Genomic DNA, 229,357 nt, shown 5'->3' with positions numbered 1-229,357 from the left:
TGGTGAAGCCCCGGATGACGCCGTTGTCGAGCAGTCGGTCGACCCTGCGTTTCACGGCAGGAGCCGACAGGCTCACCCGTTCGCCGATCTCGGCGTACGTGGCACGCGCATCATTGGCGAGCTCGGCCAAAATGCGCTCGTCTGTCTGGTCCAGACGGTCCATCACCACCTCCACGCAACAAATCACCGATATTCTAGCTGTAGAACAATGAATCATGGGCCAATACGCAATAGACGATGATTGATTGCAAAAATGCTGGGCCATATCGTTGATTTATGACGATCGCAGATGTCGCCGCCGTCGCGGCTCCGGTATCCGAAGTCGCCACTACCCCGCGGAAGCGCCCTGGCGCCGACAGAACCCCCGAGCGTGCGCCCTCGATACGGCGCTACGCCATGACGGCGCCGACGTTCTTCACCGTCGAGTACGCGATCAACCCGTGGATGGACACGTCGGTGGATGTGGATACCCATCTCGCGTACAGCCAGTGGGAAACCCTGCGGCAGACATACAAGGAGCTCGGCCACACCGTCGAGTTGATCGAACCCATCGTCGGGCTTCCCGACATGGTCTACGCCGCCAACGGCGGAGTGATGGTGAACGGCAAGGCGGTCACCGCTCGATTCGCCTATCCGCAACGCGCCGACGAGTCCGCCGCGTACGCCGAATGGATGACCCGCCACGGCTATCGCCCCGTCGACACCCGGCACACGAACGAAGGCCAAGGCGACCTGCTCGTCGTCGGTTCGATCATGTTGGCGGGTCACGGCTTCCGCACCCAGCGGCAAGCACACGACGAAATCGCCGCGATCGTGCAGATGCCTGTCGTCAGCCTCGAACTCGTCGATCCGCGCTTCTATCACCTCGACACCGCGCTAGCCGTGCTCGACGCCACCACGATCGCGTACTACCCACCCGCGTTCAGCGACCCGTCCAGGACGAATCTGCTCGAACTGTTCCCCGACGCCATCGAGGTGGGCAGCGCCGATGCCTACGTCCTTGGCCTCAACGCGGTGTCCGACGGTCTCAACGTGGTGTTGCCCGCCGCGGCGACCGGATTCGCCGAACAACTGCGCACCGCCGGCTTCCGGCCCATCGGAATCGATCTGTCAGAGCTGCTCAAGGGCGGCGGATCCGTCAAATGCTGCACGTTGGAGGTACATCCGTGACCGTTGTCGACACCATGAGCAGCACCGAAGCGGCGATCGCAGTGGACAGCCGCTACGTTGCGCACAACTACTCGCCGCTGCCGGTCGTCGCCACCAGTGCCGACGGCGTGTGGGTGACCGATGTCGAGGGTCGTCGCTATCTCGATTGTCTGGCGGCCTACTCCGCCGTCAACTTCGGTCACCGCAATCCGGAGATCACCGCCGTGGCCCACGCACAGCTGGACAGCCTGACACTGGTGAGCCGCGCGTTCCACTCCGACCGGCTCGGCCCCTTCTGCCAGGCGCTCGCCGAACTCTGCGGCAAGGACATGGTCCTGCCGATGAACAGCGGCGCGGAAGCGGTGGAGAGCGGTATCAAGGTCGCCCGAAAGTGGGGCACTGACGTCAAAGGCGTACCCGCGGGTCAGAGCAATATCGTAGTGGCGCACAACAACTTCCATGGCCGCACCACCACGATCATCAGCTTCTCCGACGACGAGACCGCCCGACGCGGATTCGGACCGTACACCCCCGGATTCCGCTCGGTGGCCTTCGGCGACGCCGACGCGCTGGCGGCCGCGATCGACGAGAACACCGTTGCCGTGCTGCTCGAGCCGATCCAAGGTGAGGCCGGGATCGTCGTTCCGCCCCGCGACTTCCTGCCCCGGGTCCGCGCACTGTGCACCGAACGCAACGTGCTCATGATCGCCGACGAGATTCAGTCGGGGCTGGCGCGCACCGGTCGCACCTTCGCATGCGACCACTTCGGGGTGGTGCCCGACATCTATCTGCTCGGCAAAGCCCTCGGCGGCGGTGTGGTGCCGTTGTCCGCCGTGGTCGCCGACCGCGATGTGCTCGGGGTGCTGCATCCCGGCGAGCACGGCTCCACGTTCGGCGGCAATCCACTTGCGGCGGCCATCGGGACGACGGTTGTGGCAATGCTGCAACGCGGTGAATTCCAATCGCGCTCAGCAGAACTCGGAGATCGTCTGCATGCGCGGCTGCGCGCGCTCATCGGGTCCGGGGTGGTCGCGGTTCGGGGAATGGGGCTGTGGGCCGGCGTGGACATCGATCCGGCGCTCGGCATGGGAAAGCAGATCACCCTGAAGCTCGCCGAACGTGGTGTCCTGGTTAAGGACACGCACGGTACGACATTGCGCTTTGCGCCACCGCTGGTGATCACTGCTACGGAGATCGACTGGGCGATTGACCAATTCGCCCAAGTTTTGGCCGATTCGGGTTCACACTTGTCCGATACTGCGTTATAGCTCATAGGAGGCACAATGACCGCCCCTTCGCCAAGCCTCTCCGCCCAGATGTTGCGACGCCGGCCGGTGATCGGCGCCCCGGTCGCACACGGCGCCTCCGACCATCTCAAACGAAGTATCGGCACGTTCCAGCTGACGATGTTCGGCGTCGGCGCGACCGTCGGCACCGGTATCTTCATCGTGCTGCAGCAGGCCGTGCCGAAGGCCGGTCCGGCGGTGCTCGTCTCATTTGTGATCGCAGGTATCGCCGCAGGCCTGTCGGCAATCTGTTACGCCGAAATGGCCTCCGCAGTACCAGTTTCCGGATCAACGTATTCATACGCCTACACGACCATGGGCGAAGTGGTGGCAATGGGAGTGGCCGCGTGTCTGCTGCTCGAGTACGGCGTCTCCATGTCCGCTACCGCGATTGGCTGGAGTGGCTATCTGAACAAACTCCTGGACAACCTGTTCGGGGTTCAGATACCGCATGCGCTCACCGCAGCGCCGTGGGGTGAGACCCCGGGCATCGTCAACCTGCCCGCGATGTTGCTCATCACGATGTGTGCGCTGCTGCTGATCCGTGGCGCCAGCGAGTCCGCCACGGTCAACACCATCATGGTGATCATCAAGTTGGGTGTGCTGGCGCTGTTCGTCGCGATCGCGTTCACCGCGTTCACCACCGACCATTTCGCCGGATTCTGGAATGCCGGATTCGCCGGAATCACCGCCGGAGCGGCCACCATCTTCTTTACGTTCATCGGACTCGACGCCGTCTCCACCGCGGGTGACGAGGTCAAGAATCCACAGCGGACCATGCCGCGCGCGATCATCGCCGCACTGATCGCGGTCACCACCATCTACATCCTGGTGGCGTTCGCCGGGTTGGGCACGCAGTCAGCCGAGGCGTTCGGCTCTGAAGAACAGGCCGAGGCGGGGCTATCGGTGATCCTCGAGAACGTTCTGAGCGGTTCGACATGGGCCAGCACCGTTCTCGCTGTCGGCGCGGTGATCTCGATCTTCTCGGTCACGCTCGTGGTGATGTACGGCCAGACCCGCATCCTGTTCGCGATGGGTCGCGACGGACTGCTCCCGTCGCTGTTCGCCAAGGTCAACCCGCGCAGCATGACACCCGTGAACAACACGATCATCGTGGCCGCCGTCACGGGGATTCTTGCCGGCTTCGTGCCACTCGACTACCTGTGGGACCTGGTGTCGATCGGCACTCTCGTCGCGTTCATCACGGTCGCGGTCGGCGTGATCATCCTGCGGCGCCGCGAACCGGATCTGCCTCGTGGCTTCAAGGTTCCGGGCTATCCCGTGACACCTATCCTGTCCATCGCCGCCTGCCTGTGGGTGCTGTGGGGGCTGCCCCCGAACACCTGGCTGTGGTTCGGCATCTGGGTGGCGGTGGTTCTGTCCTTCTACTTCCTGTGGAGTCGCCGCCACAGCGCGCTGAACGACGGCGGTGACGGTCTCATCCCCGCCGCCGCGGCGCAGGAGGACGAGGTGTTACTTCCGCCGAAGGATCCTCAATGAGCGTCGCAGTCGGCTACCTGGCCGGTAAGAGCGGCCGGTCGCCGCTCTACCTTGCGGCAGAAGCCGCGAGAACGCTGCAGACATCGCTGACCGTGGTGACCGTGGTGCCACGGCCGTGGATGACGCCCTCGATAGCCCGCATCGATGCCGAATACGCCCAGTACGCCGACCAGTTGGCCGCGGACTCGGCGAAAGAGGCGCAGGAGTGCCTGGCGTCGATCGGCAAAGGAATCAAGGTGGACTTCCACAAGGTCGCGCATCGGTCGGCTTCCGGTGGCCTACTCGAAGCCGTCGACGAGCTCGAATCCGAAGCGCTGGTGCTGGGTTCGGCGGCCGATGGAAAGCTCGGGCAGGTCGTCATCGGTTCGACGGCGGATCGGCTGCTGCACTCGTCATCGGTGCCGCTGTCCATCAGCCCGCGCGGCTACCGCGGCACGAAGGCCGGCGGATTGACCCGCATCACGTGCGCCTATCCGGGCACACCGGAGTGTGTCTTCGTGGTCGAACGCGTTGCGGCGCTTGCACAACGACTGGGTGTCCCGATGCGGGTCATCACCTTCGCCGTCAGGGGTCGCACCATGTATCCGCCCGAGGTCGGGTTGCACGCCGAGGACTCGTTGCTCGAGGCGTGGGCAGCTCAGGCCCGAGAGACGTTGGCCGAGTTGCACTCCAAGGGCGTGGTCGGCGACGACGTCGAGCTGCAGGTCGCCACCGGCAACGGCTGGGATCAGGCGATCGATGCCGTTGACTGGCAAGACGGCGATCTACTCGCCATCGGCACGAAACCGTCGGGCGGAATCGCGCGGGTGTTTCTCGGCTCCCGGGGGTCAAAGATCCTGCGGCACAGCCCGGTACCGGTCCTGGTATTGCCGGGCTAGTGTGCAGTCAGATCGCAAATCCGGCCCAACTGGGGCGTTTTCGCGATCTGCGTGCACACCAGACGGCTGGTAGCTAGTACTTCATCGTGCCGCGGTCGACGTTGATCTGGCTGCCCGAGATCGTCATCGACCCGTCGCCGGCCAACCACGCCACCACGTCGGAAACCTCTTCAGCGGTCATGAAGTCCTGCAGACTCGATGCGCCTTCCTGACTCACAGCGCGGTACGGGAAGGGCTTGAAGCTGTGGATGAAGCTCGGGAACTTTCCGAAGAGCTCCATCATCGCTTCCTTCTCCACCATCGGCGTGTCGATGGAGTACGGATGGATCGAGTTGACCCGAATCCCGTACTCGCCCACCTCCAATGCCAGTGAGTTGGTCAAGGACGTCAGACCGTGCTTGGACGCCGCGTAGTGGCCGTTGCCCGGGGTGGCCTTCAGTCCCGCCGACGAGCTCACGATGATGATCGAGCCGCCGTTGCCCGCCTCGATCATTGCCGGAACGGCGGCACGGATCGTCTTCCACGTGCCGCTCAGGTTCACGTCGATGACGGCGTTCCACTGCTCCTCGGACATCTCGAAGAGACGCCCCCAGCTCAGCACGCCCGCGTTGGCCACCAGGATGTCCAGCCGACCGAACTGCTCGATCCCGTCGGCGACCACCTGCTGCAGTGCAGCCAGATCTCGGATGTCGACCTCACGGGACAGCACCTTGCGGCCGGTGGCCTCCACCGCCCGTACGGTCTCGGCGAGTTCCTCCGAGCTACCCAGCGGGTAGGTGATGGTGTCGGAGATCGGTCCGCAGACGTCGATGGCGATGATGTCGGCGCCCTCGCCGGCCAACCGGATCGCGTGCGCCCGACCCTGGCCGCGCGCGGCCCCCGTTACGAATGCCACTCGCCCTTCCAGGGGCCCGTCAGTCGCCGTCACCGCTGCTCCTTTCGTGAAGCTGCGGACCAGGCTAACAGCCGAACTGGAACGTGTTCTAGTAACCGGTCAGTCGAGGCCGTCGCGGATGATCGGACAGGTCATACAGTGCCCGCCGCCGCGTCCGCGGCCCAGCTCGGCGCCGACGATGGTGATCACCTCGATACCCGCCCTGCGCAGCAGGGTGTTGGTGTGGGTATTGCGGTCGTAGGCGAACACCACCCCGGGCTCGACGGCGACCAGGTTGTTGCCGCTGTCCCACTGCTGGCGTTCCGAGTCGTACTTCGTGCCACCGGTTTCCACGACCCGCAGGGCGCCGAGTCCGAGCGCGTCGGCGACCACTTCGACGAATGGCTTGTGCGCCTCCTCCACCTCGACGCCCGGGTCGGCGTCGCTGGGATGCAGGATGAATGTCTGTATCGAGTCGACGATGTCGGGATACAAGGTCACGACATCGCGGTCGGCGAACGTGAACACCGTGTCCAGGTGCATGGCCGCCCGTAGCTTCGGCATTCCGGCGACGATCACCTTGGTGGCCGCCTTCTCGGCGAACAGCTTGGCAGCCACCTGCGTGATCGCCTGACGTGAGGTGCGCTCGCTCATCCCGATGATGACGACACCGTTGCCGGGCACCAGGACGTCGCCACCCTCGATCGTCGACATCCCCCACGACTCCTCCGGATCGCCCCACCACACCGTGGAGCCGACGAAGTCGGGATGGAACTCGTAAATGGCCTTCATCAACAATGTTTCGTCATGTCGCGCGGGCCAGAACAACGGATTGAGCGTCAGGCCTTGATAGATCCAACAGGTCGTGTCGCGCGTGTAGAGCGTGTTCGGCAGTGGCGGCATCAGGTACTCGGTCACGCCGGCCGCCTCACGGGCCAGGGAGCGGTACCCGGATTGGATCTCAGACGGCAGGTCGCGGGTCGACATGCCGCCGATCAGCAACTCCGTCAGTCGCTGCGGTTTCAACGAATCCAGGAAGCCACGCGTGTCGTCGACGAGTCCCAGGCCAACTTCGTTCGGCACGATCTTGCGGTCCAGCAGCCAGTCTTTGGCCTCGGGGATTTCCATCGTCTCGGCGAGGAGGTCGTGCAGTTCGACCACCTCGACATCGCGGTCGCGCATTTTGTCGATGAAGTCGAAGTGGTCGCGACGAGCGTTCTGCACCCACAGCACGTCGTCGAACAGCAGGTCGTCGCAGTTGGTCGGCGTGAGGCGCTCGTGGGCCAGACCAGGCGAGCACACCAGCACCTTGCGCAGCTTGCCGACCTCGGAGTGAACGCCGTAGTTCGCAGAAGGATTCGTCACTTCAGTTCCTCTCAAACGCCTGCCCGCTAGATTTCGATCGCTCCAGTTGCCAAGGACACCACAGCTGCGACGGCGCCGAGGAGAATCACCCCGAACAGCACCGCCTCGGCAGGCTGGAAGACGCGAAGACCTCGCTCGCGTCGCGCTTTGAAGTACAGCGCCGCCGCTGGTGCGTACAGGATGCAAGACAGCAGGAGCTTGTCCACGCCCGCCGCGTAGATCAGGAACAGGGTGTAGACCGTCGCCAGGCCGGCGACCACCATGTCCGGAACCAACGATTTGCCGTCCCCGTACGTCTCGCGGGTCGCCGTGAGTTTCAGTGCGTAGGCCGCCGCGAGGAGATAGGGAATCAGAGATAGCGCGGCAGTCAGATCCAGCATGAAATCGAGTGCGTCGGCGGCGAACAGCAGCGCCACCAGAAGCAGCGAGATCAACCCGGCGGCCATGATCAGCGCGGTGACGGGTGCACCGTGACTGTTGGTGCGCGCCAGGAATTTCGGCATGTCCTCGGACTTGGCCGGAATGTAGAGGACTTCCGCGGCCATCAACGTCCACGCCAGATACGCACCCAGCACCGAGATGATCACGCCGACACGGATGAAGATCGATCCCCAGTGTCCGACAACCGATTCCAGCACCGCCGCCATGGAAGGCTGAGTGACGCCGGCGAGCTCTTCCTGGGGCATCACGCCGTACGAGACCAGCGTGACCAAGGCGAAAACGCTCAGCACACCGAGGAACCCGACGACCGTGGCGCGACCCACGTCCTCACGTTTGCGCGCCATCCGCGAATAGACGCTTGCGCCCTCGATACCCAGGAACACGAACACGGTGATCAGCATGGTGCCGGTGGCTTGGTCCCAGATCGTCGAGAACGAATATCCCTCCTCGCCGCCCCAGAAGTTGTCGGCGAACACATCAGCCTGAAATGCGATACCGACGATCACGATGAACATCAGGATCGGCACCACTTTGGCGATGGTCACGATGTAGTTGATGACGGCCGCATCCTTGACTCCGCGCATCACCAGGGCCGCGAACAACCACACGCAGATCGCGGACACCACCACCGCGAGCACCGTGTCCCCCGCGCCGAACGCGGGTACCAGCGCGCTCAACGTCGCCGTGATCAGCACCCAGTACGACGTGTTGCCCGCGCAGGCCGATGCCCAGTAGCCAATTGCCGAGTTGAACCCGACGTAGTCGCCGAAACCTGCCTTGGCATAGGCGAAGATGCCTGCGTCGAGGTCCGGCTTGCGCATCGCGAGGCGTTGAAAAACGAACGCCAGCATCAGCATTCCGAAGCCGGCGATCGTCCACGCGATGAGGGCCCCGAGCACTCCGGTCTCGGTGCCGAACCGACGTGGCAGCAGGAAGACCCCAGCCCCGATCATCGAGCCGACCACCATCGCGGTCAGCGTCGGGAGGCTGACCTTCGGATCTCTCTGCGTTGTGGCCGTCTCGATATCGGTCATCGCGATCCGCTCCTGACGGTTGACTACAAGTCGGCCAAGATCTGCTGACGCTTGGCGGCGTATTCGTCGTCTGAGATCGCACCGGTCGCGCGCAGGGTTTCCAACTCTTGCAGCCGCTGCGCGGTCGAGGGTTCGGGTGGCGCGGAGGCGAACTGGGCCGCTGCAGGGGGCGCGGCCGCCTGCGCAGGAGCTGCGGGGGCTTGTGTTGCGGCAGCCCGCCGCACCACCGCCTGCACCTGTTGGCGGGCAGCCGGATTCGCGCGCAGATCGATCATGTTGTTCAGGCCGATGTTGTTGGCCTTGAGAATCTGCAGGATCTCCATCAGCGGCCCGACCTGTCCGGACAGATCGTAGGTCCTGTTGTCCTCGGCGATGGTGAAAGTCGCAGGCATCATGCCGCTGACCAAACTGCTTCTCTCCCAATCGATTTGGTACTCGTTCGTGACGGGGTCCACGAGTGCGACGAGTTTGCGGCTGGTGATCATCGGCAGTCGCGAAATCGACGCGATCACCCGATCCTGGCTGGCGAACGGCGCGATACCGGGTCCAGAGATCTGCAGGTCGATCTTCACCAGGGGCTGCTCGTTGATCCGCGTCCCGGTCTCGTGAATCCCGACGACCTGCGCCAGCGCCAGCACACCGGCCTGTTCCAGCGCCTGCGTCTTGGCGGCCTTGTTAGCGCCCATGCTGGTGATACCCAGGGCGATCAGGACGTCGAGCACGGTGATCGCCAGGCCCGCCCAGAACATCCACTTCATGATCGGCTGTGCCCCGGAAGCGAAATATATCGCCAGGAAGATCGGGCCGACGATGCCGCACAGCAACACGAAGGCCTGAATCTTGACGTACCGCCAGAAAGTGGACATAAGGCCAAGCTCCTATGGAAAGTGGTCGTCGCGTCGCGTGTCAGATTAGCTCGAATTCTGCGGATGCGAGTCGTATCGTCGGGCGGTGGTCTCGGGGTCGGAGTCGGCGGAACCGGTGAAAGCCCGGTGGGTCCTGGCGGCCGTCTCGATGGCACTGTTCTGCGTGCAAATCGACTACTTCGCGGCCAATCTCGCGCTGCCGCGGATGGCGTCCGACCTCAACAGCACACCGTCGGACCTGCAATGGGTGATCAGCGTCTACATGCTCACGTTGGGCGCCTTCATGGTTCCGGCGGGACGGATCGGCGATATCTTCGGGCGCCGCAAGGCCTTGATGGCCGGCATCGCCTTGTTCGGTCTGGCGTCGGCCCTGTGCGCGGTCGCCCCGTCCGTGCCGCTGATCGTGGCCTTCCGCGCACTACAGGGACTCGGTGCCGCACTGATCTTCCCGGTTTCGGTGAGCGTGCTTACCAACGCCTTTCCCGCGGTCAAGGCCAGCCATGCCATCGGGTTGGCTTACGGCATAGCGGGTTTGGGCAACGCCGCGGGCCCGCTGATCGGCGGCCTGCTGACCGACACCGTTGGCTGGCGGTGGATCTTCTGGCTCAACGTTCCGCTGACGGTGGTCTCACTCGCGCTCGGCGCGTGGAGCATCGGTGAGTCCTCTGATGAAAACGCCCCGCGTCGTCTCGACATCACCGGGCTGGCGCTGATCACCGTCGGAATCGGCTTGTTCACGTTGACATTTGACCGAGCACCACACTGGGGGTGGGTCTCGGTGCCCACCGTCGTCGCATTCGCGGGGTCGCTGGCCGCGCTCTCGCTTTTCGTCGTCGTCGAGAACCGGGCGCCATGGCCGTTGGTCAATCTGTCGCTGGTGCGCGACGCCCGCTTCGCGGTGCTCGTGATCGCCGGCGCCACCGCGAACATCGCCTACGCGGTGGCGATCTTCCTGTCGACGCTGAACCTGCAGCAGGTACGGGCTCTGGACCCCCTGATGGCGGGTCTCGTCTTCCTCGGCCCTTCGGCCGGCGCCGCGCTGGGCGGCGTCCTGTCGGGACGCCTCGCCGCCGACCGGTCGCCATTGCTCGTGATGGGGCTGACAAGTGGAGCGGCCGCAATCTCGCTGGCTGCCCTGGCGGCGTCGGGCGAATGGATTGTCTATCTGCCCGCGTTGTCGGCGTGCGGGTTCACATTGGGGTTGTTGTACGCGTTCACCACCGTCGCCACCCAGGCCGTCGTACGTCCCGAACGGGCCGGCGAGGCGGCGGGCGTCACGCTGACGGCGTTGGTGACACTCGCCGGAGTCGGTGTCGCCGTGTCGGGAACGGCGCTGGAGATGCTCGAGCGCGGCGGTCAGTCGACGGCGAGCGCGATCGACACCATCCTCGGGGTGCTGGCGGCGCTGCTGTTGATCGCCAGTGCGCTGGCCCTGTGGATCGCCCGCACGCCTATGGCGTCGGTGCGCTCGCGCTGAGCGGGACGATCGGCTGGGCCTCGGGCGTCTGCGGCGCGGGGGCCTGAGCGTCGGGACCGCCGAGCAGGAAGTACAGCGGCGCCGTCCAGTCCAGGCCCGCCGTCGTGGCGTAACTGGTGTGAATCGCCACACCGCGTGCGTATGACACCGAGGTCTCTTCGTCGTCGGGGTTGTAATCGCAGACGGCATCGCCGAGATCACAAACACTGATCGTGCGCGCGCCGATGGCCGGCGACATCGGGCCGGGTGCATGCGCCAGGATCGGCCAATCCTGTGCGGCCCCCTTACCGCGCTCGGGAATGCCGCTGGCCGTCCCCAGGTTCAGGGTCGGATCCTCGGGCAGGCGGTCACCGTCGGCGACCAGCAGCACCGCGGCGAGATTCGGGCTGGCTTCGAGCGCCTGCAGATTGCGGTGCACGACCATCGCACCCTGCGAATAACCGGCGAGCACCACCTTGGTTGCCGGACAGCGCTGGACAAACCCCTCGTATTGCTTTCCCAGCGCCGCTGCTCCGGCATCCACACTTCCGATGAAACCCAGCCACTCACCGGCACCGCCGTCTTCACCCGGTGCCTCGACGGCGGGGTACTCGACTGCTTCGGCGGTCATGGTGCGACCGTCCTGCTGCACCTGGGCCGACAACTCCTGCAGGGACTGGTAGACCACGCGGCCCATCCCGTCGTTCTGCGCCACCTCGGCGGGCGTGCGCTCGCCTGAGCCTGCGGCGCCGATCCAGTGCACATCGGGGCAGGCGGTCTGCGCTGAGGCGGTACCTAGGGAGAGCCCTGACAGACCGACGAGTGCGGCACCGGCGAAGGCGGCACACGCGAGTGTGGCGACGCGACGGAACATGAAATCCATACCCTTCTTGAGCCCCGACCAGGGCATACGCGAAGTACATCGCCTCGTCCGCCGCGGGTGTTACAGGGTTTCCATCCGAGAGGTACAACCGCATCGCCCGAGGTAATGTCCGCGACGTGGCCACGATGAAGATCGCCCGCATCCCCGCGGCGAATGCGAAGTTCGAAATCACCGACGTCGAGATCCCAGAACCAGGTCCGCGGCAAGTCCGAGTGAAGGTCCACGCCTGCGGCGTCTGCCACTCCGACGTGCTGACCGTGATCGGCATGATGGGCAATTCGTTCCCGCGCGCGCCGGGGCACGAGGTCGCAGGCGTCGTCGATGCGGTCGGGGACGACGTCACGTCCTGGGCGGTCGGAGACCGCGTCGGCGTCGGCTGGTTCGGCGGGTGCGATTTCACCTGCGAGGCCTGTCGGCGCGGCGACTTCATCTCATGCGAGAACGCGGAGATCCCCGGCATCTCCTACGACGGCGGTTACGCCGAGTACATGGTGGCGCCCGCCGAAGCCCTGGCTCGCGTCCCCGACGACCTCGCCGACGTGGATGCCGCGCCGCTGCTGTGCGCGGGTATCACCACGTTCAACGCGCTGCGCGAATCGGTGGCGCGACCGGGCGACCTAGTCGCGGTGCTCGGCGTCGGCGGTCTCGGGCACCTCGGTATCCAGTTCGCGGCGAAGATGGGCTTCGAGGTGGCTGCCATTGCGCGCGGTACCGACAAGGAGCCGCTGGCCAAAGAGCTTGGCGCACATCATTACATCGACTCCAAAGCCGTCGATGTCGCCGAGGAACTGAACAAACTCGGTGGCGCGCAGGTCATCCTCGCCACGGTCACCGTGGCCGACGCGATGGCGGCGACGATCGGCGGCCTCAAGGCCCGCGGTCAGCTGGTCGTCGTCGGCGCACCGTCCGAACCGATGGAGACGCCCTTGGCGCCGTTGATCTTCAAATCCGCGGCAGTGCAGGGCCATGCCTCCGGGACATCGCAGGATTCAGAAGACACGCTGCGCTTTTCGGCGATCACCGGCGTGCGACCGATGATCGAGACCATGCCGCTGTCCGATGCTCAGGCTGCCTTCGACAAGATGATGAGCGGCGATGCCCGGTTCCGCATGGTGCTCACCATGACCTGACGCGGCCGAACAGACGCGAAAACCCCCCAAATCCTTGGGATTTAGGGGGTTTTGCGTCTTCTCGCGAAGGACTACTTGTGGATCTTGGTGACCCGGCCGGCGCCGACGGTGCGGCCACCCTCACGGATCGCGAATCGCAGGCCCTCGTCCATGGCGACGGGCTGGATCAGCTTGACGGAGATGTCGGTGTTGTCACCGGGCATCACCATCTCGGTGCCCTCGGGGAGGGTCACCACGCCGGTCACGTCCGTGGTCCGGAAGTAGAACTGCGGCCGGTAGTTGTTGAAGAACGGCGTGTGACGGCCGCCCTCGTCCTTCGACAGGATGTAGACGCTGCCGTCGAACTCGGTGTGCGGGGTGGTCGTGCCGGGCTTGACCACAACCTGGCCACGCTCGACGTCCTCGCGCTTGATGCCACGGACCAGCAGACCGACGTTGTCGCCCGCCATACCCTGATCCAGCAGCTTGCGGAACATCTCGACACCGGTGACGGTGGTCTTGGTGACGTTCGGGCGGATGCCGACGATCTCGACTTCCTCGTTCACGTTGATCACGCCACGCTCGACGCGACCGGTGACGACGGTGCCACGACCGGTGATCGTGAAGACGTCCTCAACGGGCATCAGGAACGGCTTGTCGGTCTCGCGGACCGGGTCCGGGATCGACTCGTCAACGGCGTCCATCAGGTCCTCAACGGACTTGACCCACTCGGGGTCGCCCTCGAGTGCCTTGAGCGCCGACACCTTGATGACCGGGGCATCCTCGTCGAACTCCTGGGCGGCCAGCAGTTCGCGGACCTCCATCTCGACGAGCTCGATGAGCTCCTCGTCGTCGACCATGTCGGCCTTGTTCAGCGCGACCAGGATGTAGGGCACGCCGACCTGACGGGCGAGCAGCACGTGCTCACGCGTCTGCGGCATCGGGCCGTCGGTCGCTGCGACCACCAGAATCGCGCCGTCCATCTGGGCGGCACCGGTGATCATGTTCTTGATGTAGTCCGCGTGGCCGGGTGCGTCGACGTGCGCGTAGTGACGCTTCTCGGTCTGGTACTCCACGTGGGAGATGTTGATCGTGATGCCGCGCTGACGCTCTTCAGGCGCATTGTCGATCTGGTCGAATGCGCGCGACTCGTTCAACTCGGGATACTTGTCGTGCAGAACCTTGGTGATTGCTGCGGTAAGCGTGGTTTTGCCGTGGTCAACGTGACCGATGGTCCCGATGTTGACGTGCGGCTTCGTCCGCTCGAACTTCGCCTTCGCCACTTCTGTGTCCTCCTGGACTTGTTGGTGCTTGTTTAAAGCAGTGTTGATCTTTGCAGTTGTGTGGTCCCGCGAAACCAACGGGTCGAGTTACTGACCCGTCGCCTTCGCGATGATCTCCTTCGACACGTTCGCCGGAACTTCAGCGTACGAGTCGAAAACCATGGAGTAGTTCGCCCGGCCCTGAGTCTTCGACCGGAGGTCTCCGACGTAACCGAACATCTCCGACAGCGGCACGTGCGCCTTGACGACGCGTGCACCTGCCCGCTCCTCCATGGCCTGAATCTGGCCACGGCGGGAGTTCAGGTCGCCGATCACTTCACCCATGTAGTCCTCGGGTGTGGTGACCTCGACGGCCATGATCGGCTCCAGGATCACCGGTTGTGCTTGGCCTGCAGCCTTTTTCAGCACCTGTGATCCTGCGACCTTGAACGCCATCTCCGAGGAGTCGACCTCGTGGTAGGCGCCGTCGAGCAGGGTGACCTTCACGTTCACCAGCGGGTAGCCGGCCAGCACGCCGTACTGCATGGCGTCCTGCGCTCCGGCATCCACCGACGGAATGTACTCGCGGGGGATGCGGCCACCGGTGACCTTGTTCTCGAACTCGTAGGTCGCCCCGTCCTCGCCGCTGAACGGCTCCAGGTCGATGAGCACCTTCGCGAACTGGCCCGAGCCACCCGTCTGCTTCTTGTGGGTGAACTCGACCTTCTCGACCTTGCGGCGGATGGTCTCCTTGTACGCCACCTGCGGCTTGCCGACGTTGGCCTCGACCTTGAACTCGCGCTTCATCCGGTCCACCAGGATGTCCAGGTGCAGCTCGCCCATACCGCCAATGACGGTCTGGCCGGTCTCCTGGTCCAGGTGCACCTTGAAGGTCGGATCCTCTTCGGCCAGCTTCTGGATCGCCGTGCCGAGCTTCTCCTGGTCGCTCTTGGTCTTGGGCTCGATGGCCACCTCGATCACCGGATCGGGGAACGTCATCGACTCCAGCACGACCTGCTGGTTGGGATCCGACAGCGTGTCACCGGTGGTGGTGTCCTTGAGCCCGATGACGGCGTAGATGTGCCCCGCGGAGGCCCGTTCGACCGGGTTCTCCTTGTTGGAGTGCATCTGGAACAGCTTGCCCAGCCGCTCCTTCTTGCCCTTGGTGGCGTTGATGACCTGGCTGCCGGACTCGACAGTGCCCGAGTACACGCGGACGTAGGTCAGCTTGCCGAAGAACGGGTGCGTGGCGACCTTGAACGCCAGCGCCGAGAACGGCTCGTCGGTCGACGGCTTGCGGCTGATCAGCTCGTCTTCCTTGCCGGGCACGTGGCCTTCGGCAGGCGGCACGTCCAACGGCGACGGCAGGTAGTCGATCACCGCGTCGAGCATGGGCTGCACACCCTTGTTCTTGAACGCGCTGCCGCACAGCACCAGATAGGCATCGGAGTTGATGGTGAGCTTGCGCAGCGCACCCTTGATCTCCTCGATCGACAGCTCCTCGCCGCCGAAGTACTTCTCGAGCAGGGCCTCGTCGGTCTCGGCGACCGCTTCGAGCAGCTTGGTGCGATACTCGTCGGCCTTCTCAGCCAAATCAGCTGGGATGTCGACGGTTTCGTAGGTCTCACCGAGCTTGGTCTCGCCGCGCCACACCTTGGCCTTCATCTCGACCAGGTCGACGATGCCCTCGAAGTCACCTTCGGAACCGACCGGCAGCTGGATCGGGATGACGTTGGCGCCCAGGCGCTCTTCCATCGTGCGCACCGAGAAGTAGAAGTCCGCGCCGACCTTGTCCATCTTGTTGACGAAACAGATGCGGGGAACGTCGTACTTGTCGGCCTGGCGCCAAACCTGCTCGGACTGCGGCTCGACACCTTCCTTGCCGTCGAACACGGCAACGGCACCATCGAGAACGCGCAGGCTGCGCTCCACCTCGACGGTGAAGTCGACGTGCCCGGGGGTGTCGATGATGTTGATCTGGTTGTCGTTCCAGAAGCAGGTGGTGGCGGCGGAGGTGATGGTGATACCCCGCTCTTGCTCCTGCTCCATCCAGTCCATGGTGGCGGCGCCGTCGTGCACCTCACCGATCTTGTAGCTGATACCGGTGTAGTAGAGGATGCGCTCGGTCGTCGTCGTCTTACCGGCATCGATGTGGGCCATGATGCCGATGTTGCGGACCTTGGTCAGGTCGGTCAGCACGTCCTTCTGTGCCACAGAAGTCTTCTCTCTCGCTTGTTAGTTGCTGTTTTCACGCCTGCCGCAGCGCTGCCGCGGGCGTCCCGGGATTTGTACTCGGGGTCACCAGCGGTAGTGCGCGAAGGCGCGGTTGGCCTCAGCCATCTTGTGGGTGTCCTCACGTCGCTTGACGGCGGCACCCAGACCATTGCTGGCATCGAGGATCTCGTTCGCCAGGCGCTCGATCATGGTCTTTTCGCGGCGGGCCTTGGAGAAGCTGACCAGCCAGCGCAGAGCCAGCGTGACCGAACGATCCGGTCGGACCTCGACGGGAACCTGGTAGGTGGCGCCACCGACGCGTCGGCTGCGGACCTCGAGGGCCGGCTTGACGTTGTCGAGAGCGCGCTTCAGGGTGACCACCGGATCGGTGCCCGTCTTGTCGCGGGCCTGCTCGAGCGCACCATAAACAATGCGTTCGGCCAGCGATTTCTTCCCGTCCAGCAGAACCTTGTTGACCAACTGGGTGACCAGCTGCGACCCGTAGACCGGATCGTTGACCAACGGACGCTTGGGTGCAGGCCCCTTGCGCGGCATTAGCTCTTCTCCTTCTTGGCGCCGTAGCGGCTGCGCGCTTGCTTGCGGTTCTTCACGCCCTGGGTGTCGAGCGAGCCGCGGATGATCTTGTAGCGCACACCCGGCAGGTCCTTCACACGACCGCCACGCACGAGCACCATCGAGTGCTCCTGCAGGTTGTGGCCTTCACCGGGGATGTAGGCGGTGACCTCAACCGCGCTCGTCAGCTTGACGCGCGCCACCTTCCGAAGCGCCGAGTTCGGCTTCTTCGGGGTGGTGGTGTACACGCGGGTGCACACGCCGCGGCGCTGCGGGCTGCCCTTGAGGGCCGCGGTCTTGACCTTGGCGATCTTGTCGCGGCGACCCTTGCGGACCAGCTGCTGAATGGTTGGCATCTACCGGCTTTCTGTGTTGCTTGTGTATCTCTGGGTCGAGCTCTAAGTCTTGCAAAGTCCCTGTACTGCAGTTATGTCCCGTTCACGTACCCCGCGATCGGGTGTGTCGCATGCGCCCGCCGCGAGGATTTCCTCTAGGCTTCGTGGACACGCGAATTGGCCCGGCGTGCAGGCATGCTTGCTGACTTTTCCCGAAGGCCCGGTCCGCAATGCGCCTTATCTGCCAGGCACGATCGTCCACAATACCAGGGCGGCGCGTACCGTCCAAACCTGCTCCGAGCCGCCTAACCGCAGGTCAGCGCTAGCGGTCACGCATATGCGGTCAGCGCCGCTCCATTCCGGACGCCAGGCGCACGACCATGTCGCTGTACACCGCGTCCGCGTCGATGCCGTTCATCGCGCCCGTCATCTCCAGGAGCACGAAACCGTGCATTGCCGACCAGAATTCCAGCGCGGCGTAGAACGCGTTCTCACCGTCGAGTCCGTAGGAGCCCAGAACCGAGATCACCGGCGCGGCGGCGGCGCGGGTCGCCTCGGTGAACTCCGGGTCGTCACCGCCGAGCGGCATCCGCGTGAACGCCGAATACCGCCCCGGATGATGGTGGGCATAGCTGCGGTAAGCCGACGCCATCGCCGTCACCGCGTCGTCTCGGGTGCGCCCCTGGCCGACGGTGTTGAGCATCCCGATGATGTCCCCCACCACCCGCATTCGCACTGTTCGGCGCAGGTCTTCGAGGCTGTGCACGTGGTTGTAGAGCGACGGCCCCTTGGTGCCGAGCTGGGTCGCCAACGCGTTGATCGTGAGTGCGTCCCAGCCCTCGCGGTCCAGGAACGTCAGGGCGGCGTTGACGATGGAGTCGCGACTCAACCTCGCCGGGCGCCGGCCGGAGGTACTCGTCGGCTGGGCTGCCATGTGCGTCGCCTCCTCCGGTGTGAATTTTCGCGCTTCGGACCGGGCAAAACTAACACCTCTAGTTTGTCCTGGTCAGTTCCCTGTCCGTGGGAGCCCGTTGACGTCAGTTGACCCGATCCTGACTCAGCTGAGCGAGCTGTTCGGTGACGGCACACAGATCGGGCAGCATCGCTGGGTTCAACGTCTGGATCGACCAAGTGATGACATCGCCACCTTTGGCCACGTAGATGCTGCAGGCGTTGCCGTCGTAGGCCTTGAAGCCCTTGTTGCCGTCCAGCGACAGTTCGGTCAGCGTGCGTCCGGCCGTTTGTTCCAGCGACCGCTCGGTGTCCATATCGCTGCCGCGGTACCACCACGTCGAGATCCCCATGCCCGCGCCGACGGTGCCGAAGACCGAATTCTCCTGCCAGAAGCAGCCGGCGTCACTGACGACGGACTTGGTGAACTTGCCCTGCCCGACGGCGGCTGTGATGTCGGCGTCGGTGACGCCGTTGCAGTCGCCGCTGCGAAAGCCCGCGCCGGGGGCGCCCGCGGCCGGGGCCGACGGCGCCGCACTCCGCTCCGACGAGTCCGACGGGCCGCAGCCGGACAATGCCATCGCCACCGCGATCGCCGCCACCGCCCACCGAACCGCTTGCCTCGCAGTCATCACATATCCGATCGCAGGGTCGCCGAGAGCAACTTCTCGGCATCCGGGCACGGATCGGACCCACGGGTGTCGCCGCGGAACTGCACCCACCAGCTCAACACCCCGGTGCCTGCCGCGGCCGTGGCCGAGCACGCCGCACCGGTGGTGTTGCGCGTTGCCAGGAAGGCCTCGTGCCGTTCGATGTCTGCATCGGTGATCGTCGCGCCCCGTTCCGTGGCCAGCTCCCGCTCACGCTCGAGGCTGCCGGATTCGAACCAGGAAAACGTCACGTCGATCGTCATGTCGCCGCGCGCCAGCACGTACTGACACACCGCACCGCTGTAGGGACGAACCACATGATCCGCGGCCAGCGCTTCTTGAACGGTGCCGTCGAGCAACAGTCCGCAGCGGTCGTCGGCATAGCCATAGCTACGGGTGGGATCGGGTACGGCGGGATACGCCCGTAGCGCGGTACCGCCGACGGTCGAAGAACATCCCACAACGATCGCCGCCACTGTGACCGCCGTGACAGCAACCTGATTGACACGCCAACGCATCGCACATGACACGCTACCCAGCGACGTCGCGGTTGGCGACTTGGACGAACCTTGCCTGGACCTGGACTCCAGCCCGTAGTCTCTCCACATGATCTGGAGTCTTGTGGTCCGGGCCGTGCCGGCATGTCTCATTGCCCTGCCCGTAGCGATGACTGTCGGAGTTCCCGGCGCGAACGCTCAACCGCCCGGCGTCTGCAATCCATACCTGCGTCAGTGCGCAGGCAACGTCGTCGTAGGTGACGACGTCCAGGGCGACACCCACATCATTGGTAGCGGCAACAAACAGACGATCGACTGCAACAACCGCACCCTGCTGGTGAACGGCGGCGGCAACGAGATCACCGCGCTGGGCACCTGCTGGGCGGTGACCGTGCAGGGCAACGGGAACCTCATCGTCGCTGACAACATCATCAACGACGTGACGGTCTACGGCTGGGATCAGACCGTTCTGTACAAGAACGGCGCACCGAAAATCTGGGATCGCGGCCGCGAATTGGGCATGACGAACAACGTGAACAGGTTGGTCGGATGAGGCGCGCATCGGCCCTGGCCGTCGCCGTTGTTGCGACCGCCGTGGTGCTCGCGGGCTGCGGCTCGGAGAGCTCGGACACCACGACACCGTCGGCGACCGCCGGCAGTTCCGGTGCACAGGTCGAGGTCGGCAACACCATCAACTACGGGTCGTTCGGCACCACCGCCGACATCGACTGCGCAGATGGCAAGTCGCTCAACATCGGTGGTTCGAACAACACATTGACCGTCAAGGGCACTTGCGCCAACGTGAACATCGGCGGCGCCGACAACAAGGTCACCTTCGACCGCATCGACAAAGAGATCAGCGTCGTCGGCCTGAACAACACCGTGACCTACAAGGACGGCGAGCCGAAGATCAACGACACCGGGTCGAACAACAAGATCGGCAAGGGGTAGCGCTCTCCCGCTAGGCGCTCGCGCCGTGCCTGCCCGCTCCCGCCGCGAATCGTGCGGCGCCCTCCAGTGATTCGGCGGCCACCTTCGACATGCTGCCGAACTCGAAGTCCATCGCGTCGGCTTCCGCCTCGCCCCACTGATGGAGCATCGACAGGCGATCCGCGCGCATGCACTGCTGAGGTAGTGCGGCGAGTTCGGCCGCGAGCTCCTCGGCCCGTTGGCGCGCTTCGCCTTTCGGCACGACGCGGTTCGCCAGGCCAATGGCGAAGGCCTCGTCGGCGGCGACCGCGCGTCCGGTGAGTATGAGATCCATGGCCCGGCTGTGACCGACAATCCGCGGCAGTCGCACGGTGCCGCCGTCGATCAGTGGCACACCCCAGCGGCGGCAGAAGACACCCATGATGGCGTCCTGTTCGACCACTCGCATGTCGCACCACAGCGCCAGTTCCAGACCACCCGCGACGGCGTGGCCACTGACCGCGGCAATCACGGGCTTTGAAAGCACCATCCGACTCGGCCCCATCGGCCCGGGGCCGCTGCGGTGCACGGGGTTGGCGTCCGGGGTTCCGAAAGCCTTGAGATCGGCTCCGGCACAAAATGTTCCGTTGTCACCCCAGAGCACCGCGACGGCGGCTGAGTCGTCCTTGTCGAATTCGTCGAATGCGGCATACAGTCCGGCGGCCGCAGGCCCGTTGACCGCGTTGCGCGCCGCCGGCCGATTCATGATCACCGTCGTCACCGGACCGTTCTTCTCGACCCGCACGCCACCTAATCCCCCGGTCGTCCCCTGCCCTTCGGGCGTGGGCCCACCGCTCCTGCCCGCCGGACCGCTCATGTCGCCTCCATCAGTTCGTTGTCGCGCCGCGAAATCAGTTCCGCGGCGAATTCGTGGTACGCGTCACGCAAGGCCGCGCCCGGCCACCCATCGGGCAGCAGCTCGGGCGGCAGTACCGGATCGGTGAGCAAGTGCCGGACTATGGCCGCCGCGGCGACGAAACGGCCGGGAACATCAGCGGCCGCGCCCATTTCGTCAAGCAACTCGTGGCCAACCCGTGCCCACCCGGGCAGATCCCACAGCCGGGTGGCGAGTTCGACGGGGTGGTCGTCGCGGCAGCGCAGCTCCCTCCCCTTTTGTCGGACCTCGTCCGGAAGGACAGTGTCGAGGTTGTCGGGTCGCAACCACACTCCCTCGCGAAGCTCTCCGAACCTGTTGTGCTGCAGGGTGGTTCGCAGCGCAGCCCGAGTCCGGGCATCGGTGCCGACACTGGTGATCACCAGGGTCGTCCAGGTGCCGTCCCACGTTCGCAGCGCTGGGTTGATCGCGTCGTCTTGGCGACGCTGCCTGACCAGCAGCCGGTCGGACAGCCGGTAACCGTCTTCGGATCGCACCAGGTCACCGGCGCTCACCATCCTGGTCAGCGCCACCCGCACGGTGGGCTCTTTGATATCGAAATCGGCGGTGAGCCTGATGAGTTCACTCGCGGTGGCCCACGCCGGATGCGCCCCGAGGAGCACGCTCAGCACGACCGAGCGAGCCGTCATCCGCGAGGGCAGTGGCATGGTCAGACCCCGGACGCCTTCCGGCCATGGTCGCCGAACGGCTCGTCGCGCTGGCGCACCGCCTCCCGGAAACCGTGTTCGCGGGACTGAGCGACGAACGCATGCCCCTCCGGGGTGTGCCGCGCGATGCCGTCGAAGATCGTCGACACCATCGCGCTGTTCGCGGTGCCCTGGTTGAGCAACGCGGAGTTCATCGCGAGCTTCACCATGATCAGCTGGTTGATCGGGACTGCGGCGATACGTTCGACCAGCCGCTCCGTGCGTTCGTCGAGATCCTCCGGTGCGGGTGCCTCGACCGCGAGTCCCCATTCGGCGGCTTGGGCTCCGGTGATGGAATCACCGGTCAGCAGAAGGCGTTTGGCGCGCTGATCGCCGAGGCGGTGGGCCCACATGCCGGCGGCGGGGACACCCCAGACCCGGGTGGGCGGATAACCGATCTTGGCATCCGCGGCTGCGATCACCTGATCGGCGTGCAGCGCGATGTCGGTGCCGCCCGCGACGCAGTAACCGTGGATCTTGGCGACCGTCGGCTTGTCCGCGTGCAGCAGGCTGGAGAAGCCGCGAACGAAGCGGCTCATCATCTGGTAGTCGATCATCGGATCCCACGGCTGATCGGGCAGATGATTGACGGCCTGCGTCTTACCCGACAGCACGGTGTCTTTGTAGGGACTGCCGCCACCCGCCGACGAGGAACCCTCGGCGTATGCGGACAGATCGAAACCGGCGCAAAACCCTTCGCCGCGACCGGAAACCAGGATCACGTGCACGTTGGGGTCGAGGTCAGCGCGTTCGACGAGGGCGGACAGCTCCAGCGGTGTGTCCGCAACGATCGCGTTGCCCTTCTCGGGCCGGTTGAACGTGATGCGGGCAACCCGATCGGTGACCTCATAGGTCATCGTCTTCAGGTTGTCGAAATCCACCGGCCGAATCGCGTGTGTCATCCCTTCACCAAAGCACGCTCGAGGATCGGCGCGAGATCCAGTCCGGTGGGCATGGTCCCGAAGGCGCCGCCCCACTGCCCGCCGAGCCGCGTCGCCAGGAATGCCTCGGCGACGGCGGGATGACCGTGGCGCACCAGCAGCGCTCCCTGCAGCGCCAGGCTGATGTCCTCGGCGACCTTGCGGGCGCGGTACTGGATGGTCTCGAGATCCCCCAGCTGGGGCCGTAGCCGGTCGACGTGGGCATCCAGGCGTGGATCCTGGCCCGCCGTGCGGGACAGCTCGTCGAACAGCACCTCGACGCACTCCGGTCGGGTTGCCATGGCGCGCAACGTGTCCAGCGCGCTGACGTTGCCCGACCCCTCCCAGATTCCCATCAGCGGGGCTTCGCGGTACAGCCTGGGCATCCCGGACTCCTCGACGTAGCCGTTGCCGCCAAGGCATTCCATCGCTTCGGCGGCGTGCGGAGTGGCCCGCTTGCACACCCAGTACTTGCCCGCCGCCAGGCCGATGCGGCGCAGCAGCGTCTCCCGCTCGTCACCGCGCACCGCGGCATCGGTGGCACCGGCCATGCGCATCGCAAGGATGGTCGCCGCCTCGGCCTCGACCGCAAGGTCGGCCAGCACGTTGCGCATCAGCGGCTGGTCGATCAGGTACTCGCCGAACGCCTTTCGGTGCTGGGCATGGTGTATTGCGCGGGCCAGGCCACTGCGCATACTCGTCGCGCTGCCCAGTGTGCAGTCCAGCCGGGTGAGGTTCACCATCTCGATGATGGTGGGCACGCCGCGGCCTTCCTCGCCGACGAGCCATGCGGTGGCGCCGTCGTATTCGACTTCACTGGAGGCGTTTGCGTGGTTGCCGAGCTTGTCCTTGAGGCGCTGCAGCAACATCCGGTTGCGGCTGCCGTCGGGCAGAATGCGCGGCAGGAAGAAGCAGGACAGACCCTTCGGCGCTTGCGCGAGAACGAGGAAGACGTCGCACATCGGCGCCGAGGTGAACCACTTGTGGCCCGTCAGGCTGTAGCTTCCGTCGGCGTTCCGGGTTGCCTGCGTAGTGCCCGCGCGCACATCGGAACCGCCCTGCTTCTCGGTCATCGACATGCCTGCGGTGATACCGGCTTTCGTCGTCGGCACCTTCAGCTCGGGGTCGTAATGGCGGCTGGTCAGCAGCGGCTCGTAGAGCTTGGCGAGTTCGGCGTTGTTGCGCAGCGCGGGCACGACGGCGTACGTCATCGAGATCGGGCAGATGTGGCCGGGTTCGGGCGTCCACACCGACGTCTTGGCGGCGCGCACGACGTGGGCACCGGCGCGGTCGTCGGCCCAGGGCGCGGCATGCAGACCGTGGCCGATCGCCGTCGTCATCAGCTCGTGGTAGGCGGGGTCGTACTCGACCTCGTCGATCCGGTGGCCGAACCGGTCGTGCGTGCGCAGGATCGGCTGGTTGCGGTCCGCGAGCTCACCGGCGCGCTGCGCCTGCTTCGAACCCGAGAGCGCACCGAGATCGGTCACCTCGTCGAGGCCCCACTCGCCCCCCTCGCGGATCAGCGCCTCGGTGAGCACCGGGGAGGTGGCCGGGTTGTAGTCCTCCAGCGGCGGAACCTGATTGGTGACGACGTGCGTGTCTGACATGCCGCCAATATTACACTTTTTCGACAGTCGAACAAGAGTCGTAATATCTGCTGTTCAGCGATTGAGGCGCGATGCGACAACCTTGAGCGCCTGCTCGGCGGACGAGAAGAACGACCCGATGTGCCCCTGACCGGCGATCACGTCGACGCTCGCATGAAGAGCCTCTGCGTCAGCACGCACGTGCGGCACGATCCAGTCCTCGGATCCCACGTAATACGTGGCAGGGCAGCCAAACGTCACGGGGTTGATGTACCGCGTGGGACGCAGAGAGCCCTCGATCGCGGCCGCCACCGCGTACGGGTCGTTGCCTGCCTCGAACATCTTCTGGAGGCCGAGATCGGTGACACCGAGCGCGCGCCACAAGGCCGACCAATCGCCGCGCCGCAAGAAATTCGCCAGCGGGCGCAACAGCCTGTCGGCTTCCTCTTCGTGGGCATGCATCGCGTAGGCGGCGACCACAACGTGGTTCACCCGGTCGGGGTGGCGGCTGGCGAGGTTGCAGGCCAGCCATCCGCCGCGCGAATACCCCCAGGCGGTGACGCGGTCGATCCCCTCGGCATCGAGAACCGCGACAAGGTCGGCCGTCACCCCCGCGGCGTCGTAGGCGTCCGCGTCGTGCGGGGTGTCGCTGGCCCCATGCCCGAGCGGATCGACATTGATGACACGCCATTCCCGCGCGAGAGCCGCCGCGTATCCGAAGTCGCGCCAGTGCCGTGCCGCGCACAACGTCCCGGCGATCAGCAGCAGAGGGGGTCCGTCGCCGTCCACGGTGTAGTCGATCCGGAAGCCGCGCGACTCGACAGCCATGCACGGATCAGATCACGGATCGGGCACCGGGCTCGAAAGATTCTCCTCAGCCGGCCGTCGGCGCGCCCGCCGCGCCTCGTGGCGGTTGAGCAGAAGGATAATCACCACGGCCAGCACCCAGCCCAGCAGGATGTCGATCACGTAGTGCTCGGCGGTGTACACCAGCGTGAACGCCATGATCAGCGGATAGATCACCAGCACCGGCCGCCACCCGCGGTGCACCCGGTTCCACAGGAACATCGCCACCGCCGCGGTCATGCCCGCGTGCAGGGACGGAATGGCCGCGACGAGGTTGACGCTGGCCTGACCTTGGTCGAGCAGCGCCGTCGCTGAATGCAGGTTCAGGTTGCCCCAACCCCGGCCGACGATCCTTTCGATCCAGTTGTTCGCGCCATCCTGCGTGGACTGCATTGCCCCGAGCACACCACCGTCGGGCACACCGCGCGCCGATCTGAACATGCACCGCGGGTTGGCGGGGCCGCCGGTGACGTCGGCCGCGGTGCAGCGGGCGGCTGCCCACGGCGGTGCGGCCGGCAGCGTCGCGTAAATCGCCAGCCCAACGACATTGAGCCCGACGAACAGCTTGACGAATGACTTCCATTCCTCGCGATCCCGCAGCCAGAGCACCGCGGCGACCACGTAGGGAAGGATGAAGAAGGACATGTAGACGCTGCTGATTACCACTTCCCACCAGGGCGGCTCGGGGAGCTTCAGCTGCTCCTGCAGCCACACCGTCGGCATCGTCCCGGCGAACAGCCAGCGGTCGACGTCGGCGGGCCATTCCCATAGCGTCGGCCGGCCGATCATGTCGGCCGCTCCCCTGCTCAGGTCGTAGGCGATGAGCACCAAGGCGAACGGCAGCCAGTCCCGGATGATGTAGAGCATGCGGCGGCCCTGACCGATGCTGGCGGCGGCCAGGCCCGTGCACACGTAAAGCAGCACCAGTTCGCGGTTGAACGCGAAGCCGTCGGTTGCGGTGCGATAGATGACGGCCGCCGCCCAGATCGCGACGGCGACCCAGCGCGTGATCCGCAGCCATCGGGATCGATCCGGCCCCGGAGTGGGCTCGATCGTGTCCAAGGCGCGCGGCGGCGCAATTGACGACTCGTCAATGGCGGACACAAACAGCCCCTCGCATGCCGGTCGGCGATCGGTACCGCCTGTTTCGTCGAGAGCCTAGTTAACCGGCCGTCCACCCGAAATTTGAATCACGTTTTCGTTATGCCACCGTGGCGCCCGGACCACTCCCGTTGGGCCTTACGGCGCTGGTCAGCCCAGGTGTTCGCGCAGGAACGCGATGTCGTCCTTGCGCCCCGCGTCGGCAGTCTCACAGATGACCGGGGCGTCGGCGGCGCCGACCACCGCGACAAGCAACTGCGGGTCGATCTGACCGGTGCCGAAATTGGCGTGCCGGTCGGCGCCCGACCCTGCGGCGTCACGGGAGTCGTTGCAATGCACCAGGTCGATGCGGCCGGTGAGCGCCTTGATGCGGGCGACGGCGTCGATCAGCTCTTCACCCGCCGCCCAGGCGTGGCAGGTGTCCAGACAGAACCCGATGCCGGTATCGCCGATGCGGTCCCACAGCCGCCCGATGACGTCGAAGTGCCGGGCCATCGCGTGCTCACCCCCCGCGGTGTTCTCCAGGTAGACCGGCACATCGGTCTCGAGGTAGTCCAGCGCCTTGACCCAGCGTTCGAAGCCGGCCTCGTAGTCTTTGTCGTCGGCGTGGCCACCGTGCACGATCACCGCCGTCGCATTGATCTCCGATGCGGCATCGCAGGTGTCCTGCAGGATCTTGCGCGACGGGATGCGCACCCGGTTGTTGGCCGAAGCCACGTTGATCAAGTACGGCGCGTGGACGTACAGCGGCATGCTGGCCGCCTTGAGCACGTCGGCGTCCTCACGGGGTTTGGGCTTCTTCCAGCTCTGCGGATTGCCGAGGAAGAACTGCACCACGTCGGCACCGTCGGCCGCCGCGTCGGCCAGGGGGTCGTCTCCGTGAACATGCGAACCAATAAGCACGCCACGAGTTTAGGCGCGTGGGCCGACAGCGCGACTCACCCCCACGTCTGGCGGATCGCTTGCCGATCGACCGCCTGCGCCAACCGCCTGAGCCGCTCGCGCGCACCCCACCAATTGATCAACAACCAGATCGCCAAGAGCTCGCACAGCGAGGCGATCACCCAGTGATATCCATTTCTGCCGGTCACAATCGCCGCAATCCCGAGCACGATGAGGAAGGCGGCGAGTACCGCCCTGACCCAGTTCTCCCTGCGTGAACTCGTGAGCCGCCTGCGCCACAATTCAGGCTCGATGGCGGCGGGCATCTCGCTGGTCCTCAGCGTCCGGTGGTATTCGACGTACTGGTCGTACGACGCGAAATTGCGGCGCAGGTCGCGATCCTCGCCGAGCAGTGCCCACGCCAGGCCGACCAGCGCCGCGACACCGGCGGCGATCGGAAGGGGCATGATCCACGGCCCGCCGAAGACGAGGGTGCCGAGGTCAACGATCAGCATCACCAGAAACGCCCCGGCGAACCACATGAGAAAGCCCGAGGTCAGTCGGCCGGCCGGCGAGGACTCGAACACGCCCTCCGTCATCAACGTCCTGGGGGCGGCTGGGGCCGGTGGGGTGGTCGGCTCGCCGCGGCGTTCGATGGCGGCGCTCAGTTGTTTGATCCCCGCGCCCCGACGCACCACCACGACGACGCCCCATCCCAAAGTCAGGGCGAACAGCGCGACGGGAAGCCAGCGGTACGGCGACTCGCTGCCCATGCCGGTGAACAAGCCGAGCACCACGAATGGCAGGACGCACAGCGCCGCCGCGCCGTTGGCCATCTCGCTGCCGTGCAGCCAGCGCGCCCACTCGTCGACGTCGGCGCCCTTGGGGAGCTTGCCGGTCCGAAGCGCGCGGCGGTACTCCGTGATGCACTCGACGGTGCCGAACTTGCTGTGGATGCGGTGATCCGCGACCGCGGTGACGACCGATCCCAAGACGCACGCCACACCGACGGGCACGGACATCCGAACGCTGTCAGCCGGGAGGAGACGCAGGATGAGGCCGAAGTAAGCGAGCCAGCCGACGCCGATGGCCGCGGCGCGCGCAATCAGCGGCAGCCGGAACCAAGTCGTCATCCATCGAGTGTGGCCGATGAGTTCCGTCCGCGCCCCTGGTCTACCCGGCTATGCGCAATGACGTCTGGCCGCTGGTGCATGCCGAACGTGCGGCCATGATCGACGGTCTCGCTCGCCTCGACGACACCGCGTGGGAGCAGCCCTCCCTCTGCGCCGGGTGGACGGTGCACGACGTGGCGGCCCATCTGGTTGACGTCGCGCGCTCGACCCGGCTCGGCTTCGCCGTCGACATGGTTCGCGCGGGGTTCGACTTCGACCGGCAGAACACCCGCGGCATCCAGCGCGCACGCGGCGGTACACCCGCGGAGACATTGCAGCGGTTGCGCGCGGTGGCGACGCGGACGTCGATCCCGATCGCGCCGCTGGACACCCGGCTCGTCGAAGAGGTCGTGCACGGCGAGGACATCCGTCGGCCGCTGGGCATCACCCACACCTATGCGCAGGACGCGGTTGTCCGGTCGCTGCGCCAACAGGTCCGTACCTCAACGGCTTTCGGTGGCGCCAAAGAACTCGTCGCCGGTGTGCGGCTGGTCGCGACAGATGCGGATGTCATCATCGGCGACGGTCCCGAGGTGGCCGGATCCGCGCTGGCGCTCCTGCTGACGGTCTCCGGGAGACGAGTGGCTGCGCGCGAGCTCGACGGTCCGGGTATCGCGACCATCACTTCAGCGTCATAAGAACACCGCGTCGAGTGTGGGCTTGTGTCACGCGAAATGGGCGCAAACCGTGCGGGTAACCCACGTTCGCGCGGAGGAGTCGCACAAAAAAGCCCCCGCACATGGCGGGGGCTTTTCCGTAGTGACTTAGCGGTAGTCGCTGTACCCGTAGTCGTCCAACGGCACTGCGGCACCGGTCGCCTGACCGAAGTCCGGGCTGTAGTACTGATCCTCGTAGGACGGGATCGTGTACGCCGCGGCCCGAGCTTCCTCGGTCGGCTGCACCTGGATGTTGCGGTACCGGTTGATGCCGGTACCGGCCGGGATCAGCTTGCCGATGATCACGTTTTCCTTCAGACCCTGCAGCTTGTCGCTGCGGCAGTTGATCGCCGCATCGGTGAGCACGCGCGTGGTCTCCTGGAACGACGCCGCCGACAGCCACGAATCCGTGGCCAGCGATGCCTTCGTGATACCCATCAGCACCGGACGACCCGCCGCGGGCTCGCCGCCCTCGGCGACGACCCGACGGTTCTCGGTCTCGAACTCGCCACGCTCGGTCAGCGAGCCGGGCAGGAACTCCGTCGCACCCGAATCGATGATCGTGACGCGACGCAGCATCTGCCGGACGATGACCTCGATGTGCTTGTCGTGGATCGACACGCCCTGAGCGCGGTAGACCTCCTGGACCTCCTTGACGAGGTGGATCTGCACCTCGCGGGGGCCCTGGACACGAAGCACCTCGTGCGGGTCAGCGGAGCCTTCCATCAGCTGCTGGCCCACCTCGACGTGGTCGCCGTCGGACAGCAACCGCTCGGTGCCGTCGTCGTGCTTGAAGACCTTCAGGCGCTGACGACGAGACAGCTTGTCGTACACCACTTCCTCGCCACCGTCATCCGGGATGATGGTGATCTTGTAGAAGCGCTCGCCCTCTTCGAGTTGCACGCGCCCGGTGACGTCGGCAATAGGCGCCTTGTCACGCGGGATGCGGGCCTCGAACAGCTCCTGCACACGAGGCAGACCACCGACGATGTCGCTGCCGCCGGAGACGCCGCCCTGGTGGAACGTACGCATGGTCAGCTGCGTTCCGGGCTCACCGATGGACTGAGCGGCCACGATGCCGACCGCCTCGCCGATGTCGACCAGCTTGCCCGTCGCCATCGAGCGGCCGTAGCACATCGCACACACGCCGGTGCCCGTCGCACAGGTCAGCACGGAGCGGACCTTCACCTCGGTGACACCCGCGGCCAGCAGAGCCTCGATCGCCGGGTCGCCCAGGTCGTGACCGCGCTCGACGATCACGTTGCCCTTGGCGTCGACGGCGTCGGTGGCCAGCGTCCGCGCGTAGGCGGACGTCTCGATGTGCTGATCGCGGACCAGCGTCTTGTCCTGCATCTCGGCCAGCGTGATGTTGACGCCACGCTCGGTCTCGCAGTCCGTCTCGCGAACGATGACGTCCTGCGACACGTCGACCAGACGACGGGTCAGGTAACCCGAGTCGGCGGTACGAAGAGCGGTGTCCGCCAGACCCTTTCGGGCGCCGTGGGTGTTGATGAAGTACTCCAGCACCGTCAGGCCCTCACGGAACGAGGACTTGATCGGCCGCGGGATGAACTCACCCTTCGGGTTGGTCACCAGACCCTTCATGCCCGCAAGCGTGCGGGTCTGGGTCAGGTTGCCCGTGGCGCCGGACTTCACGATCGTGATGATCGGGTTGTCCTCGGGGTAGTAGGCCTCCAGAGCCTTACCGACCTCTTCGGTGGCGTCCTGCCAGATCTTCACCAACGCTTCGTTGCGCTCGTCGTGGTTGAGCGCGCCGCGCTGGTACTGCTTCTCGATCCGGTCGGCCTCGAGCTCGTGACGCTCCAGGATCTCCTGCTTCTGCGGCGGCACCAGCACGTCGGCCATTGACACGGTGACACCCGAACGGGTGGCCCAGTAGAAGCCGGCGTCCTTGAGCTTGTCCACCGTCTGCGCGACGACGATCATCGGGTAGCGCTCGGCCAGATCGTTGACGATCCGCGCCTGCACCTTCTTGTGCATCTGCTCGTTGACGAACGGATACGCAGTCGGGAGCAATTCGTTGAACAGCACCCGGCCCAGCGTGGTGTCGGCCGTCCAGGCGTCGCCCGGCTTCCAGCCGTCCTCGAAGAGTTCGGCTTCGATATCGGCCGGCGGACGCAGCTGGGTCAGCCGCACGCGGATGTTGGCCCGGACCGACAGTGAGCCGCGGTCCATCGCCATGATGGCCTCGGCCGGTGAGCTGTACACACCGAACTCGGCCTTGTCCTTGGCCGACGACTGATGCTCGCCGGTGTCGCCCTCGATCATGGTGGTCAGGAAGTACAGACCCGTCACCATGTCCAGTCGCGGCATGGCCAGGGGGCGGCCCGACGCCGGCGACAGGATGTTGTTCGACGACAGCATCAGGATGCGCGCCTCGGCTTGCGCCTCCGCGGACAGCGGAAGGTGCACGGCCATCTGGTCACCGTCGAAGTCTGCGTTGAACGCCTCACACACCAGCGGGTGCAGCTGAATTGCCTTGCCCTCCACCAGCTGCGGCTCGAAAGCCTGGATGCCGAGACGGTGCAGCGTCGGTGCGCGGTTCAGCAGCACCGGGTGCTCACCGATGACCTCTTCGAGGACATCCCACACCTGGGGACGCTGACGCTCGACCATGCGCTTGGCGCTCTTGATGTTCTGCGCGTGGTTCAGGTCGACCAGACGCTTCATCACGAACGGCTTGAACAGCTCGAGTGCCATCAGCTTCGGCAGACCACACTGGTGCAGCTTCAGCTGCGGGCCCACCACGATGACCGAACGGCCCGAGTAGTCGACGCGCTTGCCGAGCAGGTTCTGACGGAACCGGCCCTGCTTGCCCTTGAGCAGATCGGACAGCGACTTGAGCGGACGGTTGCCCGGTCCGGTGACCGGACGGCCGCGGCGGCCGTTGTCGAACAGCGCGTCCACCGACTCCTGAAGCATGCGCTTCTCGTTGTTGACGATGATCTCGGGTGCGCCGAGATCGATGAGTCGCTTCAACCGGTTGTTGCGGTTGATGACGCGGCGGTACAGGTCGTTGAGGTCCGACGTCGCGAAGCGGCCACCGTCGAGCTGCACCATGGGGCGCAGCTCCGGCGGGATCACCGGAACCGCGTCGAGCACCATGCCCAGCGGCGAGTTGCTGTTGGACTGGAACGCCGCGACGACCTTGAGACGCTTCAGCGCGCGAAGCTTCTTCTGGCCCTTGCCACTACGGATGACCTCGCGCAGCTCCTCGGCCTCGGCGTCGATGTCGAAGGTCTCGATGAGCTTCTTGATCGCCTCCGCGCCCATGGCGCCGGTGAAGTACTCGCCGTAGCGATCGATGAGCTCGCGGTAGAGCACCTCGTCGACGATGAGCTGCTTGGGAGCCAGCTTGGTGAAGGTGGTCCAGATCTCGTCGAGCCGGTCCAGCTCACGCTGGGCGCGGTCACGGAGCTGACGCATTTCGCGCTCGCCACCGTCACGCACCTTGCGCTTGACGTCGGACTTGGCGCCCTCGTCCTCGAGCTCCTTCATGTCGGCCTCGAGCTTCTGCGCCCGGGCCTCCAGGTCGGCGTCGCGCTGATCCTCGACGGCCTTCTTCTCGACGACCATCTCGGCCTCGAGCGTGGACAGCTCGTTGTGCCGCATCTCGTCGTCGACGGCCGTGATCACGTAGGCCGCGAAGTAGATGATCTTCTCGAGATCCTTGGGCGCCAGGTCGAGCAGGTACCCGAGCCGGCTCGGCACACCCTTGAAGTACCAGATGTGCGTGACGGGCGCGGCCAGCTCGATGTGGCCCATCCGCTCACGGCGCACCTTGGCGCGAGTGACCTCGACGCCGCAGCGCTCGCAGATGATGCCCTTGAAGCGGACACGCTTGTACTTGCCGCAGTAGCACTCCCAGTCGCGAGTCGGTCCGAAGATCTTCTCGCAGAACAGGCCGTCCTTCTCTGGCTTGAGCGTGCGGTAGTTGATGGTCTCCGGCTTTTTGACCTCGCCGAAGGACCAGTTACGGATGTCGTCCGCGGTGGCAAGACCGATGCGGAGTTCATCGAAGAAGTTGACGTCTAGCACGTAACTCCCTTTCCCCTTGCGGGATTTGTAGCCAATAACACTTAGGCGAGATCTTCTACGGACGCGGATTCGTTGCGCGACAGGTTGATTCCCAGGTTCGCAGCTGCGCGCTCCAGGTCCTCGTCGTCACCGTCACGCATCTCGATCGCCGCACCGTCAGAAGACAACACCTCGACGTTGAGGCACAGCGACTGCAGTTCCTTGAGAAGCACCTTGAACGACTCGGGGATGCCCGGCTCGGGGATGTTCTCGCCCTTGACGATCGCCTCGTAGACCTTGACGCGGCCGACGGTGTCGTCGGACTTGATCGTCAAGAGCTCCTGCAGCGTGTACGCCGCGCCGTAGGCCTGCATGGCCCAGCACTCCATCTCGCCGAACCGCTGACCACCGAACTGCGCCTTACCGCCCAGCGGCTGCTGGGTGATCATCGAGTACGGACCGGTGGAGCGGGCGTGGATCTTGTCGTCCACCAAGTGGTGCAGCTTCAGGATGTACATGTAGCCGACCGTCACCGGGTACGGGAACGGTTCACCACTGCGGCCGTCGAACAACTCGGCCTTGCCGTCCTGATCGACGAGTGTGACGCCGTCGCGGTTGGGCAGCGTCGAGCTCAGCAGACCCTGCAGCTCGTCCTCCCGCGCACCGTCGAAGACCGGCGTCGAGACGATGCTTCCCGGCTCGGCCTCCAGCATCTCCTCTGGCAGGTTGGCCGCCCAGTCCGGCGATCCGTCGATCTTCCAGCCGGCCTTGGCCACCCACCCGAGGTGGGTTTCCAGGATCTGGCCGATGTTCATCCGTCGCGGCACACCGTGCGTGTTCAGGATGATGTCGACGGGCGTGCCGTCGGGCAGGAAGGGCATGTCCTCGACGGGCAGGATCTTGCCGATGACGCCCTTGTTGCCGTGGCGTCCGGCCAGCTTGTCGCCGTCGGAGATCTTGCGCTTCTGCGCGACGTAGACGCGGACCAGTTCGTTGACACCGGCGGGCAGCTCGTCGTCATCCTCGCGTGAGAACACGCGGATGCCGATGACCTTGCCGGACTCGCCGTGCGGCACCTTGAGCGACGTGTCGCGGACCTCGCGAGCCTTCTCACCGAAGATCGCGCGCAGCAGTCGCTCTTCCGGGGTCAGCTCGGTCTCGCCCTTCGGGGTGACCTTGCCGACCAGGATGTCGCCGTCGCGGACCTCGGCGCCGATGCGGACGATGCCGCGCTCGTCGAGGTCTGCCAGCACCTCATCGGAGACGTTCGGGATGTCCCGGGTGATCTCCTCGGCGCCCAGCTTGGTGTCGCGGGCATCGATCTCGTGCTCCTCGATGTGGATCGAGGTGAGCACGTCCTCCTCAACCAGGCGGTTGGAGAGGATGATCGCGTCCTCGTAGTTGTGGCCTTCCCACGGCATGATCGCCACGAGCAGGTTCTTGCCGAGCGCCATCTCGCCGTTCTCGGTGCACGGACCGTCGGCGACCACCTGGCCGGCTTCCACTCGGTCGCCGGCGTCGACGATCGGGCGCTGGTTGGCGCAGGTGCCGTGGTTGGAGCGGGCGAACTTGCGCATCCGGTAGGTGTGCCGGGTGCCGTCGTCGGCCATCACGGTGATGTAGTCGGCGGAGACCTCTTCTACCACGCCTGCCTTGTCCGAGACGACGACGTCACCGGCGTCGATCGCGGCACGCAGCTCCATACCCGTGCCGACCAGCGGTGCCTCGCTGCGCACCAGCGGAACCGCCTGGCGCTGCATGTTGGCACCCATGAGGGCGCGGTTGGCGTCGTCGTGCTCGAGGAACGGGATCATGGCCGTCGCGACCGACACCATCTGGCGCGGTGAGACGTCCATGTAGTCGACCTCGGTCGCCGACACGAACTCGACCTCGCCACCCTTCCGGCGAACCAGGATGCGGTCTTCGATGAACCGTCCGTTGTCGTCGATGGGCGAGTTGGCCTGCGCCACGACGTGGCGGTCCTCCTCGTCGGCGGTCAGGTACTCGATGTCATCGGAGACGACACCATCGTTGACCTTGCGGTACGGCGTCTCGATGAAGCCGAACGGGTTCACCCGCGCATACACCGACAGCGAGCCGATCAGACCGATGTTCGGCCCTTCCGGCGTCTCGATCGGACACATGCGGCCGTAGTGGCTCGAGTGCACGTCGCGAACCTCGAGGCCGGCGCGCTCACGGGACAGACCGCCGGGGCCCAAAGCGGACAGACGCCTCTTGTGGGTAAGCCCGGAAAGCGGGTTGTTCTGGTCCATGAACTGGGAGAGCTGGCTGGTGCCGAAGAACTCCTTGATCGCCGCCACGACGGGACGGATGTTGATCAGGGTCTGCGGCGTGATCGCCTCGACGTCCTGAGTCGTCATCCGCTCGCGAACCACGCGCTCCATGCGGGACAGGCCCACGCGGATCTGGTTCTGGATCAGCTCGCCGACGGTACGCAGGCGACGGTTGCCGAAGTGGTCGATGTCGTCGACCTCGACCGGCACCTCGGAGCCGCCGGGCGCCGTCATCGTCTGATCGCCCTGATGCAGGCGGACCAGGTACTCGATGGTGGCGACGACGTCCTCTTCGGTCAGCGTCGAGCTGGTGATCGGCTGGCCGACATTGAGGCCCAGCTTCTTGTTCACCTTGTAGCGGCCGACGCGGGCCAGGTCGTAACGCTTCTCCTTGAAGAACAGGTTCTCCAGCAGGGTCTGCGCGGACTCCTTGGTCGGCGGCTCGCCCGGGCGCAGCTTGCGGTAGATGTCCAACAGGGCCTCGTCGGTGCCCGCGGTGTTGTCCTTCTCCAGCGTGCCCATCATGATCTCGGAGAAGCCGAAGCGCTCCACGATCTGCTCGTTGGTCCAGCCGAGCGCCTTGAGCAGCACGGTGACCGGCTGACGGCGCTTGCGGTCGATGCGCACACCGACGGTGTCGCGCTTGTCGACATCGAACTCGAGCCAGGCGCCACGGCCCGGGATCACCTTGACGCTGTGCAGCGTCTTCTCGGTGGACTTGTCGATGCTCTCGTCGAAGTACACACCCGGCGACCGGACGAGCTGGGACACCACGACACGCTCGGTGCCGTTGATGATGAAGGTGCCCTTTTCGGTCATCATCGGGAAGTCACCCATGAAGACCGTCTGGCTCTTGATCTCACCGGTGTTGTTGTTGATGAACTCGGCCGTGACGAACAGCGGGGCCGCGTACGTCATGTCCTTGTCTTTGCACTCGTCGACCGGCGCCTTGACTTCGTCGAAGCGCGGGTCCGAGAAGGACAGCGACATGGAGCCCGAGAAGTCCTCGATCGGCGAGAGCTCGGTGAGCACCTCTTCGAGGCCACCGACCGGATCGACGGCGTCGCCGCGGAGCTTGGCGTTTTCCTTCCAACGCTCCGAGCCGATCAGCCACTCGAAAGAATCGGTCTGTACGTCAAGTAGCCCCGGAACCTCGAGCGGTTCACGGAGCTTTGCAAAGGAAATTCTGTTTGGTGCTCCTGGTACGGAGTTGGTTTCTACTGCTGACTTGGATTGGCGGGACCCTGCCAAGATGCATCCTTCCAGCACCTCATGCGACTGTCCGGAGGGCCTCAAAGGGGCTTGAGCGCCGCTTCCTTCGTAATCGCGATATCTGCGTCGGTTCGGCTGGCTTTCTCAAGCCCAAAGCCACCGGACGCACGACACACGACTAAGTCACTGAGCGGACTCAGGCTAGGAGGCGTCAAGAGCCAGGTTTAGGAGGGCAGGATGCAGCCAGCGCAACGTCCAACAGTACCGCAGGACGGCGTATTCCTCAACATCTGCATGCAAAAGCCACTGGGCGCTGGCTGGCGTCCTGAACCCTCACACACATTCTGCCCAACAGATTGACCCCTCGGAGCGTTTCCGTCAAGAGATAACGCGGTGTTTGGTGTGGAGTTTTGCGTTGAGACGCAGTTTGCGGCGCATCGAAATCAACCTCAGGCGGCGACGGATCCCGCGCAGCCGGCGGCCGTCGAGGTCGGCTCGCGCAGGCATCCCGGCTGGAGAGTGAAGAGACCACCGCTCATCGCCATCAACGGCTCGAGGAAGTTGAGCAGGTACGGCCTACGCAGCGAATTCGGCAGGTCGACGAGGGTGGCCTGGCCCGCCGGCGTGTCGATCGTGCGGGTTTCACCGCTGTCGAGGTAGATGCCTTCGGCCCGATCGCCGTCGAACATGTCGTTGACCCACCCGACCATCAAAATCTCGGCCGCCGAGACGTTCTGCGGCGTCGAGAAGCCCGCCACGAGTTGCTGCGAGAATTGGATGAGGAAGTTGCCGCCCCGCATCGTGTCGACGTGGGAGCCGCCGGCCAACGTCACGCCGTAGAACGGGGCGTCGGGTCGCGCCGCAATCAACGCATCGGTGCCGCTGCCGAACATGTTCCACATGTACTTCGGCGCAGCCAGCTGATAGATCGGGATGCCCGAGTCGACCTTCTGGAGGTCGCTGACCATCTGGCCGTTCAACCCCACGCCGTCCAACAGCACCACGCCGGCCAATCGATCATCGATTTCGGCATCGGTCATGTAGCCGGCGATACCGGACACCGCGCCGCCGCCGAGCGAATGGCCCATCAGGACCACCTTCTTCCACTTGAGCTCCCCCTCGTAAGGGGTCGCCCCAAGACTCTCCTCGAGCGCCGTGTTGTTCGGATCGAACAGGCCGGCCATGGCCTGGTGCATGGGCGCCCCGCCGAGCCAGCACTGGTCGTACGCCAGGAAGTTCGACGTGATCGACGGTGCGACGACGATGCTGTTCGTCTGTTCTGCCAGCGTCGCGGCGGTGTAGCTGTACCACGGACCGGCGGCCAGGAACCCGTGCTGCAGGTAGATGATTCGGTCCGGATCGGGGTTCTCCGGGATGTACCAGTCGACGGGGACTTCCTCCCCTTCGCCGGGTGCGCATCCGCAGTCGATCCGCAGCCTCGAGCTGTACACCGTCACGGTGCTGTTGGGCGGAAGAACCGGCGGGCCGCCGATCAACCGTGTGACGAACCCGTACAGACCGAAGACGATCGTGCCGATCACGTCCAACACGATGTTCAGCGGTCTCGCGGCGGCGATGGAGTTGATCTCCGCGGCGGCAGGGGCCGAGAACGCCACCGGAGCGAACTCGGGGATCTCCGTCTGCTTGGTCAGTTCTTCGAACTCGGTTGTCAACGGGACAAGTGCGTGTTCCTCGCCCGACTGGGATTTGGTACCGAACAAGGCGTTTCTCTCGACATCGTCGAGTTCGGAGTTCAACGAGACGTCAAGATCGTCGACCAACGTCTGGTCCAGGCTCGCCGATTGTGATTCGTCTTGGCCGTCGTTCGAACGCCCGGCGTCGCCGAGATCGGGCTGCTCGACGGTGTCGACGATTTCGCCGGCGTCTCCGTCTGCGTCAGGGATGCTCTCGTCGATCAGCTCGTCGCCCTTGGGTTCCTCGTCTTTGAGTTCGTCGTCCTTGAGTTCGTCGTCCTTGAGTTCTTCCGTGAGGTCGTCCGTGATGTTGTCGTCGGTGTCAACGTCGCCGACGTTGGGCTGCTGGCCCGCAGGGACGTCGCCTTTCTGGTCCCCGTCGTCCTTCAGACCGCTCCCCGGGGTCACTCCCGCGCCCGGGTCGTTCTTGTTTCCGCCAGGATCCGATGATTCTGAAGTCTTCGTGCCGCCGCCGTCTGCGGAGTCGCCTTCGGTTGCCGTTGCCACACCCGCCCCAGCCAGCAACGCCGCTGAAATACCTGCGGTGACGACACCCGTGCCCAACCACACCCAGAACCGGTCGACCATGACTTCTCCTGTTCGCTGATCGCGTGAAAGATAGCGCGCATAGTCAGCTTGCACGGCAGATTCCACGATCCCGTCAATATATAGGTGTTTGCTCTGCTGCTGAAAATCGTGCTACGAGGAGGCCCGCTCGACGCGGATCGGCACGCCGGTCAGGCGTGCCATTCCGGCCAGCGCCTCGATGTCCTCGGGGTTGCTGGACATCAGTTCGTTGACGTTCGCTCCGCCGGCACGGTTGGCCAACCGCCAACCGGCGGTGCCCTTGTGTCCCCACCCGTGCGGCACCGCCACGACCCCGGCGACGATGTCCTTGGTGACGATGACGGGCAACTCGATCTCGCCGTGCTGCGACGCGATGCGCACGACGTCGCCGTCGGCGATGTCGGCCGCCGCCGCGTCGTCGACGTGAATGCGGGCATGCTGGATTCGTTCGCCGCGCATCAGCAGCGGGGCGTTGTGCAGCCACGAGTTCTCGGAGCGGGCCTCCCGCATTCCGATCAGCCGCATCGGATAAGCCTCGGGTGCTTCGCGGCGCGCTAGCTTGGCGACCTCGGCGGCGATCTCGTCGTGCCGCAGCCTCACCCGTCTGCCGCGGTACACGACGGTGTCCCCGAGCACGCCCTCACGCAGGTTCGGCGCCAGCACGAAGCCGTGGGGATGTTCTGCGGTCAGCCGGGCGAAGGACAGTCCACCGCGTCGCAGCCCGAACCGGTCACCGGCCTCCCCCAGCCGGATGACGGCGTCGACCAGCGCGCGCGGAGTCAGTCGAACCCCGAACAGCGACAACATCTTTCGAGTAGCGGCCAGCATCGCAAACCCGGCCGTTCGGCGCCCTAGCCGCGAAGAGAGATCGTCGATGATCTCCCACTCTGGGCGCGCCTGGCCCATCGGGGCGATCACGGGCTCGGTGGCCTGACGGAACGGTGTCGGCTGCAACGTCTGGAACGGCAGCGGAAAGTCGTCGCGCTCGTACATCGACGCGGCGGGCAGCACGTAGTCGCAGTGCGCGAGCGTCTCGTTGACGTACAGATCGATGCCCACCATCAGGTCCAGGGACTCCAGCGCTGCTTCCAACTCGTCGCCGTTGGGCACCGATAGCACCGGGTTGCCCGCGCTGACGAGCAACGCCTTCACCTGACCGCGTCCCGGCGTGGTGATCTCCTTGGCCATCACCCCGGCGGGCTCTGATCCGAGCACCGAGGGGAATCCGCCGATGCGCGAGCGCCTGCGGGAGTAGACCGTGCGCAACAGCGCACCGCCCGCCATGCCCAGCCACCGCTCGCCGGGCAGCCCGATGCGGCCGAACATGCTACCGCCCGCGACGTCGAGATTGCCCGCCACCAAGTTGACCGCATCGAGCAAATACGTTGTGAGCGTGCCGTTTTCGCCGATGCTTGTGCCGACCCGTCCGTACACCGCAGCGCGTTCGGTGCGGACCAGGTCGCGGGCCAGCGTCCGCACGGTATCGGGGTCGATGCCGGTGCGCACCGCGGTCGCCTCCGGGCTGAACGGCAGGGCGAGCTGCTCGAGCCAGCCGTCGCCGTCGGCTTGGCGGGCCAGCCGGGTCCGGTCTACGAGGTTCTCGCCGTACATAACCTGCAGCAGTGACAGCAGCAGGTACGCGTCGCCGTCGGGAATGATGCCCAGCCATTCGAACTGTGCCGCGGTCTCGGTCTTGCGTGGGTCGACGACGAGGACGCGGCCGCCGCGCTTGACGATGTCGTGCATGCGGTCCTTGATCCGCGGCAGGGTGAGCACACTGCCGTGGGACACAACGGGATTGGCGCCGATCACGACGAGCAGATCGGCGCGAAGGACGTCGGGCACCGGCAGCGCCAGCGGCGTGCCGTACAGCAGCTGGCTCGCCACGAACCGGTTGTTGACGTCCTGGCTGCCCGCGGTGAACACGTGCATTTTCGGACCGAATCCGAACATGAGGCTGGCCAGGCCCAACGTGTGGCTGTAGCTGAACGCGCCCGGGTTGCCGTAGTACCAGCCGACGGCGCCGGATCCGTGCCTGCGATGAATGTCGGTCAGCCGGGCGGCGATGTCGGACATCGCCTCGTCCCAGCTGACGGGTTCCCATCCGCCGCTGCCCGTGCGACGCAGCGGTTCGGTGACTCGGTCGGAATCGTTGACGATCTCGGTGAACGCGACACCCTTCTGGCACGCGAAACCCGCCGAAACCGGATGGTCCTTGTCGGGACGCAACGCGGTGAGGCGGCCATCCTCGACGGTCGCGATCATGCCGCACAGCGGCTCGCAGATCCGGCAGAACGTGACTTTTTGAACGTGAGCCTTTCGCTCGACGTCCACCGTTTGCTACCTCTCGACGGTCCTGGTCTCCACCGTCGGGCTGTCGACGGTCGGGATGACGCCCGTCGGAGCGTCGTCATCATGGCGACCCCGCGGCGAGGCTTCCTGAGTCGCGAACTCGTGCGCCTGGTACTTGTGGGTGCCTTCGAGATCGTCGCGGATGGCCTCCTGCGCCGCCGGTGGCAGCGTGTGCAGGATTTCGCGGACGCGGGCCTGGCGACGGGCCACGGCCTGACGTTCCGGCATACCCGGGGTCGCTTGGATCTGCGGCGGCACACCCTCGATCTCCTCGACGCCACCGTCGTGGTGGCCGGCGTCGAACATGGCCTGCTCCTCGGCCATCGTGGACTCGTCCTTCTCCTCCGACATACCGATCGGTCCGATACGTCGACCGTTGAGGAACTGACGGACCACCGGCTCGTCGCTGGTCAGCAAGACCTCGCGCGGACCAAACATCACCAGCTTCTTGCGGAAGAGCATGCCCATGTTGTCCGGCACGGTCCGCGCGATGTTGATGTTGTGCGTCACGATCAGGATCGTGCAGTCGATCTGCGCGTTGATGTCGATGAGCAGCTGGGACAGGTACGCGGTACGAACGGGGTCCAGACCGGAGTCCGGCTCGTCGCAGAGGATGATCTGCGGGTCGAGCACCAGCGAGCGCGCCAGGCCGGCACGCTTGCGCATACCACCGGAGATCTCACCGGGGAACTTGTTCTCGTCACCGCCCAGACCGACGAGGTCGAGCTTCTCCATGACGATGTTGCGGATTTCGCTTTCCTTCTTCTTGGTGTGCTCACGCAAGGGGAAAGCGGTGTTGTCGTACAGGCTCATCGAGCCGAAGAGGGCACCGTCCTGGAACATGACACCGAACAGGGTGCGGATCTCGTAGAGCTCCTTGGCCGTGCACTCGATGATGTTCGTGCCGTCGACGATGATCTTGCCGCGCTCGGGTCGCAGCAGCCCGATCAGCGACTTCAGGAACACCGACTTGCCGGTACCGGACGGGCCCAGCAGAACGCTGACCTCGCCTGCCGGAACCTCTAGCGTGACGTCTTCCCAGATTCGCTGGGGCCCGAAGGACTTGGTAAGCCCCTCGACCTGAATTCCAATGCCCACGCGGGGATCCTTCCGCCAATGTCGCAGGCCACAGGGCTCCCGCCTGTGGCTTGAGTCACTGTAGCGTACGCCGTTAGCGAGCACTGGCGATGTGTCACGTCCGATACCGCGGATGCTCCCGATTGGAATTAACTTGCACGTCAAACTGGGTGCGGCCGGGGGGCGCGACGGACCCCTCCGAAGGCGCGGGCAACCATCTTCGCGACGTTTGCGGAATCGGTGTCATCTTGCTTGTTTCCTGGCGCGGCGTGGCGATGGCGAATAGCTCGGCGCCGGGTCGAGGGAGTCACCCGCCTAGTCGATGATCCGCCAGTTGTCCTTGCCGATTTCGACTGCCGTCACTTCGACGGTCTTTTCGACGGAATTCTCGTCGACCGCCGTACAGGTGAAACTGTCGCCGATGGGGACGATTTTGACACCGCTACCGCATCGCACCGTGACCGGGAAGCCCATCTTCGATTCGATGTCCTCGCCAAGCAGCCGCCCTGTGCGAGCCATGTCGTAGACCACGTCCAGCGTGGTGAAGTCGACGTTTCCGTCGTCGTCGGCCACCTTGACCTCGACCCGGACCGGTTCGCCTTCCACTTCTGCGGTGCAGATGAAGGTGTCACCCTTCTCGGGGTCCGGCTGGTCTCGTGGGCATGTCACTTTCGGAGCATTCGGAGTGATCTCCGAATAGGTGCCCTTGAGCTCGTCGGAGATGGACTTCTCCAGCTTGTCGTAATCGGGACCGCCGGCGGAAAAAGAGAAATTGCACGCCGTCAGGAACAACATCGGTGCTGCGATGGCGGCAACTGCGACACGTGGCACGGCGACAATCACGAATTCACGATAGGCGTAACTGACGCGTGCGACAGGCGTACGACCGGGTTCGCGCACGTGTCCGGCAACTCCACATACGACAAACCGCCCGGGATCGTGCTGATCCCGGGCGGCTCGTACGGTTCGAACTACTTGACGGTGACCGTCGCGCCGGCAGCCTCGAGCTTGGTCTTGGCTTCCTCGGCGGCCTCCTTGGCGACCTTCTCGAGCAGCGGCTTGGGAGCGCTGTCGACGAGGTCCTTGGCCTCCTTGAGGCCCAGGCCCGAGACGATCTCGCGGACGACCTTGATGACGCCGATCTTCTTGTCGCCGGCACCCTCGAGGATGACGTCGAACTCCGACTGCTCCTCGGCGGCCTCGGCCGGTGCACCACCGGCGGCGGGGCCGGCAGCCGCGACGGCGACCGGAGCGGCGGCGGTGACCTCGAAGGTCTCCTCGAACTTCTTGACGAACTCAGAGAGCTCGAGCAGCGTCAGTTCCTTGAACGCGTCGAGCAGGTCGTCGGTGGACAGCTTGGCCATGATGGTCCCTTTCTTACTTACCTAGGTACTGGATTGGTGGTGGGTTATTCAGCGGCGTCGTCGGACGCTGCCGGGCTTTCGGATGGCGCCTCGGCGGGCGCCTCGGCGGCCTTCTTCTCTTGCAGCGCCGCGAACAACCGGGCTGCCTGCGACTGCTGTGCGGTGAACAGGCCAGCGGCCTTGGACAGATTCGCCTTCATCGCGCCGGCCAGCTTGGCCAGCAGAACCTCGCGCGATTCCAGGTCGGCGATCTTCTCGACCTCGGAAACGCTCAGGGCGCGGCCGTCCATGTAGCCGCCCTTGATCACGAGCGCCTTGTTGTCCTTGGCGAACTTCTTGATCGCCTTGGCAGCGTCGACGGCTTCACCCTTGACGAACGCGATCGCGGTGGGTCCGACGAAAAGCTCGTCGAGGCCCTCGATGCCCGCTTCCGCCGCGGCACGCTTGACCAGCGTGTTCTTGGCGACTGTGTAGGTAGCGGATTCACCGAGCGAACGGCGCAGGTCTTTGAGGTTGGCAACCGTCAGCCCGCGGTACTCGGTGACGAGCGTCGCCGTCGAGTCCTTGAACTGCTCAGCGATGTCGGCAACCGCGGTGGCCTTTTCAGCCTTGGCCATGCATGCCTCCTCGTAGATGGGGACCGCAGCAGCCGAGAAGGAATCATGTCCGGAAATGACGAACGCCCCGACGCAGACAGGTCGGGGCGCACAGAAACTGCACTAGCCTCGTCCTCCTGCGTGGGCCGCCGGGCAAAGCCGGACCTTCAACCGATTTCTCGGTGACCAACGGTCTTCGGTAGAACGCCGCCAAGAATAGCCGACAACCCGCCGATCAGCCAAAACGGCCCGCAGCCCCGCCGCGCGGCCAACCCCTTCCGGCGAGCGCCCGTGTCTGCACAGCGACACGCCGCATTCTGCGTACATTTTGCGGTCGCTCACCGGCTACGAGCGCGCAGCAGTCACCTCGGCGAGGGCCGCCAGAGTGGCCAGGTGGTCGTCGACGGTCGCCAGGCCATGGCCCATCGTGCTGACGGCCACGTGGGTCGCGCCGGCATCGGCCCATGCGGCCAGTTCGGCAGCCACCGCGTCCGGCTCGATCGAGCTCCTCACCTGACCTTGCAGCCCCAGCGCAGCGGGATCGCGTCCCGCGGCGACCGCCGCGTCGCGAACCGCTGCGCGGGCCTTGTCGAGCTGTGGCCCCGGACCCGTCATCGGGAACCAACCGTCGGCCAAGCGCCCGATCCGGTCGTAGCCCCTCGCCGACGCGGCGCCGATCCATACGGGGATCGGCCGCTGCACCGGAAGCGGTGACAAGCCGGCACCGGTGACCGTGTCGAATCTGCCCTCGAACGTGACGCTGCGTTCGGTCCACAGCCGTCGCATGAGTTCAATCTGCTCCTCCGAGCGCGCACCGCGGACGCTGAAGTCCTCACCCAGTGCGTCGTATTCGACGGCGTTCCAACCGATTCCGACACCGAGTCGAAACCTGCCCTGCGACAGCAGGTCGACTTCGGCGGCCTGCTTGGCGACCAGTGCGGTCTGGCGCTGCGGGAGAATGATGACGCCGGTGACGAATTCGAGAGTTGTCGTGGCCGCCGCGAGGTATCCGAACATCACGAACGGCTCGTGGAATGTGGTGTCGACGTCGTAGTACCCGCTCCACCCTTTGTGCACGGCCGGGTCGGCCCCTAAGACGTGGTCGTAGGCGAGCAGATGGTCGTACCCCAGCGCTTCGACTCCCTGCCCGAACGCGCGCACCGCACCGACGTCGCCGCCCAGCTCGGTTTGGGGGAACACCACTCCGATACGCATCTGCACACCTTCCCACGCAAATCTCACGAATCCGGCGCGCAAACCGACCGCGGTGGTGCGTCAGCGCGCCGAAATCACCAGCGCCGCGGCGCCGACCAGTCCGGCGTCGCCGCCGAGTTCGGCGGGCACCACGCGCAGATCGCGGATGAAGTCCAGTCCTGCGTAGGTGTCGAGCGCCGCGCGCAACGGGTCGAACAGCAGTGCGCCCGCTTTGGCGACGCCACCGCCGATGACGACGAGGTCGAGGTCGCAGACCGCGCCGACGGACGCGATCATCGCGGCAACGGCCGTCGCACCCCGGGTGAACGCTTGCAACGCCACCGCATCGCCCGCGGCCGCGGCGTCGGCCAGTTCCTTGGCGTCGGCGTCGACGGGCGCATTCCACCCCTGCTCCCTGGCCCACTGCGCCATCCGTGGGCCGCCGGCGATCGTCTCGACGCACCCGCGACCGCCGCACGCGCACGGTCGACCTTCGGGGTCGACGACGACATGGCCGACGTGTCCGGCGTTGCCGGTGCGACCGTCGTAGGGCGCGCCGTCGAGTACCAACCCGCCGCCGACACCGGTGGACACCACCATGCCGAGCAAGAACTCGGCGTCGCGGCCCGCGCCGCGCCAGCGTTCCCCCATCGCCATGCACAGTCCGTCGCCGCCCAGCCGCACGGGTGCGTCGACCATCCCGGCCACCCGGTCGACGATCGGAAAGTGTTGCCACTCGGTGATGTTGATCGGACTGACGGTGCCGGCGGGCACATCGATCGGGCCGGCGGACGCGATGCCGACGCCACCCACCGCGCCGCCGGCCGTCGACAGTGACTCGGCGACAAGCGATTCCACCACTGCCCAGATCGCCTCGGCATCGCCGTCGGGCGTCGGGCGCTTCGCCTGGTGGACCAGAGTGCCGTCGTCGTCGACCAGTCCGGCGGCGATCTTCGTTCCGCCGATGTCGATTGCGAGTATCGGTTGGGCCATCAGTGCCGGTGGGTGTTGTCGGGCTGGCGGGGATCACCAGGATGTTCGTAGCCGGGCGCCAACTCGACGAGTTCGGCGCACCGGGCATCCAGCCACAGCCGGAACGCGCGACGCCGAGCCACCGCGCGCAGGTGTTCGGCGACGTGTGCGGTGTCGGGGAAACGTGACGGGTTCCGCGCGTCATATGCCGCGACGGCCTCGTCGGTCACGTCGACGGATTCGGTGACCCTCACGAAGAGCGCTCGCGCCAGCGCGTCGCCGAGGATGGCCGCTGCCACACTGCCGATCTCGAGTCGCGCGGTCATGTCCGGCAGCAGATCGTCCTCGGTCGGCGCGCCGTCGGCGCCGAGCCCGCGAGCGTCGGCCTCAGCAGCAACCACGCGTTCGGTCACGAGAAGCTGTGTCAGCCAACGTCTTAGCTGCCGTCCCTCGCTGGTGCCGGGCCGCGGCAGCGCCGACGCCAAACGTGACGATCGCAGCCGCGCCTCGCGTGCGTCCACGTCGTGCACCGGCACGGGCACCCCACCGACGATCGCGGCGGTCATCGGACCGCCACCTTCACCGCCGGCGTGTACAGCAGCTGACCGGCGCCTGCGACACGGATCAGCGCCCACCATTCGCCGGGCTCCAGCCACGCCGGCGGCGTCACGTCGAAGCTGAGTTCGACCGTGCCCCGGGCCGCCAGTTCGACGCCGGTCGCGCCGGGCCCGATCCACTCCCACGTTCCCCATGGGCTGATCAGGTGCGCTTCGACGGCGAGGTCTGCGTATGCGTCGGTGGCGACGCCGACGGTCAGCGTGGCGCGTTCGCCGGCCTTGATGTCGACGGGCTGCGGGTCGGCCACGATCCGCAGCAGTCTGTCCTCGGTCGGTGCAGCCACGGATACGACGCACACGTCCTCGACCACCTGGCGCCACGACGGTGGCATCGCGACATGGTTGCCGGTCAGTGCGAGTTCCGCCCTGATCGGATACAGGCCCGGTGGCACGGTGGGCGGCGCGCTCACGACCACATCGGTCGCGAGGTGCTCACCCGGTGGCAGCATGAACGGCAGCTCGTGTGGATCGGTTGTCCAGCCGTCCGGGCACAATAGCCGCACGTGGCCGTGCAGCACCGTGTCGCTGCAGTCGCTGGCGATCGTAAGCCGCAGCTGCCCATCGGAATTCGGCTCGACGGCGATGTGCTGCGGATGCAGGTGTGCGACGGCGGGTAGGCCGCCGAGCGGCGCCGGCCCGCGGTTGTGCAGCCAGTACCGTGCGTACAGCGGTTGCGCGGCCTCCGCATCGGGCCCCAGGACCGTGTGGTCTGCGTCCAGAACCTTTGGCAGGTTCAGCCGGGTCAGGATGGTGGCGATCTCGAATCCATGCAGGGCGAGTTGCTCCGAAGACAGCTGCTGGACCCTGGGCTGTTCGAGTAGATCGACGCGGGCGGCCGCCGAGACGCGGCGCAGGCCCGACCGCACTTCCACCTGGGTTGCCGCACCGGAGGTTTCGATCAGGCGTACCGCGACACCGTCGGTGGGATGGACGTGCCTGCCGCTGCCCGCCGCCACCGGGTTGCCCGCCGCCTTCAATGCACCGAGCTGCACGACGCCCGCCGGCTCGATCTCCAACAGCGAGCCCCACGGCGGCAAACCGCCTGCGGCGCTGGCGTTCTCGGTTACCGCCAGGGGTGGGCGGGAGAACTCCGCACTGCGGGCCGGGATCGCGGCGTCGCGCCAGTCACCGTCGCCGGAGACCACCGCGTATTCGAACGTGTGCGTCCAGTGCTGGAGCTGGAAGTTGGAGCCGTCGGGTGCGGTGCGCCGCGGCGGGTCGATCCAGGTTCCCGACGGCCAACCGGAGCACGAGCGCATCAGCGACGTGTGTAGCGTGCCGTCCGAATCTACGGCGAATCCCGGCATTCCGCGATTGAGCACCGCGACGGTACGCGCCTCGAACGGTTGCAGGCCGGCGGGCGCGTTCTGGTCGACGGCGATCTCGAAGTCCGCGAGGTCCTCGACGAGCGACTCCACGGCGACCTCGAGTTCCGATCCGGCGACGACGAGCACCGGCAGCGCCCGCACCGGTCGGAGATCCGCGCCAGGCACCCAATGGTCGGCAAGCGGCGCGGTGGCGGGCACCCAGACCCTGGCGCGGCCGTTCGCCTGCAACTGACGCTCAAGCTCTTCGCGGTAGGCCGCGTCGGCATCAGCCAAAACCGCTGCGGTGAAGGCATTCTCGTCAGGCCCGCCGAGTGCGATGCGGGCATCCGGCAGGTTGGAGTCCACGCCGAGGTCGCCGTAGCGCGGGCGGTCGGCGCCGCTGCACGTCGCGGTGACGCCCGCGCGTGCGAGCGCGACCATCAGCGGGCGCGCCAGCGGTGCCGACGCCGATTCCGTCGGGGATACGACCTCGGCCACCGATATCGCGCGCACACCGTCACCGACCCGGATCCGCACGGCAGACGACAGGCCGAACCAGCCGTACGCCGGGTTGTCCAGAGTCCACGGATGCACAGCGGCGTCGACGGCCGATTCCTCGCCCCTGTCGTGCAGCAGGCCGAACCCGCGCCCTATCACCGCATCTCCGACCTCGCTGACCGGTAGCGCACCCGGCACCGGACACGGCCAGCGCAACCGCAGCAGGCGGTCTTCACCGGTGAACTCGTCTACCGTGGTGCTGCACTCGACCCGCGCAACATCTCGCCACAACGTCAGAGTCTGCTTGTAGCGCAGCAGCACTCCGATGCGGCCGGTGACGACCAGCCGCTCACCGAGAGGGCCGCGGTAGGCCTGAACCTCGGCTCGGCCCGCCGACGAGCAGACGACGGGCCCCTTCGGCAGCAGATGCCATGGGCCTTCGCCGGCCTCGGGATGCGCGGGGTATTCGTCGTAGACCGCCAGTTCGTTGCCGACCTTCCCGGCGGCGATCAGTTCACGGTCGGAGGCGGTCTCGATTAGCGAGATCACCCCACCGCCGCGGTCGGGGTCGACACGAAGACGATAGTGGCCGTTGCCGATCTCGTTCCCGTCCAGCGGCTTCCAGTCGTCGGAGCCCAATCCCGGTGTCAGTCGGTAGGACTGCCACCCCAGCGACGGCACGTCACGCGCGAGCCAGCGGACCACCCGTCCCCCGTGTTCGACGTGGACGGGGACCTCGGCGCCGTCGGAGTCGAGCACCTGCACACCGGGGCCGACGGGCTCGTCGAACCGGGCCGTCACGATGTCACTGCGTTTGTGCGCCAACGCGTTCCAGACGACGACGCTTCCGTCTACGGCACGCGACAGCAGCGCCAGGGCGTTGTCGCGGATCGTCGTACCGAGTTCCCACGCGTCGCGCCACCCCGTCAGCAGGTCGAGGTAGACCTGATCGGATTCCGAGCCTGTGATCGCATCGTGGTGTGCGCCGTAGACGAGCTGCACCCACGCCTTGGCCAGGGTCGCCTCGGGGTACGTCGCACCGCCGAGCAGACCGGCGAACACCGCGAACTTCTCGGCGTCGAGTACCGCGTCCTCAGTCGCCCGGTTGGCCTGTTTGGTGTCGATGTACGAGACGTGGCAGCCGGTGTAGATCGGGTTCATGTCGCGCGTCTGCGGTGAGGCGTCGACCCCGCGCTCCGTGAGCTCGTCGCGCACCGCGGCGAAGAACTCGTTGGGCAACGCGCACACGAACTTCGGCCACGTGTAGCGCGCATTCCAGTCCCGGTGGATCTCGGTGACCCACTTGTTCGGCGGCGTGTAGTCGGTGCCGACGGGCAGCAGCACGTTGCGCGTGAGCGCCACCTTCTTCAGTCCCGTGAACAATTCGTACGTTGCGGCCTCAGCCTCCTCGAGCGTCGCCGCCGAATCCATCCACCACCCCGCGGCGTAGTGCGCTGGCATGTAGTGGGTGAGCAGTCCGCGCCCCGACGGAGCGATCCACTCGAACTCGCTGTTGAACTGCATGCGTTCGGGGTCGCCGCCGCCTGCCATCGGGCCCCACTGGTGGTGCGGGCCGCGCGCCCACGAGCTGGAGGTCAGCCCGGCGTCGGCGGCCATGCCCGGGAACTGGGGGTCGTGTCCGAAGGCGTCGAGCTGCCATGCGGTGGCCGGGTCGGCGCCCAGGATGTCGCGCTGAAAACCGATGCCGTGAACGAAGTTCCGGATCGTGGTTTCGGGACTGGTCAGATTCGTGTTGGGTTCGTTGTAGGTGCCACCCATGATCTCGACCCGGCCGTCGGCGATGAACCTGCGCAGGTCGGCACGCTCCTCGGGGTGGGTGTCCCAGAACGGCTTGAGGTAGTCGACCTCGGCGAGCACGAACTTGTATTCGGGTTCGCGGCGTGCCATTTCGAGATGGGCGCGTACGAGGTCGAAGCCGTTGGTCTGCCGGCAGCGCCCGGGCGGGTCTTCGGTCCACACGCTGGTATAGGCCGCCTGGGTGTTCCACCACACCGGGTCGTAGTGGAAGTGGCTGATCATGTGCATCGTCCAGCCGGGCTCGGCGACGGTGAACGCGAACCCGGTGATGCTGTCCCCCGCGATCACCCGCGCGTCGCGCTGCTCGCCGACTTTCGGATCGGTCACCACGACGGGCACCTCGCTGATGCCGTCGCCGGGACCGGCCTGCGCGCGCCCGGTCAGACCGTCGCCTTCGATGCGCACGTTCCCGCCGCCGTCGGTGTAGGCGACGCGCACCAGTTGCTGCGGCGCATGCGACGGCCCTGTGAAGAGCTCCGTCGACTCCGCGGAGATCACGTGCACCCCAGAACCCTACGGCGTCAGCGCCTCGATATGTCGATGACGAGCGCACGGTGATCCGAGATCGACAACCTCGGCGCAACGCAGCGCTCCACGCGCAACCCGTCGTCGTCGGTCAGGATGTGGTCGAGTTGTGTCTCGGGCGCGTCGGCCGGGAACGTCGGCGCTTCGCCGAGCGCACGCAGCCCGCTCAACCGCCCGGCTTTGGCCGGCGCCATGTTCAGATCGCCCATCAGCACGTGCGGGCCAGGGAAGCCGTGCAGGTCGCGCATGAGCAGGCGCAGCTGCCGCCGGTTCCAGCCGGGCACGAACGACAGGTGGGTGTTGGCGACGGTGAGCGGGCCGACGGGGGTGTCCAGCCGGGCGAGAACCGCCGCCCTGGGCTCCTCTTTGACGACCTGCACACGGTTGGGTCCCCGCAGGTACATCGGGAACTTCATCGGAATTCGCGGTAGTCGAACCACCTGCCACGCGTCGGCGGGATACCGCGACAGCAGGGCGATGCCGTAGGCGGCGGTGCCGGGTTGCTCGCCGCCCGTCGCGGCCATCCACGTCGCGCCGGGCGTACCCGCGATCGCGGCGACGAACCGATGGTTCGTCGCCTCCATGGCCATGGCGGCGACGGCGGTCAGATCGGCCATTCCGGAGCGGGGCTGGTCGAGGTCGACCTCCTGCAGGGCCAGGATGTCGGGATCGATTTCCCGGATGGCTTCGACGAGCCGGTCGCGGTGCACCAGCCCGTCGTGAACGCTGCGTCCGTGCAGGATGTTGAAGGTGGCCATCCGCATGGGTACTCCCATACCCGTAATGGTCCCCTGCCGATCAGGAGAAACGTGCCCGCACGAAATGACGACCTGCGCGACGCACTGAAGCGTGCCGCATCGGCCCTGCGCGCCCAGGGCCCGGATTTCGCGCTGGCCGGCAGCTACGCGCTGTGGGTGTTCGGTGGTCCCGAACCCGTGCACGACGTGGACTTCGTCGTCGCCGAGCTGGACACCGAGAAGGCGGCCGCCACGCTGGAGGACGCTGGATTCAACATCGAGCGAACGCCTGAGGACTGGCTGTTCAAGGCATGCGTCGGCGATGACTTCGTCATCGACGTGCTGCACCGTCTCAACGGTGTGCCTGTCGAGGCGCAGGCGATCGAGGACGCAGCGGAGCACGACGTGTTGGCGGTCAGGATGCGGGTGCTCGCGCCGACCAGCGTCGTCACCGAGAAACTCAACGCCCTCAACGAACACAATTGCGATTTCGCGGCCTTACTGCCCGGCGTGCGCGCGGTCCGCGAACAGCTCGACTGGGACCACTTGCGAATCGCGACGAAGGACAACGACTTCGCGATGGCGTTCCTGTTCCTCGCCGATCGCCTCGAGCTGACGGCTTGACGGTGGTCGAGGCTAAGTTCACTCACATGCGCTCTGGTCTGACCATCGGCGAATTCGCGACGCTGACGCGGCTGAGCGTGCGCACGTTGCGGCGCTACCACGCAGCCAAACTCCTCGAGCCGGACACCGTCGACCCGTTTACCGGTTACCGGTACTACGCGCCCGAGCAGATCCCGACCGCTCAGGTCATCCACCAGTTGCGACAGCTTGACGTGCCGCTGGCCGAGGTGGAGTCCATCCTCGCCGCCGACGATCCGCAGCGGCGAGCCGGCGTGATCGCGGGTCATCTGCAGCGCCTCGAAGCCGAGCTGGACCGCACCCAGGCGGCCGTGACTTCGTTGCGCCGGCTACTGAGTCCCGATCCCGACGAGTTCGGTATTGAATTGAGAGCCGAACCAGCACGCACTGTCGTGGCCATCAAAGATCATGTGCAGCTCGATGATTCACTCGAGTGGTACGACTCCGCGATGGCAGAGTTGGACGCGGCGTTTCCGTCGGCGGAGCGGACGGGTCCGCCCGGCGGGCATTTCGCCAACGAATTGTTCACCGAGGGCGCCGGGACGATGGCCGTCTACCGGCCGGTTCGAGCGCCCTCCCCTTCCGGCCGGATCGAGGTCGTCAAGCTGCCCGCGGCCGAGCTCGCCGTCACGGTCCACCCCGGCTCACACGACGACATCAACGTCACCTACGGCCGCCTCGGGACCTGGGTGGTCACGCACGCGCTGGCGGTGGACGGTCCCATCCACGAGGTCTACACGGTGGGGCCACGCGACACCGCCGACCCGTCACAGTGGCGCACCGAGATCGGCTGGCCGGTGTTCCGGCTCGCCCAGGCGTGACGTCCTAACGGGGAAATCAGCTCCGCGCGAGAGTGTTTCGCTCGATCGGATATCAGCCAGGTTCTGCTCGATGGCGGCGACCGCGGCGTCGAACCCGCCGCTGCCGAGAACAAGTCGTCGGGGCGGCGAGTCTTGGGTCATGGCCGCTATCACCGCGCGTGCGCCGCGTCGCGGATCGCCGGGCTGCACACCGTTCTGGTCGATGAACTCTTGACGCACCTGCTCCAACATGGGTCTGTACTCGGCGATGGTCTCGGTAATCGGCTCGTCGGCGAAGCCGGCATAGGCCCGCGTGCGAAACGCTCCCGGTTCAACCGCCATCACGCGGATGCCCTGTGGTGCAACCTCTTCCCGGAGCACCTCGGTGACGGCCTCGACGGCGAACTTGGAGGCGCTGTAGTAGCCGAACCCAGTCGCACCAAGCAGACCCGCGACCGACGATCCGTTGACGATCCAGCCGCTGCCGCGGGCTCGCATACCCGGCAGAACCGCCCGGATGACCGCGAGCATGCCGAAGAAGTTCAGGTCGAACATCGCGCGCACGGCGGCCTCGTCCATGCCCTCGATCGATCCGTACCAGCCGCGGCCGGCGTTGTTGACCAGCACGTCGATCCCGCCGAAATGCTCCTCGGCCGCGCGTATCGCCTCCTGAACCTGCCCGGCATCGGTGACGTCGAGTGGGACGACGAATGCGCGTTCCCCGTAAGCCTCTGTCCACGAACGCAATTCGTCGGGACGGCGTGCGGTGAGCACGACTTGGTCGCCGATCTCGAGCGCAGCTTCGGCGAAGGCCATGCCGAACCCGCCAGGCGTGCCACCGGTGATGAACCATGTCTTCGACATCAGGGCTCGATCACCAGTCGGCTGATCAGTGCACCGTCCGTGGTGAACCGGAAATGCAGGTCGGCGACGCCACCCGGGAAGTCACCTTCCAGGTGTTGGACGACGTCGATGCGCGCCGGATCCAGCGTGGTGGCGCCGACGAAATCGGTGGTGAAGGTGTACTCGGTTCCGGCACTGTTGAGCCAGCCGCGGATCTCGTCGATGCCGCGGTAGGTGTGGCCCTCGTCGGTCACGACCGCGTCGGCGGCGAACGTCTTGATGGCCGTGGCGGCGTCTTTGGCCTCGTGCGCGGTCAGGTAGGTCGTGATGGTCGCGGGCAATTCGTCCCACGACGTCGTCATCTGTTGTTCGTCGATTCTCATGCCTCAACGGTGGGGTCTCCCGCAGGGAGAGAGTCAAGCCCTGCGGCACGGCGCAGTCGTTGCGCGACGACATCGACCGCGCGGACCACCTCGGGCGGTTCGAGGACTTCGAAGTCGTGGCCGACGGTGGCGAAGTAGAAGATCATCCGTTCGGGGTCGTCGGCGCCGGTGGTGACGATGCAGGTGTTGGGACCGTCGGGTTCGATGGTCACCGATGCCGGTGAGAAGTGTTGCGCCAAGGCCTCTTGGGCCGCGTGGAAGCGAACCCTCGCCACATAGCGGTACGGCGAGCTGCTGATCGACTTCTGGACGTATGCCGCGGCATCAGGTGCGTCGCGGGCGGTGAACGTGCTGCCGAGCGCGCGGACGTCGGCCATGCGGTCGAGTCGCAGGCTGCGCCAGTCCTGCTTGTCGCGGTCGTAGGCCAGCAGGTACCAGCGTCTGCCGGTGGTCACCAGTTGGTACGGCTCCAGGCGTCGTTGTGTCGCATTGCCGCGAATGTCGACGTAGCCGCAGCTCACGTGCTCTCGGTCGCGGCACGCGCGCGCCAGCGTCATCAGGACGTCGGGTTCGACGGCTTCGGTGGAGGACGGCGAGGTCAGTGTGACGGTGGCGTCGTGCACCGCGGCGACCTGAGACCGCAGCCGCGACGGCATCACCTGATCGAGCTTGCTAAGCGCCCGCAGGGCGGACTCGCCGACGCCGGCGACCGTGCCGCCCGCCGCGAGCCGGAGGCATACGGCCATCGCGACGGCCTCGTCGGGATCGAGCAGCAACGGAGGCAATGCGGCGCCGGCGCCCAGCTGATAGCCCCCGCCGTGGCCCTTGCTGGCGTGCACCGGATAGCCCAGGTCGCGCAGTCGGTCGACGTCGCGGCGGACACTGCGGGTCGTCACGCCAAGTCGCTCGGCGAGTTCTTCGCCGGTCCATACCCGGCGCGACTGCAGCAACCCCAGAAGCTGCAGCACCCTGCTGGTCGTTTCCGCCATGTCGTCGACTCTGTCGTAGTTATAGGACCGGAACTGTCCTATATGTGATTCAGGGTAATCGTATGAACATGACGACGAACATGACCACGGAGTTGGCGTTCCAGCTCGACTTCCACTGGACGCAGGCACTGCGTCCGCGGTTGGAAGGGCTGACCGATGACGAGTACTTCTGGCAGCCGGTGCCGGACTGCTGGACCGTACACCCGGACGGCGGGGTGGACTTCGCGTATCCCGCACCGGAGCCGGCGCCGTTCACGACGATCGCGTGGCGGCTCGCGCACGTGATCGTCGGCGTCTTCGCCGTGCGCAATCACAGCCATTTCGGCGCGCCCGAGGCGAGCTACGAGACCTGGTCGTACGCCACTGACGCCGCGACGGCGCTTGGTCAGCTCGACGAGCAGTATCGAGTGTGGACCGAGGGTGTGCGCGGGCTGTCCGAGGATGACCTGTGGCGGCCGTGTGGTCCGGCGGAGGGGCCGTACGCCGACTATCCGATGGCCACGCTTATTCTGCACATCAACCGCGAGGTCATCCACCACGGCGCCGAAATTGCTTGTATCCGAGATCTTTACGTCCACACCACCACGAAGGGAAAGTAGCGATGCCAGGAATGCCTCCACCTGCTGCCGACGAGCGACAGACGTTGATCGAGTTCCTGCGGTTCAACCAAAACGCGTTCGTCTCGGCGGCCTACGGCTTGACCGACGAGCAGGCGCGATCGACGCCGTCTGTCAGCGCGCTGTCGGTCGGAGGACTGATCAAGCACGCCACCAACGTCCAGAAGGGTTGGGTGGGACGAGCGTCCGCGGCGCCGGACATGCCACCGCGCGACGATCGCCCGATGGAAGAGATCATGGCGGAGTATGCCGATCAGTACGTGATGCGCGACGACGAAACTCTTGCCGACCTCCTCAGCGAGCTGGCCAGGCAAAACGCCGAGACGTTACGCGTCTTCGCCGAAGCCGACCTCGATGCACCGGTTCCCGTCCCGCATGACGTGCCGTGGTTTCCGCACGACATCGACAACTGGTCGGTGCGCTGGGTGGCCATGCATCTCATCGAGGAGCTGGCACGCCACGCCGGGCACGCCGACATCATTCGCGAAAGCATCGACAAGGCAACGATGTACGAGCTGATGGCTGCCAACGAGGGATGGCCGGAGACCGACTTCATCAAGCGGTGGAGGCCGCGCCAGGACGCCGCGACCTAGTCTCGAGGGATGCACACGCGCAGTGGGACGGCGGTCTGCGGGGAAGTCGAGCTCTATTACGAGGATCTCGGCGACTCCGCGGCTCCGCCTGTTCTGCTGATCATGGGAGTGGGCGCGCAGCTGCCGATGTGGCCGGACGGCTTTTGCGAGCAGTTGGTCAGGCGCGGCTATCGGGTCATCCGGTACGACCACCGCGACATCGGGTTGTCCACCAAGATGACCGGCCACCGCGCCGCGGGATCGGTGTATCGGCGCGTGGCGCGTTATGCGGTCGGTCGGGGTAGTGCGGTCCCGTACACGCTGGTCGATATGGCCGACGACGCGAAGGCGCTGCTGGACTTTCTGCAGATCGAGCGCGCTCACGTGGTCGGTGCGTCGATGGGCGGGATGATCGCGCAGGTGCTCGCGGGCAATCACCCCGACCGGGTGGGCTCGCTGGGCATCGTCATGTCGAGTTCGGGCAGGGCGTTCTCGGCGCTGCCGCGGTGGCGGGTCATCAAGCTGGCGTTTGGCGGACCGGGCAAGGACGCGCCGTGGGAGGACAGGCTGGCGTCGGAGGTACGCAACATCTCGATCATCAACGGCCCGAATTTCCTTCCGCCCGTTGAACAGCTGCGGCGACGGGTCGAGGATCTGCGGGCGCGCAGCGATTACCCGCAGGGCATGTTGCGGCAGTTCGACGCGATTCTGGGCACGGGGAGCTTGATTCGGTACACGCGCAGCATCGTGGCGCCGACGGTGGTGATCCACGGCTCGGAAGATCCGATGGTGCGGCCACGCAACGGGCGCAATCTGGCGCGCATCATCGACGGTGCTCGCTATGTTGTCGTCGACGGCATGGGACACGATCTGCCCGAGCCGGTTTGGCGTCCGGTCGCCGAGGCGTTGACGGAGAACTTCGCGGCCGCGGCGCATCAGGAATAGTCGGGTGCGTCGGTCCAGAAGGAGTCGTTGTCACGACCCATGCTTCGATCGGCGTCGTCACGGAGCGTGGCGGCTCGTTTGTGGATGTGGTGCTCGGTGGAGCGCGGCATCAGCCCGGGTCCGTAGACGCCGCGCCGGAGGCGACGGACCCGGCCGCGGCGCATTTCCCATCGCAGGGCATCTGACACGGATTTCGATGCCCGTCCAGGGACCGCAAAGCCCTGGTACTCGAGAAGCTCGATCATCTCGAAGATCGACGCCGGACCGTGTATGTCGAGATTTACTGTGAGCATGTAGCGAAGCTCGATGCCCTGCAGCACCTTTCGACGTCGCGAATACTCAGCACCCACGAGACGACGATGGCAGTCGATTCGGACGTCTGGGACGTTGCGGCGGGGACACAGACATCGCCTGTGGATCGACTTCTCATTGGGGATACCGCTGCTCCGGGGTTTCCCAGCCTTCCGGTCTTCCGGTCTTCCGGTCTTCCGGTCTCCCGGACCAATATGCCTGTGTGCCAACCTCACAGCGACTTTGTCGCTCAACTACTACCGACACCAACAAGTTCAGCGACTCTGTCGCTCAGAGCTTGGCACCACAACATACTCCCCCAGAGGGACCTCACTCCAGCTCCCCCGGAGCGACTTCACTCCAGCTCGGCGAGGGCCTTGCGTGCCGCTTCCAGTTCGGCTTCGAGGGCGGCGACCTTGGCAGCCTGCTGGGTGCGTGCCTCCTCGATCAGTTCGTCAATCGGTGCCGACAGATCCTCGTGCAATTCCCTCGCGGCGCGTGAGACGGCTGCGGCCGCGACCGCGAGATTCCGCGCTCGATAGGTGGTCCCCTGCTTCAGTTCGGCCCGCCATTCTCCATCGGCAGTACCGGTAACCGTCAACGTCAGCTCCAGCGTCTTCGGCTTCTTCGCAGCTGACTTCTTGGCGGGGGCCTTCTTCGGCTTCTCCTCGACGGCCTCTTCGACGACGGGCTCTTCGACGACGGACTTTTCAGCGACGACCTCTTCGACGACGGGCGGAACCACCGGCGCCGGCGTGTCGAAGTTGGTGGACTGCGCTTCGGGTGCCAAGGTATCTAGGGACATGGCCCTATTAGAACATATGTTCGACGCTCAGCGCAGGACCGTCTGCACCGCGTACTCGACCACCGAGTCGAGATCATCGCCTAAGTTCCCGGCAAGCCACTGCTGAGCAAGCTCGGCCATCGCGCCGGTGTACAACGCCGCCCCTACTTGCGCCGCAACGGGATCCGAGCCCGGATTCAACCGCCAACCCTCGGTCAGCACACCCTCGCGCAGCAGATCCTGGGTCGCCGTCCGGCGCGCGGCGAGCACCGGATTGGCGCGCGCGTCGGTGAACAGAATCCGTCCGCGTCGCGGGTCGGCCGAGCTGAACCCGAGCACCGCGGCGATCCCCGCCCGCGTCCGGTCCCGAAGGGAATCGCCCGACCCTGCGATCGCCGCCTCCACTTCCACCCCGAGCTGCGCACTGACCTGGTCGTAGACCGCGCCAAGCAAATCGTCAGTGTCCGCGAAACTCTCGTAGAAATAGCGGGTGTTCAGCCCGCACTCGCGACACACCGAACGCACGGCAATCGCAGCCTCACCCCCGTCGCCGAACAGACGGAATGCCGCGTCGATCAACTGCGCTCGGCGTTCAGCGCGCCGGTCGGTCAGCGGCACGCCGGCCCATCGGGTCGGACTGGACACCAACACAGGGTAGGCCCGAACCCGCCAACTCTGGTCACATCCGTGTCCAAATAGTATTCTGGCTACAGCTGTGACCAGAACTTCGAAGGGAACCACCGTGTACCTGCCGCACCAAATGGTCGGGCAGTTCGTCAACCAGCGCTTCGACGAGGGCGTACGCAAGCACTTCTTCCGCGGCATGGAGTTCGCCGCACCCGTCGCCGACCCCGGTTGGTTCGGACCCGGCAGCGCCGTCTGGCACGTGCATTCACACATGCACGCGCTCATCTTCGGCCTGCAGTGCGCGGCTTACCTCGAGCGACTGGACCCGTCGATCTATTGGATGGGCATGCACCATTCGCGACTGGTCAAGCGCGACGAGAACGGAACGGCCGTGCCCGAGATCGATCCCAAGGGCGCCTCGGTGCGACTCGGCCATTCCGTGGCGTTCTTCATCGGGACGGCATACGGCTCAAGCGAGACCGCCGAGCGACTCGCGAAATCGGTGCGCTCGATGCACCACACCATCAAGGGCACCCGACCCGACGGTGCCACCTACGACGCCGACGATCCCGAATGGCTGCGCTGGAACTATGCGACAGTCGTCTGGGGCCTGGCCACCGCGCACGAGCTGTATCACCCAAACCCGCTGCGCGGTAAAGAGATCGACGACTATTATGGCGAGTTCGTCCGCGTCGGGCATGCACTCGGCGGCACGGACCTGCCCACCACCAAGGCCGACACCCTGGAGTGCCTGAAGTCCTATCTGCCCCGGCTTGCGGTCACCCACGGCATGGCGATGTCCACCGGGTCCAACCTCCCGATGCCGCACAGTGCGATCGATTGGGCCATCCGCGACACCATGCCGAGGTGGGCCAAGCAACTGATCGCGCATCGCGATCCCAACATCGTCGAACGCACGGCCAGGCGCGCCGTCGTGTGGAGCATCATCAACGGCCTGCATGTCGCGGCCGGCCCGGCACCGGAATTCCGGCAGGCCCAGGCGAGGGTCAGATCCGGGACGACGGTGAAGCACACGCTGCCGGAATACACGCTCGGCGACGATCCGGTGCTATCCCGCAAAGAGGTGGAGCTCAGCTTCAATTAAGGCGCTGCAGCGCAACACCTTTCGTTTCGGGCAGCAGTACCGTGCAAATCAGGCTGACAGCCACCACCGTCGCCAGCATGACACCGACCGATGCCACGCCGTAGCTCGCCATCAACGGCGCGGCCGCGATCGTCGGCACGGCACCGCCGACCAGTCCCGCGAGGTTGAGCGACAACCCGGCACCGCTGTAGCGGTAACGCGTCGCGAAGATCTCCGGAATGAACGCCGCCATCGGGCCATATGCGCACCCTGCGACCGCGAAGGTGCCTGCGATCGCGACGGCGAACCAGAGCGTGCTTCCAGTGTTCAGTAGCGGGAGGACGACGAACGACCATGGCACGCCGACGGCGAACGCGGCCATGATCACACGACGCCTGCCGAACGCGTCGCACAGCACCGCGCTCACCGTGTTGCACACCAGCGCGACCACACCGCCGAGCAGGCTGACCGTCAGAACCAGGGTCAGCGAAAAACCCACGTGAGTATGGGCGTAACTCATCAGGAATGTATTGCCCATGAAGCCCAGCGCAAAGAATCCGATCATGGCTCCCGCCGCGAGCAGCACCTCTCGACGCTGATGGCTGAACAGATCGACCAACGGAGTGCGGCCGGTGACACCCTGCCGGAGTTCGGCGAACACCGGCGTCTCTGCGACGTTGAGCCGCACGTACATGGCAATGACGATCAACACGGCGCTGAACAAGAACGGAACTCGCCAGCCCCACTCCAGGAAAGCGCGACTCGTCTCACCGATCGTCTGATTCACCAAAAGGAACATCAGGCTGCTCATCACGAGCCCGCTGCCGACACCCATCTGGGTGAACATTCCGTAGCGGCCCCGTTCCTCCGCCGGTGCGTACTCCGCGGACAACAGCGCCGCGCCCGCCCACTCGCCGCCGACCGCGAACCCCTGCACGAGCCGCAGCGTCAGCAGAATCAGCGGGGCGGCCAGGCAGATTGTCGCGGTGCCGGGCACCAGGCCGACGGCCAGCGTGGACAGCCCCATGATCAGCAGAGTGGCGATCAGGGTCGACTTGCGCCCCAGCCGGTCGCCGAAGTGGCCGAAGAACGCGGCACCGATAGGGCGGGACAGGAACGCCGCGGCGAAGGTGGCCATCGAGGCGACCGTCGCCATAGTCGTGCCGAGGTGCGGGAAGAACACCTTGGGAAACACCAGGGCGGCAGCGGTGCCGTAGATGTAGAAGTCGTAGTACTCGATGGCCGACCCGACATAGCTGGCCAGCGCGACCCGCTTGATCGATGTGCCCGGCGTGGTAGCCAAAGTTGCCATTTGCGCTCCTCAGACGGTTCGAGTCCGAAGCTACGGACGGCTGAGGCCCGTGGCGCGCTTGTGTGCACAAGTCGTCTAACACTCGATGTGCCGGTTTTGCGCATTGTGCTCACGTGTGACCCGATCCACACGTTTTCGCGGCTCATCGCCGATTTTGAGACACTGCCCCTATGAGTACCTCGAAACCCCGCGAGGTGGCGAAGCTGGACCGCGTACCGCTGCCGGTTGAGGCAGCCCGCGTCGGAGTGACCGGCTGGCAGATCACCCGCACAGGCGCGCGAGTCCTCAGCACGCTCACCGGCAAGGGCTCGCTGCAGCAGAAGATCATCCAACAGGTTCCGAAAGCGTTCGCCGACCTCGGGCCCACCTACGTCAAGTTCGGTCAGATCATCGCCTCGAGCCCGGGCGCATTCGGCGAGCAACTGAGCCGTGAGTTCCGCAGCCTGCTCGACGCCGTCCCGCCCGCCGACGAAGACGAAGTGCACAAGCTGTTCCGGGAGGAGCTCGGCGACGAGCCCACCAACCTGTTCGCGAAGTTCGACGAGAAACCGTTCGCGTCGGCCTCGATCGCCCAGGTGCACTATGCGACGTTGCACAGCGGCGAAGAAGTCGTCGTCAAGATCCAGCGACCCGGCATCCGTCGTCGCGTCGCCGCCGACCTGCAGATCCTCAAACGTGGTGCGCGTCTTGTGGAGTTCGCCAAGCTCGGGCAGCGGCTGTCAGCTCAGGACGTCGTCGCCGACTTCGCCGACAATCTCGCCGAGGAGCTGGATTTCCGGCTCGAGGCGCAGTCGATGGACGCATGGGTGTCGCACATGCACGCCTCCCCACTGGGCAAGAACATCCGTGTGCCGCAGGTCTATTGGGATCTGACGAGCGCGCGGGTGCTCACCATGGAGCGCGTCGACGGTGTCCGTATCGACGACGTCGCGGCGATTCGCAAGGCCGGTTTCGACGGCACCGAACTCGTGAAGGCGTTGCTGTTCAGCGTCTTCGAGGGCGGGCTGCGGCACGGCCTGTTCCACGGCGACCTGCACGCGGGCAACTTGTTCGTCGACCCCGACGGCAAAATCGTGTTCCTCGACTTCGGCATCATGGGCCGCATCGACCCTCGCACACGGTGGCTCCTCAGAGAGCTCGTGTACGCGCTGCTGGTGAAGAAGGACCACGCGGCAGCCGGCAAGATCGTCGTCCTGATGGGTGCGGTCGGCACCATGAAGCCCGAAGCCCAGGCCGCCAAGGATTTGGAGAAGTTCGCGACTCCGCTGACCATGTCGTCGCTGGGCGATATGAGTTATGCCGAGATCGGGAAACAACTTTCGACGCTGGCCGACGCGTACGACGTGAAGCTGCCGCGCGAACTGGTGCTGATCGGCAAGCAGTTCCTCTACGTGGAGCGCTACATGAAGCTGCTCGCACCCAAGTGGCAGATGATGACCGACCCGCAGTTGACGGGGTACTTCGCGAACTTCATGGTCGAGGTCAGCAGGGAGCACACCGAAGAAGTCGAGGCCTGAGTGCACCGACGAGCGCTTGCGCGAGGAGCAATGTGATCAGCCGCACCGGCACCGCCAGGTCCGGCGATCTGGACATCTACTACGAGGACATGGGCGACCCGAACGATCCGGCGGTGCTGCTCATCATGGGCCTCGGTGCGCAATTGGTGTTGTGGCGCACCGAGTTCTGCGAGATGCTCGTCAATCAGGGTTTGCGCGTCATCCGCTACGACAACCGCGATGTCGGGCTGTCGTCCAAGGTGACGGGGCAGCACTCCGGCGCGGCGCTGGCGCCACGAATGGTGCGGTCCTTCCTCGGGCTCAAGAGCCCGGCCGTGTACACGCTCGAGGATGTCGCCGATGACGCCGCCGCCCTGCTCGACCATTTGAAGATCGACGCGGCCCACATCGTCGGCGCATCGATGGGCGGCATGATCGCGCAAATCTTCGCCGCCCGGCACAAGGTGCGCACGAAGACGCTCGCCGTCATCTTCTCGAGCAACAACCAGCCGGTGCTGCCGCCGCCCGGTCCCAAACAACTGCTGGCCATTCTGCAGCGACCCAAGGGCACGACCCGCGAGGCGATCATCGAGAACGCGATCCGGGTCAGCCGCATCATCGGCAGTCCCGGCTATCCCGCGCCTCACGAGCGTGTCCGCGCCGAGGCGATCGAGGGATATGACCGCGCCTATTACCCGGCGGGCATCGGCCGCCAGTTCGCGGCGATCATGGGCAGCGGCAGCCTGCTGCACTACAACCGCCAGATCACCGCACCCACCGTCGTCATTCACGGCAAGGCCGACAAGCTGATGCGCCCGTCCGGCGGACGTGCGGTGGCCCGCGCGATCAATGGTGCGCGGCTGGTGCTCTTCGACGGCATGGGACACGAGTTGCCGCGCGAACTGTGGGACGACATCGTCGGTGAACTGAAGACGAATTTTTCGGCGGCGTAGCGGTTTACAGCTGTGTAAGCGGTGTGATCTTTCACTCGCAATTAGTGACCGAGAACGATCAGGTCTAGATTCGAAGCCGAGTGCTTCAGGGCTTTGCGAGCTGTCAACGGCGATGACGGTAGGGCTGCTGATATGCCCCAGAAAGGCACCGAACCGATGGCTGTTGCCCGCAAGTTAGAACCGCATTTCGACGACGTACAGGCGCATTACGACCTGTCCGACGAGTTTTTCCGCCTATGGCTGGATCCCAGCCAGACCTACAGCTGCGCCTATTTCGAGCGTGACGACATGACGCTGCAAGAAGCCCAGCTCGCCAAGATCGACCTCGCACTGGGCAAGTTGGGTCTGCAACCCGGCATGACATTGCTCGACGTCGGTTGCGGCTGGGGTTCGACCATGCTGCGCGCGCTCGAGCGCTACGACGTCAACGTGGTCGGGCTGACCTTGAGCGAGAACCAAAAGGCCCATGTGGAAAAGGTTTTCGCGAACTCGGACAGTCCACGCGAGAAGCGGGTGTTGCTGCAGGGCTGGGAGCAGTTCGACGAGCCCGTCGACCGTATTGTGAGCATCGGAGCGTTCGAGCACTTCGGGTTCGACCGCTACGACGATTTCTTCGCGATGGCCTATCGGGCCCTGCCCGACGACGGCGTGATGCTGCTCCACACCATCACCGCGTTGACGCTGCCGCAGATGGCGGATCGCAAGATTCCGCTGACCTTCGAGGTGGCGCGCTTCGTCAAATTCATTCTCACCGAGATCTTCCCCGGCGGACGGCTGCCGTCGATCGAGAAGGTCGCCGAGCACGCGACCCCGGCCGGATTCACCCTGACCCGCCGCCAGTCGCTACAGCTGCACTATGCGCGCACGCTGGACACGTGGTCGGCAGCGCTGGAGGCGCACCGGGACGACGCGATCGCTGCTCAGTCCGAGGCGGTCTACGACCGCTATATGCACTATCTAACTGGCTGCGCCAGAGGCTTTCGGATGGGCTATATCGACGTCAACCAATTCACGCTCGCCAAACAGGCGTCGAATTAGGGCCTGAACCGCGCCAAACGCTAGGGTGTACGACCAGATCACAGTGACGAATCCGTAGACGTCACCAGGAAGGCCAACTAGCGAATCATGTCTGACAACTCCACCGGCACCAAGGATATGACTCCTCACTTCGAGGACATCCAGCATCACTACGACCTGTCGGACGACTTCTTCGGCGTGTTCCAGGACCCGACGCGCAAGTACAGCTGCGCGTTCTTCACCAGCCCCAACGTGACGCTGTCCGAGGCCCAGATCGCCAACGTCGACCAGCACCTCGACGCACTGGACCTCAAGCCCGGCATGACCCTGCTCGAGGTCGGCTGCGGCTGGGGCCTGACCCTGCAGCGGGCGATGGAGAAGTACGACGTCAACGTCATCGGCCTGACCTTGTCGAAGAACCAGAAGGCCTACTGCGACCAGCTGCTGGCCAAGGTCGACAGCGAGCGCACGTTCGACGTGCGCCTGGAGGGCTGGGAGCAGTTCCACTCCCCCGTCGACCGCATCGTGTCCATCGAGGCCTTCGAGCACTTCGGCTTCGAGCGCTACGACGATTTCTTCAAGACCTGCTTCGACATCCTGCCCGATGACGGCCGGATGACCATTCAGAGCAGTGTCGGCTACCACCCGTATGACCTGGCCGAGCGCGGTAAGAAGCTGACGTTCGAGTTGGCCCGGTTCGTCAAGTTCATCATCACCGAGATCTTCCCGGGCGGCCGCCTGCCGACCACGCAGATGATGGTCGAGCACGGCGAGAAGGCCGGCTTCGTGGTTCCCGAACCGAAGTCGCTGCGCAACCACTACATCAAGACCCTCGGCATCTGGGCCGACCGCCTGGAGCGCGACAAGGAAGCGGCGATCGCCGCCACCGACGAGGAGAACTACCACCGCTACATGCGGTATCTGTTGGGCGCGCAGTACTACTTCATCGACGAAAGCATCGATGTCAGCCTGGTCACCTACCTGAAGCCGGGCGCCGCAGCCGCGTAGTCCTCAGGCCTGCCGAGTAGTCCTCGCCGCGGGTTGTCGGATCCCCGCGGCATGGTTCGTCGTCTTGGTAGAGAGTGGGACACAGGGTTCTGCTCGCAACCGGAAGGTGACGTCATGTACTACTTCGCGCTACTGCTGGGACCCGAATCCACCGACGAGCCCGACGCCGCCAGCCACGCCGAGATCATGTCGGCCTATGAGACGTTCCACGCCAAGTTCGGCTCCGCAATCCGCGCCGGCGACGCCCTCCTCCCGTCAGCCACGGGAGCCCGGATCACCGGTGGGCCCGACGCGCCGGTCGTCACCGACGGCCCGTTTGCCGAGGCGGCCGAAGTGGCCGGCGGCTACTACGTCTTCGAGGCGGACAATCTCGACGACGCATTGACGATCGCGGCGGCCATCCCCGCCTGTCAGCACGGCGCAGTCGAGGTGTGGCCGATGGTGGAGTACATGCCGCCGACCGAACCGCTTAACAACACCTGGATCGCGCTGCTGCTCGAGCCCGCCGACTCCGTCCTCGCGCCGGGAACCCCGGAGTGGAACGAAATCGCCGCGCAACACGGAAAGTTCGCCGCACAGGTGGGAGCTCGCGCCAACGGAGGTGCGCCGCTGCATGTGCCGTCGACGGCGACGACGGTGCGCGTGCGCGACGGCGAGGTGCTGCTCAGCGACGGGCCGTACATCGAGGGCGCCGAGGTGGCCAACGGCTTCCACATCCTCAACGTCGCCGACCGAGACGAGGCCATCAAGGTCGCTTCGATGATTCCGGCGACGACCATCGAGCTCCGCCAGCTCATGGGTATCTCCGGCCTCTAGCAGGCGCCGAATGACCGACCTGGACGGCGTCTTTCGACGCGAATGGGGCCCGGCCGTCGCCGCACTGGCGCGATGGTCCGGCGACCTCACCGTCGCCGAGGACGCCGTCCAGGAGGCCTTCGCCGATGCAATACGGACCTGGCCGCGCGACGGCGTTCCCGCCAACGTCGAGGGATGGATCGTGACGGCCGCGCGCAATCGTGCGCTTGATCGGCTGCGCCGCGAATCCGTCAGGCCTGGAAAAGAGCTTGCCGCGGTGCTCGACGACATAACCGCCCGCACCGACCGCCAGGGCGTGCCGCACCGGATTCGCGATGACGAACTGCGGATGATGTTCACCTGCGCGCACCCGGCACTGGACCCGCACTCACAGTTGGCCCTGACGCTGCGGCTGATATCCGGGCTCACAGTCGCCGAGATAGCCCGCGCCCTGCTCCAGTCGGAATCGGCGGTCGGTCAACGAATCACCCGGGCCAAGAACAAGATCAGGCACGCCAACATTCCGCTGAGGGTGCCACCGCCCGAACTGCTCCCTGAGCGCACTCCCCACGTACTTGCCTGCATCTATTCCGTCTTCACCGAGGGCTATTGGTCGACGGCCGGACCGTCGGCGATTCGCGACGAATTGTCCGACGAGGCCATTCGGCTTGCGGGCGAGGTGTGTTCGTTGATGCCCGATGCGCGCGACGGGCATGCACTGGCCGCGCTCGTGCTTCTGCATGACTCCCGACGGCAGACGCGCATCGACGCCGACGGTGCACTCGTACCGCTCGACGAGCAGGATCGCGGCCGGTGGGATCGCGCGCGCATCACGCGCGGGCTGGATCGACTTCGCAACGCAGCCGGAGCGACGGGACCGTACCTGCCGCAGGCGGTGATCGCGGCGCTGCACGCGACGGCCGCGCGGTGGGAGGACACGGACTGGGATGGGATCTGTCGGGCGTATGACCGACTGATCGCGATCACGGATTCCCCTGTCGCCAAGGCGAATCGGGCCCTCGCGGTCGGCTTTCGCGACGGGTTCGATGCCGGCCTGGCAGCCCTGGACGAGGTCGCCAAGGATGCGAGGATGGCGCGCTCGAACACCGTCGCATCGATTCGCGCCGACCTGCTTCGTCGGGCGGGTCGACATGTCGAGGCGCAGCAATGGTATATGCAGGCGCTGGACCGAGCCGGTTCCGAACCCGCCCGGCAGTTCCTGCGCAGGCGCTACGGCGAGTGTGGCGGGCAGCCGGCAGTCGCGGATACACCAGCCGGCGACTAGACATCCCAGGGCCGTAAGTTGTCAAGCAGCTGCGGGCGTGCGGTGTGTCCAGGCTTTGTGTTCGTCGTAGAGCGTTTGGTGGCGTAGGCAGCCGTGGAGGATGCCGACGAGTCGGTTGCCGAGGGCGCGTAGGGCTTGATGGTGGGTATCGCCATTTCCGCGGTGCTGGTCATAGAAGGTGCGGGCACCACGACTTCGGGTCAGCGCGCAGAAGGCCCATTGATCGAGGGCGTCGTAGAGCCGTTTGTTGCGAACATGGCGGGCCAGCACAACTCGTTTTCGGCCCGACGCGATGGTCAATGGTGAGGTTCCGGCGTAGTTCTTGCGACACTTGGCAGTGCGGTATCGGTTCGGGTCGTCCCCGAACTCACCGAGCACCCGGGCGCCGAGCACAACACCAAGTCCTGGCAGGGAGCGGTAGATGTCGGCGTCCGGGTGTTTCTCAAAATGGTCGGCCAGCACGGTCTCGAGTTCGGCGATCTGGGTGTTCAGTGCTGCAATGACATGAACCGCGGCCGTCGTGGTCGTCCCGAAAGCGCTGGCTATGGCAGGGGAAGCGGTGAGGTGCTCGCGGCGCAAGATGGTTTGAATCTCGATAGCACGTGTGTCGATATTGCGTTGTCGGCCAGCAGCTTTGAGTGCCGATCCGATCTTCGACAGGCTCAACCGGGCGCCCTGTTCAGGAGTGGGTGCGCGGCCCAAGACAGCCAACGCGTCACCGTCGGTGAGTGAATCGAAGGCCTCCAAGGCTGCGGGGTAGTACTCCCGCAGCCCGCTACGCAGCATGTTGGCGTGCCGAGTGCGTGCCCAGATCAGGCTCTGATGAGTGCGGGCCAGCACCTTGATCGCCTCGGCGTCTGAGGTGTCTCCGGCGATCTGGCGGTGGTTGTGCCGGTCGGTGCGAACCAGGTCGGCGAGCAGCTTGGCGTCTCCGGCATCAGATTTCGCACCCGAGACGTGATGACGGTCGCGGTAGCGGGCCGCGGCCATCGGGTTGATCGCCCACACCCGATAACCCGATGCCGCCAACGCCGAAACCCACAGGCCACGATCGGTCTCGATGCCGATCACCACCTGGTCGGGTTCCTCAGCGTGACGGGCAACCAGCTCATGCAAGTCCCGGATGCCAGACAAGCCCTCGGATAATCGCCGGGCTGCCAATCGTTGGCCGGCCTCGTCCATCAGATACACATCGTGATGGTCTTCGGCCCAGTCGTCGCCGACGAAGATCATCAATGCCACCTCCTCGCGGTCGTCGTTGACTCACATTGAGCCCGAGGACACCCGGCGGCGGACTAATGGATCAGTGCTCGCATTGGCACGACATCCCATCAGCGCTTCAAGCGACCTCACCGAACCGACCGGGGCACGATCTAGCGCTAGGAATCAGACATTCATCCCCGTCAGACATAGTGCTCACCGGTCAGCGGCTCGACGATCAGCGTCCCGTGCTCAACAACTCAAACCCCTCAACGCCACGCCGATCGACTCCCATTAGTCAGGCAGCGGCCGCCTCTGCGCCCTCCGCAGGCTCTGCGCCTTCCGCGCCGTCGACGTCCTCGGGCTTGACGGGGTCGACGGGGGCGAGCGGATCGGCGTTCTCGCCACCGGCCGGCGCGCCCTCGGGCTTGTTCGGTGAGAAGTTCAACGACACGCTGCCGCCGTTCGCGTCGACCCTGTTGTCATCCAGGTCCTGGTCCTCTTCCGGATCCTTGACGACTATTTGGGTGCCCTGGTTGGGGTCGCCCTGGTTGGAGTTGTTGCCTTCTTCGAGCAGTCCATCCACATTGCCCGCGGGGGCCTGCTGGAGCCCGGCCCCTTCAAGTCCGACCGTGTCATCGGCGTTGGGCGTCTCGACGATCTCCGGCGGCGTGACCGCTTCTTCGGTGTCGAGACCGATAGGAACCGCCTTCTCGTCGCCGTCGAGCTGCTGCTCGAGGCCGCCGTCGTCCTGCAACAGCGACAGTCTCGATTTTGCCCGGGACATATCGTCGAAGTTACTGAGCAACGAGAGCTGCTCAAGATTTTCGTCTTGCTCCTCGTCCTCCTCGGGAACCGGTATCGGCGGGGTCAGCGGGATCTCCGTCGCCAAGCCGAAGTTCGCGAGGAAGTTGTTGATGCCCTGGAAGATTGCCGGGATCAGCTTGACGATGAGCGTGAACGGATTGAAGAGCGGGAACAGCCCAATGGGCGTGGCTTGACCGTAGGGTATGTTGCGGTTGTAGCCGGTCTCCTCGATGATCACGCGCAGGGCGGGCTCGAAGAGGTCCGCGATCGGCTTGCCGATGAGCGGGATGGAGTGCAGCGGACGGACGAGCGGCAACACCTTCGGCGTAATGGTGTAGTAGGTCGTGTCGCTGCCGGGCACCTTCTGGATCTGGACATTCTGGGGATAGAGCTCAGGGTTCGTGGTGAGCTCACGCCATTCGGCGATGGAGTATCCGGCGGGCAATTCACCGGGATCGCTGTCGCCGTTGATCGCCAAGTAGGTGCCGTGGTCGTAGTAGAAGCCGAGGAGCGAGTTGACCACCGCCAGCGGATTCAACAGATACTGCGGGAAGTCCGCGATGCCCTCCCAACGGATGGCCCAGTCTTCGGTTTCGAATTCGGTGTCCGTCGGCGTGGGCTGGCCGGTCGTCACGTCCAAGATCGGGATGGTCCCGAGGATGCCGAATCGCGACAGGATGCCGCCGTTCGGACGGTTCGGGTTTCCGATGAACACGAACTTTATGGAATCGATGTCGTCAAGCACGTCATTCCATTCGCCGTTGGCGATCTTGGCCTTCGCGATGCTGACGACGCGGCCGCCCTGCGAATAGCCGGCGATCACGACGCTCCCGTCGAAGTCGGGGTCGAGTGTCGAAATGGTCCCCAGTGTGTTGCGCAGTCCTTGCACGCCTCCCGCAACCGACACGTCGAACTTCTCGCAACGGCCGGGATCGCACCAGCCGGGCAAAGGTATCGGCCAGAACGACGCGTCGTAGTCGATGCCGTACAACTGGTCGTCTGCGCAACCGTTGGGCTCACATGGCGTCTGCATGTAGTAGTCCCGGAAGTTCTCCATGTAGTTGGTGACCTCGTTCGCCTTGGGCGTCCCAGTCCCCGGCACGATCAGCGCCGTCGCGGCCAGACTGACGGCCGCCACCAGGGCCGTCAAGGCGGTGAACAATGCTGCGCTCAGTAGGCCCAGCAAAGAAATGAGGAGAAGCCTGATGGACTTGCGCATCTGTCAACAATCACATAATCAGGCGACTAGCCACCGCGAAACAGCAAACTTCGCGAAGATTTCTTCTGGCAAACATCTACATGCCCGAGCAATGCGTCACCGACCCCGTTACTCGGCTCGACGCCGCCACGGAGACGGCCGCGTTATGGCAGACGGCCGGTAGCCGGCCGAAGACTTAAGCCTCGGTGAAGTTGCGCGTGACCGCTGGGTCCACAGGGATGCCGGGACCGGTCGTCGTGGACACGACGACCTTCTTCAGGTAACGACCCTTCGACGACGACGGCTTGGCGCGCAGCACCTCGTCGAGCGCGGCACCGTAGTTCTCGGCGAGCTTCGTCTCGTCGAACGATGCCTTGCCGATCACGAAGTGCAGGTTGGCCTGCTTGTCGACACGGAAATTGATCTTGCCGCCCTTGATATCCGAAACCGCCTTGGCGACATCGGGAGTCACGGTGCCGGTCTTGGGGTTCGGCATCAGGCCGCGCGGACCCAGCACGCGGGCGATCTTGCCGACCTTGGCCATCTGGTCCGGCGTCGCGATCGCGGCGTCGAAGTCCAGGAAGCCACCCTGGATCTTCTCGATCAGGTCGTCGCTGCCCACCTCGTCGGCGCCTGCAGCCAGCGCCGCCTCGGCCTTGTCGCCCACGGCGAACACCACGACACGGGCGGTCTTACCGGTGCCGTTGGGCAGGTTGACGGTGCCGCGCACCATCTGGTCGGCCTTGCGCGGATCGACACCCAGCCGGATCGCCACCTCGACGGTTGCGTCCTGCTTCTTCGACGACGTCTCCTTGGCGAGGCGCACGGCCTCCAGCGGGGAGTACAGGTTGTCCTTGTCGATCTTCTCCGCGGCTTCGCGATATGCCTTGCTGTTCTTGCTCATTGCTATCTCCTAATTGATGAGTTGTGGTCTGTGATGACCGCTCTTCGCGCGAGCGCTCATCGCCGAGCCGAAGCTGGCTCTCCCACGGGATCTGCCGAACTATTCGACCGTGATCCCCATCGACCGGGCGGTGCCCGCGATGATCTTGGACGCCGCGTCGATGTCGTTGGCGTTCAGGTCTTCCTTCTTGGTCTCGGCGATCTCGCGCACCTGATCCCAGGTCACCTTGGCGACCTTGGTGGTGTGCGGGGTGCCGGAACCCTTCTGCACGCCTGCGGCCTTCAGCAGCAGCTTGGCGGCGGGCGGGGTCTTCAGCGCGAACGTGAAGCTGCGGTCCTCGTAGACGGTGATCTCCACGGGGATGACGTTGCCGCGCTGGTTCTCGGTCGCGGCGTTGTACGCCTTGCAGAACTCCATGATGTTGACGCCGTGCTGGCCGAGCGCCGGACCCACTGGCGGGGCGGGGTTGGCCTGCCCGGCCTGGATCTGCAGCTTGATCAGCCCGACGACCTTCTTCTTCGGGGCCATGAGTGTTCGGTTCCTTTTCTTTCTTACTTGTCTTTAGATCTTGGCGACCTGAGTAAAGGTCAGTTCGACAGGTGTTTCGCGACCGAAGATCGACACCAGCACCTTGAGCTTCTGCTGCTCGGCGTTGACCTCGCTGATCGATGCGGGCAACGTCGCGAACGGGCCGTCCATGACGGTGACCGACTCGCCGACCTCGAAGTCGACGAGGATCTCCGGACGCTCCAACGAGGCCTCGGTGGACGCGGCCGCCCCGGCCGTGCTCTTGGCCGGCTTCTTCGCCGACGCCGGCGGCAACAGGAACTTGACGACGTCGTCCAATGACAACGGCGACGGACGCGACGTCGCGCCGACGAAGCCGGTCACGCCGGGCGTGTTGCGCACCGCGCCCCACGACTCGTCGTTGAGCTCCATGCGGACCAGGATGTAGCCGGGCAGCACCTTGCGGTTGACCTGCTTGCGCTGGCCGTTCTTGATCTCGGTGACCTCTTCGGTGGGCACCTCGACCTGGAAGATGTAGTCGCCGACGTCGAGGTTCTGCACGCGGGTCTCGAGGTTGGCCTTCACCTTGTTCTCGTAGCCGGCGTAGCTGTGGATCACGTACCAGTCACCGGGCCGCAGTCGCAGATCCTTCTTCAGCGCGACGGCCGGATCCTCGTCCTCGTCCTCGTCCTCGTCCTCGACGGGCGCCTCCGCGGCGACCTCCGACTCGGCAACCTCAACTGGCGCCGCGTCCTCGACAGCCTCGGCGGCGGTGCTGTCCTCCAGACGCTCAGCCGCCTCATCTGCAATCACGGTTGCCGGGTCCGCTGCTTCTGCGATCGCGTCGGACACGGCCGAAGGCGTATCGCCCTCGAAGCTAGTCACTTGTCAGTCCTCTCAGTACTTCCACGTCAGCCGAACACCCACATGACGACCTTGCCGACGCCCAGATCGACTCCGCCGATCAGCGCCACCATGAACGCCAGGAAGACCAGCACCACGATGGTGTAGCTGACCATCTGCTTGCGGTTCGGCCAGATGACCTTGCGCAGCTCGGCGACGACCTGCTTCAGGTAGTTCCAGACATAGGCGAACGGGTTGCTCGAGGAGCCGTCGCCGCGCTTCTTGGCCGTCTTCTTCGCCGTGCCCGAGCCGTTCTTGGTCGGCGACGCCTCGGTGCCGGTCTCCAGGTCGACGGCGCTGCTGACGTTCTCGCCGCTGGCTACGCGGCGCGACCGCTTGCCGCTGGGCCGAGTAGGCCGGGTTACGACCGCGCCGCTACCGCCGGTGTCGTCGGACCCTGCGGAGCCGTCACGATCACGCTCGTCGCTCACCGCATGCCTTCCTTGTTCTGGTCGTCTAGTTGTGTGGACACCTTCCAGTGTCCACGCCGTGTCGAGTATTCAGTTGAGCAGGGGCGACAGGACTTGAACCTGCAACCTGCGGTTTTGGAGACCGCTGCTCTGCCAGTTGAGCTACGCCCCTTTACCTTGACACCGCTGGCGCTGCGATATCGCCGGTTTCCGGGGCTCACACAAACCGCGCGCTCCCCGTTCGGTCGATCTGAAACCGACGGACAGCGCGCTGGACTGGGGAAACCCCGAGTAGCGAGTGTAGCGCGCCACCCACGTCAGTTACTAATCCGCGACGTGACCGTTCGCGCTGACGGCGGTGCGCACAACCTGGCCGGTTTCGGGGTCCCATTTCGCCGAGATCGAGTTGTCGCCCTCATGGCCCATCAAGGTGGTGTAGGCCTCCATCACCACGGTGCCGTCGGGATCGGTGCAGACGTTGCGAGTGGTGACGATGTCGGCACCGAACCGTTCGTCGACCGTCTCGATGTACATGGTCCCGGTCAGCGCGTCACCGACCTTGATCGGCCGGTGGAAGTGGAACTTCTGGTCGACCTGGACGATCTGCATGGTCTCCAGGCCGACATCCACGTGCTGGAAGAAGTGGTTCTGGATCATCACGGCGAAGATCGACGCGAACGTGAGCGGCGCGATGAGGGCGTCATGCCCGAGCTCCGCGGCCGCGGTTTCGTCGACGGTGGCCGGTGCGGCCGACTTCACGGCTTTGGCGTACTGGCGGACCTGCTCGCGGCCCACCACGAAAGTGTCGGGGTACTTCCAGACCATCCCCCGGATGTCTGTCTTAAGGGCCATCGGTCATGCCAGCTTCGCGGTGGCGACGGCGCGACCGAAGATCTTCTTGCCGCCAGCCGTGGCGGTTAACGCAATTGTTACCGACTTCGTTTCGGGCTCAACAGATTTCACTCTTCCATTGAACACGATTTCAGCGCCGACGCCGTCGTTGGGAACCGGCACCACCGCGGTGAAACGCACGTTGTATTCGGTGACCGCCGCGGGGTCGCCAACCCAGGAGGTGACGTATCCGCCGCCCAGTCCCATGGTGAGCATGCCGTGCGCGATCGCGGTGTCCAGACCGACCTGCTTGGCGATCTCGTCGTCCCAGTGGATCGGGTTCAGGTCGCCGGACACTCCGGCGTAATTCACCAGGTCGCCCCGGGTCAGGGGGATCGTCTTTTCGGGAAGCTGGTCGCCCACCTTCACCGAATCGAACTCACGCAATGCCATCGCTGAAACCCTCTTCTCCTTCTTCCCCGGTTCGCCCCGCCAGGGTCGTGTACGACTCCTGGACGATTTCGCCTTCGTCGTCGGTGACGACGTTCTTTGTCACGATGATGTCGGTACCGTGCGCCTGCCGGACAGAGTCCACGTAGACGTCGCAAAAGAGCGTGTCCCCGGCATGAATCGGCTTGCGGAACTTCAACGTCTGGTCGACCTGCACGATCTTCATGTCGGTGATGCCGATATTGGCGCTTTCGAAGAACGCCGACTGCGCCATGTAGCCGAACACCGAGATGAACGTCAACGGCGCCGGAATCGCGGAGTGGCCGAGCTGCGCGGCGACGTCTTCATCGTGGTGCGCGGGATGGTCGTTCTTCACTGCGACGGCGTACTCGCGCAGCTTCTCTCGCCCGACGACGTAGTGGTCGGGATAGCGGTAGTGCATCCCGACGATCTGCTCTGACAGCGCCACGTGGAGGTGAACCTATCCGTCAACCGCGGGCAATCGCCCACGGATTGGAGCGCCTTAGCGCGATTCCTTGTGCGCCTGGTGCTTGCCGCAGTTCGGGCAGAACTTCTTGATCTCGAGCCGGTCGGGATCGTTGCGACGGTTCTTCTTCGTGATGTAGTTACGGTGCTTGCACACCTCGCACGCCAAGGTGATCTTGGGCCGTACGTCAGTACTGGAGGCCACTTTTCTGTCCTTCGTCTTACGGATCTAACGTCTTGTAGCGGTGGGGGGACTCGATCCCCCGACCTCACGATTATGAGTCGTGCGCTCTAACCAGCTGAGCTACACCGCCCCGATAGTCCGGTCCGGCGAACCGGTCCGTCCACCGAGCCCCCTAACGGAATCGAACCGTTGACCTTTTCCTTACCATGGAAACGCTCTACCGACTGAGCTAAGGGGGCCTGCCCCGACAGTCTCGTCGTGGGCCTTAAAGAGGGTACATTCAACCCGTTTGCCACGCCAAACCGCTGGTGGTGATAGGACGGACAAGTGACCGAACCCGGCGCCCCGCGCGTGGCCGTCTATCTCGATTTCGACAACATCATCATCTCCCGATACGACCAGATTCACGGTCGCAACTCGTTCCAGAAGGACAAGGCCGCCGGATTTCACACCAAACCCGGCCGGCTCACCGAGGCGACCGTCGACGTCAGCGCGATCATCGACTTCGCGTCCTCGTTCGGCACCCTGGTGTTGACGCGCGCCTACGCGGACTGGTCGGCCGACGTCAACGCCGAATACCAGGGCCAGCTCGTCGGCCGCGCCGTCGACCTGGTTCAGCTGTTCCCCGCCGCCGCCTACGCCAAGAACGGCGCCGACATCCGGCTGGCGGTCGACGCGGTCGAGGACATGTTCCGGCTGCCCGACCTCACCCACGTCGTCATCGTGGCCGGGGACTCCGACTACATCCCGCTGGCCCAACGCTGCAAGCGACTGGGCCGCTACGTCGTCGGCATCGGGATCACCGGTTCGATCAGCAAGTCGCTGACAGCCGCCTGCGATGAGTTCGTCACCTACGACGCGCTGCCGGGCGTGCCGGTGACCGAGCCGCCCAAGAAGAAGCCGCGCAAGAAGGCAGCCGAAGGTGAGACCGAGCCAGACGCACCCGATCCGCAGGCCGCCGCGACCGCGCTACTCGAACGGGCGCTGCGGATCGGTCACGAAAAGGACGACGCCGAGTGGCTGCACAACTCCGCGGTCAAGGCGCAGATGAAGCGGATGGACCCGTCGTTCTCGGAGAAGTCGCTGGGATTCCGCTCCTTCAGCGATTTCCTGCGCTCACGCGCCGAGGTGGCCGAGCTCGACGAGAGCAGCACCACCCGCATGGTGCGGCTGCGTTCCAACGACTGAATAGTCTTACGGCATGACCGACCGCCTGTACTTCCGTCAGCTGCTGTCCGGCAGGGATTTCGCCGCCGGCGACATGATCGCCGAGCAGATGCGCAACTTCGCCTATCTGATCGGCGACCGCGAAACCGGCGACTGCGTCGTCGTCGATCCGGCGTATGCCGCCGGTGATCTGGTCGATGCGCTGGAGACCGACGGCATGCACCTGTCCGGCGTGCTGGTCAGCCACCACCACCCCGACCACGTCGGCGGCTCGATGATGGGCTTTGAACTGAAGGGCCTTGCCGAGCTGCTTGAGCGGGTCAGCGTACCCGTCCACGTCAATAGTGTTGAAGCTGAATGGGTTTCACGTGTCACGGGCATCGCCCGCAGCGAACTGACGGACCATCAGCACGGCGACGTGGTCAAGGTCGGAGACATCGACATCGAGCTTCTGCACACTCCCGGCCACACCCCCGGCAGCCAGTGCTTCCTGCTCGACGGCCGACTCGTCGCGGGCGACACACTGTTCCTGGAAGGTTGCGGGCGCACCGACTTCCCGGGCGGCGACGTCGACGAGATGTTCCGCAGTCTGCAGGCGCTGGCGCAGCTTTCTGGCGATCCGACAGTCTTTCCTGGCCACTGGTATTCGCAGGAGCCCAGCGCGGCACTGTCGGAGGTCAAGCGCACGAACTATGTTTACCGGGCTAGCAACCTGGACCAGTGGCGCATGTTGATGGGCGGTTAACCCCGTCTGACGTCGCAGTTTGCGTCAGCAAAACTCGCCGGGTACCGCCGAAACTGCGTTATTCTCCGCCTCAGCGCCTACGGTGCGCGGGAGGGGGCCGACGCGATGACGACCCCGCCGACCGGACCAGACGTCCCCCCGAAGACGCCGCGGCGGCTCGAAGCCGTCCCGAACCCGCCCACCGTGGACCCTGCGACGACACCGCCGGTCGGCAACCGCAGCCTCCTCCTCCGATTCGGCGCCGCATGCGCGGCCCTGCTGGTGGTGCTCGTCGGCCTAGCCATCTACGGGTTTCTGATCAAAGACAATACGGACGTACAACTTTCGTCACCGGGCAGCGACCCATCCGAGACGCCGGCCGCAGCGCCGACGACGAACGCGCCACCTATTCCCGGCCCGACCGCGGGCGCCACCGACGGTCCCCTGTCGTTCACCGTCGACGGCGTCGAGATCGGGCCGAAGGTCGTCATGTCGGACGCGCCGCTGGAGAAGACCGCGGACGGCGTGTTCATCGTCGTGCACATGACCGTGGCGAACGTCGGCACCGAGCCAGCGTCCTTCGTCGGCACGTTTCAGAAACTCCAGGCCAGCGGCGTCATCTATCCGTTGGCCGACGAGGCGACGGCCTACCTCGGGGGCACGGCCGCAACACTCGATCCGGGGGCGACGACCGTCGTCTCCATCGCGTTCGACGTGCCGCCGGGCTCTGTGCCCGAATTCGTCGAGCTGCACGGCGAGCCGGGCGGGCCCGGCATCCAGGTTCCGTTGCCATAGCTGTGGCAAGGTAGCCGCAAGCCTCTATAAGCACTCCCGTCTCTGCTTACCCACCTTCCTGGGATTTTCCAGCAAATGACGTTGATGCAAATTTCTCTGATGCGGTAGCGGCCCGCCGACCGTGATATACACCGGGACGTGGAAACCGACCTCCGGGCGCTGAGCGTGACCGACGTATCGGCCCACGGGTGGATTGCACTGGCCGCCTGGGTGGCCGTCATGGTGCTCGTCGCGGCGCTGATCTACGCGTGGCGGGCATACCAGCGGGCCCGAGCACACGCCGAAGAGCTCATGCAGCCGAACGTCGCGATGTTCATGGAGCCCGCCGCCCACGACTGGCACCTCGTCGAACTCGTCGTCAGGAACTTCGGTCAGACACCGGCGTACGGCATCCGATTCGAGTGGGCCCACCCTCCCACCGTCGGCAAGTACGAGAACGTCTACGAGGACCGCTACGTCGACATCGTCCCGCTCAATCTGCCCGCGGAGATCCCGTATCTGGCGCCGTCGCAGGAATTTCGCATCGTGTGGGATTCGGCGCTGGACCGCCGCGAGCTCGGAGAAACCATTGCGTCGCGGTTCGACGGTGCCGTCATCTACTCCGATCAGCCGACGACCAAGGGATCGAAGCGCAGTGGCCGTCAGTTCCGGTCCGCAGCCGTATTGGACTGGGCCACACTGCATCCCGTCGAGCGCCTGGAGCTGCTGACGACGCATGATCTCGCGCGACAGGAGAAGCAGAAGCTCGAGCTGCTGCGAAACCTGTTGACCTACTACCACTACGCCGCCAGCGAGAGTCGCGAAGAGGTGCTGCGCAGCGAAATCAACAGGGTCCGCACCGCGGCCGACAAGATGCGCGAACGCCTGACGACCGCCAAGGTGAAACCGCCCACTGAACAACCGGCCCCGCAGCCGCCGCGCCCCGCGCCCCCGCGCGACGTCCCGTTCAACGCGCCGCCGCCGCGTCAGGTGCCGTTCAGCACCGGCCCGCAGGAGGTGCCGTTCATCACGCCACCACGCGAAGCGCAGTTCAATGGGCCGGTACCCCAGGACGTCGTCCACAACGACACCACGAACTATGACGACGCGAACTATGACGACGATGAAGCGCACACCCAGTTGATCAACGGACGGCCGAGGCACCGGCGCGATCTCGGCTAGCGCGGGCCAGTGCGGTCGAAGTTTTAGGAGCCCGGCACCGCCCCCACGCTGCCGGGCTGAATCAAACCTACGACGGTGGCCGTCGGACGTCGTGCGTAATCGACTACCCCACTCGGGGTTGGCTTTCGTAACACCGTTACGTAACATCGATCCAAATTCTTGACGCACTCAAAGGAGAGGCGATGACCAGCCCAGTTGGCTACGAACTCAATGATTCAGTCGCGACGATCACCATGGACGACGGCAAGGTCAACGTCCTGGGTCCGAACATGCAGGCCGCGATCAACGAGGCCCTCGACCGCGCGGAGAAGGACGCCGCGAAGGCCGTGGTACTGGCGGGCAACAACCGCGTGTTCAGCGGCGGGTTCGACCTCGCGGTGTTCCAGTCCGGCGACGCGAAGGCCGCGCATGACATGCTCGCCGGCGGCTTCGAGTTGTCGGTGCGGTGTCTGACATTCCCCGCGCCGGTGATCATGGCCGCGACGGGTTCGGCCATCGCGATGGGCTCGTTCCTCCTGCTGTCGGGCGACCATCGCGTCGGGCAGCCGAAGACCAAGTGTCAGGCGATCGAGGTGGCGATCGGCATGACGATCCCGATCTCGGCGATCGAGATCATGCGGATGCGGTTGACGCCGGCGGCGTTCCATCGCGGCGCGGCGCTGGCGTCGATCTACGTCGGCGACGAGACGATCACGGCGGGCTGGCTGGACGAGATCGTCGAGAAGGACCAGGTTCTCGCCAAGGCGCAGGAAGCCGCCGCTGCGGCCGCGCGGTTGCACACCGGCTCCCACGTGGCAACCAAACTGAAGGCGCGCGAATCGGCGTTGCAGGCGATCCGGGCCGGAATCGACGGATTGGCAACGGAATTCAGTCTCGGCTAGGCCGCTGAGATGCCCAGAGCCAAGCAACGTACGCCGGAACTTCGCGAGCATCTGCTCGAGGTCGCGATCGCGACACTCGCCGAGGACGGTTTCACCGGCTTCACCACGCGGCGGGTCGCCGAACGGGCCGGCACGTCGGTCCCTGCGGTCTACGAGCTGTTCGTCGACAAGGCCGGCCTGGTGCGGGCGGTGTTCTTCGAGGGGTTTCGGCTGCTCGGGGCCGAGCTGGCCAAGGTCCCGGTGAGTGATGACCCGCTGGCCGACCTGGAACGGCTGGTGCCGGTGTTCCGGCTCTTCTGCCGGGCGTACCCGCGGCTGGCGCAGGTGATGTTCTCGCGACCGTTCATGGACTTCGAACCCGGGCCCGACGAGCTGGCGGCGGGCGCGTCGGTGCGCGAGGTGTTCATCGGCCGGATCCAGCGGTGCGTCGACGCCGGGTTGCTGTCGGGAGACGTCACGGACATCGCGCACGTATTGCTCGCGCTGGCGCAGGGTTTGGCGGTACAGGAGCTGGGCCGCTGGCTGGGGCCGACGGGGCCGTCGGTCGAGCGGCGCTGGAAGCTGGGCGTCGGGGCGGTGCTGGCGGGCTTCCGGGGCTAGCGGGTCCGTGAACCGCCGTGAGGGGCCCCAAAATGCACGCAGTAATCGGCGTGTCGGCGTACAGACACGGCCGCTCGCCGGCTTGCGCGTGAGCACTCGGCGGCCGAACTTGGGGCAATTGCCCCATGTGGCTGCCCCCGCCGTCATCACATGATGACGGGCATGACCACAACACCCGAAGCGGCCGCGACCGCGTCCAAGACCATGCCCCTGCCCGAAGGAGACGAGGAACGCGTCGTCGGCTTCGGCGTCATGGGCCTGCCCTTCGCCAACGGGCACTATCTGGCCTTCCGCGATTTCCCCGAGACGTCCTTCTCCCCCGCCTACCTGTCGGTGTGGCACCGCACCCCGGACGGCGTGTGGACGTTCTACGCGACCACACCCGGCCCGCAGAGCTGTTCGCGCTACTTCAGCTCCGCGACCCCGATCGACCCGGTCGTCTGCGACATCACGTCGCGCTGGGTCACGCCGTGGTCGCTGGCGATTTCCATTGACGGCGTGCTGGATTGGCGCGTCGACATCACGACCACACCCGCGACGCGACTCATGAGCGTCGTCGGCTCGAAGCTGCCCGCGACGATGTCGCGCAGCCGCAGAGTGCTCGCCGCGATGAGCCCGATCGTCGGTCCACTGCTGGGCATCGGCCGCATCAAGCTCACCGGCCACCTGCCCAACGGCCAGGAATTCCGCATCGCTCCGCGACGGGTGTGGGCGGTCGCCGACTCCAGCGCCGTCGTCAAGGGCGAGGACCTCGGACCCGTCGGACCCCACCCGGTCCAGGGCAACCTGGCCGACTTCCAACTGCCCCAGCGCGGCATCTGCGTCGTCGCGCAGGGCCGTTTCGAGGTGTTCGACGTCGCCCGGCATCGCGACGGCGACCGTCTTGACCTTTCCAGCTGACCAAGCGATGACGACGGCGCAGAATCGGCACATGCCCCCTCGGCAGTCGCCGCCAGCCCTTCCGACCCGCGCGGAAGTGCTGGCGGCGCTGTCGGTGGCCATCGACCTCGGGCTGGGCCAGCCCGCCGAGCATATGCTGCGGTCGGCGCTGATCGCGACGCGGATCGCCGACCGTCTGGGACTCACTGCCGCCCAGCGCGATTGCATCTACTACGCGACGCTGATCATGTGGATCGGCTGTCACGCCGACTCGCATGAGTATGCGCGGTGGTTCGGCGACGACATCGCCGTGCGCCGCGGCTCGTATCTGGTCGACTGGTCGGGCCTGCCGTATCAACGATTCCTGCTCACCAACATCGGCCGTGGTGAATCTCTGCTGTCGCGATTGAAGACCGCCGCGACGCTGTACGCCAATGCGCGGGGCCACATTTCGCAACTCATCCACTCGCATTGCACCTCGGCGGCGCTGCTCGCCCAGCGGATCGGGCTGGCCGACGACGTGCAGACCGCGCTGCGGTTCACCTTCGAGCGATTCGACGGTGGCGGCTTGCCGACCGGCGCTGCAGGCGAAGCCATTCCGATCGAAATGCGTGTCGCGCAGCTCGCCGACATGGTCGAGGTGCATCAACGCGAATACGGCACCGAGGGTGCGGTCGCGATGGCGCGCAGTCGCCGCGGTGGGCAGTTCGATCCCGCAGTGGTCGACGCGTTCGTCGCCGACCCGTCGGGAGTGCTCGCCGTACCGTCGGCCGGCGACGTATGGGCCACCGCGCTGCAGCATGCGCCCGACCGCAGCACCCGCCTCGACGGGCCGTCGCTGGACTCGCTGCTGATGGCGCTCGGCGATTTCGTCGACCTCAAATGCCCGTTCACCCTCGGGCACTCACGCGCCGTCGCGCAGCTCGCGGCCGATGCCGCCGTCGCCGCAGGATTGGACGAGGACGCCGTGACGTTGACCCGACGCGCCGCATGGGTCCACGACATCGGCCGCATCGGCGTGTCGAATCAGATCTGGTCCAAGTCAAGCGATTTGACCATGGCGGAGTTCGAGCGGATGCGGCTGCACCCTTATCTGTCCGAGCGCATCCTGTCGCGGGTGCCGGGCCTGAAGGACGTCGCGACCGTGGCCACCAACCATCACGAATGCCTCGACGGCTCCGGGTATCCGCGTGGGCTGGCCGCGCGGCAGTTGACGATGCCCGACCGGTTGTTGGCGTGTGCGGTGAGCTATCAGAGCGCACTGGAACCGCGGCCCTACCGCGAGGCGCTCGGGCCCGCTGGTGCGGCGCGTCGGCTACGTGAACGAGTCCGCGACGGGAAACTGGACTCGGTGGCCGCCGACGCCGTGCTGTACGCCTCCGGTCACGCGCCGGCCAAGCCGAAAGCGCGCCCGCACGGGCTCACGGCGCGAGAGGTCGAGGTGCTCAGGCTCGTCGCGCAAGGGGTCAGCAATAGGGAGATCGCGGCCAAACTGGTCCTCAGCGAGAAGACGGTCCGCAATCACGTGGAACGCACGTACACCAAGATCGGCGTCTCGAACCGGATCGGGGCCAGCATGTATGCCCTCGAGCACGGCCTGGTCGCCGAAAGTTGAGGCATACGCCTCACGCCCTGCGCACCGCTGTGGCGAAGAGTCGAACCATGAAACGAACCATCGCCGTCGTTTACGGCACACTCTGCTACACCCTGTTTCTCGTCGTCTTCCTGTACCTGATCGGCTTCGTCGGCGGAATCGCCGTGCCACGCAGTGTCGACAACGCCCTCGTCGCCGCGGTCGGCTGGGCGGTGCCGATCGACGTCGTCCTCGTGACGCTGTTCGCGGTGCAGCACAGCGTCATGGCCCGTCCGGCGTTCAAGCGATGGTGGACGCGCATCGTGCCGGCGCCCATCGAACGAAGCACCTACGTGCTGATCGCGAGTCTCGTTCTCGTCCTGATGTTTTGGCAGTGGCGTGAGCTGCCCGCTGTTGTCTGGGACGTCACGTGGCAGCCCGCGCGTCTCGCGGTGTGGACGATGTTCTGGCTGGGCTGGGCGATGGTGCTGGCGTCGACCTTCATGATCAACCACTTCGAGCTGTTCGGGCTGAAGCAGGTGTTCGCGGCTTGGCGGGCGCGGCCACCCGCGGAGACCGGTTTCCGGGTGACGCTGTTGTACCGGGTGGTGCGCCATCCGTTGATGCTGGGCTTCCTCATCGCGTTCTGGGCGGCCCCGACGATGTCTGCGGGTCATCTGCTGTTCGCGGCGGTGATGACGGGATACATCCTGCTCGCCCTGCAGTTCGAAGAGCATGACCTCACCGCGGCGCTGGGGGCACGCTACGCCGAGTACCGGCAGCGAGTGCCCATGCTGATCCCGGGCCTACGTAAGCGACGCACTGAGGGATTGGCTGTAATCGCTACGCGCGCAGCAGTTCTTCCGCGCGACGGAGGTCCTCGTCGGCGTTGAGCGTCAACACCCCGACGACCTCGCTGTCAGACTCGTACCAGACCGTGAACCCGTCGTGGTGGTCGACGAGTCGACACGTTTCGTAACTGCCCCAGCCCCGGTACTTGAACACCGAATCGCCGATGGTCGACGAGAATCCGGGAACTTGATCCCAGGCGGCGGAGAAGCCGGCGGCCGTGAGTCCGGCGACCAGCCCCTCCTGCGCGGCATCGCGCCAGTGCTCGGCGCGGATGCGGCGCCCGGCGGTGACATTGTGGGCGAGTGCGACGTCGCCCGCGGCGTAGACGTTGCGCGCCGACGCGTGCATGTGCTCGTCGACCACGATGCGCCCGTCTCGGGTGTCCAATCCGGCGGATTCGGCCAGCCGGACGTCCGGCCGCACACCATTGGCGGAGACGACGAGATCGGCCTGGATCGCCGTGCCGTCGTCGAGCACCACGTCCGAGCCGTCGATTTTGGCGACTGTGGTACCACCGACGAACCCGACCCCGTTGTCGGCGAGAATCTTCACCACACGCTCGCCGACCTCGACACCGAATCGCCGTTGCAGGGGAACGGTTTCCCGGGCCACCAGCGCGGTTTTCACGCCCCCGGTCGCCAGCGCCGCGGCGGCTTCACAGCCGATCAGGCCACCGCCGATGACGACTGCCGAGTCGGCATAACGGGCCGCCATCTTCAGCGCGACCGCATCGCTGAACGACCGCAGCGTGAGTGCGGACTCGGCGCCGGGGATCGTCAGCTTGATCGGCGTCGCGCCCGACGCGACGACGAGATGCCAGTAGGGGTAACGCTGCCCGCCCGCCGTGACCACCTCCTGGCCGTCGGTGTCGATGTGGTCGACGGTGACCCCGCGAATGAGGTCGACGTTGTTGCGGTCGAACCAGCCGGCGCTGTGCAACTCGCGCCGGTCCTCACGGCCGCACAGATAGCCCTTGCTCAGCGGCGGCTTGGCGTAGGGAAGCGCAGGATCGACGGTCAGGATGCGCACCGGAATGCCGGGGTGCTTGCTGCGGAACGTCTCCGCCGCGCTCACCCCCGCGGGACCGCTCCCGATGGCGATGAAACCCGGTGGCGGTACTCCCCCACGAGCCATCGGCTTGCCGATCATTACTGCGGAGTTGCCGTTCTCGCGACACGGCAAACGAGAATCAGCCCCCGCAGTTCGGCGTCGAACTCTTCGACGCAGCCACCCGCGTCGCGGCCTCGTTGACGCGGTCCATGCTCAGCTGACCCGAATTGACCGCCTGTTCAAGCGAATCCAATACCGCGGGCACCTCGTCGGTGGTGATCCACAGCGCGACGTCGGCACCGGCCTGCAGCGCGCGCAGCACCGCCTCCGGCACACCGTACTGCTCGTTGATCGCAGCCATGCTGGACAGGTCGTCGGTGTACACCAGCCCGGTGAAGGGCGGGCCGCCGTAACCCCCGGATCGCAGCAGGTCGTACGCCGGCTTGGACAGGCTGGCCTGATCAGTGCCCGTCAGGCCCGGCACCTGCACGTGACCGAGCATCACGGCGACCGGATGCTGGGTCGTCAGCGCCCGGTACGGGATCAGGTCGTCGACCTGCAGTTGCTCGATCGGCGGGACGGTCACGCCGCCGGTGTGCGAATCGCCCGAGCCGTGGCCGTGCCCGGGGAAATGCTTGAGCACCGGAAGCACTCCGGCGTCGCGCAGTCCGCGCGCGTACGCACCGGCATAGGCGGTGACGGTTTCGGCGTCGGAGCCGAAGGAACGGTCGCCGATGACGGTGTCGTCGGGGGCGTCCGTCACGTCGACGACTGGGGCGAAATCGACTGTGATGCCGAGCTGTTTCATCGCGGTGCCCCGCTCGAAGGCGATGGCGTACACCTGGTCGGGCGTACTGGTGGCGGCCAGGATGCGTGGCGACGGCTGCTCGCCGATGATGGTCGCCAGCCGTGACACGCGGCCGCCTTCCTCGTCGACGCTGACGGCCAGCGGCAGCGGGCCGGTCGACGCGGCGATGGCGGGCAGGGATCCGTCCTGCAGCATCGACAGGTCGGTCCAACTTCCGATCATGATGCCGCCGATGCGGTGGTCGGCGGCGACGGCGCGGGCGTCCTCGGCGCCGGTCACGCCGACCATCAGGAGCTGGGCCAGCTTGTCGCGGGTGGACATGGCGTTGACCAGGCCTTCGGCCTCGCCGCAGGGCGGCGCGACGGGCGAGGTGGGCGCCGACGAGCTGGGCGCCGACGCCTCGGTTGACGGCGCCGTCGACGTTCCCGACAGACGCGGCTTGATGACGAGGACCACCGCGGCGCCGAGCAGCGCCACCGCCAGCACGGCGAACGCGATCGTGATCCACCTCGATGCCTGCATACGTTCCTTGAGGCTCGGCGACATGGGAAAGAAGTTACCCGGCGTGGTTGCTTCACCGCCCGCACGTCATCCCGATATGTCAGGATCTGCCCATGACCTCCCCGGACGACCCCGAGGAACGCATCCGGCAGCTCGAGCAGTCGGCGGCCGCATACGGGGCACGGGAGCTGGGCAGCGACCAGCCCCAGTACGGCGAAGGTGTGAACCCGTCGTCACCGTTGCCGCCGCCGGCCTACGGCACACCGCCACCGGCCTACGGAAGCCCACCGGCCTATGGTCAGCAGCCGTACGGGCAGCCGTCGTATGGCCAGCAGCCCTACGGCGATCCGTACCAGCCGCCGTTCGGCACGCACTACACGCCGATCCCCAAGAAAGCCGGCATTCCGGTCGGAGTGGTCATCGGGCTCATCGCGCTCGTGTTCGTCATCCTCGCCGGTATCGGCGTGGTGGTGGCGTTCATGTCGTCGACGGTCGAGGATTCGGGCGTGGCGGGCGGCGGCGGATCGGTCGACAACCCGGGCGCCACGCGGACGTTCGTCCCGCCGACGATCACCTTCCCGAGCTTCCCGGACATCACGGGCCTGCCGAGCGACGACACCGAACAGACCGCGACGCCCGGCGCCCCGGCGAGTGTCTCGGGTATCGACGAGACGAAAACGGTCGTCTGCCAAAGCGGCGACGTGAACATCAGCGGCGTCAACAACACGATCACGCTGACCGGAAACTGCGGCACCGTTTCCGTATCCGGCGTCGAAAACAAGATCACCGTCGACAGCGCCAACGCGATCAGCGCCTCAGGCTTCGACAACGAAATCGTCTATCTCTCGGGCGATCCGCAGATCAACACCACCGATTCCAACAAGGTCACCCGCGGCTGAGCGGGCGTCGCCGTCGTAGGCGACTTTGTCGCTCCGAGCTTGGCATCACGGGCATATCACCCACGGCTATGGTCGGGATGTCGGAGAGGAGACGACGTGAGTGAACAGACCTCGACACCCAAGCTGACTGGCCAGTTCTCCAAGGCGCTCGTGTACGCCGAGCTGAAACATCACAACCAGGTCCGCAAGGGGGGAAACATCCCCTACTTCGGACACCTGCTGTCGGTGGCGGGCCTGGTGATCAACGACAACGGCTCCGAAGATCAGGCCATCGCCGCGCTGCTCCACGACTGCGTCGAGGACGCCGGCGGCCAGCCGACGCTGGAGGAGATCCGGAAGAACTTCGGCGCGGGCGTCGCCACCATCGTCAAAGAGTGCAGCGACACGGACGTCGAGCCGAAACCGCCGTGGCGTGAACGCAAGACGGCCTACATCGAGCACCTCGCACAGGTGGGCACGGACACGCTGCTGGTGTCGGTCGCCGACAAACTCGACAACGCCCGGTCGATGCTGCGTGACTACCACGAACACGGCCCCAAGCTGTGGGAGCGCTTCACCGTGAAAGACCCGCGCGATCACCTCTGGTATTTCGGCGGGCTGCTGGACGCGTACCGCAACCTCGGCCTGGACAGCTGGATGGTCGGCGAGCTCGAGCGCGTCGTCGACGAATTGAAGCGCCTGGTCGGAGGCGACGACCGAATCGTGCTGGTCTGACGATGGAGGCTTCGCAGGCTGATTACCGTGCGGTGCTGTCGGCCGTCAACGCCCTTGGCGCCAATCAGCGGGAGCACTCGCAGCAATTGACCTCGGTTGAGACACGGCTGACAGCAGTCGAGTCCGGGCTCGCCGACCTCCGACAGGAAACTCGGGCCGGCTTCCGCACGGTCGAAGAACACATCGCCGAACTCAAGGACTTGATCATCGGGCGCAACAGCACCTAAGTAGCTGCGCGGCCTCCTAAGGTAGACCGCGATGGCACTGCATCTGCACCGTGCTGAGCGCACCGATCTGCTGGCCGACGGTCTCGGCGCCCTGCTCTCGAACCCTCTGCCCGACCCGTTCGCCGAGGAAGTCGTCATCGTCCCCGCCAAGGGCGTCGAACGCTGGCTGAGCCAGCGGCTCTCGCACGTCCTCGGTCGCGGCAGCGGCGCCGACGGCGTGTGCGCAGGCATCGCCTTCCGCAACCCCTATTCGTTGATCGCAGAGATCAGCGGCACAGATCGTGACGATCCGTGGACGCCCGACGCGATGGTCTGGCCGCTGTTGGACGTCATCGACGAAAGCTGCGATCAGCCCTGGTGCAAGACCCTGTCAACCCACCTCGGCCACTTCGAATCGGGCGACGAGCGCGAACTCCGGCAGGGCAGGCGCTACTCGGTGGCTCGTCGACTCGCCGGACTCTTCGCGTCCTACGCCCGCCAACGTCCGCATCTCCTCATCGACTGGGAGAACGGTGCCGATGACCCGGATCTTTCAATCGACGACGACCTGCTGTGGCAGCCGCCCCTCTGGCGCGCGCTGGTAGACCGCATCGACGCCGACCCGCCACACGTCCGCCACGCCAAAACCCTTGCCACACTGCGGGAGTCCCCCACCGACCTGCCGCAGCGCATCTCCCTGTTCGGCCACACGCGGTTGCCGAGCACCGAGATCGAACTGCTCGACGCGCTGGCCACCCACCACGACCTTCACCTGTGGCTGCCGCACCCCAGCGACGAACTCTGGGCATCGCTCGCCGGCGACCACGGAGCCATCCCCCGTCGCGACGACACCACCCACCGAAGCGTCCACCACCCGCTGCTGGCGACGCTCGGACGCGATCTGCGCGAGCTGCAGCGCAGCCTGCCCGCCGACCGGCAGACCGACGAATATCTCGGCGGGGCCACCCATCCCGAAACACTGCTCGGTTGGCTGCAATCCGACATCACCGCCAACGCCGTTCGCCCGCAGGGCCGCACGCTGAAGTCCGACGACCGCTCGGTACAGGTGCACAGCTGCCACGGTCCGGCCCGCCAGATCGATGTGCTGCGCGAAGTGCTGCTCGGCCTGCTCGCCGACGACGAGACCCTCGAACCACGCGACATTCTCGTCATGTGCCCGGACATCGAGACGTACGCGCCACTGATCGTCGCGGGATTCGGCCTCGGCGACATGATCAAAGGTGTGCACCCCGCACACCAACTGCGGGTGCGACTGGCCGACCGGTCGCTCGTGCAGACCAACCCCCTGCTCGGCGTCGCGTCGCAGTTGCTCACCCTCGCCGGGGGGCGTGCGACCGCGAGCGAAGTGCTCAACCTCGCCCAGACCGCGCCGGTCCGTACCCGCTTCGGCTTCACCGACGACAACCTCGAGGACATCACCCGCTGGGTCCGCCAGGCGAACATCCGCTGGGGCTTCGACACCGACCACCGCAAGCCCTACGGCGTCGACTTCATCCAGAACACCTGGCGCTTCGGCATCGACCGCGTCCTCGCCGGTGTCGCGATGTCCGACGACTCACACGCCTGGATCGACACCACGCTCCCGCTCGACGACGTCAGCAGCAACCGCGTGGAGCTCGCCGGGCAGCTCGCAGAGTACGTGGACCGGCTACAGCGCGCTGTCGAATCACTCACCGGTGCAAGGCCACTCAGTGACTGGCTGCAGTCACTGGCCGACAGCATCGATCTGCTCGCCAAGGTCGGCGACGATGACGCCTGGCAGACCAGCCAGCTGCAACGCGAGTTCGGTGACGTGCTCTCCACCGCCGGCGCCCGCGCCGACAGCCTCATGCGACTCCCCGACATCAAGGCGCTGCTCGACCGCCACCTGGCCGGCAGGCCGACGCGAGCGAACTTCCGGACCGGCACGCTGACGGTGTGCACGATGGTGCCGATGCGGTCGGTACCGCACCGGGTGGTGTGCCTGGTCGGGCTCGACGACGGGGTGTTCCCCAGGCTCGGGGTGGTCGACGGCGACGACGTCCTGGCCCGCGCTCCGATGACCGGTGAGCGCGACATCCGTTCCGAGGACCGGCAATTGCTGCTCGACGCCATCGGCGCCGCCACGGAATCGCTCGTCATCACCTACACCGGCGCCAACGAATACTCCGGCCAGGAGCGTCCACCCGCGGTCCCGCTCGCCGAACTCCTCGACGCTCTCGACCTGACCATCGAGACCAAGGAACGCGAGGTTGTCGTCAAACATCCGCTGCAGCCCTTCGACACTCGCAATGTCATCCCCGGCAAGCTGATACCCGGCGAACCATTCACCTTCGACTCCACCGTGAAACGTGCCGCACTGGCCCGCTCAGGCGAGCGCGCCGAACGGCCGCTGTTCATCTCCGGTCTGCTGCCCGCTCCCCCGGCCGAAGACGTCGTCCTCGCCGATCTCGTCTCGTTCTTCCGCGATCCGGTCAAGGGTTTCTTCCGCGCGCTGGACTACACGTTGCCCTGGGAGGTCGACGGCGTCGAGGACGCGATGCCCGTCGATATCAACGCCCTCGAGGAGTGGACCGTCGGCGACCGCATGCTGCAAGACATGTTGCGCGGCATGGACGCCGACCAGGCGCGCCAGGCCGAATGGCGGCGAGGAACGCTCCCGCCGGGAAACCTGGGGTGGCGCAAGGCCAACGAGATTCGCGATCAGGTCACCGAGATCGCCGACGCCGCCAGGCCGTATCGTGACGCCCAACCCGGCGCCGTCGACGTGGACGTCGACCTGGGCCGCGGGCGCAGGCTCACCGGGACCGTCTCGCCGGTCTACGGTGACCGGCTGGTGTCGGTGACCTATTCCAAGCTCGACGGCCGCCATCTGCTGCAGCCGTGGATTCCGTTGCTGGCGTTGATCGCTCACCGCCCCCGACGCGAGTGGCGCGCCATCACGATCGGACGTGCGCCACGGGGAACCGCACCGCGCGTCGAGATCTTGTCCAGGCCCGAGCGACCCGCGGTGGAGCTATTGGCCGATCTGGTCGCACTGTATGACGAGGGGCGTCGCGCACCGCTGCCGTTGCCCGTCAAGACGTCTTACGCGTGGGCGGAGGCAAGACACGGTCACGGCGATCCCGAACAGCGGGCCGGCTACAAGTGGCGCTCGGGGCGGTACCCGGGTGAGGAGGACGAGCCCGCCTACCAGTTGGCCTTCGGGAAAGGCACGTGGCTGAAGCACCTCGTCGAGCGCGGCCTGGACGCCTATGCCTGCCGGCTGTGGCTGCCGATGCTCGGAGCACTCGAATGACCATGCAGCCGTTCAGTCTCGTCGGGGATCTACCCGCCGCACGGTCGACCACCGTGCTGGAGGCCAGTGCAGGGACGGGGAAGACGTTCGCACTCGCGGGTCTGGTCACTCGGTACATCGCCGAGGGCGTCGCGACGCTGGACCAGATGCTGCTGATCACGTTCAGCCGCGCTGCAACGCAGGAGCTGCGCGACCGTGTGCGCCGTCAAATCGTCGACGCAGTACACGCTTTCGACCGAAAAGAGGTGACCGGTAACAATGAGGTCATCACGCATCTGCTCAACGCGAGCGATGACGAGCGAAAGGAACGGCAGCGTCGGCTCCGCGACTCCCTCGCCGCCTTCGACGCCGCGACCATCGCGACCACGCATCAGTTCTGCCAGCTGGTACTCAAGTCGCTCGGCGTGGCCGGTGACACCGACAGCGGTGTGACACTGGTGGAAAGCCTCGACGAGTTGATCACCGAGGTCGCCGATGACCTCTACCTCCGGCACTTCGGCCGCGAGAAGGACAACCCCCTGCTGGGGCATCCCGACGCGCTGCGACTGGCCCGGGAGGTGGTCAATCATCCGGCGACCGAACTGCGCCCGAAGGATCCCGACCCCGATTCACGCGCAGCCGTGTGTCTCAGGTTCGCCGCGGATGTCAAGAACGAGCTCGAGAAGCGCAAGCGACAGCGGGGAATTCTCGGTTACGACGATCTGCTGACCCGGCTGGCCGACGCACTGGAGGACAGCGATTCGGCGGCGCGCTCGCGAATGCGTCATCGCTGGCCGATCGTCATGGTCGACGAATTCCAGGACACCGATCCGGTGCAGTGGCAGGTCATCGATCGGGCATTCACCGGCCACTCCACGCTGGTCCTGATCGGGGATCCCAAACAGGCCATCTACGCGTTCCGCGGCGGCGACATCGTCACCTACCTGTCCGCATCCGCGACCGCGGGTACGCAGATGACGCTCGGCACGAACTGGCGCAGCGACGCCGCGCTGGTCGATCGTCTCCAAGCGGTGCTGCGCGGCGCCCAACTCGGACACGAGCGGATCGTCGTGCACGACGTCGCCGCGCACCATCAGGGCACCCGGCTGGCAGGTGCCCCAAATCCCGATCCCTTCCGGCTGCGGGTGGTGCGCCGGGATGCGTTCGGCCGCAGTGGAACCAACGTCATCCTCATCGACCCACTGCGCAGCCACATCGCCGAGGACCTGGCCGCCGACATCGGCGTCCTGCTCGACTCGGGCGCGACTTTCGGCGGCGAGAAACTGCATGCGGGCCAGATCGCGGTGATCGTGGAGAAGCACCGCGATGCCCGGGTCTGCTACTACGCGCTGTGCGAGGCGGGCATCCCCGCGGTCTACACCGGCGACTCCGACGTCTTCACCTCCGATGCCGCCGAGGACTGGCTGGCGCTGCTGGAGGCCTTCGACCAGCCGCACCGCCCCGGCATCGTCCGGGCCGCTGCGGCGACGATGTTCTTCGGCGAAACGGCCGAATCGCTCGTCGAGGGCGGTGACGGTTTGACCGACCGCATCGCGGAGACGTTGCGGGAGTGGGCAAGTCATGCACGCGAACGCGGCGTCTCGGCGATCTTCGAAGCCGCCCAACTCAACGGTATGGGCGACCGCGTGCTGTCGTGGCAGAACGGCGACAGGATGATGACCGACCTCGCACACATGACGCAGCTGTTGCAGGAAGCCGCCCATCGCGAGCACTTCACCCTCCCGGCCTTGAGGGACTGGTTGCGCGCGCAGCGGGAGGATCGCACCGGTGCGGCCGAACGGGCCCGCCGGCTCGACAACGACGCGGCCGCCGTCCAGGTCATGACGGTCTTCGTCGCGAAGGGCCTGCAGTTTCCGGTCGTGTATCTACCGTTCGCGTTCAACAACAACGTGTTCGAACCCGAACTGGTGCTGTATCACGAGGGCGACACCAGATGCCTGCATGTCGGCGGGCCGGACAGCCCGGACTTCAACGCCGTCGCGAAACAGGGCCGCGAAGAAGACGCCAGCGACGACAGCCGCCTGATGTACGTGGCGATGACACGGGCGCAGGCGCAGGTGGTCGCCTGGTGGGCGCCGTCGAGAGACGAACCCACCGGCGGGCTGTCGCGTCTGCTCCGGGGCCGTTCACCCGGCGAGCCGGTGATACCGGACATTGTTTCGCCGGTGAAGGTCACCGACGACCAGGCGATGGCGAGATTCGAGGAGTGGTCGGCGGTCAACGGGCCGGCGATCGAGGAATCGGTCGTGCAGCCCCTGCCGCCGCAACCGTCGGATGACACGCCAATAACCCTGCAGGCCCGGCACTTCCACCGATCGATCGACACGGCATGGCGGCGCACCTCCTACAGCGGCCTGATCCGGACGAGCGAGTCGACGCCGGTGAGTAGCGAACCCGAGGTGATCGAGCTGGACGACGAGGTCGCCGAGATCCCATTGGTGACCGCCGCGGTGGGGACGGATGTGCCGTCTCCGATGGCGGACCTGCCGAGCGGCGCGAAGTTCGGCACCCTGGTGCACGCCGTGCTGGAGACCGCGGATCCGTTCGCGCCTGATCTCGCGGCGGAGTTGGAAGCGCAGATCACCGAACACGCTGTCTGGTGGCCGGTCGACGTCGCGGCTTCCGACCTGGCCGCCGCGATGCTGCCCATGCACGACACTCCCCTGGGCCCGCTCGCCGACGACCGGACGCTGCGCCAGATCGGGCTGCACGACCGTATGCGGGAGATGGACTTCGAATTCCCGCTCGCGGGAGGGGATCTGCGGGGATCGGCGCCGGAGATCCGGCTCGCTGCCGTCGGCGAGCTCGTGGGGCAGCACCTCGCCACGGACGATCCGCTCGCGCCGTACGCGGACCGACTGAGAGGGGCGGCACTGGGCGGGCAGTCCCTCAAGGGCTACCTGTCGGGTTCGGTCGACGTCGTGCTGCGGATCGGTGAGCGGTACATCGTCGTCGACTACAAGACCAACTGGCTGGGCGACCAGAATCAGCCGCTCACTGCCGCGGACTACGCGCGCCCCCGGCTGATCGAGGCGATGCTGCATTCCGACTACCCGTTGCAAGCGTTGCTGTACAACGTTGTGCTGCATAGGTTCCTGCGATGGCGGCTGCCGGGATACCTGCCGGACACGCATCTGGGCGGCGTGATGTACCTGTTCCTGCGCGGCATGTGCGGACCGGACACACCGGTGGTCGACGGCCACCCGGCGGGGGTGTTCAGTTGGCAGCCGCCCACGTCACTCATCACCTCGATGTCCGATCTCCTCGACGCAGGCAGGGTGGTGGCATGACGAGCGTGGAGTGGCGGCGCGCGGTCAGCGCGACCGGACTCTTGCAGGCCTTCGCCGATGCCGAGGTCATCGATGCGTCGGATGTGCATGTGGCACAGCGCCTCAGCGCGATGGCGTCCGAGACCGACGACACGGTGGCACTTGCCGTGGCGCTGGTGGTGCGCGCGCTGCGGAACGGCTCGGTGTGCCTCGCTGTGCGCTCGGTCGAGGAGCAGGTCGGCGTCGAGGGGCTGCCATGGCCTGCTGTCGACGCCTGGCTGGCGGCGATCCGCGACAGTCCGCTGAGCGGGGAACCACCTGTGCTCCGGGTCGACGGCGACCTGCTTTATCTCGACCGGTACTGGCTAGAAGAGCAGCAGGTATGCGACGACATCCTCACTCTGATCGCCACCAAACCGACACAGGCCACCACCGACATCGACCGACTCTTCCCGCAGGGCTTCGAGGAGCAGCGCGCCGCCGCGGAAGTGGCTCTGGCACAGGGATTGACGGTGCTGACCGGCGGCCCGGGCACAGGCAAGACAACGACGGTGGCGCGACTGCTCGCGCTGCTGGCCAGCGGGACACAACTGCGGATCGCGCTGGCGGCACCGACGGGCAAGGCGGCCGCGCGACTGCAGGAAGCGGTTCAACTCCAGGTCGACAAGCTGGAGGATGCCGCGGACCGGGAGGCGCTGTCGGGTCTGCATTCGACGACGTTGCATCGCCTGCTCGGCAGCAAGCCGGACACCTCGGCGAGGTTCCGGCACAACCGGGCCAACCGGTTGCCTCACGACGTGATCGTCGTCGACGAGACGTCCATGGTGTCGATGACGATGATGGCGCGATTGCTCGAGGCGGTCCGTCCCGACGCGCGTTTGATCCTGGTCGGTGATCCGGACCAGTTGGCGTCGGTGGAGGCGGGTGCGGTACTCGCCGATCTCGTCGACGGACTCGGCGGTGCTCGCATCGCCGAGTTGACGACATCGCACCGGTTCGGCGAATCGATCGGCACGTTGGCATCGGCGATCCGAACCGGCGATGCCGATCAGGTCATCGAGGTGCTGCGCGCGGGTGGAAAGCACATCGAGTGGATCGACACCGACGAACCGGCCGAACATCTGCGGAGAGTCGTTCTGCCGCAGGCGAATGCGCTGCGCCAGGCAGCCGTGCTCGACAATCGGAGAGCAGCGCTGGCATCACTCGATGAGCATCGGCTGTTGTGCGCGCATCGCCGGGGTCCGTACGGCGTGCGGTACTGGAACCACCAGATCGAGCGATGGCTGGCGGAGATCACCGGCGACCCGATCTGGTCGGAGTGGTATCCGGGGCGTCCGGTGTTGGTGACGGCCAACGACTACGGTCTTGGCCTGTACAACGGTGACGCCGGTGTGACGCTGCTGCGCGACGGCGCGATGCGGGTGACCATCGCGGGCTCCGGTGAGGTGGAGTTCGCGACCAGCCGGCTCTCCGATGTCGAGACCATGCACGCCATGACGATCCACAAGTCGCAGGGCAGCCAGGCCGACGAGGTGACCGTGCTGATGCCGCCCGAGGATTCGCGGCTGCTGACCCGCGAGCTGTTCTACACGGCGGTGACGCGGGCCAAGGAGAAGATCCGGGTCATCGGTTCGGAGGATTCGGTGCGCGCCGCGGTGCAGCGGCGGGCGGTCCGAGCGTCGGGCCTGGCGCAGCGGCTACGCGCCTGACGCTGCGATTTCGGTGTCCGCAGTCGCGCTGACCGCGACCAACTACACCGAAATCACCGGTCGGCGACGAGTTCGAAGACCGGAATCACGCGGTCGGTCCGTTTCTCGTACTCGGCGAACCCCGGTGCCCGTTCCACGACGGTCTGGTAGATGCGGTCGCGGTCCTCCCGAGTCAGTTCTCGGGCCACAACCGGGCGTTTCGGATCCGCGCCGATCTCGACCTGAACGTGCGGGTGGGCGCGCAGGTTGAACACCCACGCGGGACTCTCCTCGCGGCCCGCCGCGGAACCGACGACGTAGATCTTGTCGTCGATGTCGAAGTAGGCGATGAGATTGACCCGCTCAGCGCCGCTCTTGGCACCCGAGGAAGTCAGAATCAGCAGCGGAAAACCTTCGAACTGCCCGCCGACCTTTCCGCCGTTGCGACGGAACTCGTCGATGTTGCGCTTGTTGAATTCACGTTCTTCGGTCATTGCGTCGTCGGACATGCTCCTATCGTGGCACTTGCACGGACCAGGCGAGCCGAAACGCGTAGCGTGAGGCGGTGGCCCGGATCGACCGCTCGCGCACCATCGCAGCTGCCCCGCAGGACGTCTGGGAACTTCTTGCCGATTTCGGCGCGCTGAGTACGTGGGTCGACCGCGTCGACCATTCCTGCATCCTGGTGCACGGCGCCGACGGTCCCATCGGCACGACGCGACGGGTTCAGCTGGGGCGCCAGACACTTGTCGAGCGCATTGTCGAGTTCGACCCGCCGCACGCGCTCGCCTACGACATCGAAGGCCTGCCCAGGCAGCTGAAGAGGGTCAACAACCGCTGGACGTTGCGGCCGTCGGGGCAGTCGACCGTCGTCACCCTGACAAGCACCGTCGAGATCGGTTCCGGCCGAGTACGCGAGCTCGCCGAACGCGTGATGTGCCGTCTGATGACCCGAGAGTCCGACGGCCTGCTCGATGGGCTCGCCAAACGATTGGAGAACACTCGTGTCTGAGCTGTCTGGGCGTCCCGACATCGTCATCCTGATGACCGACGAGGAACGCGCGATACCGCCCTACGAGTCACCCGAGGTGCTCGCCTGGCGTGACCACACGCTGCCCGGCCGCAAGTGGTTCGACGAGCACGGCGTCAGCTTCCGCCGCCACTACACCGGCTCGTTGGCCTGCGTGCCAAGTCGCCCAACGATTTTCACCGGCCAGTATCCCGACCTGCACGGCGTCACACAGACCGACGGCATCGGCAAGGTGTACAACGACTCTCGCATGCGTTGGCTGCGCCAGGGCGAGGTGCCCACGCTTGGAAATTGGTTTCGCGCCGCCGGATACGACACGCATTACGACGGCAAATGGCACATCACCCACGCGGATCTCACCGACCCGGCCACCGGCAAGCCGCTCGCGACCAATGACGACGACGGCGTGGTCGACCACGACGCGGTGCGCGCCTACCTCGACGCCGATCCCCTTGCACCGTTCGGGTTTTCGGGCTGGGTGGGCCCCGAACCGCATGGCGCGCTGCTGGCCAACGCCGGGGTTCGGCGCGACGGGTTGATCGCCGACCGCGTCGTCGCCTGGCTCGACGACCGGTATGCGCGGCGCCGCGCAGGTGACGCGGACGCGCTGACGCCGTTCCTGTTGGTCGCCAGCTTCGTCAACCCCCACGACATCGTGCTGTTCCCGGCGTGGTCGCGCAGGAGTCCGCTGCAACCGTCGCCGCTGGATCCGCCGCACGTGCCCGCGGCGCCGACGGCGGACGAGGACCTGTCGACCAAGCCGGCCGCGCAGATCGCGTTCCGCGAGGCGTACTACACCGGCTACGGCGTGGCGCCCGCAGTCGACCGGACCTACAACCGCAACGCCCAGCGCTATCGCGACCTCTACTACCGGTTGCATGCCGAGGTCGACGGGCCTATCGACCCGGTGCGTCGCATGGTGACCGATGGCGGCTCGGACAACGCGGTGCTGGTGCGCACCTCCGACCACGGCGATCTGCTGGGTGCCCACGGCGGCCTGCATCAGAAGTGGTTCAACCTGTACGACGAGGCCACCCGCGTTCCGTTCGTCGTCGCGCGCACCGGGGCGGGCGCGACGTCGGCCCGCACGGTGACCGCGCCGACGTCGCATGTCGATCTGGTGCCGACGCTGCTGGGTGCGGCGGGTATCGACGTCGCGGCGGTGGCGGCGGCGCTGCGTGATTCGTTCTCCGAGGTGCACGACCTGCCGGGCCGCGATCTGATGCCTGTCGTCGACGGTGCGCCCGCCGACGAGTCGCGTCCCGTGTACTTGATGACACGCGACAACATGCTCGAAGGTGACACCGGCGCGTCGGGCGTGGCGCGTCAATTGAAGCTGACGGTGAATCCCCCTATGCCACTACGTATTCAGATACCCGCGCATGTCGGATCAAACTTCGAAGGGCTGGTCGTGCGAGTCGACGAACACCTGTGGAAGCTGGTGCGCACGTTCGACGATCCGGCGACCTGGACAGAGCCCGGGGTACGGCACCTCGCGGCCAACGGGCTTGGCGGTGAGGCGTATCGGACGTCGCCGCTGGACGATCAGTGGGAGCTCTACGACCTCACCGTCGACCCGACCGAGGCCGTCAACCGATGGACCGATCCCGATCTCGACGAACTGCGTCGCCACCTTCGGATGGAGTTGAAGCAGGCGCGTACCGACACCGTTCCAGAGCGCAACAACCCGTGGCCATATGTTTCTCGCCGGCCACCGACCGCCAAGCCGTCGTTTGTGGGTCGGATACGGCAACGATTGGGCGGCACACGTCTCGCCTAATAGTCCATAACGCCAGGCGACACGGTAAAGTCTGACCGGGTTGATTTTCCAGCCTTACGGAAACGTCTCGGCGGCGACTACGCCTCCCCGCCGATTAGGTCTTTGACCTCCGACGTCGGCCGAAAACTCACAGGTGCAAATGTTGGGCTGGGGGGCTCGGTTGCCTGCAAGTACAGAGTTGATAACGACTTGGGGCGGTGTCGGCGTGCAAAGGTGTCCGGCAACGGTCGGGTCTGTACAGTCAGTGCGTCCGTCATACACAGAACGTCGCGCCGACCGGCGCGGCGAACCATCTGGGGTGAACACAGAGGAGATACGCACCTCCACCGTCATCGTCGGCCCTGAACCGGGCTGGGCGACGGCCGAACCCCAGCGGCTTCCACATCACCTGGCGCAGCAGCAATTTCGCGCCGGGTCTACCAGAACAGCCTATTCGCGGCGTCGTCGCGCCTAGGCCAAAGGGATTGTCGTGAGCCGATTTACCGAGACGATGTACAGCAATGCCCTCACCAGCAAAAAGGGCATGGTCACCGGGGAGCCCGGCGCACCTGTGCGCCATACCTGGGCTCAGGTGCACGAACGGGCCCGTCGCGTGGCGGGTGGCCTGGCAAAAGCGGGCATAGGCCCTGGTGACGCCGTCGCCGTTCTCGCCGGCGCCCCGGTCGAGATCGCGCCGACCGCTCAGGGCATCTGGATGCGCGGTGCCAGCGCGACCATGGTTCACCAGCCCACTCCCCGCACTGACCTGGTGCGATGGGCCGAAGAGACCACCGCCGTGATCGAGATGATCTCGGCGAAGGCCGTCGTCATCTCCGACCCGTTCATGGCCGCGGCGCCGGTGCTCGAGGGACTCGGGATGGCAGTGCTGACGATCGAATCGCTGCTGGCCAACGACCCCATCGAGCCGCTGGAGACCTTCGACCACGACGTCGCCCTGATGCAGCTGACGTCGGGCTCGACCGGCTCGCCGAAGGCCGTCCAGATCACGCACGCCAACATCGTCGCCAACGCCGAGGCGATGGTCGTGGGCTGCGACTTCGATCTCGACACGGATGTGATCGTGAGCTGGCTGCCGTGCTTCCACGACATGGGCATGACGGGGTACCTGACGGTGCCGATGTACATCGGAGCCGAGCTCGTCAAGGTGACACCGATGGACTTTCTCAGCGATACGTTGTTGTGGGCCAAGCTCATTGACAAGTACAAGGGCACGATGACGGCCGCGCCGAACTTCGCCTACACCCTGTTCGCCAAGCGATTGCGCAGGCAGGCCAAGCCCGGCGAATTCGATCTGTCCTCGCTGCGGTGGGCATTGTCCGGCGCCGAGCAGGTCGACCCACTCGACGTCGAGGATCTCTGCGAGGCAGGCGCACCGTTCGGGTTGAAGCCCGAGGCCATCATCCCGGCCTACGGGATGGCCGAGACCACGGTGGCCGTGTCGTTCTCCGAGTGCGGCGGAGGCATGGTCGTCGACGAGGTGGATGCGGACCTGTTGTCGGTCCTGCACCGCGCCGTCCCGGCAACCAGGGGGAACACCCGGCGACTGGTGTCGCTCGGCAAGCCTCTGGAGGGCCTGGAGGTCCGCATCGTCGACGAAGACGGCGGCGTGCTGGCGCCGCGTGGAGTCGGTGTCATCGAGGTCCGCGGCGAACCGGTGACCAGGGGGTACACCACGGTGGCCGGATTCATCCCGGCCCAGGACGAACGCGGCTGGTACGACACCGGTGATCTGGGTTATCTCACCGAGACCGGTGAGGTGGTCGTATGTGGGCGGCTCAAAGACGTGATCATCATGGCCGGACGCAATATCTACCCGACCGACATCGAACGGGCCGCCAGCCGCGTTGACGGCGTGCGGCCCGGTTGTGCGATCGCCGTGCGACTCGACGCGGGGTTGTCACGGGAGACGTTCGCGGTCGCGGTGGAATGCAAGAACTATGCGGATCCCATGCAGGTGCGTCGTGTCGAGCGCCAGGTGGCGCATGAGGTGTTCGCCGAGGTCGACGTGCGTCCGCGCAACGTGGTTGTGCTCGAACCGGGGATGATCCCCAAGACAGCGTCGGGCAAGTTGAGGCGCGCGCATGCGCTGTCGCTCGTGGACTGACCGACACGCCAAATACGCGAGTAACATTCACGGGGCACATGGCTGACTACGACCCCCAGCCCGGCCGATCTTCGGATCCGGAGCCCGATTTATCTGCCGCCCAACGCGAAGCGGACGATGTCGACCTGTATGCCGGCCTTCGAGGGGTCGCCGGACTGGTGGCCGGGGCCCGCGGGGTGATCGACCTCCTTGGCGACGTGGCCGAGTTCGCGGCCCGGGCGATTCCCGGTGCCGACGGCGCGGGCGTCACGGTGATCGATATGTCCGGAGACAAACCCTCGATCAAGACGTGGGCGGTCACCGCGCAGTTCATCGAAGACATCGACAAGTTGCAGTACGTCGACCACCGAGAGGGGCCGTGCATCACCTGCATGCAGACGCGGCGGCCCACGGTCAGCGGATCGTTGGGAAGTGACAAGCGGTGGCCGCGCTTCGGCGGCGGCGTCGCCCGGATGGGTGTGCATTCCGCGCTGGCCCTGCCGTTGCTGGTCGGCGATCAGCTGATCGGCGCCATCAACACCTATGCCCGTAGCCGCGACGCGTTCGGCGAGCACGCCGTGGAGCTGGGCTCGCAGTTCGCCGCGTCCGCGGCGGTGTCGGTCCACAACGGGCAGCTGCTCGACCGCGCCCAGGAGCGGACGAAACAATTGCAGACCGCGTTGGGCAGCCGCGCGGTGATAGATCAGGCTATCGGAATCATCCGATCCCGCTCCGGAGTCGGCGCCGAGGAAGCGTTCGACCGTCTCGTGCGGATGAGCCAAGCCGAGAATGTCAAGCTCCACATCCTGGCCGAGCGGATGGTCGATGAGGCGGTGCGGCGCGCCATAGCGCGGCACCGCGACTGAGTTACGTTGTTGGCGTAACGAATTCAGCGATGGCAGAGACCAGCACCGGGCGCGCCTGCCGGTCGGTCATCACGCGCTGCGCGACGTCGGTCAGATGCTCGCCATTGGCGCGGGCATAGGCGCGCAGCAGCCTGAAGGCCTCCTCGACGGAGACATCGAGAGTCTCGCGCAGAAATCCCTTGGCCTGCTCGACGATGACGCGGCGCGCGAGCGCGGAGCGCAGCTGCGGGACCACTGTCGACGGCGTTGGCGCGTGCTCCTGCAAGACGGCCACGCAGGCGATGTGCGCGAGCGTCTGCGCGACGAGGCGGTCCGCGTCGCTGAGTTCGCCCGTGTGGGAGCCGAACAGCCCCAGTGCGCCCAGCACGATGCCCGCCGCCCGCATCGGCACGGCGTGCACCGAGGCGAAGCCGGCGTCGAGTGCAGCGGGCACGAAGCGTGGCCAGCGCTGTTCGGCGGCCCGGATGTCCGCGACCGACACGGGTTCGCCGGTGGAGTAGCAGTCGACGCAGGGACCCTCGTCGGCCTGCAACTGGAAGAGCTCCAACTCGCGGGCCTCCTCGGTCGTGGCGGCCAGCAGACGCAGTCGGTCAAGCGGGTCGGCGAGCAGGAAGCCGGCGGCTGCGACGTCGAGCAGCTCGGCACTCCGTTCGGTGAGTTCGGTCAGCAAGTCCACGACGTCGAAGTCCTCGAGAAGGCTGTCGACGAGCGAAACAACCGCGTCCAGGACGCGGGTTTCACGAGGGGTTTCGGTCATTTCACACTCCGTCCCTGGGTGGGCGCATCAGTCGGCCTCTAGCCTGAGTTTGCGATCGAGGATGTCGCGCGCGACATCGGTGGCACTGCGGCCGGTGGCGTACGCGTGGGCGCGCAGGCGCAACAGCGCCTCGGCGGGATCGACCTCGAGCTGTGCGACGAGCATGCCGGTCGCCTGGCTAACCTCGGCGCGCGAGAGAGTGTGCAGTTCGGCCCAGACATTGCTGGCGGGGTCTGCGGCGGCGGCTTGCAGGTCAGCGTCGAGGAGGTCGAGCAGCGGGATCCCGGCCAGCTCGGCAGCGACGACGGCGCCCGTGAGCTGCTCGTCTTCCAGACCGCCGGGTTGGGTTCGGAAGAGGTCGAGGGCGCCGACATACTCACCGGCAACGACGACGGGCATCGCGAACACGCCGCGGATCTGCAGGTCCACCATTGCGGGGCCGTAGACGGGCCAGCGCACATCGTCGGGGTCCGCAAGGTCCAGGGCGAGGACAGGCGCGCGCCGGGCCACCGACTCCAGGCACGGACCTTCTCCGAGCAGGAACTGCAATTCGTCGTAGGTGCGCGCGTGCTCACCGCTGGATCCCAGCGTTCCGGTGTTGGCGCCATCGAATACCAGCGAGATCGCCGCCGCGTCGACGTCGAAGAGCACCACGCACGCCTCACACAGCCGATCGGCGGCATCCACCCCTCGCCGGCCGTCGACAGCGGCGAGCAACTGATCCTGGATCGCCACATCTAACCGAACAGCGGCGGGGCTACAGCGTTGCCCGCGGGTCGTGGCGAGGTCGTCATTCCTTCAGCGTCCTCTCCAGAGGAAATCGTGAGAGCAGCGGGGTCGTCATACGACGCGCCGTCGGCATCGGTGCGCGGAAGTCGGTCGGGGAACGCCAGCGTGTGGATTGTGCGCAGCACCTGAAAGTATTGGCGCACAATAGATCCGGTGGTGTAGGGCAAATCGTACTTTTCGCACAGTCCCTGCACGCGCACCGCGATCTGCGGGAGGCGGTTACTGGGCAGGTCGGGGAACAGATGATGCTCGATCTGGTAGCACAGATTCCCGCTCGAGAAGGCAAGCAGCGGGCCGGCCCTGAAATTCGCGGCACCCAGCATCTGGCGCAGGTACCACTCGCCTTTGGTTTCCCGATCCAGTATGTCGGCGGTGAACTTCTCTGCGCCATCGGGAAAGTGACCGCAGAAGATCACCACATACGCCCAGAGGTTGCGCAGTAGGTTGGCCGCCGTGTTGGCGGCCAGGGTTCTGCGCCAGCGGGATCGGCTCAACGCCGGGAAGAATACGTAGTCCTTGAGTGATTGCCGGGCGATCTTGCCGACGAACGCGCGCCTGGCCGCGCCGACCTTGGCGGCATCCGGAGCCAGCCGATCACGCTCCGAATGGATTCCGTGCAGTCCGATCCCCCACTCGAAGATGCTGGCCAACAACAGATTACGAAGCGGTTGAAACAGATGTTCGGGCTTCCAGGCTTGGTCGCGGGTCATCCGTATCACGCCGAAGCCGAGATCGTCGTCCACCCCGACGACGTTGCTGAACACGTGGTGGCGGTAGTTGTGCGAGTACCTCCACTGCGACGACACACCGACCATGTCCCACTCCCACGTGCTCGAGTGGATCTCCGGGTCATTCATCCAATCCCATTGACCATGGCCGACGTTGTGGGCGATCTCCATGTTCTCGACGCTCTTCGCGAAGGCCAGCGATGCGGTTCCCAGCAGCCAACCCGCCCTTGACCGAGAGCAGGCGATGATCAGGCGCGCGGCGACGTCCAGCGTCCGTTGCAATTTGATGGTGCGTCGGATATAGGCCGCGTCGCGTTCGCCGAGTGACTCTTCGACGTCGCTGCGGATGGCGTCGAGCTCACGAGCGAGCGCATCGACATCTGCGTCGCTTAGATGCGCGTACGCGGCAACATCGGCAATTGCCATTACTAGAGTCCCCGTGGAGCCGGCTGCGAATCAGGTCTGGGCTCCTGAGCGAACCCCGAGAATGCGGACGAGCGGTCGAAATCGAGCTAGACGACGGTTGCGCGTCGGCGTAAGCACAGCCTACCCCTTCGAGACCTCCGGTAATCGCGCGTCCAAGGGGTAGGGTTTGAGCATCGGGACCATTCAGGCCCCCACTACCAAGGGGCATCGATGTCTGATAAATCTCCTCGACAAGCCATGGCGAAGAAGTCCGGCAAGTCATTGAAAGAGAAACGCGCGGCGAAGCACCAGAAGGCGGCGGCCAAGGCGTCGTCTGCCGAGGCCTTGTTCCATGACAAGAAGCGCTGAAGGTCAACCGCTTTCGCTTGGAATTCTCGCTCGCTCGCGTAAACCGAACGAGCGCAGATTGCCGATTCATCCGGCACATTTCGACCGGATTGACCGCCGGCTGGCGCAGCGCATCTTTCTGGAGCATGGCTACGGCTCCGATTTCGGCGCCACGGACGACGAACTCGCCGCCCTTGTCGGTGGAATCGGCACCCGCGAGCAATTGATCGCCGATTGTGACGTCATTCTGTTGCCCAAAGTCCAATCGGAAGACTTGGCCGAACTCAACGCGGGCCAGGTTGTGTGGGGCTGGCCCCACTGTGTGCAGGACGCCGAGCTGACCCAGATCGCCATCGATTCGCGGTTGACGCTGATCGCGTTCGAGGCGATGAATCACTGGCAGTCCGACGGCGGCTTCGGCCTGCACGTCTTCCACAAGAACAACGAGCTGGCGGGCTACTGCTCGGTCCTGCACGCGATGCAATCCGTGGGCGTCACCGGCAGCTACGGCCGGCGGCTGCGGGCGACCGTCATCGGGTTCGGTGCGACCGCACGCGGCGCCGTTACCGCGCTCAACTCCCACGGCGTCGACGACGTCCGTGTGCTGACCAACCGGGACGTCGCCGCCGTCGGGTCGCCGATCCACTCCACCCAGATCATCCAGATGATCCCCGATCCGGACGCACCCGAGAAGATTCTGGCGGACACCCCTGAGGGGGTCGTTCCGGTGGCCGAACTGCTCGCCGGCAACGACATCGTCGTCAACTGTGTCCTCCAGGATCCCAACGCACCGCTGGTCTTCGTCACCGAGAAAGACCTGGCCGACTTCACTGCGGGCAGTCTCATCGTCGACGTCTCCTGTGACGTGGGCATGGGTTTCAGCTGGGCGGCGCCGACGTCGTTCACCGAGCCGATGATCGAGGTCGCGAACCGCATCCACTACTACGCCGTCGACCACAGCCCGTCGTATCTGTGGAACTCGGCAACCTGGGAGATCAGCGAGGCGTTGCTGCCTCACCTCGACACGCTGCTGGCCGGGCCGGCGGCGTGGGAGGAGTCTCCGACGATCGCTCGCGCGATCGAAATCCGCGAGGGTGTCGTCCTCAACCCCGCGATTCTGTCGTTCCAGCACCGCGACGGTGCCTATCCGCACGCGATACGCGCAGCCCGCTCCGCGATTTGACGCGCGGTCAGGCCAAGACGGGTGTTCCGGCGGTGACCTGTAGCGCCAGCGCCACGTACGCGGCGGCGACCACCGGCCACGCCACCTCCGGCGCCCGTTGACGAACCTCGGCCGCCATGGCACCGGCCAGCCGCGGCTGCGTGATGATCTGGCGCAGCGCCGCCGCGAGTGCAACGCCGTCGTTGTGCTCGACGACGATCCCCGCCCCGCTGCTCAGCAGCTCGATGGCATGCGGAAATGCCGTCGCCACAATGGGTCTGCCATTCGCGACCGCGTCGACGAGCACACCGGAGCTCACCTGTTCCGTGGAGTCGTAGGGCACCACGACCACAGAGGCCTGCTGAATCAGTTCGGCCAGGCTCGATTTGTCGTAATAGCGGGGGTCGAACGACACCGAATCGGCCACACCGAGTCGCCTGGCCTGCTCGATGCGCGCATCACGATACGTCTCGGCTTCAGCCTCCGGGATGCCGGGATCCATGGGGCCGGCAATGACATAACGCGGCCGGCCGGGGACATCGCCCAGCGAAGGCATTGCGTCGATGACCCGTTCGATGCCCTTACCCGGACCCAGCAGACCCCACGTCAGGATGGTGGGTCTACTCGGGCGCTTCACCCGGGGGGCGGTCGGCAAGGTCGCGCCGTGCGGGATCATGCTCACCTTTTGGCGGTCGACGGCATACGTGTGATTCAGCCGTTGCCGTGCCGTTTCCGACATCACCACCACGTGGTCCGCGGCGGCGGTGATCGCTTCGAGGACCGAACGCTGCTGCGATGTAGGGGCTTTCGGAACCGTGTGGACGACGACGATCGAGGGAACCTGTAGACCGTTGACGATCTGGACCATGTCCTGGCCGGTCGTGCCGTCTTGGTATTGCAGGATCGCGACGTCGACCTGCCCGACGAGCGAGTCGTCAGCCACCCAGCCGGCGCTGGACCCATCGATGCTCAAGGCGTCGACTAGACCTGCGGCGAACCTCGCAAGCCCGCATGGTGGGGACGTGTGGGTGTCGACGATCCCGAATCGGACGGTGCGCGAGATTTGTTGCGGCGCAGCATAAGGAAGAATCGGCTCATAGTCAGGTAGAGCAGTCAAGGCAGTCCAGACTTCGCGGTCAGTACCGGCATGTCCGGCGTGAGCGGTTGCTCGGCGGATCAGCGAGGATCGGCTGAAACATTCCCGGACTGGCTGGGCTCCCAACACTTCGACGCTACACCCTGACCGGGGATTATTCGGTATTCCGCGACGACATCGCAGGTCAGCGGGATGGCCCGAGCGGCCACGGCCGGCGACTCAGTCGAACGCCGACCGTGTCCAATCCCGGCATGTTTAAGGTGCGCGGTTTTCAGGAACTACCCCCGTCACGAGTGTGGTGTAGAACACAGCTGCAGCGATGGAGTCGCCCCATGACCACGGACAGCCCGGCCAAACAGACCGATGTCGACAAAGCGCTCCTCGGCAGCGCAACGTATCGAAGCCTCGGCGAGCAGAAGCTTTCCCCCAAGGAGGAACGGTTCGAGAAAGGCCGACGGACCGTCGGCCTTTTCCTCGCTCCGCTCCTGACGGTCGCCTTTCTTGTTCTTCCCATCGACATCCCTCGTGAGCAGCAGGTCCTTGGGGCGGTGTTGCTGGGTGTCATTGCGCTGTGGATCAGCGAAGCGATCCCGATCCCCGTCGGCGGTCTGCTCGGCGTCGCCGTGGCCGTGTTTCTCGGCGTCGCCCCGGTCGACGACGTGCTCGGTCCGTTCGGGTCTTCGACGATCTTCACCTTCATCGGCGCGTTCATCCTGGCGCAGGCAATGCTCAAACACGGTCTCGCACGGCGGTTCGCGTTCCGCATTCTGTCGCTGCCGGGTGTCGGCCGCTCCACCACCGGCGTGATCCTCGCGTTCGGCGCGATCACCTGCCTGCTGTCGGCATTCGTCTCCAACACCGCGACCGTGGCGATGCTGCTGCCAACGGCGATCGGCATCCTCGCGGTCATCGCCAAACTTCTGCAGAAGCGCGGTGACGTCGAGCCCGACTTCGATCCGCAACGGCTGCGGGTCGGCTCGGCGATCATGCTGATGCTCGCCTACGGCGCCAGTGTCGGCGGCTTGCTGACCCCGGTTGGCAGCCCGCCCAACCTGATTGGCCGCGGCTTGATCGAGGAGGCCACCGGGGAGCGGATCAGCTTCGGGCAGTGGATGGTGATGGCAATACCGATCTGCCTGGTCATGTTCGCGCTGCTGGCGCTCATCTTGTTGCGGCTGAACAAGCCCGAAATCAAACGGATCGACGGCGTCGCCGAGTACGTCGCGGAGGAGCGCGAGAAGTTGGGTTCACTCTCACGCGCGGAGAAGAACACGCTCATCGCGTTCGGCATCACCGTCACGCTGTGGATCCTGCCTGGCGTCGTCGCGCTGATCTCCGGTACCGAGTCGAGCGCGTACGAATTCGTCAGCGACCGCCTCGACGAGGGCGTGGTCGCGGTATTCGGTGCGGCGCTGCTGTTCCTGCTGCCGACCGACTGGAAGGACCGCGAGTTCACGCTGCGTTGGAGTGACGCCGCCGAAATCGACTGGGGCACCATCATTCTCTTCGGCTGCGGCATCATCTTCGGGTCGCTGATCAGCTCGACCGGGTTGGCCGAAACCATCGGTACCTCGATCGACGACGCGCTGGGCCTGTCGAGCATCGTCCCGATCACGATCTTCGCGGTGATCCTGGCGATCATCGTCTCCGAGACGACGAGCAATACGGCGTCGGCGGCGGTGGTGGTGCCGATCATCATCCCGGTGGCGATGGCCGCCGGCGTCAACCCGTTCGTGCCTGCGCTGGCGGCGACGTTCGCGGCGTCCTTCGGGTTCATGTTGCCGGTCTCGACACCGCAGAACGCGATCGTCTACGGCTCCGGCGTCGTGAAGATCACCACGATGATCCGGTCCGGCATCACGTTCGACATCGCGGGCGCGATCCTCATCATCATCCTGTTGCCGATCATGGTCGGCCTGCTTGGACTTGGCACATGACGACGCCGGCCGAGCCGGCCATGCAGACCGTCGCCGTGATCCCGGGCGACGGGATCGGACCCGAGGTCATCACGTCGGCCCGCGCGGTGCTCGACACTGTCGGCGCCAAGCACGGAATCAAACTGTCCTACAAGGACTTCGACTGGTCATGTGAGCGCTATACCCAGACCGGCGCGATGATGCCCGAGGATGCCATCGAGACGCTGAGGGGGTTCGACGCGATCCTGCTCGGCGCGGTCGGCTGGCCGGGAGTACCCGACCACGTGTCACTGTGGGGACTGCTGATCCCGATCCGGCGGGCGTTCCGCCAGTACGTCAACCTGCGCCCGATCAAGGTGTTCGACGGCGTCGAAAGTCCGCTGCGGGCACCGGGTCACGTGGATTTCGTGGTGGTACGCGAGAACGTTGAAGGTGAGTACAGCGAGATCGGCGGACGGCTCAACCGCGGGTTCCCTGAGGAAATGGCCGTGCAGGAGTCGGTTTTCACCCGTCTCGGGGTCAGCCGGATCGCCGACTATGCCTTCGAGTTGGCGCGGTCGCGGCGCGGATACGTCACGTCGGCGACGAAGTCGAACGGGATCGTGCACACGCTGCCGTTCTGGGACGAGGTGGTCGCCGAACGCGCGGCGCAGTTTCCGGATGTTCGGATGGACAGCGAGCACATCGACGCGTTGGCCGCGAAGTTCGTGTTGCAGCCGCAACGCTTCGACGTGGTGGTCGGGTCGAACCTGTTCGGCGACATCCTGTCTGACCTCGCCGCGGCCGTCGCGGGGTCGATCGGGATCGCACCGTCGGGCAATCTGGATCCGACCAAGGAGTACCCGTCGATGTTCGAACCGGTGCACGGTTCGGCGCCCGACATCGCGGGCCGTGGGATCGCGAACCCCATTGGCGCGGTGTGGTCGGCGGTGTTGATGCTCGAGCATCTGGGTCATCCCGACGCGGCACGTGAAGTGATGGCGGCGATCGAGGCGACGTTGGCCAAGCCGGAGACCCGCACCGGTGATCTCGGCGGGTCTGCGTCGACAGTCGAGGTGACCGAGGCACTCGTCGCGCAGTTGCGGTGATTTTGGGGCCGAAACTGAAGTTATCCAGGAAAAACCCCCCGAAATCCCGGCACAACCTCAGTTTCGAGCCATCTCCATTTCGTGGAGAAGTTCTGACAGCGGGACGGTCGCGAAACCGATAGCCGCATCCCCGATTCCGTAGGGCACGACCAGGATTCCTGCGTGCACGAGCGCGCCACACGAGTAGACGACATTCGGAACGTAGCCGTCCTGCTCGTCGGCACTCGGGCTCATCAAGGGCTGTCGGAGCTGACCGATGATTCGCGACGGATTCTCCAGATCGAGCAGTATCGCTCCGATCCGGTATGTACGCATCGGTCCGACACCGTGAGTGAGCACCAACCACCCCGCGTCGGTTTCGATGGGCGGCCCGCAGTTTCCGAGCTGCAGGGCCTCCCATGCCTGGGTCGGGTGCTGACAGGGTACGGATTCGGCCCAGATGAGCGGGGAGTCCGAGTACGCAAACGAATTCGATTCGCGGTCAGACCTCGACATGGCAGCGAATTGACCGCGGAAGCGGCGGGGAAACAGCGCCAAACCCTTGTTGGCGGCGGCATGGCCGACCAATGGCGAGGTGGTGAACGATGCGAAATCCTTCGTCGCGAGCAACTGCTGGCTGATTTCCGTCCCGCTGTATGCCGTGTAGGTCGCGTAGAAGGTGACCGACCCGTCGTCGTCGACGAACCGGACAAAGCGCGCGTCCTCCATACCCCCGGCCTCGGCACCCATCGCAGGCCACAGAATCCGCTCGGCGAGCGGAATGCCCTCGGCGAAGTCGATGCCGTATGTGCGGTCGGCGATCGTCCGAATGCGCGAAATCGTCTCGGCCGCATGACCACGCGTCTTCCGATGCTTCTGAAGTCTGTCGAGCTGTTCTTCGAGATCGTTGCGTGTGAACCGGTCACCGAGCGCGTTGAGGACGTAATCAGCGCCTTCGCCGGCATCGTGCAGACGAGAGAGCTCGGTACGCAAGACCGCAGCGTCGAGCAGCGCCGGCACCATCTCGCCCGCACTGGCGAACGGAGCCGAAGCATCGATCGTCACCGCACCCGTGGCATCGATGAGGCCCGTCCGAAAACCGATCGACGACACGTGCCCCTCCCCGATACCGCGCACACTCATCACGAATCTCAGGCTGCCGACCGGTGTGTCCGACTGGTCCGGGTGAGCGACCATGCTGGGATTGCACAGGGCCGCCCCTTCGATGGCGTACTCGCTCGTGAACGTCGCACCCAGCAACATCATTCGTGCTTCGGACAGTTCGCGTGCGTCCAGCCGATCGGCAAGTTCACGGGCATGCGCACGAAAGACGCCGATCAGGTCGCGGTGACGCCAACCGAAGCGCGTGACGACATCGTCCAGCGACGCGCGGACGTCGTTCTCGTCCAGCGCAAGGATGCGCCTCAGCACCGCGCCCGCGCGGGAGTCCTGATGCTCGAAACCCTCCTGCCCGGGGACGAACAATTTGGTGATGACCCGCGACGTATCGGCTGCGAGTCGAAGCGGGCTGCGTGTCACGAGCCCGACCTGAACCGAAGTCATTGCGGCACTGCAGAAAAGCGTTGTGCGTGCTGCAACGTCGAGAGAACAGCAAGCGTGGACTCCGCGCCCTGGTTGCGGTTCACCGCGTCGGCGTGCAAGCCGTCGAATCCGCCACCGGTCTCGGGGTCCCACATCAGCTGCCCCGCGTCGTTGGCACCCTGGAACCACGCCGCCGCGGCACGGACGCCGTCCGGCCACATCGCGTCGCTGTCGACGGTGGCCGCACGGGCGCAGGCATCGGCGAGCGTGGACACCTCGATCGGCTGCTGATCGAACGCGGGCCCTTTCTCACCGGGCCCTCTGCCTGCCACCGGAGTGACCGAGAGCTGACCGTCGATCGTTTCCACGTCGAGCAGCCAGGCCAACAGATCCAGCCCGCGTTGCCGCAGTGACCCGTCCTCGAGCACGGCGCCCGCGGCGATCATCGCCTCGGGGAGGACCGCGTTCGCGTAGGTGAGTCGCGGCTCGGGCCAGGGCCACGCCGGGTCACCGTTCGGTTCGGCGAGCGAGGCCGCGTAATCGATGATCAGTAGCCGCGCCGCGCGATTCTCGGGATCGAACGCCAGCATCTCGGCGGCGCCCAGCGCCGCGAACGCCATCGCCCGCGGCCATGGCGACCGCTCCTGTGCACCGCGCTCGAACTGCATGATCGCCGATTGGCGGGCCCAGACGACGTCACTGTGCGCGGCGGCGGTTCCCAGACCCCACAGGCAGCGCCCCCAAGCGTCCTCCACGGCGGGTTCGTCCGTCCACTTGCCCTTGCTGTCCATCCGGTTGCGACAGGCGCCAGTGAGAGCCTGCGCTTCGCCGAGAAACCGCACTGCCGTACCGGCGACACCATTGAGGGTGCGTTCCAGTCCGGGTTGTCGAGTGGTGACCACCAGCACCCGCGCCATGTCGTCGGTGCAATAGCCGTGCACGGGATCGGGCTCGGCTAACTGCGCATGCTCGAACGTGCCGCGATGGTCTGTCATTCGCTCGAGGTGGTCGAACACCGGGGTCGGGATGGGGGCGGTCATACGAACGCCGGCCGTTCAGCGAGCACGCGGTGGGCCAGACGCAGATAGGCGCCGGCGACCACTCGCCACGACATCGTCGGCGCGAGTCGACGGGCCTCCGCGGCCATGGAGCCTGCCACGCGAGGGTCGGTGATGACCTGGCGCAGCGCCATCGCGAGTGCCTCGGGATCGCTGTGGTCGACGACGATTCCCGCCCCGCTGGCCAGCAGCTCGTTGGCGTGGGGGAAGGCCGTGGCGACGACGGGCCGGCCACTGGCGATGGCGTCCACCAGCACGCCGGAGGTGACCTGATCGGTGGAGTCGTAGGGCAGCACCACCACGCTTGCGGACTGAGCGAGAGCGCTCAGCGACGCGACGTCGCGATAGTCGGAGTCGAAGAAGACGGAGTCGGCCAGCCCGCTGCGACGTGCCTGCTCGATACATCCGTTGCGGTACGCCTCGCCCTGTGCGACAAGCACTTTGGGATGCGTCTGCCCGGCGACGAGGTACCGCGGGCGGCCGGAAAGGTGCGCAAGTGAACCCATCGCGCCGATCACCCTCTCGATACCCTTACCCGGACCCAAGAGACCCCAGGTCAGCAAGGTGGGTCTGCCCGCCTGCTTCACCGCAGCGGCCGTCGGGACAGCCGCGCCGTGCGGAATGGTGATGATCTTCCGCCGGTCGACGTTGAAGGTCAGGCACAGTCGTTGACTGGCCGCCTCCGACATCACGACCACGCGATCCGCTGCTGCGGTGACGGCCTCGAGCACTGAGCGCTGGTGTGCCGTCGGCTCTTTCAGCACAGTGTGAGCGACCACGATCGACGGTACGCGCAGGCCCTCGATGACGTCGACGACATCGTCACCGTCGACACCGCCGTAGATGCCATACTCATGCTGAATGATCGCGACGTCGCTTTGGTTGAGCAATTCCGAAGCTGCGGAGACAGATGCCGGTGAGTCGGCGATGAGCTCACCCACGACGCGGGCGCTCGAAGACGACGATCCGTCGGCCAGCCGCACCACGCTGACCTCGGCGCCATCGGCGGTCAATCCTTTGGCCAGTGCCGCACTGAAGGTGGCGAGTCCGCACGCAGTCGGCGGATACGTGGTGAGAATTCCGAAGCGCGCCGGATCGGAAAGTGATCGCTCGACAACGGAATTAGTCAATGAAGGAAGAGTCGTTAGGGGTTTCAAGTTGATCCAGACGTGCGGTTGGTACCTGTGTAGCCGGGCGTGAGCGGTTGCTCGGCGAGATCAGCGGATGACGGCTGTCCCATTCCGGAGTGGCTGGGTTCCCAACACCTTTGACGGTACACCTGTTCGTCTGGCCGCCGGATCGACCGCTGCGGTGCTCAACCCCAGAAACGGCCTGTCTTCCAGGTCTTCTGGTCACCATCGACTTCTGTCCACGCACCCGGCGCGTACTGGTAGGCCTGTTTGGAGCCGCCGCGGATGACGTCGAGCGTCCCGTTGTCGTGCTTGACGTAGGTGTCGCCGAACCGCATGTACTCGTCGGTTCCGCCGTCGGGGAGTGTCACGGTGACTGTCATGGTCGTTGCGTCAGCGCATCTTCTCGGGAATCGAGGTCAACACCTTGAGGATGTCTACAGCCAGGTCGGCTGCATCTTTGTCATCGAGCTTGGTGCGAGCCATGATGGTGTCTTTGACGAGGTCGACACGAATGTCGTAGGGCGTTCGAAACATTGTCGGTGAAGTCATCACATCTTCCTTGTCTGTTCGGCATGACGGTCGGTCATGAGGAGAAGCCCGTCGACAGTTGACTTGTCGTGCGGTGTCGCGGCGGCCATCAGCGTGGCGTGCGCCTCGTCCGGGTCGGAGTCCGCGGGAACGACGAGTAAGGCAATCCTGCCCCCGCCGCTGAAGCCGAGAACTTCGATCGTGTGGGCCGGCTGACGCTGGTAGCCGTCCAGTCGAACCGCTCGCCCGCCGGCGGAGAGTTTCCTGTGCGGCGGCACCCATTCATTGACGTTGAACAACACCCGGTCAATGGGGCCAAGTCGAACCGAGAGCACTGTCAGCAGATCAGGCAGTTGTGTGGCGAGGTCGTCGCTGTGCGGCCACCACGCGCCGTCTACGTATCCGCTTATGCGGCCCTTGGGCTTCAAGCGCAATCGGGGCGTGTGTTCCGGAGAAGAGCGCGGCGCAGTCGTGACGCCGGTGGGCAAAGGTTGGTTCAGCGTCATTGCGACGCTCCCGTCTTGACCGAGAATCGGCCGGATACTGCGAATCGACGACGACACGACCTTGAACGATCATATGACGAGATACCGCCGATCCCCCAAGCATACGCTCTTAAATTATTTGGGGCGCAATCATTTTCCGCCTCGCCTCTGGCCAGGTGCTGTTGACATCGGTGCTGATCAGGCGTGTACTGGGAGTCTACTTCGCGATGAGTGGTGCCGTAGGCGCCAGCGAACCAAGGGGTCGACATCGCAACCAACGCAATTATTTTGATGGCAGTGACCGCAGTTGCACTGCTCATCGTCGCCGTCGCGTTCATGATCGTGATCGCCAAGACGTGGAAAACGCATTGCCGTGGAGAAAGTCTTTCGATCGATGATCTGGTCGCTGAAGACGCGCTACGCCGCCAGAAAGCCCCCGCGACCGTCAACCATTCAGCGGGATCGTCACGTGCAACGTCGTGCCCGCCCCTTGTGCACTCACGATCTCCAACCGGCCCGACACCGCCTCGACCCGGTCCTTGAGCCCGATCAACCCCGACCCGCCGCCGATCGTCGCTCCTCCGACGCCGTCGTCACTGATCGTCATCCGAAGCTCGACATCGTCAGACGATGCGTGTAACTGAACCTCCGACGCCTGGGCGTGCTTCGCGGTGTTCGTCAGCGCTTCGGCGACAACGTAGTACGCCGCCACCTCAATCGACTCGGCCAGTCGGCGGTCCACGTCGGCGTCCAGCGCGACGGGCACCGCAGATCGCCGGGCCAACGTCTTGATCGCTGGTCCCAGCCCACCTCGCGAGAGGATCGCCGGATGGATGCCGCGCGAGATCTCTTGCAGCTGTTCATGTATTTCCATCAGGTCCGCGACTGCCCTGTCGATGCCCTCGCGCGTCGACCCGTGCTCGGAAGCCTCCAACGCCCGCAGTTGCAGGCCGAGTGACACGATCCGCTGCTGCGCTCCGTCGTGCAGATCGCGCTCGAAGCCCCGGCGCGCCTCGTCAGCCGCGGCGACGATGCGGGTACGTGAGGCCTTCAGCGCTGCGCGGTTCTCCGCGTTGTAGATCGCCGTCGCGATCAGATCGGCGAAGTCGGACACCTGGTCTTCGGTTCCCGTCGGTAATGGTTGCGCGACAATCGAACCCACCATCAGGGCGGCGCGAACCTCGCCGTCGACCACGACGGGAGCACCCACACCGGAGCACACGTTCAGCCCGCGCATCCGGTCGGCGATAGGGCCCTCCGCGGCGCTGTAGTCGTCGATGCGCGCCGGCGTGCCGGTATCGACGATCTGTGCGCTCAGGCTGTGCCCGTCGAGCGAAAACCGTTCGCCCACAGTCATTGCCATGCGGTCCGGGCTGTCACGGGTGGCGAGCACGACGCCGACGTCGTCCTCGTCGTAGCCCACGAGTGTGACATGCTCGACGCCGAGTCCGCGCGCCAGCTCGGCTACCGCGACCCGATACACCTCGGACGGCTCGGCGCCGCGTGCCACCAACGTCGCGACGGCGCGCAGCGCGGCTTGCTGGGTGGCCAGTGCGGTCACCTCGCCGGTGATCTCCTGGCGATCACGGGTGGCCGCCATCAACGCCTCGAGCGACGGGACCATCCGTTCGACGCGCCGCCGCGCCGCGGCGGGCAGGTCCGACGGCACCACCAACGTCCCCACCACGTCGCCGCCGTCGCGCAGCGCGATGGCCGCGCGTTCGTCGTCGCCGGGCACGTCTGACAGATCCAGTACGGCGAACGGCAGATCGAGTGCGTCGGCGATGCGGCGGCCGGCGGCGTCAAGTGCGGCATTGAGATCCTCGGCACGCAGCGTCGAGCGTGCGAGTTCGGCCGAGAGGTCGGCTTCCAGCCGGCGCTGCTCGGCCTCGAGTGCACGCAGTCGAGCCTGCCCCACCAACACGTTGGCCAGCAGCGCCAAACTGAGGAACACCAGGACTGCCGGGACGAAGCTGTCGGCCCCCTCGCTGTGGATGTAGACGTAGACCGCGGCACTGGCCAGCGACGTCGCTACGGCAAGGCCGAAGCCCCAGCCGGCGGACACCACCAGCACGCCGAGCAGGAAGACGGCGCCGAAAGCGTTCTCCGGCGCGACTCTTTTCAGCTGGACGACGAGCAGCCATTCGACTGCGATGAATCCAGCCCCCACGAGCACGCCGAGCCAGAGCGGCGGCGCGGTCGGCCGTACCACCAGGTTGAGGAACCTGCGGTAGAGCGTTCGCCATCGGGTGACCGCCGGTGGGCTCACCTGGCCGATCGTAGTGACGAAACCCCAGCTACCACAGCACGGCGATGGCGGCCGCGAGGAAGGACAACACCCCGACGGTGACGAACAGCGGACGCGGCACGGGCGCTCCGGTGCGCTTCTGCCGAGCGCTGCCCATACCGAGCACGCCGCCGATCACGATGAGGATGACGAGCTTGATGCCGATCTTCGGATAGTTCAAATCAATGCCCGCGGGCCACGGCGCGGCCAACGCCAAGCCCGTGAGCAGTGACAGCAGCAGCCCGTAGTCCATGACGCGGGTGAAGCTAAACCGCTTGGCGACTGCCTCGGTGACCCACGCGCCGAAGGTGACGGCGAAGCCGACGATGTGCAGCAATACAACTACGTCGCGTAGTAGCTCCATCGACTCAGCGTACGTCAGGGCGGGCGTACGGTGCCCCTGTGTATGTCGACGCGATGATCACGCCGCAGCCGTTGCAGAAGATCGGGGCGCTCGCCGCCCGCACTGAAGCGGCCGGGTTCTCCGGACTGTTGTTCACCGAGACCGGCCGGACCGCGTATCTGAATGCGGCGGTGGCTTCGCAGGCCGCGCCGGGCCTTGACCTGTCGACGGGTGTGGCGGTGGCGTTCCCGCGCAGCCCGTTCGTCACGGCGGCGGCGGCGTGGGAACTACAGGAGGCGACGGACGGTAAGTTCCGGCTCGGCCTGGGCACGCAGGTGCGCACGCATGTGGTGCGGCGCTACGGCGCGGAGTTCGAGCGTCCCGGTCCGCGTCTGCGCGATTACGTACGGGCCGTCAAGGCGTGCTTCAAAGCATTCCGGACAGGCAGGCTGGACCACCACGGCGACTTCTACGACATGGACTTCATCACGCCGCAGTGGAGCGCGGGCCCGATCGACGCGCCGGATCCGAAAGTCGACATCGCGGCGGTCAATCCGTGGATGCTGCGCATGGCCGGCGAGGTGGCCGACGGCGTGCACGTGCATCCGCTGGGCGAGCCGGGCTACATCACGCGTCATGTGGTGCCGAATATCGCTGAGGGCGCGGCGAAGTCGGGCCGGTCGGTATCGGATGTCGCGGTGATCGTGCCGGTCATGACGATCGTCGGGGACAGCGACGAGGAACGGGATCGTGAGCGCGAGCTGGTCCGCACGAGCATGAGCTTCTATGGGAGCACACCGAACTACGCGTTCATCTGGGACGAGGCCGGGTTCGAGGGGACGACGGCGCGGATCCGCGAGAAGCAGAAGGCCGGCGATTTCAAGGGCATGGCCGCGCAGATCACCGACGAGCACATCGCCCAGTTCGCAACGGAGTCGACGTGGGACGGGCTGGCCGACGCCCTGGTCTCGAAGTACGGGGATCGCGCGACGCGCATCGTGCTGTACAACGCGTTGGCCGATCAGGACCGCATCGAGCGCTACGGCGAAGTGTCACGACGGATCTCATCCCGATAACAGACTGGTCACTGCCGAGCGCGGGAGCGCAAGAGTATGCGGCGGCGTTGTTAGTTTCGCGCCGTGGTGGAGGGATTCGCGCGTCGTGTCGGCAGGCTGGTCGTCTGTGCCCTGATGATGGCTGCGGCTGTGATGGTTGTTCCCGCGCCGCAGTCCTCGGCCTATTCGCGCGACGGCCTGCCGGTCGAGACGCTGATGGTGCCGTCGCCGTCGATGGGCCGCGACATCAAGGTCCAGTTTCAGGGCGGTGGGCCGCATTCGGTGTATCTGCTCGACGGCCTTCGCGCGCAGGAGGACTTCAACGGCTGGGACATCAACACCGCGGCCTTCGAGTGGTTCTACGAATCCGGTGTGTCGGTCGTGATGCCCGTCGGCGGGCAGTCGAGTTTCTACAGCGACTGGTACGCGCCGGCGCGAGGCTTCAACGGAACGGTCACCTACAAATGGGAGACGTTCCTGACCAACGAGCTGCCGAGCTGGCTGATGGCCAACAAAGGACAGGATCCGCGCGGCAATGCGGTTGTGGGGCTGTCGATGTCGGGTGGAGCCGCCCTGACATTGGCCGCATGGCATCCGCAGCAGTTCTTCTTCGCCGCGTCCCTGTCGGGATACCTGAACCCGTCCAAAGGTATGTGGCCGACCTTGATCGGCTTCGCGATGATGGACGCCGGCGGCTTCAAGGCCGCCGACATGTGGGGGCCGCCGAACAATCCGGCGTGGCAGCGAAATGACCCGATGCTCAACATCAATCGACTGGTGGCCAACCGTACGGCGATCTGGGTGTACTGCGGCAACGGCACGAGTTCCGACCTCGACGCCGGCGGTGGTGGTTTCGGAACGCAGTTCAGCGCGTCGTACCTGGAGAACATCACGCTGAGCACGAACAAGGAGTTCCAGGAGAAGTACCAGGCCGCGGGCGGCCGCAATGCGGTGTTCAACTTCCCGCCGAACGGCACGCACAGCTGGGGCTATTGGGGTGCGCAGCTGCAGCAGATGAAGCCGGACATCCTGCGCATCATCAACACCCCGCCTCCCCCACCGCCTGCACCGTTGCCTGCGGTGCCGGGTGCGGTCCCAGGCGTCGCGGCGGTGCCCGCAGTCGTACCGGCGCGGTAGTTACTACACTTCGCAATTACTAGGCCGTCTTCGTTCTAACTAGCACGTCAACCCTGGTTTGCATTTATTGACGGCTGTCGTAACAAATTTGCTGTTGCTGCGCGCTGCCCTATTGACACACTGTCCAATTAGGCGTATGTCTAATAACCGATCGCGTTGGTTCGGGGCCGGCGCGACGGACAGCTGGGGTGTGCCATGGATGTTGATTACTGCGTTGTGGGTGCCGGGTTCGGCGGACTGACTGCGGCGTTGCGCTTGAAGCAGGCGGGGCATTCGGTCGCGCTGCTGGAGGCGCGCGACCGGGTGGGCGGCCGCACGTGGACCGAGACTCGAGACGACGGGTTGTGGATCGATCGGGGCGGCGCGTGGATCGGGCCGGGCCAAGACGCCATCTATGCGCTGATGAAGGAGTTCGGCATCCCGAGCTACAAGCAGTACACCGACGGCGAGGCGATGATGTACGTCGACGGGAAGGCGTACAAGTACAAGGGCACGATCCCGTTGTCGATGAGCCCGTGGGCGGTGGCGAACATCGGCAAGGTCTTCCTGGAGCTGACCTCGATGTGCAAGTCGATTCCGCCGGAGGCCCCGTGGGATGCGCCGAAGGCGAAGAAGTGGGATCAGACCACATGGGCGGAGTGGCTGGACCGCAATACGCTGTCCAAGCCCGCTCACCAGTTACTCGACTACTCGGTCTCCGGGCTGTATACCTCTGCAGCATCGGAGATTTCGCTGCTGTTCGTGTTGTATCAAATGGCCTCGGCCGGCGGGCCGAGCTTTGTGCTCGGCGTCAAGGATGGGGCCGAGGATGAGCGGCCGGTCGGCGGGATGGGCGCGATCCATCGCGCGATTGCCGCCGAGCTAGGCGATGTGATTCATCTGTCGCAGCCGGTGCGCAGTGTCACCCAGGACGACGGCGGCGTCACGGTCCGGTCCGACGACATGGTGGTCCGGGCACGTCGAGCGATCGTGGCCGTGCCGGTCAGCATCGTGTCCCAAATCATCTTCGAGCCAATGCTTCCGGTGGATCGAGCGTTCCTGCAGCAACGGATGCCGTCGGGCGCGGTGTACAAGATCGCGGTGATCTACGACGAACCGTTCTGGCGGGCCGACGGCCTGTCGGGTCAGTCGTTCGCGCCGGGATCGATGGCCAACTTGACGATCGACTCCTGCACGGACAAGGGGACACCCGGGAGCCTGACGGTCATCACCGAAGGACCCGTCGCACGCGAGATGACGAAACTCAGTGAGGCAGAACGTCGGCAAGCGGTGCTCGCGGCGGTGGCCGAGCGGTTCGGCGATAAGGCGCTGACGCCGGTCGACTACGTCGAGCAGAACTGGACGATCGAGCGGTATTCGGGCGGCGGCATGATTGCGCACACACCGCCGGGTGTGCTGACGGAGTTTGGCCCGGCGCTTCGGGAGCCGTGCGGGCGGATCCACTGGGCGGGCACGGAGAGCTCGGCGCGCATGTACGGGTTCATCGATGGGGCGGTCCGCTCCGGTGAGCGCGCGGCCGTCGAGGTGATGGAGCACGACAAGGCGATGACGTCGGCCTAATTCGGCTTTCCTGCGTCAAGGACTTCGCGGCTCAGCGAGACCATATGTGGTTGGTGCCAAGCTCAGAGCGACGAAGTCGCTGACATTGTTCGCGACGGTAGTAGTTGAGCGACAAAGTCGCTATGAGGTTGGCACACAGTCATATTGGTCATCAACCGAGAGTCCATTATCACGGGCAAAGTCGACGCGGCTCAAGCCAACTCATGAGGTCCGATCGGAATGACGATCACGGTGATGTTGTCGTGACCGCCGGCCTGCAATGCGTGATCGACCAGCGCGCGAGCGGCCTCGTCCGGTGCGGTTCCGTTGCAGAACCGAGCGATGTCGGCGGCCTCGGGGAGGTAGTTGTGCAGTCCGTCCGAGCACAGCACCAGGACGCCCCGGTCGGCGGTGATCATCGTATGAACGCTTGATTCGTCCCACTCCCGATCGGCATCGCGACCGAACCACCGGGTCAGGGTGTGCTCCCCGCGCAGCACGGCGGGCGAGTCGGCCGGTATACCCGCCGAGATCAATTGCTGCGCAACGGTGTCGTCGACGGTCAGACGTTGCGGCTGCGCGGGCGGCTCGGGGAGCCAGTACACCCTGCTGTCCCCGACGTTGGCGATCGCGATCTGCACCTGTCCACCCTCGGCCGGAACGACGACGGCAGCTGTGTAGGTGCATGAGGCAGGGCTGAATCCTTCGGGCGACGTGGATTCCGCGGCCGCCTTCGCTCCATCAGCGAGTCCGGCCACCATCACCGACGGGATGTCGCGGGATGCGGCCAGTGCCTTCAGCATTGCGTCGACGCCTGCCGCCGACGCGGCCCTCGACGCATTCTGCGCGTCGGCGGAGGTGGAGACACCGTCGCACACCACGGCGGCGATCGCGCGCGGCCGGTCCCCCGCGCTGTTGAGCACGATTCCCGCTGCGCCGGCGTCTTCGTTGCGCGTGTGCTCGATGCCGCGGTCGGTGAGCAGCACAATCGCCCCGAGCTGATTCTCATCGCGATCCGGCTCCTGGCCATCGGCGCCCGGAGCCGACCTGGGCACCGCGAGTTGTCGGATCGCCGTCAACGCGGCACCGCAATTCTCACAGACTCCCTCCGCGGGACCTGCATGCGTCCCGCACGTCGTACACGTCGACACTGCACCCCTCACATACTCGCCCGACGATGAACAGCTTTGCACGGCCGGCCGGGAAACGAGCCGAATGGAGATCCTCGGAAACTCATGCGAGCACGCTCGGCCGGAAGAGATCGAACGATCGCTGCTCTGATCCGGCGGCGATGCGGCCCGCGCGGGAGCGTTCGGCGATGTGCGCACCGACGATGGCGTCGACGAGAGTCGCACCGTCGACGTCGGAGCGAAACGACCCGTCGGCCGTGGCTTCTTCGATGACTGACTCCAGTTTGGCCCGCTGACGAGCGAGGATGCGGCGGAAGATCTTGGTGAAGTCGGGGTCGTCGTCGGTGAGCAGGGATGCCAGGCCGCCGAAGCCGATTCCATCGTCGATGACCTTGACCGCTTCGTGGATGAGCCACCGCAGTCGATCCGGTGCCTTGGCGTCGTCGGCGAGCGGTCCGGGAGTGGCGATTCCCGTCAACGCGGCGGACAGCATCTCGCGCCGATCGCGGTGCCGGCGATAGATCGTCGTCTTGGCGATGCCCGAGCGCGCCGCCACCGCCTCGACCGTCACCGAGCGCGCGCCTTTGGTGCGGAGCAGCGCCAAGGTGGCGTCGGCAATGCGTTCGTCCGTGGTCCGGCGCTGCGGCATCAAGCCCTCCTGGTGGCCGGGAATAAGTGTCGTCGTCGAAACGCTACACTAAGCGTAGCGCTACGATACGCGTAGCGTTTTTTATCGGGTAAAGGTGAGAGTGATGTTGAAGGTGTTGGGTCGCGTTTCTCCGACGAATGTGGCCTATGTGTTGTTCCTGTTGACGTTCGTCGCCCTTGGAACGTTCGTCTACTCACTTGCCGCCGCGAGTCCGCTGGCCGGGGTCATCGGCGCCGTCTTGGTCGTGCTGATGGTCGCGACGGTCGCGGGCTTCCGCATCGGTGCCCGCAAGCGGGCGGCATCCAATGACAGCGGCATCGACATCGACGGTGCGAACATCTGGGAGCGGCCCTTGCGGCGCGAGCAGATCGACCGGTATCTCCAGAGCTACCGTCCCGTGCGAGAGAACCGGCTTGCGGCCGTCCCCGCCGGCGCGGTGGCGGAGTGGACGGATCGTCGGGCGGCCTGAGCGTCGCTGATCGCGATAGTCCGAGCCTGCGGGTTTCGTTATCTGGCTAGGCATCTCGGACACACCGTCACCAACGACGAATGTGACCGACCGGCGTCGGATTCGCGGTCATACTGGCGACGCGTCCGCGCTATCGGGGGGTCCTGTGATCTGGCTTCTGCAATTGCCCGCTGCCGTGCTCGGGTTCTGCGCGGTGACGTTCGTCGTCGCGGCGTCGGTGGGTGGGTTGATCGTCTTTCGAAAAGCGGTGTCCCACACCCGCCTCGAGGCGGCGAGCGGGATGTCGGGCGATGTATTCCAGCTCGCAGGCGTGCTCTACGCAGTGCTGGTCGCCTTCGTCGTGGTCGTCGTATGGGAACAGTTCGGCGAAGCCGAGGACGCGACCGCCGCGGAGGCCAGCGCGATCGCCGACCTTCTTCGGGATTCCACGGCGATTCCTCCGGAGTACCGGCTCGAGGTGCGGCAGCGACTCGTCGCGTACACCGAAGACGTGATCAACGACGAACTACCTCGGATGCGGCGGGGCGAGACCATCGAGGAGGAGTCCGAGCACATGTCCGCCCTCTGGTCGACCTTCCTCAAGGTAGAGCCCCAGAGCCGCAACGAGATCGCCTTCTTCGACCACGACATCGTGAAGTTGAACGACCTGAGCCACAACCGCAAGCTTCGGGTGTCGACGGGCGAGTCGGCGGTCCCCGGCGAACTGTGGGTACTGCTGCTCGGCGGTGGTGCGGTCGTGATGGCCTTCACGTTCCTGTTCGGGACCCGCGACTTGCTCATCCACGCTGTGGCGGTCGGCCTGACCGCGGGCCTGATGGGCTTCGTGATGTATCTGATCTTCGCGCTCGAGCATCCCTTCGTCGGCGCGCTGTCGGTCAGTCCCGACCCCTATGTCAACGTGCTGGAGATCTGGCGGGAAGACCAGCCGCAGAACTAGCCGATGAGTTTCGGCGGGCCAGGTGGTCTCCTTGGGTATGACGCGAACCAACCTGTCGATGTCGATCTCGGCGGACGGCTATGTCGCCGGACCCGACCAGAGCGAGGAGAACCCCCTCGGAGTGGGTGGGATCAAGGTGCATGGTTGGCATATCGGGCCGGCCAGCGATCACCCCGTGAACCGACAGGTGATGTCGGAGATGCTCGACGGCATGGGGGCAACGATCATGGGCCGCAACATGTTCGGGCCCATCCGTGGCGAGTGGGCGGATTCGGACTGGAAAGGCTGGTGGGGCGACGAGCCGCCCTATCACTGCCCGGTCTTCGTCCTCACCCATTACGCGCACGAGCCTATCGAGATGAAGGGCGGTACCACCTTCCACTTCGTGACAGAGGGAATCGAAGCTGCCTACGCGCAAGCTCAGGCGGCGGCCGGCGACCGGGACATCTCGATCGCCGGTGGCGCTTCCTGCGCGCGGCAGGCGATCAAGGCCGGGCTGGTCGACGAGATCGACGTGCAGGTGTCGCCGGTGATCCTCGGTTCCGGCGAGCGCCTGTTCGACGGCTTCGAAGCGGGCGTCCCCGAGCTGGAACTCGTTCGCGTCCTCCATGCGCCGGGCGTGGCGCACCTTCGCTACGCCGTGGCCCGGTGAGCCAGCGACGCTAACGCCCCGGCGGTAGTTCCCGGGAGCCGCGGTGCCCACGCACCGCACGGGTGCTTCGCCCGGCGAGTTCGGCCCGATCCTCGCCCTTCGCAATTGCGGGTGACACATGTTCGGCACCGCCGAGACTGGGTCCGCGGTCATCGCGCTCGACCGTCGTCGCATGCCGCGTGCCCGCCGCATCCGCAACGAATCCGCGTTCTGCCGCAACGTCTTCGGTCTCCTCCACGTGAGCACTCACCCTGTGGGTGCGCCGCATGGAGATGTGAATCTCCTCGGTCTCCTCAAAGATCTGCCGCACACCCCGCAGCGGCTTGGTAGTGGTGTCGATCGCGTTGATGAGGATCGGCGGCACCAGGGGGCGAATCCAGCGCGCGGCGGCCCGGGTGACGTCCGGAATGGCCGGGATCAGCGGACGTCCGGACCGCTCCACCGCGCCGTCGCCCTCTGGGGCGCTCTCGTGTGTGTCCACCACCGCCGGCAACTCGGCCGGTAAGAGGCTGGCCGCTTCGGCCTCGGCGGCGATCGGCAGGAACACATCCTCAATCGCGGCCTGGGGTATGCGCTCCGATCGCGCGGTCACCGCCGGCTCGGTCGCCTCGATCACCCGGCGGCGTTGCTGCTCGCGATCGATCTCGAGCTGGGCCTCGACGGCCATGCGGGCACTGGCCAGCTGCTGTTCCGCCCACATGTTGTCGATCGCCGCGCGCACCTCGGCCCGCTTCACCGCGATCGCGGTGTCGGCGTGGAGTTCCGCTGTATCCCGCTCGACATCGGCGGCAACAACGCGATCCTGCGACGTCTCGCCCCGCCACAGCTTGAGGATCAGGGGCAGCAAGCTGAGTAGGACGAAGAATCCGTCGACGAGCAAGCGCATGACGAGAGCACCCGAATCGGCCAGCGTGTGGTCGTTCATCGCGACCCATCGAGCGCCCAGCCCGCGATCCGCATCGGCCATCGCCTCCTGCCGGGCCTGCGCCAGCGCCCGCTCGCCATCGGCGATCTGGGCATCGAGCACGGCTGCCTGCCGGTCCCGCTCGGCCAACGCAGAGTCGAGCGTCCGCTGGGCGTCGGCGAGATAGTCGTTGGCCGTGCGGGTTTCGGGCCCGGCGCCGGGCACGCCGGTGATGGTGATCTGCGGGCAATCGGGGCGGGGGTTGAACTCGCAACGGGCCACCACGAGGGCCTCCTGGCGGCGTTGCACGGCCTGCTCTACAGCTTCGTCGAGCCCGCCGCGGGCCGCGCGACTCCGGTCCAGGTCGGCCGCGGCTTGCGATGCGGCCGGGGTGGACTCGGCGGTGCGCGCCGCCTGCTCGCCGAGCAGCCGATCGATCGATCCGGAGAAGACGACGACGGCGGCGAGTTCGCCGACGACGAGCCCGACGGCGAACAGGACGGCAGCACGTCCCACGACGCCGGAGCCACGACGAATCGCGCCGGAGGCGATCGTGCGGCTCACCGCACCGACCAGCAGCCCGAACCCTGCCGTCACAGCGACGACGGCCGCGACCGGCCAGGTCGTCGACTCGCTCAGCGCGACGGCCGCGACCAGCCAGGCCAGCATCGCGGCGAGCAGCACCACCGCCCCGGCACTGGCCAGGGTGGACCGCTCGTGGCGAGCGCCGACCTCGTGCCGCTCGCCGCCGCCGAGCCAGACGAGCGCCGCCGTGATCGGGGCAGGATCCTGCGCAGAAACCCTGTGGGTGGACATGGAAACTCCAAACATCTTTCGGGCTTTTCCAGGCGTGACAGATGCGCCGACGACAACCCTGTCGAGGGTGTGGAACCAGGCGGAACCCCCCGCGCATCGCATCATCACGCCGATGCGAATGCGTTGAATCCTCCCACAGCGGTCGGGGCCGCGCGGCGTCAGTGCTCAGGACACCGCGGCGCGGAGCTCGGCGTAGACGGCGGCCTCGAAGCCCAGCGCGGTCTCGACCATCTTCTTGTCGAAGAAGGGCAGCAGTTGCGTCGCGATGACGGCGCCGATCCCTGCCTTGCGGTCGACCCAGAAATAGGTGTTGAACAGGCCCGACCAGTCGCCCGAGCCGGCGCTGCGCATGCCGGGCAGATCGATCGAGTACACGTGGAACCCCAGGCCCCACCCCTGCGGCACATCGAGCAGCTCGACCGGGTTGGCCAGCTCGGGGACAGTCGGCTCCAGCTTCTTGGGCAGCGGTGCCCCGTCGAGGTGGTCCCGCAGCGCAAGCTCCACCGTCGCCTCGTTGAGGATGCGCCTGCCGTCGAGCTCGCCGCCGTTGACCCACGCGCGGACAAACCGCCCATAGTCGCGAATCGTCCCGTAGGACCCGTGGCCGCCTGAATGCCATTCCTGCTCGACATCGAGGTCGATCTCGGTCGGCACCAGGCTGCCGTCCGCCGCCCTGGTGAGGACGGGCAGGAAGCGCGCGCGCTGTTCGTCGGTCGGGGTGAATGTCGAGTCCGTCATGCCGAGCGGGCCGTAGACATTCTCGGCGAGGTAGTCGCCCAGCGTCCGGCCGCTGACGGCCTCGACGACCTGGCCGACCCAGTCGGTGCTGACGCCGTACTCCCAGACCGTGCCGGGATCGTGGACGAGCGGCGAGCTGATGCTCTGTTTGAGCCCTGTGAGCACGTGAGGAAATCCGTGGTCCATGCAGTACTTGTGGAGCTTCTCGTTGAGGAAGAAGTAGCCGCAGCCGGACGTGTGGTTCATCAGCTGACGGACGGTGGCCTGGGTCTTGGGCGGGCGTAGGACCGGCTGCCCGTCCTCGAACCCGTCGAGCACCTGGAGCTCGCCGAACTCGGGGAGGATCGAGGCCACCGTCGCGTCGAGTTCGAGGCGCCCCTCCTCAAGGAGTTGCAGCGCCGCGGTGGTCGCCACGGCCTTCGTCATCGACGCATTCCGGAAGATGGTGTCGGGCCGGGCGTCGCCGGCCGCGCCCTCGTAGAGGACGCCGTCGCGGCCGACGACAGTGGCGGCGATGCCGTGCAGGGACCCGTCGGCCGTCACGGCGTTGAGTAGGTTGTCGATTCGCTCAAACCCCATCGGAATCTCCCTTCGCGTCTGGCGTGCGGGCATCATCGCACGGTGGGCGGACACGCCGCGGGCAGAACGGGGGCGGGGTTTACGCCCCGCCAGCGCGGAAACACTGCCCGCATGGGCAGAGCTGTTCGCGCGCTCGCGGCCGCGGCCGCCTCGACGGTGGGAGCCGTCGTCGCGCGCGACTTGTTCCAGCGTAAGCACGCGCTGTTGCGCAACTATCCGCTGCTCGGACACGCCCGCTACCTGATCGAAGCGATCGGCCCCGAGCTTCGCCAGTACATCGTGGCGGCCAACGACGAGGAGCGCCCGTTCACTCGCGATCAGCGTCGTTGGGTGTACGCATCGGCGAAGAAGGAGAACAACTACTTCGGTTTCGGCACGGACAACGACCTCGAGTACACCGTCGGATATCCGGTGATCAAGCACCGCACGTTCAGCAGAGCCGACCCGCCGACGGCGCCGAGGGCCGGGCACGAACTCGAGGTGCCGTGCGCCAAAGTGCTGGGGGCAGCGCGCAACCGCCCCAAGGCATTCCGGCCAAAGTCGATTGTCAACATTTCGGCAATGAGTTTCGGTTCGCTGTCAGGCAACGCGGTCGAGGCGCTCAATCGTGGCGCCGCGCTGGCTGGCTGTCTGCACAACGCCGGTGAAGGCGGCATTTCGCGATATCACCGGCACGGCGGCGAGCTGATCTTCCAGATCGGCACAGCGTATTTCGGCTGCCGGGATGACGATGGTCGTTTCGATCTCGACAAGCTCAAGGCCGTGGTGGCCGGCGCTCCGGTCCGTGCTCTCGAAATCAAGCTCAGTCAGGGTGCCAAGCCGAGCCTCGGTGGGCTGCTGCCCGCGCCGAAGGTGTCAGCGGAGATCGCCGAGGCGCGCGGGATACCGGAGGGCCGTGACTGCATCAGCCCGTCGCGGCATGCGGAGTTCAGCGACACTGACAGCTTGCTGGACTGGGTTGAACTGCTCGCCGCCGAGACGGGTTTACCGGTCGGGATCAAGTCGGCCGTCGGTGATCTCGAATTCTGGTGCGAGCTAACCGATCTCATGCAGGAGACCGGACGCGGTGTCGACTTCGTCACCATCGACGGCGGCGAGGGCGGCACGGGCGCGGCGCCGATGATTTTCACCGACACCGTCTCCCTGCCCTTTCAACTCGGTTTCGCTCAGGTGTACCAAATCTTCGCCAACCGGGGTCTGCACGAGCAGGTTGTCTTCATCGGTGGCGGCAAGCTCGGCCTGCCCGACAACGCGATCATCGGCTTCGCGCTTGGCTGCGACATGGTCAATGTCGCACGGGAGGCCATGCTCGCGATCGGCTGCATTCAGGCGCAGAAGTGCCATACCGACACGTGTCCCACCGGGGTCGCCACTCAGAACGCGTGGCTGGCCCGCGGCGTGGTGCCGGAAGTCAAGGCCGAGCGGATGGCGAATTACGTCAAGACGCTGCGCCGCGATTTGGTCAAGGTGGCCGAGGCCTGCGGTGTGGAGCATCCCGGCCTGATCAAGACCGAGTCGGTGGACATCCTGAACGGCCGGATTGGCTCGACCCCGCTGCACGAGGTCTACGGGTACGCGCCCGGGATGGGCCTTCCGTCGGAGGCCGACCGCGACAAGATCGTCGCGTTGATGACGGACCGCGAACCGGAGGGTGGCTCGGCCCCGCCGTCGGCGTCCGCTGTGGGCTGACCCTGGTGATTGCAGTGACCGCCGATGTCGAGTGAGGCATGCTCCATGCATGAAGAACCGGCACCTCGTGATTGCGGTCGCGGTGATCCTCACCGTGGCGGCGTGTGACAGTTCCACCGAGCCGGCGGCGTCGTCGGAGGCGGTGACGACGCCAACGACAACCTCAACGTCCGGGACGGCCACCACTTCCGCCGCGCCGACCGCCGCGGCTGCTGAGTCCTCCGCGTGCACGGAGCTCGAGGGAACGGTCGGCGCCGCCAATCTCTGCACGGTCCACACCGAGACGCCCGACTACACGATCGACATGAGCTTCCCGGTCGACTACCCGGACCAAGACGCGGTGGCTGAGGTCCTGACCGATCAACGCGACGAGTTCATCGACTTAGTCGAGGATCAGCCGGCCCGCGATGTGCCCAAAGCGCTCGACATCAAGTCGCAGACATTCCGGTCGGGCGCGCCGGGCTCGGGCACCGAAAGCCTGGTGTTCGAGGAGTACGTCAACTTCGGCGGCGCCCATCCGGTGACGAACTACGACGCCCTCAATTTCGACCTCGGCAAGAAGGCGCCGATCACATTCGACGCGCTGTTCAAACCAGACGCCGACCCCGTCGCGATGCTCGACCGTCTCGTGGCGGCCGATTTGGAAAAGCAGTTGCCCAGCGTGACCGTCGGCGACAACCCCATCGGCGCGGGGATGTACAAGAACTTCGCCCTCACCGATGACGCGGTGCTGTTCTTCCTCAGCCAGGGGCAGTGGACCATCTCGGCCGCTGGTCCGCGGACGGTCTCGATACCTCGCGCAGAACTCGCATCGATCCTGGCCTGACCTGGCTCGATTACGTGGCATCGCGCGCGAGTCGTGGCGTCAGCCGTCACTGAACCGCCCCGATCCGCGTCTGATATTGGTGTCGAGCACGGGTCACTGACGGCGGTAGGGTTGCTATCAAATGCTGTTTGCTGGGGGTGCGGGGTGTCGAATCCGAACGAGCCGTTGAAGGTTGATCTGACAGAGCTGCACGCGGCGGCGGACCAACTCGACGGACACGCAAGCGAGTTCTTGGCGACCCATGGGAAGGCGCTCGCGCGGGCGAGCCAGGCGAATCTGGGGGCGGGCTTGTCGGCTGCCGCAGTGCCGCAGATGTTGGCAGCCTGGGAGGCCGACAGCGCCCGCTTCGCCAAGCACTTCGCCACGAACGCGCAGGGACACCGCGAAGCAGCGGCGCGCTATGCGGATACGGACACCGCCAGCGCCGACGGAATCGACGACGCGGGTGCTGCGCTGAGCTGACGCCGTGGCGCTGAACTTGAGGGAGCTGCGGGAGTGGCCGCCCGAAATCGCGGATCTCGCCGCGTCCACCCGTGGGGCCGCGGCGAACCATACGAATTCGGCTGACTTCTATCGGTCGTTGGCGACGGCCTCCACGTGGGAGGGCGACGGCGGAGACTCGGCGCGGGCGGCGATGGTGGCCACCGCCGGTGAGCACGAGGGGGTGGCGGAGAACCTGGGCAAAGCGGCCGCCGACATGGAGGCCGCACAGCAGCAAGCTGAGCAGGTTGCCCAAAAGATCACGGACATCCTAGATTTCGCCGCCGAGGCGCCCGCGGTACAGATCGACGAGTCCACGAACCAGGTAATCCCGCCGGACACAGCGTATTTGGATGACGAGGCCGCGGCTAAGGTGGCAGCCAAAGTCGCCGACTTGCAAGCGCAGATCGCCGCAGTACTGGCCCAGGGCGAAGGAGTGGATGCCGACCTGGCGGGGGCGATTGCCAGGGCCACCGGCATCCCGGCTCCTGAGGTGAAGACGGCGTCCTCGGTGGAGGACCTTTTGCTGCCCGGCACTGGGGAACGGCAAGCACCGCCATCCGCGGACAGCGCGTCGCAACCGGACAGCTTGGACAGCGCACTCGATCAGCTCGCCGGACGACCCGTCCCGTCGGGCGCCCAGGGGGTCGACGGTTCTGCGGCACCGGTTCCGTTGAATCCGGCGAAGGTCGAAAAGTTCAAGGCGTTGGCCCGGCAGACGATGCTTCGCGACGGTGTTCCGCCGGATCAGATCGAAGCGCGCCTAGATGCGATGGTGTCCGCGGCACGACAACCGCTCAAGCCCTACACCCCGCCGGAACCGGACAAGATGCCGCCGCCCGGCTTCGCAGAGGGCTTTGCCGATCGTTGGTTCGAGACCGAACAAGGCATCAAAAACCTGATCGGACAGGGCGGGCCGGGGGCACCGGGTGTGTGGGAGTCGTGGCGTGACCTACTCGAGAGCACCAACGACCAAATCACGAACCCGGTTGGAGCGGCAGTCGACGAAGTCAACAATGCGCTCGACTCTCCGAGTGCGGCGTATTACCTCGGCGGGAAGGCAGCCGAGGGTGCCATCGCCGCACCTGGTGTCATCTTCGGCGGCGAAGCTGCTCTCGTCGCACGAGCAGGAGCGCTCGACGATATCGCGGGCGTGGGCATTCCATCGCACCTCGTCGATGTGCCCAGTGGACACCACCCTGCCGCCGAAGCCTTTCCAACACCGCTCGCTGGAGAGTATCCAGCACCCGGCGTTTGGGATTACTCCGACGGATACTCGTCTCACGCTCCCGAAATCGCATCGAATCTCAACGACGCCGTCGCGAACGGGCAATCGACCCTGGATCTGGCCCGGCAAGTCGCAGACCTGTCCACGCACCACATGCCGGGTCCACCCGACACGGGGAACGCAGACCGAGTGGTTCTAGGGAAGTGGGCCGGAATGGATGATGGATACATCGGTGAAGCGCGGAGTAACGGCGGGATCTACTTCGACACCGGTGACGCAACCTGGAACGCCCTTAGCCACGGACTCAGTGATGAACAAGCGAGAACTGTTACATGGGAGGTGAATGAGCAATTCCTGCGCACGCAGTTGGAGAATGGAGTGCCACGTATCGAATATGTCTTGCCTGATGGGTTCGAAAGCGTCGAGCAGATTGCGGCGGTGCAGAGGCGATCATTCTCAGCTCTCGAGATCAACTTCCTCAAGTATAACGCGGCCGCATACGGTTACACCCAGCACGGAAACTCATGGGTTTATGAGGGAGGCAGCTAGCGATGAAGCCGGTTGAGCTAGAACGTTTTCTGAAACCAACGCTGTCGAATGCCGGCTTCACACTCGATGAGGTGCAGGAACCCATCGTCCACGGCAACCGTCCAGCGTGGGCGGTGTATTACCGCCGTAGTGATTGCAAACTCCAGGTCTGCTGGTCGGCCCGCGACGGCGGAATCGACTTCATGCTCGCCCTCCCCGATGCACCCAATGAGTTTGGTCTTACCAACGATTCGAAGGAGTGGCACTTTATGCTGCTCCTGAGCGATGCGGAAGACAACTTGGAGACGCCGGGACTGGGCGCACAGGATGACACGATACTGACATGGCTGCAGTCGCTATTCGACATACACTTTGAGCCTGCGCACAGGGCATTGCTTCAGAGGCGTGCACGAGAGTAGTGCAAGCGAATGTGTGACCGGAATTGGTCGTCGGTGGCCTGCAGGTCACAGCCTGGTGGGTCTTCCTGTCAGGTTCCTTGATGTTGACTGTGGCGATGGTGCGTCTAGTTGCCTTGCACCGTTATGGTTGCAGCGCTCGGTGTTTCGACCGTTAGGGTGGACCCATTCGATGGACGCAGACCGCATCAGTGAAGCCGTCGTTACCAGTATCAGGGAATCGGCTATACCGGGCGTTGATCGCCAAAAGCTCATCGACCGCTACGGCGAGAGCGAGGGAAGCGCTGTTGCAGATCGGGTCATCGCGATAGTCCGGGAAGCCGTTGCTATGCCGATCGACTGGGGCGACATGACCTTGGCCGAAGGCGTCAACGACATCATGGGCAGATTCAGCCAGCTGCATCCCGAATTATCGTCCGAAGCGCTGGAGGAAATCGGTCGATGCGTCGGCTGGAATCTTCGGTGAACCCGTGCTGGCCATCGACGTCGACGCCCAGAAGGCAACTGCGACTGAGCGTCTGGCCGCAGCCGATCGGTCGTCTTCGACGCATCATCGAGTCTGCTGCGGAGTTACGTTGCTTAACCGGATAAGCCGGAGCCGCTCTCGATTTCGTCCCTCGAGAACGTTATTGATGGCCCAGCGGGGTTTATGACGAGTCCGCTATACCCATCCGTGCGAATCATGTCGAGCACTTCTTGTGTGGGGCGCGCAAAAAAAGCATCCGATACGTTGAAAACAACGACCTCTGGAGCGCTGGTGAAACACACCAGGGCGCGTGAGCCGTCGGCCGACGGCGTCGAACGAACCGTCACACTGCCCGGGACGGATGTTTCGTCCGCGGCCAGCAGCATCTGACCCTCCGCCAGGAGCACCTGCAGGACGCCGCGCCTGTCCGTATGGCCGGCGTGCAGCGCCGCAAGCGCTGTCTTCAGTGGCTGATTGTTCGGATTCCGCAGGGCAAAATCGATGTGTGCGGCCGCCAACGCGCACGTTGGACCTGCGGGGTCGATATAGAGCCAGTCATCGCGTTGTTGCCGCGCCAGCTCCAGCGCGCCCGTCGCCGGCGTGACCATCGACTGAGTTTGAGTGTCCGGCGGGTACAGGCGCGCGATCTCGTCCTGGCACGTGAATGCGAACAGCGCGCGACCACCACCCGGCCCGGTGCCGCCGCGGATCTGTAGTCGTGCCCCGGCAGCAAAAGACCCGTCTACAGGCGCGTCTGATCCAGTGATGTCGAAGAGCAATTCCCCGTACATGCACGACCGAAGTACTTCAAGAGCGCGTCGTTGGTCGGGCTGAGCCGCGAACTCACCGACAACTCGGCGAACGGTCACATTGTCGACCAGGTCCATGGTGTAGCCCACCTTTCTTGCCCAGGATCCCTCCGGCAACCAATCACATTGCGGCGCCCGCACCGCGTCTCGGGTAGCAGTGACGCGATGCCGTCGATCGGACAATCGAATAACACCAGCCCCGTAGCGTCGCAACCTCGCCGCCCCATGATTGTCGGGTCGCCCCGTCCGCCTATGGCAGGGGAGAGTGTCGTGGCGTGCGCGAGAACTTCAGCAATTATCCGGTCGAACCCACCCCCTGCAGCTGCGAAGCGATGGCGGGGAACGGTTGCAAGTTCGATAGGTTCGCGCCAGGTTGTCCGCTGACGGCAAAGCGCCCGATTACCGGTTTGGACTCGAAGGCCAATACCATCGCGGGTGCTATGACCGACAACGCCCTGGCCGCTGCGCCGACCGCCGACGCCTCGCGACCTGGCCGTATCTCCGCGGAGGCGAGCCGTCGACGAACGTTCGCGGTCATCAGCCATCCCGACGCCGGCAAGTCCACGTTGACCGAGGCACTGGCGCTGCACGCCCGGGCGATCACGGAGGCCGGCGCGGTCCACGGCAAGGCGGGCAGACGCTCCACGGTGTCGGACTGGATGGACATGGAGAAGGCCAGGGGCATCTCGATCACCTCGACGGCGCTGCAGTTCCCGTACCGCGAATGCGTCATCAACCTGCTCGACACCCCGGGCCACGCCGACTTCTCTGAGGACACCTACCGGGTGCTGACGGCCGTGGACTGCGCGGTGATGCTGATTGACGCGGCGAAAGGCCTTGAGCCACAAACGCTGAAGCTCTTCCAGGTATGCAAGCACCGTGGGATCCCGATCATCACGGTGATCAACAAGTGGGACCGGCCAGGTCGTCATGCCCTGGAATTGATCGACGAGATCCAGTCACGGATCGGGTTGCGGCCCACTCCCCTGACCTGGCCGGTGGGCATCGCCGGAGACTTCAAAGGGGTGCTCGACCGCAGATCCGGCAACTTCATTCGGTTTACCCGAACCGCCGGTGGCGCGACCGCGGCACCCGAGGAGCACATCGCGGCTTGTGATGCGCACGCTGCGGCCGGTGTCGATTGGGATACGGCGGTCGAGGAGTCCGAGCTGCTGTCGGCGGACGGCTCCGATTACGACCGGTCGGCGTTTTTGGCCGGCGAGTCGACACCGACGCTGTTCACCTCGGCGGCGTTGAACTTCGGGGTGAACCAGCTTCTCGATGTGCTGGTGGACCTTGCGCCCGCGCCGGGCGGTGCCGTCGATGTCGACGGAAGTTTGCGGGCGATCGAATCACCCTTCAGCGCTTTCGTTTTCAAGGTGCAGGCCGGGATGGACTCCTCCCACCGCGACCGCATCGCGTATGCGCGGGTGGTGTCGGGGACGTTCGAGCGCGGTGATGTGCTGACGCACGCAGCGACGGGTAAGCCGTTCGTGACGAAGTATGCGCAGTCGGTGTTCGGGCAGCAACGCGCGACGCTGGACACGGCGTGGCCAGGTGATGTGATCGGGTTGGCGAACGCGGCGGCGTTGCGGCCGGGCGACACGCTGTATGTCGATGCGGCGGTGCAGTATCCGCCGATTCCAAGCTTCTCGCCGGAACATTTCGCGGTGGCGCGCGGCACGGATCCGAGTAAGCACAAGCAGTTTCGGCGCGGGATCGAGCAACTCGAGCAGGAGGGCGTGGTTCAGGTGTTGCGCTCCGACCGTCGCGGTGAGCAGGCACCGGTGCTGGCCGCGGTGGGCCCGATGCAGTTCGAGGTGGCCACGCACCGGATGGCCGCCGAGTACAGCGCACCGATTTCGTTGGAGTCGCTGCCGTATCAGGTCGCGCGGGTAGTGGATCCTGCCGACGCCGAGTTCATGAACCGGCAGGTGTCAGCGGAGGTGCTGACGCGCACGGACGGCGTGATGCTCGTGCTGTTTTCGACGCCGTGGCGACTGGAAGGGTTCCAACGCGACAACCCCGACATCAAGTTGGGGTCGCTGGTCGCAGCGGAGGGGTAAGAGCGGCGAGCGGTCCGGCCACCCTCGAGGCTTTTTCGCGCTGTGCTCGACCCGTTATGAAAAGCACTGTTCATCGTGACCAGGAAACACCGTTCGACCTCGCTTAGGCCTCGTCGGTGCTGGTGCATCATTTCTTCATTGCGCGCCATAGGGGGATGACGCGCGGCGAATCGGTTGCGCGATCCATGGGAGGGAATATGCGCAGACCCACGGCCGCACTGGCGGTTGCAGTCATCTCCGTTCTGGTCACCGGCTGCGTCAGCAATGTCGGCAACGCCGAGTCGGTCACCACCACCCGAACGATGATTCCGCGTCCGCTCGTCGAGCGTGAGCTGGTTGAGTTGCTGCTGCGCCCCGAACAGGTGAACGTCGCGATGGGCACGGTCGGGATGACGGTCACTAACACCCAGACCTCGATGTCCGACAACAGCGCCACCATGGCGCCTGCGGAATGCCTGGCCGTCGACGGCGCGGCGGAGGCGCCGGTGTATGCCGCCAGCGGCTTTCGGGCCGAGCGTGATGAGAGCCTCAACAACGGCGATGACTTCACGCACTATCTCAAGCAGGCGGTGGTGTTGTTTCCCACGGTGGAAAAGGCCCGTGCGTTCCTGGACGCCTCTACCCAGCAGTGGCCGGTCTGCAAGGAGTACACCCACACGCAGAGCGGGTCGCAGTGGTCGGTCGGACCGATCTCCGTCGCGGGCGATACGCTGAAAACTATTGCTACACAACGGGACGCCGGTGCTCCCGGCTGGGCCTGCGGACGCGCGGTGACGCTGCGGAACAACATTATCGTCGACATCAACACGTGCAGCGCCGACCCTGGCGACTCGGCGGTGAGGATCGCCGACCAGATCGCCGCTAATGTCAGCGCACAGTGGTAGGCGGGGTGCGACCAATTTGGCGCATGCCTGGAGCGGATCCCGGTGCGCGCAGTGGGCTCGGCGTCGACGTCCGACGGAGTCAGACGTGGATTATCGCGAGACCCGCGACGCCTTCTAGAACATCGAAGTCCCCATCCTGCGTGACCACGGGCACGCGCTTGGCGGCTGCAATTGCGGCGATCCACAGGTCATTGACTCGGACCCGTCGCCCCGCCTCAGCCAGATGGACGCGTAACAGCGCCCACATTTGAGCCGCCTCCTCGTCGACCGGTAACGCGATCATGTCGGCGACTGCGTCCAATGTGCGAAGGCGACGCGCCCGGATCTCGGAGGTCCGCGCGGCGAGCACACCCGCGTTCAGTTCGGCCAGGGTCACCACAGTCGTGGCGAGTTCCTCAGGAAGCAGCGATGTCTCGAGTTGTCGCCCGCTCTCGTCGGCGATGAACACCGAGGTGTCGAGGATGCCGGCGGCGGGCTGATCGGTTGTCACAACTCGTCGAGTTCGTCGGTGGTTTCACCGGCGAGCTCTGCGAGGTCGTCACGCAGGCCGGGGTCCGCCTGGCTGGTCTCGAGCCGCCTGACCAGTTCGGCCTTGGACACCCACCGCCGACGCCTGGGCTGCACCGCGGTGATCATCGCGACGGCTCGCCCATTCACCGTGATCGTGACTTCTTCGCCCGCTTGGACCCGTCGCAGCACGCCCGCCGTGTCGTTTCGAAGTTCACGGGACGCCACTGTTGACATGCTACGACTGTAGCACTTCTGTAGCACGTCAAGCCGCCATGAATTATGCGGCTGCTTCGCCGTCGTAGTGCCCGTCCAGCAGCGCCGACACGGTTCGCGACTGCCATGCCCGGCCGTCAGGGGTTCGTTGACCCGACGAGTTCAGCACCCGCGCCGCCGCAGCGCGTGTCACACCACAACCGTCTACCAGCCAGCGCACATAGCCTGTGACGGCCTGGCAACGCTCGACCCACGGTAAGTGGGCCTGGGGAAGCATTGGTGGCCAATCATTTTCGTGAGCGGCCGCCGATGAAGCGTTGGCTGCCCGTTCGACGACCCTCTCAAGACTGTCCACCCCGGCCGAGGCCAGCGCCGCGCGATCGAGGTCGTCGACGGCCTGCACCTCACGCCGCAACGCGTAGTCAATTTCGTTCATACCGCCCGTGTCCGGCATCGGCCAGAGATCGTGGCCCACGAGCAGGTCGAGTCCATGCCGCTGCAGCACCAGACTCAGGCGGCGATAGTGCTGCTCGCGCCTCAGGTCCACCATCGGCTCTGGCATCCATATCGGCAGCCGGAGCGAGATCGCCCGGGCCAGTGCGGCGACGACTCCTTCGACCTCGGTCAAGTCGTCGTGCGAGGCAGGCGCGCCCGCCGGGAATGCGAACATCGCGACGACGGTCGTCGATCGCAGCGCGGCGCGAGCCGTCAATTGTTCACAGCGGCAGACAGTTTCGTCGTCGCCGAGCACGATGACCGCGGTTGCGGTGGCGTTATGGGGTCGAATCATGACGAGCTCCCCTCAGCAGGTGAGACGCCGGGCCAGCCTGAGGCTGCGGCATCTATTGACGTGATTCGACGGTATCGGCAACGACCGACAACCCAGGCCGTCGAGAACTAGGCCGCCGCTCGGGAGACCGCCGGACCCAGCTCGGCGTAGACCGCGGAAACTTCTGCACAGAGCTACAGCGCAGCTGAGTTAGTGTCGGTTGCGGCGTGTGAGGCCGATGGGAGGTTGACGTGGGGAACGAACTGGACGTCGATTCGAGCGACCTGCGGGCGGCAGCTGCCGGCGCTGACGCCATCGCGGAGACGTTGGCGGGCGCGGCGACGGCAGGCTCGACTAGCGCACAGCCGAGCGCCGCGGGCGTTTCGGCCCTCGACGCCGCGATCAGTGCGGTACGTGCTCGCCAGTCTGCGCGGGTGTCGGGCCAAGCCAGTGGTACGTGCTGACAGGATTCCCCACACCATGAACGATGGCTCGATCTCAACGGACTTGTATCAATTCTTCGCCGCATACTTCCATCAGGACTGGGATCTGGAAGCCGACGATTGGCAGGGAATCGTCGACAACTACGTCAACGATGATCCCACCGCCGGGCCCCTGCGGACGCTGGCGCAGGAGATCGATGATCTGCGCGGGGCCCGTGGGGAACCGGACTTGGAACAGTTTTTGGTGCGAACCGTCGGTGTTTACTACGCTCCCCAGCCACTGACATATAAGGAGTGGCTGGGTCAGGTCTCGGACCGGTTGCGCGAGCGGGCCACCGCGATCGAGGCTGGTAGCGGTGACTGACGAAATGCCCGATTACGTTTCACAAGCGAAGCGGTGGACGGAGGCGACCAAGCTGGTTGCTGCTGGCTGCTGGCACGGCATCCGTTGTCCGCAGAACAGCTATGCCGACGTGCTGATCGAAAAGCGTTTATGGCGACTACGAACCACAACCGCCCGAGAGCACCTGATTGCCATCTGAGCTAATCGCCGCCGTGCCAGCGGAGAGAGTGAACACAACACGCGCTGGGACAGATCCTTCCTAGTCACGACGGTTCACTCCCAACCTCTGTCTACAGAACCTTCGACAGAAACTCCTGCAGACGCGGATGTTTGGGGTTGTCGAAGAGTTCGGCAGGCGGTGCGTCCTCGACGATCTTGCCGCCGTCCATGAACAGCACCCGCGAGGAGACTTCCCGCGCGAAGCCCATCTCGTGGGTGACCACGACCATCGTCATGCCGCCCGCGGCAAGTTCACGCAACACCTCGAGCACGTCACCGACCATCTCGGGGTCCAGCGCACTGGTGGCCTCGTCGAACAACATGATCGACGGGTTCATCGCCAGCGCTCTGGCGATCGCAACGCGCTGCTTCTGACCGCCCGACAACGTCGACGGCTTCACGTGAGCCTTCTCCTTGAGCCCCACCTGCTCGAGGAGTTCGAGCGCCTTCTTCTCCGCCGCGGCCTTGTCCATCTTCTTGGTCAACAGCGGCGCCATGGTCACGTTGTCGATCACTGTCATGTGCGGGAAGAGGTTGAAGTGCTGGAACACCATTCCGATGTGCTGGCGGACCTTGTCGAGGTCCACCTTCTTGTCGGTCAGGTCGTACTCGTCGACGACGACCTTTCCGCCGGTGATGTCCTCCAGCTTGTTCAGGCACCGCAAGAACGTCGACTTACCCGATCCTGAGGGGCCGATGACGCAGACCACCTCACCCTTGCTGATCGTCGTGTCGATGCCGGTGAGGACGTCGAGATCGCCGAAGGACTTCTTGAGTCCCTCGATGCGGATCTTCACGGTCCCTTCGGGTTCGGCGGCCGCGGCCTCTGGGACGAGTTGGCTCACTTGTTTATCCTTTTCTCGAGGCGATCCGAGAGTTTGGTCAGCGCCATGATGACGATGAAGTAGATGATGCCGATGATCAGCCACATCTGGAACGACTGGAAGTTGCGGGCGATGATGATCCGGCCCGTCTGGGTCAGCTCGGCGATGCCGATGACCGACAGGATCGAGGTGTCCTTCAAGGTGATGACGAATTGGTTGATGTAGGACGGGATCATCGTCCGGACCGCCTGCGGCAGAATCACTTTGCGCATCGTCGGCAGATATCCGACACCCAGACTGCGGGATGCCTCCATCTGACCCTTGTCGACGGACAGGATGCCGCCGCGCACGATCTCGGTCATGTAGGCACCCGCGTTCAGCGAGAGCGTGATGATGCCCGCCGTGAAGGCTGACATCTCGAAGCCCAGCGCGGCGGGGATGCCGAAGTAGATGAAGAACGCCTGCACGAGAAGCGGTGTGCCGCGGAAGATGTCGACGAAGGTGGTGCCGATCGCGCGCAGCCAGATCGACCGGGATACCCGCATCAGGCCGAAGATCACGCCGAGCACCAACGCGCACGCGATGGAGATGATCGTCAGGATGACGGTCATCTTCAGGCCTTCCATCAACAGCGGGAAGGTGGTCTTCAGCAGGCCGAAGAACGAGTTGTCCGCAGCGACAGCATCTTCGCCGAGGTAGGTGTCGAGCACTTCCTGGTAGCGGCCGGACTCTTTGAGGTTCTTCAGGCCGGCGTTGAACTTGGCCAGGAGTTCGGCGTTCTGGCCCTTGTTGACGGCGAAGCCGTAGCTGGCGCCTTTCTCCTTCGGCGTCACGGTCTTGAGCCCGTTGCCCTGGGTGATGCCGTAGGCGAGGACCGGGTAGTCGTCGAACACGGCGACGGAGTTCCCGGTCTTCACCTCGTCGTACATCGACGAGGAGTCGGCGAAGTAGACGGTTTCGAAGCCGTACTTGTTTTTGATCGACTCGGCGAATGTCGCGCCTTCGGTGCCGTTCTTGACGGCCACTCGTTGGCCCCTGAGGTCTTCGTAGTCCTTGATGTCGTTGTTGGTCTCCAGCACGGCCATCTGGACGCCGGACTCGAAGTACGGGTCGGAGAAGTCGAACACCTTCTTGCGTTCGTCGGTGATGGACATGCCCGCGATGACGCCGTCGACCTGGTTGGCTTGCACCGCCTGCAGTGCCGCGTCGAAGCCCAGCGGCTTGATGTCGACCTGGAAGCCCTGGTCCTTGGCGATGTCGCGGATGAGGTCCATGTCGATGCCGACGAAATTGCCCTGCTCGTCCTGGAATTCGAACGGGGCGAACGTCGTATCGGTCGCGATGACGTAGGTCTCGTCCTGTGCGTGCGCGGGCGTCGGGTTCAGCAGCCCGATGCCCAGGAACGCCGTGAGGATTGCTGCAAACAGGACCGCCAATCGAGGTGACGGACTCCTGTCTCTTACACACTCGCCTCGCATCGTTCGCCTCCCAGCGTCGGCTGTCACGGAGAATTCACGCTAGTGGTCCTGTGCTGTTCGCGCTGCGTATCGACCGGGTTGATTTCGACGCAGGTGATCGTTACCCGCGCATAGAATCGGTGACGACGCGAATTCTTCAGGCCGGACGAGAATCGGGCGACAGAGTACTGAAGTCGGGCCTTCCAGCTCGGGAAACTGCCGCAGGACTGCGGCGTTACTGGCGGCGACGGCGTGGGCGTCGTAACCGATCGACAGGTCGAGCCTGATGAGATCTTGAGCCGGCTGAGGCGCACCGACGAGGTTGGCCAACCGGCGAGCTGACCATTATCGAGATCTGTGGGCCCTTGCCTGCCAAGGCCGAAGAAGTCATTGCGTTCCTGCGCTCAACTGGCGAACGCCCTGGAACCAGTACACCGACATTTCCATGTCGACGTACACCTAGTCCTCTCGCGGTATGAGGCGGTACGAGTATGTCTGACTTTGATGTCGGTGCTCGGGGCTCTTGACGCCCGGCCGAGTACGCCGTCGCGTGATGCCGTAGCCCACCGCATCACGTGGATCTGAATCGCCCCTCAGTTGAAGGCGGCGAACTCAGTATCGGTGGGACACGCCAGGCATGCGTCGGCTACCCCAGGGCCGCTGGAGGTGCGACCGCGGCCTGCGTAGACTTCTGCCCACCCACACCTCGAGGTGATTGAGTTAGTTCTGATGGGAGACATGACATCTCGCGCATTAATAGTGACGTCAATCGCGAGCGCTGCCCTGATAATCGTGGCTTTGGCACCCGCCGACGCCAAACCATTCGACGAGTTCGCGCTGGAACCAATCGGCGGCGCAGGGATCGACTGTGGACCCGCTCCCCAGATCAGTACTCGGCCAGACATGAAGTTGTGGAACTATGATTCTGCCGTCACGTCGTGCACGGACGCGGTCGCGATACTCGACGCCTTCGTCGAGGCCGAGGAGAAATACTCCACCATCGGCGCGTGGGACTGCGGAATCAACGGCGCCGCCGAGGCCGAACGGACCGGAGTTCTGCTCAAATGTGTAGGCCCGCGTGGACCATTGCACGCGTTGCAGGTCGAGGCACCGCTCTAGAAGTGCGTGCCGCGCGCGCAGTTGGCATCAGCCGAGGCCTGGCGGGGTAAACACAAATTTTGCGCCCGACGCCTCATTCTCGCAATCGATGTCCCACCAGTAGCCCATGCTTGCCTCGCCAGCGGTCACGCCCTGACGGCGGTCGGTGTGTACCGGTGTGGCGTAAGGGTATTTCGCTAGCCCTGTCTGCGAAGCGGTGCCCAGGGCTGGGGCGTACGCGACTCTGCCTCAGCCTTCATTGATGTCAATCGGACGACATCGTCTTGGCGACCCGCTCACCTTGGTCCGTAAGACCTAGCCATATGGAGTAGTCCCAAACTGCTGGCTCGTCATAGTGCCGGATGAAGCGATCCGATAAACGCACCATGAGCGAGTCGACGGAACCATCCCAGGCGGGGAACTGGCCGTCTTCCCCAGGCAGATCTCCGATTTCCATCAGTCCGTCCTCTAGAACCGACCGGATGGTTGCCAGCACCAGTTTCTGGCGCGCGGCGTCAGCATCAGCCAGACCGAGTGAGGAGGCCAGCTGCTGCACCTCTGCCATCGACACCCAATCCTCGAGTCCGCTTGCCATCAGTTCCCGGCGCAGCAGATCCTGTTCGCACGCTTCAGCTTTGCCATCGCCCTCGCGTGTGGCACCGTCCGCGTCATTCACGATTACCTCCGCACATCGCTTAAGCCATGTTCCTGGGATCGGAAGGATCCGGCGGACGAACGGCATCTACGAAGTCTTGCAGAATTCCCAGTTCACCGCCGCTACGCCTGAGTTCTTCAGGAGATATCGGAGTACCCCATGCACTGTCCGGCTGGTCGGTCGACCCGGCCGGACCCTCGACGAGAGCATCCGGCACCGCGCCCCCCGCCTCGGGGTTGATGTGAATCTTCCAGTGCTCCCCGCTGTCGAGACTGATGTCGAGCGACGGCCCTTGCGTCGACTTCGAAGCGAATCGTTGACCAATCCCGCTGCCGTCGGGCAGATCCTTCCAGATGCCCTTTGTCGGACCGCCGTACCGAGCTGGGTTTTCCACACCGCCCTGCCCCATCCATGTCCACAGCGCCTGAAGGTCTTCGGGTGACCGGACTTCCCTGATCCAGCGGCGACTCCCCTCCGGGAGCTGCTCGAGCACACTACGGATGTCATCAGCCGACGGACTGGCGCCTCCACTGCCGGTCTCCTCGTTTCCCGGTGCAAACTCGTGGTCAACCATTTGGATTGTGTCGCTGCGGTTGTCCTCAGATGTTCTCCATGACAGCGGGATCATGCCTTCAAGTTCGGCGGCACCGGCCTGGAGTTTGGCGCCGATCTCGGCGTCTTCGGACGCCAGGACGCCGGCGCGCATCGCGATGTAGGCGCGGTGCTCCTCCGCGCGCGACTTGCGAGCCAGATACACGTCAGTCTCGCCGGTGGTGTATCGCCGCATGTCGGTGACAGTCAGTGCGTCACCGACCTTGAAGGCGTCGCCTTCGGCGTCGGCAATCGCATCCAACACTCGGTCTCGGGCTTGGCTCAGGTGCTGTGCACCCAGATTGACAAGCTGTGCCATGTTCCGCATGTGATCGGCCGCCCGGTAAACAACGCCGCGGTCTGCATAGCTGGCTTCACGAGCAGCGTCGGCGGCATCACCCTCCCACGCCGTTCCACCGGGTGCAGACATCGCCTGGACGTAGGTATCGGCGCCCGTCTCGATCCGGTTCGCGGCTGCGCAGTAAGCCGCTGCCGACGAAGACAGCACATCGATTTCCTCAATCCAACCTTCGATGTCCGTCCGCGTTGGGAGGCCACCACTGGAATCAGACGCAGCGTAAGGCTTGGCCGCCGGGGCTCTGCGAAGATCGGCTGCCAACGTGCTCACACGGAGGCATCTCTGACGCGGGAAGCCGAATCGTCATCGCCGCTCAGGTAGCCCATCGCCGCGAGTTGCAGTGACAAAGCACGACTTGAATAGCGGCTCGCGCATGCCGCACCAAATGAGTTGATAGCTGCGGACACACGGGCAGCGCCGAGACTCGATGACTTTCCACCGATCGGATGCGCACTACCTACAGCAGCGGACTCATCGGCGCGCCGCGTGACGGTCCCCGAAGCAGCGATCAGCCCGTAGGGATCGACAGTGAGCCGGTCAGACACTCTTACCCCCGTGCGATGAACGTCCTCACCATCTTATCGACGCAATCACGTGCTGAGATGCACATTTTTCGGCGCCAGCCGGCTCCAACCGATCGAGCGGCCCCCGTGCCACGGATCGGAGTCGGACGACCGGCATCAAGCGAGCCTGCCCTGCGAGGATCTTGGTGTTGTCAGTGCCGGCTGATAAGACTTCGTCGTCCGCATTCGAATGGAGGAAATGGTGGCGCACAGTCCCGAAGTGAAGGTTGTCGGTGACCGCTTGGTCTTGGGCCCAGTCTCGGTGGGGCTTCCAGAGGACTCTACGTATTCCGGAAACCGGATTGCACCCGCTTCCACCCAGTCTCGGCCAGTTTCCCTTGCGCCGGGTGGCGGACTATCCCGACAGCGCGCCGTCCGAGTGGCTGGCACATGGCGGTGTCATGCTGCCCGTGTACCAGGAGCACCGCGGAATAGTTTGCAGGATTGATGTTGGCGATACGGACTACCCGCTCCGTCGGAACAGCTCTGCCGGGCGCCCTCTACCTCGGACCGTCGTGGAGCCCGTCGCCGCGAGATGCGGTTCCATCGTTCGCCGAAACGTGTCGCGCTGAACGGCCTTTCCGGCGATGGCCTCGTGCACCAGCCGGAGGTCGCGGAGCGTGAATTCGTCACCAAGAAGGCCGGCCGAATCCGGCTTGTCGAGGTAATCGGCGCGGACGTGATCGACCGCCCGCTTGCTGATGCCTTCATGACCCCAAGGCAAGCGCCCGGGACTGTCAACCGGGACGAGCCTGGTCGCATCGGCTAGCCGCGCCTTCAGTTGTTCCAGACGCACCACGAGACGCTGCATCTGGTCCCGGTAATCGGCGAACGGGCGCCCATGACCGGGACCGTCCTCAATATCATACTTAGAGAACGCAATTGAGGGCCCGGCGGGGTTCACCACGATTCCGCTGTACCCGTCCGTGCGAACCATCTCCAGCACCTCGAGCGTGCTGCGCGCGAAGACAGCATCCGATGGGTTGAAAGCGATGACCTCCGGGCGCTGGTTAAACCGACTAGGGCGAATGAGCCGTCGGCCAAGACAGTCGAGCGAACCCTGACCTTTCCCGGGACGGTTCTCATCCGTGGTCAGCAGCAGCGGGCCCTCCGCCAGCAGCACTTTCAGGACATCCCGCCTTACGAACTGATACAGGTACGCCGAGATCGAGCCGACGTTCATCGCCGTCCGACGCAGGCGATATTGCAATCCGTCACAGCCGACGGGTCGTCTCAAGTAGTAGAAGGGGTAGCACCACCGTCAATCGCAGCGGAGTGCTGGCGCAGCCGCGCGGCGACCTGCCCGAGCCACACCTTGTAGGTGATTTCAGGTAGGGGGTAGTAATTGGCACCCATCGTGCGCGTCACAAGTCGTTCGGCATCGGGTTCGGTGCACTCGCCAGCCAGGTCATCGATTTCCTGGGACAACGTGCGAAGCAACTCCGTAGAGGGTTGTTCGTCCTCAACGTAACTGTCGACAACCCCTTGCCAGTCAGCGGCCTCCAGAACCCAGTCCTCGTGGAAGTATGCCCCGAAAAAATGGCGTAAGGGACCTGATACCGAGTGCGCGCTCACGGATTGACCATTCCTGTTAGTACGTACCATCCGCCGGATCCATCGGATTTGAGGATCATCTGACGCTTGACCCCGGTACCGGGGCGTCGGATCCTCGCGCCAAAACCGATCCGCCTTCAAACGGTGCAACCAACTCGAGTTTTCCCTTCGCTCCGTTGGCAATCCAATCATCGAACACGTTCTTGTTGTGGTTGAGTGCGGTTCCAAGTGCAGCAGCGGCCTCATCGACCGACCCGAACGTCGATACTTGTCCGAGTCGAGGGTATTCATCCAGTCGTGCGGAGAGGTCATCGAAGGTCCGCCGACGTGACGCTCGATGAGATGTCCACCGTTGGTTTCACTGGTCTGTAAGAGCGAACTAGCATCCTCGAAGCCGAAAGAGCCCGTAGCACCTGCGTCGACACCGTCGCCACCGCGCGAGCTAGGTCCCTCTGGCGTCTGGTCAACGTGTGGAGTCGAAGGCGCATCGGGAACGTGATGTGCTCCCGAACCAGCTGCATCGAGACCGTCGTCTAGGTGGCGGGTGGCGTTGAAGCCATCAACAGCGTGTTCGATACCCTCGGTTACGAACTTGCCGCCAGGGATGGGTGCCGCCCCGGCGACGTCGAGCACCGCTCCAAGGCGATCCTCGGCGGAGTGTTCGCTCCAGTTGGTGAACACGTCGATGTTGTGGGCAACGTCGGGGATGAGTCCGAGACTGCCTTCGCTCAAGGCGCGGCTACCTTCGGCGAATGCCGACGGTTCTTGCGGAAAGGCCTGAACATCAGCGTTCTCGGGCAGGTCAGGAATCGGCACTGCCCCGCGAACGACCTCACCTGCCGCTGCATTGAGATCCTTCAGAATCTCGGTCTGACTGGTCACGTCAATGCGCGCATCGATCAAAGCCTGACCCAGAGCTTCGAGCCGGTCGCGGCTAGGACCAGCTCCGGGCCCCGCGGCCGCGGCCTAGGCTAGAGCGTCATCGAGTGCGTCTTGAGCGGACGCGACGTTCTGGTGCGCGGCATCCACCCTGACCTGCTGCTGGCCGACTACCGACGGATCGGCACCGACGATGAAAGCTTCCAACGGATGCTGGGTGTAGCGCCGGTCCCCGCCCTTGCCGCAAACGCCAGCAGTACGAGAATTCCCCGTCGACACGGCCCGTCGCCACGCCGGACATGTCGCCCCCGTGCCCTATGTTGGTGCCTCCGGACGAACTCAATTAGATAGAGGGACGGGTGAACGAGAACGCGGCGTTGTCAGCTTCCAACCTCCTCGAGCTCAACCGCGACCTGCAAGGCTCGCGCGCCATCCGCCTGCTCGCCGCCACCAACCTCAGCCTCTACGCGATGCTCATGGAGCGTCACCTCTCCGACGGCGCCGTCCCCGAGACCGAGCTCGTCGTCCGCCTCGAGCGCGACCTGCAAGACCTCGACGACGCCCAGTCCGGCCTCGCCATGATCAAGTCCTGGGCCGCCCAAGGCTGGCTCCACCGCATCGTCGACGAACGTCACGACCAGAACGTCTGCTACCTCACCCAGGACACCCGCCGCGCACTCGACTTCCTCCGTGGCATGCGCCGCCAGGACACCATCGCCACCGGCGGCTCCATCACCGGCATCGCCTCCCGCCTCAAGCAGGTCGCACTAAGAGTCGACAACGATCCCGCCCGCGTCCGCAAGCACATCGAAGCCGAAATCGCCGCCCTCCATGAGGAACTCGACCAACTCGACGCCGGCCAACGCCCCCAACCCGACGTCACCGACTGCTACGACGAGGCCCGCGCCATCGCCCTGCAGATGGAACGCCTCATCACCGACATCGGCCAATACGGCACCATGATCGAGCAGGCCACCGCCGCCCTCGACGAACCCATCGACTCCAATACGCAATACCGCGACCGCCAGCGCCAGATGTACACCGACTATCAGACCGCCTGGGACTCCCAAGGCCGCGACTCCCATCGCGCCTTCCTGCGCATGATCAACGACCCCGACCAGCGCGCCGAATTCGAGACCGACGTCGCGGCCGTCGCCGAAGCCCTGCCCGCCCTCGACCCCGCCCTGCGCAAGGTCATGGCTGGCTTCTTCGAACTCGTCGGCCACCAGATCGACGAAGTCGAACGCATCCAGCAGCGCTGCGCCCAACGCGTCAAACGCTTCACCGCCTTCGGCACGATGGAGCAGAGCCGCGGCGTCGCCCGCCAACTCAACGAGGCCATCGGCGCCGCCCGCGCCCTACTCAAGTCGAGCTTCACCGACTCCCGCCTCGACATCGACGTCCCCCTGACCCGCCATGCCATCAGTTCCGTTGGGGCCCTTAGCTTCAAGATCGGCGACCTGTCCAACCCGAAACCGGCCGAACACGCCGCGAGCGATGTCGACCTCACCAGCTTTGCCGCTCTCACCACCCAGGTCGACGCCCCCGCCATGTCCGACATGCTCAACCGCGCCCTACGCGACGGACCCGTCGACCTCCCCGACGCCGTCGCCATGCTCGACACTGCCTACCTCGGCCACGTCATCGTGCTGTGGTCCTGGGCCCTGACCCAGCCCAACCCACAAGAGACCGAATCCACCACCGTCCGCTTCCGCTCCCTCGACGGCCGCGACCGCGAAATCGCCGTTCCCCGTTTGACCTTCACCGAACCCATCACCACCCTCGCGGGAGCCGCTTCATGACCACCACCGAGGCAGAACGCATGCGTCCGAAACCCCGCGGCGGCGGTGTAACAGGGGGATCGTTAGCCGCATGCGGTCAACCATGATTGTCGACGCGTTCTGGGAAGAAGTCTGGAACGCACACGACCCCGATGCCGTCGACAAGTTCGTGTCCGGCGACGTCGTCATCGAGGCGGGCGGCCAGGAGATCACTGGCAAGGAAAAACATCAAGAACTGGGTCAAGCAGTTCCTCGACCACGTCGACGACCTGCACGTCGACACCATCGAGACCTTTCAGGATGAGGGCGGGACCCGCGTCACCTCGCGATGGGTCCTGACCGGTGCCAACAACGGCATCCTCGGCACCGAACCCAACGGCAAGCCCATCGCGCTCACCGGTAGCGCCGTGTGGACGGTAGAAGACGAAAGGCTCACGCGCGGCTGGGTCGAGCAGGCCTCGTTCGAGCTTTATCACTACCTCCTCGCGAAGTAGCGGCCCGCGTCATGACCCGCGATCGATCGAGTCGAAAACAGTCAGCGACTGCTCGAACGGTTCGGACGTGACTCCCAGATAGTTACCGAAGGGATGATCGAGCCAGAACACGACGAACAGCAACAGGCCCAGTAGCACGGCGACCGCTCCCAGCAGCCCGACATGCGCCCGCACGCTGCCCAGTCGCATGAAGCCGCCGAGCCCCAGCAGCACGACACCGCCGAAGAGCAGCCCGGTCCACAGCAACCCCGGAATCCGCGGTTTGGCGTCCAGAATTCGCTGATTCCGCTGCGAGGCCAACGTGCCCAACTGATCTAAGAACTTCTGGCTGATCGGGCTCGTCGCGACACTGGACTTCTCGCTGCCGAGCAGCCGGTACATGTCGTTAAGTGCGTCTCGCGCGCCTTCGCTGCCGGTGCGGGCGTCTATCGCGCTCTGCCATTCCGGGCCTGCGACCGAGTCGGTGTATTTGCGCAGCAGCACCCGCATCTCGGACTGTTCCGGGACCGGCATGCCGACGGTCTGCCGGTACATCGTGGTCAACGTCGACGCCTCGTTGGACACATTGGCCGACGCGGACGAGAACTGCTCCCACGCGACCACGATGACGAATCCCAGCAGCGCGCCATACACCAGCCCGACACAGGTCAGAAACGGCGACAACGCCCCGTTGTGCCCCTCGGCCACCGGGTCTGGGAGCGTGCGATACGCCAGCCATATGCCGCCGGCCGCGATGGCCACCGCCGCGATAAGCGAGAGGGCCAAGAGCACCCAGAGACCCGCTATCCCGAAATCGCCCACGGGTTCCCTCCACTCATCGACGACCTGAAGCTGGATACCCCCAGTAGACGCACCGTAGTCGCCCTGAGGCTGCCGAATTGGCCGTCTGCCGACGTGGCCAGTGGTAGGGAAGATGAGTGAATGTTGCGAGTTGGAGCGTGGGCCTTGCGCTCATCGTGCTGACCATCGCCATCCACACCACCGCTGTCGTGGTGATGGCCTTCGGCCTGGAAACCAGGGTTCGGCCCCGCGGTGACAAACACAACCCTGACCGGCTGCGGGCGGTGTCGACCACGATCGGCCACATCAGTGCCGTCGCGCTGATCTTGGCAGCGCTGCATGCGCTGGAAGGCCTCCTGTGGGCGTTGGCATATTGGAGCCTCGGCGCGCTCGACTCGCCGGCCGACGCGTCCGTCTACGCCTTGGCGACCTTGACGACGTTCGAGGTACCGGGACTAACGGCGCCCGCCCGCTTTCAGATGTTGAGTGCACTCCAAGCGGTGAACGGTGTGCTGCTGTTCGGCATCAGCACGGCGTTTCTGTTCGCGGTGATACAGGTCCAATGGCGACTGCTCTTTCACCGGCGCCAAACGCTGGACGACCGCACCCAAACTCTTTGAGCAAGCGTCGGCTGCCGTCACCGTGCTGCCTTCGCGTAGATCACCCGCGTTCTGAAGACAATGTCCTGCAACGATCTTCGCCGACGATCAACCACGAGCCAGAGCAGGCCCATGGTCACCGCACCCGCGGTCGATCCGGAGACCGTCCAGCATCCCGTCAGATACAACACCGCAGCGGCAAACGTCATCACCGTCGAGAACAGGGCGTTGAGCGACGGCCTGCTGAATGCCGTCGGCGAATAGACCAGCCTCGCCACCACCAGGCCTCCATACAGCACGCCCATGATCAGCAGCACCACCACCAGGTAAATGACCGCCGCCAATCCCCACCGGGTGTTTCAGGGGTCGGCGTCGGCGGCCATCACGGATGGTAGTTCTCGCGATGCACAAATCTGGCGCAACGGCACTTGCCGCGCCGTAAGCCGGCCCCTTTCGCCACACCGACCCATGCGCCTCAGTTGTCACAGCGGCACCATCTGTTGCCGGCTCGGCGCAATGCGTTGGGAGCGTGGACATTCCGCTGACGTCGGCAAACCGGCACGTCAGGAATTCTGCGCCGACACGACCCGTGTCGCGCTCGAGATGTCGGGACCGTGCCCTATGTTGAAGCGTCCGACAAACTACGGATTGAGGAACGCAGGTGCACGACGACAAGGCGGGGCTATCGCCGGCAGGAGCGACACGTTGACCACCATCGACGACGCCGACTTCGCCGCACTGTCCGAGCTCCCTCAGGTCGACCAACAGACCGCCCGCCCCGTCGGCGCCCGCCGCCCCCGCTTCGACGGCGACGTCTCCGAACTCCCCGACCGCGCCTGCTGGGCACTGCAGCACCTCCTCACCCGCCGCTACATCAGCGCCGAGGCCGACGCCGACGTCTACAGCTGGGTCGTCGAATACCGCAAGGAACTCGCCGTCCGGCTCTCCGAACTCGACCTGATCCTGCGCATCGTCGACGGCAGCGACATCGCGTTCATCGAACAGGCCCGCTACGAATCCGCCAGGGGCATCAAGGTTCTACGCCGCGAACCGCTCGGCACCTACGACTCCATCCTCGCATTGCACCTCGCCCAGATGATGCGCGCCGCCGCCGGTCAGAGCGTCCTCATCAGCCGCGAGGAGATGCACGGCCTGTTCTCCGGCGTCCTCAACGACACCGACCGCGACGCCGTCACCTTCGCCGGCCGCATCGACGCCGCCATCGCCCGGCTCACCGGCCTGGAGATCCTGCGCAAGAGCCGCGACGACGAGGACAGCTACACCATCTCCCCCGTCATCACCGCCATCATGACCGCCTCGGTCATCACCGAACTACAGCAGCAATTCGAACAGCTACTCAACGGCGACGCACCCGCCGACGATGAGGCACCTGACGAGGACGGGTAGCCCGATAGACCTACTTGTCGGCCTCACTCAGCCGGCAGTCGGACTTGGCTGTGAGTGTCGACGCCTTCTGGGTGCCCAACCGGAACTCGACCCCGTCGGGCCCGGCGATGTAGACGTCGTGGTCGCCGGGATTGTCCTTGAACGTCCCGAACTCCGACGCTCCCACTTGCGCGGCACCGTCTTTCACGATCTGTAGCGCCTGCGGCCACACGGCATCCGAAATCGGGCCACTGAAGACGGCCATGACGTACGCCTGCTTGGCGCTCGTCGAGGCATATTCGCCACCGCAGCCCACCCACGTGTTCTGTTCGATGTTGAAGGTCGTGCCCGGCGTCAGCGCAGCGATGTCGGTGGCCATGTTCTGAACCGCCGCTTGATATTCCGTCTGCGCGGCTTCCAGGGAAGGTTTGGACTGCAGCTCCTGTTCGAGCTGCGCCGATTCGGTTTCGGACACGCTGGTGGACTCTCCTCCCGTACTCGTCGATGCGTCGCACCCGGCGGCACCGGCCACGCAGACCAGGCCGAAGGCCAAGCCCACGAACATCTTTCGCAGTGTCATCGAAAGGGAACCCCCGGGATCAATGGTGGTGTCGGCGGCGCCACGGGCGGCGGTGGCGGTGGCGCAAGGACCTGGTTGTCCGGCAACCCGGCCACCACCGCGGCCAAGTTGTAGCCGGACATGCGCAACTGGTTGTCGCTTCCCAGCCGGGCGTAATCGGAGTGCGACTGAACGCCCTCCCGGACGACTCCGCCCGGATCGGGCCCGGCCGCCGCCGACAGTTCGGGGAACATCCCGTCGTACGGGTTGACCCCCCACCCGTGCAGCGGTGCCAGCTCCGCCACGACGCCTGAGATCGGATCATCCATCCCGCGCATCACATAAGCATGCCCTGCGCCGAGCCCCAACTGATCGGAACTCGTCAGCTCCAACCCCGGTGAACCGTAAAACACGACGTCGTTGACGGGATGCAGCCCTTGGGCATTGAGCTCCTGCAGGGCCAACGATGACGTCAACGAGCCGTAGGAATGCCCGAGCAACGTGAGGTGACCGTCGGGGTTGTTGGCGCGGACCTGTTCGAGATACGACGACAGACTGTCCGCCCCCAGCCGGGCCTGCCCGTCCCCCATGGTGGCCAAGGCATCCGCCGGGCTCAGCGTGTTGATCGGGTTGGGCGGCGGGTCGTAGCCCATCCAGGCGATCGTCGCCGCCGAACCGGGCAGGCCGGCGTTCCTCAACTGGCGCTCCGCTTCGAGTCGGAGGTTGGACGCCTCGGTGACCATGCCGGGCAACGTATCCTTGGTGGTCGACCCGATGCCGGGAACCGTCACCGAGACGTTTTGCGCCGTATCGGGGTTGCCCACCGCGACCGCGGCCAGCACCGGCTTTCCGGTGCCGGTGCGCGGATCGAAGACGGTCAGGTACGTCTCGGGCGCCTTCCCCAGGGCGTCATGAACCGCGTTCAATTGACTCAAATACCCTTTGGCACCGTCCAATTCGCCCGTGAGATCGTTGAACCGATCCATCGTCTCCGCGCTGTGGTCGCCCGTCGTGTACGCCTCCCGCGCCAGCTCGTCGATCTGACGCTGCACCTGGTCCACTCGCGCCTGCGTGCTTTCGCGCTCGCGCTCCAACGCCGCTTCGTTGGCGTCACTGGCGACCTGAGTCGGTGTCAATCCCTCCGCACCGACCGGCGGACCTTCCTGCGGAATGGGCGTCTTGCCGGTCGCCATGTTGATGGCGTTGGCCAACTCGTCGTCGATGCCCGCCGCCTCGGCCAGCAGCGCGGTGAGTTGCGGTTGCAGCTCCGCTTCGGCCTGGGCCACATCTGCCTCGGTCAGGGTCGAACCTGCCGCGGGGACAAAGGAATTGGAGGCCGCGTCGAGTTCCATCCCGAGCTGATGGGCACGGTTGCGCAGATGGGCCAGCTTGCCCTTGAGTGCGTCGATGTCGCCGGCCGCCCGGTCGGCCGCCCTGGCCACCGCAAGCGCTTCTGCGCCGTGGGCGTCGAGGTCCTTGCGCGTCTGGTCGATGGAGTCCTTCGCGGCTCGAGACGCGTCGCCTCCCCACCTCTCGAAGGCCGGGAGTTGCGCGATGCCGTTGGCCGCTTCCTGCGCCGCTTCGGCGCGACTGCGGGTGGCGTGAAACACCTCGCGGACATCGCCCGCATCCCAGCGATCGATATCGGCGACGGAGACGGTCACGGCGGCGCGCTACAGCCCGAGGTCGACGTCACTTACGGGCTGCTCGGCGCGATGGATAGCGGCCGCCCCGTCGTCGTCCGCCCGCATGTACGCCGCGGCACCGGTACGCAGCACGTCCGAGTGGTCGACCATGCGGCCGAATATCGCCGACGTGTCCGCTTGCCACTTCCCCACGGCGTCGGTCAGCGCCGCCGCCGACCCCATCGGCAAACCGGGCTGCGCCGCGTCCATCCGACTGTCCGCCTCGAAGTGGCGGGCGTGCACGTTGTCGGCGTGCACGTCGACCGTGGCAGCCGACATATGCAGGTCCTCGGGAGTCACCCTGACTTCGTCAGGCACCGCCCCTCCTCTCGTGCTGAGCAAATGGCAATCAGATCCAGGATACGGTTCGTCGCCCGCACCGAAGTACGCCAATTAACCCCTCGCTGGGCTGTGGTTCGCCAAACCCAGCAGCCACATGAATCTCGTTTGCCACAAGGACACCGAGCCGGCGCAAGACCTTGTGCGAGCGAGGATTCGGCCGACCTCGGCAAACGGATCCGCGCCCAATTTCCCCGCCGACACGACCCCTTCCCGCGCCGGAGTTGTCGTCCCGGTCGCCTATGTTGGGCGTCCGGACCCACGACCCCAGAGGACGACGTTGACGACTGAGCAGTTCCACCTGTCCCGGCTGCAGGTCATCAACTGGGGCGTGTTCGACGGCTACCACTCCATCCCGTTCAGCCGCGGCGGCGCGCTGATCGCCGGCGCGTCCGGCAGCGGCAAGTCCTCCCTACTCGACGCGATATCGCTGGGCTTCCTGCCGTTCAACCGCCGCAACTTCAACGCCTCCGGCGACAACACCGCCGCCGGATCCAGCGCCGGCCGCCGCACCGTCGACAAATACGTCCGCGGCGCTTGGGGCCAGCGCAGCGACGGCGGCTCCAGCCGCGTCATGTACCTCCGTGGCGACGGCACCGCCTGGTCGGCCGTCGCCGTCACCTACGCCAGCGACTCCGGGCGCACCGTCACCGGCCTGGTCCTCAAATGGCTGACGGGCGAATCGCGCAACGACTCGTCCAGCCGCTTCGTCCTCGGCGACGGCGACCTCGACATCGAGGACGTCTGCAACCGCTGGGCCGCGGGCCACTTCGACGCGAAAGTCTTCACGGCGGACTGGCGCTTCTCCACCAAGGTCGAATCGCAGTACCTCGCACAGCTCTACGCCACCATCGGCATCCGCGCCTCCGACGCCGCCCAGCAGCTGCTCGGCAAGGCCAAGTCGCTGAAAAGCGTTGGCGGACTGGAGCAGTTCGTCCGCGAGTTCATGCTCGACGAACCCGACAGCCTGGCCCGGCTGCCCGAAGCGCTCAAGCAGATCGACCCTCTCGTGGAGGCCCGCGAATTGCTGGCCGTCGCGCAGAAGAAGCGCAAGATCCTCGGCGACATCGAGAACATCCACCACCGCTACACCTCTGAGTCCTCCGACCTCGGCATCATCGACCTCGTCGACGCCCCGATGGTGCGGGCGTTCACCGACCACGTCCGCCTCGCCCAGTGCCCCGAGCAGATCGCCACGCTCGACAGCACCATCGACCAGCTCGAGAACGAGTACGAGGACGTCACCCGCAGCCTGAATCTGGCCAAGGCGGAAGCGGATTCGCTCAACGCTCAGATCAGCGGGTCCAGCGCCAACCTCGCGCCGCTACAGTCCCAGGTGACCGCCGCCGAGGCGGAAGCCGAGCAGATCGAGCGCCGCCGCGCCGCTTACGACGACATGCTCACCGCTCAGGACATCGAGCACCCGGACACTGCCGACGAGTTCTGGAACCTGCGCGAGGACCTGCTCTCCCAAGCCACCGAACTGCTCGCCAAAGTCGAACGCAACCGTGAGGCGTCCACCGACGCCGAATACGCCCAGAAGTCCGCCCGCATCGCCCGCGACGACGCCGCCAAGGAACTCAAACGCGTCGAGCATGTCGGTTCCGCGCTGCCGGAGTTCGCCATCGCGATGCGCGACCACATCTGCGCGGCCATCAAGGCCGACTCCACCGAGCTGCCGTACATCGCCGAACTGCTCGACCTCAAGCCGGACCAGACCCGCTGGCGCACCGCCGTCGAAAAGGTCCTGAGGAGTGCCGGGCTGCGGCTGCTGGTTCCCGATCAGCACTGGGAGAAGGTGCTGCGGTTCGTCAACGACACCGATATGCGTGGCCGCCTGCAGCTGCACCACGTCCGGGCGAAGTTCCTGGGCGCCGAATCCGTCGATCCTGATCCGAACACGTTGGCGGGCAAGCTGTTTGCCGTCAACCCCTCGCATCCGTGCGCGGCCGAAGCCCTCGACGTCATCGCCAACGCCGGTGACCACATCTGCGTAGACACCCCCGACGTGTTTGCCCGCTTCCGCCGCGCGGTCACCGACACCGGGCTCTACAAGGACTCCGACCGACTCGCCGTCAAGGACGACCGCAGTCCGATCAGGCAGTCCGAGTACCTGTACCAGGGTGACGTCACCGCCAAGATCAACGCGCTGACACTGGAACTCGCCACCGCCGAGGACGCGTACCAGAAAGCCCGCCGCGTCGCCGACGACATCGCCGCCCAGCGCCAGCAGTGGCGCGACCGCGCGACGGCATGCAAGGCGATCTGCGAGCAGTACCCCCAGTGGAGTCAGATCGACACCGAGACTGCCGACGGGCACGCCGAGCGGCTGCGCGAACAGTACGAGCTGCTGCTCGCCGAGAATCCCGACCTCGACGCGCTCAACGCCCGCGCGGACGAATGTTGGTCGCAGATCCAAAAATTCATGACGCGCCGCGGAGCGATCCAGACCCGCCGCGACGGACTCGACGAACGCCGCACCCGGCTGATGGAGCTGGCCGAGCGGCTGTCGCCGACGTTCGTGTCCGAGCCGTTGACCGAGCTGCTGCACCGCTACGCCGCGCAGCTGCCGGTGAGCCTCGAGTTGCTCGACCCGGAACCGCACCGCGACGCGCTGTTCGCGTCGATCAAGAAGGATCGCGAGCAGCTGCGCGAGAGCCGACGCCGCTCCTACGACGAGCTGGCCCGCATCCTCAACACGTTCGACACGTCGTTCCCCGACGCGATCCCGAACGACAGCGAGGACTTCGACGAGCGGGTGCACGACTACGTCGCGCTGTGCAAGCACATCGACGAGCGTGAACTGCCCGAGGCCTACGAGCGGATGATGCGTCTGGTCACCGAGCAGGCGCCGGATGCGATCCTCACGCTGCATCGCGTCGCCGAGCAGGAGACGCGGCGCATCGCCGAGCAGATCGAGCGTGTCAACACCGGACTGGGTGCGGTGGAGTTCAACCGCGGCACCCGGCTCACGCTGCGCGCCACCCCGCGGCAGCTGCCAGCGGTCGCCGAGCTGACCGAGATCGTGCGTTCCATCTCGCGGCGCATCGCCGAGGTGGGGCTGGGCGACAAGCAGGCGATCCTGGACCAGTACGCCGACATTCTGCGGCTGCGCAACCGGCTGGCATCCACCGCGCCGGAGGACAAGGCGTGGACCCGCGACGCGCTGGATGTGCGCAACCGGTTCACGTTCGACTGCGCGGAGTGGGCGGGCGACGAGTTGATCCGCACGCACAGCAACGCGGGCGACAACTCTGGCGGCGAGCAGGAGAAGCTGATGGCGTTCTGTCTCGCCGGCGCGCTGAGCTTCAACCTGGCCAGCCCCGCGCAGGACTCATATTCGGCTGCCGCCGAGGGGCACGACAACACACCGGTGTTCGCGCAGCTGATGCTCGACGAGGCGTTCTCCAAGTCCGATCCGCAGTTCGCGCAGCAAGCGCTGTCGGCGTTTCGCAAGTTCGGCTTCCAGCTGGTGATCGTGGCGACGGTGCAGAACGCCACGACGATCCAGCCCTACATCGACAGCGTGGTGATGGTGTCCAAGACCGAGGCCACCGGTCGCAATGTCCGCCCCGTCGCGACCGTCGCCACGCGGACAATTTCGGAGTTCACGTCGCTGCGAAAAGAGATGCGGGCGAGCGCGGCGAAGGTGCCTGCTGGCGTCTGAAGTTGGACGTGGTCTTTCGCACGCCGAATCGCCGGTCAGACCTCGACAACCTCGACGAGGTTGTCGAGGCCGACGAAGTCTGCGACGTTGCGGGTGTAGAGCCGCGCCGAAAGGGCGTGTGCAGTAGCCGCGATCAATAAGTCCATGGATCGAGCTCGGGGCCGACGTCCAGCCTCGACAACCGCCGCAGCCAGATGTCCGTAGCTCGAAGCCACGGCGTCGTCCACCGGAACGGCATCGAACGTCCGTTGAAGCAGCAGCAGCCGACGAAGTCGTTCCGCGCGGACATTACGGCCCTTCGCGACGAGCACGCCGAAATGTAGTTCAGCCAACGTGATAGCACTGACGGCTAGCTCGCCTTCAAGCGGAAGAACATCGGAAGCGATGACGACGCTGGTGTCGAGAATCGCTCTCACGCGTTCGCCCACGGATCCCGAATGTCGTCGGCCAGTTCCTCGCGGTCGGCGGCCCAGGCCGGGTCTTCGGGTCCGGTGAATAGCTCCGCCACGTCGTCCCATCGGCGCCAGGTGCGGGGCGCGGCGGGTACGAGCCGGGCGCCAGGCCTGCCGGCGACGGTGATGACGATCTCCTCACCCTCCTCCACCCGACGCACGAGTTCGGACGCATTCTGGCGCAATTCGCGCAGACCAACAGCCTCCATAGTCGGATGGTAGCACATGTGCTACCGCTTGCTGCTCGCCCGCTGAGCAAGGTTGCAACATGGCGCAGGTGTCAGCCCGGTAGTTGGTGGAGCCAGTCCGAGTTGCCATCAACAGGTCCACCATTGATCACGATGGTCGGAACGCCGGGCTCGGGGAACTGGCGCAGGAGTGCGAGGTTGTTGGCAGTGATGGCGTGGGCGTCAAAACCGATCGGCAGCCCGAGCCTGATCAGGTCTTGAGCCGGCGGTGGTGCGCCGACGCGGTTGGCCAGGCCGGCGAGTTGATTGTTGTCGAGATCCGTGGGCCCTCCCTCCTGCGGCTGTTGCTCGGCCGAAAAGATCTGCTGGACGTAGCGCCACGTGATCTCGCTCGATCGCGATTGGTCAGCCACCACGAAGGTCGCATAGGTCGCGCGAATGTCGTAAGTCTTGCTGGCCGAGTACTTGTCGAGGAAGTCCACGAATCGAAGGTTGACGCGAAGCCTGCCGTCCTCGAGGCGTTGACCGATTTCCTCGCCCTGCTCTTGGACCATCTTCCCGCTGAAGGGGCACATCGGATCCACGTACAGATCGACCACCCCGAGTGCATGCGGGTCGCCGAGGGCGATGACATCTCCCGCCGGCGCCGCCACGGCCGCCTGCGCAACTCCTGCCGTCGGTCCGCACATCAGCAGTGCCACGCCCAGCACCGCCCCGAGGGCACGCATCGCCAGCTTCATCCGTCTTCTGTCCATGGGTTCCATCATGAGCCGCTCTCAACTTGTCTTCACCACCGCACTGGGCCGGCGCACCGTCTTCTGGCAAGGTCCGCGCACCCCGCAAACAGGCGCGCCCGAACGTGCGTACGAGCCAGAACCGTGCCTGCGGGGCAACGCCGTCTCCGCCGAGTCCGGTCGACTATCGAGTTGCCAGGCTCAGAGCGACGCTGTCGCTGATGATGGGGCGAGCCGTAGTACTTGAGCGACACAGTCGCTGTGAGCTTGGCAACTCGGATAGTGGCTCCAGTCCGCGTCGCCTGGTCCAGCGTCCAACGGTCCTTGCTGCGACCCCCGCTGGTTTTCCACGGGTCCGTCCTGGGCATCCCGGCAGGCATGAACAAGTTGACCCGGCTTCGGCACGCAGAACAGCGGATCGTCAAGGTCCAGCGGCGCGTCTGGCTCGCCCAGGTCTTGGCGTGGCCGACGGTGATCGCGGCCGGGGCGACGTCGGCGGGCGTACTGGTGTGGTTTCTCCGACGACGCTCGACAGGCAATCGCCACGAGATGCCCGACCTGCCGGGCGCCCATGAGGACGGCACCGTGCACGTCGAACCTGATGGTCATCTCACTCACACTTCTGACACGAGCGACGCGCGGGACACCGTCTAGGCTCACGCCACCCGCCCGATATCGACGCCGAAAATCGGCGCCGTTACCGCGTTTGGGCAGCGCGTGGCGGGTGAACACCCGATGTGCGTGATCAGCCAAAGAAAGGAAACATCATGGCACTCGACGATGACGACATGACGACAGCAGGCGGCGGCGGCGGAGAAGGTACCGCCGACGGCGGCTCCAACCCCGAAGGCCACGACGGCGGCGCCGACGGAACCGCGGACGAGGACAAGAGCGGCGAGGGAACGGCCGACGGCGGCTCGAACCCCGAGGGTCACGACGGCGGTGCCGACGGAACCGCCTGAGGTCAGCATGCTGAGCCGGTGCGTGGCAACTGATACCGATGTTTTCGCCACCGAATACTGGGGCCGCAAACCCCTGCTCAGTCGCAGCACCGCGCTACCCCGCGACTTCAGCGATCTCCTCTCACCCACCGCGGTTGACGAGCTGATCGCTGAGCGCGGGGTCCGCGCACCCTTCATCCGGATGGCCAAGACCGGCGACGTGCTGGCTCGTAGCTGCTACACCGGACCGGCCGGCTTCGGCGCCGAGATGCCCGACCAGGTCGACTCGGCCAAGGTGCTCGCCGAATTCGCCGCCGGTTCGACCATCGTCCTTCAGGGGTTGCACCGACTGTGGCCCCCGCTGATCGATTTCGTGCGCGGCCTCACCGACGACCTGGGTCATCCCGTGCAGGCCAACGCCTACATCACCCCGCCGAACGCACAGGGATTCGAGCCCCACTACGACGTCCATGACGTGTTCGTCCTCCAAGCCTCCGGCCAGAAGCGCTGGACCGTGCACGAACCCGTGCACCAGCACCCCCTGGACTCGCAACCGTGGACCGACCACCGCGACGCCGTCACCGCCCGCAGCCGCGAAACCCCGACCATCGACACCGTCCTGAATCCGGGTGACGCGCTCTACCTCCCTCGCGGTTGGGTGCACTCCGCCCGCTCCGAGGACACCACGTCCATCCACCTGACGATCGGCGTATCGGCGTTGACCTACTTCGACGTCGCCCGCGCGGTCGTCGACACGCTCGCCACCGACGAAGAGTTCCGAAAATCTCTACCCATGGGCATCGACGCCACCGATCGCAGCGAAATGGCCTCGACGACAAGCAAAGTGATGGCACAGCTCGCCGACGCCGTACGGGACCGGGCCGCCGACCTCAGCGACAAGACAGCCGCGAAGTTGTCGGATCGTCACGCGCAACGGACCCGGCCCGTCGCCGTACGGCCCCTGGCCACCCTGGACGCCATGGCCACCGCCGGCGCCAAGCGAGTCCACTGGCGCCACGGACTGATCGGCACGCTCGAGCACCTAGGCGATCAGGTGCGCCTACGACTGCCGGACCGGACCATCACATTTCCCGACTCGTGCGCCACGGCGCTCGAGGCGATGCAACACGGACTTGTCGCGGACGCGCAAACACTTCCGGGCCTTGACCACGCCGACTCGACGGTGCTCATTCGCCGACTGTTGCGCGAGGCCGTCGTGGTCGCGGTCGAGGACGGTACAACCTAAGGATGAGCCCAAAGCGCACGCCGTGCAGCGACCAATCGCTGGCGCGCAACGACCCCATCTACGGCACGGCCGGTGCCGGACGGGCCTGGGCGATGCTCGAACTGTCCGGCGGCTGGGGCCAATCGGCCTTCCTCGACTCCCCCTCCCTCATCGACCGCGAACTGGGGCGCAGCATCTGCCGCCGCATCGAAACCGAGGGCCTGCGGGTCACCGCGATACGCCGGCCGGGACGCCGAGACGCGACGCCGCGCTGGCGATGGTTCATCGCGCAATGCGACGAGGGCAGCGAGGCGCTCTACGGCGGAGAGGTCGACGACGCTCGCGGGTACCTGGACATCGCTCTGGACGGCTCCGACGGTGAACGGGTCGACGGTCCACTTGTCGCGGTCTGCGCGCACGGCAAACACGACCAGTGTTGCGCCGTGCGCGGACGCAGCGCGGCGTCGGCCATCGCGGCCGAATACCCCGAATTCACCTGGGAATGTTCACACTTGGGCGGCGACCGGTTCGCCGCCACCATGCTGATCCTGCCCGAGGGCCTGTGCTACGGGCGTGTCGACTCGACCGACTCCGCCGCTCTGGTGTCCAAATATCTCGACGGTCGGCTGGACCACAGATATCTGCGCGGACGCACATCCCTGCCCCACCCGGTGCAAGCCGCACAGTATTTCGCGCGCGAATCCCTGGGCGAGGACCGCATCGACGCTCTGTCACCGTTGAACGTCGAACACGCCGAGCACCAAATCCGCGTCGAGCTCCGCACGGACTCGGGCTCCGTGAATGTCGTTCTCGCGGAGAAGATGTCGGAGCCGCTGCTGTCCATGTGTCGCGCCTCGGTTCCGGGCTCGGTGCGCACGTTCGAACTAGTGTCAATGTCGACGCACTGAGGAGGCTGTTTGCATGGCAGACATCATCGATCTGATCTACGCCGACCACGACTGGTTTCGTCGTCAATTCTTCCTGTTGGACGACGCGAAGTCCGACGCCGAGCTCGCCGCGATCTGGGACGCCCTCGGCGCCCGCCTCGACGTCCACGCCGAAGTCGAGGAGGCCGTGTTCTACCCGGCGCTGCTCAAGCACGGCGGCAGCGAGGACCGCGGCAATCCCGAAGGCGACCCGGAAGACGAAACCGAGGACGCCATCACCGACCACAACTCGATCCGCGACGCGATTCGTCGCTCACGCCAACACAAGACGGGCACCAAGGAGTGGTTCGACGCCGTTTTCGAGGCCCGCAAGGAGAACGGCGAACACCTCGACGAGGAAGAGCGCGAGGCGATGCCGGACTTCATCAAGAGTGCCTCCCTTGAGCTCCGGCACGAATTGGCGATGCAGTGGCTGCGGCTCTATGCCGATCGCGAGACGACGATCAACGTCGACAACCGCGACAAGGACGCCGACGACTACATCGCCAAGCACTCCTGAACGATCAGCCGTCGCCGTCCATCGCGTTGCGCAGGAACGGCAGTATCCAGCCGGAAATCGGCCACACCGCCGCCAGCGCGAACGCGCACACCGCGCCGACCACCCCGGCGATCGCGCGGTGCTTGCGGCGACTCTCGTCGGCGAACGCACCGCTGCGCAGCAGCAGGAACGTGGTGGTGAGCCACCCCGCCAGATAGAGGGCACCGAGCGCATATTTCATATGTCTCCGTTGTACCCCTCCGCTGGGCAGGCGTCAGACCGCGTATCAGCGGAGGTAGGTCTGGCCATCCCGGGGATATCCGCCGCCATCCGTGGCGATGTGAACATGGTCGAAATGGTTGGCTGTGTCTGAGCCGGCGTCCGACATCGCTCTTTTCGAGCCGTTGGGCTGGTAGATGGTCTGCCTCCAGATGACGTGATTCACGCCGAAGCGCTCCGCGTTCTTCAGGACGTACGCGAGCACACTGTCCCCGAGCGCTGTCCCGGCAGCCGAGCGAGCGTTCGGGATCATCACGTCGATCGCCAATCCGTGCGGATGCCATTTCAAGGGATCCGACCGGACTCCGCCGATGTCGAGAATCTCGGGAAATTCTGCGCTGACCGAGCGTGCCGCCAAAATGGTTTTGACCTGGAGTCCGGTCTCCCGCGCAACGCTGGGGGGCAATGTGGGCGACACGGCCAAGCGGGCCGGTTCGGGACCGATCGGGCCCACCGCTACCAGCGCCGGTGTCGAAGCCGCGACCGCTGTGCAGCACGAGGCATCGTCACTGAGCTGCGGATAACTGTCTGCCCCGACACCCAACAATGCCGCGGCAGAGACGACGCCCGCAGCCACGGACGTCAGCGACCGTTGCCGCGTTTTGGCTAATGCGTGTCTTCCCATCGGGCGTGCACCCTACCCGACACGCCCGAGCGCGTTCAGCAACCACCTAGATGGCTTGTCGTTCCGATAACCGAGATGGGCCGCGACGCCCTCCTAGCCGTAAAATCACAGCTCACAAAGGCCAGACCAGTGAATTTCTCAGTACGCCCGACCACGTGGCGCAGGCCGTAAATAGTGGCCTGGGTTAAAGATCAGCTAATGGTGTGACATTCGTCAAATTCGTGCCTGAGCCACGAATCGGCAACATGCTCGACGCAGCGGAGCGATCGGGCGGGGCGGCGCACCGCGTGACCGACGGATCAGAACTCGGCCTCATCCTCTCGATGGAAGTGCCGCCACAACAGGGCCCCGCCGGACAACGCGATCAGCAGTCCGATCCCGCCGATCACGATGCCGACGAACAGCGAGATGAACATCGGATCGACCGATTCGCCTATCGTGCCGGCACCGAAGACGCCGCCGACGAGGAAACCCAGCATCGGTGCCAGTACGGCGACCGCCATCCCCAGCAGCGCCCGCCACATTCCAGGCGGCGTGGGTTCGAGAACGACGGGGCGGCCGACCTCGGGAGCGTCGACGTCGTCACCGCCCGGCGCGGTGATGCCAGGATCAGGTGCTGCGCTAGTCATCGGATCTCACCCTCCTGATGTGGGGGACGGCGTCACCACCGCCTGCGTCGTTCGTCGAATTGCCGCCCTCGAGGAACGGGCGGACGATATCCATCGGAATCGGGAAAACGACAGTCGAGTTCTGGTCGGCGCCGAGTTCCAGCAGGGTCTGCAGATAGCGCAGCTGCAGCGACGCCGGACTCTCACTGAGTGTTATTGCGGCATCGCGTAACTCCGCGGATGCCTGCAATTCGCCGTGCGCGCTGATCACCTTGGCGCGACGCTCGCGCTCGGCCTCGGCCTCGCGGGCCATCGCCCGCTGCATCATCTCGGGAATCTCGACGTCCTTGATCTCGACGACCTCGACCTTGACCCCCCAGGGTTCGGTCTGGCTCGCGATGGACGCGGCCAGGTCCTCGTTGAGATCGGCGCGGTGGGCCAGCAGCGTGTCGAGGTCGGCACGTCCGACCACCGACCGCAGCGTGGTCTGGGCGATCTGAGAGGTGGCGACCGCGAAGTTCTCCACCGCCATCACGGATTTCGTCGGATCGGTAACCCGGAAAAGGACGACGGCATTGACGCGCGCCGTGACGTTGTCGCGCGTGATGACCTCTTGGGGCGGGATGGTCAACGTCACCGTGCGCAGATCGACGCGCACGAGCTTGTCGACGCCGGGCAGAACGACGACGATTCCCGGTCCCAGCGGTCCACGTAACCGGCCGAGGCGGAAGCCCACACCGCGTTCGTACTCCTTGACGACGCGCAGTGACGCGATCACCACGGCGACGAGCAGCGCGACCAGGACAACGACGGCGACAGTCAACGGACCACTCATCAGCGTGTCTCCCGTCGGTCGGATGCATAGGAGGTACGACGACGGATTTCCGCCTCGGCCAACCGCTTTCGCTCCTCGATGTTCTCGTCGAGTGACTGGAACAGCACGCCCGGCGGCACGGCCGGGGTGCGGCGCAGGTGCGACCACAGCGGCAGCGAAAGAACGCCCACCGCGACGGCGCACCCCAGCAGCATCAGTGTCTCCGGCACGGTGGCGGCCACCAGCGCCATGGCCAGCGGCCAGATGACGGCGATACCGCTGACGGCGCAGGCGATCCCGCGGTGAAAGCGTGCCGCCTCCGACGCCGGCCAGCTGTCGATCGCGCGGCTCACCTCGCGGCCGTCGTTGGAGGTGGTGCAGGAGTGCTTGACCGGGCAGGCGTTGCACACCGTCGGGCTGCCCCGGTAGCGCATGACCCGGTTGTCGGGGTCAAATGACTTGGGCCACAACCACTGATCCTGCGGGCACAGCCACGCATCGTGGTCCTCGTGGTAGACGAACGGGCCGGACCGTTGTTGTTCCACCTTGGCGGCGGCGCGGCGGGCGAACATGTCGATGCCGTAGGCGATCACGACGAGCAGGGCGGCGTACCCGATCGACAGCCAGGTTTCGATCGCGATGCCCGCGGTCACGAACTACCCCCGACGGTTTCGTGATCGTCAGGCAACCGGCGATCCGACGCATAACGCGACGACCCGCCGCCCGTCGCCGCCAGGCCGGTGCGGTCTTCCTCCGCCTGCGCGTGTTCCTCGACGAAGAGTGTCTCCGCGGGCATCGTGTGCGTGGTCGCCTTGATGCCGTATCGCACACCGAGCCAGGCGATCCAGACGAACGGCAGCACGCCGCCGAGGATGAACAGGAAGTCACCGGGCATCCGCAACCATTCGAGTACGACGTTGCCCGACTGGGTGATGTATCCCAGGGTGCGCGCCTCGTAGTAGCCGTCGTTGACGGAGTGCCACAACTGCAGGACGCCCAGCGGGAGCAGGGTGGCGAAGACCATCCACGCCAGGCCGATGTTGAGCGACCAGAACGACAGCTTGGCCAGTTTGTCCGGCCATCGTTTCGACGGGATGATGTAGCGCAGCGCGAACAGCGCCAGGCCGACGGCGAGCATCCCGTAGACGCCCATCATCGCGCCGTGGGCGTGGTTGGCGGTCAGTGCCGTGCCGATCTGGTAGTAGGACACGATGGGCAGGTTGATCAGGAAGCCGAAGATGCCCGCACCGACGAAGTTCCAGAAGCCCACGGCGACAAGGAACATGACCGCCCAGCGGTGCGGGAACGGTGCGCTGCTGCGCGACTGCTGTCGCGAGCCCAGTTGCAGGAATGTCCACGCCTCGACGGTGAGGAAGGTCAGCGGGATGACTTCCATCGCGGAGAAGAACGCGCCCAGAGCCATGTGTTCCACTGGCGTGCCGGAGAAGTACAGATGGTGCATCGTGCCGATAACGCCACCCACCGAGTACAAGATGACGTCGAGGAAGATCAGCTGGATGGCGATCCGGCGGCGCACCACGCCGAGCATCACGAAGATGTAGGCGACCATCACCGTCGTGAACAATTCGAGGAAGTCCTCGACCCACAGGTGCACCACCCAGAAGCGCCAGAATTCGGCGACGGTCAGGTGGGTCTGGGTACCCGCGAGCATCCCGACGGCGTAGAACGCGGGGATGGCCAGGCCGGCATAGAAGAACAGCCACGGCATGTTGAGCTTGCTCTCGGTCTTCAGGCGCGCGCGGATCGCCCGGAAGATGATCGCCATCCACAAGAACAGCCCGATGACCAGCAGGATCTGCCAGAACCTCGGTAGGTCGAGGTATTCCCACTGCTGGTCGAAGAAGATGGAGCCTTTGGCCCAGTCCACGCCGAAGGTACTCAAGGCCGTTCCCACCAGAGTGCCGGCCACGACGACGAACAGCGCACCGAGCAGCCCGTACGTCAGCCACGACTGTCGCCGTGGTTCGCGGCCGGAGATGATGGGCGCGAGGAAGATGCCTGCGGCGAGGAAAGATGCCGCCGTCCACAGCAGCGACAGTTGAACGTGCCAGGTCCGCGCCAGGTTGAACGGCAGGATCTGGGCCAGGTCGAAGCCGAAGAAATTGCTCAGCTCGGCGCGGTAGTGCTCGATGGCGCCGCCGAGTACAGCCTGCCCAAGGAAGAGCACCGCGACGACGAAGAAGAACCAGGCGGTGGCTTTCTGCGACGGGGTGATCTCCACTTCGCCCGGTTGGCGGAAGGCCAGCGAGGGGGTTTCCGTTGCGTGCCAACCGATTTTGCGGCTCCACCGCCCATAGAGGGCGAACAGTGCGCCGAGCCCGGCCAGCAGGGCGATCAGCGACATCGCCGACCAGACCAGGATGTCGGCCGTCGGGGTGTTGTTGACGCGTTGTTCGGGTGGCCAGTTGTTTGTGTAGGAGTAGGCGTGACCCTCACGCTCGGCTGCGGCGGCCCAGGCCGTCCAGCTGAAAAACGCGGTGAGATCGTGGATTTCCTGAGGGTCGGTGATGAGCTGGGGGATCAGCCCGTATTCGGTCGAGTCGGTGCCGAAGACATCGGCGTAGTGAGCACGGACCTTGTCAAAGGCGGCCACTTGCTCGGCGGTGAACTGCAGCGTGCCGGTGTCCTTGTCGTAGCGGTTGGTCCGCATCATCTTGACGAGGTCGGCCGTCGGGTCCGGCGATCCAGAGTCGCGCAGCTGCTGGCCGACGTCGTCGGCGGACAAGCGCAGGTACTCCGCGGTGTAGTCCGGACCGAGGTAGCCGCCGTGGCCCATGATCGAGCCGTACTGCTGCAGGCCGCGGCGCAGGAAGATCTGCTGTCCAGCGGTGACCTGTTGCTCGGTGAACAGGGTCTGGCCGTCCGGGCCGACCACCCGCTGCGGCAGCGGCATCGAGTCGGTGTAGGTCCTGGCGGCCAATATGCCCATGATCATGAAGCCGAAGACCATGACCAGGGCGACGCCCTGAACCCATCCTTTCGATATCGCAAGCTCGGCTTTAGTCGGAACTGGCAGGAAGGACTGCTCTGTCATTGCCACACCCCCGTGCGAAATGAGTCACGTCCGCAGCATCTCTGGCCACCGTAACGAAACCCGCGCCGAGGTGGCGGTGTTTCGCAACATCGCAACCCGTCACGTCCGGACTGCAACCACCGCCTCGTATCGTGACCGAATGCAGAAGACCCGAGCCGCTCACATCGCCCGGCAGGTCGGTGCGTTGGCTGTCGCGGCACTGACCGCCGCTTCGACACTGAACGGATATCGCCCGGTGGCGCGAAAGGGATACCCCTCGATCTTTTCGTGGGCGTTCGGTCTCGTGGTGACCGAGTTCCCGTTGCAGACACTCGCGAGCCAGCTCGCCGGACTGCTGCTCACCGCGCGCCGCCTCACGCGTCCGGTGCGCAGGACGGCGTGGATCGTGGCCGGCCTGTCCGCGTTGGGTCTGCTGAACTTCAACCGCGCCGGCCACCAGGCCTCCGCCCCACTGACCGCCGCCTTGGACAACGGCCTGGGGCCACATCGACGCACCAACTCCGATGGTTTGTGGCGTCGGCCGGCAGGCGACGGCACCGCCAAGACGCCCGGCGCTCTGCGGATGCTGCGGATCTATCGCGACTACGCCCACGACGGCGACATCAGCTACGGCGAATACGGCGGCGCCAATCATCTCGATGTCTGGCGACGACCCGACCTCGACCGAAACAGCAAGGCGCCGGTGCTGTTCCAGATCCCCGGCGGGGCGTGGACCACCGGCAACAAACGCGGACAGGCGCATCCGTTGATGAGCCACCTTGCCGAGCTCGGCTGGGTTTGCGTGGCGATCAACTACCGGCACAGCCCACGCAACACGTGGCCCGACCACATCGTCGACGTCAAGCGCGCTCTGGCATGGGTGAAGGCACACATCGGCGAGTACGGCGGCGACCCCGATTTCGTCGCCATCACCGGCGGCTCGGCCGGTGGCCATCTGTCCTCGCTGGCCGCGTTGACGCCCAACGACCCGCGGTTCCAGCCTGGGTTCGAAGACGCCGACACCCGTGTCCAGGCCGCGGTCCCGTTCTACGGCGTGTACGACTTCACCCGCTTCGAAGACGCGATGCATCCGTCGATGCCCGAATTGCTCGAGCAGATGGTCGTCAAACAACGGCTTTCGACGAACCGGCAGCCCTATGTCGACGCATCGCCGGTGACCCATGTCTCCGCAGACGCTCCGCCGTTCTTCGTCTTGCACGGCCGCAACGACTCGCTTGTTCCCGTCGAGCAGGGGCGAGGCTTCGTCGAAAGGCTGCGAGAAGTCAGCACACAGCCGGTCGTGTATGCCGAACTGCCGTTCACCCAGCATGCTTTCGATATTTTCGGCTCGGCCCGCGCCGCGCACGCAGCTGTAGCCGTCGAGCAATTCCTCGCCGAGATCTATGCGCGTCGTGCGCTCGACAACGTCGCGGTCTAGCCCTCTTTCGACCGTGTGGCGGTGAACGACACCGACACGGTGTCAACGACTTTCATTGAACCCATCAGCATCGAGTAGGGCTTGATGTCGAAGTCCGATTGCACAATGTCGGCTTCACACGACAGTCGCCATTTGTCGCCGAGATCATCGACGCGCAGGTTGACCGCGTACTCGTTGCTCACGCCGTGGATCTCCAGCGTGCCGGTCATCAGATAGCCGTCGTCCGACTTGTCGATGTCACCTGCGTGAAAACGGATCTGCGGGAACCGTTTGGCATCAAGCGAATTCAACGCGTTTGACCGCGCCAGCGCTTTCTCCGGCGCGGACAGCCCCTTCACACCGCCCTCGCCCTTTCGCACTTGAAGCGAATTGACGTCGACGATCACTTCCGCCTCGACGGGCTCGCCGCCGCTCCACCGCACCGTGGCCTGCCATTCGGTCATCGCGATCGTCAACCGGTGGCCCATCTTGGCCGCCCTGCCCGTCACGCCGGTCTTCACGAGCAGCTCACCTTCGGAGGCGTCCACACTCCACTCGTTGGCGGTCATCGGACCGAATGTACCGGCCGGCGCGCAGCTAGGGCGGCGGAGGCGGGGGCGGTGGTCCCGGCGGCGGTGGCGGTGCTGGCGGTGGCGGGGCCGGCGGCGGCGGGGGCGGTGGTCCCGGCGGCGCTGGCGCGCCTGGCGGTGGTGGTGGTGGTCCCAAGATGATCGGCGGCAACCCCGGAATCTCGATGACCATCGGGTTCACCGGCGGCGGTGGTGGAGGCACGCCGGGCGGAGGCGGGGGCGGCTCGACCGGCCGCGGCGGCGGTGCCGGCGCTACCCCGTTGCTGATGTTGATGGTGATGATCGACCCCGGAATCGTCTGACCGCTTGGCGTCGTCCCGACGACCGTTCCGTATCGTGACGAACTGTTCACCGAGGACGGCTGATCCGCCACCTGAAAGCCCGCCTCTCGCAACCGCTGACGCGCCGCATCCACCGTGAGGCCGGTGACGCTGGGCACCTTGCCACCCGGCGCGCCGTCGACATAGCGCGGATCCGTCGGCGGAAGGCGCACCTCGCCGAAGTCGGTGGCGATCGGCTTCATCGCCGTGAACCACGTGCGGGCAGGTTCGTTGCCACCAAACAGGTCCCCATTACCGCACTCGCGCAGCGGAAATGAACAGATGCCCGACGGTGTACTGGAATCGGCGAAGATGTAGTTCGCCGCCGCGTACTGATTGGTGAAGCCGAGAAATCCCGCCGACCGGTGCGACTCCGTCGTCCCCGTCTTGCCCGACAGCGGCAGCGACCACCCCGTCGACGCGGCTGCGGCCGCAGCGGTGCCCGGGCTCTGATCGTCCTTGCTGAGCGCGTTGGCGAACGTGTTCGCGAGCCCCTCGGGCACTGCCTGGTCGCACGGCTGACTGTCGACCGTCACCTCATTGCCGTAACGGTCGAAGATCTTGTCGACCGGGTTCGGCGGGCACCACACACCGCCAGACGCCAGCGTCGCCGCCACATTCGCCAACTCGAGCGCGTTCAGCTGAAACGGTCCTAACGTGAACGACCCGATGTTCTGCCTCTTGATGAAGTCGGCCAAGCTTTCGTTGCTATCGGGGTCGTATGCCCGCGCCGTGCCGGGCAGCGCGTACGACCGCAGCCCCAGCCGCACCGCCATGTCGACGGCGCGCGGAACACCCACCTGCTGAATCAATCTCGCGAAGGCGGTGTTCGGCGACGTCGCCAGCGCGTCGGTGACATTCATCGAGCCGCGATAGTTGCCAGCGTTTTTCACACACCACGTCTCCTTGGGACAGCCCGGTGTATCGCTGCTGCCGAGTCCCCTGGCCTGGACCGAGCCGGGCACCTGCAACTGATTGTTGATGCCCATGCCCATTTCGAGCGCCGCCGCGGTGGTGAACACCTTGAAGATCGAGCCCGCGCCGTCGCCCACGAGCGAGAACGGCTGCTGCTGCACCGTTTCGTGGGCGTCGCCGTTGAGTCCATAAGTGCGACTGCTGGCCATCGCCACGACGCGATGGGCATCCTTGCCGGGCTTGATGACGCTCATCACGCTGGCCACCCCGTCGAGCGTCGGGCTGGCGAACTCGTCGATCGCCGACTTGACCGAATCCTGCACCTTCGGGTCAAGGGTCGTGCGGATGACGTAGCCGCCTCGTGCCACCTGCTCCTTGCTGATGCCTGCCTTGGCCAGGTAGTCGAGCACATAGTCACAGAAGAAGCCGCGGTCCCCGGCGGCAACGCATCCGCCCGGCAGCTGGCGCGGCCGGGCCAACACACCCAAGGGTGCGACCTTGGCGGCACGCAGTTCGTCGGCCTGCGCAGGCAGATTCTCGATCATGGTGTCCAACACCACGCTTCGCCGTTCCATCGCGGCCTGGGGATTGTTGTACGGGTCGAAGATGCTCGTGGACTTCACCAGTCCCGCCAGCAGCGCGGCCTGCTGCCAGTTCAGGTCCGACGCATTGACGCCGAAGTACGTCTGCGCCGCATCCTGCACGCCGAATGCGCCGTTGCCGAAATACACCAGATTCAGGTACCGGGTGAGAATCTCTTCCTTGGACAGCGTCTTGTCGAGGGCGAGCGCCAAGCGCATCTCACGCAGCTTGCGCGCGGGCGTCAACTCGACGGCGGCCCGCCGCTCGGCGTCGGTCTGAGCCGTCACCAGCAACCGGAAATTCTTCACGTACTGCTGTTCGATGGTCGAGCCCCCGCGGGTGTTGATGTTTCCGGCGAGGTAGCCGGAAACACCGGTCAGCGTGCCTTGCCAGTCCACGCCGTTGTGCTCGGTGAAACGCTTGTCTTCGACCGAGACGATCGCCAGCTTCATCGTGTTGGCGATCCGATTGGAAGGCACTTCGAACCGGCGCTGTGAGTACACGCGCGCGATCGGCTTCCCCGCCGCATCCACCATCGTCGTGACCAGTGGGACGTCGCCCTGCAGCAGCTGCGCCGAGCCGCTTGTGACGACGTCGGCAGCCCGGTTCGAAACCAGCCCCATAGTGCCGACCAGTGGAAACAGCAGTGCGGCCACCAGTGCACCGGCAGACAGACAACACAAGATCAACTTCGCGACGGCATCCCACACCGATCGGTGCTCCCCCATGCACTCAGATTAGTGAGCCGGCAACCCCACGGCGCTCGAATCGAAAGACGAATCGTCACCGGATCTCTACCGACGAACGCCGCTGACGCTGACGCATTCGCCGAATACCTCACGGCAGCGGCATAACAGGGGGGTTGTTGCGGCACCCGGTCAACGCGCTCCCCTCAGGTAGATCACCCGCGTCCGGAAGACGATGTCCTGCAACGATCTTCGCTGACGGTCGAGTACGACCCACAGCAGTCCGACCGGGAAGAGCACGCAGCAGATCGATCGCAGCAATCCAACGAGAAGACGCACGCGCTGTGACCGTCGCCCGACGACCCGCAGGCCCATCGTTGCCGCGCCCGCGGTCGATCCCGAGACCGTCCAGCATCCCGTCAGGTACAACACGGCGATGACAAATGTCACCACCGTCGAGAACACGGCGTTCAGTGACGGCAGGCTGAACGCGGTCGGCGAATACACGAGCCTCACCAGCACCAGGCCTCCGTAGAGCGCGCCCATGATCAGCAGCACCACGAACAGGTCAATGACCGCAGCCAACCCCCGGGTGATGATCCCGGCCGCCCGCTCAACGTCAGGTTCCGGCGTAATCACCGGGTGTCCCGGTCACGCCCCAGCATGCGATTGACGATTCCCGCCACGGCGTCGTCGGCGCGCTCGCCCTGCGTGCGCACGTCCATCATCACCTCGGCGGTCATGGAATTCGTCGATTCGCGGATGATCGCCGGTAGGTCTACACCTTCAATCACCCTGTCCGCCAGAGCGATCAGGTCAACCCGGTTGATCACCGCGTCGATGTCGAGATCGGCTGCGAGCGCATCGATATCCACTCTTTCGCGTACGAGCGCGTTCAAATCAATCTCGTCGAGGACCAGGTCGACCAAACCGACCGCGACACCGGCCACCACAGCCTTGAATTGGTCGGCGCTCTGCGTCACCCATCTGTCGCCCAGCTCGGACAGGCCGACGACGCCGCGCCGCATCAGCGGCCCGAGCACCGGCACCTTCTCCGCGACGCGATAGGCGGCCTCCGCGGCTCCGACCGCCATCACCCCCGTACCGACAGCGGCGGATACCACCGGGTGTTTCAGCAGGTCGACACCGGTGCCCATCACCGCATGGTAGTTCGGAAACGTGAATTTGCGCGGTGTGACATTTAGAGCCAGCTGGCGTGGGTCAAGATCAGAGCCCGACCGTCCCGTGCACGTGCGCGCGCAACCGCGCACCAAGCTCGGCCAGCGCGAGATCGGCTTCGGCGCACACACCCGCGTGGAGGTGGATGTCGTGCCACAGCCCGTCGGACCGCTGGTGCTCGACATCCGTTGCCACGCCGACGATCTTCTCCACCAGCGGATCCTCGCCCGCGCTCTGCAACACAATCGGCGGCAGATCCGCGAAGTTCCCGGACACCGGAGACACCACCGATGTGATCACCGGGCGGATCAAGCCCAACGCCGCCGGTCGCGCGATTCCCCTGTCCCGCAGCGTCATCGCCAGCGCCAGCGCCAACCCGCCACCCGCTGAATCACCCGCGATCACCGTCGTTTGAGGGTCCATGCCGGCTGCCAGCAGCGCCGTGTACACCTCGACCATCTCCTCAAGCGCCACTGCCTCCGGCGCCAACGAGTAGTCCGGCACCACGGCCGCCATCCACGCCGCCTCAGCCAGCCTGCCCGCGACGCCCCGATAGCCGTACGCGCTGCCCAGCCCGTACGCTCCGCCATGCAGATAGATCAGCGTTGCGTTGGCACCCAAGCTCACCGTCCGCTCCACCGGCACGCTGCCGACGACCTCTCGCTGCCAGTGCAGGCCCTCGAGCGGTCGCGTCAACGCGGTGACGGCGTCATACATCTTTCGGTCAACGCGCACCGAGTTCCGATGCGGCGCTAACGGCGAGCGACACCCCCTCAGTGCCGCCCGCACGATCTCACGACGAATCCTTCCCATGTGTCGCGTCATGCAATGAGAATGGCTGTCAGCACGCCTCCGAGTCTTGTCAAGATCGGACAAATTTTTACCATTTCGCGACAGAAAGCAACGATGGTCAACTTGATCCGGTCCACGGCGATGTGGGGCTACCCCGGGCTCGTACGCGAGCTCGGGGCAGACCCGGCGGTGTTTCTGGACCGTTTCGGCATCCCTTCGGGGACCGAGCTCGAGGTGGACACGTTCATCCCTTTTGCGTCGCTCGTCCGGATACTCGAAGCCACCGCCGAGGAGCTGACTTGCCCCGACTTCGGGTTGCGCCTGTCGGGCCGCCAAGGCCTGCACATCATCGGGCCCATTGCGGTGATCGTGCGCAGCGCGTCGACGGTGCTCAGCGGCATCGAAGCCATCGAGCGCTTCCTCTATATTCATTCCCCCGCGCTCACGCTGGCCGCCCAGCCACGCGACGATGGCGGCGTCGAGTTCATCTACGAAATCGTCGAGCTGGGAGTTCCTCACATCCAGGCTTACGAGCTGAGCATGGGCATCGCCGCGCAGATCGTCCGCATGCTCGGCGGGCCGTCATCGCGCCTAGACGCCGTCTCATTCCCGCATCCCCAACAGGGCACCGACGCCGCCTACCGTGACGCACTGGGCTGCCCTGTGTACTTCCAACGGCCGCGGGCCGGTTTCGAGCTGTCGGCGGAGCTAGCCGCCCGTGGCAACGAGAACGCCGACCCGCAAACACATCGCATCGCCACCGAATACCTTGAGGCGACGTATCTTCCGGCCAATGCCACGCTGTCCGACCGTGTGGCCGAGCTGGCACGCCGACTGCTACCCACCGGGCAGTGCACCGTCGAAGCGATCGCCGGTGAGCTCGCCATGCATCCGCGAACGCTGCAGCGGCGACTCGGCGACGAGGGTGCCCGCTGCCAAGAAATCATCGACCGCGAACGCCGAGCGCAGGCGGCACGCTACCTCGCCGAGCCGGACCTGCATCTCTCACAGATCGCCGGTCTGCTCGGATATGCCGAACAGAGCGCGTTGAATCGGTCGTGCCGACGCTGGTTCGGCAGGACACCGAGGCAGTGTCGGTTGGGGGCGCTGGTGTAGGAGCTACCCGGTCAGAGCCGACCTTTGAGGATGAGATTCCAGTACATCTGCGGCAGGGCGTAACGGTCGAACGCCCAGGCCCATCGACGCGGCTTCAGCGGATCGAGAAACGACGGCAATGAACTCCTCAGCGATCCCGTCCGGTCGAACTCGCCGAACATCAGCCGGTGCTCATCGGTCGCAATCGGCGCCACCGTGTACCCGTCGTACTCCTGGAATTGACCACCGCTGCGCGCCGCCAACAAGTTGTCGACCACGATCGCCGACTGCCGTCGTATCGCTCCGCCCGACGGGTCCGTGCCCGCGTTCGCCGCGTCACCCAGCGCCCACACATCGGCATGGACCCGATGCCTGAACGTCTTCGGGTCGACGTCGACAACCCCATGCGCGCCACCGTCGGCCAGACCCGACTCCTCGACCCAACGCGGTCCGCGAAACGGCGGAACAAGATGCAACAGGTCGTACGGCAGCTTCTGCTCGACGCCATCCCCGACGCGGACCGCCAGCTTCCGCTCCACGGGATCTATTCCGGTCACGGTGGCGTTGTTCAACACCCGCACGCCGATCTCGTCAAGGCTGCGCCGCAGCCGGTCGTCGATCTCTGTGACGCCCAGCAGGTTCGGCCGATCGACGACCAGGGTGATGTCGATGTCCCCGATGCGCCCCATCCGCCGCCAATACGCCGCCGCCAAGAACAGCGGCTTGAGCGTCGTACCGCTGCAACTCACCGGCGGCCGCGGCACCGTGAACACCGCATGCCCGGCCATCATGGACTCCACCAACTGCCATGTCTTCTCGGCGTGGTCGAGATAGTTGCTCGCAACCGCGTCGGTGTCGACCACGGTGAACACGTCGGCCAGGTCGTCGTCGTCGGGGACGAGTCCGGGCGCGAGGACCACGTCGGTGTACCTGTAGACGCGGCCGCTCTTGCATCGAACCGTCCGCAAGTCGGCATCCACGCCGACGGCAGAGTCCTGCAGCCACGTGCACCCATCCGGGGTCACCGACTCTTGCGTGCGCTCGGCGCTGCTGCGCGACGCCTGACCTCCACCGACGTACGACAACAGCGGCCGATATGTGTGCACCGCAAGCGGTTCCACCACTCCGACGCTGACCACTCCGCGCCGCAGCAGGCGAGCCGCCACGCTGAGTCCCGCGTTGCCGCCACCGACGACCAGGACGTCGAAGGAATTCTCGCTGTGCTCCGGTGTGACGTCCATAGACGAGCATTACCCGGTTCGACGTCCGGTACACCGGGACGTGCGACGGAACCCGTCGCCGCGTTCGAAACCTCCGCTGAGCAGCGGCGCGGCCAGTAGCATCCACTCGATGTCGACCGATTCCCCCGCTGAAGTTGGCGATCGCCACGTATCGGGACTAGCCGCCGTGATGACGGTGGCCGCCATGGGCATCGGTTACGGCATTGCCATCGGCGACCCGACCACGCTGTCGGCCAACCTGCAGGTCGTCGCGGCTGGTCTCCACATCACCGGCAGCACGTCGACGTTCGTCGCCAGCCTGGCCACGCTGACGATGGCCGCCACCGTGCTCAGTGCCGGCGCCCTCGGCGATCTCTACGGCATGCGCCGCATGTACCTGCTGGGCATGTCGGGCGTGATCGTGTTCAGCGCGCTCGCCGCCGCCGCACCGGTAGCAGCAGTGCTCATGATCGCTCGCGCCGGCGTCGGCGTGGCGTTCGCGTTCCTGATCGGGTTGTCGCTTGCGCTCACCAATGCGGTGTTCCCGCCGGGAAAGCGGGCGGCGGCGATCGCGGCCTACTTCGGTGCGGGATACGCCATCGCCACGCCGATGCCCGCGATCAGCGGTGCACTCGGACACGCGATCGGCTGGCGCGCATGCTTTCTCGTGGTGCCGCTTGTCGCGGTTCTCGGGTTGGCGCTCACGTGGCGATTCGTGCCCGAAACGCTGCGCGCCACCCGACGCCTCGACCTGCCCGGCCTGTTCCTGTTCGCCGTCGCGCTGCTGGGCCTCATCTTCGGCACCTCTCGCATGGAGACCGGCATCGACCTGACCGGCACCGCCTCCGTCGCGCTCGGCGTCGTGGCCGGCGCCGGGTTCGTGATGCGCGAACTGCACACCCCCGACCCGGCGCTGGACATGCGGGTGTTCCGCTCCGGCCGTTTCAACGCGGCGGTGACGGCCGGCGTCATGTTCAACATCGTGCTCGGCGGGTCCATGGTGCTGCTGGCGTTCTATCTCGTGACCATTCGTAAGGAATCCCACGAGCTGTTCGGGTTCCTGCTCATCCCCGCGACCGCGATGGCCGCACTGGCCGCCACCGCTGCCGGCCCGGTCATCCGCAAGGTAGGTCCCCGCGCGGTGATGATCACCGGGCTCCTCACCATGCTGGCCGGTCTGCTCGTGCTGAGGTTGTTCGACTTGGACACCGGGCGCACAGTCGTTTTCGTGACCTCGGCCCTGCTGGTCGTCGGCGGCGCGCTGGTCACCACCCCGCAGGCGACGATCATGATGAGTAGCGCACCTGACGATCTCGGCGGCGCGGTATCGGCGGTCAAGAGCGCGGTCAACGAGGGCGGTTACTCGCTCGGCCCGGCCTTGTTCGCGCTCATCGGAATCAACCTGTTCCTCACCGACAGCGTGCACGACCTGTCCAACTCCGGAATCAGCCGCGCGGAGACGCGCGAAGCGTTGGTGACGGCGCACGGTGGCCAGCAGGCTCACCTCGTCAATCCCGAGCAGGCACGACTGCTGGTGGAACAAGCGCCGCACAATGCAATCGACGCGATTCACACGCTGAGTCTGGTGATGGCCGTTGGACCGGTCGTGGCGATCATTATGGCGCTCTGGCTCATCAAGCCGACCGCCAAAGCGTGATCTCAACGCGGTGGAGGTTCCGTCGCGACCATGCCGCGGTGCAGCACCCGCCGCCCGACGACACCGGTGTGGTCCGCTTTGTGCATCACGCAGCGGTTGTCCCACATGACGACATCGCCGGGCAACCACGCATGACGCATGACGTTCTCGTCTCGCGTGCAGTGCTCGATCAGATGCTCGACCAGCGCCCGCCCATCCTCAGGCGTCAGGCCGCTGACCGTTGCGCACCGCGCCGGAGAACTCAGATACAGGGCCCGACGACCCGAGACCGGATGCTTGCGCACGACGGGGTGCACCGCGGACGTCTCGTCGTCGTCACCGACCTCGACGCCGGTGACGACGTGCGTGATCGAGCGCATCGCGACGTCTTGGCGGATGTCTTTCGGCAGCCTCTCGTACGCCCGATACTGGTTGGAGAACAACGTCTGTCCACCCGTCTCCGGTACCTCCACGGCGCGCAACGCCGTGTACGCCGGCGGAGTTCGGACGTAGCTCGTGTCGATGTGGAAGGTGGAGCGCGGCGGCGTCTTGCGGCCGACATTGCTCACGACGTTGAGGTACGGATGTCCGTCGACCGGCGTCTCCCCTGTCGTGAACATCAATTCGCCGAAGCTGCGCAGGAACCGAGTGAACGCGGCGTCGTCGATGCTCTGGTCGCGGAACACCAGCACGCCGTGCTCGCCGAGCAAGCGTTGCAGTACGTCGACGTGAGCCTGCCTGAGCGCGTCGACACGCACTCCGTCCACCACGGCGCCGACCGGGTTCAGCGCGGTGACTTTCATGCGCGGCTTGTCTCCCGGTCGAGTTCGGCCAACGCGTCGGCGAAGAGTTGCTCTACCGATATGCCCGCCGCCGCTGCCATCACCGCGATCACGCTGGTAGGCGCGAACGAGCAGTACGGTCCCGCCTCGAGGAACCATGGCTCACCGTTCGGATCGACGCGGAAGTCGAACAGGCTGTAGTGCCGGCACCCCAACGCCGCATGGGCGCGACGCGCGGCCTCCCATACCCGCTCGGTGATCGGGTCGTCCACGTCGACGATCCACGCGCGCTCGGCATCCTTGGCGACCAGGAACAGCTCGCCGTCGTCGCGGCGGGCCAGCTTGTCGGCGGCGTCGCGGACCGGCTTGGTGACGCTGTCGACGGCGTACTCCTCCAGCGGCAGGCATATCAGCTCGCCGTCGCGAACAACGATGCCGCACCGCACTTCTCGGCCCAATTCGACGTACGACTCGACCAGCGCGACACCGCTGTGCGCCAAGGCTGCGTTCACCGACGCTTCGTACTCATCCGCCTCGCGAACCAGCGATACGCCTGCCGAGTTGTCCGCACCGACAGGTTTGACCACGACGGGCAGTGACAGATCGGTCGGCGTGGCATCGTGCACGACGCGACCGTCCGGGATGTCCACACCCGCCCCGGCGACGATCGCTCGCGTCTTCGCCTTGTCGGCCGCAATGCTCATCACCGCAGCCGAATTGCCGACAAACGGAATGCCGACAACGTCCAACAGTGCGCGGTAAGACGTCATCCCCGGCATGCAGAACATCTGCGGCACAACCACACTCACATCGAGCGACGCGAGATGGGCAATGCCCTCGGCCGCAGACAGATACGGTGCCTCGGCAAGTGCAGCCGAGGACAGCGAGGTGGGAAACTGCCACTTCCCGCCCGGGGCTACGTACGCAACGCGGTTGTAATACATGTCCTGCAGGACATCCAGACATCCGCGGACGTACAGCGCCGACAGCTCGGCGTGAAACTCGTCGACCGGCGAACCGACGAGGTGCAGGACGGTCCTAGACACTAGTCGCCGCCCGTCTCGACCAGCTTGCCGATGTTGAAGTCCATCCGCGACCAGCTACCCCGACGGCGGAGGTTCTGCACCAGCAGCGACGGCATCTGCACGTGATGAACCGCGAAGAACGGCAACGGATCCCACCGAGTGAGGATCGCGTCAGTCCCGCGCAGGATCGTCGCCAGCCGGGCTCGGCGATTCGGTTGGGTGAGCAGCCGCCACACCTCGTGGTATAGCCAGTACGTCGGCCGCGAGGATGTCGTCGGGGTGATCATCGGATGCGCGTCGCGCAGATAGGCATCGGCCACGTCAGGATGGTCGTAGAACATCGTGATCGCCGAGTGCGTGCGCGGATTGCACTCGATCGCATACGCATGCCCGTCATCGGCTTCGATGAAGTCGAACGACAGCTGACCGGTCACACCCAGCGCACCGACGAAGCGCTCCACCCAGTGGAGGATCTCGGGCTTGTCGACCTGCGCGTAGTTGATCTGGAACGCCGAGGACTCGCAGCATGCATAGACCTGTAGGCGCCCGCCGCGCACCGTGCCGTGCGTGCAGTACTCCCGTCCCTCGACGAACTCCTGCAGAATCCACGGATCGTCTGCGGTGATGCCGAGGCTGCGGGCGAAATCAGCGTTGCGCGAACGGGTCTCGGCGGACAGCCGCGTGAGATCCATGCGACCGACCGGGTTGTATGCGATGCGCTTGAGGATGTAGTCGCGCCCCGGCGGGAAGTCGAACTCGTCGATCTGCGACGCGTCAATGATCCGGTGCGAGTCCGGCACCCGCAGGCCCAATGATCGCGCGATGCGCGAGAACTCGACCTTGTCGTCGACCAGCCGCACCGTTGCCGCATCGGCGTGTATGACCTCGCACACATCGTCCAGCAGCGCCCGAGCCTCGGCGTCGGGCACGCTCGCCGCCGGACTGCACACCGGCACATAGACATCCACTTTCTCCCGGCGGACGATGTCGCGCAGCGCCCTGGCGTAACCGGGAGACGTGGACTCCGGCACCACGTAGAACCGGTCGACGGCGCGTGAGAACCGGTGGCCGGTGAGCCGATACTTCTTCGACTCGACCAGCACCACGCGATGGCCTGCGGTGTAGAACGACCGCGCCAGCTGCAGCGCCTTCGTCATCTTGCCGCCGCTGATCAGCACCGTCCGTGGAACATCGGGAGCGCTGCGCGACAAGGGTTTCCGCGTCAGCAGGGCCACGGCGACCACCGCCAGATTCACCGGCGCCACGAGGCTCAACGCCAGTAGCGCCAAGACCGTCCGGCCGGCGCTGGGACGCGCCACCACCGGTTGCGCAACGACGGCCGTCGCGGTCACGTCGCCCGCCGGATCAAGGTCAATCCGTCTCGCAGCGGCAGCACCACCTGCTCGACCCGCGGATCGTCGGCCACCGCCTCGTTGAACGACGCGATCGCCTGCCCGTTCGCCGTCACTCCCACTCCGGTGTACGGCTGGCCCTGCATCAGCGTGTTGTCCACAGCGAGCACTGCCCCAGGCGCCAGCAGCGCGCTGTCGAGCAGCAGGTCCAGATAGGCCAGGTACCCCGCCTTGTCCGCGTCGATGAACACGAAGTCGAACGGCTCACCCGCGCCATCCAAGCGACGCAGTGTGTCCATCGCAGGACCGACTTCGACGGTGATGCGATCACCGACCGGCGAGTCGTCGAAGCATTCGCGCGCAAACGCCGCGACGTCGTCATCGAGTTCACAGGCCACGACCACGCCGTCGTCGGGCAGCGCTTCGGCCATGGCCAACGCCGAATACCCGGTGAACATGCCGATCTCCAGCACCCGCCGCGCACCGGCCATCCGGACCAGGAAGTTCAGCAGTTGCCCTTCGACATGGCCGGACAACATCTCCTGCTCCAACGCCCCGCCCGAGCGGACGTCCCAGGCGGTGGCGTTGGTGCGTTGCGCCAGTCGCGCCAGCGCCGGGGACGCGGGCGTCGTGCACCGCTCCAGGTAGCCGTCCAGACCACCGGCGAGATCCCGGACTCTGCCCAACCGTTGCAGCACCCGCAGTGGCGCCCCGCCCCACGCGTCCAACTCGGCGTATGCGTCGCACGATTCGGCGGCCAGGATGGTCGTCGGCGTGACCGGACGCGGGGCCGCGGTCAGCGACTCGTCGAGATCAGACACGGGCGACGGCAACGTCGGTCGGCGCCCACATGTCGACGCCGTCCCCGCCGCGGTCGAACTCCAGGCACAGCTTCTTGTGCAAAGTCATTGTGTCGGTGAGTTCTTCGACGGTGACGTCGTTGAGGAACGTGCACTGTCCGATCGGGTCGGGCACCGCGGCGCGCAGCAGCCCGTCGCGCGTCTTGAGGATCGCGGCGGTCGCCGTGCTGAGCAGTTCGGGGGTGAGATGCTCGCTGTCGAGCGCCAGCCCCAGAGAGCTCATGACATTGAGGACCCGGTCGCGGTCCGCGGCCGACAAGAGCCCCCGCTGCTCGGCCAGCGTCACCGACAGCGCCATGTCGATGTTGATGGCGTGCCCGTGAAAGAACGGCGTCGGCGGCGCGAGTTCAAGTGTGGGACTCCAGGTGTGGCCAAACGCGATGACCCGATCGAGGTCGATCTCGTGCAGGTTCGGCGCCTCCAGTTCGAGCATTGTCGCGATGGCTTGATGCGTCAGCCGGTGCCCGACTCTGCGCAGCTCGTCCGACCCGTCGAGATGGCCGAAACGGGTACGCAGCAGATCCGGGCCATACGTCTCCAACAAGGTGAAGATCTCCTCGTTGCCGACCACGGCGATCTTGATCAGCTCGGCCATGCCATTGCGTACCTGGTCGGTGGGCAGCGTCGCGAGGAACGAGAAGTCGAGGAACACCTTCTGCGACGCGTGGTACGCGCCCAGCCGGTTCTTGTTCTTGCCGTGGTTGACCGCGACCTTGATCGACACGCTCGCATCGATGAGCCCGATGAGCGTGGTGGGGATCCGAATGTAGGGCGTGTTGCGCCGGTAGCTCGCGCACGCGAAACCCGCGACATCGGTGGTCAGTCCGCCGCCGACGACGAGCACCGGCTCGGTACGCACCAGACCGTAGGCGTCGAACTCGGTGACGATTCGCTCGAAGGTGTCCAGCGACTTCGCCGTCTCGCGGATCTGCACCGGGACCACCGTCAGCGCGATGCCGTGGTGGTCGAAGTAGGTGTGGATGCGCTCGCGGTAGTGCGCGTAGACCGTCTCGTCGACGACCATCAGCGCGCGTCCGTAAGGGCGGTAGCAGTCGGCGAGCGCGGACTGGGTGCTGTCGAAGATGCCGTCGACGTAGACGAGGTCATACTCGATCTTCTCGTAACCCTCGACGTGAAAGGCGTTGTCGCCGGTGATGACTCGTGCCTGCATGTTGCTCACGATGTTCTCCTCGGGTCGCGGGGCGGGTCAGGCGGTGGCCAGCTCGGACAGACGGTCGAGGTCGATTTCGTCGACGGTTTCGGTCGCGAGACTGAAGTCGCCGCCCGCGGTGTTCTGGTTCGGGAACGCGACGCAGGCGATACCCGCCTCGACGGCGGCCTTGAGACCGCCTTCGTTGTCCTCGATGGCGACCGCGTCCGCCGCATCGACGCCGAGCTCGCTCAGCGCGAAGAGATACGCAGAGGGCGAGGGCTTGGGCTCCTCGACCGCCGACTTGTCGACGATGATGTCGAAGTCGCCGGCGTCGATCTCGCCCTGCAGTGCGTTGAGCAACGCGGCGATGTTCTCGCCCGAGGTGGTCGTGACGAGGCCGATTTTGTGCCCGCCCTCGCGCGCCCGCTTGATCGTCTCGGCGACGCTGGGGCGCGCCGTCACCGCCTGCGTGCCGAGCAGCTCCTGGAAGATCGACGACTTGGTGGCGTGCACCTCCGCGGCGTCGACGTCGTCACCGCAGGACGCGGCGTGGTCGGCGATGCGCTGCGCGCCACCGTTGGATCCGAGCATCTTCCGGTAGTCGTCCTGCGACCATTGCCAGTCGAGGCCGTACGCGGCGAATGCCTCGTTGAAGGCGCGGCGCTGCAGCTCCGATGTGTCGGCGAGTGTGCTGATGGACCCGAACAGGATTGCGGACATGGGAACGGCCTTTCCGTTGACTCGGCGTCGATGACTACTGCGATGCGAGCCCTGCACGACCCGCCCTCGTGGCGCTGAATCCCCGGTCCACTAATGGTCTAAACGTCCAATTGTGATTAATTCCTCCAATAATGGACACTCCGTCCATTAGATAACTTCTAGGCCAGTGTCAAGGGCCAATTCGCGAAAGGGCATCGCCGTGACTCCTGCTGAGCGCTTCGCCGCAGGCGACGGCGCGCAGGACGCGCGGGTAGCCCGCACCAGGGCCGACGTCTCGCGCGTCGCACTGCGGGTGCTGACGGACGAGGGCACGGATGCCTTGACGCACGGCCACGTGGCAGAGCTCGCCGGCTACTCGAAGACCACCCTCTACACGCACTGGCCGTCGCGGGTCGATCTCATCCTGCTGGCGCTCGGCGCGATCGGCGAGATGCCCCATCAGGAGCGAACCGGCGATCTGCGCGCGGACCTCGTCGGCGAGCTGACGATCTTCCGCAGGGTCGTGCTGGAGTACCGGCTCGATCAGATCCTGGCCGTGATGGCCCAGTGGGCGTCGGTCGACGAGATGGCACGGGTGCGCGATCAGATCAACACCGACGCGCAACGACCGATCCGCGGCATGCTCGCGGAGGTGTTCGACGGTGTCGAGTTGGAGGCGGCGATCTCCATGCTCGCCGGGGTGGTGGCGTGCCCGACGATCATGTTCGGGTCGGTACCCGACGACGACGTCATCGAGGCGGCCGTCGACCTGGTGTTGCGGGGCTCGAAGGGCAAGCGGTCGCGTTGACCTCTCGACAGGTGTCGCTCACCGAAGCTTGAACCCTTGGCGCTGTTTAAGTTCATCGAGCTGCGCACAACTTGAGACCTACGGAATCAGCTTCGTGCTCCCCGCAATGGGGTGTGTCGTGCTGACGATCTTGGCGATGCAGTTGTCCCGGTCAAAGCCTTGGTCGATGCACCATCCAATGACGTCGCGCCAGTCGTCAGACCACAGCCCGACGACGGTCACCCAGAAGTTGGGGCCGTCGTAAGTCGACCAATCACCCGACCACAGCAGCTTTACGTCTGGATAAATGTTCCGCAGCCGCAGGTGTTCGTCGAGGATTGCTTGGTTGTCCCAGGTGATGCCTTTCGCCACCAAGCCCACACGCTTGGAACTGATCTGAGGTATCCAGTGGTCGGCGAGGACAGCGGCGACCGACGGGCGATCGTCGCGCGCTATGGCTTGTAGCCGCGCAAGGCTTGCCTGCTCGACATCAGGAGTGGGCGTCACGGTGACTGTGCGTGTTGTTGACGGTTTCGGTGGCGAAGCCACCGTCGTCTCCGTGTCGGCGTCTGTAGTCCCCATCATCAACTCGACACCGGTCCTGGCTTCTTGCTCAGTGAAGCTCATCTGTTGCTGCTGCCCGACCTGCACTCGGTAGAACCGAGATCCGGCGGGAACGTCGCTCACCACGAACTTCAAAAGACACCCGTCGGTGCTAGCACTACTTCCGCCGATGGACCCCTTCGCGAGCAGCTTTCCTGCCTCGTCTTCCACGATGATCGGAGCGTTTGGGCCGACGTCGCCGAAACCCTTTGCGCCAGCGCACTTATAGCCTGCTGGCAATCCATTGGTCTTGACCAAGTCACTGCTCAGACGCACGTTTCCTGTGATGTCGAATGGCTCGGCGGTCATCGCGTCATCGGCTGGCTGCAAAACAACATATGCGACTAAGGCGATCACCGCGAGAACGGCGGCGGCAGCCGCGGCCACGACGATCCATTTGCGGCTGGACTTTCTCGGTTCCGGCGGAGACTCGGCTGCGTGCGCTTGGATTGGATACGTTGGGGGCGGCGACGCTACCGGAGCCATCATCGTGTCCACAGAATTGGGGCTCAGTGTTGCCGTCGTAATGGCCGCCGAATCTGCTGGCTGCTCGAGCGCACGGGCGAACTCCATGCAACTCGCGAATCTATCGTCGGGAGACTTGGCGAGGGCACGCGCCAGCGCTGTGTCGAACGGACAAAGGTCCGGACGCGTCGCACTTATCCTTGGCGGTTCTGTGTTCAGGTGCTTGCCGATGACGACTGCGGGATTGGAATGCTGGAACAGCTGCTCGCCGGTCAGCAGGTGGTAAGCCGTCGCCGCCAGCGAATATTGGTCCGTCCTGCCATCGACGTCGAGTCCCATCAGCTGCTCAGGTGCCGCATACGCGGCGGTGCCGACGGTCATGTTCGTCGCTGTCAGTGACCCGCTCGCGGTGTCGGCAAGGTCGCGGGCGACGCCAAAATCAGCGAGAAGGACTCGTCGTTCGCCGTGTTCGACATCGGCAACCATGATGTTCGCCGGCTTGACGTCTCGGTGCAGCAGATTCATGCCGTGCGCATAGTCGAGCGCACTCGCCACCGCCTCCACGATGTCGAGCACGAGGTCCTCCGGTACTCCATCCGGATGCTCCTGGAGGAGACGACCGGCGTCGATACCGTCGACGAAATCCATCGAAATCCACAGTCGCCCGCGGTACTTGCCGCGGTCGTGGATGCCCACAATGTGCGCGTGCCAGAGCTTCGAAGCGAGGTCCGCTTCTCGGTTGAAGCGCTCGATGTAGTCGGGGTCCGACGAGATATCTGACCGCAGCACCTTGAGTGCGTCGTGCCGAGGCAAGCGTGGGTGCCGCGCGAGGTACACCTCGCCCATGCCTCCTGCGCCAAGCTGCCGCTCAATCGTGTAGCCGGCAAACTTTGTACCGTTCCCCAACGGCATGACGTGGTGGTACCCACGAACGCATGCACGTTAACCGTCTTCGCGAAAGCAGCGGCCAACTATGTCCGCGTGATTCGGACACAAGTGCCAGAGACCCCTGGTACTGGTGACGGCCGTCGCCGGGTTGTGGTCCGGCATCGGAGCGTCCATTGGGTTAATCGCACATCGTCCCCGTCGCGCGTAGGCACCCACACGCCGACGTGCCTAACCTGAGACCGTGCTGACCGAACTGATCGACGTCCCCGGTGGTTCGTTCCGCATGGGCTCGAATGACTTCTATCCCGAAGAGGCGCCGGCACACACCGCCACCGTCGACGGGTTCGCGATCGAGCGCCACCCAGTGACCAACGCCCAGTTCGCCCGGTTCGTCGACGAGACCGGCTACGTCACGATCGCCGAAAAGCCTTTGGATCCAGCCGATTTCCCTGACGTACCGCCCGAGGATCGGGCACCGGGAGCACTGGTGTTCCAGCCCACGGCCGGCCCTGTCGACCTGCGCAACTGGCGCTTGTGGTGGACCTGGATGCCCGGTGCGTGCTGGCGGCACCCCCACGGACCGGAGTCGTCGATCGAGAACCTCGACGAGCACCCCGTGGTCCAGATCGCGTACCCCGACGCGAACGCCTATGCCCAGTGGGCCGACCGTCGACTGCCCACCGAAACCGAATGGGAGTACGGGGCGCGCGCGGGATCGACGACGGTGTACCCCTGGGGCGACGTCGTGCGACCGGGCGACGAATTGATGGCCAACACCTGGCAGGGCCGCTTCCCCTACCGCAACGACGGCGCCCGCGGCTGGACCGGCACCTCGCCCGTCGGCACGTTCGCCGCCAACCCGTTCGGACTCGTCGACATGATCGGCAACGTATGGGAATGGACGACCACCCACTACCGGCCGCGACACCGACCCGGCCAGCCCGCCAAGTCCTGCTGCACTCCGATGCTCTCGGCCAACCCCGCGGTGATGCAGACCCTCAAGGGCGGCTCACACCTGTGCGCGCCCGAGTACTGCCACCGCTACCGCGCGGCGGCGCGCTCGTCGCAATCGCAGGACACCGCGACGTCGCATATCGGTTTTCGCTGCGTGGACTGATCGGAGCGGTCAGTACGGCGTGATGGTCGTTCCGTCGATGGAGACGTTCATGCCGTGGACGCTCTTGATGTTGGTCAGACGCGTCCCTTCGATCGTCAACAACAGGCTCCAACCGTGATACCGATACGGCTGGCCGTTGACCATGGTCACTTCTTGGCCGGAGGTCGGACCGATACCGCCTTCGGCCCACGCGAACTTGCCGGCGGCGTCGACCGATGCGAGGGGACTGTCGACCGGAGCACCGACGAATCCCCGGGGGTTCTCACACGCGGCAGCCTCCGCGGTGACCACGCAGCGCACATTGCCGGCCGTGCGGAGGTACTGAGCCACCGGGTTGTAGGCGCCCGGCTGTGCCAATGCCGACGGGGCGATCCCACCGCCGGTGACCGCTGCGACCACCCCCAGAACTGCAGCAGATTGTCGTTTCATCCAAAACCCTTTGCCGAGGAGACGTCGTCGTCTCGGTGATTGTGCGCCTTCCCGCCATCGCGTATGTGCCGATTGGCATCCGCGGTGTGTCCGGCTACGAATACCTGGTGACGCACATGAGAGGAGACCGTTGACCACGGCAGAGACGCACAGGAGTGCCCCGTCGGTGCGGTCATGGCGGTGGATCGCCGCGCTGTTGGCGCTGACCCAGCTCGCCGCGCCCGTGATCGCGAATGCGGTGGCTCCCGACTTCCTGAAATCAGGAGCGACGAATCAGGCACTGATCACTCCCGCCGGCTACGCGTTCAGCCTCTGGGGACTGATCACTGCCTTGAGCGCGGCGACGGCCCTGGCGGTCCTGCGTTACGGCCTTGGTGCGTGGTGGGAGACGAGCGTGCTCGTCGACGCGAGCGTGGCGTTCATCGGATTCAGCGTCTGGCTTCTCGTGGCCGCGCAGGACTGGCTGTGGGTCAGTGTCGCGGTGTTCGCAGTGATGGTGTCGGCGCTGATCCACATCATGCGGCTGCTGGTGCGGCGGCGCCACGACCTGACCTGCCCGCCCTGGGTCGCGCTGCTGGCCACCGTGACATTCGGGCTCTATCTCGGCTGGAGCAGCATCGCGGTGTTCGCGAATGTCGCTGCCGCGCTTATCCAGAGCGGTGTCTCAGCATCGACCGTCTGGTGGCAATTCATCGTGCTGGCCGCCGCGGTCGTCTGCGCGCTGATCCTGACGAGGATGCTGCGCGGCACCCCCGGTTACGCGGCAGGGGTGGTGTGGGCGCTCGTGGCGATCGCGATCGGTGCGGCCGGGCGGGACAGCACGTTTCTATCGGCGACGGCCGTCGTGGCCACCGTGCTCGTCGTCACTGCGACCGTCGCGGCGATAGGACGTCAGCGCGCACGCGCGAATCATTCTTCTGAGTAGTCGAAACTCAGCCAGCGCTGCGGCCGCATCCGGATGAGCACCGACGTCGGGGTCAGGTTCGCGTCGGTGAACTGGTTGCCCGCCTCCTCGCCGAGATAACGGACGGCTATCGGGCGTGCATCGGTGTCGGTCGCGGGGCTGATGTCTGTGACGTCACCCTCGGCGGTGACGTACTTGTACGGCGGCTGCTCATCCTGAGCGGTGATGGAGAACCGACCGGCGTCGCGAATCAACCGGTGCTTGAGCGAATCGGATTCGGTCCACAACAGCACGTCGCCACCGGGTTCATACCCGTACCAGATCGGGACACTCAGCGGCGCACGGTCTTTACGTTCGACCGCGATCACCCCGACGTGCAGATCGGACAGGAACTTCTCGCGGTCATCGCTGCTCATCTTGGCCATATACGGCCAAACCGCGTCCCGCCGGATCGCATTCCCAGGCGTCAGTGCAGCGAGACGAGATCGTGCACGGAGTCATGGGGCAGCGGTCCGTCGACGACGGCCGTCACCTCCATGTTCTTCAACGTGATCGCGCCCTTGTGGTTGTCGAGAAAAGCGGTGTCAGCGGCGTCGCGTCCGGTGGCGATGCGGACCATGGACTGCCGCGGAGCCAGGCACGTCGCATCGACGACGCGCCAGACTCCCTCGACATACGCCTCGGCGACGGCATGAAAATCCATCGGCTCACAACCCGGGGCGTACACCGCGACCAACCGAGCGGGCACGTTCACGGCGCGCAGCAGGGCGACCACCAGATGGGCGTAGTCGCGGCACACGCCGGCGCCGGCCAGCACGGTGTCGGCCGCGCCGTCGATCGGGTCACTGGATCCCGGTACGTAGTTCAGCCTGGTGCCCACCCACGACGACACCTTCTCCAGCAGGGTCTCCGAATCGGCATACTCCGCGAATTCCGTTGCGGCGAAACCATAGAACTTGTCGGCCTCGGCGTAGCGACTCGGCCGCAGATAGGTGATCAGGTCGATGTCGTGCACCGGCGCGGGCTCAGCGTGCCCGTAGACCGTCGCCGTGTAATTGGCGGTGACGGTGCCCTCGGGCGCGGCAAAGCGGTGGATACGCGTGCCGTGCTTGCCGATGACCTCGTCCGGGGTGACGGGCTTGCCGTTGCAGGTGAAGGTGAGCGACTCGGTCACGCGTGCACCGGGATGATCGGCGATGGCGATCTGGAACTCGAGCATGGTGGGCGACGTGACGTCCACTTCGAGTTCGGCACCGACGTCGCGCTTGAGTTCGTCCGTCGGTGCGACGTCCGCCGCGCCCGCAGTTGATCGTCGCCACTTAGGCATCTCAGCCATCGCGCACCACTTCCGTCAAAGGCATCACCTCAGACGTCAACAGCGATCTGCTTAGCCGGCGACGCGGGTGGGAGTAACCCTAACGGCGTTCGCGGAGGTCGGCAGCGCGAGAAGTGCTACGAGCTGCCCGATCGCCCGGTCTGCTGCTGCAGCTCGTCGATGAGCTCGGACGCCTGCGCCTTGGTCAGGTCGTCGGGGATATCGCGGCCCGCCTCCTGGGCCAGGGTGCCGAGGTAACTGCGCTGCGGGCCGGTCATGGGCTCGTCGCCGGTCACCCAGTCGGAGGTGTCCTTCTCGGCGTTCTCCATCGGGGCTTGCTGAGTGTCATTGGTCATCGACGCAGAATTGCCATCGCACATGTGTTCGAAACATGCTCGTGCCAGCCAGCTGGCCAGCAAACCCAGCTCGGCCCAGATGAATGCAAGAATCGCGCGCAAACGCAGCGCCACGACGGACTGCAGCGGACTGTATCGCCGAAAATCCTGCCAGCGGGCCATGTGTAGATCCGCGTGACCAGCACTGACGCTCATCGGCACCGAGGCGGCCGGAAATTGGCGAACAGGGGGTGCTCAGACCAGTGGTAATGTTTCAGCAAACATAAAAGCTGCTATCCGAGGGTGGGGTTGTTCGACATGGGCAAGAACTTGGAGGTCGATCCGGTCGAGGTGCGGATGGCCGCCGACCACGTCGATGTGGCCGCCGACGGTCTGCGTTCAGACCACGGCGTCGCACAGGAACGCATCGGCACCGCCCAGGCCGGCTGGATCGGGACCAGCGGCGACGCGCTCGCCAAGGTCGCCACCAAGTGGGAGGAAGACACCACCCGCCACTACAACGAGCTCATCGCGCACGTCGAGGGTTTCAAGTCAGCGGCGGCGAACTACGTCGGCACCGACAACCAGCAGTCCACCGAGATCGGAAACGCGGGTCCGGATCTGGGGCTGTAATCCGTGGGGATAACGCTTGCCGACGTCCAGAATTGGCAACCCGAGCAGATCGACGAAGTGTCACAGGCCGCAGCGCAACGCGCCCGCACCAGTGGCGAAGCCGCGGAAACGCTGCGCAACCTCTCGGTGTTCGGGACGTGGAAGGGTGAAGCCGGCGAGGCCGCGCAGCAGGCCATCAACCAATCGGCCACCACGCTTTCGCTGTCGCAGAAGGAAGCCTTCCTCGTCGCGATGGGCGCGGGGAAGGCCGCCGGTGACGTCCGCAAGGTGAAGAACGACCTCCAAAGCCTGCTCGATTACGCCAACGCGGCTCCGCATGTCCAGATCGACCTGGCCACCAATACGGTCACCCCGCCCGACACGACCGGCTGGCCCGACGAAAAGATCGAGGCGCTGAGGGCGAAGACCGAAGAGGTCGAGAACCGGATGGTGGCCGTGCTGGCCGCCGCCGAGGAAGCCGATGCCGACTTGGCGCGGGTGCTGACCGCCGCGACCGGCGGCGAGCCCGGGCTTCCCGGGGAGCAGGGCACCAACGACGGACAGTCACTTCAGGACGGCCAACTAACGCCGGAGGAGATGGCGCGTCTCGAGGAGAACACCAACCTGACGCCCGAGCAGCAGGAGGCGTTGGTCCGCGGCGATCTGGTGCTGCCCACCAGCCAGATGGAGTACCTCAACAACTTGTCGCGGTCGCTGGATGGCAAGAGCCCGGCCGAGATTCGCTCGATGATTGACCAGATGAACGCCAACGGCCAGAACGGCGGCGCCGTCGCCGACGCGCTGCAGCTACTGGGCAACGAGAACATCAAGACGGCAGGCGACCCCGCCGAAGGTGTGCCGACGCAAGGCGGTATGGCGAACCTGCCGTCAGGTATCCGCGAAACGTTCGAGCGGCCCACGCGCGGTCCCGCTGTGCCGACACCGGGGACCAACGATCAGGGCAATCCGACGATCGAGATGCCCGACATGGAGAAGCCGTTCCCCGAGTTGGACAACTACCGCGATGTCGCGGCGATCGTGTCCGCAGGCGACGCCAATTTGCAACACGGCACGGCAATGGACAAGGCGCTGCTCGACAAGTCGGAGGAGATCCTGCACGGCTTGCACAGTCCTCCCCACATCCCGTGGGAAGCCAACCCTGACATGTCACAGCGACTGATCGACCCTGCGTTGCAGGACATGCTCAACGCGGCGGGCCGCGACCAGATGGCTGTGCACGACGCACTCACGGGGCCCGAGAACGGCGAGTTCATCGGCGACCTCTTCAAGCACCAGTGGGCCGACGACGGCGCCGCGGCCGGCACGCTGCTCAACGGCACCGGTGCGGTGCCGACCGACCTAACGGACCCCACCCAGCTCGCGCAGGCCACCCGCGTCGCAGAGACGATGCACGCGGTCGACGCATATGTCGGCACGGGTGCCAACGCCGACCAATTGCTCGACATCCCTGGCACCGGCGGCCAGTCGGTCGGCCAGGTCAACCCCGAGCTCACCCAGGCACTCGCGGAGGCCAACAAGCCGTTCATCGACGACATGCTCGGCAACAAGCTCGACAGCAGCACGGGATTCGCGCCGCTGGACGACCTGACAAACCCGGAGATGCCGGTCATGCGGGATCTGTTCGCAGTGATCGACAGCGACAAGGACGCTGCCGGAATCCTCAACAGCCAGGCCTATGCCAACGGCCTGCAGTACCAGGCCAACTTCGAGCAGTCCGTCATCAAGGGCGAGATCCCGAACGCCGGCGATCTGCAGTCGGCAGGCACGCTGCGCGGGGTGATCGACACCGCCGCCAGGATCGCCGACAACGACGCCATCGAATACGGGAACCTGCAGGACGTGAAGGCCTACGAAAGCCGCGGCATGTGGTTCGACATGGGCAAGACAATCGCCGGCGAGATCCCCGGCGTCTCGGCGATTCTGGACTGGAACGGCAAGATGCCCGGCGATCCGCTGCACCAGATGTTCGTTGGCGATGCACCCGCGGGCGCGAATATGGAGCACGTAAAGCAGGAGACCTCCGAGATGATGCAATACGCCGTCGCCGCGCGGCTGCTCGACTCGAACATCGGGAACGCGGGCGTCTTCGAGCAACTGAATCTGATCGATCCCGAGACCGGGGAATTCAAGCCACTCACAGCGAATCTCGACAACTTCCGTTCAGCGTTCAACAGTTACTTCGTGGGTATCGACCCGGCGGTGAAGTCGGCTATCGACGGCTACGCGGACGGCTACCGGGATGCGCTGCCCACGGGGGAACCCCACACGGGAGGATGACCCGAACATCAGGGCCACACTCGACGCGCCGCCGACGCCCGAGCCCGCGGCGCCCGGCTGGCCGGAGGGGGCCTGACCGGCCCATACCGCGAGATGCAAAGATTCTGGCAATTACAGACAAAGGAGTCTTTGTAGCGCATGAACATGCTCAATCTCTGGCGGCGACCGCCCGGCGTGCCGGCCATCGAGAACCCGCGGGCCGAGGGACGGTTCCATCTTCCCGACGGCCGCCGCATCGGCTATGCCGAATACGGTGATCCGAACGGCCCGGCTCAGGACTGTCCGACCCGCACGTCTACGACTCGGTCTCCGACTTCGCAGACGACATGGCGTGTGTGGCCGACGCGCTCGGCGCCGCACGTCTCGGCGTCGTCGGTCTCTCCGGCGGCGGACCCTACGCGTTGTCCTGTGCGGGCACCGGCGCGCTGGCCGACCGCGTCGTCGCGGTCGCCGTTCTCGGCGGGGTGACCCCATCCGTCGGGCCGGACGCCACGGCGAGCGGCGCCATCGCCTTGGCCAGCCGCTTTGGCGCTGTCCTGTCGAGAATGCGCGAACCGTTCGCGCGCATCACGGCCGGACTGCTCCTGCCGATCATCCCCCTCGCACACGTCGTCTACCTGGGACTGACCAAGGTCATGCCCGCCGGCGACCAGCGCGTCTTCAGCGATCCCGACATCGAGGCGATGTTCATCGACGACCTCATCCACGTGCTCGACGGCAAGGTGCCGTTCCAGGCCCTGCTCGACGATGCCCGACTCTGCGGACGCGACTGGGGTTTTCGACTCGCGGACGTGAAGGTGCCGGTGCGGTGGTGGCACGGTGATGCCGACTCCATCATCGGATTCGACGACGCCAAGGCGGCCAGCGAGCGGCTACCCAACGCCGAGCTCATCCTCATGCCACAGGAGAGTCACCTCGGTGGGTTCGCGGCGGCCGACGAGGTGCTCGGATACATCGCCTCCTACCTGTTGGCCGCGGGCGAGGACGTCAAGACGGGCGACATCAAGCCAGGGACGACTCAGCAAATCGTTAGGTGATCGCGCATCGCGACACCAGCAGGCGATTTACCAATGACGCCTCGGCACCGCTACGGATTCCGTCGCCCATAAGTGCAGTTACTGATACGCACGCAAGATGACATTTAGTCAAGCTGACCAAAAGTCTTGCAGCCGAACAAAACTGGAAATTTTCTCAAGCTGCAGACGGGCGACGAAATCCGTACTATCCTCAACTTTGGTTGAGTTCCCAGCCCGCCGGCAGCGCCGCACTGGTGCCGCGTACTGGACTCATTCCGGGACGTTCTCCGGCGACACCTCTACAAAAACGATCTTGGGGTTGTGCAATGAGGGATGGGACCGTGCGTATCGGTCGGCCGGATCCTGCGTCGGTAGATGAGCATCGACAATGCGGCAGAGCGACGTTTGCAGTGCGACGGCTCGCTGCGTCACGCCTGGCCATCGCGGTGATCGGCGACATCGACGCCGGTAACGGACGCGAGCTCGGCCGCTTCGTCGAACAGCACACTGGAATCTCGCGCCAACTGGTGCTCGATCTTCGGGCCGTCGACTTCGCGGGCACCCAGGCCTTCACGGCGATCTATTACATCAGCGTCCACTGCGCCCGAAACGACGTCGACTGGATCCTGGTCGGCAGCCACCCCGTGCGACGCCTGCTCTCGATCTGCGACCCCGACGGTGAACTGCCGCTCGCCGACGACCTCACGTCGGCGCTGGAGCGCCTGACCCGCACGGCGCGGTGCCACCAGCACGTTCGATCTGCGGTCTAGCTTCCGCCTCATCTCGCAGTTGCTCGCGAACTGAGCAGGTAGTCCCCGACGGCGAAACGCACATTGACGCTCTCGACAAGACATTCTTGCCACTGCGTATGGCAAGCGAACCTGCTTTCTATCGATATCGTTGACTTCCATCGGTCCTAGTCATACATTCTGTGAATTCTGTCGTCTCATCCCGAGCGGGTAGCCAATGACTGTCGACGTGCTCTGCCCCAATGTCTTCGACGCCGGACTCCCGACGCTGGACTATGACGTCAAGGACACGCCCGCAGACGTCTATCCGCGGATTCGCCAAGCACAGGCACAGGCCCCGATCGCCATCGGACCATTCGGGCCCGAGATCATTTCCCACGAGTTGGCGCGGACGATGCTGCGCGACCCGCGCTTCACGATCCCTCCCGGAATGAACCTCATGGTGCAAGGCATCACGTCGGGGCCCCTGTGGGACAAGATCGTCAATAGCCTGCTCGGCCTCGACGGCGAACCGCACCGCCGACTGCGCAGCCTGGTCTCCAAGGCGTTCACCCCCCGCGCCAGCGCGCGCATGCACAACACCATCGTCGAGGTGATCAACGACCTCATCGATCACGTTGCCGCCCAGGGACGTTGCGACGTCGTCACGGATATTGCCCGGCCGTATCCAGTGCCGATCATCTGCGCCCTACTTGGCGCACCCCGCGAGGACTGGCAGCTGTTCTCACGTTGGGCCGACGAGATATTCACTGCGTTCACTTTCAATCCCGACGGTGTCGACGAGGCGTTCGTCATGCGAGCGTGGGGTGAACTCGACGATTACGTCGACGAGATGGTCGCGCGTCGGCGCCACACCCCGACCGACGATCTGCTCTCCGCCCTGATCCGCGCGGAGGACGAAGGTGATCGCCTCAACGCCGCCGAACTGCGCATGCTGGCGGGTGGGCTCCTGCTGGCGGGCACCGACACCACCCGCAATCAACTAGCCGGGTCCATCGATGCGCTTGTCGACCATCCCGACCAGTGGGCGCTGCTCGCGGAGAACCCTGAACTGGCGGCCAACGCGGTCGAAGAGACGATTCGCCATTCGCCGATCGGATCCGGCACCCTGCGCACCGTCACCGAAGACACGGATTTCGCGGGACATCTGTTCCCCGCCGGAACGATGGTGATCGTCAATACGTTGGCGGCCAACCGGGATCCGGCGGTCTACGACGACCCTGACCGCTTCGACCTAACCCGTTCAGGCGCGCCCGCGGTACTGACCTTCGGCGGCGGTATCCACTATTGCCTCGGCGCGAACCTGGCCCGCCTGGAGCTCGCCGAGGCCCTCAAGATCGTGACCCGCCGGATGACCAACCCCTCGCGCACCGGTCCGGCACCATGGAAGCCGATGATGGAATTGAGCGGACCGACGACGCTGCCGATCGAGTTCAGCAGTGCCTAATCGCGGCTGGTCGGGCAACCCCCCGGCGTCCGACGAGGAGGCGATCGACCGCATCCTCGACGTGGCCGACACGATCATCGCCGAACGCGGATCCGCGGTGCGGATCGCCGACGTCGCGCGCACGCTCGGTGTCACCCGGCAGACGGTCTACCGCTATTTTCCGGGTACCGAAGAGCTGCTGCTGGCGAGCGGAATGCGCACGGCCGACGGCTTTCTCGACCAACTTGCCGAACACACCAGGGGCTTGACCGAGCCCGCCGCGGCGATGGTCGAAGGCATCGCCTTCGCCGTCGAGAGACTGGCCGAAGATGCGCACTTCGCCAATCTGCTCAGGAACGGCAACAAGAGCGGCGCGGCAGTCTCGCTCACGTCCGACACCTCCAAGGCCTTCAGCCGCTCGATGCTGCACCGCTGCGACGTCGACTGGGAGAAGCACGGTTACGACGAGGCGGCGCTCGACGAGCTCGCCGAGTTGGGGCTGCGTACGTTCCACTCGATACTCGTCGACCCCGGCGAACCCGCGCGTGACGGTTATGTCCTGCGCCGCTTCATCTCTCGATGGCTGGGCCCTGCCATCGTCTACCCGCGGCTGACGCAGGTCATGGAGGCGCTGCAGCCTGTCAGTGTCCGCCCGGAGCGCAGGCGGCCTACTGCCGCTTCCTGACCTGCTCAGAGATGTTCTACCGCCGCGGGAATGGACGACGGATAACCTCGTCGAAGACGTGCTGGCCTAGTAATTCATCCCGGTATAGACCTCGTTGAGAACCTTCGGCAGCAACGCGTTGGCGGTCGTGGCGCCGTCGGGTGACAACGTGAGGTTCGTCCAAATAACCAGCGTCACATCGTTTTCCGGATCATGACCCATGAACGAGTTGAAGCCCGGCAGCTCGCCGCCGTGGTAGTACATCTGCGCGGTCGGACTGTAACGCTGATACGAGATTCCATATCCGTACATCTGCCCGCCGGGTGAATCCGCATCCTCGATTTGTAGGCTGTCCAACCACTGCTGCTGATAGTCGGAGTCGAACACCTTGCCCGATACCAGCGCCTTGATCCACTTAGCCAGGTCGTCGGCTGTCGAGATGGCTCCGCCCGCCGCGGTGGCGTATGACGGGTTCTGATACGTGTAGTCGATCGGTTTGAGTGCACCGGAACGCATTTCGGCTTGCATCTCCGACGGGTACGGGATGTCGGCCAGCGCGTACTTGCTCTCGCCGTACATGTAACCGTGTGAGTACGGCGCCGGAATCGACGTGTCGTCGATCGCCGGAAGCGATGTCTGGCTGATGCCGACCGGGCCGAACAGGCGTTGCTTGAACTGTTCGGCAAGCGGACGCCCGCCGACCTTCTCGGCGATGACGCCCAGCACCACGTAGTTGGTGTTGTCGTACATGTACTCCGCGCCCGGAGCGAACTCCCGGGGCTGGGCGAACGCGATCGCCAACGCCTCTTGCGGCGTCCAGGCTTTCACCGGATTGGAGTCGAGGGATTCGGCGAGTTCGGGTGCTTCGGTGTAGTTGTAGAGGCCGCTGCGCATCTTCAGCAGATCGGCGATCGTGGTCTTGTCACCGTCGGGAACGTCAGGCAAGTAGTTCGACACAGGATCAGTGAAATTCAGCTTGCCGTCCTGCGCGAGCAGCACGATGAGCGCAGCGGTCAGCGTCTTGGTGTTCGACGCGATCCGGAAATGCGTACCCCCGGCAGGCGGCCGCTGCGCGCCGAGCTCGGTCGTACCGACCGCTGCTCGATATTCCCCCTGCGGGGTCCGCAGAACCACCATCGCGCCCGGCACGTAAAGGTCCTTGGCCGCCTTCTCGACGGCGGCTTGGAACGCCGCGGGATCGATGGGTTTGAGCGCCGGGTTGGCCGCCGTCGACGTCGTGGCCGTCTCCGATGCCGTCGTCGACTCCGACGACGAGCAGGCGCCGATGACCAAGCCCAGGCACATCGCCAGTGACGCGACCCGAACCGTTGCCTTCATGGCCGCACCCTAGATCTCGAAAGTCAGGCGCGCGGGGGAACGGCCGCACGCGACTCGAGGCGGGACTCAACGCACGGGCCTTGGGGGTATGTGGGATCGTGCCAAGCTCGGAGCGACAGAGTCGCTGACGTTGGTATCGGCAGTAGTAGTTGAGCGACACAGTCGCTCTGAGGTTGGCACGACAGCACCTTGACCCCGGAGGGGCGCCCTACGCGGGCGGGTCACAGCGTCCACCACTCGGTGCAGCCACGGTGTGCGGGCGGGCCGCCACACATGCCGGTGCTCGGCCGGCCACGCGTACGCGGGTCCGCCGTCGTCGACCAGCCATCGCAGACGAGGCTCACCCAGCGCGCGCGCCGACATCGCATACAGTGCCTCGGCCCGCGGCGCGATCACCCCGACGTCGACCATCCGAAACACTCTGTTCTCGCTGTCGATGATCTCTTCGATCGTCACGTCCTTGATCGGATAGCTCACGGGCAGCACATCTTTCATCGACAGCAGCGCCTGCGGTCCGCGCGCCCGCGGATGGCCGACGAGCGTCGCCAAGGGCGCGAACCGACCCAGCGCGAGGTTCGCGTCGAACACCAGAGCATGCGCGTACAGCACCCGCACCAGAACCACATTCATGAAGAACCGCTCGGCCAGGCCCTCCCGCTCGGCCAGCTCCGCGTGCGCAAGATAACCGGCCACGACGCTCGCGTTGTGGGCCAGGTACCAGGACCGTGCCGACGGCGCGCGGAAGAAGTCCACCCAGTGCTGAACCGTCGGTCGCGACGCCACGACATCCTCACGCTCGACCAGAAGCTTCGCCTCGAGGGCGTCGCGCAGCAGATCCTCGTTGACCGCACGCCACCACGGGCTGCCCGGCGCCGCGGCGTCCAATGCATTGAGGACACCCCGCGTCTGCTGCCACCGCATGAAGGCCACCACCGCGCGCCGGTACGCGCGGAAGGGCCGCCGCGAACCGCGAAGCGCATACGTGTCGCCGGCCAACCGAATGCGCGCCCCGGGATCGTCGCGCACCTCGGCGACCATCCGCGAGGCTTCCTGAGCGGCGGTCACGTTCTGCCCCTTTCGTCGAATGTGAACGCTATTCACATTTGCGAATGTTAGCGTTGTAAACATGCCACGTCCAGTGGAAATTCCCCATCCCGACAAGTCCCCGCACGCCAAGCGGGGCGCCTACCACCACGGAGATCTCAAGCGCGCACTGACCGATGCGGCGTTGCAGTTGGTTCAGGAGAAGGGCCCGAAGGGCTTCACGCTGCGCGAGGTCGCCCGGCGCGCGGGCGTCAGCGCTGCCGCGCCCTATCGACACTTCGCCGACAAGGCACAGCTGCTGGCCGCGGTGGCCACGCAGGGGTTCCTCCAACTGCACGAGGTGTTGGATGCCACGATCGCCGCCAACGACGACCTCGCCGAGCAAGCACTCGCGATGGGCAGGGAGTACGTGCGGTGGGCCGTCACCCATCCCGACTACTACCAGGTGATGTTTGGTGCCGAACTCGATAAGACGGAGAGCCCCGAGGTGATCGCCGCCGGGATACGTGCCTTCGACGATCTACTCGACACAATCGTGCGGTGCCAGCAGGCCGGCCTGCTGGCCGCCGGCGATCCGCGCGCGACCGCAGGCCCTATTTGGTCGCTGCTGCACGGCATTTCGATGCTCACAATCGGCAGCGATCTCGCCCATGTCGGCATCGACGAGGAAACCGAGGCGCTGACGGAACGTTCGCTGCGCCAGATGATGTTCTGACCGCCCGATTCCGCTCTCTTAGTGTTTACTCAGAGACGTTCTGCCACAAGGGGAATAGGCGTCCTCGATCGAAAAGAGACATGGTGAGCAGGGCTGATGCGTGCTAGCGTCGACGTATGCGCTTGAAAGCAAAGACTCTCGTCGCCTCGGGCGGTTTGCTGCTGTCGATGGCCGCCGGCGCCGGAACGGCGTCTGCACAGGATTTGGCCCCGCTCCTCAACACCACCTGCACGTATCCGCAGGTGGTCGGGGCGCTCTCGGCTCAGAACCCAGCCGCTGCGGGCCAGTTGACCGCCTCACCCTCGACCGTCGCCATTCTCCAGCAGTACCTCGTCTCGGGTCCCACCGAGCGCCAGCAAATGCTCTCGCGGCTGCAGACGATGCCGGGCGCCGCACAGTACGTCGGCCTGCTGTTGGGCGTCGCAGCCACCTGCAACAGCTTCTGACTCGCGAGGCGCCGCCTACGCCGGCCCGGTGAGGTTGCCGTCGCGGATGTCCCTGCGGCACTCGATCCGGGTCTTGCCCGTTTCACCCACACACACCCGCACCTGTTCCTCGATCCCCGGCGGGTACACCTCGTCGGTCGGAGCCGGCGTGGCGGTCGGATTCGGTACCGGGCCTTGGTAAATCGACCATAGATGGTCACCGGTTGACGGCAGTCGCGAGCAGTACGCCTGCTGGCCGGTCGTAGCGACACCCGCCGAGCCCAGCGGATCGCAGTCCGCACCGATGCGCACCACCGGCACGACCGGGGCGCTCGTCGGAGCCGACGCTTCAGCGCTGGCCGGTGGACGTTGGGGCGCCGGCTCATCCCGATTCGCGATGGTCACCCCAACCGCGATCGCCGCGCCGCCGAGCACCGCGGCCACACCCGCTGCCAGCAGTCCGAGCCGCAACCTGCTCGACCCGCCGTTCTTGATGTGCTTGTTCTGCCGCCCCGACGCGGGGGCCGAAATCGTCTGATCGGTGGCTCCGATCTGCTGTGCCACCTCAGACAGGCCGTGAGCCATCGCCTCGGCGAAGTCGCTGCACGAGTCGAAGCGGTCGCTGGGCGCCTTGGCCAGCGCGCGCTGGAACGCGGGGCCCAATCCGGATAGTTCGGGGATGCGGTCGCCGATCGACGGCGGGCTGGCCGTGAGGTGATTGCTGATCACCACCGCCGGGTTGTCGTGCTGGAACAGCTGTTGGCCGGTGAGAAGGTGGAAGGCGGTCGCGGCAAGTGCGTACTGGTCGGCCCGGCCGTCGAGCGCGTGGCCCATCAGCTGTTCAGGCGCCGCGTAGGCCACGGTGCCGACGGTCATGTTGGTGGCCGTCAGATCGGAGGTATCCGCGTTCGAGCGTGCGATGCCGAAGTCCGCGAGCAGCGCGCGACTGAAGGTGGAGTTCGACTGGGCCAGAAGGATATTCGACGGCTTGACGTCTCGATGGAGCAGGTGCTGCTGGTGCGCGTAATCCAGCGCGTCGGCGACGCCCGACACGATCCGCACGACGTCCGCGGGCGGTAGCCCGCCGCCCTGGTGCTCGGCGAGCAGCCGCGCGGCGTCGGTGCCCTCGACGAAGTCCATCGTGATCCAGAATTGACCGTTGTACTCGCCGCGGTCGTGCACTCCGACGATGTTCGGGTGCCACAGACGCGCAACCAGGTCGGCCTCGCGGTTGAAGCGCTCGAGGTATTCGCGGTCGGTGGTCAGCTCGACCGGCAAGATCTTCAGAGCGTCGTATCGGGGCAGCCTCGGGTGCTGGACCAGATACACCTCGCCCATGCCGCCCGCGCCCAGTTGGCGCACGACGGTGTACCCTGCGAAAACGTCGCCTTCGGCTAGCGGCATGGCGCCACACCCCACATGGTGCCGCTATCGCCGTTTCGCGCCATCCGCAAACCTTCGCACGAACGCGCGACGCGGTTGCTGTGGGGGTTACTTCGACGCTGTGACCGGCATCGGAACGGGAGTGACGAGCCGGCCCGACTCCAGGAAGCTGTTCAGATTGCGCAGCGTGGGCTCCTCCATCGCCGCGCGGGTTCGCCGTCATTCAAGGCTCACTGGCGACGGCTGTTGTCCCACAGTCCTTCGGTTGCCGGCGACGAGTAGCTCACCGCGACAGATCAACTCGGTTCGGCGGTGGCCGATGCAGGTACGTGGCGCGCCACGGTTTCATCCAACGTTTCACGCAGGGCGCGGATTTCGGTGAGCAAGCGTTCGAGGTCGTCACGCTCGATGTGCAACACCTCGGCCCTACCGGTCGTCGTCACGGTCGCGTTGCGCAGTTTGCCGCGGCGAAGCGCGGATTCGCCGATGATCTCGCCCGGCCCAACGAGGGCGATGCGCTCGTGACCGACATACACGCCCGCTTCGCCACTGAGCAGGATGTAGCAGGCGTCCGACGGAGTGTGTTGGCGAATCAGCGGCCACGGCCCAGATGTCGAGGTGCGATGGGCGGCCTCGACGAGTTTCTTCAGGTCGTCGTCGGAAAACTTCTCGAACGTCGGAAACTCGCGCAGCCGGCGGGCACTCTCCTGCTGTTCCTGCTTGCGGGCCTCAGCGCTGGCGCGTTCGTACGAGCGATTGTCCATGGTCGTTCCCCGATCCGCGATGTGACCCCTGACGACGTGAGCCTATCCATCAAACGACACGGATGCGGCCATAATCCCTGCGATTTCGGAGCGAAATCGCAGTATTACCGCTGATCCGCGCCGTACTCCAGCGCCGGCTCCGCCGAATCCACACCGCCCCTGCTCAGAATGGTCAGCATGTCGGGCTGCACCTCGTAGCGGGCGCCGTCGGCGGGGTTGACCGCAGTGAATCCGCCGCCCGACGGAACCGCGTTGGACAGTTGCAGATTGGCACCGTCGCGCAGCCGCTCACCACGGTAGTAATAGGTGCCCGGCGCCGACTCACACACGACCGCAATGGAATTCGACGTTCTGATCGCCGCAGCAGGCGTGCTGCCCGCATCACAGCGCGCCGTACGGCCGACGAACCCCTGCGCGTCTGTGCCCGACACCCCCGAAATGGGTTCGGATCTGGCCGACGGCGACGTCGTGGTGGGAGTGGTGGTCGACGGCGACTCCTCGTCCGTCGGCGTGGTCGTGACCGTCGTCGTCGAGGGTGTCGGCAGCGCGAGCTTGGTCTGCGGTGCCGACCCGCCGTCGCGGTCGCCGAAAACCAGCACCGTCGCGAGCACCACCGCCACTGTGAACATCGCGATCGTCGCTGCCAGCAGCGCCACCTGCGTCGGGCTGAACCGCGACTTCTTGGCCGACGGGACGGGTGGCGGCACCGGACCGTGCGGCCGCTGGTAGCCCGTCCGCGCCGGGTTCGGGTCGAGCGCCGAGAACTGCCTGGTATTGCTCGGCGCGGGTGGCATCGGTGATGGCGCCGGCGTCGAATCCGTCATCGCCGCGGCAGCCGCTTTTGCCAGCTCACCGGCAGTCGGATACCTGTCGTTCGGCTGCTTCGCCATGCCCTTCGCGACGACGTCGTCGAACGCGCGGTTGATCCCCCTGCGCATGATGCTCGGCCGCGGGGGCGGCGAGAACATGTGCGCACCCATCATCTGCCGCACATCTCCCGCCTCGAACGGGGCGCGGCCGGTCAGACACTCGTAGAGCAGGCAGGTCAGCGAGTAGACGTCCGCGGCGGGCCCACCGCGGCCTCCGCTGAACCGCTCCGCCGCCATGTAGGCACACGACCCGATGACCAGCCCGGTGCTCGTCACGTTCGCCTCACCGCCGCCATGCGCAATGCCGAAGTCGACCAGATAGGCGAAGTCGTCGGACGTCAGCAACACGTTCTCCGGCTTGATGTCGCGGTGCACCAGACCGTTGCCGTGCGCCGCGTCCAGGGCAGCCGCAACCTGGCTGATGATCGACACCGCGCGGGTCGGCGGGAGCGCGCCCTTGACCCGCAACTCGTCCTTCAGGCTGGCGCCCTCGACGAGGCGCATGTCGATGTAGAGGACGCCGTCGATATCGCCGAAGTCGTGCACCGGGATGACATGCGGTTCCTGCAGCCGCGCGGCGACGCGGGACTCGCGGCGAAACCGCTGCTGAAAGCCCTGGTCTGCGGCTACCTCCGTACGCAGCAGCTTGATCGCCACCAGGCGTTCTCTGACCGTGTCGTAGGCGCGGTACACCTCGCCCATGCCGCCTTCGCCGATCAGCGCTTGAAGCTCATACGGGCCGAATTGCGTACCCACGCGAGTGCCGCCGTTCGGGGAACCCATATGAATCCTTCCGTTCTTCCGGTAAGCGTGTTTGCAGGTCGATCCGCTACGTTCAAGCGAGTTCCCGCAGCGCGCTCTTCCTTAACCCGCTCCCCACAGCGGGCAGATTGTGGCACCATCATTGGGGCCACTGAAAACAAAGCAGCACAAGCGATTTGCTTCAGTAGCCGAGTCTACAAAGGGTCGAGGTGCATTGCGAACTGATGTCCGCCCACCTGCGATGACACCAGCCGGGTGGCGCACCCCCGCGTAGTACTCCACAAATTCAGAGGCATAACGTCGGCCGTGATGGGGAACACCTCCTTGTCGACGTTCGAGTCGGTACCCGTGCAAGATCTGTGACAGGAGCCGCGGTGGCTAGTTCAACTGAAAAATCCCAGGTGAGTACGCCTGACCCGAAATCCAAGTGGCTATCTGAGTCGGCGGCCCAGACCCGTGGTTCGGACAAGAAGGAAGTTCAGTTCCACTACGACATCTCGAACGACTTCTTCAAGCTGTGGCAGGACCCCACCCAGACCTATAGCTGCGCGTATTTCGAGCGCGACGACATGTCTCTCGAAGAAGCGCAGATGGCCAAGGTCGATCTTTCATTGGGAAAGTTGGGCCTTCAGCCCGGGATGACGCTGCTCGACATCGGCTGCGGCTGGGGTTCGACCATCATGCGGGCCGTCGACAAATACGACGTCAACGTCATCGGTCTGACGCTGTCGGAAAACCAGAAACAGCACATCGAGGACCACTGGTTCGCCAACTCCAAGAGCAAGCGCAACATGGAGGTTCGCCTGCAGCCGTGGGAGGACTTCGACGAGCCCGTCGACCGCATCGTGTCCATCGGGGCGTTCGAGCACTTCGGCTTCAACAAGTACGACGACTACTTCAAGAAGACGTTCAACTGCCTACCCGATGACGGCGTCATGCTGCTGCACACGATCATCATTCCCGAGGACGAGGAGATCAAGGCCAAGGGGCTGCCGCTGACCATGTCGAACGTCCGCTTCATCAAGTTCATCATGGACGAGATCTACCCCGGCGGTCGTCTGCCCCTGGGATCGATGGTCAAAAAGCACGCAGTCGGCGCCGGCTACACCGTGACACGCGAGCAACACCTGCAACCGCATTACGTCCGCACACTCGACACCTGGGCGGCAAATCTCGAGGCCAATAAAGACGAGGCTGTCGCGATCACGTCCGACGAGGTCTACGAGCGATTCATGAAGTACCTGACCGGCTGCGCCGACCTCTTCCGCAACGGCTACACCGATGTGTGTCAGTTCACTTGCGAGAAGGCTTGATTCGTTTCGGAATCAACTGAGTCTATTTAGTAGGGTCATCGACAATGACTGACATCGAGTCCGGACCAACCGATATGCGGCCTCACTTCGAAGAGATTCAGGCCCATTACGACCTTTCGGACGAGTTCTTCGGTCTCTTCCAAGATTCTTCGCGAACGTACAGTTGCGCGTTCTTCGAGCGTGACGACATGACGCTCGGCGAAGCGCAGTTAGCCAAAATCGATCTGGCACTTGGCAAGCTGGATCTACAGCCGGGCATGACGTTGCTCGATGTCGGCTGCGGCTGGGGTTCGGTCATGCAACGCGCCGTCGAGCGCTACGACGTCAACGTCGTCGGCCTGACCCTGAGCAAGAACCAGTACCGCTACTGCGGGCAGCTCTTCGAGACCCTCGACACCGATCGCAGCACCCGCGTCGAGCTACACGGCTGGGAGGAGTTCGACGAACCCGTCGATCGCATCGTCAGCATCGAGGCGTTCGAGGCCTTCCCCAAGGAGCGCTACGCCGCCTTCTTCGAGACGTGCTACCGCATCCTTCCCGAGGGTGGCCGACTGGTACTGCAGACGATCATGGGCCATCCGCTCAAGCGCTGGCCCGACCTCGGCATTCCCATCGTCATGTCGGACCTGAAGTTCATGCGGTTCATCGCCAAGGAGATCTTCCCCGGTGGTTCCATCCCGTGCGACGAGGACATCATCGGGCTTTCCGGCAAGGCCGGTTTCTCGATGCACCACTTCGAGACCCTGAATCCGCACTACGTACGCACCCTGCGAACGTGGGCCGACAATCTCGAAGCCGCACACGACGAGGCCGTCGCCGCCACGTCCGAAGAGGTCTACGAGCGCTACATGAAATACCTGACCGGGTGCGCGGACTTCTTCGAGCGCGGCATCAGCGAACTCGGCCAATTCACCCTGATCAAGGGGTGACCGCGGTTAGTCGCTTGGCAATGGACTGACCGCCGTCAGGGCGCGCCGAAGGCCAGCACGACATTGTTGCCGCCCAGCCCGAAGGAATTCGACACCGCGTACCGATAGTCGCCGGGCCGGGGCCGGTCCGCCACCACGTCGAGGTCGATCTCGGGATCGAGGGACTTCAGGTTGCGGGTCGCCGGAATGATGCCGTCGCGCAGCGCCTGCACCGTCAGCACCGCCTCCACGGCGCCTGCGGCGCCCAACGAATGACCCAGCGCCGCCTTGGGCGCATATACCGCCGCCGAATGGTCGCCCAGCGCGCGCCGGATCGCGTGGGCCTCGGCAAGGTCGCCGAGTTTGGTGCCGGTCGCGTGTGCGTTGACGTGGTCGATGTCGGTCGCCGTGAGGCCGGCCAGTTGAATCGCCCGGCTGATCGCGTCGCCCGCCCGCTCACCGGTCGGGTCGGCGTCCACGACGTCGTAGCCGTCTGACGTGATGGCCGCGCCCATAAGTCGAGCGAGAATCGGAGCGCCTCGCGCCTTGGCGTGTTCTTCGGTTTCGATGAGCATCAGCGCAGCGCCCTCGCCGAGCACCATGCCATCGCGGTCGGTGTCGAACGGGCGGCACGCACCCGCCGGGTCGTCGTCATTGGTCGACAACCACCCGAGGTTGTTGAATGCCGCGACCGGCACGGCTTCGATGCAGTTCTCGACGCCGCCGCAGATGGCGATATCGGCCTCGCCCAGGATGATGCCCTGCCAGGCTTCCGCGATGGCGGCCGCGCCCGAGGCGTCTGCCAGCACCGGCGACGTGATGCCCGCCCTGGCCTTGAAGTCCAGGCCGACCGAGGCGGCCGGCGCGTTAGGCATGTGCATCTGCACAGCCAACGGATTGGCCGCGCGGACGCCACGTTCCTTGAAGTCGTCGTAGAGCCTGATCATCGCCTCGGTACTGGCGAGCGCAAGGCCGATCGAAACGAGGAGGCGACGGGTGTCGACTTCGGGGGATCCAGCGGTCTCCCACAGGCGTCGGCCGAGCACCCGCGACATCTTCTGCATATACGACAGTCGACGGAGCTCGACCCGGTCGAGGTACTGGTCGAACTCCTCTCGGAGTTCACCTCCGATGCGGACGGGAAAGTTGTATTCATCGACGAATGGCTTCTCGAGTCGGCGAATTCCGCTCTGCCCCTCCAGCAACTGCTGCCAGGTCTCTTCGGCGTTGGTCGCCAAGGCATTGCTCGACGCCAGCGCTGTGACGACGACATCGGGAAGTCCGTCGCCGGTGGTCCTACTCGCCATGGGTCACCAAAGTTCCTTCACTGCGCTAGCTGACCTGGTCGAGATTTCCCCAATGTACGACCGAATATGCGTCGGCGCAGCGACTTTTTGCACGCACCTGAATCCAACATTAGCGGCAACTGCCCTAGCGGTGAAACCCGTGCCCGAGATCGATCTAGAGGCACTCTGGACAAGCGCGCACGGCTACACGGTCAACGACGAGGACGACGATGACCCGGTCGTGGTACAAACCGCGCCGGTGTCGAGAAGGTGATGGGGTTCTGCACCCCCGAGGAGCATGCCGGATTCTCAAGGCAGGCAAGGATGTTCGAAGACATGCTCGTCAGCAGCCAATCAGGAGATTCTCGTCGCGAAGTTCGACTACGACGACAAGGACGACGAAGTCGTCGGCGAACCGGACCCATTGCTCGTGGGGCGGGCTTTGGAGGACTGAGGGCTACGCAGCCGACCAGCCCAGATCGCACTCTCGGCCCGCGCGACACTCATCACGGTGCGCGCGGTCTCCCACAGTTGACTCCCGCGATCCGCGTGCACGGCGGGCAGACCCGCTGCGCAGCGCATGACCATCGCGCCGAGATTCGCGGATGTCATATACGGCACCACAAGTAGATTCGCGCAGGTACCGCGTCCCTCGACCTTCATCAGGCGAGGACGCCGGGGACCCGGGCTGTCAACCGTCCTGGCACCGCTGATGATCGAGTCGAAATCGACCGGGCCCTCGGTGGGCGACCAGTTGATGGCGATGTCGACGATTTCCCCCAGCGGCGCATGCAGGAGTCCGATCAGTTCAGGAAGCTCCGCGCCAACCGAGGCGGTGTGCGGCCACCACGCCCCGTCGATGTCGGAGCCCAATTGGGGAGCGAGCAGAAGGCGAACGGGGCGGGCCAACCGGCGCGTCCCCGACAGGCCGTTCACGGCAAGGGCTTAGCGGAAGATGACTTCTTCTGGTCGCTGTCCGAGAAGGTGGGCATCGGAGTGGGCTCCGTGGAGCTCGCGCGCTTGTCGGCGACGTGTGGCTGGTGGGGGTGTGAAAACAGATCTGACGATTCCATAGAACACGTCCTTAAAACATACGGGTAAGAGCCCATACATACGAAGTGGGCGAACGGAGATACGTCCGCAGGCTGATCGCGAGAGCGACATCAGGAGAATGCTGAGGCGAAAGGCCTGACATCCAATTTACCCGATCATCGATCAAATCGGTGATTCGCCTTCACGCTCGACTGCAAAGTCCGTAGAAAGCGGTGTGGGCTGGCGGGTATGTACCCACCAGCCCACACGACCAAGATCAGGTTATACGGCGGACACACCGACTGCCTGGGGACCCTTGGTCCCCTGCTCGACGGTGAACTCAACACGCTGGTTCTCCTCGAGCGACTTGTATCCATTTCCCTGGATTTCGCTGAAGTGGACGAAAACGTCGTCCGCTCCGCCATCCGGAGCAATAAAGCCGAAGCCCTTATCGCTGTTGAACCACTTCACAGTTCCCTGCGTCATACTTTTCTACTTCTCTCATTGTGTAACGGATGTCGACAGACACCCGTCTAAAGCCTAGCACGCCCAGGGGCGAAGGCGTATTCGCCTGTGCGGTAATCCTTTTGGCGTTCGGCTCAATTGCGGGCGCAGATGGGCGGGAAAGCATCGCCGACTTCTCCTGAGCAGCAACACTTCTGAACGAAACACCAGGGTTGCGCAGGACATCGATTGCGACACGGTCACGGAAAGGTATCCATCCGGGTAGCAATAGTCACAAAAATCCCACTGGTCACTATCGTCACATGAAGCCGCTTATGACGTCACCGCGACGTCGTGCCCTGAAAGGTGTGACATGTCGCCGCGTCATCTCATCGCATCGCTGTCAGCGGTATCGGCGACCGTTCTGACCGTGGCCATCGGCGTGGCACCGACCGCATTCGCCCAGCCCTGCAGCGGTGCGGCCGCAGCCATCCAGCCTCCCGCGTCATCCAACTCCGGCGAGACCCCGGACCTGCCGGGCGACGGTCGGCCCCGGGGCCAGCGGCCTACCGGTGCCAATGAGGGCGCCGCGCTGCCGAGTCTGGGGCAGGTCCAAGGGGCCTCCCGATACGAACAGCAAGCCGCGGTGGTGCCCGATGCCGCCCAGCCTGTTCCCGATGCCAACCCGGTGGCGCCGCCGGCGCCTCCTCCGCCTCCGGCGCCACCGGGCACGTCACTCGTCGGCTGGGTGACGGGACCGGAAAGCCCGAACGACACCGTCAATCGCTTCGCCATCACCGGCACCGACCTGGGCATCATGTGGGATAACGGTGGCGGTGAGGTGCTGATGGCCTTCGGCGACACCTATGGGTACTGCGGTGTGCGCGGCCAGCAGTGGCGGTACAACGCCCTGTTCCGCAGCCGGGACGGCGTGCTGTCCAAGACGGTGTCGGCATCGAGTTCTCCCCTTTGGTCTCAAGGACTTTCGAAGCAGATCATCAACAGCATCAAGTTCTCACCGACCGAGAAGGGCATCATCCCGACCGCGGGTATCGCAGTCGGCGGCAAGCAGTACCTGAACTTCATGTCGATCAAGAATTGGGACAGCGACGGTCGCTGGACGACGAACTTCTCGGCGATCGCGGTCTCACCGGACAACGGCGAGCACTGGGGCGTCTATCCGGACTCCGTGCGCCCGGCGTCGCCGAACAGCACCGACCGGGTCCAGTACGTCGCGGGCAACGAGAACTTCCAGCAGGGCGCCTTCCTCACGCCGGGGCCCGGTGATCCATACCTCTACTCGTTCGGCACCCCGGCTGGGCGCGGTGGTGCGGCGTACATGTCACGGGTGCTGCCCCAGAGCGTGCCCGACCTTCGCAGGTACGAGTACTGGAGTTCGGCCTCCAACTCGTGGGTGCCGGGCAACCCCGGGGCGGCGACGCCGGTGATCCCCGGACCCGTCAGCGAGATGTCGGCGCAGTTCAACAAGCATCTGGGGCAGTACCTGGTGCTATACGGCAACGGTGCCAACGACATGGTGATGAGGACCGCGCCCGCACCGCAGGGGCCGTGGAGCCCAGAGCGGGTGCTGGTTCCGTCGATGCAGTTCCCCGGCGGTATCTACGCGCCCTTCCTGCATCCGTGGTCGACCGGCCGCGAGCTGTACTACAACGTGTCGCTGTGGTCGGCATACAACGTCATGCTGATGAGAACCGTTCTGCCGTAAGGGTCTGTGTCGGGCCGGCATCTGCTTATCCTGGGCGCCATGGACATTCGTCCGCCCGAAGAACATGAGCGCCGTCCCGAGGTCATCAGCCGGCGTCGGCTGCTCTGGCTGAGCGGCGCCGGACTGGCAGCCGCCGTCGCGCCGATCGCGACGCCTGTCGTGACGTCCGCTGCGCCCGTGGCGCATCAGATCTTGTGCCGGGACGCTTGGGGTGCCGCTCCAGCTCGCCCCGGCGGCAGGACACACACGCTCAATCGCATGACGATCCATCACACCGAAGTGACCCTGGGTGACAACGCCGATGCTCCCGCCCGGCTCCGTCAGCACCAGCGCTACCACCAGGACACGCACGGATGGATCGACATCGCCTACCACTTCAGCGTCGACCGCAACGGCAACATCTACCAGCTGCGAAGGCCAGACCTCGTGGGCGACACCGCGACGAATTACGACCCGACCGGCCACTTCCTCGTCGTGTGCGAGGGCGATTTCGACAACGAGCAGGTCAGCGAGGATCAGCTCAACGGAGCAGCACTCGTATTGGCCTCAGCCGCACAGCAATTCGGTATCTCGACTGACACGCTGGCGGGTCACCGCGACTTCAGCTCGACGACGACCTGCCCCGGCGCAAGCCTCTACGAACATGTGACCTCAGGCGATCTCCAGAACCGGGTGGACGGGCTCCTCGCCGCGGGCCCGGTCGGCCTGCCGTTGCTCTGCGGGCCCGAAGCGACCGAAAACGTCGCGGCCATCGAATCGGGTCTGCGCTGACTGTCTAGCGCGGTCCGTCGACCTCGTAGGTGCCGAGGTCGTCCTGGAAGACCACCTGCACCGTGCGCTTCGCGCCCTTGATGGTCACGTCGCAGGAGAAGCCCGCGCCGACTTCGACCTTCGGATTCTTGCCACCGTTGCACTTCACAGCCGACACGTCGTTCGCGCCGTAGCCGTTGATCGGATTGCTGAGAATCTCCGTCACACCGGCTTCGGCAGCGCCGACGTCGAGAACCGTTCCGCCGCCGAGGAATCCGGAGATCCAAAGTCCCCCGATCAATGCCGCGCCGCCGATGACGATGACCGCGGCGACCGCGCCGGCGATCATCGGGAGTCGCGACTGTCGAGGCTTCGCCGGCGGCGGTTGTGGTGCAGCGGGCTGCTGGCCGTACTGCTGCGCCGGCGTCTCCGCGGGTGTCCACTGTGGAGTCGGACGGGCCGCGGGCGGCCAACCGGGTTGCTGCTGCGGCGGGTAGTGCGGAGGCGGCTGCTGCGGAGGCGGCGGGTACTGAGGCCGCTGCGGCGCCGGGTATTGGGGCCGCTGCGGCGGGTACTGGGGGCGCTGCGGCGGTGGGGTTGCCGGCCCGCCGGGCTGCGGAGCACCGCCAGGGCGCTGCCACCACGGTTGTCCGGGTGGCTGTCCGGAGCCTCCGTCGGGTGGGCGCGTCATGTGAACCGCTCGAAACACTCGTCGATGCGGCTGGAAAGCCCCAACCGATAGGCCAAAATCCGAGAGAAGCCCGCCGGTGCCGGAACCCCGTTGACATCGCTGGCGGCCAGTCCGTTGGCCAGTAGCCCCGCCACCGCCTCATCGGTGTCTCCCGGCGACAGGATGAAGTCGGCGCCGTCCTCTTCGGTCATCTGCCCCTGCGCCACGCCGGTCAGACAGGCCGTGCGCAGCGCCGCGACGGGCGTGTCGATTTTCGCGCCACGCTCCTTCTGTATCGCGAGCGCATAGCGCGACGTCACTATCGACAACGCGGAGTTGTCGCCTTGCACCAACACCTCGTCGCTCTCCTCGTTCTTGGTCGCTCCCGCCGCTTGCAGCGCGGGCATGTCCACGAAGATCTTGTTGGAGTCCGGGCAGTAGGAGGTCGGTTCGGTGATCGTGGCACCCGTGCATTCGGACCGGTCGGTGGTCAATGTCGGAGCCTCGGCCGGCTGAAAAGTCGTGTCCAGCACGGCCATCAGCTTCGCGAGGGTGTCGTCGTTGATCGGGCTGTCCAGCGAGGTGCCGGAGTCGAAGGTGACGTGTTCGGGCAGATCACCCTGACGCTTGGTGATCTCGTCCATGTCGATCGCCGCGCATTGGTCCGCACCACCGGTGAAACCCAACTGAAAAGCACTGACGCGGTCGAGTGCCGAGCCGTGTGGGTCGTCGGACGGTCCGCCTTCCAAGCGGTCGCGGATGTAGATGACCCCGGCGAGCACGTGGTTGAGACCGTCGCCGGTGCTCAGCGTGAACCGCGGCGAATCTCCGGCGGCCACCCAATGCAGGTACACCCCGGCGAAGCAGTCGGCTTGCTGTTCTCTGACCAGGCCGGGGGTGTCCATGTCGGCGATCCCGGCCATCCATTGCAGCGCGTGCCCGTACTCGTGGGCGATCACGCCGACGACGCCCATGTCACCGAAATACTCCTGCGCGACGGGCAGGAACACTCCGCGGTCCCAGATCATCGTGTTGAGCCGGAAGCAGAACGCGGCGTTGGGGCTGTCGTACATCGACGAGCCACACAGCTCCGGACTGTTCGGATCCGTCGAATCGTAGGACGCCAGGGTGTCCACCGGTTCGAACTGACCCGCCAGATACTTCTCGTAGTTATCGGCCCAGAAGTCCTGAATATCGTTGACCGCCAACAGCGCCAGTCGATCCATCGGGCCGTCGTCGGAGTACTCCACGGTGCCCTCGGGCGCAGGCGCATTCGGACGCGGACCGCTGGGCCCCTCGCTGACCGGCAGGCCGCCGACGCGCTCGGGGTTGAACAGCATGGACGTCGCCCGGCCGTCGATCACAGTAGGTGTGCACGCCGTCAACAGCGCCGCGCAGACGACGACCGGCACCAGGCGGGCGAAGCCCCTGCGCACCGTCGCGCCCGCGCCGTGCCGCATCACCCGCACCACGTCGTTCACTTGCAGTTACCCCTGTCAGTGCAGTCTTCCCGCCCAACTTTGCCGCTTCCGCTGGACTTCAGCAGGAAGATTATGCGAAGAATCCCGCGCGCGACGGATACTGCGTGGTGGAGGAGGTGAGATCCAGGTGGATTCTCCGAACTCGCGCGTCGGCCAGATGTTCGGCCACTACCGGCTCACCGGCCTGCTCGGACGAGGTGGCATGGGCGAGGTGTACCGGGCCGACGATACGAAGAAGGGCCGTACCGTCGCGCTGAAAATCCTCGCCGAACAGTTCTGGCAGGACGAAAAGTTCAGGACCCGCTTCCAGCGTGAGTCGCGGGCGGCCGCCGTTCTTCAAGAACCGCACGTCATTCCGATCCATGACTGGGGTGAGATCGACGGGCACCCGTACATCGACATGCGACTCGTCGAGGGCCAGACCCTGCAGGAGCTACTGAGCGCCGGACCGCTGAAACCCGCCCGGGCGTCGTTCATCATCGGAGGGGTCGCCGCCGCCCTGGATGCCGCACACGCCGCCGGCCTGATTCACCGCGACGTGAAACCGCAGAACGTCATCGTCACACCGTCGGACTTCCCCTACCTGGTCGACTTCGGCATCGCCGAAGCCAAGGGCGAGAGCGGCTTGACGAACACCGGCATGCAGATCGGCACGTGGACCTACATGGCTCCGGAACGTTTCCGCGACCGCGAAGCCACTCCCGCGGTCGACGTGTACGCGCTCGCCTGCGTGCTGTTCGAATGCCTGACCGGCGAACCGCCCTTCCAGTCGAACAGCATCGAGCAGATCATGACGTCGCACCTGTTCATGCCGCCACCACAGCCCAGCCAGGCCAATCGGGCCCTGTCACCGGCATTCGACGACGTCGTCGCGCGCGGCATGGCCAAAGAACCCGACGACCGCTACGGAAGCTGCGGAGCGCTGGGCCGGGCGACACAGCGCGCCGTCGAATCGGACACCGCGATCAGGCCCGCCCCGGATCCCGGTCCCACGATGCCGGTGCCGACACAGCAGGCCTGGAACCGTCCGCGGACGGCCCCGGGCTTCGGCGATCCGACCATGCACCGGCCGACCAACGTCGCCCCACCGCAGCCGTCGTACAACACGCCGCCGCCGTCGTACCCTCCACCGCCCGCCCCCAGCGCGCCGCGACCGGCCGCCAGTTCCCCACCTCCGAAGGCAGCGTCACGCAAGTGGTTGATGCCCGCCGCCATCGCGGGCGTCGCGGTGCTGGTGTTGGGCGGCATCGGGATCGCAATCGGCGTGCTGACCAACGACGATTCCAAGCCCGTCCCCACGGCGCAGCCCGATCCTTCGGATCCCCCTGTCCAGCGGCCCGGCACCGATACCGATACGAAATCCCCGGACCCGACGCCTACCGCGAATCCGCTGTCGGTGGGTTCGCCTCCGCCACCGCCACTGGTCGGCAAGGACACCAGCGCCAACCCGACGAGCTGCACCGGCGACTACGCGCTGCCCGGCCGCAACGATCCCGGCACGCACGCACGCCGGGGCTCGGCCGACACCTCGTGTTTCTTCACCGACAGCGTTCTGCGTTCGTATTGGCAGAAGTACGGTGACGCCAGCCGTGACCTGCGGGAGGTGTCGGCGCCCGGTGCCGTCGATTGTGTTCCCGGCAACGGATTCCGCTGTGACGGGGCAAATTTCGTGATGGAGTGCCAAGCGCGTCCAGGCAACGCCTACATCACCTGCACCGGCGGCAGGGACGCCGTCGTCTATCTCTACTGAGGGCAGTTGCCCGCGGGCAGCAGGTCGGCATGGTCGGCAAGCCAGATCGCAATCTGCGTCAAAGCCGCTGTCCCGTCGTCGAATGCGCCCGACCTCGGTTCGACGGCCACCGCGACGACCGCCGACCCGTCCCGCACGGGAATGACGCCGAACTGGCGGACGAGGTAGTTGCCCTCCGGCGAAGGACCCCAGCCACCTTTGAATTTCGCGCCCGGGAGCATGCCGAGGCCCCAGCGCTGGTCGGATTCGATCTGCCCCATCAAAGCCATGATCGGCTGGTCACGGGAATCGCACGCTGCTGACGACAGAAAGGTAGCCTGATCGGCGAGCGACCACGTCGTCTGCCCGAATGCGGTGAACTCCGGCCTGACCTTTCGGGATTCGACGGCGGTCGGTGCGCCGGCGTCGGCGAGCACCGCTTCCACCTTCTTGGCCGCCTCGGGCGGATCACCCAGGCTCGCCCAGATCGATTCGGCCGCATCGTTATCCGATTGGGTGATCGCGGCCCGCATCGCCTCGGTGACCTGGTCGGTCTCCCGCAGGCCCGCGATGGCCAGCGGCACCTTGATGGTTGACCATGCCGTCCCGGTGCTCCATTCGCCTGCCGTCACCGGCGCCGGTCCCGCGCCCACCGGTCGGACGACAATGCCCACGCTGGCATTGAGTTGGGCCGCGAGAGAGGCGAACTCGGTGGCGAAGGGCCCGCCGTCGACGGGCGGCGGAATGCCGGCTGTCGCGGGCGACGACGGCGCCTGGGTAAGGGGTGGCGGCGCACTGCTGCTCTGCGACGACTTCGGCTCCGCCGAGATGTTGCGGCCGATGACGATGCCGCCCCCGACGATACCGACGGCCGCCAGGACGGCGACGAGCACGACCAGAGATCGGCGGGGGCGATTCTGTTTCGAGCGGGTGTCTCTGGGACCCGGCATCGGTCGGCTGTTGGTCGTGGTGGCCATCTCCCCCAGTATCACGGCTGTCGGCGCGGACTCCGCGCAGCAAGGCGGCACGCTGTTGATAACAATTTGACACCGCCGCGCAGCCGAGGAACCTCAGACGGTGGGAATCACTTGGCCGCGCCGTTGATCCTCGGTGTGAGGATCATGCCCTTTTCGACGCCCCACATCGTCGCGATCGTCTTGTATTCGCCGGTCTGAATCAGGTGCTCGAGCGCCTTCAGCAGCGATTGCGCCAGGCCTGAGCCCTTGGCCACCGGCCACCCGTAGGGAGCCGAGTCGAACACCTCGCCCGCGGTCTCCAGTTCACCGCCCGAGGTCTTGATCGCGAACAACGTCACCGGTGAATCCGCCGACATCGCATCCACTTCCCCGTTGATGAGCGCTGCGGTCAGGTCGTCCTGGCTGACGAACACCTTCTTGTCGATCGGCGGCTGCCCGGCAGCTACACAGGCGCCGCTCTTCGCCGGAATCTCCTCCGCCTCTTGCAATGACGGGTACGCGACACCGACGGACAAGCCACACGCATTGTTCGGATCCACTCCGCTGCCGGGGCGTTGCGCCCACAAGGTGCCTGCCTCGAAGTACGTGACGAAGTCAACCGATTCCTCGCGCTCCTTGGTGTCGGTGAACGATGACATCCCGACATTGAAGTCGCCGCCGCGCACGGAGGGAATGATCGCCTCGAACGCCGTCTCGCGGTACTCCGGCACCAACCCCAGGGTGCGGGTGATCGCATTCATCAGGTCGACGTCGAAACCGACGATCGCTCCACTGGCGTCCTTGAATTCGTTTGGGGCATAGGGCACATTCACCCCGATGATCAGCCGGCCCGTCGACCTGATGTCGTCGGGCACCGTGGCGGCGATCGACTCCACCGCGCCGGGCTGCGGCCCCGGCGTCATCGTCGACGAGCTCTCCGCCACGCTCGCGGGCGAAGCACCATCGGACCCGCCCCGCCATTGCCAGACCCCGAGACCGCCGGCCACCACCACCAGCGCCACCGCGACGGCGACCGCGACGAGGCGCCCGGACACGTGCCGTCGGGCGGGGGCGGCACGTCGGGCCGAATGCCGTCCGCTGCCCGCCACGCGCACCGGTGCATTCAGCGCACGCCGTGCGGCGGAGGCCAATTCGGCGGCCGACTGATACCGCTTTCCCGGCGACTTGGCCATGCCCTTGGCGATGACCGCGTCGAACGCCGCCAACTTCGGGTCAACGGCCGACGGCCGCGGAATCGGCTGGGTCATGTGCCCGGCGATCTGTTGTTCGAGGCTCTGCGCCGGATAGGGCCGCTCGCCGGTGAGGCATTCATAGAGCACGCACGTCAACGCGTAGATGTCCGACGTCGCGTCGACCGGCTTGCCCTCGAACCGCTCGGGCGCCATGTACGCCATCGTTCCCAGCGTGCTGCCCGCCGTCGTCAACCCGACTTCCCCTGCGGTTCGCGCCAGCCCGAAGTCGATCAGGTAGACGAAATCGCGTTCGGTGATCAGGATGTTCGACGGCTTTACGTCGCGGTGGATCAGCCCGGCGGCATGTGCGGCGTCCAATGCGGTCGCGACCTGCTCGGTCACCTTGACCGAAAGCTCGGGATCCAGCGGACCGGAGATCTCGTTGAGCATCGTCCCGAGATTGCGGCCCTCGATCAGCCGCATATCCAGGTAGAGGCGGCCGTCGATCTCGCCGAAGCTGTGGATCGGCACCACATGTGGGTCGTTCAGGCCCGCGGCGGCCTGGGATTCGCGCCGGAACCTGGCCTGGAATGTCTCGTCGGCCGCCATGTTCGGCGGTAGCACCTTGAGGGCGACGACGCGGTCGGTTTTTGTGTCGTAGGCCCGGTAGACCTCACCCATTCCCCCTCGGCCTATCAGCCCTCGAAGCTGATAGTGCCCGAATGGTGTCGCATCCACCGTCAACTCCTCGGCAGCGGGCCCCCCGCGTCACGTGTCGATCGAAACTACATCACGTTTGCCAGAAAGTCCTACGAGTGGGCGGCTTGAACTGGGCCGGTGGGCGCGACCTTCTTGACGGCACGGACGGTGATCTGTCCGCCGCGCTGCGGCGTCATGATGACGTGCTTGAGTCTCGTCTTCTCACCAGGCTCGGAGGTGGTGCTCAACTCAACCCGGCGCAGGATCTCGCGCAGCACGATCCGCATCTCCACCATCGCGAAACCTGCACCGAGACAACGCCGATTGCCGCCGCCGAACGGGAACCACGTCGTCGGGCTCAGCGTCGCGCCGACCATCCGGTCCGGATCGAACTTCTCGGGGTTCGGGTAGACGTTCGGATCAGCGTGCACCGACGTGATGCTGGGGACGACCATCACCCCGACCGGTAGCTGGTATCCCCCAACCTCGACGGGTTCCTTCAGGATCCGGCCGACGTCGGGGACCACCGGGCGGATCCGCAGCGTCTCCTTGGCGATCGCGTCGAGGTACTCGTCACCGGCGGCATCGCCGGCCTCGGCCGCGGCGACGGCTCGCGCCAGAATCTGTGGGTGGCGGGTGAGCCGCTCCAATGCCCACGCCAGCCCGGTCGCCGTGGTGTCGTGGCCCGCCACCAGCAGAGTGATCAGCTGATCACGCAATTCCTTGTCGCTCATCCCGGTTCCGTCGGCCTCGCCGGCCTGAACCAGCATGGCCAGGGCGTCGGTGCGCTCGGCGAGGTTCGGATCGGCGCGTCGTTCGGCTATTTCGGCGTATAGCAGCCGGTCGGCTTCGGCCATATTGCGCGCGAACCGCCGCCATGCCGGGCTCTTCTGCAGCTTCGGTTTCCCGATGGCCAACGACTCCCAGGGGCCGACTTTCAACAGCCGGGGCATCACGTCGCGCAGTGCGGCGAGCCGCGCCGGATCGCTGGCGCCGATCACCGTCCGCAGGATCACCTCCAACGTGATCTCCGACGTTTTCGGCGCCACCGCGAACGCCTGGCCCACCGGCCAGCCGGCGATGTTCTCCGCGGCGATGTCGGCCATCAGGTCGGCCTGGCGTGCGACCGCGTCACGATGGAACGGCGCCATCATCAGCTTGCGCCGTTCGCGATGGACGTCGCCGTCGATGACCAGAACCGAGCTCGAGCCCAACAAACCGGCCAGCATCGAATTGGCTTCGCCCGCATGGAAAATTCGAGGGTCGCCGGCGAACACCGTCTTGATGGTCTCCGGGTCGGCCAGATAGACCATCTCGCCCATCATCGTGTTACGCAGCGTGAAGATCGTGCCGTAGCGACGCCGGCACGACGCGACGAACTGCGGCCACCATCGCATCATCAACACCAGCTGCACCGACGCGGGCACTTTGGGCCCAGGGGGGAGAGCATTTCGCGCTGTTGGACCCATGCCTAATACGCTACGTGCGGGAGTCGGTCCAGGCAACGGGTCGGGCGTTTCCGATAGCCTCGACAACGAGATGTGCGGCTAATGTGTCGGCGAGTCGCGCACCGGCGCGCCGCATCCGAAAGATCCTTTGTCTATGCGAGTTGACGGGCGGGACATCACCGTCACGGGTAGCTTGCTGCAACCGTTGACCCGCCGGACCAACGACATCTTCCGGCTGGTCCTGTCCGCGGTGTTTCTCGCCGTCGTCATCACCAGCTCGCTGATCACACGCAACGAGTGGGTCGCCCTGGAACGGTCGATCTCCGAGATCGTCGCGGTCCTCACCCCCACCCAGGCCAACCTGGTGTACCTCGCGTACGGCGTCGCGATCCTGGCGTTGCCGTTCGTCATCCTGGTCAGCCTCATCGTCGCCAGACAGTGGAAACTCCTCGGCGCATACGCGGCCGCCGCTGCGATCGCCGGTCTGGCGCTGTCGATCACCAACGCGGGCATCGCGGCGCCGCAATGGCACTTCGACCTTCGGGATCGGCTCGACACGGTGCCGTCGCAGTTCGTCGACGACCCGCGCTGGATCGCGATGCTCGCCGCGGTGCTCACCGTTTCGGGGCCCTGGCTGCCCGCTCGGTGGCGGCGGTCATGGTGGGCGCTGTTGCTGGCGTTCGTACCGATCCATCTCGTGATCAGCGCGGTGGTTCCGGCGCGCTCGCTGTTCGGGCTCGCCGTGGGCTGGTTCATCGGCGCGCTGGTCGTGCTCGTCGTCGGCACTCCCGGCCTCGATGTACCGCTGGAGGGGGCTGTTCGCGCCATGGCGCGTCGCGGGTGCGTCGTGACCGCGCTCAAGGTGGTGCGGCCGTCCGGTGCCGGGCCGCTGATCCTGCATGCGGAATGCGACCAGCAGCAGACGACGGCCGTGATGGAGATGTACGGACCGCACCAGCGCGGCGGCGGTGTGCTGCTTCAGGTGTGGCGAAAGGTGCGGTTCCGCGATAGGGAGACCGCACCCCTGCACGCGTCGATGCGTCGCGCGGTGGAACACCGGGCGCTGATGGTGATCGCGATCGGTCAGCTGAAGCTCGCCAACATCTCCACGATCGCGGTGGCCGGGCTCGAGCGCAGCTGGACGTTGTACGCGCACACCCCCGCGCACGGGACGCCGCTCGGCGATTGCACGGCAGCCATTCCCGTCGACCGGGTCTGGGAGTCGTTGCGCGAACTTCACGACTGCCAGATCTCACACGGGGACCTGCGCGCCAGCGAGATCACCGTCGAGGAGACCGTGTTGTTCGGTGGCTTCGGCAGCGCCGAGTACGGTGCGACCGACGCGCAGCTGCGCTCGGACATCGCACAGTTGTTGGTGACGACGACCCATCTGTACGACGCGCCGTCGGCCGTACGTGCGGCGATCGATGCGTTCGGCAAGGACACTGTGCTATCGGCATCGCGGCGTCTCACCAAAGCAGCTGTGCCACTTCATATCCGGCAATCTGTGCGAGACGCGAAGACCGTCATCTCCACCGCGCGTGACGAGGTGAAGCGTCAGACACGCGTCGATGAGATCCGGACCGAGACCGTCACCCGATTCACGCGCAGCCAGCTGATCCAGCTCGTGCTGTTGATTGCGCTGGTGTACGTCGCGTATCCGTTCATCAGCTCGGTCCCGACCTTTCTCACCGAACTCCGCACTGCGAACTGGTGGTTCGCGCTACTGGGACTGGCGGCGTCGGGGCTGACTTATCTCGGTGCGGCGGCAGCGCTGTGGGCGGCCGCCGACAGCGTGGTGAAGCTATGGGGCCTGATCGTCATGCAGGTGGCGAACAAGTTCGCTGCGACGACGACCCCAGCGGGCGTCGGCGGTCTTGCACTCAGCGCGAGATATCTGCAGAAGGGCGGCGTCACCCCGATGCGCGCGACGACCGCTGTCGCGCTGCAACAATCGGTGCAGGTGATGACCCACATCGTGTTGTTGATCTTCTTCAGCACCGCGGCGGGTGTGTCCGCCAACCTCTCTCGGTTCGTGCCCAGCGTCAACGTCCTGTATCTGGTGGGCGGCCTGCTGCTGGGATTGATCGGCACCTTCCTGCTGGTGCCCCGGCTGCGACGCTGGCTCGCGACGTCGGTGCGGCCGCGACTGCAGGAGGTGATCGGCCATCTCATCGAACTGGGCCGCGAACCGAAGCGACTGGCGGTAATCGTACTCGGTTGTGCAGCAACCACTCTCGGCAATGCATTCGCGTTGTGGGCGGCCATCGAGGCGTTCGGCGGCGACACCTCGTTCATCACCGTCACCGTCGTGACGATGATCGGCGGCACGTTGGCCTCGGCGGCGCCGACGCCCGGCGGAGTGGGCGCGGTGGAGGCCGCGTTGATCGGCGGCTTGGCCGCGTTCGGAATGACCGCCGCGATCGCCGTTCCGGCGGTGCTGCTCTACCGCGTGCTGACGACCTGGCTGCCGGTGTTCGTCGGCTGGCAGGTCATGCGGTGGATGACGCAGAACGGGCGGATCTAGCCCTGGGTCGAGCCCGGTGGTTGCTGGGTGAATACCTCTCTGTGCCAACCTCTGAGCGAAAATGTCGCTCACCTACTACAAGGGCCGGGGAACTTCAGCGACAAAGTCGCTCAGACGTTGGCAGCTCGCATGTAGGCACCTCGAGCCGGCGCGCGATCAAGCGAGCGAATGCAGCGAGCCGCGAACACCTGGAGGCCATAATGGGACGGTGGGTGAACGCAATGTATTGGGCGGCCCGCTCGAGCCGTGCGGCACCGATCCGATGACCGGCTTCTACCGCGACGGCTGCTGTTCGACCGGACCGCAGGACGTGGGCAGACACACCATCTGCGCCGTCGTGACCGCAGAATTCCTCGACCATCAACGCTCTATCGGCAACGATCTGTCCACCCCGATGCCGCAATACCGCTTTCCCGGTCTGGAGCCCGGCGACCGCTGGTGCGTCACCGCGGTGAACTGGCTGCGGGCATACCAGGACGGCTACGCGGCCCCGGTCGTCCTGGCCTGCACCCACGAACGCACGCTCGACGTCGTACCGATCGAGGCGCTGCGCGAGAACGCCGTCGACGTCCCCGACGACCTGGAAAACCTTTAACGCAATACCTATCAGCGCGTCTCCGATCAGGCATACCGTGAGCGCTATGACCGATCAGGAACCCGCAGTCGCCGCTGGGCATCCACCCGAAAAGCTGCTCCGTATCGTCAACCCGTTGCTGCGCAAGCTGCTGGGCACACCACTGGCCGGTTCACTACGCAAGCAGCTGATGGTGCTCAACTTCAAGGGACGCAAATCCGGCCGCCAGTTCTCGATTCCGGTGAGCGCTCACCACATCGACGGCGCGCTGTACGCCATCGCGAACGCGGGGTGGAAGCACAACTTCAGCGGCGGCGCCGACGCCGAGGTTCTACACAACGGCAAGACCACGAAGATGCACGGCGAAGTCATCTCGGACCCGGCCGCCGTCGCCGATCTCGCGCACCGCGCCGCCCAGTCCTACGGCGTCAAGAAAGCCCAGACGATGATGGGACTCAAATTCCGCGACGACCGCATCCCGACCGTCGACGAGTTCGCCGAGGCGTTCGCCCGCGACAAGATCGTCGCGGTCAAGTTCACCCCACGCTGACGGGTTGATCGCCTAGTTCAATCCCCCGATGGCGACCGCATCAAGAATCCTCCAAGCCGTCTTGTGCACCCTTCCACCACTGGAAAGGACTGCACATGAATCAGATCTTCCGTCGAGCCGCGGTCGTCGCGGCGACAGCGGCGGTGGTGGTCGGATGCTCGTCGTCGACGGAACCGGCCGCGCGCCCCAGCGAACCCGCGCCGTCGGCGCCAGCCACCTCAACGCGGGCGACACCCCATGCCGCAACGATGGCCGCCTACAACGAGGAAGCGCCCATCCAGGACGTACCGTGGTCAGAGGTCGGCCCCGGCTGGACGCTCGCGATGTGGAACGCCGCCACCCCGACGAACGCCGGTGACGAGGTCGAGCCAGGCGACCCGACGCCCTACAACTCGGAGACGACGCTGTACCTCGTCAACCCCGAGGGGGGCCGCTACGCGATCACGACCTTCGAAGCGCCCGGCGAATCCGGTTCCCTGCCCACCCTTGTCGACTGGTCCGGCGACGGGACCCGTGCGCTGTTCTCCCGCCATGATGACGACTTGGTCGTGATGGAGGTCGATCTGCGCACCGGCGAGCGGACCTCCTTCCGGGTCGACGGCGGCTACTCCGCCGACCCGCGCTACACGAAGCCCGAAGGCAAGGCGGTGCTGCTGCTGAAGTCGAACGACGTCGACAGCCCGGCATCGCTCACACGCGTCGACCTCACCGGCAAGCAGCAGCTCACCTATCCGGTGGACAAACTCGGCAGCGAGTTCAACGCCTCAGTCCTCTCCACTTCCGACGGCACCGAGCTGATGCTCGGCACCGATGCCGGTCTGGCGATGATGGGCAATGACGGCGCGCCGGGCAAGTTTCTGCCGGTCCCCGACGCCAGCCACTGCTCGCCGACGCGGTGGTGGGACGTCGGCGTCGCCGTAGCGCGTTGCAACGGAACGGATTTCAGCTATTCGCGGCTGTGGCTCGTACCTGTCGACGGTTCGGCGCCGACCCCGCTGACGGCGGAGAACGACGGGTCGCAAGGTCCGTCCGTCGCCGACCTGGACGCCTGGAAATTGCCCCAGGGCACCTTCATTCAGGCGGCCGGCGGATGCGGCATGGTGTTCCTCGGCAAGCTCAACGAAGCCGACGGAACAACCACTGCGGTGGATGTTCCGCAGGTGGACGAGCGCCACAGCGTGCGCGTGCTCGGCGTCCACGATGGCAACCTTCAGTTGCAGGCGACCCTGTCGTGCGGCAGCGGCGAGACGCTCGTCGACTACGACCCGACGGCGGGGACGTCGACGGTTCTGCTCGGCGGTGACACCAACGGCGGCGGCGTCGTCGACGCCTTGGCCTACCCGGCGAGGCCCTAGCTGGCTGCACATCTCGCTATCCCGATTCAACAAATCAGCTGGTCACCATTTACTTCGCACCCAAAATCTGCGACGGTGTCAATTTCAGGGGTCTCAGCTGAGGGGAAACCATGCGCAGTCGGATTGTGCCGCTGATGGCGGCTGGATTGATCGTGGCCGGGTGCGGCAGCTCGCCCAGTGAAGAGGCCGACGCTCCGGAGTCACCCGCGGCCGCCGAAACCTCGGCGAAGGGAAAAGTCGATGCGGAGAACGGCGCCCCGGAGGCGCCCGGCCCCGACGGCCCTGGCGGAACGATGATCGTCACCTACGAAGACGCCGACACGCCTGAGGCACTGAACGGGAAGAAAATTCAGCAGGACAATCGCATGCTCGAAGACCTCGCCGACGACATCAACCAGACACTGGTGCTGCCCAACGACATACAGCTGCGCGGGTCGCAGTGCGGACAGCCCAACGCATTCTGGAGCGAGAGCGACAACACCATCACCATGTGCTACGAGGACACCGACTGGGCCCAAGGGGTTTTCACGAAGGCCGGTGATCCAGACCCTGTCGAGTCGGCACTCAACTCCGAGTACGCGACGTTCTACCACGAGGTCGGCCACATGGCGGTCAGCATCTACGACCTGCCGGTGACCGGTCGCGAGGAGGACGTGGCCGATCAGGCCTCTGCATACATCTTGTTGACGCCGGACGAGGACGGCAGGGTCGACCCGGAGTCGGTGCAG

Annotated in this window: 219 protein-coding genes, 3 tRNA genes and 3 pseudogenes (2 of these 225 running past the window's edge); 98 read left to right on the top strand and 127 right to left on the bottom strand. The window is 65.5% G+C overall.

Translation table 11 applies throughout. The features are described 5' to 3' along the window. Positions 1–163, bottom strand: the 5' end (the start) of a protein-coding gene (locus tag G6N42_RS27250) for an Rv2324 family transcriptional regulator (protein WP_163735395.1). The gene continues 284 nt to the left of window position 1, outside the view; only the first 163 of its 447 coding nucleotides appear in the window; it begins with the start codon at positions 161–163; its stop codon lies off the left edge, out of view. A 113-nt stretch (positions 164–276) separates the two neighbouring features. On the opposite strand from G6N42_RS27250, the gene ddaH reads away from it, so the two are divergent. From ddaH to G6N42_RS27230, 4 genes are read left to right on the top strand one after another with little or no spacing between them, the layout of a single operon-like run. After that, positions 277–1,170: a dimethylargininase gene (ddaH, locus tag G6N42_RS27245; RefSeq protein WP_163735392.1), complete on the top strand. Its 894-nt coding sequence runs from the start codon at positions 277–279 to the stop codon at positions 1,168–1,170. Beyond that, on the top strand, positions 1,143–2,417 hold the full coding sequence (gene rocD, locus G6N42_RS27240; protein ID WP_434059603.1) for an ornithine--oxo-acid transaminase: 1,275 nt from the start codon (positions 1,143–1,145) through the stop codon (positions 2,415–2,417). Before ddaH ends, rocD begins: the two co-directional genes overlap by 28 nt. Before the next feature lie 15 nt (positions 2,418–2,432). Then, positions 2,433–3,935: an amino acid permease gene (locus tag G6N42_RS27235; RefSeq protein ID WP_163735387.1), complete on the top strand. Its 1,503-nt coding sequence runs from the start codon at positions 2,433–2,435 to the stop codon at positions 3,933–3,935. Continuing rightward, positions 3,932–4,813 (top strand): universal stress protein, encoded by an 882-nt coding sequence (locus G6N42_RS27230; protein WP_163735384.1) that lies wholly within the window; start codon positions 3,932–3,934, stop codon positions 4,811–4,813. The genes G6N42_RS27235 and G6N42_RS27230 overlap by 4 nt, the downstream gene beginning before the upstream one ends. 73 nt (positions 4,814–4,886) lie before the next feature. Here the strand turns inward: G6N42_RS27230 and G6N42_RS27225 are convergent, their stop codons facing one another. The 4 genes from G6N42_RS27225 to G6N42_RS27210 form a co-directional block, all read right to left on the bottom strand. After that, on the bottom strand, positions 4,887–5,741 hold the full coding sequence (locus tag G6N42_RS27225; protein WP_163735381.1) for a mycofactocin-coupled SDR family oxidoreductase: 855 nt from the start codon (positions 5,739–5,741) through the stop codon (positions 4,887–4,889). A 66-nt stretch (positions 5,742–5,807) separates the two neighbouring features. Further along, the gene (gene arcA, locus G6N42_RS27220; protein ID WP_163735378.1) at positions 5,808–7,052 is read right to left on the bottom strand and encodes an arginine deiminase; all 1,245 of its coding nucleotides are present in this window, start codon (positions 7,050–7,052) and stop codon (positions 5,808–5,810) included. Positions 7,053–7,078: 26 nt separating this feature from the next. Beyond that, entirely contained in the window at positions 7,079–8,527 is a 1,449-nt protein-coding gene (locus G6N42_RS27215; RefSeq protein ID WP_163735375.1) for a basic amino acid/polyamine antiporter, read from the bottom strand. Positions 8,528–8,550: 23 nt separating this feature from the next. Beyond that, positions 8,551–9,393 (bottom strand): SHOCT domain-containing protein, encoded by an 843-nt coding sequence (locus tag G6N42_RS27210; protein WP_163735372.1) that lies wholly within the window; start codon positions 9,391–9,393, stop codon positions 8,551–8,553. An 85-nt stretch (positions 9,394–9,478) separates the two neighbouring features. On the opposite strand from G6N42_RS27210, the gene G6N42_RS27205 reads away from it, so the two are divergent. After that, positions 9,479–10,870: an MFS transporter gene (locus tag G6N42_RS27205; RefSeq protein WP_232076371.1), complete on the top strand. Its 1,392-nt coding sequence runs from the start codon at positions 9,479–9,481 to the stop codon at positions 10,868–10,870. Here G6N42_RS27205 and G6N42_RS27200 read toward each other — a convergent pair. Next, positions 10,845–11,723, bottom strand: coding sequence for a cutinase family protein (locus G6N42_RS27200; RefSeq protein ID WP_163738401.1), 879 nt, complete (start codon positions 11,721–11,723; stop codon positions 10,845–10,847). The genes G6N42_RS27205 and G6N42_RS27200 overlap by 26 nt on opposite strands. 134 nt (positions 11,724–11,857) lie before the next feature. On the opposite strand from G6N42_RS27200, the gene G6N42_RS27195 reads away from it, so the two are divergent. After that, positions 11,858–12,862 carry an alcohol dehydrogenase gene (locus G6N42_RS27195; protein WP_163738395.1) on the top strand — a complete coding sequence of 335 codons (1,005 nt, stop codon included), beginning with the start codon at positions 11,858–11,860 and terminating at the stop codon, positions 12,860–12,862. A 71-nt stretch (positions 12,863–12,933) separates the two neighbouring features. On the opposite strand, the gene tuf is transcribed toward G6N42_RS27195, so the two are convergent. The 7 genes from tuf to G6N42_RS27160 form a co-directional block, all read right to left on the bottom strand. Further along, a complete protein-coding gene (tuf, locus tag G6N42_RS27190) occupies positions 12,934–14,124 on the bottom strand; it encodes an elongation factor Tu (protein WP_163735367.1) in 1,191 nt (396 codons plus the stop codon). An 87-nt stretch (positions 14,125–14,211) separates the two neighbouring features. Beyond that, positions 14,212–16,317, bottom strand: a complete 2,106-nt coding sequence (gene fusA, locus G6N42_RS27185) for an elongation factor G (protein ID WP_163735365.1) — start codon at positions 16,315–16,317, stop codon at positions 14,212–14,214. A gap of 84 nt (positions 16,318–16,401) precedes the next feature. Then, positions 16,402–16,872: a 30S ribosomal protein S7 gene (rpsG, locus tag G6N42_RS27180; protein ID WP_014209180.1), complete on the bottom strand. Its 471-nt coding sequence runs from the start codon at positions 16,870–16,872 to the stop codon at positions 16,402–16,404. Further along, entirely contained in the window at positions 16,872–17,246 is a 375-nt protein-coding gene (rpsL, locus tag G6N42_RS27175) for a 30S ribosomal protein S12 (RefSeq protein WP_014209181.1), read from the bottom strand. The genes rpsG and rpsL overlap by 1 nt, the downstream gene beginning before the upstream one ends. A gap of 322 nt (positions 17,247–17,568) precedes the next feature. Continuing rightward, on the bottom strand, positions 17,569–18,159 hold the full coding sequence (locus G6N42_RS27170; protein WP_163735362.1) for a TetR/AcrR family transcriptional regulator: 591 nt from the start codon (positions 18,157–18,159) through the stop codon (positions 17,569–17,571). Positions 18,160–18,262: 103 nt separating this feature from the next. Further along, positions 18,263–18,808 carry a DUF3558 domain-containing protein gene (locus tag G6N42_RS27165; protein WP_163735360.1) on the bottom strand — a complete coding sequence of 182 codons (546 nt, stop codon included), beginning with the start codon at positions 18,806–18,808 and terminating at the stop codon, positions 18,263–18,265. Then, positions 18,808–19,344 carry a DUF3558 domain-containing protein gene (locus G6N42_RS27160; protein ID WP_163735355.1) on the bottom strand — a complete coding sequence of 179 codons (537 nt, stop codon included), beginning with the start codon at positions 19,342–19,344 and terminating at the stop codon, positions 18,808–18,810. Before G6N42_RS27160 ends, G6N42_RS27165 begins: the two co-directional genes overlap by 1 nt. 88 nt (positions 19,345–19,432) lie before the next feature. Here G6N42_RS27160 and G6N42_RS27155 point away from each other — a divergent pair, with 88 nt between their 5' ends. Together G6N42_RS27155 and G6N42_RS27150 are read left to right on the top strand one after the other, a co-directional pair. Continuing rightward, positions 19,433–19,876 carry a DUF3060 domain-containing protein gene (locus tag G6N42_RS27155; RefSeq protein ID WP_163735348.1) on the top strand — a complete coding sequence of 148 codons (444 nt, stop codon included), beginning with the start codon at positions 19,433–19,435 and terminating at the stop codon, positions 19,874–19,876. Beyond that, positions 19,873–20,274, top strand: coding sequence for a DUF3060 domain-containing protein (locus G6N42_RS27150; protein ID WP_163735345.1), 402 nt, complete (start codon positions 19,873–19,875; stop codon positions 20,272–20,274). The genes G6N42_RS27155 and G6N42_RS27150 overlap by 4 nt, the downstream gene beginning before the upstream one ends. A 10-nt stretch (positions 20,275–20,284) precedes the next feature. On the opposite strand, the gene G6N42_RS27145 is transcribed toward G6N42_RS27150, so the two are convergent. From G6N42_RS27145 to G6N42_RS27110, 8 genes are all read right to left on the bottom strand, one after another. Further along, on the bottom strand, positions 20,285–21,109 hold the full coding sequence (locus G6N42_RS27145; RefSeq protein WP_434059602.1) for a crotonase/enoyl-CoA hydratase family protein: 825 nt from the start codon (positions 21,107–21,109) through the stop codon (positions 20,285–20,287). Further along, entirely contained in the window at positions 21,106–21,834 is a 729-nt protein-coding gene (locus tag G6N42_RS27140) for a PaaX family transcriptional regulator C-terminal domain-containing protein (protein ID WP_163735342.1), read from the bottom strand. The genes G6N42_RS27145 and G6N42_RS27140 overlap by 4 nt, the downstream gene beginning before the upstream one ends. A 2-nt stretch (positions 21,835–21,836) precedes the next feature. Then, a complete protein-coding gene (locus G6N42_RS27135) occupies positions 21,837–22,775 on the bottom strand; it encodes a crotonase/enoyl-CoA hydratase family protein (RefSeq protein WP_163735339.1) in 939 nt (312 codons plus the stop codon). Further along, positions 22,772–24,400: an acyl-CoA dehydrogenase family protein gene (locus tag G6N42_RS27130; protein ID WP_163735336.1), complete on the bottom strand. Its 1,629-nt coding sequence runs from the start codon at positions 24,398–24,400 to the stop codon at positions 22,772–22,774. Before G6N42_RS27130 ends, G6N42_RS27135 begins: the two co-directional genes overlap by 4 nt. Positions 24,401–24,454: 54 nt before the next feature. Continuing rightward, positions 24,455–25,207 (bottom strand): alpha/beta fold hydrolase, encoded by a 753-nt coding sequence (locus G6N42_RS27125; protein WP_163735332.1) that lies wholly within the window; start codon positions 25,205–25,207, stop codon positions 24,455–24,457. Positions 25,208–25,219: 12 nt separating this feature from the next. Next, entirely contained in the window at positions 25,220–26,329 is a 1,110-nt protein-coding gene (locus G6N42_RS27120) for a phosphatase PAP2 family protein (RefSeq protein ID WP_163735329.1), read from the bottom strand. A 147-nt stretch (positions 26,330–26,476) separates the two neighbouring features. Next, positions 26,477–27,229: a deoxyribonuclease IV gene (locus tag G6N42_RS27115; protein ID WP_163735326.1), complete on the bottom strand. Its 753-nt coding sequence runs from the start codon at positions 27,227–27,229 to the stop codon at positions 26,477–26,479. A gap of 35 nt (positions 27,230–27,264) precedes the next feature. After that, positions 27,265–28,341 (bottom strand): hypothetical protein, encoded by a 1,077-nt coding sequence (locus G6N42_RS27110; RefSeq protein WP_163735322.1) that lies wholly within the window; start codon positions 28,339–28,341, stop codon positions 27,265–27,267. 50 nt (positions 28,342–28,391) lie between these two features. Between G6N42_RS27110 and G6N42_RS27105 the strand changes: the two genes are divergently transcribed. Next, positions 28,392–29,018 (top strand): maleylpyruvate isomerase family mycothiol-dependent enzyme, encoded by a 627-nt coding sequence (locus G6N42_RS27105; RefSeq protein ID WP_163735319.1) that lies wholly within the window; start codon positions 28,392–28,394, stop codon positions 29,016–29,018. Positions 29,019–29,144: 126 nt separating this feature from the next. Here G6N42_RS27105 and G6N42_RS27100 read toward each other — a convergent pair whose 3' ends face one another. The 13 genes from G6N42_RS27100 to G6N42_RS27040 form a co-directional block, all read right to left on the bottom strand. Then, on the bottom strand, positions 29,145–33,095 hold the full coding sequence (locus G6N42_RS27100; RefSeq protein WP_163735315.1) for a DNA-directed RNA polymerase subunit beta': 3,951 nt from the start codon (positions 33,093–33,095) through the stop codon (positions 29,145–29,147). Positions 33,096–33,136: 41 nt separating this feature from the next. After that, positions 33,137–36,619 carry a DNA-directed RNA polymerase subunit beta gene (gene rpoB, locus G6N42_RS27095; RefSeq protein ID WP_434059601.1) on the bottom strand — a complete coding sequence of 1,161 codons (3,483 nt, stop codon included), beginning with the start codon at positions 36,617–36,619 and terminating at the stop codon, positions 33,137–33,139. Between the two features lie 410 nt (positions 36,620–37,029). Beyond that, positions 37,030–38,862, bottom strand: a complete 1,833-nt coding sequence (locus G6N42_RS27090; protein WP_163735309.1) for an alpha/beta hydrolase — start codon at positions 38,860–38,862, stop codon at positions 37,030–37,032. 111 nt (positions 38,863–38,973) lie between these two features. Continuing rightward, positions 38,974–41,175 (bottom strand): molybdopterin-dependent oxidoreductase, encoded by a 2,202-nt coding sequence (locus G6N42_RS27085; RefSeq protein ID WP_163735305.1) that lies wholly within the window; start codon positions 41,173–41,175, stop codon positions 38,974–38,976. A gap of 6 nt (positions 41,176–41,181) precedes the next feature. Continuing rightward, positions 41,182–42,291, bottom strand: a complete 1,110-nt coding sequence (locus G6N42_RS27080) for an ABC transporter ATP-binding protein (RefSeq protein WP_163735301.1) — start codon at positions 42,289–42,291, stop codon at positions 41,182–41,184. Positions 42,292–42,585: 294 nt separating this feature from the next. Then, entirely contained in the window at positions 42,586–43,113 is a 528-nt protein-coding gene (locus tag G6N42_RS27075; RefSeq protein WP_232076369.1) for a DUF4333 domain-containing protein, read from the bottom strand. A gap of 128 nt (positions 43,114–43,241) precedes the next feature. Then, positions 43,242–43,634, bottom strand: a complete 393-nt coding sequence (gene rplL / locus G6N42_RS27070) for a 50S ribosomal protein L7/L12 (protein WP_163735298.1) — start codon at positions 43,632–43,634, stop codon at positions 43,242–43,244. A 44-nt stretch (positions 43,635–43,678) separates the two neighbouring features. Continuing rightward, on the bottom strand, positions 43,679–44,251 hold the full coding sequence (gene rplJ / locus G6N42_RS27065) for a 50S ribosomal protein L10 (RefSeq protein WP_083124504.1): 573 nt from the start codon (positions 44,249–44,251) through the stop codon (positions 43,679–43,681). A 324-nt stretch (positions 44,252–44,575) separates the two neighbouring features. Then, complete coding sequence (locus G6N42_RS27060) at positions 44,576–45,445, bottom strand: LLM class F420-dependent oxidoreductase (protein ID WP_163735295.1); 870 nt, start codon at positions 45,443–45,445, stop codon at positions 44,576–44,578. A 60-nt stretch (positions 45,446–45,505) separates the two neighbouring features. Then, entirely contained in the window at positions 45,506–46,417 is a 912-nt protein-coding gene (locus G6N42_RS27055; protein WP_163735293.1) for an ROK family protein, read from the bottom strand. Then, positions 46,417–47,052, bottom strand: a complete 636-nt coding sequence (locus G6N42_RS27050; RefSeq protein WP_434059600.1) for a DUF7158 domain-containing protein — start codon at positions 47,050–47,052, stop codon at positions 46,417–46,419. The genes G6N42_RS27055 and G6N42_RS27050 overlap by 1 nt, the downstream gene beginning before the upstream one ends. Further along, on the bottom strand, positions 46,959–51,140 hold the full coding sequence (locus tag G6N42_RS27045) for a glycoside hydrolase family 38 N-terminal domain-containing protein (protein ID WP_163735286.1): 4,182 nt from the start codon (positions 51,138–51,140) through the stop codon (positions 46,959–46,961). The genes G6N42_RS27050 and G6N42_RS27045 overlap by 94 nt, the downstream gene beginning before the upstream one ends. Positions 51,141–51,157: 17 nt before the next feature. Next, positions 51,158–51,925 (bottom strand): endonuclease/exonuclease/phosphatase family protein, encoded by a 768-nt coding sequence (locus tag G6N42_RS27040; RefSeq protein WP_163738387.1) that lies wholly within the window; start codon positions 51,923–51,925, stop codon positions 51,158–51,160. 45 nt (positions 51,926–51,970) lie between these two features. On the opposite strand from G6N42_RS27040, the gene G6N42_RS27035 reads away from it, so the two are divergent. Both G6N42_RS27035 and G6N42_RS27030 read left to right on the top strand, forming a co-directional pair. Continuing rightward, the gene (locus G6N42_RS27035) at positions 51,971–52,522 is read left to right on the top strand and encodes a hypothetical protein (RefSeq protein ID WP_163735282.1); all 552 of its coding nucleotides are present in this window, start codon (positions 51,971–51,973) and stop codon (positions 52,520–52,522) included. 26 nt (positions 52,523–52,548) lie between these two features. Beyond that, complete coding sequence (locus G6N42_RS27030; RefSeq protein ID WP_163735279.1) at positions 52,549–53,361, top strand: MerR family transcriptional regulator; 813 nt, start codon at positions 52,549–52,551, stop codon at positions 53,359–53,361. Here G6N42_RS27030 and G6N42_RS27025 read toward each other — a convergent pair. The 3 genes from G6N42_RS27025 to G6N42_RS27015 are packed head-to-tail and all read right to left on the bottom strand — an operon-like array spanning position 53,308 to position 55,555. After that, entirely contained in the window at positions 53,308–54,204 is an 897-nt protein-coding gene (locus G6N42_RS27025) for an SDR family NAD(P)-dependent oxidoreductase (RefSeq protein WP_163735278.1), read from the bottom strand. The two genes, G6N42_RS27030 and G6N42_RS27025, sit on opposite strands and share 54 nt — an antisense overlap. Beyond that, a complete protein-coding gene (locus tag G6N42_RS27020) occupies positions 54,204–54,566 on the bottom strand; it encodes a nuclear transport factor 2-like protein (protein WP_232076368.1) in 363 nt (120 codons plus the stop codon). Before G6N42_RS27020 ends, G6N42_RS27025 begins: the two co-directional genes overlap by 1 nt. Next, the gene (locus G6N42_RS27015; RefSeq protein WP_163735276.1) at positions 54,563–55,555 is read right to left on the bottom strand and encodes a helix-turn-helix transcriptional regulator; all 993 of its coding nucleotides are present in this window, start codon (positions 55,553–55,555) and stop codon (positions 54,563–54,565) included. The genes G6N42_RS27020 and G6N42_RS27015 overlap by 4 nt, the downstream gene beginning before the upstream one ends. A 62-nt stretch (positions 55,556–55,617) precedes the next feature. On the opposite strand from G6N42_RS27015, the gene G6N42_RS27010 reads away from it, so the two are divergent. From G6N42_RS27010 to G6N42_RS27000, 3 genes are read left to right on the top strand one after another with little or no spacing between them, the layout of a single operon-like run. Beyond that, complete coding sequence (locus G6N42_RS27010) at positions 55,618–56,154, top strand: DinB family protein (protein WP_174262177.1); 537 nt, start codon at positions 55,618–55,620, stop codon at positions 56,152–56,154. Positions 56,155–56,156: 2 nt separating this feature from the next. Then, a complete protein-coding gene (locus tag G6N42_RS27005) occupies positions 56,157–56,765 on the top strand; it encodes a DinB family protein (RefSeq protein ID WP_163735273.1) in 609 nt (202 codons plus the stop codon). A gap of 9 nt (positions 56,766–56,774) precedes the next feature. Beyond that, the gene (locus G6N42_RS27000; RefSeq protein ID WP_163735270.1) at positions 56,775–57,689 is read left to right on the top strand and encodes an alpha/beta fold hydrolase; all 915 of its coding nucleotides are present in this window, start codon (positions 56,775–56,777) and stop codon (positions 57,687–57,689) included. On the opposite strand, the gene G6N42_RS26995 is transcribed toward G6N42_RS27000, so the two are convergent. The 3 genes from G6N42_RS26995 to G6N42_RS26985 all read right to left on the bottom strand — a co-directional run bounded on the left by G6N42_RS26995 (position 57,680) and on the right by G6N42_RS26985 (position 59,409). Then, positions 57,680–57,982 carry a hypothetical protein gene (locus G6N42_RS26995; RefSeq protein WP_163738377.1) on the bottom strand — a complete coding sequence of 101 codons (303 nt, stop codon included), beginning with the start codon at positions 57,980–57,982 and terminating at the stop codon, positions 57,680–57,682. The two genes, G6N42_RS27000 and G6N42_RS26995, sit on opposite strands and share 10 nt — an antisense overlap. 353 nt (positions 57,983–58,335) lie before the next feature. Continuing rightward, a complete protein-coding gene (locus G6N42_RS26990; RefSeq protein ID WP_197905590.1) occupies positions 58,336–58,725 on the bottom strand; it encodes a DUF6319 family protein in 390 nt (129 codons plus the stop codon). 87 nt (positions 58,726–58,812) lie between these two features. After that, a complete protein-coding gene (locus G6N42_RS26985; RefSeq protein ID WP_163735263.1) occupies positions 58,813–59,409 on the bottom strand; it encodes a TetR/AcrR family transcriptional regulator in 597 nt (198 codons plus the stop codon). A gap of 97 nt (positions 59,410–59,506) precedes the next feature. Here G6N42_RS26985 and G6N42_RS26980 point away from each other — a divergent pair, with 97 nt between their 5' ends. Beyond that, a complete protein-coding gene (locus G6N42_RS26980; protein WP_163738375.1) occupies positions 59,507–60,496 on the top strand; it encodes an oxygenase MpaB family protein in 990 nt (329 codons plus the stop codon). On the opposite strand, the gene G6N42_RS26975 is transcribed toward G6N42_RS26980, so the two are convergent. Next, positions 60,489–61,787 (bottom strand): MFS transporter, encoded by a 1,299-nt coding sequence (locus G6N42_RS26975; RefSeq protein WP_163735260.1) that lies wholly within the window; start codon positions 61,785–61,787, stop codon positions 60,489–60,491. The two genes, G6N42_RS26980 and G6N42_RS26975, sit on opposite strands and share 8 nt — an antisense overlap. Positions 61,788–61,957: 170 nt before the next feature. Between G6N42_RS26975 and G6N42_RS26970 the strand changes: the two genes are divergently transcribed. The 6 genes from G6N42_RS26970 (at position 61,958) to G6N42_RS26945 (ending at position 68,341) form a co-directional block, all read left to right on the top strand. Beyond that, positions 61,958–63,304 (top strand): ABC1 kinase family protein, encoded by a 1,347-nt coding sequence (locus G6N42_RS26970; RefSeq protein ID WP_163735257.1) that lies wholly within the window; start codon positions 61,958–61,960, stop codon positions 63,302–63,304. A gap of 89 nt (positions 63,305–63,393) precedes the next feature. Further along, complete coding sequence (locus tag G6N42_RS26965; RefSeq protein WP_434059633.1) at positions 63,394–64,236, top strand: alpha/beta fold hydrolase; 843 nt, start codon at positions 63,394–63,396, stop codon at positions 64,234–64,236. A 156-nt stretch (positions 64,237–64,392) separates the two neighbouring features. After that, on the top strand, positions 64,393–65,274 hold the full coding sequence (locus G6N42_RS26960) for a cyclopropane mycolic acid synthase family methyltransferase (protein WP_163738372.1): 882 nt from the start codon (positions 64,393–64,395) through the stop codon (positions 65,272–65,274). 87 nt (positions 65,275–65,361) lie between these two features. Then, entirely contained in the window at positions 65,362–66,261 is a 900-nt protein-coding gene (locus tag G6N42_RS26955) for a cyclopropane mycolic acid synthase family methyltransferase (protein ID WP_163735252.1), read from the top strand. Positions 66,262–66,375: 114 nt separating this feature from the next. After that, positions 66,376–67,077: a YciI family protein gene (locus G6N42_RS26950; RefSeq protein WP_163735249.1), complete on the top strand. Its 702-nt coding sequence runs from the start codon at positions 66,376–66,378 to the stop codon at positions 67,075–67,077. A gap of 10 nt (positions 67,078–67,087) precedes the next feature. Next, the gene (locus G6N42_RS26945) at positions 67,088–68,341 is read left to right on the top strand and encodes an RNA polymerase sigma factor (RefSeq protein ID WP_163735247.1); all 1,254 of its coding nucleotides are present in this window, start codon (positions 67,088–67,090) and stop codon (positions 68,339–68,341) included. A 21-nt stretch (positions 68,342–68,362) separates the two neighbouring features. Here the strand turns inward: G6N42_RS26945 and G6N42_RS26940 are convergent, their stop codons facing one another. The 13 genes from G6N42_RS26940 to G6N42_RS26880 form a co-directional block, all read right to left on the bottom strand. Next, positions 68,363–69,574, bottom strand: a complete 1,212-nt coding sequence (locus tag G6N42_RS26940) for an IS110 family RNA-guided transposase (RefSeq protein WP_163735244.1) — start codon at positions 69,572–69,574, stop codon at positions 68,363–68,365. A gap of 265 nt (positions 69,575–69,839) precedes the next feature. Next, on the bottom strand, positions 69,840–71,567 hold the full coding sequence (locus G6N42_RS26935) for a PE-PPE domain-containing protein (protein WP_197905561.1): 1,728 nt from the start codon (positions 71,565–71,567) through the stop codon (positions 69,840–69,842). A gap of 175 nt (positions 71,568–71,742) precedes the next feature. Further along, positions 71,743–72,450 carry a 50S ribosomal protein L1 gene (gene rplA, locus G6N42_RS26930; protein ID WP_163735240.1) on the bottom strand — a complete coding sequence of 236 codons (708 nt, stop codon included), beginning with the start codon at positions 72,448–72,450 and terminating at the stop codon, positions 71,743–71,745. Positions 72,451–72,549: 99 nt separating this feature from the next. Then, positions 72,550–72,978 carry a 50S ribosomal protein L11 gene (gene rplK, locus G6N42_RS26925; RefSeq protein WP_163735238.1) on the bottom strand — a complete coding sequence of 143 codons (429 nt, stop codon included), beginning with the start codon at positions 72,976–72,978 and terminating at the stop codon, positions 72,550–72,552. Between the two features lie 33 nt (positions 72,979–73,011). Next, entirely contained in the window at positions 73,012–73,797 is a 786-nt protein-coding gene (nusG, locus tag G6N42_RS26920) for a transcription termination/antitermination protein NusG (RefSeq protein WP_434059632.1), read from the bottom strand. A 71-nt stretch (positions 73,798–73,868) separates the two neighbouring features. Beyond that, positions 73,869–74,291: a preprotein translocase subunit SecE gene (secE, locus tag G6N42_RS26915; RefSeq protein WP_163735232.1), complete on the bottom strand. Its 423-nt coding sequence runs from the start codon at positions 74,289–74,291 to the stop codon at positions 73,869–73,871. A gap of 78 nt (positions 74,292–74,369) precedes the next feature. Continuing rightward, positions 74,370–74,442 (bottom strand) — tRNA-Trp (locus G6N42_RS26910). Between the two features lie 152 nt (positions 74,443–74,594). Further along, on the bottom strand, positions 74,595–75,122 hold the full coding sequence (gene hadC, locus G6N42_RS26905; protein ID WP_163735229.1) for a (3R)-hydroxyacyl-ACP dehydratase subunit HadC: 528 nt from the start codon (positions 75,120–75,122) through the stop codon (positions 74,595–74,597). Positions 75,123–75,125: 3 nt separating this feature from the next. Then, positions 75,126–75,554 carry a (3R)-hydroxyacyl-ACP dehydratase subunit HadB gene (hadB, locus tag G6N42_RS26900; protein ID WP_163735226.1) on the bottom strand — a complete coding sequence of 143 codons (429 nt, stop codon included), beginning with the start codon at positions 75,552–75,554 and terminating at the stop codon, positions 75,126–75,128. Beyond that, on the bottom strand, positions 75,541–76,020 hold the full coding sequence (gene hadA, locus G6N42_RS26895) for a (3R)-hydroxyacyl-ACP dehydratase subunit HadA (RefSeq protein ID WP_163735222.1): 480 nt from the start codon (positions 76,018–76,020) through the stop codon (positions 75,541–75,543). The genes hadB and hadA overlap by 14 nt, the downstream gene beginning before the upstream one ends. A gap of 54 nt (positions 76,021–76,074) precedes the next feature. Next, positions 76,075–76,242 (bottom strand): 50S ribosomal protein L33, encoded by a 168-nt coding sequence (gene rpmG / locus G6N42_RS26890; protein ID WP_003929651.1) that lies wholly within the window; start codon positions 76,240–76,242, stop codon positions 76,075–76,077. 35 nt (positions 76,243–76,277) lie between these two features. After that, positions 76,278–76,351 (bottom strand) — tRNA-Met (locus tag G6N42_RS26885). A 36-nt stretch (positions 76,352–76,387) separates the two neighbouring features. Beyond that, a tRNA-Thr gene (locus G6N42_RS26880) sits at positions 76,388–76,460 on the bottom strand. Positions 76,461–76,548: 88 nt separating this feature from the next. On the opposite strand from G6N42_RS26880, the gene G6N42_RS26875 reads away from it, so the two are divergent. From G6N42_RS26875 to mddA, 9 genes are all read left to right on the top strand, one after another. Continuing rightward, positions 76,549–77,409, top strand: coding sequence for an NYN domain-containing protein (locus tag G6N42_RS26875; protein ID WP_163735219.1), 861 nt, complete (start codon positions 76,549–76,551; stop codon positions 77,407–77,409). A 13-nt stretch (positions 77,410–77,422) separates the two neighbouring features. Beyond that, positions 77,423–78,133 carry an MBL fold metallo-hydrolase gene (locus tag G6N42_RS26870; RefSeq protein ID WP_163735216.1) on the top strand — a complete coding sequence of 237 codons (711 nt, stop codon included), beginning with the start codon at positions 77,423–77,425 and terminating at the stop codon, positions 78,131–78,133. Between the two features lie 105 nt (positions 78,134–78,238). Further along, positions 78,239–78,907: a DUF4352 domain-containing protein gene (locus G6N42_RS26865; RefSeq protein ID WP_163735213.1), complete on the top strand. Its 669-nt coding sequence runs from the start codon at positions 78,239–78,241 to the stop codon at positions 78,905–78,907. A 138-nt stretch (positions 78,908–79,045) separates the two neighbouring features. Next, positions 79,046–80,068 (top strand): DUF8453 domain-containing protein, encoded by a 1,023-nt coding sequence (locus G6N42_RS26860; protein WP_163735210.1) that lies wholly within the window; start codon positions 79,046–79,048, stop codon positions 80,066–80,068. 182 nt (positions 80,069–80,250) lie between these two features. Further along, positions 80,251–80,949 carry a crotonase/enoyl-CoA hydratase family protein gene (locus G6N42_RS26855; RefSeq protein WP_163735208.1) on the top strand — a complete coding sequence of 233 codons (699 nt, stop codon included), beginning with the start codon at positions 80,251–80,253 and terminating at the stop codon, positions 80,947–80,949. A 9-nt stretch (positions 80,950–80,958) separates the two neighbouring features. Beyond that, positions 80,959–81,549, top strand: coding sequence for a TetR/AcrR family transcriptional regulator (locus tag G6N42_RS26850; protein ID WP_163735203.1), 591 nt, complete (start codon positions 80,959–80,961; stop codon positions 81,547–81,549). A gap of 162 nt (positions 81,550–81,711) precedes the next feature. After that, the gene (locus G6N42_RS26845; RefSeq protein ID WP_163735201.1) at positions 81,712–82,449 is read left to right on the top strand and encodes a hypothetical protein; all 738 of its coding nucleotides are present in this window, start codon (positions 81,712–81,714) and stop codon (positions 82,447–82,449) included. Positions 82,450–82,480: 31 nt separating this feature from the next. Next, positions 82,481–84,043, top strand: a complete 1,563-nt coding sequence (locus tag G6N42_RS26840) for an HD domain-containing phosphohydrolase (RefSeq protein WP_163735199.1) — start codon at positions 82,481–82,483, stop codon at positions 84,041–84,043. Between the two features lie 47 nt (positions 84,044–84,090). Continuing rightward, the gene (gene mddA, locus G6N42_RS26835) at positions 84,091–84,894 is read left to right on the top strand and encodes a methanethiol S-methyltransferase (protein WP_163735196.1); all 804 of its coding nucleotides are present in this window, start codon (positions 84,091–84,093) and stop codon (positions 84,892–84,894) included. On the opposite strand, the gene G6N42_RS26830 is transcribed toward mddA, so the two are convergent. Beyond that, the gene (locus G6N42_RS26830) at positions 84,845–86,002 is read right to left on the bottom strand and encodes an NAD(P)/FAD-dependent oxidoreductase (RefSeq protein ID WP_232076366.1); all 1,158 of its coding nucleotides are present in this window, start codon (positions 86,000–86,002) and stop codon (positions 84,845–84,847) included. The genes mddA and G6N42_RS26830 overlap by 50 nt on opposite strands. A 40-nt stretch (positions 86,003–86,042) precedes the next feature. Further along, entirely contained in the window at positions 86,043–87,233 is a 1,191-nt protein-coding gene (locus tag G6N42_RS26825; RefSeq protein ID WP_163738366.1) for a glycoside hydrolase family 3 N-terminal domain-containing protein, read from the bottom strand. A 92-nt stretch (positions 87,234–87,325) separates the two neighbouring features. Here G6N42_RS26825 and G6N42_RS26820 point away from each other — a divergent pair, with 92 nt between their 5' ends. The 6 genes from G6N42_RS26820 to recD all read left to right on the top strand — a co-directional run bounded on the left by G6N42_RS26820 (position 87,326) and on the right by recD (position 97,307). After that, on the top strand, positions 87,326–88,111 hold the full coding sequence (locus tag G6N42_RS26820; protein WP_163735193.1) for a DUF3060 domain-containing protein: 786 nt from the start codon (positions 87,326–87,328) through the stop codon (positions 88,109–88,111). A gap of 96 nt (positions 88,112–88,207) precedes the next feature. Continuing rightward, entirely contained in the window at positions 88,208–88,825 is a 618-nt protein-coding gene (locus tag G6N42_RS26815; protein ID WP_163735190.1) for an HD domain-containing protein, read from the top strand. Positions 88,826–88,827: 2 nt separating this feature from the next. Continuing rightward, the gene (locus tag G6N42_RS26810; protein WP_163735187.1) at positions 88,828–89,052 is read left to right on the top strand and encodes a hypothetical protein; all 225 of its coding nucleotides are present in this window, start codon (positions 88,828–88,830) and stop codon (positions 89,050–89,052) included. 31 nt (positions 89,053–89,083) lie between these two features. Beyond that, a complete protein-coding gene (gene recC / locus G6N42_RS26805) occupies positions 89,084–92,329 on the top strand; it encodes an exodeoxyribonuclease V subunit gamma (RefSeq protein WP_163735184.1) in 3,246 nt (1,081 codons plus the stop codon). Between the two features lie 2 nt (positions 92,330–92,331). Further along, a complete protein-coding gene (gene recB / locus G6N42_RS26800; protein WP_163738364.1) occupies positions 92,332–95,619 on the top strand; it encodes an exodeoxyribonuclease V subunit beta in 3,288 nt (1,095 codons plus the stop codon). After that, on the top strand, positions 95,616–97,307 hold the full coding sequence (gene recD, locus G6N42_RS26795) for an exodeoxyribonuclease V subunit alpha (RefSeq protein ID WP_163735180.1): 1,692 nt from the start codon (positions 95,616–95,618) through the stop codon (positions 97,305–97,307). Before recB ends, recD begins: the two co-directional genes overlap by 4 nt. 53 nt (positions 97,308–97,360) lie before the next feature. On the opposite strand, the gene G6N42_RS26790 is transcribed toward recD, so the two are convergent. Next, positions 97,361–97,795 (bottom strand): nitroreductase family deazaflavin-dependent oxidoreductase, encoded by a 435-nt coding sequence (locus G6N42_RS26790; RefSeq protein ID WP_163735176.1) that lies wholly within the window; start codon positions 97,793–97,795, stop codon positions 97,361–97,363. 56 nt (positions 97,796–97,851) lie between these two features. Here G6N42_RS26790 and G6N42_RS26785 point away from each other — a divergent pair, with 56 nt between their 5' ends. The 4 genes from G6N42_RS26785 to G6N42_RS26770 all read left to right on the top strand — a co-directional run bounded on the left by G6N42_RS26785 (position 97,852) and on the right by G6N42_RS26770 (position 103,045). Next, positions 97,852–98,298: an SRPBCC family protein gene (locus G6N42_RS26785; RefSeq protein WP_163735173.1), complete on the top strand. Its 447-nt coding sequence runs from the start codon at positions 97,852–97,854 to the stop codon at positions 98,296–98,298. A 1-nt stretch (position 98,299) separates the two neighbouring features. After that, positions 98,300–100,096, top strand: a complete 1,797-nt coding sequence (locus G6N42_RS26780; RefSeq protein ID WP_163738360.1) for a sulfatase-like hydrolase/transferase — start codon at positions 98,300–98,302, stop codon at positions 100,094–100,096. A 469-nt stretch (positions 100,097–100,565) separates the two neighbouring features. Then, the gene (locus tag G6N42_RS26775) at positions 100,566–102,200 is read left to right on the top strand and encodes a fatty acyl-AMP ligase (protein WP_163735171.1); all 1,635 of its coding nucleotides are present in this window, start codon (positions 100,566–100,568) and stop codon (positions 102,198–102,200) included. 38 nt (positions 102,201–102,238) lie between these two features. Then, positions 102,239–103,045, top strand: coding sequence for a GAF and ANTAR domain-containing protein (locus tag G6N42_RS26770; protein ID WP_163735168.1), 807 nt, complete (start codon positions 102,239–102,241; stop codon positions 103,043–103,045). Position 103,046: 1 nt separating this feature from the next. Here the strand turns inward: G6N42_RS26770 and G6N42_RS26765 are convergent, their stop codons facing one another. From G6N42_RS26765 to G6N42_RS26755, 3 genes are read right to left on the bottom strand one after another with little or no spacing between them, the layout of a single operon-like run. Beyond that, positions 103,047–103,802: a GAF and ANTAR domain-containing protein gene (locus G6N42_RS26765; protein WP_163735162.1), complete on the bottom strand. Its 756-nt coding sequence runs from the start codon at positions 103,800–103,802 to the stop codon at positions 103,047–103,049. 27 nt (positions 103,803–103,829) lie between these two features. Further along, complete coding sequence (locus G6N42_RS26760; protein ID WP_163735159.1) at positions 103,830–104,537, bottom strand: GAF and ANTAR domain-containing protein; 708 nt, start codon at positions 104,535–104,537, stop codon at positions 103,830–103,832. A 2-nt stretch (positions 104,538–104,539) separates the two neighbouring features. Further along, positions 104,540–105,745, bottom strand: a complete 1,206-nt coding sequence (locus G6N42_RS26755; RefSeq protein ID WP_163735157.1) for a fatty acid desaturase family protein — start codon at positions 105,743–105,745, stop codon at positions 104,540–104,542. Between the two features lie 210 nt (positions 105,746–105,955). Here G6N42_RS26755 and G6N42_RS31005 point away from each other — a divergent pair, with 210 nt between their 5' ends. Both G6N42_RS31005 and G6N42_RS26750 read left to right on the top strand, forming a co-directional pair. Next, a complete protein-coding gene (locus G6N42_RS31005; protein ID WP_165799753.1) occupies positions 105,956–106,093 on the top strand; it encodes a hypothetical protein in 138 nt (45 codons plus the stop codon). Further along, positions 106,077–107,255: a N(5)-(carboxyethyl)ornithine synthase gene (locus tag G6N42_RS26750; protein WP_163735153.1), complete on the top strand. Its 1,179-nt coding sequence runs from the start codon at positions 106,077–106,079 to the stop codon at positions 107,253–107,255. The genes G6N42_RS31005 and G6N42_RS26750 overlap by 17 nt, the downstream gene beginning before the upstream one ends. A gap of 7 nt (positions 107,256–107,262) precedes the next feature. Here G6N42_RS26750 and G6N42_RS26745 read toward each other — a convergent pair whose 3' ends face one another. After that, the gene (locus G6N42_RS26745) at positions 107,263–108,297 is read right to left on the bottom strand and encodes a glycosyltransferase (RefSeq protein WP_163738357.1); all 1,035 of its coding nucleotides are present in this window, start codon (positions 108,295–108,297) and stop codon (positions 107,263–107,265) included. Between the two features lie 365 nt (positions 108,298–108,662). On the opposite strand from G6N42_RS26745, the gene G6N42_RS26740 reads away from it, so the two are divergent. Further along, positions 108,663–110,267, top strand: coding sequence for an SLC13 family permease (locus G6N42_RS26740; protein WP_163735151.1), 1,605 nt, complete (start codon positions 108,663–108,665; stop codon positions 110,265–110,267). After that, positions 110,264–111,334 carry a tartrate dehydrogenase gene (locus tag G6N42_RS26735; protein ID WP_232076362.1) on the top strand — a complete coding sequence of 357 codons (1,071 nt, stop codon included), beginning with the start codon at positions 110,264–110,266 and terminating at the stop codon, positions 111,332–111,334. The genes G6N42_RS26740 and G6N42_RS26735 overlap by 4 nt, the downstream gene beginning before the upstream one ends. Positions 111,335–111,391: 57 nt before the next feature. Here G6N42_RS26735 and G6N42_RS26730 read toward each other — a convergent pair whose 3' ends face one another. The 8 genes from G6N42_RS26730 to G6N42_RS26700 form a co-directional block, all read right to left on the bottom strand. Beyond that, complete coding sequence (locus G6N42_RS26730) at positions 111,392–112,876, bottom strand: glycoside hydrolase family 130 protein (RefSeq protein WP_163735148.1); 1,485 nt, start codon at positions 112,874–112,876, stop codon at positions 111,392–111,394. Continuing rightward, positions 112,873–113,895 (bottom strand): glycosyltransferase, encoded by a 1,023-nt coding sequence (locus G6N42_RS26725; RefSeq protein ID WP_163735145.1) that lies wholly within the window; start codon positions 113,893–113,895, stop codon positions 112,873–112,875. Before G6N42_RS26725 ends, G6N42_RS26730 begins: the two co-directional genes overlap by 4 nt. Then, the gene (locus G6N42_RS26720; protein WP_232076360.1) at positions 113,892–115,043 is read right to left on the bottom strand and encodes a glycosyltransferase; all 1,152 of its coding nucleotides are present in this window, start codon (positions 115,041–115,043) and stop codon (positions 113,892–113,894) included. The genes G6N42_RS26725 and G6N42_RS26720 overlap by 4 nt, the downstream gene beginning before the upstream one ends. A gap of 185 nt (positions 115,044–115,228) precedes the next feature. Then, a complete protein-coding gene (locus G6N42_RS26715; protein WP_163735139.1) occupies positions 115,229–115,426 on the bottom strand; it encodes a hypothetical protein in 198 nt (65 codons plus the stop codon). A 10-nt stretch (positions 115,427–115,436) separates the two neighbouring features. Continuing rightward, positions 115,437–115,595: a DUF6307 family protein gene (locus G6N42_RS31000; protein WP_174262176.1), complete on the bottom strand. Its 159-nt coding sequence runs from the start codon at positions 115,593–115,595 to the stop codon at positions 115,437–115,439. Beyond that, entirely contained in the window at positions 115,595–116,080 is a 486-nt protein-coding gene (locus G6N42_RS26710) for a DUF5994 family protein (protein ID WP_163735136.1), read from the bottom strand. Before G6N42_RS26710 ends, G6N42_RS31000 begins: the two co-directional genes overlap by 1 nt. Before the next feature lie 424 nt (positions 116,081–116,504). Then, positions 116,505–118,133 (bottom strand): GAF domain-containing sensor histidine kinase, encoded by a 1,629-nt coding sequence (locus G6N42_RS26705; RefSeq protein WP_434059631.1) that lies wholly within the window; start codon positions 118,131–118,133, stop codon positions 116,505–116,507. 223 nt (positions 118,134–118,356) lie between these two features. Then, the gene (locus G6N42_RS26700) at positions 118,357–118,710 is read right to left on the bottom strand and encodes a Fe-S protein (protein ID WP_163735132.1); all 354 of its coding nucleotides are present in this window, start codon (positions 118,708–118,710) and stop codon (positions 118,357–118,359) included. A 38-nt stretch (positions 118,711–118,748) separates the two neighbouring features. Between G6N42_RS26700 and G6N42_RS26695 the strand changes: the two genes are divergently transcribed. The 3 genes from G6N42_RS26695 (at position 118,749) to G6N42_RS26685 (ending at position 122,441) form a co-directional block, all read left to right on the top strand. Continuing rightward, positions 118,749–119,765, top strand: a complete 1,017-nt coding sequence (locus tag G6N42_RS26695) for a TIGR03617 family F420-dependent LLM class oxidoreductase (RefSeq protein ID WP_163735129.1) — start codon at positions 118,749–118,751, stop codon at positions 119,763–119,765. Between the two features lie 114 nt (positions 119,766–119,879). Continuing rightward, positions 119,880–120,881 carry an esterase family protein gene (locus G6N42_RS26690; protein WP_163738348.1) on the top strand — a complete coding sequence of 334 codons (1,002 nt, stop codon included), beginning with the start codon at positions 119,880–119,882 and terminating at the stop codon, positions 120,879–120,881. A gap of 195 nt (positions 120,882–121,076) precedes the next feature. Beyond that, a complete protein-coding gene (locus G6N42_RS26685; RefSeq protein WP_163735126.1) occupies positions 121,077–122,441 on the top strand; it encodes a flavin monoamine oxidase family protein in 1,365 nt (454 codons plus the stop codon). Between the two features lie 191 nt (positions 122,442–122,632). On the opposite strand, the gene G6N42_RS26680 is transcribed toward G6N42_RS26685, so the two are convergent. After that, positions 122,633–123,499: a PP2C family protein-serine/threonine phosphatase gene (locus G6N42_RS26680; protein WP_232076356.1), complete on the bottom strand. Its 867-nt coding sequence runs from the start codon at positions 123,497–123,499 to the stop codon at positions 122,633–122,635. Between the two features lie 154 nt (positions 123,500–123,653). Further along, positions 123,654–124,199, bottom strand: a complete 546-nt coding sequence (locus tag G6N42_RS26675; RefSeq protein WP_163735123.1) for a TetR/AcrR family transcriptional regulator — start codon at positions 124,197–124,199, stop codon at positions 123,654–123,656. 103 nt (positions 124,200–124,302) lie between these two features. Here G6N42_RS26675 and G6N42_RS26670 point away from each other — a divergent pair, with 103 nt between their 5' ends. The 3 genes from G6N42_RS26670 (at position 124,303) to G6N42_RS26660 (ending at position 126,257) form a co-directional block, all read left to right on the top strand. Beyond that, a complete protein-coding gene (locus G6N42_RS26670; RefSeq protein ID WP_163735122.1) occupies positions 124,303–124,668 on the top strand; it encodes a hypothetical protein in 366 nt (121 codons plus the stop codon). Positions 124,669–124,813: 145 nt separating this feature from the next. Then, a complete protein-coding gene (locus G6N42_RS26665) occupies positions 124,814–125,605 on the top strand; it encodes a bestrophin-like domain (protein ID WP_163735117.1) in 792 nt (263 codons plus the stop codon). A gap of 37 nt (positions 125,606–125,642) precedes the next feature. Further along, the gene (locus G6N42_RS26660) at positions 125,643–126,257 is read left to right on the top strand and encodes a dihydrofolate reductase family protein (protein WP_163735114.1); all 615 of its coding nucleotides are present in this window, start codon (positions 125,643–125,645) and stop codon (positions 126,255–126,257) included. A gap of 10 nt (positions 126,258–126,267) precedes the next feature. On the opposite strand, the gene G6N42_RS26655 is transcribed toward G6N42_RS26660, so the two are convergent. Together G6N42_RS26655 and G6N42_RS26650 are read right to left on the bottom strand one after the other, a co-directional pair. Next, the gene (locus G6N42_RS26655; RefSeq protein ID WP_163735111.1) at positions 126,268–127,977 is read right to left on the bottom strand and encodes a DUF4407 domain-containing protein; all 1,710 of its coding nucleotides are present in this window, start codon (positions 127,975–127,977) and stop codon (positions 126,268–126,270) included. A 165-nt stretch (positions 127,978–128,142) separates the two neighbouring features. Further along, positions 128,143–129,294 carry a serine hydrolase domain-containing protein gene (locus G6N42_RS26650; RefSeq protein WP_163735108.1) on the bottom strand — a complete coding sequence of 384 codons (1,152 nt, stop codon included), beginning with the start codon at positions 129,292–129,294 and terminating at the stop codon, positions 128,143–128,145. A 111-nt stretch (positions 129,295–129,405) separates the two neighbouring features. On the opposite strand from G6N42_RS26650, the gene G6N42_RS26645 reads away from it, so the two are divergent. The 6 genes from G6N42_RS26645 (at position 129,406) to G6N42_RS26620 (ending at position 134,927) form a co-directional block, all read left to right on the top strand. Then, on the top strand, positions 129,406–130,983 hold the full coding sequence (locus tag G6N42_RS26645) for an FMN-binding glutamate synthase family protein (RefSeq protein WP_163735105.1): 1,578 nt from the start codon (positions 129,406–129,408) through the stop codon (positions 130,981–130,983). Between the two features lie 49 nt (positions 130,984–131,032). Beyond that, a complete protein-coding gene (locus G6N42_RS26640; protein ID WP_163735102.1) occupies positions 131,033–131,809 on the top strand; it encodes an esterase in 777 nt (258 codons plus the stop codon). Between the two features lie 144 nt (positions 131,810–131,953). Then, complete coding sequence (locus G6N42_RS26635) at positions 131,954–132,271, top strand: ESX-1 secretion-associated protein (RefSeq protein WP_163724432.1); 318 nt, start codon at positions 131,954–131,956, stop codon at positions 132,269–132,271. A gap of 4 nt (positions 132,272–132,275) precedes the next feature. Then, positions 132,276–134,066 (top strand): hypothetical protein, encoded by a 1,791-nt coding sequence (locus G6N42_RS26630; RefSeq protein ID WP_197905560.1) that lies wholly within the window; start codon positions 132,276–132,278, stop codon positions 134,064–134,066. A 2-nt stretch (positions 134,067–134,068) separates the two neighbouring features. Continuing rightward, on the top strand, positions 134,069–134,464 hold the full coding sequence (locus G6N42_RS26625; RefSeq protein WP_163735099.1) for a hypothetical protein: 396 nt from the start codon (positions 134,069–134,071) through the stop codon (positions 134,462–134,464). 169 nt (positions 134,465–134,633) lie between these two features. Continuing rightward, positions 134,634–134,927 (top strand): hypothetical protein, encoded by a 294-nt coding sequence (locus G6N42_RS26620; protein WP_163735097.1) that lies wholly within the window; start codon positions 134,634–134,636, stop codon positions 134,925–134,927. A gap of 113 nt (positions 134,928–135,040) precedes the next feature. On the opposite strand, the gene G6N42_RS26615 is transcribed toward G6N42_RS26620, so the two are convergent. Further along, complete coding sequence (locus tag G6N42_RS26615) at positions 135,041–135,814, bottom strand: SseB family protein (RefSeq protein ID WP_163735095.1); 774 nt, start codon at positions 135,812–135,814, stop codon at positions 135,041–135,043. Positions 135,815–136,176: 362 nt separating this feature from the next. Here G6N42_RS26615 and G6N42_RS26610 point away from each other — a divergent pair, with 362 nt between their 5' ends. Together G6N42_RS26610 and G6N42_RS26605 are read left to right on the top strand one after the other, a co-directional pair. Next, positions 136,177–137,802, top strand: coding sequence for a peptide chain release factor 3 (locus tag G6N42_RS26610; RefSeq protein ID WP_163735092.1), 1,626 nt, complete (start codon positions 136,177–136,179; stop codon positions 137,800–137,802). A gap of 197 nt (positions 137,803–137,999) precedes the next feature. Further along, positions 138,000–138,686 (top strand): sensor domain-containing protein, encoded by a 687-nt coding sequence (locus G6N42_RS26605; protein WP_163738342.1) that lies wholly within the window; start codon positions 138,000–138,002, stop codon positions 138,684–138,686. 79 nt (positions 138,687–138,765) lie between these two features. Here the strand turns inward: G6N42_RS26605 and G6N42_RS26600 are convergent, their stop codons facing one another. Genes G6N42_RS26600 through G6N42_RS26590 form a run of 3 tightly spaced genes read right to left on the bottom strand, consistent with a single transcriptional unit; the run spans position 138,766 to position 140,199 of the window. Continuing rightward, complete coding sequence (locus G6N42_RS26600) at positions 138,766–139,176, bottom strand: type II toxin-antitoxin system VapC family toxin (protein WP_163735088.1); 411 nt, start codon at positions 139,174–139,176, stop codon at positions 138,766–138,768. After that, positions 139,173–139,430, bottom strand: coding sequence for a type II toxin-antitoxin system Phd/YefM family antitoxin (locus G6N42_RS26595; RefSeq protein WP_163735085.1), 258 nt, complete (start codon positions 139,428–139,430; stop codon positions 139,173–139,175). The genes G6N42_RS26600 and G6N42_RS26595 overlap by 4 nt, the downstream gene beginning before the upstream one ends. Before the next feature lie 43 nt (positions 139,431–139,473). After that, a complete protein-coding gene (locus G6N42_RS26590; protein WP_163735082.1) occupies positions 139,474–140,199 on the bottom strand; it encodes a hypothetical protein in 726 nt (241 codons plus the stop codon). Positions 140,200–140,429: 230 nt separating this feature from the next. Between G6N42_RS26590 and G6N42_RS26585 the strand changes: the two genes are divergently transcribed. From G6N42_RS26585 to G6N42_RS26575, 3 genes are read left to right on the top strand one after another with little or no spacing between them, the layout of a single operon-like run. Then, a complete protein-coding gene (locus tag G6N42_RS26585; protein WP_163735079.1) occupies positions 140,430–140,642 on the top strand; it encodes a hypothetical protein in 213 nt (70 codons plus the stop codon). A 16-nt stretch (positions 140,643–140,658) separates the two neighbouring features. Continuing rightward, positions 140,659–140,985, top strand: coding sequence for a contact-dependent growth inhibition system immunity protein (locus G6N42_RS26580; RefSeq protein ID WP_163735076.1), 327 nt, complete (start codon positions 140,659–140,661; stop codon positions 140,983–140,985). Continuing rightward, the gene (locus G6N42_RS26575) at positions 140,978–141,163 is read left to right on the top strand and encodes a hypothetical protein (protein ID WP_163735071.1); all 186 of its coding nucleotides are present in this window, start codon (positions 140,978–140,980) and stop codon (positions 141,161–141,163) included. The genes G6N42_RS26580 and G6N42_RS26575 overlap by 8 nt, the downstream gene beginning before the upstream one ends. Positions 141,164–141,254: 91 nt before the next feature. On the opposite strand, the gene G6N42_RS26570 is transcribed toward G6N42_RS26575, so the two are convergent. Together G6N42_RS26570 and G6N42_RS26565 are read right to left on the bottom strand one after the other, a co-directional pair. Beyond that, positions 141,255–142,028, bottom strand: coding sequence for an amino acid ABC transporter ATP-binding protein (locus tag G6N42_RS26570; RefSeq protein ID WP_163735067.1), 774 nt, complete (start codon positions 142,026–142,028; stop codon positions 141,255–141,257). Further along, positions 142,025–143,485, bottom strand: coding sequence for an amino acid ABC transporter substrate-binding protein/permease (locus G6N42_RS26565; RefSeq protein ID WP_174262175.1), 1,461 nt, complete (start codon positions 143,483–143,485; stop codon positions 142,025–142,027). Before G6N42_RS26565 ends, G6N42_RS26570 begins: the two co-directional genes overlap by 4 nt. A 771-nt stretch (positions 143,486–144,256) precedes the next feature. Between G6N42_RS26565 and G6N42_RS26560 the strand changes: the two genes are divergently transcribed. Then, positions 144,257–144,583: a hypothetical protein gene (locus G6N42_RS26560; protein WP_163735064.1), complete on the top strand. Its 327-nt coding sequence runs from the start codon at positions 144,257–144,259 to the stop codon at positions 144,581–144,583. A gap of 244 nt (positions 144,584–144,827) precedes the next feature. Here G6N42_RS26560 and G6N42_RS26555 read toward each other — a convergent pair whose 3' ends face one another. The 4 genes from G6N42_RS26555 to G6N42_RS31755 form a co-directional block, all read right to left on the bottom strand. Next, entirely contained in the window at positions 144,828–145,238 is a 411-nt protein-coding gene (locus tag G6N42_RS26555) for a hypothetical protein (protein ID WP_163735059.1), read from the bottom strand. A gap of 19 nt (positions 145,239–145,257) precedes the next feature. After that, a complete protein-coding gene (locus G6N42_RS26550) occupies positions 145,258–146,316 on the bottom strand; it encodes a hypothetical protein (protein ID WP_163735056.1) in 1,059 nt (352 codons plus the stop codon). An 876-nt stretch (positions 146,317–147,192) separates the two neighbouring features. Next, positions 147,193–147,912 carry an NrtR DNA-binding winged helix domain-containing protein gene (locus G6N42_RS26540; protein WP_163724429.1) on the bottom strand — a complete coding sequence of 240 codons (720 nt, stop codon included), beginning with the start codon at positions 147,910–147,912 and terminating at the stop codon, positions 147,193–147,195. Between the two features lie 50 nt (positions 147,913–147,962). Further along, positions 147,963–149,186 (bottom strand): contact-dependent growth inhibition system immunity protein, encoded by a 1,224-nt coding sequence (locus G6N42_RS31755; protein ID WP_434059599.1) that lies wholly within the window; start codon positions 149,184–149,186, stop codon positions 147,963–147,965. Positions 149,187–149,521: 335 nt separating this feature from the next. Between G6N42_RS31755 and G6N42_RS26525 the strand changes: the two genes are divergently transcribed. After that, entirely contained in the window at positions 149,522–150,964 is a 1,443-nt protein-coding gene (locus G6N42_RS26525) for a DUF3375 domain-containing protein (protein WP_163735050.1), read from the top strand. A gap of 131 nt (positions 150,965–151,095) precedes the next feature. After that, on the top strand, positions 151,096–151,437 hold the full coding sequence (locus G6N42_RS26520) for an ester cyclase (protein WP_232076353.1): 342 nt from the start codon (positions 151,096–151,098) through the stop codon (positions 151,435–151,437). A gap of 9 nt (positions 151,438–151,446) precedes the next feature. Here the strand turns inward: G6N42_RS26520 and G6N42_RS26515 are convergent, their stop codons facing one another. Continuing rightward, positions 151,447–152,238, bottom strand: coding sequence for a bestrophin-like domain (locus G6N42_RS26515; protein ID WP_163735047.1), 792 nt, complete (start codon positions 152,236–152,238; stop codon positions 151,447–151,449). A gap of 116 nt (positions 152,239–152,354) precedes the next feature. Between G6N42_RS26515 and G6N42_RS26510 the strand changes: the two genes are divergently transcribed. Beyond that, positions 152,355–152,837: a hypothetical protein gene (locus tag G6N42_RS26510; RefSeq protein WP_163735044.1), complete on the top strand. Its 483-nt coding sequence runs from the start codon at positions 152,355–152,357 to the stop codon at positions 152,835–152,837. 17 nt (positions 152,838–152,854) lie between these two features. Here the strand turns inward: G6N42_RS26510 and G6N42_RS26505 are convergent, their stop codons facing one another. Continuing rightward, entirely contained in the window at positions 152,855–153,121 is a 267-nt protein-coding gene (locus G6N42_RS26505; protein WP_232076709.1) for a hypothetical protein, read from the bottom strand. Positions 153,122–153,521: 400 nt separating this feature from the next. On the opposite strand from G6N42_RS26505, the gene G6N42_RS26500 reads away from it, so the two are divergent. Beyond that, positions 153,522–154,223, top strand: coding sequence for a DUF4194 domain-containing protein (locus G6N42_RS26500; RefSeq protein ID WP_163735038.1), 702 nt, complete (start codon positions 153,522–153,524; stop codon positions 154,221–154,223). Between the two features lie 10 nt (positions 154,224–154,233). Here G6N42_RS26500 and G6N42_RS26495 read toward each other — a convergent pair whose 3' ends face one another. The 3 genes from G6N42_RS26495 to G6N42_RS26485 are packed head-to-tail and all read right to left on the bottom strand — an operon-like array spanning position 154,234 to position 156,764. Then, the gene (locus tag G6N42_RS26495) at positions 154,234–154,782 is read right to left on the bottom strand and encodes an LppA family lipoprotein (RefSeq protein WP_232076351.1); all 549 of its coding nucleotides are present in this window, start codon (positions 154,780–154,782) and stop codon (positions 154,234–154,236) included. Further along, positions 154,779–156,425, bottom strand: a complete 1,647-nt coding sequence (locus G6N42_RS26490; protein WP_163735037.1) for an alpha/beta hydrolase — start codon at positions 156,423–156,425, stop codon at positions 154,779–154,781. The genes G6N42_RS26495 and G6N42_RS26490 overlap by 4 nt, the downstream gene beginning before the upstream one ends. Before the next feature lie 9 nt (positions 156,426–156,434). Beyond that, positions 156,435–156,764: a hypothetical protein gene (locus tag G6N42_RS26485; RefSeq protein ID WP_163735034.1), complete on the bottom strand. Its 330-nt coding sequence runs from the start codon at positions 156,762–156,764 to the stop codon at positions 156,435–156,437. A 301-nt stretch (positions 156,765–157,065) separates the two neighbouring features. Between G6N42_RS26485 and G6N42_RS26480 the strand changes: the two genes are divergently transcribed. Further along, the gene (locus G6N42_RS26480) at positions 157,066–160,452 is read left to right on the top strand and encodes an ATP-binding protein (RefSeq protein ID WP_163735031.1); all 3,387 of its coding nucleotides are present in this window, start codon (positions 157,066–157,068) and stop codon (positions 160,450–160,452) included. A gap of 35 nt (positions 160,453–160,487) precedes the next feature. Here the strand turns inward: G6N42_RS26480 and G6N42_RS26475 are convergent, their stop codons facing one another. From G6N42_RS26475 to G6N42_RS26465, 3 genes are all read right to left on the bottom strand, one after another. Continuing rightward, complete coding sequence (locus G6N42_RS26475) at positions 160,488–160,880, bottom strand: type II toxin-antitoxin system VapC family toxin (RefSeq protein ID WP_232076349.1); 393 nt, start codon at positions 160,878–160,880, stop codon at positions 160,488–160,490. Beyond that, a complete protein-coding gene (locus G6N42_RS26470) occupies positions 160,865–161,113 on the bottom strand; it encodes a type II toxin-antitoxin system Phd/YefM family antitoxin (RefSeq protein WP_163735025.1) in 249 nt (82 codons plus the stop codon). The genes G6N42_RS26475 and G6N42_RS26470 overlap by 16 nt, the downstream gene beginning before the upstream one ends. A 71-nt stretch (positions 161,114–161,184) precedes the next feature. Continuing rightward, a complete protein-coding gene (locus G6N42_RS26465; RefSeq protein ID WP_174262174.1) occupies positions 161,185–161,847 on the bottom strand; it encodes a DsbA family protein in 663 nt (220 codons plus the stop codon). A 13-nt stretch (positions 161,848–161,860) separates the two neighbouring features. Between G6N42_RS26465 and G6N42_RS31750 the strand changes: the two are divergent. From G6N42_RS31750 to G6N42_RS26440, 6 genes and pseudogenes are all read left to right on the top strand, one after another. Continuing rightward, positions 161,861–161,981, top strand: a pseudogene (locus G6N42_RS31750) (ERCC4 domain-containing protein); the annotation flags it as partial. 223 nt (positions 161,982–162,204) lie between these two features. Then, positions 162,205–162,480, top strand: coding sequence for a hypothetical protein (locus G6N42_RS26460; RefSeq protein WP_197905558.1), 276 nt, complete (start codon positions 162,205–162,207; stop codon positions 162,478–162,480). 113 nt (positions 162,481–162,593) lie between these two features. Beyond that, positions 162,594–162,788 (top strand): hypothetical protein, encoded by a 195-nt coding sequence (locus tag G6N42_RS26455; protein WP_163735023.1) that lies wholly within the window; start codon positions 162,594–162,596, stop codon positions 162,786–162,788. Positions 162,789–162,795: 7 nt separating this feature from the next. Further along, entirely contained in the window at positions 162,796–164,013 is a 1,218-nt protein-coding gene (locus G6N42_RS26450; protein ID WP_163738329.1) for a cupin domain-containing protein, read from the top strand. A 2-nt stretch (positions 164,014–164,015) separates the two neighbouring features. Continuing rightward, entirely contained in the window at positions 164,016–164,900 is an 885-nt protein-coding gene (locus tag G6N42_RS26445) for a ferredoxin family protein (RefSeq protein WP_163735020.1), read from the top strand. 13 nt (positions 164,901–164,913) lie between these two features. After that, the gene (locus G6N42_RS26440) at positions 164,914–165,438 is read left to right on the top strand and encodes a hemerythrin domain-containing protein (RefSeq protein ID WP_163735016.1); all 525 of its coding nucleotides are present in this window, start codon (positions 164,914–164,916) and stop codon (positions 165,436–165,438) included. Between the two features lie 4 nt (positions 165,439–165,442). Here G6N42_RS26440 and G6N42_RS26435 read toward each other — a convergent pair whose 3' ends face one another. From G6N42_RS26435 to G6N42_RS26410, 6 genes are all read right to left on the bottom strand, one after another. After that, on the bottom strand, positions 165,443–165,658 hold the full coding sequence (locus tag G6N42_RS26435; protein ID WP_163735014.1) for a hypothetical protein: 216 nt from the start codon (positions 165,656–165,658) through the stop codon (positions 165,443–165,445). A gap of 45 nt (positions 165,659–165,703) precedes the next feature. Continuing rightward, complete coding sequence (locus G6N42_RS30995) at positions 165,704–166,321, bottom strand: VldE C-terminal domain-containing protein (protein WP_174262173.1); 618 nt, start codon at positions 166,319–166,321, stop codon at positions 165,704–165,706. 299 nt (positions 166,322–166,620) lie between these two features. Beyond that, the gene (locus G6N42_RS26425; protein ID WP_163735011.1) at positions 166,621–166,950 is read right to left on the bottom strand and encodes a hypothetical protein; all 330 of its coding nucleotides are present in this window, start codon (positions 166,948–166,950) and stop codon (positions 166,621–166,623) included. Then, complete coding sequence (locus G6N42_RS26420) at positions 166,943–167,764, bottom strand: slipin family protein (RefSeq protein ID WP_163735008.1); 822 nt, start codon at positions 167,762–167,764, stop codon at positions 166,943–166,945. Before G6N42_RS26420 ends, G6N42_RS26425 begins: the two co-directional genes overlap by 8 nt. Continuing rightward, positions 167,764–168,396, bottom strand: a complete 633-nt coding sequence (locus G6N42_RS26415) for a hypothetical protein (RefSeq protein WP_163735005.1) — start codon at positions 168,394–168,396, stop codon at positions 167,764–167,766. The genes G6N42_RS26420 and G6N42_RS26415 overlap by 1 nt, the downstream gene beginning before the upstream one ends. Next, positions 168,393–170,798: a nitric-oxide reductase large subunit gene (locus G6N42_RS26410; RefSeq protein ID WP_163735002.1), complete on the bottom strand. Its 2,406-nt coding sequence runs from the start codon at positions 170,796–170,798 to the stop codon at positions 168,393–168,395. The genes G6N42_RS26415 and G6N42_RS26410 overlap by 4 nt, the downstream gene beginning before the upstream one ends. A 139-nt stretch (positions 170,799–170,937) precedes the next feature. Here G6N42_RS26410 and G6N42_RS26405 point away from each other — a divergent pair, with 139 nt between their 5' ends. Further along, positions 170,938–172,215 (top strand): alpha/beta hydrolase, encoded by a 1,278-nt coding sequence (locus G6N42_RS26405; RefSeq protein WP_163734999.1) that lies wholly within the window; start codon positions 170,938–170,940, stop codon positions 172,213–172,215. On the opposite strand, the gene G6N42_RS26400 is transcribed toward G6N42_RS26405, so the two are convergent. The 5 genes from G6N42_RS26400 to G6N42_RS26380 all read right to left on the bottom strand — a co-directional run bounded on the left by G6N42_RS26400 (position 172,212) and on the right by G6N42_RS26380 (position 177,201). Beyond that, positions 172,212–172,763, bottom strand: coding sequence for a YceI family protein (locus tag G6N42_RS26400; protein ID WP_163734995.1), 552 nt, complete (start codon positions 172,761–172,763; stop codon positions 172,212–172,214). The two genes, G6N42_RS26405 and G6N42_RS26400, sit on opposite strands and share 4 nt — an antisense overlap. 28 nt (positions 172,764–172,791) lie before the next feature. Then, on the bottom strand, positions 172,792–175,329 hold the full coding sequence (gene ponA2, locus G6N42_RS26395; protein WP_163734992.1) for a transglycosylase/D,D-transpeptidase PonA2: 2,538 nt from the start codon (positions 175,327–175,329) through the stop codon (positions 172,792–172,794). A 150-nt stretch (positions 175,330–175,479) separates the two neighbouring features. Then, a complete protein-coding gene (locus G6N42_RS26390) occupies positions 175,480–175,926 on the bottom strand; it encodes an RDD family protein (protein WP_163734989.1) in 447 nt (148 codons plus the stop codon). Continuing rightward, positions 175,923–176,444, bottom strand: coding sequence for a hypothetical protein (locus G6N42_RS26385; RefSeq protein WP_232076346.1), 522 nt, complete (start codon positions 176,442–176,444; stop codon positions 175,923–175,925). Before G6N42_RS26385 ends, G6N42_RS26390 begins: the two co-directional genes overlap by 4 nt. 70 nt (positions 176,445–176,514) lie before the next feature. After that, positions 176,515–177,201 carry an alpha/beta hydrolase gene (locus G6N42_RS26380; RefSeq protein WP_232076345.1) on the bottom strand — a complete coding sequence of 229 codons (687 nt, stop codon included), beginning with the start codon at positions 177,199–177,201 and terminating at the stop codon, positions 176,515–176,517. Positions 177,202–177,372: 171 nt separating this feature from the next. Between G6N42_RS26380 and G6N42_RS26375 the strand changes: the two genes are divergently transcribed. Then, the gene (locus G6N42_RS26375) at positions 177,373–178,374 is read left to right on the top strand and encodes an AraC family transcriptional regulator (protein WP_163734987.1); all 1,002 of its coding nucleotides are present in this window, start codon (positions 177,373–177,375) and stop codon (positions 178,372–178,374) included. A gap of 11 nt (positions 178,375–178,385) precedes the next feature. On the opposite strand, the gene G6N42_RS26370 is transcribed toward G6N42_RS26375, so the two are convergent. After that, positions 178,386–179,594, bottom strand: coding sequence for an NAD(P)/FAD-dependent oxidoreductase (locus tag G6N42_RS26370; protein WP_163734984.1), 1,209 nt, complete (start codon positions 179,592–179,594; stop codon positions 178,386–178,388). Positions 179,595–179,703: 109 nt separating this feature from the next. Here G6N42_RS26370 and G6N42_RS26365 point away from each other — a divergent pair, with 109 nt between their 5' ends. Beyond that, positions 179,704–181,230: an MFS transporter gene (locus tag G6N42_RS26365; RefSeq protein ID WP_232076343.1), complete on the top strand. Its 1,527-nt coding sequence runs from the start codon at positions 179,704–179,706 to the stop codon at positions 181,228–181,230. A gap of 2 nt (positions 181,231–181,232) precedes the next feature. Here G6N42_RS26365 and G6N42_RS26360 read toward each other — a convergent pair whose 3' ends face one another. The 6 genes from G6N42_RS26360 to G6N42_RS26335 are packed head-to-tail and all read right to left on the bottom strand — an operon-like array spanning position 181,233 to position 187,101. Then, entirely contained in the window at positions 181,233–182,012 is a 780-nt protein-coding gene (locus G6N42_RS26360) for a TauD/TfdA dioxygenase family protein (RefSeq protein WP_163734981.1), read from the bottom strand. Continuing rightward, on the bottom strand, positions 182,009–183,037 hold the full coding sequence (locus G6N42_RS26355) for a D-alanine--D-alanine ligase family protein (RefSeq protein ID WP_163734979.1): 1,029 nt from the start codon (positions 183,035–183,037) through the stop codon (positions 182,009–182,011). Before G6N42_RS26355 ends, G6N42_RS26360 begins: the two co-directional genes overlap by 4 nt. Beyond that, positions 183,037–184,368: an ATP-grasp domain-containing protein gene (locus G6N42_RS26350; RefSeq protein WP_232076341.1), complete on the bottom strand. Its 1,332-nt coding sequence runs from the start codon at positions 184,366–184,368 to the stop codon at positions 183,037–183,039. Before G6N42_RS26350 ends, G6N42_RS26355 begins: the two co-directional genes overlap by 1 nt. Continuing rightward, on the bottom strand, positions 184,365–185,189 hold the full coding sequence (locus G6N42_RS26345) for an O-methyltransferase (protein WP_232076339.1): 825 nt from the start codon (positions 185,187–185,189) through the stop codon (positions 184,365–184,367). Before G6N42_RS26345 ends, G6N42_RS26350 begins: the two co-directional genes overlap by 4 nt. Beyond that, entirely contained in the window at positions 185,182–186,399 is a 1,218-nt protein-coding gene (locus G6N42_RS26340; protein ID WP_232076707.1) for a sedoheptulose 7-phosphate cyclase, read from the bottom strand. Before G6N42_RS26340 ends, G6N42_RS26345 begins: the two co-directional genes overlap by 8 nt. 36 nt (positions 186,400–186,435) lie before the next feature. Beyond that, positions 186,436–187,101 carry an HAD family hydrolase gene (locus G6N42_RS26335; protein WP_163734973.1) on the bottom strand — a complete coding sequence of 222 codons (666 nt, stop codon included), beginning with the start codon at positions 187,099–187,101 and terminating at the stop codon, positions 186,436–186,438. Positions 187,102–187,300: 199 nt separating this feature from the next. On the opposite strand from G6N42_RS26335, the gene G6N42_RS26330 reads away from it, so the two are divergent. Further along, positions 187,301–187,888 (top strand): TetR/AcrR family transcriptional regulator, encoded by a 588-nt coding sequence (locus G6N42_RS26330; RefSeq protein ID WP_163734970.1) that lies wholly within the window; start codon positions 187,301–187,303, stop codon positions 187,886–187,888. 78 nt (positions 187,889–187,966) lie between these two features. Here the strand turns inward: G6N42_RS26330 and G6N42_RS26325 are convergent, their stop codons facing one another. Next, the gene (locus G6N42_RS26325; RefSeq protein ID WP_163734967.1) at positions 187,967–189,847 is read right to left on the bottom strand and encodes a serine/threonine-protein kinase; all 1,881 of its coding nucleotides are present in this window, start codon (positions 189,845–189,847) and stop codon (positions 187,967–187,969) included. A gap of 217 nt (positions 189,848–190,064) precedes the next feature. Between G6N42_RS26325 and G6N42_RS26320 the strand changes: the two genes are divergently transcribed. Next, positions 190,065–190,940: a formylglycine-generating enzyme family protein gene (locus tag G6N42_RS26320; protein ID WP_163734964.1), complete on the top strand. Its 876-nt coding sequence runs from the start codon at positions 190,065–190,067 to the stop codon at positions 190,938–190,940. A gap of 9 nt (positions 190,941–190,949) precedes the next feature. On the opposite strand, the gene G6N42_RS26315 is transcribed toward G6N42_RS26320, so the two are convergent. Further along, a complete protein-coding gene (locus tag G6N42_RS26315; RefSeq protein WP_163734961.1) occupies positions 190,950–191,369 on the bottom strand; it encodes a hypothetical protein in 420 nt (139 codons plus the stop codon). Between the two features lie 130 nt (positions 191,370–191,499). Here G6N42_RS26315 and G6N42_RS26310 point away from each other — a divergent pair, with 130 nt between their 5' ends. Beyond that, complete coding sequence (locus G6N42_RS26310; protein ID WP_163734957.1) at positions 191,500–192,294, top strand: TspO-related membrane protein; 795 nt, start codon at positions 191,500–191,502, stop codon at positions 192,292–192,294. Here the strand turns inward: G6N42_RS26310 and G6N42_RS26305 are convergent. The 3 genes from G6N42_RS26305 to G6N42_RS26295 all read right to left on the bottom strand — a co-directional run bounded on the left by G6N42_RS26305 (position 192,279) and on the right by G6N42_RS26295 (position 193,944). After that, on the bottom strand, positions 192,279–192,698 hold the full coding sequence (locus tag G6N42_RS26305) for a pyridoxamine 5'-phosphate oxidase family protein (protein ID WP_174262171.1): 420 nt from the start codon (positions 192,696–192,698) through the stop codon (positions 192,279–192,281). The genes G6N42_RS26310 and G6N42_RS26305 overlap by 16 nt on opposite strands. Before the next feature lie 41 nt (positions 192,699–192,739). After that, a complete protein-coding gene (locus G6N42_RS26300; protein ID WP_163738308.1) occupies positions 192,740–193,600 on the bottom strand; it encodes a transglutaminase-like domain-containing protein in 861 nt (286 codons plus the stop codon). A 125-nt stretch (positions 193,601–193,725) separates the two neighbouring features. Then, a complete protein-coding gene (locus tag G6N42_RS26295) occupies positions 193,726–193,944 on the bottom strand; it encodes a DUF3072 domain-containing protein (protein WP_163734949.1) in 219 nt (72 codons plus the stop codon). A 297-nt stretch (positions 193,945–194,241) separates the two neighbouring features. On the opposite strand from G6N42_RS26295, the gene G6N42_RS26290 reads away from it, so the two are divergent. The 6 genes and pseudogenes from G6N42_RS26290 to G6N42_RS26265 all read left to right on the top strand — a co-directional run bounded on the left by G6N42_RS26290 (position 194,242) and on the right by G6N42_RS26265 (position 200,709). Further along, on the top strand, positions 194,242–194,556 hold the full coding sequence (locus G6N42_RS26290; RefSeq protein WP_232076338.1) for a WXG100 family type VII secretion target: 315 nt from the start codon (positions 194,242–194,244) through the stop codon (positions 194,554–194,556). A 3-nt stretch (positions 194,557–194,559) separates the two neighbouring features. Next, the gene (locus G6N42_RS26285; RefSeq protein ID WP_163734943.1) at positions 194,560–196,833 is read left to right on the top strand and encodes a TPR repeat domain-containing protein; all 2,274 of its coding nucleotides are present in this window, start codon (positions 194,560–194,562) and stop codon (positions 196,831–196,833) included. Positions 196,834–196,971: 138 nt separating this feature from the next. Continuing rightward, positions 196,972–197,870: pseudogene (locus G6N42_RS26280) on the top strand (alpha/beta fold hydrolase). Positions 197,871–198,175: 305 nt separating this feature from the next. After that, entirely contained in the window at positions 198,176–198,619 is a 444-nt protein-coding gene (locus G6N42_RS26275) for an STAS domain-containing protein (protein WP_163734938.1), read from the top strand. Positions 198,620–198,815: 196 nt separating this feature from the next. Continuing rightward, on the top strand, positions 198,816–200,045 hold the full coding sequence (locus G6N42_RS26270) for a cytochrome P450 (protein WP_163734934.1): 1,230 nt from the start codon (positions 198,816–198,818) through the stop codon (positions 200,043–200,045). Beyond that, on the top strand, positions 200,038–200,709 hold the full coding sequence (locus tag G6N42_RS26265) for a TetR/AcrR family transcriptional regulator (protein WP_163734931.1): 672 nt from the start codon (positions 200,038–200,040) through the stop codon (positions 200,707–200,709). The genes G6N42_RS26270 and G6N42_RS26265 overlap by 8 nt, the downstream gene beginning before the upstream one ends. 66 nt (positions 200,710–200,775) lie before the next feature. Here the strand turns inward: G6N42_RS26265 and G6N42_RS26260 are convergent, their stop codons facing one another. Together G6N42_RS26260 and G6N42_RS26255 are read right to left on the bottom strand one after the other, a co-directional pair. Beyond that, on the bottom strand, positions 200,776–202,026 hold the full coding sequence (locus G6N42_RS26260; protein ID WP_163734928.1) for a serine hydrolase domain-containing protein: 1,251 nt from the start codon (positions 202,024–202,026) through the stop codon (positions 200,776–200,778). A gap of 66 nt (positions 202,027–202,092) precedes the next feature. Continuing rightward, positions 202,093–203,091, bottom strand: a complete 999-nt coding sequence (locus G6N42_RS26255; protein WP_232076336.1) for a hypothetical protein — start codon at positions 203,089–203,091, stop codon at positions 202,093–202,095. A gap of 61 nt (positions 203,092–203,152) precedes the next feature. On the opposite strand from G6N42_RS26255, the gene G6N42_RS26250 reads away from it, so the two are divergent. After that, positions 203,153–203,785 carry a TetR/AcrR family transcriptional regulator gene (locus tag G6N42_RS26250; protein WP_163734925.1) on the top strand — a complete coding sequence of 211 codons (633 nt, stop codon included), beginning with the start codon at positions 203,153–203,155 and terminating at the stop codon, positions 203,783–203,785. Between the two features lie 116 nt (positions 203,786–203,901). Continuing rightward, a complete protein-coding gene (locus G6N42_RS26245) occupies positions 203,902–204,231 on the top strand; it encodes a hemophore-related protein (RefSeq protein ID WP_163734921.1) in 330 nt (109 codons plus the stop codon). 15 nt (positions 204,232–204,246) lie between these two features. Here G6N42_RS26245 and G6N42_RS26240 read toward each other — a convergent pair whose 3' ends face one another. The 3 genes from G6N42_RS26240 to G6N42_RS26225 form a co-directional block, all read right to left on the bottom strand. After that, positions 204,247–205,614 (bottom strand): serine/threonine-protein kinase, encoded by a 1,368-nt coding sequence (locus G6N42_RS26240; RefSeq protein ID WP_163734917.1) that lies wholly within the window; start codon positions 205,612–205,614, stop codon positions 204,247–204,249. Between the two features lie 275 nt (positions 205,615–205,889). Continuing rightward, the gene (locus G6N42_RS26230) at positions 205,890–206,357 is read right to left on the bottom strand and encodes a cyclic nucleotide-binding domain-containing protein (protein ID WP_163734912.1); all 468 of its coding nucleotides are present in this window, start codon (positions 206,355–206,357) and stop codon (positions 205,890–205,892) included. A 104-nt stretch (positions 206,358–206,461) separates the two neighbouring features. Then, complete coding sequence (locus G6N42_RS26225) at positions 206,462–208,009, bottom strand: serine/threonine-protein kinase (protein WP_163734910.1); 1,548 nt, start codon at positions 208,007–208,009, stop codon at positions 206,462–206,464. 380 nt (positions 208,010–208,389) lie between these two features. Here G6N42_RS26225 and G6N42_RS26220 point away from each other — a divergent pair, with 380 nt between their 5' ends. Further along, positions 208,390–209,301 (top strand): cyclopropane mycolic acid synthase family methyltransferase, encoded by a 912-nt coding sequence (locus tag G6N42_RS26220; RefSeq protein WP_410506732.1) that lies wholly within the window; start codon positions 208,390–208,392, stop codon positions 209,299–209,301. Between the two features lie 44 nt (positions 209,302–209,345). Continuing rightward, positions 209,346–210,230 carry a cyclopropane mycolic acid synthase family methyltransferase gene (locus G6N42_RS26215; protein ID WP_163734904.1) on the top strand — a complete coding sequence of 295 codons (885 nt, stop codon included), beginning with the start codon at positions 209,346–209,348 and terminating at the stop codon, positions 210,228–210,230. A gap of 35 nt (positions 210,231–210,265) precedes the next feature. On the opposite strand, the gene G6N42_RS26210 is transcribed toward G6N42_RS26215, so the two are convergent. Beyond that, entirely contained in the window at positions 210,266–211,516 is a 1,251-nt protein-coding gene (locus tag G6N42_RS26210) for a KasA/KasB family beta-ketoacyl-ACP synthase (protein ID WP_163734901.1), read from the bottom strand. A 215-nt stretch (positions 211,517–211,731) separates the two neighbouring features. Between G6N42_RS26210 and G6N42_RS26205 the strand changes: the two are divergent. Continuing rightward, positions 211,732–211,840 (top strand): annotated as a pseudogene (locus tag G6N42_RS26205) (polyphosphate kinase 2); the annotation flags it as partial. Positions 211,841–211,876: 36 nt separating this feature from the next. On the opposite strand, the gene G6N42_RS26200 reads toward G6N42_RS26205, so the two are convergent. Together G6N42_RS26200 and G6N42_RS26195 are read right to left on the bottom strand one after the other, a co-directional pair. Next, positions 211,877–212,431, bottom strand: coding sequence for a DUF5994 family protein (locus G6N42_RS26200; RefSeq protein WP_163734898.1), 555 nt, complete (start codon positions 212,429–212,431; stop codon positions 211,877–211,879). Positions 212,432–212,809: 378 nt separating this feature from the next. Next, entirely contained in the window at positions 212,810–213,013 is a 204-nt protein-coding gene (locus G6N42_RS26195) for a cold-shock protein (protein WP_083128005.1), read from the bottom strand. A 331-nt stretch (positions 213,014–213,344) separates the two neighbouring features. Between G6N42_RS26195 and G6N42_RS26190 the strand changes: the two genes are divergently transcribed. After that, positions 213,345–214,697 (top strand): glycoside hydrolase family 183 protein, encoded by a 1,353-nt coding sequence (locus G6N42_RS26190; protein ID WP_163734895.1) that lies wholly within the window; start codon positions 213,345–213,347, stop codon positions 214,695–214,697. 39 nt (positions 214,698–214,736) lie between these two features. Beyond that, positions 214,737–215,468, top strand: coding sequence for an N-acetylmuramoyl-L-alanine amidase (locus G6N42_RS26185; protein WP_163734893.1), 732 nt, complete (start codon positions 214,737–214,739; stop codon positions 215,466–215,468). 4 nt (positions 215,469–215,472) lie between these two features. Here G6N42_RS26185 and G6N42_RS31330 read toward each other — a convergent pair whose 3' ends face one another. Further along, complete coding sequence (locus G6N42_RS31330; RefSeq protein ID WP_232076334.1) at positions 215,473–216,138, bottom strand: DUF4333 domain-containing protein; 666 nt, start codon at positions 216,136–216,138, stop codon at positions 215,473–215,475. After that, positions 216,135–217,577 (bottom strand): neutral zinc metallopeptidase, encoded by a 1,443-nt coding sequence (locus G6N42_RS26175; protein WP_434059630.1) that lies wholly within the window; start codon positions 217,575–217,577, stop codon positions 216,135–216,137. Before G6N42_RS26175 ends, G6N42_RS31330 begins: the two co-directional genes overlap by 4 nt. Before the next feature lie 178 nt (positions 217,578–217,755). Between G6N42_RS26175 and G6N42_RS26170 the strand changes: the two genes are divergently transcribed. Then, positions 217,756–219,348, top strand: a complete 1,593-nt coding sequence (locus tag G6N42_RS26170; protein WP_232076704.1) for a serine/threonine protein kinase — start codon at positions 217,756–217,758, stop codon at positions 219,346–219,348. Here the strand turns inward: G6N42_RS26170 and G6N42_RS26165 are convergent. From G6N42_RS26165 to G6N42_RS26155, 3 genes are all read right to left on the bottom strand, one after another. After that, positions 219,342–220,304, bottom strand: coding sequence for a serine hydrolase (locus G6N42_RS26165; RefSeq protein ID WP_174262170.1), 963 nt, complete (start codon positions 220,302–220,304; stop codon positions 219,342–219,344). The two genes, G6N42_RS26170 and G6N42_RS26165, sit on opposite strands and share 7 nt — an antisense overlap. A gap of 107 nt (positions 220,305–220,411) precedes the next feature. Beyond that, positions 220,412–222,214: a serine/threonine protein kinase StpK7 gene (gene stpK7, locus G6N42_RS26160; RefSeq protein ID WP_163734887.1), complete on the bottom strand. Its 1,803-nt coding sequence runs from the start codon at positions 222,212–222,214 to the stop codon at positions 220,412–220,414. A gap of 71 nt (positions 222,215–222,285) precedes the next feature. Then, complete coding sequence (locus G6N42_RS26155) at positions 222,286–223,644, bottom strand: cytochrome P450 (RefSeq protein ID WP_163734883.1); 1,359 nt, start codon at positions 223,642–223,644, stop codon at positions 222,286–222,288. A gap of 133 nt (positions 223,645–223,777) precedes the next feature. Here G6N42_RS26155 and G6N42_RS26150 point away from each other — a divergent pair, with 133 nt between their 5' ends. The 5 genes from G6N42_RS26150 to G6N42_RS26130 form a co-directional block, all read left to right on the top strand. Further along, positions 223,778–226,150 carry a lysylphosphatidylglycerol synthase transmembrane domain-containing protein gene (locus G6N42_RS26150; protein WP_163734880.1) on the top strand — a complete coding sequence of 791 codons (2,373 nt, stop codon included), beginning with the start codon at positions 223,778–223,780 and terminating at the stop codon, positions 226,148–226,150. Between the two features lie 208 nt (positions 226,151–226,358). Next, positions 226,359–226,745 carry a DUF2237 family protein gene (locus G6N42_RS26145; RefSeq protein WP_163734877.1) on the top strand — a complete coding sequence of 129 codons (387 nt, stop codon included), beginning with the start codon at positions 226,359–226,361 and terminating at the stop codon, positions 226,743–226,745. A gap of 46 nt (positions 226,746–226,791) precedes the next feature. Further along, positions 226,792–227,274 carry a hypothetical protein gene (locus G6N42_RS26140; protein WP_163734874.1) on the top strand — a complete coding sequence of 161 codons (483 nt, stop codon included), beginning with the start codon at positions 226,792–226,794 and terminating at the stop codon, positions 227,272–227,274. A gap of 95 nt (positions 227,275–227,369) precedes the next feature. Beyond that, positions 227,370–228,629 carry a hypothetical protein gene (locus G6N42_RS26135; RefSeq protein WP_163734871.1) on the top strand — a complete coding sequence of 420 codons (1,260 nt, stop codon included), beginning with the start codon at positions 227,370–227,372 and terminating at the stop codon, positions 228,627–228,629. 110 nt (positions 228,630–228,739) lie between these two features. Continuing rightward, a protein-coding gene (locus G6N42_RS26130) for a DUF4344 domain-containing metallopeptidase (protein WP_163734868.1) crosses the window boundary here: on the top strand, positions 228,740–229,357 show its 5' portion. The gene runs 264 nt beyond the window's last position; 618 of the gene's 882 nt are visible here — the first part of the coding sequence; the start codon lies at positions 228,740–228,742; its stop codon lies off the right edge, out of view.

The sequence above is a fragment of the Mycobacterium gallinarum genome, from assembly GCF_010726765.1.
GTDB lineage: Bacteria > Actinomycetota > Actinomycetes > Mycobacteriales > Mycobacteriaceae > Mycobacterium > Mycobacterium gallinarum.
Note: the sequence above shows the minus strand (reverse complement) of the source record. Positions and strands in the feature narration are given on the sequence as shown.

Bases quoted from the DNA above. Each gene is read 5' to 3' on its own strand.
- ddaH (WP_163735392.1), top strand. From the start codon at position 277: ATGACGATCGCAGATGTCGCCGCCGTCGCGGCTCCGGTATCCGAAGTC.
- rocD (WP_434059603.1), top strand. From the start codon at position 1,143: ATGCTGCACGTTGGAGGTACATCCGTGACCGTTGTCGACACCATGAGC.
- G6N42_RS27235 (WP_163735387.1), top strand. From the start codon at position 2,433: ATGACCGCCCCTTCGCCAAGCCTCTCCGCCCAGATGTTGCGACGCCGG.
- G6N42_RS27230 (WP_163735384.1), top strand. From the start codon at position 3,932: ATGAGCGTCGCAGTCGGCTACCTGGCCGGTAAGAGCGGCCGGTCGCCG.
- G6N42_RS27215 (WP_163735375.1), bottom strand. From the start codon at position 8,527: ATGACCGATATCGAGACGGCCACAACGCAGAGAGATCCGAAGGTCAGC.
- G6N42_RS27210 (WP_163735372.1), bottom strand. From the start codon at position 9,393: ATGTCCACTTTCTGGCGGTACGTCAAGATTCAGGCCTTCGTGTTGCTG.
- G6N42_RS27200 (WP_163738401.1), bottom strand. From the start codon at position 11,723: ATGTTCCGTCGCGTCGCCACACTCGCGTGTGCCGCCTTCGCCGGTGCC.
- G6N42_RS27195 (WP_163738395.1), top strand. From the start codon at position 11,858: ATGAAGATCGCCCGCATCCCCGCGGCGAATGCGAAGTTCGAAATCACC.
- rpsG (WP_014209180.1), bottom strand. From the start codon at position 16,872: ATGCCGCGCAAGGGGCCTGCACCCAAGCGTCCGTTGGTCAACGATCCG.
- rpsL (WP_014209181.1), bottom strand. From the start codon at position 17,246: ATGCCAACCATTCAGCAGCTGGTCCGCAAGGGTCGCCGCGACAAGATC.
- G6N42_RS27170 (WP_163735362.1), bottom strand. From the start codon at position 18,159: ATGGCAGCCCAGCCGACGAGTACCTCCGGCCGGCGCCCGGCGAGGTTG.
- G6N42_RS27165 (WP_163735360.1), bottom strand. From the start codon at position 18,808: ATGACTGCGAGGCAAGCGGTTCGGTGGGCGGTGGCGGCGATCGCGGTG.
- G6N42_RS27160 (WP_163735355.1), bottom strand. From the start codon at position 19,344: ATGCGTTGGCGTGTCAATCAGGTTGCTGTCACGGCGGTCACAGTGGCG.
- G6N42_RS27155 (WP_163735348.1), top strand. From the start codon at position 19,433: ATGATCTGGAGTCTTGTGGTCCGGGCCGTGCCGGCATGTCTCATTGCC.
- G6N42_RS27150 (WP_163735345.1), top strand. From the start codon at position 19,873: ATGAGGCGCGCATCGGCCCTGGCCGTCGCCGTTGTTGCGACCGCCGTG.
- G6N42_RS27145 (WP_434059602.1), bottom strand. From the start codon at position 21,109: ATGAGCGGTCCGGCGGGCAGGAGCGGTGGGCCCACGCCCGAAGGGCAG.
- G6N42_RS27140 (WP_163735342.1), bottom strand. From the start codon at position 21,834: ATGCCACTGCCCTCGCGGATGACGGCTCGCTCGGTCGTGCTGAGCGTG.
- G6N42_RS27135 (WP_163735339.1), bottom strand. From the start codon at position 22,775: ATGACACACGCGATTCGGCCGGTGGATTTCGACAACCTGAAGACGATG.
- G6N42_RS27130 (WP_163735336.1), bottom strand. From the start codon at position 24,400: ATGTCAGACACGCACGTCGTCACCAATCAGGTTCCGCCGCTGGAGGAC.
- G6N42_RS27125 (WP_163735332.1), bottom strand. From the start codon at position 25,207: ATGGCTGTCGAGTCGCGCGGCTTCCGGATCGACTACACCGTGGACGGC.
- G6N42_RS27110 (WP_163735322.1), bottom strand. From the start codon at position 28,341: ATGACGACTTGGTTCCGGCTGCCGCTGATTGCGCGCGCCGCGGCCATC.
- G6N42_RS27105 (WP_163735319.1), top strand. From the start codon at position 28,392: ATGCGCAATGACGTCTGGCCGCTGGTGCATGCCGAACGTGCGGCCATG.
- G6N42_RS27090 (WP_163735309.1), bottom strand. From the start codon at position 38,862: ATGGTCGACCGGTTCTGGGTGTGGTTGGGCACGGGTGTCGTCACCGCA.
- rplL (WP_163735298.1), bottom strand. From the start codon at position 43,634: ATGGCCAAGCTGTCCACCGACGACCTGCTCGACGCGTTCAAGGAACTG.
- rplJ (WP_083124504.1), bottom strand. From the start codon at position 44,251: ATGGCCAAGGCTGAAAAGGCCACCGCGGTTGCCGACATCGCTGAGCAG.
- G6N42_RS27060 (WP_163735295.1), bottom strand. From the start codon at position 45,445: ATGCGTATCGGAGTGGTGTTCCCCCAAACCGAGCTGGGCGGCGACGTC.
- G6N42_RS27055 (WP_163735293.1), bottom strand. From the start codon at position 46,417: ATGGCCCAACCGATACTCGCAATCGACATCGGCGGAACGAAGATCGCC.
- G6N42_RS27040 (WP_163738387.1), bottom strand. From the start codon at position 51,925: ATGCGGATGGCCACCTTCAACATCCTGCACGGACGCAGCGTTCACGAC.
- G6N42_RS27030 (WP_163735279.1), top strand. From the start codon at position 52,549: ATGCGCTCTGGTCTGACCATCGGCGAATTCGCGACGCTGACGCGGCTG.
- G6N42_RS27025 (WP_163735278.1), bottom strand. From the start codon at position 54,204: ATGTCGAAGACATGGTTCATCACCGGTGGCACGCCTGGCGGGTTCGGC.
- G6N42_RS27020 (WP_232076368.1), bottom strand. From the start codon at position 54,566: ATGAGAATCGACGAACAACAGATGACGACGTCGTGGGACGAATTGCCC.
- G6N42_RS27015 (WP_163735276.1), bottom strand. From the start codon at position 55,555: ATGGCGGAAACGACCAGCAGGGTGCTGCAGCTTCTGGGGTTGCTGCAG.
- G6N42_RS27010 (WP_174262177.1), top strand. From the start codon at position 55,618: ATGAACATGACGACGAACATGACCACGGAGTTGGCGTTCCAGCTCGAC.
- G6N42_RS27005 (WP_163735273.1), top strand. From the start codon at position 56,157: ATGCCAGGAATGCCTCCACCTGCTGCCGACGAGCGACAGACGTTGATC.
- G6N42_RS27000 (WP_163735270.1), top strand. From the start codon at position 56,775: ATGCACACGCGCAGTGGGACGGCGGTCTGCGGGGAAGTCGAGCTCTAT.
- G6N42_RS26995 (WP_163738377.1), bottom strand. From the start codon at position 57,982: ATGCTCACAGTAAATCTCGACATACACGGTCCGGCGTCGATCTTCGAG.
- G6N42_RS26975 (WP_163735260.1), bottom strand. From the start codon at position 61,787: ATGGCAACTTTGGCTACCACGCCGGGCACATCGATCAAGCGGGTCGCG.
- G6N42_RS26970 (WP_163735257.1), top strand. From the start codon at position 61,958: ATGAGTACCTCGAAACCCCGCGAGGTGGCGAAGCTGGACCGCGTACCG.
- G6N42_RS26965 (WP_434059633.1), top strand. From the start codon at position 63,394: ATGGGCGACCCGAACGATCCGGCGGTGCTGCTCATCATGGGCCTCGGT.
- G6N42_RS26960 (WP_163738372.1), top strand. From the start codon at position 64,393: ATGGCTGTTGCCCGCAAGTTAGAACCGCATTTCGACGACGTACAGGCG.
- G6N42_RS26955 (WP_163735252.1), top strand. From the start codon at position 65,362: ATGTCTGACAACTCCACCGGCACCAAGGATATGACTCCTCACTTCGAG.
- G6N42_RS26950 (WP_163735249.1), top strand. From the start codon at position 66,376: ATGTACTACTTCGCGCTACTGCTGGGACCCGAATCCACCGACGAGCCC.
- G6N42_RS26945 (WP_163735247.1), top strand. From the start codon at position 67,088: ATGACCGACCTGGACGGCGTCTTTCGACGCGAATGGGGCCCGGCCGTC.
- G6N42_RS26940 (WP_163735244.1), bottom strand. From the start codon at position 69,574: ATGATCTTCGTCGGCGACGACTGGGCCGAAGACCATCACGATGTGTAT.
- G6N42_RS26935 (WP_197905561.1), bottom strand. From the start codon at position 71,567: ATGCGCAAGTCCATCAGGCTTCTCCTCATTTCTTTGCTGGGCCTACTG.
- rplA (WP_163735240.1), bottom strand. From the start codon at position 72,450: ATGAGCAAGAACAGCAAGGCATATCGCGAAGCCGCGGAGAAGATCGAC.
- rplK (WP_163735238.1), bottom strand. From the start codon at position 72,978: ATGGCCCCGAAGAAGAAGGTCGTCGGGCTGATCAAGCTGCAGATCCAG.
- hadC (WP_163735229.1), bottom strand. From the start codon at position 75,122: ATGGCCCTTAAGACAGACATCCGGGGGATGGTCTGGAAGTACCCCGAC.
- hadB (WP_163735226.1), bottom strand. From the start codon at position 75,554: ATGGCATTGCGTGAGTTCGATTCGGTGAAGGTGGGCGACCAGCTTCCC.
- G6N42_RS26870 (WP_163735216.1), top strand. From the start codon at position 77,423: ATGACCGACCGCCTGTACTTCCGTCAGCTGCTGTCCGGCAGGGATTTC.
- G6N42_RS26865 (WP_163735213.1), top strand. From the start codon at position 78,239: ATGACGACCCCGCCGACCGGACCAGACGTCCCCCCGAAGACGCCGCGG.
- G6N42_RS26855 (WP_163735208.1), top strand. From the start codon at position 80,251: ATGACCAGCCCAGTTGGCTACGAACTCAATGATTCAGTCGCGACGATC.
- G6N42_RS26850 (WP_163735203.1), top strand. From the start codon at position 80,959: ATGCCCAGAGCCAAGCAACGTACGCCGGAACTTCGCGAGCATCTGCTC.
- G6N42_RS26845 (WP_163735201.1), top strand. From the start codon at position 81,712: ATGACCACAACACCCGAAGCGGCCGCGACCGCGTCCAAGACCATGCCC.
- G6N42_RS26840 (WP_163735199.1), top strand. From the start codon at position 82,481: ATGCCCCCTCGGCAGTCGCCGCCAGCCCTTCCGACCCGCGCGGAAGTG.
- mddA (WP_163735196.1), top strand. From the start codon at position 84,091: ATGAAACGAACCATCGCCGTCGTTTACGGCACACTCTGCTACACCCTG.
- G6N42_RS26830 (WP_232076366.1), bottom strand. From the start codon at position 86,002: ATGATCGGCAAGCCGATGGCTCGTGGGGGAGTACCGCCACCGGGTTTC.
- G6N42_RS26825 (WP_163738366.1), bottom strand. From the start codon at position 87,233: ATGCAGGCATCGAGGTGGATCACGATCGCGTTCGCCGTGCTGGCGGTG.
- G6N42_RS26820 (WP_163735193.1), top strand. From the start codon at position 87,326: ATGACCTCCCCGGACGACCCCGAGGAACGCATCCGGCAGCTCGAGCAG.
- G6N42_RS26810 (WP_163735187.1), top strand. From the start codon at position 88,828: ATGGAGGCTTCGCAGGCTGATTACCGTGCGGTGCTGTCGGCCGTCAAC.
- recC (WP_163735184.1), top strand. From the start codon at position 89,084: ATGGCACTGCATCTGCACCGTGCTGAGCGCACCGATCTGCTGGCCGAC.
- recB (WP_163738364.1), top strand. From the start codon at position 92,332: ATGCAGCCGTTCAGTCTCGTCGGGGATCTACCCGCCGCACGGTCGACC.
- recD (WP_163735180.1), top strand. From the start codon at position 95,616: ATGACGAGCGTGGAGTGGCGGCGCGCGGTCAGCGCGACCGGACTCTTG.
- G6N42_RS26790 (WP_163735176.1), bottom strand. From the start codon at position 97,795: ATGTCCGACGACGCAATGACCGAAGAACGTGAATTCAACAAGCGCAAC.
- G6N42_RS26770 (WP_163735168.1), top strand. From the start codon at position 102,239: ATGGCTGACTACGACCCCCAGCCCGGCCGATCTTCGGATCCGGAGCCC.
- G6N42_RS26765 (WP_163735162.1), bottom strand. From the start codon at position 103,802: ATGACCGAAACCCCTCGTGAAACCCGCGTCCTGGACGCGGTTGTTTCG.
- G6N42_RS26755 (WP_163735157.1), bottom strand. From the start codon at position 105,745: ATGGCAATTGCCGATGTTGCCGCGTACGCGCATCTAAGCGACGCAGAT.
- G6N42_RS31005 (WP_165799753.1), top strand. From the start codon at position 105,956: ATGTCTGATAAATCTCCTCGACAAGCCATGGCGAAGAAGTCCGGCAAG.
- G6N42_RS26750 (WP_163735153.1), top strand. From the start codon at position 106,077: ATGACAAGAAGCGCTGAAGGTCAACCGCTTTCGCTTGGAATTCTCGCT.
- G6N42_RS26740 (WP_163735151.1), top strand. From the start codon at position 108,663: ATGACCACGGACAGCCCGGCCAAACAGACCGATGTCGACAAAGCGCTC.
- G6N42_RS26735 (WP_232076362.1), top strand. From the start codon at position 110,264: ATGACGACGCCGGCCGAGCCGGCCATGCAGACCGTCGCCGTGATCCCG.
- G6N42_RS26730 (WP_163735148.1), bottom strand. From the start codon at position 112,876: ATGACTTCGGTTCAGGTCGGGCTCGTGACACGCAGCCCGCTTCGACTC.
- G6N42_RS26725 (WP_163735145.1), bottom strand. From the start codon at position 113,895: ATGACCGCCCCCATCCCGACCCCGGTGTTCGACCACCTCGAGCGAATG.
- G6N42_RS26715 (WP_163735139.1), bottom strand. From the start codon at position 115,426: ATGACAGTCACCGTGACACTCCCCGACGGCGGAACCGACGAGTACATG.
- G6N42_RS31000 (WP_174262176.1), bottom strand. From the start codon at position 115,595: ATGACTTCACCGACAATGTTTCGAACGCCCTACGACATTCGTGTCGAC.
- G6N42_RS26710 (WP_163735136.1), bottom strand. From the start codon at position 116,080: ATGACGCTGAACCAACCTTTGCCCACCGGCGTCACGACTGCGCCGCGC.
- G6N42_RS26700 (WP_163735132.1), bottom strand. From the start codon at position 118,710: ATGGAGCTACTACGCGACGTAGTTGTATTGCTGCACATCGTCGGCTTC.
- G6N42_RS26690 (WP_163738348.1), top strand. From the start codon at position 119,880: ATGATGGCTGCGGCTGTGATGGTTGTTCCCGCGCCGCAGTCCTCGGCC.
- G6N42_RS26685 (WP_163735126.1), top strand. From the start codon at position 121,077: ATGGATGTTGATTACTGCGTTGTGGGTGCCGGGTTCGGCGGACTGACT.
- G6N42_RS26675 (WP_163735123.1), bottom strand. From the start codon at position 124,199: ATGCCGCAGCGCCGGACCACGGACGAACGCATTGCCGACGCCACCTTG.
- G6N42_RS26670 (WP_163735122.1), top strand. From the start codon at position 124,303: ATGTTGAAGGTGTTGGGTCGCGTTTCTCCGACGAATGTGGCCTATGTG.
- G6N42_RS26660 (WP_163735114.1), top strand. From the start codon at position 125,643: ATGACGCGAACCAACCTGTCGATGTCGATCTCGGCGGACGGCTATGTC.
- G6N42_RS26655 (WP_163735111.1), bottom strand. From the start codon at position 127,977: ATGTCCACCCACAGGGTTTCTGCGCAGGATCCTGCCCCGATCACGGCG.
- G6N42_RS26650 (WP_163735108.1), bottom strand. From the start codon at position 129,294: ATGGGGTTTGAGCGAATCGACAACCTACTCAACGCCGTGACGGCCGAC.
- G6N42_RS26645 (WP_163735105.1), top strand. From the start codon at position 129,406: ATGGGCAGAGCTGTTCGCGCGCTCGCGGCCGCGGCCGCCTCGACGGTG.
- G6N42_RS26640 (WP_163735102.1), top strand. From the start codon at position 131,033: ATGAAGAACCGGCACCTCGTGATTGCGGTCGCGGTGATCCTCACCGTG.
- G6N42_RS26625 (WP_163735099.1), top strand. From the start codon at position 134,069: ATGAAGCCGGTTGAGCTAGAACGTTTTCTGAAACCAACGCTGTCGAAT.
- G6N42_RS26620 (WP_163735097.1), top strand. From the start codon at position 134,634: ATGGACGCAGACCGCATCAGTGAAGCCGTCGTTACCAGTATCAGGGAA.
- G6N42_RS26615 (WP_163735095.1), bottom strand. From the start codon at position 135,814: ATGGACCTGGTCGACAATGTGACCGTTCGCCGAGTTGTCGGTGAGTTC.
- G6N42_RS26610 (WP_163735092.1), top strand. From the start codon at position 136,177: ATGACCGACAACGCCCTGGCCGCTGCGCCGACCGCCGACGCCTCGCGA.
- G6N42_RS26605 (WP_163738342.1), top strand. From the start codon at position 138,000: ATGCGCAGACCCACGGCCGCACTGGCGGTTGCAGTCATCTCCGTTCTG.
- G6N42_RS26595 (WP_163735085.1), bottom strand. From the start codon at position 139,430: ATGTCAACAGTGGCGTCCCGTGAACTTCGAAACGACACGGCGGGCGTG.
- G6N42_RS26590 (WP_163735082.1), bottom strand. From the start codon at position 140,199: ATGATTCGACCCCATAACGCCACCGCAACCGCGGTCATCGTGCTCGGC.
- G6N42_RS26580 (WP_163735076.1), top strand. From the start codon at position 140,659: ATGAACGATGGCTCGATCTCAACGGACTTGTATCAATTCTTCGCCGCA.
- G6N42_RS26565 (WP_174262175.1), bottom strand. From the start codon at position 143,485: ATGCGAGGCGAGTGTGTAAGAGACAGGAGTCCGTCACCTCGATTGGCG.
- G6N42_RS26540 (WP_163724429.1), bottom strand. From the start codon at position 147,912: ATGAACGTCGGCTCGATCTCGGCGTACCTGTATCAGTTCGTAAGGCGG.
- G6N42_RS26520 (WP_232076353.1), top strand. From the start codon at position 151,096: ATGCCGTCGACAAGTTCGTGTCCGGCGACGTCGTCATCGAGGCGGGCG.
- G6N42_RS26505 (WP_232076709.1), bottom strand. From the start codon at position 153,121: ATGGGCGTGCTGTATGGAGGCCTGGTGGTGGCGAGGCTGGTCTATTCG.
- G6N42_RS26495 (WP_232076351.1), bottom strand. From the start codon at position 154,782: ATGACACTGCGAAAGATGTTCGTGGGCTTGGCCTTCGGCCTGGTCTGC.
- G6N42_RS26470 (WP_163735025.1), bottom strand. From the start codon at position 161,113: ATGGAGGCTGTTGGTCTGCGCGAATTGCGCCAGAATGCGTCCGAACTC.
- G6N42_RS26465 (WP_174262174.1), bottom strand. From the start codon at position 161,847: ATGGACAGAAGACGGATGAAGCTGGCGATGCGTGCCCTCGGGGCGGTG.
- G6N42_RS26460 (WP_197905558.1), top strand. From the start codon at position 162,205: ATGAACAAGTTGACCCGGCTTCGGCACGCAGAACAGCGGATCGTCAAG.
- G6N42_RS26455 (WP_163735023.1), top strand. From the start codon at position 162,594: ATGGCACTCGACGATGACGACATGACGACAGCAGGCGGCGGCGGCGGA.
- G6N42_RS26450 (WP_163738329.1), top strand. From the start codon at position 162,796: ATGCTGAGCCGGTGCGTGGCAACTGATACCGATGTTTTCGCCACCGAA.
- G6N42_RS26445 (WP_163735020.1), top strand. From the start codon at position 164,016: ATGAGCCCAAAGCGCACGCCGTGCAGCGACCAATCGCTGGCGCGCAAC.
- G6N42_RS26440 (WP_163735016.1), top strand. From the start codon at position 164,914: ATGGCAGACATCATCGATCTGATCTACGCCGACCACGACTGGTTTCGT.
- G6N42_RS26435 (WP_163735014.1), bottom strand. From the start codon at position 165,658: ATGAAATATGCGCTCGGTGCCCTCTATCTGGCGGGGTGGCTCACCACC.
- G6N42_RS30995 (WP_174262173.1), bottom strand. From the start codon at position 166,321: ATGGGAAGACACGCATTAGCCAAAACGCGGCAACGGTCGCTGACGTCC.
- G6N42_RS26425 (WP_163735011.1), bottom strand. From the start codon at position 166,950: ATGACTAGCGCAGCACCTGATCCTGGCATCACCGCGCCGGGCGGTGAC.
- G6N42_RS26420 (WP_163735008.1), bottom strand. From the start codon at position 167,764: ATGAGTGGTCCGTTGACTGTCGCCGTCGTTGTCCTGGTCGCGCTGCTC.
- G6N42_RS26410 (WP_163735002.1), bottom strand. From the start codon at position 170,798: ATGACAGAGCAGTCCTTCCTGCCAGTTCCGACTAAAGCCGAGCTTGCG.
- G6N42_RS26405 (WP_163734999.1), top strand. From the start codon at position 170,938: ATGCAGAAGACCCGAGCCGCTCACATCGCCCGGCAGGTCGGTGCGTTG.
- G6N42_RS26400 (WP_163734995.1), bottom strand. From the start codon at position 172,763: ATGACCGCCAACGAGTGGAGTGTGGACGCCTCCGAAGGTGAGCTGCTC.
- ponA2 (WP_163734992.1), bottom strand. From the start codon at position 175,329: ATGGGGGAGCACCGATCGGTGTGGGATGCCGTCGCGAAGTTGATCTTG.
- G6N42_RS26385 (WP_232076346.1), bottom strand. From the start codon at position 176,444: ATGGGCACCGGTGTCGACCTGCTGAAACACCCGGTGGTATCCGCCGCT.
- G6N42_RS26375 (WP_163734987.1), top strand. From the start codon at position 177,373: ATGGTCAACTTGATCCGGTCCACGGCGATGTGGGGCTACCCCGGGCTC.
- G6N42_RS26370 (WP_163734984.1), bottom strand. From the start codon at position 179,594: ATGGACGTCACACCGGAGCACAGCGAGAATTCCTTCGACGTCCTGGTC.
- G6N42_RS26365 (WP_232076343.1), top strand. From the start codon at position 179,704: ATGTCGACCGATTCCCCCGCTGAAGTTGGCGATCGCCACGTATCGGGA.
- G6N42_RS26360 (WP_163734981.1), bottom strand. From the start codon at position 182,012: ATGAAAGTCACCGCGCTGAACCCGGTCGGCGCCGTGGTGGACGGAGTG.
- G6N42_RS26340 (WP_232076707.1), bottom strand. From the start codon at position 186,399: ATGCAGGCACGAGTCATCACCGGCGACAACGCCTTTCACGTCGAGGGT.
- G6N42_RS26335 (WP_163734973.1), bottom strand. From the start codon at position 187,101: ATGTCCGCAATCCTGTTCGGGTCCATCAGCACACTCGCCGACACATCG.
- G6N42_RS26325 (WP_163734967.1), bottom strand. From the start codon at position 189,847: ATGCCGTTGGGGAACGGTACAAAGTTTGCCGGCTACACGATTGAGCGG.
- G6N42_RS26315 (WP_163734961.1), bottom strand. From the start codon at position 191,369: ATGAAACGACAATCTGCTGCAGTTCTGGGGGTGGTCGCAGCGGTCACC.
- G6N42_RS26305 (WP_174262171.1), bottom strand. From the start codon at position 192,698: ATGGCCAAGATGAGCAGCGATGACCGCGAGAAGTTCCTGTCCGATCTG.
- G6N42_RS26300 (WP_163738308.1), bottom strand. From the start codon at position 193,600: ATGCCTAAGTGGCGACGATCAACTGCGGGCGCGGCGGACGTCGCACCG.
- G6N42_RS26295 (WP_163734949.1), bottom strand. From the start codon at position 193,944: ATGACCAATGACACTCAGCAAGCCCCGATGGAGAACGCCGAGAAGGAC.
- G6N42_RS26290 (WP_232076338.1), top strand. From the start codon at position 194,242: ATGGGCAAGAACTTGGAGGTCGATCCGGTCGAGGTGCGGATGGCCGCC.
- G6N42_RS26275 (WP_163734938.1), top strand. From the start codon at position 198,176: ATGAGGGATGGGACCGTGCGTATCGGTCGGCCGGATCCTGCGTCGGTA.
- G6N42_RS26270 (WP_163734934.1), top strand. From the start codon at position 198,816: ATGACTGTCGACGTGCTCTGCCCCAATGTCTTCGACGCCGGACTCCCG.
- G6N42_RS26260 (WP_163734928.1), bottom strand. From the start codon at position 202,026: ATGAAGGCAACGGTTCGGGTCGCGTCACTGGCGATGTGCCTGGGCTTG.
- G6N42_RS26250 (WP_163734925.1), top strand. From the start codon at position 203,153: ATGCCACGTCCAGTGGAAATTCCCCATCCCGACAAGTCCCCGCACGCC.
- G6N42_RS26245 (WP_163734921.1), top strand. From the start codon at position 203,902: ATGCGCTTGAAAGCAAAGACTCTCGTCGCCTCGGGCGGTTTGCTGCTG.
- G6N42_RS26240 (WP_163734917.1), bottom strand. From the start codon at position 205,614: ATGCCGCTAGCCGAAGGCGACGTTTTCGCAGGGTACACCGTCGTGCGC.
- G6N42_RS26230 (WP_163734912.1), bottom strand. From the start codon at position 206,357: ATGGACAATCGCTCGTACGAACGCGCCAGCGCTGAGGCCCGCAAGCAG.
- G6N42_RS26225 (WP_163734910.1), bottom strand. From the start codon at position 208,009: ATGGGTTCCCCGAACGGCGGCACTCGCGTGGGTACGCAATTCGGCCCG.
- G6N42_RS26215 (WP_163734904.1), top strand. From the start codon at position 209,346: ATGACTGACATCGAGTCCGGACCAACCGATATGCGGCCTCACTTCGAA.
- G6N42_RS26210 (WP_163734901.1), bottom strand. From the start codon at position 211,516: ATGGCGAGTAGGACCACCGGCGACGGACTTCCCGATGTCGTCGTCACA.
- G6N42_RS26195 (WP_083128005.1), bottom strand. From the start codon at position 213,013: ATGACGCAGGGAACTGTGAAGTGGTTCAACAGCGATAAGGGCTTCGGC.
- G6N42_RS26190 (WP_163734895.1), top strand. From the start codon at position 213,345: ATGTCGCCGCGTCATCTCATCGCATCGCTGTCAGCGGTATCGGCGACC.
- G6N42_RS26185 (WP_163734893.1), top strand. From the start codon at position 214,737: ATGGACATTCGTCCGCCCGAAGAACATGAGCGCCGTCCCGAGGTCATC.
- G6N42_RS31330 (WP_232076334.1), bottom strand. From the start codon at position 216,138: ATGACGCGCCCACCCGACGGAGGCTCCGGACAGCCACCCGGACAACCG.
- G6N42_RS26175 (WP_434059630.1), bottom strand. From the start codon at position 217,577: ATGCGGCACGGCGCGGGCGCGACGGTGCGCAGGGGCTTCGCCCGCCTG.
- G6N42_RS26170 (WP_232076704.1), top strand. From the start codon at position 217,756: ATGTTCGGCCACTACCGGCTCACCGGCCTGCTCGGACGAGGTGGCATG.
- G6N42_RS26165 (WP_174262170.1), bottom strand. From the start codon at position 220,304: ATGGCCACCACGACCAACAGCCGACCGATGCCGGGTCCCAGAGACACC.
- G6N42_RS26155 (WP_163734883.1), bottom strand. From the start codon at position 223,644: ATGGGTCCAACAGCGCGAAATGCTCTCCCCCCTGGGCCCAAAGTGCCC.
- G6N42_RS26150 (WP_163734880.1), top strand. From the start codon at position 223,778: ATGCGAGTTGACGGGCGGGACATCACCGTCACGGGTAGCTTGCTGCAA.
- G6N42_RS26140 (WP_163734874.1), top strand. From the start codon at position 226,792: ATGACCGATCAGGAACCCGCAGTCGCCGCTGGGCATCCACCCGAAAAG.
- G6N42_RS26135 (WP_163734871.1), top strand. From the start codon at position 227,370: ATGAATCAGATCTTCCGTCGAGCCGCGGTCGTCGCGGCGACAGCGGCG.